Source organism: Nonomuraea sp. NPDC052129, assembly GCF_040680095.1.
GTDB lineage: Bacteria > Actinomycetota > Actinomycetes > Streptosporangiales > Streptosporangiaceae > Nonomuraea.
This window is the reverse complement of sequence record NZ_JBFAVX010000011.1, coordinates 57672-284840: the sequence shown is the minus strand read 5'-3', so window position 1 is coordinate 284840 and position 227169 is coordinate 57672. Positions and strand designations below refer to the sequence as shown.

General features: G+C 69.8%; 208 protein-coding genes and 7 pseudogenes (2 of these 215 running past the window's edge). 114 read left to right on the top strand and 101 right to left on the bottom strand.

Annotation, left to right across the window (positions count from 1 at the left end; genetic code table 11):
* Positions 1-667 carry the 3' portion of an LLM class flavin-dependent oxidoreductase gene (locus tag AB0L53_RS25545; protein WP_363998411.1) on the top strand. 995 nt of this gene lie to the left of the window's left edge, so only the last 667 of its 1662 coding nucleotides appear in the window; its start codon lies beyond the left edge, outside the window; it ends in the stop codon at positions 665-667.
* A 9-nt stretch (positions 668-676) separates the two neighbouring features.
* Here the strand turns inward: AB0L53_RS25545 and AB0L53_RS25540 are convergent, their stop codons facing one another.
* The gene (locus AB0L53_RS25540; RefSeq protein WP_363998408.1) at positions 677-2896 is read right to left on the bottom strand and encodes a thiamine pyrophosphate-dependent enzyme; all 2220 of its coding nucleotides are present in this window, start codon (positions 2894-2896) and stop codon (positions 677-679) included.
* Between the two features lie 198 nt (positions 2897-3094).
* On the opposite strand from AB0L53_RS25540, the gene AB0L53_RS25535 reads away from it, so the two are divergent.
* Complete coding sequence (locus AB0L53_RS25535) at positions 3095-4441, top strand: hypothetical protein (protein ID WP_363998405.1); 1347 nt, start codon at positions 3095-3097, stop codon at positions 4439-4441.
* Between the two features lie 63 nt (positions 4442-4504).
* Here AB0L53_RS25535 and AB0L53_RS25530 read toward each other — a convergent pair whose 3' ends face one another.
* From AB0L53_RS25530 to AB0L53_RS25510, 5 genes are all read right to left on the bottom strand, one after another.
* The gene (locus AB0L53_RS25530) at positions 4505-4975 is read right to left on the bottom strand and encodes a hypothetical protein (RefSeq protein ID WP_363998532.1); all 471 of its coding nucleotides are present in this window, start codon (positions 4973-4975) and stop codon (positions 4505-4507) included.
* 176 nt (positions 4976-5151) lie between these two features.
* Positions 5152-6006, bottom strand: a complete 855-nt coding sequence (locus AB0L53_RS25525) for an ABC transporter permease (protein WP_363998402.1) — start codon at positions 6004-6006, stop codon at positions 5152-5154.
* A gap of 55 nt (positions 6007-6061) precedes the next feature.
* Positions 6062-7042, bottom strand: a complete 981-nt coding sequence (locus tag AB0L53_RS25520) for an ATP-binding cassette domain-containing protein (RefSeq protein WP_363998399.1) — start codon at positions 7040-7042, stop codon at positions 6062-6064.
* A 3-nt stretch (positions 7043-7045) separates the two neighbouring features.
* Complete coding sequence (locus AB0L53_RS25515; RefSeq protein WP_363998396.1) at positions 7046-7528, bottom strand: PadR family transcriptional regulator; 483 nt, start codon at positions 7526-7528, stop codon at positions 7046-7048.
* 205 nt (positions 7529-7733) lie between these two features.
* Positions 7734-8318: a TetR/AcrR family transcriptional regulator gene (locus tag AB0L53_RS25510; RefSeq protein WP_225289634.1), complete on the bottom strand. Its 585-nt coding sequence runs from the start codon at positions 8316-8318 to the stop codon at positions 7734-7736.
* A gap of 64 nt (positions 8319-8382) precedes the next feature.
* On the opposite strand from AB0L53_RS25510, the gene AB0L53_RS25505 reads away from it, so the two are divergent.
* The 4 genes from AB0L53_RS25505 to AB0L53_RS25490 are packed head-to-tail and all read left to right on the top strand — an operon-like array spanning position 8383 to position 14041.
* Positions 8383-9951 (top strand): carboxyl transferase domain-containing protein, encoded by a 1569-nt coding sequence (locus AB0L53_RS25505; RefSeq protein WP_363998392.1) that lies wholly within the window; start codon positions 8383-8385, stop codon positions 9949-9951.
* A gap of 20 nt (positions 9952-9971) precedes the next feature.
* A complete protein-coding gene (locus AB0L53_RS25500) occupies positions 9972-11987 on the top strand; it encodes a biotin carboxylase N-terminal domain-containing protein (RefSeq protein WP_363998529.1) in 2016 nt (671 codons plus the stop codon).
* On the top strand, positions 11987-12898 hold the full coding sequence (locus AB0L53_RS25495; protein WP_357642855.1) for a hydroxymethylglutaryl-CoA lyase: 912 nt from the start codon (positions 11987-11989) through the stop codon (positions 12896-12898). Before AB0L53_RS25500 ends, AB0L53_RS25495 begins: the two co-directional genes overlap by 1 nt.
* Before the next feature lie 6 nt (positions 12899-12904).
* A complete protein-coding gene (locus AB0L53_RS25490; protein WP_363998389.1) occupies positions 12905-14041 on the top strand; it encodes an acyl-CoA dehydrogenase family protein in 1137 nt (378 codons plus the stop codon).
* A 5-nt stretch (positions 14042-14046) separates the two neighbouring features.
* Here the strand turns inward: AB0L53_RS25490 and AB0L53_RS25485 are convergent, their stop codons facing one another.
* Genes AB0L53_RS25485 through AB0L53_RS25470 form a run of 4 tightly spaced genes read right to left on the bottom strand, consistent with a single transcriptional unit; the run spans position 14047 to position 19571 of the window.
* Positions 14047-14811 (bottom strand): hypothetical protein, encoded by a 765-nt coding sequence (locus AB0L53_RS25485; RefSeq protein ID WP_363998386.1) that lies wholly within the window; start codon positions 14809-14811, stop codon positions 14047-14049.
* Entirely contained in the window at positions 14808-16376 is a 1569-nt protein-coding gene (locus AB0L53_RS25480) for a serine/threonine-protein kinase (RefSeq protein ID WP_363998383.1), read from the bottom strand. Before AB0L53_RS25480 ends, AB0L53_RS25485 begins: the two co-directional genes overlap by 4 nt.
* A gap of 2 nt (positions 16377-16378) precedes the next feature.
* Positions 16379-17980 (bottom strand): serine/threonine-protein kinase, encoded by a 1602-nt coding sequence (locus AB0L53_RS25475; protein ID WP_363998380.1) that lies wholly within the window; start codon positions 17978-17980, stop codon positions 16379-16381.
* Positions 17981-17984: 4 nt separating this feature from the next.
* Positions 17985-19571, bottom strand: a complete 1587-nt coding sequence (locus tag AB0L53_RS25470) for a protein kinase (protein WP_363998377.1) — start codon at positions 19569-19571, stop codon at positions 17985-17987.
* An 89-nt stretch (positions 19572-19660) separates the two neighbouring features.
* Here AB0L53_RS25470 and AB0L53_RS25465 point away from each other — a divergent pair, with 89 nt between their 5' ends.
* Positions 19661-20596, top strand: coding sequence for a hypothetical protein (locus tag AB0L53_RS25465; RefSeq protein WP_363998374.1), 936 nt, complete (start codon positions 19661-19663; stop codon positions 20594-20596).
* A 109-nt stretch (positions 20597-20705) separates the two neighbouring features.
* Positions 20706-21140, top strand: coding sequence for a GNAT family N-acetyltransferase (locus tag AB0L53_RS25460; RefSeq protein WP_225289643.1), 435 nt, complete (start codon positions 20706-20708; stop codon positions 21138-21140).
* A gap of 183 nt (positions 21141-21323) precedes the next feature.
* Here AB0L53_RS25460 and AB0L53_RS25455 read toward each other — a convergent pair.
* Both AB0L53_RS25455 and AB0L53_RS25450 read right to left on the bottom strand, forming a co-directional pair.
* A pseudogene (locus tag AB0L53_RS25455) lies at positions 21324-21518 on the bottom strand (IS200/IS605 family transposase); the annotation flags it as partial.
* Positions 21492-21581, bottom strand: a pseudogene (locus AB0L53_RS25450) (transposase); the annotation flags it as partial. The pseudogenes AB0L53_RS25450 and AB0L53_RS25455, both read right to left, overlap by 27 nt.
* On the opposite strand from AB0L53_RS25450, the pseudogene AB0L53_RS25445 reads away from it, so the two are divergent.
* From AB0L53_RS25445 to AB0L53_RS25435, 3 genes and pseudogenes are all read left to right on the top strand, one after another.
* Positions 21574-21903, top strand: a pseudogene (locus tag AB0L53_RS25445) (transposase); the annotation flags it as partial. The pseudogenes AB0L53_RS25450 and AB0L53_RS25445 overlap by 8 nt on opposite strands.
* Positions 21904-22126: 223 nt before the next feature.
* Positions 22127-22477, top strand: a pseudogene (locus tag AB0L53_RS25440) (carboxylesterase family protein); the annotation flags it as partial.
* Positions 22478-22546: 69 nt separating this feature from the next.
* Complete coding sequence (locus AB0L53_RS25435; protein WP_363998371.1) at positions 22547-25528, top strand: AAA family ATPase; 2982 nt, start codon at positions 22547-22549, stop codon at positions 25526-25528.
* A gap of 51 nt (positions 25529-25579) precedes the next feature.
* Here the strand turns inward: AB0L53_RS25435 and AB0L53_RS25430 are convergent, their stop codons facing one another.
* From AB0L53_RS25430 to AB0L53_RS25415, 4 genes are all read right to left on the bottom strand, one after another.
* Positions 25580-28492 carry a hypothetical protein gene (locus tag AB0L53_RS25430; protein ID WP_363998368.1) on the bottom strand — a complete coding sequence of 971 codons (2913 nt, stop codon included), beginning with the start codon at positions 28490-28492 and terminating at the stop codon, positions 25580-25582.
* Between the two features lie 83 nt (positions 28493-28575).
* Complete coding sequence (locus tag AB0L53_RS25425; RefSeq protein WP_363998365.1) at positions 28576-29505, bottom strand: sugar kinase; 930 nt, start codon at positions 29503-29505, stop codon at positions 28576-28578.
* Entirely contained in the window at positions 29502-30428 is a 927-nt protein-coding gene (locus AB0L53_RS25420) for a pseudouridine-5'-phosphate glycosidase (protein ID WP_363998362.1), read from the bottom strand. The genes AB0L53_RS25425 and AB0L53_RS25420 overlap by 4 nt, the downstream gene beginning before the upstream one ends.
* 100 nt (positions 30429-30528) lie before the next feature.
* Positions 30529-31542 (bottom strand): putative sulfate exporter family transporter, encoded by a 1014-nt coding sequence (locus AB0L53_RS25415; RefSeq protein ID WP_363998359.1) that lies wholly within the window; start codon positions 31540-31542, stop codon positions 30529-30531.
* A gap of 70 nt (positions 31543-31612) precedes the next feature.
* Here AB0L53_RS25415 and AB0L53_RS25410 point away from each other — a divergent pair, with 70 nt between their 5' ends.
* The 3 genes from AB0L53_RS25410 to AB0L53_RS25400 all read left to right on the top strand — a co-directional run bounded on the left by AB0L53_RS25410 (position 31613) and on the right by AB0L53_RS25400 (position 34385).
* The gene (locus tag AB0L53_RS25410; RefSeq protein WP_363998356.1) at positions 31613-32503 is read left to right on the top strand and encodes a LysR family transcriptional regulator; all 891 of its coding nucleotides are present in this window, start codon (positions 31613-31615) and stop codon (positions 32501-32503) included.
* Positions 32504-32596: 93 nt separating this feature from the next.
* Entirely contained in the window at positions 32597-33502 is a 906-nt protein-coding gene (locus AB0L53_RS25405) for an NAD-dependent epimerase/dehydratase family protein (protein WP_363998353.1), read from the top strand.
* Between the two features lie 37 nt (positions 33503-33539).
* Positions 33540-34385: an SDR family oxidoreductase gene (locus AB0L53_RS25400; RefSeq protein ID WP_363998350.1), complete on the top strand. Its 846-nt coding sequence runs from the start codon at positions 33540-33542 to the stop codon at positions 34383-34385.
* On the opposite strand, the gene AB0L53_RS25395 is transcribed toward AB0L53_RS25400, so the two are convergent.
* Positions 34382-34576 carry a hypothetical protein gene (locus tag AB0L53_RS25395; protein ID WP_363998347.1) on the bottom strand — a complete coding sequence of 65 codons (195 nt, stop codon included), beginning with the start codon at positions 34574-34576 and terminating at the stop codon, positions 34382-34384. The genes AB0L53_RS25400 and AB0L53_RS25395 overlap by 4 nt on opposite strands.
* Before the next feature lie 16 nt (positions 34577-34592).
* On the opposite strand from AB0L53_RS25395, the gene AB0L53_RS25390 reads away from it, so the two are divergent.
* Positions 34593-36095 (top strand): NAD(P)/FAD-dependent oxidoreductase, encoded by a 1503-nt coding sequence (locus tag AB0L53_RS25390; RefSeq protein WP_363998344.1) that lies wholly within the window; start codon positions 34593-34595, stop codon positions 36093-36095.
* Here AB0L53_RS25390 and AB0L53_RS25385 read toward each other — a convergent pair.
* Positions 36084-36656, bottom strand: a complete 573-nt coding sequence (locus AB0L53_RS25385; RefSeq protein ID WP_363998341.1) for a helix-turn-helix domain-containing protein — start codon at positions 36654-36656, stop codon at positions 36084-36086. The genes AB0L53_RS25390 and AB0L53_RS25385 overlap by 12 nt on opposite strands.
* Positions 36657-36745: 89 nt before the next feature.
* On the opposite strand from AB0L53_RS25385, the gene AB0L53_RS25380 reads away from it, so the two are divergent.
* The 9 genes from AB0L53_RS25380 to AB0L53_RS25340 all read left to right on the top strand — a co-directional run bounded on the left by AB0L53_RS25380 (position 36746) and on the right by AB0L53_RS25340 (position 45622).
* A complete protein-coding gene (locus tag AB0L53_RS25380; RefSeq protein ID WP_363998338.1) occupies positions 36746-37945 on the top strand; it encodes a cytochrome P450 in 1200 nt (399 codons plus the stop codon).
* 64 nt (positions 37946-38009) lie between these two features.
* The gene (locus tag AB0L53_RS25375; RefSeq protein WP_363998335.1) at positions 38010-38705 is read left to right on the top strand and encodes a response regulator transcription factor; all 696 of its coding nucleotides are present in this window, start codon (positions 38010-38012) and stop codon (positions 38703-38705) included.
* Positions 38702-40039, top strand: coding sequence for a HAMP domain-containing sensor histidine kinase (locus AB0L53_RS25370; protein WP_363998332.1), 1338 nt, complete (start codon positions 38702-38704; stop codon positions 40037-40039). Before AB0L53_RS25375 ends, AB0L53_RS25370 begins: the two co-directional genes overlap by 4 nt.
* A gap of 43 nt (positions 40040-40082) precedes the next feature.
* Positions 40083-41252 (top strand): bifunctional glycosyltransferase family 2/GtrA family protein, encoded by a 1170-nt coding sequence (locus tag AB0L53_RS25365; protein ID WP_363998329.1) that lies wholly within the window; start codon positions 40083-40085, stop codon positions 41250-41252.
* Positions 41249-43513: a glycosyltransferase family 39 protein gene (locus AB0L53_RS25360; RefSeq protein ID WP_363998326.1), complete on the top strand. Its 2265-nt coding sequence runs from the start codon at positions 41249-41251 to the stop codon at positions 43511-43513. The genes AB0L53_RS25365 and AB0L53_RS25360 overlap by 4 nt, the downstream gene beginning before the upstream one ends.
* A gap of 203 nt (positions 43514-43716) precedes the next feature.
* A complete protein-coding gene (locus tag AB0L53_RS25355) occupies positions 43717-43914 on the top strand; it encodes a hypothetical protein (protein ID WP_363998323.1) in 198 nt (65 codons plus the stop codon).
* Between the two features lie 85 nt (positions 43915-43999).
* Positions 44000-44824, top strand: coding sequence for a polymorphic toxin-type HINT domain-containing protein (locus AB0L53_RS25350; RefSeq protein ID WP_363998320.1), 825 nt, complete (start codon positions 44000-44002; stop codon positions 44822-44824).
* A gap of 15 nt (positions 44825-44839) precedes the next feature.
* Positions 44840-45184 carry a hypothetical protein gene (locus AB0L53_RS25345; RefSeq protein ID WP_363998318.1) on the top strand — a complete coding sequence of 115 codons (345 nt, stop codon included), beginning with the start codon at positions 44840-44842 and terminating at the stop codon, positions 45182-45184.
* Between the two features lie 78 nt (positions 45185-45262).
* Complete coding sequence (locus AB0L53_RS25340; protein WP_363998315.1) at positions 45263-45622, top strand: transposase; 360 nt, start codon at positions 45263-45265, stop codon at positions 45620-45622.
* Here AB0L53_RS25340 and AB0L53_RS25335 read toward each other — a convergent pair.
* Positions 45615-45836: a DUF397 domain-containing protein gene (locus tag AB0L53_RS25335; protein WP_363998312.1), complete on the bottom strand. Its 222-nt coding sequence runs from the start codon at positions 45834-45836 to the stop codon at positions 45615-45617. The genes AB0L53_RS25340 and AB0L53_RS25335 overlap by 8 nt on opposite strands.
* Positions 45823-46644 (bottom strand): helix-turn-helix transcriptional regulator, encoded by an 822-nt coding sequence (locus tag AB0L53_RS25330; RefSeq protein ID WP_363998309.1) that lies wholly within the window; start codon positions 46642-46644, stop codon positions 45823-45825. The genes AB0L53_RS25335 and AB0L53_RS25330 overlap by 14 nt, the downstream gene beginning before the upstream one ends.
* Before the next feature lie 180 nt (positions 46645-46824).
* Between AB0L53_RS25330 and AB0L53_RS25325 the strand changes: the two genes are divergently transcribed.
* On the top strand, positions 46825-47187 hold the full coding sequence (locus AB0L53_RS25325; RefSeq protein ID WP_363998306.1) for a hypothetical protein: 363 nt from the start codon (positions 46825-46827) through the stop codon (positions 47185-47187).
* A 114-nt stretch (positions 47188-47301) separates the two neighbouring features.
* Entirely contained in the window at positions 47302-47835 is a 534-nt protein-coding gene (locus tag AB0L53_RS25320; RefSeq protein ID WP_363998303.1) for an ATP-binding protein, read from the top strand.
* Between the two features lie 352 nt (positions 47836-48187).
* Here the strand turns inward: AB0L53_RS25320 and AB0L53_RS25315 are convergent, their stop codons facing one another.
* From AB0L53_RS25315 to AB0L53_RS25305, 3 genes are read right to left on the bottom strand one after another with little or no spacing between them, the layout of a single operon-like run.
* Entirely contained in the window at positions 48188-48577 is a 390-nt protein-coding gene (locus AB0L53_RS25315; protein WP_363998300.1) for a hypothetical protein, read from the bottom strand.
* Entirely contained in the window at positions 48574-49893 is a 1320-nt protein-coding gene (locus AB0L53_RS25310) for a hypothetical protein (RefSeq protein WP_363998297.1), read from the bottom strand. The genes AB0L53_RS25315 and AB0L53_RS25310 overlap by 4 nt, the downstream gene beginning before the upstream one ends.
* Positions 49890-51077, bottom strand: coding sequence for a hypothetical protein (locus AB0L53_RS25305; RefSeq protein WP_363998294.1), 1188 nt, complete (start codon positions 51075-51077; stop codon positions 49890-49892). Before AB0L53_RS25305 ends, AB0L53_RS25310 begins: the two co-directional genes overlap by 4 nt.
* Before the next feature lie 203 nt (positions 51078-51280).
* On the opposite strand from AB0L53_RS25305, the gene AB0L53_RS25300 reads away from it, so the two are divergent.
* From AB0L53_RS25300 to AB0L53_RS25285, 4 genes are read left to right on the top strand one after another with little or no spacing between them, the layout of a single operon-like run.
* Positions 51281-52132 carry an ATP-binding cassette domain-containing protein gene (locus tag AB0L53_RS25300; protein WP_358436425.1) on the top strand — a complete coding sequence of 284 codons (852 nt, stop codon included), beginning with the start codon at positions 51281-51283 and terminating at the stop codon, positions 52130-52132.
* Positions 52133-52141: 9 nt separating this feature from the next.
* Positions 52142-53125: an ABC transporter permease gene (locus tag AB0L53_RS25295; RefSeq protein ID WP_363998290.1), complete on the top strand. Its 984-nt coding sequence runs from the start codon at positions 52142-52144 to the stop codon at positions 53123-53125.
* Between the two features lie 10 nt (positions 53126-53135).
* Positions 53136-54095, top strand: a complete 960-nt coding sequence (locus AB0L53_RS25290) for an ABC transporter substrate-binding protein (RefSeq protein WP_363998287.1) — start codon at positions 53136-53138, stop codon at positions 54093-54095.
* Between the two features lie 19 nt (positions 54096-54114).
* Positions 54115-54732, top strand: coding sequence for a TetR/AcrR family transcriptional regulator (locus tag AB0L53_RS25285; RefSeq protein ID WP_363998284.1), 618 nt, complete (start codon positions 54115-54117; stop codon positions 54730-54732).
* 41 nt (positions 54733-54773) lie between these two features.
* Here the strand turns inward: AB0L53_RS25285 and AB0L53_RS25280 are convergent, their stop codons facing one another.
* From AB0L53_RS25280 to AB0L53_RS25260, 5 genes are all read right to left on the bottom strand, one after another.
* Positions 54774-55040 (bottom strand): hypothetical protein, encoded by a 267-nt coding sequence (locus AB0L53_RS25280; protein ID WP_358551360.1) that lies wholly within the window; start codon positions 55038-55040, stop codon positions 54774-54776.
* A gap of 70 nt (positions 55041-55110) precedes the next feature.
* On the bottom strand, positions 55111-55962 hold the full coding sequence (locus tag AB0L53_RS25275) for a helix-turn-helix transcriptional regulator (RefSeq protein WP_363998280.1): 852 nt from the start codon (positions 55960-55962) through the stop codon (positions 55111-55113).
* A gap of 56 nt (positions 55963-56018) precedes the next feature.
* A complete protein-coding gene (locus tag AB0L53_RS25270) occupies positions 56019-56279 on the bottom strand; it encodes a hypothetical protein (protein ID WP_363998277.1) in 261 nt (86 codons plus the stop codon).
* 88 nt (positions 56280-56367) lie between these two features.
* Complete coding sequence (locus AB0L53_RS25265; RefSeq protein WP_363998274.1) at positions 56368-57378, bottom strand: phosphotransferase family protein; 1011 nt, start codon at positions 57376-57378, stop codon at positions 56368-56370.
* 56 nt (positions 57379-57434) lie between these two features.
* On the bottom strand, positions 57435-58241 hold the full coding sequence (locus AB0L53_RS25260) for a GNAT family N-acetyltransferase (RefSeq protein WP_363998271.1): 807 nt from the start codon (positions 58239-58241) through the stop codon (positions 57435-57437).
* Positions 58242-58306: 65 nt separating this feature from the next.
* Between AB0L53_RS25260 and AB0L53_RS25255 the strand changes: the two genes are divergently transcribed.
* Positions 58307-59194 carry an ROK family protein gene (locus AB0L53_RS25255; RefSeq protein WP_363998268.1) on the top strand — a complete coding sequence of 296 codons (888 nt, stop codon included), beginning with the start codon at positions 58307-58309 and terminating at the stop codon, positions 59192-59194.
* Here the strand turns inward: AB0L53_RS25255 and AB0L53_RS25250 are convergent.
* The 9 genes from AB0L53_RS25250 to AB0L53_RS25210 form a co-directional block, all read right to left on the bottom strand.
* Complete coding sequence (locus tag AB0L53_RS25250) at positions 59184-60311, bottom strand: methyltransferase domain-containing protein (protein ID WP_363998265.1); 1128 nt, start codon at positions 60309-60311, stop codon at positions 59184-59186. The two genes, AB0L53_RS25255 and AB0L53_RS25250, sit on opposite strands and share 11 nt — an antisense overlap.
* A complete protein-coding gene (locus AB0L53_RS25245) occupies positions 60308-60457 on the bottom strand; it encodes a hypothetical protein (RefSeq protein WP_357951012.1) in 150 nt (49 codons plus the stop codon). The genes AB0L53_RS25250 and AB0L53_RS25245 overlap by 4 nt, the downstream gene beginning before the upstream one ends.
* Positions 60458-60550: 93 nt before the next feature.
* On the bottom strand, positions 60551-62233 hold the full coding sequence (locus AB0L53_RS25240) for an acyclic terpene utilization AtuA family protein (protein WP_363998262.1): 1683 nt from the start codon (positions 62231-62233) through the stop codon (positions 60551-60553).
* Complete coding sequence (locus AB0L53_RS25235) at positions 62230-63012, bottom strand: enoyl-CoA hydratase-related protein (protein ID WP_363998259.1); 783 nt, start codon at positions 63010-63012, stop codon at positions 62230-62232. The genes AB0L53_RS25240 and AB0L53_RS25235 overlap by 4 nt, the downstream gene beginning before the upstream one ends.
* Positions 63009-64862, bottom strand: coding sequence for a biotin carboxylase N-terminal domain-containing protein (locus tag AB0L53_RS25230; protein ID WP_363998256.1), 1854 nt, complete (start codon positions 64860-64862; stop codon positions 63009-63011). Before AB0L53_RS25230 ends, AB0L53_RS25235 begins: the two co-directional genes overlap by 4 nt.
* Positions 64859-66391, bottom strand: coding sequence for a carboxyl transferase domain-containing protein (locus tag AB0L53_RS25225; RefSeq protein ID WP_363998526.1), 1533 nt, complete (start codon positions 66389-66391; stop codon positions 64859-64861). The genes AB0L53_RS25230 and AB0L53_RS25225 overlap by 4 nt, the downstream gene beginning before the upstream one ends.
* A 53-nt stretch (positions 66392-66444) precedes the next feature.
* On the bottom strand, positions 66445-67077 hold the full coding sequence (locus tag AB0L53_RS25220) for a TetR/AcrR family transcriptional regulator (RefSeq protein ID WP_358551378.1): 633 nt from the start codon (positions 67075-67077) through the stop codon (positions 66445-66447).
* 94 nt (positions 67078-67171) lie between these two features.
* Positions 67172-69439 (bottom strand): protein kinase, encoded by a 2268-nt coding sequence (locus tag AB0L53_RS25215; RefSeq protein WP_363998251.1) that lies wholly within the window; start codon positions 69437-69439, stop codon positions 67172-67174.
* Positions 69440-69611: 172 nt separating this feature from the next.
* Complete coding sequence (locus AB0L53_RS25210; RefSeq protein WP_363998248.1) at positions 69612-70973, bottom strand: FAD-linked oxidase C-terminal domain-containing protein; 1362 nt, start codon at positions 70971-70973, stop codon at positions 69612-69614.
* Between the two features lie 112 nt (positions 70974-71085).
* Here AB0L53_RS25210 and AB0L53_RS25205 point away from each other — a divergent pair, with 112 nt between their 5' ends.
* Complete coding sequence (locus AB0L53_RS25205) at positions 71086-71607, top strand: hypothetical protein (protein ID WP_363998245.1); 522 nt, start codon at positions 71086-71088, stop codon at positions 71605-71607.
* Between the two features lie 249 nt (positions 71608-71856).
* On the opposite strand, the gene AB0L53_RS25200 is transcribed toward AB0L53_RS25205, so the two are convergent.
* The 3 genes from AB0L53_RS25200 to AB0L53_RS25190 all read right to left on the bottom strand — a co-directional run bounded on the left by AB0L53_RS25200 (position 71857) and on the right by AB0L53_RS25190 (position 74366).
* Positions 71857-72432 carry a ricin-type beta-trefoil lectin domain protein gene (locus tag AB0L53_RS25200; RefSeq protein ID WP_363998242.1) on the bottom strand — a complete coding sequence of 192 codons (576 nt, stop codon included), beginning with the start codon at positions 72430-72432 and terminating at the stop codon, positions 71857-71859.
* 175 nt (positions 72433-72607) lie between these two features.
* Positions 72608-72889 carry a hypothetical protein gene (locus tag AB0L53_RS25195; RefSeq protein ID WP_363998239.1) on the bottom strand — a complete coding sequence of 94 codons (282 nt, stop codon included), beginning with the start codon at positions 72887-72889 and terminating at the stop codon, positions 72608-72610.
* Between the two features lie 271 nt (positions 72890-73160).
* Positions 73161-74366: an aminotransferase class I/II-fold pyridoxal phosphate-dependent enzyme gene (locus AB0L53_RS25190; protein ID WP_363998236.1), complete on the bottom strand. Its 1206-nt coding sequence runs from the start codon at positions 74364-74366 to the stop codon at positions 73161-73163.
* A gap of 302 nt (positions 74367-74668) precedes the next feature.
* Between AB0L53_RS25190 and AB0L53_RS25185 the strand changes: the two are divergent.
* A pseudogene (locus AB0L53_RS25185) lies at positions 74669-74815 on the top strand (RHS repeat domain-containing protein); the annotation flags it as partial.
* Positions 74816-75019: 204 nt separating this feature from the next.
* On the top strand, positions 75020-76441 hold the full coding sequence (locus AB0L53_RS25180) for an RHS repeat-associated core domain-containing protein (RefSeq protein WP_363998233.1): 1422 nt from the start codon (positions 75020-75022) through the stop codon (positions 76439-76441).
* Between the two features lie 420 nt (positions 76442-76861).
* Here AB0L53_RS25180 and AB0L53_RS25175 read toward each other — a convergent pair whose 3' ends face one another.
* Positions 76862-77866 carry a tyrosine-type recombinase/integrase gene (locus AB0L53_RS25175; RefSeq protein ID WP_363998230.1) on the bottom strand — a complete coding sequence of 335 codons (1005 nt, stop codon included), beginning with the start codon at positions 77864-77866 and terminating at the stop codon, positions 76862-76864.
* A 23-nt stretch (positions 77867-77889) separates the two neighbouring features.
* Positions 77890-78249, bottom strand: a complete 360-nt coding sequence (locus AB0L53_RS25170) for a cation-transporting P-type ATPase (RefSeq protein ID WP_363998523.1) — start codon at positions 78247-78249, stop codon at positions 77890-77892.
* 358 nt (positions 78250-78607) lie between these two features.
* On the opposite strand from AB0L53_RS25170, the gene AB0L53_RS25165 reads away from it, so the two are divergent.
* From AB0L53_RS25165 to AB0L53_RS25155, 3 genes are all read left to right on the top strand, one after another.
* Entirely contained in the window at positions 78608-78862 is a 255-nt protein-coding gene (locus tag AB0L53_RS25165; protein ID WP_363998227.1) for a hypothetical protein, read from the top strand.
* A 106-nt stretch (positions 78863-78968) separates the two neighbouring features.
* Complete coding sequence (locus tag AB0L53_RS25160) at positions 78969-79841, top strand: hypothetical protein (protein WP_363998224.1); 873 nt, start codon at positions 78969-78971, stop codon at positions 79839-79841.
* A 319-nt stretch (positions 79842-80160) separates the two neighbouring features.
* Positions 80161-81045 (top strand): calcium-binding protein, encoded by an 885-nt coding sequence (locus AB0L53_RS25155; RefSeq protein ID WP_363998221.1) that lies wholly within the window; start codon positions 80161-80163, stop codon positions 81043-81045.
* Positions 81046-81788: 743 nt separating this feature from the next.
* Here AB0L53_RS25155 and AB0L53_RS25150 read toward each other — a convergent pair.
* Both AB0L53_RS25150 and AB0L53_RS25145 read right to left on the bottom strand, forming a co-directional pair.
* Positions 81789-82385, bottom strand: a complete 597-nt coding sequence (locus tag AB0L53_RS25150) for a hypothetical protein (protein ID WP_363998218.1) — start codon at positions 82383-82385, stop codon at positions 81789-81791.
* 63 nt (positions 82386-82448) lie between these two features.
* Positions 82449-83252, bottom strand: coding sequence for an LLM class F420-dependent oxidoreductase (locus AB0L53_RS25145; protein WP_363998215.1), 804 nt, complete (start codon positions 83250-83252; stop codon positions 82449-82451).
* A 350-nt stretch (positions 83253-83602) separates the two neighbouring features.
* Here AB0L53_RS25145 and ctaD point away from each other — a divergent pair, with 350 nt between their 5' ends.
* From ctaD to AB0L53_RS25105, 8 genes are all read left to right on the top strand, one after another.
* The gene (gene ctaD, locus AB0L53_RS25140; RefSeq protein ID WP_363998212.1) at positions 83603-85348 is read left to right on the top strand and encodes a cytochrome c oxidase subunit I; all 1746 of its coding nucleotides are present in this window, start codon (positions 83603-83605) and stop codon (positions 85346-85348) included.
* Positions 85349-85490: 142 nt separating this feature from the next.
* Positions 85491-85724 (top strand): hypothetical protein, encoded by a 234-nt coding sequence (locus AB0L53_RS25135; RefSeq protein ID WP_363998209.1) that lies wholly within the window; start codon positions 85491-85493, stop codon positions 85722-85724.
* 6 nt (positions 85725-85730) lie between these two features.
* Positions 85731-87467, top strand: a complete 1737-nt coding sequence (frdA, locus tag AB0L53_RS25130) for a fumarate reductase (quinol) flavoprotein subunit (protein ID WP_363998206.1) — start codon at positions 85731-85733, stop codon at positions 87465-87467.
* Positions 87460-88221, top strand: coding sequence for a succinate dehydrogenase iron-sulfur subunit (gene sdhB, locus AB0L53_RS25125; RefSeq protein WP_357951084.1), 762 nt, complete (start codon positions 87460-87462; stop codon positions 88219-88221). The genes frdA and sdhB overlap by 8 nt, the downstream gene beginning before the upstream one ends.
* Positions 88218-88628: a hypothetical protein gene (locus tag AB0L53_RS25120; RefSeq protein ID WP_363998203.1), complete on the top strand. Its 411-nt coding sequence runs from the start codon at positions 88218-88220 to the stop codon at positions 88626-88628. Before sdhB ends, AB0L53_RS25120 begins: the two co-directional genes overlap by 4 nt.
* Positions 88625-88966 (top strand): fumarate reductase subunit FrdD, encoded by a 342-nt coding sequence (gene frdD / locus AB0L53_RS25115; RefSeq protein WP_358441536.1) that lies wholly within the window; start codon positions 88625-88627, stop codon positions 88964-88966. The genes AB0L53_RS25120 and frdD overlap by 4 nt, the downstream gene beginning before the upstream one ends.
* 110 nt (positions 88967-89076) lie before the next feature.
* Positions 89077-91821 (top strand): immune inhibitor A domain-containing protein, encoded by a 2745-nt coding sequence (locus AB0L53_RS25110; RefSeq protein ID WP_363998200.1) that lies wholly within the window; start codon positions 89077-89079, stop codon positions 91819-91821.
* Between the two features lie 102 nt (positions 91822-91923).
* Positions 91924-92862, top strand: a complete 939-nt coding sequence (locus tag AB0L53_RS25105; protein ID WP_358551412.1) for a diacylglycerol kinase family protein — start codon at positions 91924-91926, stop codon at positions 92860-92862.
* A 43-nt stretch (positions 92863-92905) separates the two neighbouring features.
* On the opposite strand, the gene AB0L53_RS25100 is transcribed toward AB0L53_RS25105, so the two are convergent.
* From AB0L53_RS25100 to AB0L53_RS25080, 5 genes are all read right to left on the bottom strand, one after another.
* On the bottom strand, positions 92906-93286 hold the full coding sequence (locus AB0L53_RS25100; protein WP_363998197.1) for a VOC family protein: 381 nt from the start codon (positions 93284-93286) through the stop codon (positions 92906-92908).
* Positions 93267-94088 carry an SWIM zinc finger family protein gene (locus tag AB0L53_RS25095; protein ID WP_363998194.1) on the bottom strand — a complete coding sequence of 274 codons (822 nt, stop codon included), beginning with the start codon at positions 94086-94088 and terminating at the stop codon, positions 93267-93269. Before AB0L53_RS25095 ends, AB0L53_RS25100 begins: the two co-directional genes overlap by 20 nt.
* A gap of 1 nt (position 94089) precedes the next feature.
* Complete coding sequence (locus tag AB0L53_RS25090; RefSeq protein ID WP_363998191.1) at positions 94090-97365, bottom strand: DEAD/DEAH box helicase; 3276 nt, start codon at positions 97363-97365, stop codon at positions 94090-94092.
* A gap of 18 nt (positions 97366-97383) precedes the next feature.
* Positions 97384-98049 (bottom strand): Uma2 family endonuclease, encoded by a 666-nt coding sequence (locus AB0L53_RS25085; RefSeq protein ID WP_363998188.1) that lies wholly within the window; start codon positions 98047-98049, stop codon positions 97384-97386.
* Positions 98050-98118: 69 nt separating this feature from the next.
* Positions 98119-98772, bottom strand: coding sequence for a Uma2 family endonuclease (locus AB0L53_RS25080; protein ID WP_363998185.1), 654 nt, complete (start codon positions 98770-98772; stop codon positions 98119-98121).
* A gap of 75 nt (positions 98773-98847) precedes the next feature.
* Between AB0L53_RS25080 and AB0L53_RS25075 the strand changes: the two genes are divergently transcribed.
* Genes AB0L53_RS25075 through AB0L53_RS25045 form a run of 7 tightly spaced genes read left to right on the top strand, consistent with a single transcriptional unit; the run spans position 98848 to position 102618 of the window.
* Positions 98848-99636 (top strand): methyltransferase domain-containing protein, encoded by a 789-nt coding sequence (locus tag AB0L53_RS25075; RefSeq protein WP_363998183.1) that lies wholly within the window; start codon positions 98848-98850, stop codon positions 99634-99636.
* Between the two features lie 42 nt (positions 99637-99678).
* Positions 99679-99843, top strand: a complete 165-nt coding sequence (locus AB0L53_RS25070) for a hypothetical protein (RefSeq protein WP_357951111.1) — start codon at positions 99679-99681, stop codon at positions 99841-99843.
* A 48-nt stretch (positions 99844-99891) separates the two neighbouring features.
* On the top strand, positions 99892-100272 hold the full coding sequence (locus AB0L53_RS25065) for a phage holin family protein (protein WP_363998181.1): 381 nt from the start codon (positions 99892-99894) through the stop codon (positions 100270-100272).
* Entirely contained in the window at positions 100269-100991 is a 723-nt protein-coding gene (locus AB0L53_RS25060; RefSeq protein WP_363998178.1) for a DUF3618 domain-containing protein, read from the top strand. The genes AB0L53_RS25065 and AB0L53_RS25060 overlap by 4 nt, the downstream gene beginning before the upstream one ends.
* Before the next feature lie 25 nt (positions 100992-101016).
* A complete protein-coding gene (locus tag AB0L53_RS25055) occupies positions 101017-101457 on the top strand; it encodes a protease inhibitor I42 family protein (protein WP_363998175.1) in 441 nt (146 codons plus the stop codon).
* Between the two features lie 29 nt (positions 101458-101486).
* Positions 101487-102185, top strand: a complete 699-nt coding sequence (locus tag AB0L53_RS25050) for a DUF1838 family protein (RefSeq protein WP_363998172.1) — start codon at positions 101487-101489, stop codon at positions 102183-102185.
* A gap of 19 nt (positions 102186-102204) precedes the next feature.
* Positions 102205-102618 (top strand): HIT family protein, encoded by a 414-nt coding sequence (locus AB0L53_RS25045; RefSeq protein WP_363998169.1) that lies wholly within the window; start codon positions 102205-102207, stop codon positions 102616-102618.
* Here the strand turns inward: AB0L53_RS25045 and AB0L53_RS25040 are convergent.
* The gene (locus AB0L53_RS25040; protein ID WP_363998166.1) at positions 102596-103822 is read right to left on the bottom strand and encodes an OFA family MFS transporter; all 1227 of its coding nucleotides are present in this window, start codon (positions 103820-103822) and stop codon (positions 102596-102598) included. The two genes, AB0L53_RS25045 and AB0L53_RS25040, sit on opposite strands and share 23 nt — an antisense overlap.
* Complete coding sequence (locus tag AB0L53_RS25035; protein ID WP_363998163.1) at positions 103819-106008, bottom strand: FdhF/YdeP family oxidoreductase; 2190 nt, start codon at positions 106006-106008, stop codon at positions 103819-103821. The genes AB0L53_RS25040 and AB0L53_RS25035 overlap by 4 nt, the downstream gene beginning before the upstream one ends.
* A gap of 78 nt (positions 106009-106086) precedes the next feature.
* Here AB0L53_RS25035 and AB0L53_RS25030 point away from each other — a divergent pair, with 78 nt between their 5' ends.
* From AB0L53_RS25030 to AB0L53_RS25015, 4 genes are read left to right on the top strand one after another with little or no spacing between them, the layout of a single operon-like run.
* A complete protein-coding gene (locus AB0L53_RS25030) occupies positions 106087-107265 on the top strand; it encodes a histidine kinase (RefSeq protein WP_357951129.1) in 1179 nt (392 codons plus the stop codon).
* A 33-nt stretch (positions 107266-107298) separates the two neighbouring features.
* Positions 107299-108048 carry a LytTR family DNA-binding domain-containing protein gene (locus tag AB0L53_RS25025; RefSeq protein ID WP_363998160.1) on the top strand — a complete coding sequence of 250 codons (750 nt, stop codon included), beginning with the start codon at positions 107299-107301 and terminating at the stop codon, positions 108046-108048.
* Entirely contained in the window at positions 108045-108458 is a 414-nt protein-coding gene (locus AB0L53_RS25020; protein ID WP_357642944.1) for a hypothetical protein, read from the top strand. Before AB0L53_RS25025 ends, AB0L53_RS25020 begins: the two co-directional genes overlap by 4 nt.
* Positions 108455-109942: a cation acetate symporter gene (locus AB0L53_RS25015; RefSeq protein WP_363998157.1), complete on the top strand. Its 1488-nt coding sequence runs from the start codon at positions 108455-108457 to the stop codon at positions 109940-109942. The genes AB0L53_RS25020 and AB0L53_RS25015 overlap by 4 nt, the downstream gene beginning before the upstream one ends.
* A gap of 34 nt (positions 109943-109976) precedes the next feature.
* Here the strand turns inward: AB0L53_RS25015 and AB0L53_RS25010 are convergent, their stop codons facing one another.
* Positions 109977-110990: a LacI family DNA-binding transcriptional regulator gene (locus AB0L53_RS25010; RefSeq protein ID WP_363998154.1), complete on the bottom strand. Its 1014-nt coding sequence runs from the start codon at positions 110988-110990 to the stop codon at positions 109977-109979.
* A gap of 11 nt (positions 110991-111001) precedes the next feature.
* Between AB0L53_RS25010 and AB0L53_RS25005 the strand changes: the two genes are divergently transcribed.
* Genes AB0L53_RS25005 through AB0L53_RS24990 form a run of 4 tightly spaced genes read left to right on the top strand, consistent with a single transcriptional unit; the run spans position 111002 to position 115164 of the window.
* Positions 111002-112165, top strand: a complete 1164-nt coding sequence (locus AB0L53_RS25005) for a PLP-dependent aspartate aminotransferase family protein (RefSeq protein WP_363998151.1) — start codon at positions 111002-111004, stop codon at positions 112163-112165.
* Positions 112166-112199: 34 nt separating this feature from the next.
* Positions 112200-113453, top strand: coding sequence for a sugar ABC transporter substrate-binding protein (locus tag AB0L53_RS25000; RefSeq protein WP_363998148.1), 1254 nt, complete (start codon positions 112200-112202; stop codon positions 113451-113453).
* On the top strand, positions 113450-114352 hold the full coding sequence (locus AB0L53_RS24995; protein WP_363998145.1) for a sugar ABC transporter permease: 903 nt from the start codon (positions 113450-113452) through the stop codon (positions 114350-114352). The genes AB0L53_RS25000 and AB0L53_RS24995 overlap by 4 nt, the downstream gene beginning before the upstream one ends.
* Complete coding sequence (locus AB0L53_RS24990) at positions 114349-115164, top strand: carbohydrate ABC transporter permease (RefSeq protein WP_363998142.1); 816 nt, start codon at positions 114349-114351, stop codon at positions 115162-115164. The genes AB0L53_RS24995 and AB0L53_RS24990 overlap by 4 nt, the downstream gene beginning before the upstream one ends.
* A 6-nt stretch (positions 115165-115170) precedes the next feature.
* Here AB0L53_RS24990 and AB0L53_RS24985 read toward each other — a convergent pair whose 3' ends face one another.
* Positions 115171-116268: a helix-turn-helix transcriptional regulator gene (locus tag AB0L53_RS24985; RefSeq protein ID WP_363998139.1), complete on the bottom strand. Its 1098-nt coding sequence runs from the start codon at positions 116266-116268 to the stop codon at positions 115171-115173.
* A 123-nt stretch (positions 116269-116391) separates the two neighbouring features.
* On the opposite strand from AB0L53_RS24985, the gene AB0L53_RS24980 reads away from it, so the two are divergent.
* The 5 genes from AB0L53_RS24980 (at position 116392) to AB0L53_RS24960 (ending at position 119297) form a co-directional block, all read left to right on the top strand.
* Entirely contained in the window at positions 116392-116730 is a 339-nt protein-coding gene (locus AB0L53_RS24980; RefSeq protein WP_363998136.1) for a hypothetical protein, read from the top strand.
* Positions 116731-116882: 152 nt separating this feature from the next.
* Positions 116883-117212: a DUF485 domain-containing protein gene (locus AB0L53_RS24975; protein WP_357951155.1), complete on the top strand. Its 330-nt coding sequence runs from the start codon at positions 116883-116885 to the stop codon at positions 117210-117212.
* Positions 117209-118819 carry a cation acetate symporter gene (locus AB0L53_RS24970; protein ID WP_358551462.1) on the top strand — a complete coding sequence of 537 codons (1611 nt, stop codon included), beginning with the start codon at positions 117209-117211 and terminating at the stop codon, positions 118817-118819. The genes AB0L53_RS24975 and AB0L53_RS24970 overlap by 4 nt, the downstream gene beginning before the upstream one ends.
* A 136-nt stretch (positions 118820-118955) precedes the next feature.
* Positions 118956-119132 (top strand): hypothetical protein, encoded by a 177-nt coding sequence (locus tag AB0L53_RS24965; RefSeq protein ID WP_363998536.1) that lies wholly within the window; start codon positions 118956-118958, stop codon positions 119130-119132.
* A gap of 15 nt (positions 119133-119147) precedes the next feature.
* The gene (locus tag AB0L53_RS24960; protein WP_363998534.1) at positions 119148-119297 is read left to right on the top strand and encodes a hypothetical protein; all 150 of its coding nucleotides are present in this window, start codon (positions 119148-119150) and stop codon (positions 119295-119297) included.
* Between the two features lie 89 nt (positions 119298-119386).
* Here the strand turns inward: AB0L53_RS24960 and AB0L53_RS24955 are convergent.
* The 5 genes and pseudogenes from AB0L53_RS24955 to AB0L53_RS24935 form a co-directional block, all read right to left on the bottom strand.
* A pseudogene (locus AB0L53_RS24955) lies at positions 119387-119845 on the bottom strand (amino acid permease); the annotation flags it as partial.
* Positions 119752-120339 (bottom strand): ATP/GTP-binding protein, encoded by a 588-nt coding sequence (locus AB0L53_RS24950; RefSeq protein ID WP_363998132.1) that lies wholly within the window; start codon positions 120337-120339, stop codon positions 119752-119754. The gene AB0L53_RS24950 and the pseudogene AB0L53_RS24955, both read right to left, overlap by 94 nt.
* Positions 120320-120712, bottom strand: coding sequence for a DUF742 domain-containing protein (locus tag AB0L53_RS24945; protein ID WP_358553507.1), 393 nt, complete (start codon positions 120710-120712; stop codon positions 120320-120322). Before AB0L53_RS24945 ends, AB0L53_RS24950 begins: the two co-directional genes overlap by 20 nt.
* Entirely contained in the window at positions 120709-121125 is a 417-nt protein-coding gene (locus AB0L53_RS24940; RefSeq protein ID WP_358553505.1) for a roadblock/LC7 domain-containing protein, read from the bottom strand. Before AB0L53_RS24940 ends, AB0L53_RS24945 begins: the two co-directional genes overlap by 4 nt.
* A complete protein-coding gene (locus AB0L53_RS24935; RefSeq protein WP_363998521.1) occupies positions 121122-123467 on the bottom strand; it encodes a nitrate- and nitrite sensing domain-containing protein in 2346 nt (781 codons plus the stop codon). Before AB0L53_RS24935 ends, AB0L53_RS24940 begins: the two co-directional genes overlap by 4 nt.
* A gap of 245 nt (positions 123468-123712) precedes the next feature.
* Between AB0L53_RS24935 and AB0L53_RS24930 the strand changes: the two genes are divergently transcribed.
* Complete coding sequence (locus tag AB0L53_RS24930; RefSeq protein WP_363998129.1) at positions 123713-124777, top strand: terpene synthase family protein; 1065 nt, start codon at positions 123713-123715, stop codon at positions 124775-124777.
* Here AB0L53_RS24930 and AB0L53_RS24925 read toward each other — a convergent pair.
* From AB0L53_RS24925 to AB0L53_RS24915, 3 genes are all read right to left on the bottom strand, one after another.
* Positions 124756-126258, bottom strand: a complete 1503-nt coding sequence (locus AB0L53_RS24925) for a prenyltransferase/squalene oxidase repeat-containing protein (RefSeq protein WP_363998126.1) — start codon at positions 126256-126258, stop codon at positions 124756-124758. The genes AB0L53_RS24930 and AB0L53_RS24925 overlap by 22 nt on opposite strands.
* Positions 126255-127628, bottom strand: coding sequence for a cytochrome P450 (locus AB0L53_RS24920; RefSeq protein WP_363998123.1), 1374 nt, complete (start codon positions 127626-127628; stop codon positions 126255-126257). The genes AB0L53_RS24925 and AB0L53_RS24920 overlap by 4 nt, the downstream gene beginning before the upstream one ends.
* A gap of 143 nt (positions 127629-127771) precedes the next feature.
* On the bottom strand, positions 127772-128701 hold the full coding sequence (locus tag AB0L53_RS24915; protein ID WP_363998120.1) for an aldo/keto reductase: 930 nt from the start codon (positions 128699-128701) through the stop codon (positions 127772-127774).
* An 81-nt stretch (positions 128702-128782) separates the two neighbouring features.
* On the opposite strand from AB0L53_RS24915, the gene AB0L53_RS24910 reads away from it, so the two are divergent.
* Together AB0L53_RS24910 and AB0L53_RS24905 are read left to right on the top strand one after the other, a co-directional pair.
* Positions 128783-129739 carry an alpha/beta hydrolase family protein gene (locus AB0L53_RS24910; protein ID WP_363998117.1) on the top strand — a complete coding sequence of 319 codons (957 nt, stop codon included), beginning with the start codon at positions 128783-128785 and terminating at the stop codon, positions 129737-129739.
* Between the two features lie 59 nt (positions 129740-129798).
* The gene (locus AB0L53_RS24905) at positions 129799-130344 is read left to right on the top strand and encodes a helix-turn-helix domain-containing protein (protein WP_363998114.1); all 546 of its coding nucleotides are present in this window, start codon (positions 129799-129801) and stop codon (positions 130342-130344) included.
* Here the strand turns inward: AB0L53_RS24905 and AB0L53_RS24900 are convergent.
* From AB0L53_RS24900 to AB0L53_RS24880, 5 genes are all read right to left on the bottom strand, one after another.
* Positions 130282-131847: a wax ester/triacylglycerol synthase family O-acyltransferase gene (locus AB0L53_RS24900; RefSeq protein ID WP_363998111.1), complete on the bottom strand. Its 1566-nt coding sequence runs from the start codon at positions 131845-131847 to the stop codon at positions 130282-130284. The two genes, AB0L53_RS24905 and AB0L53_RS24900, sit on opposite strands and share 63 nt — an antisense overlap.
* 144 nt (positions 131848-131991) lie before the next feature.
* Positions 131992-133038, bottom strand: a complete 1047-nt coding sequence (locus tag AB0L53_RS24895; protein ID WP_363998108.1) for a sulfite oxidase — start codon at positions 133036-133038, stop codon at positions 131992-131994.
* Positions 133039-133476: 438 nt separating this feature from the next.
* Positions 133477-134202, bottom strand: a complete 726-nt coding sequence (locus tag AB0L53_RS24890) for an SDR family NAD(P)-dependent oxidoreductase (RefSeq protein ID WP_363998105.1) — start codon at positions 134200-134202, stop codon at positions 133477-133479.
* A 29-nt stretch (positions 134203-134231) separates the two neighbouring features.
* On the bottom strand, positions 134232-134558 hold the full coding sequence (locus tag AB0L53_RS24885; RefSeq protein ID WP_363998102.1) for a carboxymuconolactone decarboxylase family protein: 327 nt from the start codon (positions 134556-134558) through the stop codon (positions 134232-134234).
* A gap of 205 nt (positions 134559-134763) precedes the next feature.
* On the bottom strand, positions 134764-135297 hold the full coding sequence (locus AB0L53_RS24880; protein ID WP_363998099.1) for a cupin domain-containing protein: 534 nt from the start codon (positions 135295-135297) through the stop codon (positions 134764-134766).
* Between the two features lie 167 nt (positions 135298-135464).
* Here AB0L53_RS24880 and AB0L53_RS24875 point away from each other — a divergent pair, with 167 nt between their 5' ends.
* Complete coding sequence (locus tag AB0L53_RS24875) at positions 135465-136082, top strand: hypothetical protein (protein ID WP_363998096.1); 618 nt, start codon at positions 135465-135467, stop codon at positions 136080-136082.
* Between the two features lie 192 nt (positions 136083-136274).
* Here AB0L53_RS24875 and AB0L53_RS24870 read toward each other — a convergent pair whose 3' ends face one another.
* Positions 136275-137036 (bottom strand): hypothetical protein, encoded by a 762-nt coding sequence (locus AB0L53_RS24870; RefSeq protein WP_363998093.1) that lies wholly within the window; start codon positions 137034-137036, stop codon positions 136275-136277.
* Positions 137037-137143: 107 nt separating this feature from the next.
* Here AB0L53_RS24870 and AB0L53_RS24865 point away from each other — a divergent pair, with 107 nt between their 5' ends.
* The 3 genes from AB0L53_RS24865 (at position 137144) to AB0L53_RS24855 (ending at position 138854) form a co-directional block, all read left to right on the top strand.
* Entirely contained in the window at positions 137144-137383 is a 240-nt protein-coding gene (locus AB0L53_RS24865) for a hypothetical protein (protein WP_363998090.1), read from the top strand.
* A 97-nt stretch (positions 137384-137480) separates the two neighbouring features.
* A complete protein-coding gene (locus tag AB0L53_RS24860) occupies positions 137481-138086 on the top strand; it encodes a TetR/AcrR family transcriptional regulator (RefSeq protein WP_363998087.1) in 606 nt (201 codons plus the stop codon).
* A gap of 87 nt (positions 138087-138173) precedes the next feature.
* Complete coding sequence (locus AB0L53_RS24855; protein ID WP_363998084.1) at positions 138174-138854, top strand: type 1 glutamine amidotransferase domain-containing protein; 681 nt, start codon at positions 138174-138176, stop codon at positions 138852-138854.
* A 232-nt stretch (positions 138855-139086) separates the two neighbouring features.
* Here AB0L53_RS24855 and AB0L53_RS24850 read toward each other — a convergent pair whose 3' ends face one another.
* Entirely contained in the window at positions 139087-139215 is a 129-nt protein-coding gene (locus tag AB0L53_RS24850; RefSeq protein WP_363998081.1) for a hypothetical protein, read from the bottom strand.
* 329 nt (positions 139216-139544) lie between these two features.
* Between AB0L53_RS24850 and AB0L53_RS24845 the strand changes: the two genes are divergently transcribed.
* Positions 139545-140036 carry a YbfB/YjiJ family MFS transporter gene (locus tag AB0L53_RS24845; RefSeq protein WP_363998519.1) on the top strand — a complete coding sequence of 164 codons (492 nt, stop codon included), beginning with the start codon at positions 139545-139547 and terminating at the stop codon, positions 140034-140036.
* A gap of 6 nt (positions 140037-140042) precedes the next feature.
* On the top strand, positions 140043-140588 hold the full coding sequence (locus AB0L53_RS24840; protein WP_363998079.1) for an alcohol dehydrogenase catalytic domain-containing protein: 546 nt from the start codon (positions 140043-140045) through the stop codon (positions 140586-140588).
* Here AB0L53_RS24840 and polX read toward each other — a convergent pair.
* Both polX and AB0L53_RS24830 read right to left on the bottom strand, forming a co-directional pair.
* Positions 140542-142224 carry a DNA polymerase/3'-5' exonuclease PolX gene (gene polX / locus AB0L53_RS24835; protein ID WP_363998076.1) on the bottom strand — a complete coding sequence of 561 codons (1683 nt, stop codon included), beginning with the start codon at positions 142222-142224 and terminating at the stop codon, positions 140542-140544. The genes AB0L53_RS24840 and polX overlap by 47 nt on opposite strands.
* A 123-nt stretch (positions 142225-142347) precedes the next feature.
* Complete coding sequence (locus AB0L53_RS24830; protein WP_363998073.1) at positions 142348-143316, bottom strand: aldo/keto reductase; 969 nt, start codon at positions 143314-143316, stop codon at positions 142348-142350.
* Positions 143317-143479: 163 nt separating this feature from the next.
* Between AB0L53_RS24830 and AB0L53_RS24825 the strand changes: the two genes are divergently transcribed.
* From AB0L53_RS24825 to AB0L53_RS24800, 6 genes are all read left to right on the top strand, one after another.
* On the top strand, positions 143480-144655 hold the full coding sequence (locus tag AB0L53_RS24825; protein WP_363998070.1) for a histidine kinase: 1176 nt from the start codon (positions 143480-143482) through the stop codon (positions 144653-144655).
* 73 nt (positions 144656-144728) lie between these two features.
* Positions 144729-147290 (top strand): class III lanthionine synthetase LanKC, encoded by a 2562-nt coding sequence (gene lanKC, locus AB0L53_RS24820; protein ID WP_363998067.1) that lies wholly within the window; start codon positions 144729-144731, stop codon positions 147288-147290.
* A 3-nt stretch (positions 147291-147293) separates the two neighbouring features.
* Positions 147294-147425 carry a SapB/AmfS family lanthipeptide gene (locus tag AB0L53_RS24815; RefSeq protein ID WP_357642972.1) on the top strand — a complete coding sequence of 44 codons (132 nt, stop codon included), beginning with the start codon at positions 147294-147296 and terminating at the stop codon, positions 147423-147425.
* Between the two features lie 90 nt (positions 147426-147515).
* The gene (locus AB0L53_RS24810) at positions 147516-149210 is read left to right on the top strand and encodes an ABC transporter ATP-binding protein (protein WP_363998063.1); all 1695 of its coding nucleotides are present in this window, start codon (positions 147516-147518) and stop codon (positions 149208-149210) included.
* Entirely contained in the window at positions 149207-150898 is a 1692-nt protein-coding gene (locus tag AB0L53_RS24805; protein ID WP_363998060.1) for an ABC transporter ATP-binding protein, read from the top strand. The genes AB0L53_RS24810 and AB0L53_RS24805 overlap by 4 nt, the downstream gene beginning before the upstream one ends.
* Entirely contained in the window at positions 150895-152862 is a 1968-nt protein-coding gene (locus AB0L53_RS24800) for a prolyl oligopeptidase family serine peptidase (RefSeq protein WP_363998057.1), read from the top strand. Before AB0L53_RS24805 ends, AB0L53_RS24800 begins: the two co-directional genes overlap by 4 nt.
* 24 nt (positions 152863-152886) lie before the next feature.
* Here AB0L53_RS24800 and AB0L53_RS24795 read toward each other — a convergent pair whose 3' ends face one another.
* From AB0L53_RS24795 to AB0L53_RS24785, 3 genes are all read right to left on the bottom strand, one after another.
* The gene (locus tag AB0L53_RS24795) at positions 152887-153492 is read right to left on the bottom strand and encodes a response regulator transcription factor (RefSeq protein WP_363998054.1); all 606 of its coding nucleotides are present in this window, start codon (positions 153490-153492) and stop codon (positions 152887-152889) included.
* Between the two features lie 95 nt (positions 153493-153587).
* The gene (locus tag AB0L53_RS24790; RefSeq protein WP_225289754.1) at positions 153588-154625 is read right to left on the bottom strand and encodes a zinc-dependent alcohol dehydrogenase family protein; all 1038 of its coding nucleotides are present in this window, start codon (positions 154623-154625) and stop codon (positions 153588-153590) included.
* Position 154626: 1 nt separating this feature from the next.
* Positions 154627-155457, bottom strand: a complete 831-nt coding sequence (locus AB0L53_RS24785; RefSeq protein WP_357642978.1) for a helix-turn-helix transcriptional regulator — start codon at positions 155455-155457, stop codon at positions 154627-154629.
* Between the two features lie 101 nt (positions 155458-155558).
* Between AB0L53_RS24785 and AB0L53_RS24780 the strand changes: the two genes are divergently transcribed.
* The 3 genes from AB0L53_RS24780 to AB0L53_RS24770 all read left to right on the top strand — a co-directional run bounded on the left by AB0L53_RS24780 (position 155559) and on the right by AB0L53_RS24770 (position 158800).
* Positions 155559-156269 (top strand): SDR family oxidoreductase, encoded by a 711-nt coding sequence (locus AB0L53_RS24780; RefSeq protein WP_363998049.1) that lies wholly within the window; start codon positions 155559-155561, stop codon positions 156267-156269.
* Between the two features lie 35 nt (positions 156270-156304).
* Positions 156305-157702, top strand: coding sequence for a glutamate--cysteine ligase (locus AB0L53_RS24775; protein ID WP_363998046.1), 1398 nt, complete (start codon positions 156305-156307; stop codon positions 157700-157702).
* Between the two features lie 63 nt (positions 157703-157765).
* Positions 157766-158800, top strand: a complete 1035-nt coding sequence (locus AB0L53_RS24770; protein ID WP_363998043.1) for a hypothetical protein — start codon at positions 157766-157768, stop codon at positions 158798-158800.
* 7 nt (positions 158801-158807) lie between these two features.
* Here AB0L53_RS24770 and AB0L53_RS24765 read toward each other — a convergent pair whose 3' ends face one another.
* The gene (locus tag AB0L53_RS24765) at positions 158808-159524 is read right to left on the bottom strand and encodes a PaaX family transcriptional regulator C-terminal domain-containing protein (protein ID WP_363998040.1); all 717 of its coding nucleotides are present in this window, start codon (positions 159522-159524) and stop codon (positions 158808-158810) included.
* Positions 159525-159554: 30 nt separating this feature from the next.
* Here AB0L53_RS24765 and AB0L53_RS24760 point away from each other — a divergent pair, with 30 nt between their 5' ends.
* The gene (locus AB0L53_RS24760; RefSeq protein ID WP_363998037.1) at positions 159555-161252 is read left to right on the top strand and encodes an acyl-CoA dehydrogenase family protein; all 1698 of its coding nucleotides are present in this window, start codon (positions 159555-159557) and stop codon (positions 161250-161252) included.
* A 228-nt stretch (positions 161253-161480) separates the two neighbouring features.
* Here the strand turns inward: AB0L53_RS24760 and AB0L53_RS24755 are convergent, their stop codons facing one another.
* The 3 genes from AB0L53_RS24755 to AB0L53_RS24745 form a co-directional block, all read right to left on the bottom strand.
* On the bottom strand, positions 161481-161705 hold the full coding sequence (locus AB0L53_RS24755) for an NAD(P)H-binding protein (protein ID WP_363998034.1): 225 nt from the start codon (positions 161703-161705) through the stop codon (positions 161481-161483).
* Positions 161702-161956: a hypothetical protein gene (locus tag AB0L53_RS24750; protein ID WP_363998031.1), complete on the bottom strand. Its 255-nt coding sequence runs from the start codon at positions 161954-161956 to the stop codon at positions 161702-161704. The genes AB0L53_RS24755 and AB0L53_RS24750 overlap by 4 nt, the downstream gene beginning before the upstream one ends.
* A 97-nt stretch (positions 161957-162053) precedes the next feature.
* Positions 162054-163421: a carotenoid oxygenase family protein gene (locus tag AB0L53_RS24745; protein ID WP_363998028.1), complete on the bottom strand. Its 1368-nt coding sequence runs from the start codon at positions 163419-163421 to the stop codon at positions 162054-162056.
* A 217-nt stretch (positions 163422-163638) separates the two neighbouring features.
* Between AB0L53_RS24745 and AB0L53_RS24740 the strand changes: the two genes are divergently transcribed.
* Positions 163639-164598 (top strand): GntR family transcriptional regulator, encoded by a 960-nt coding sequence (locus AB0L53_RS24740; protein ID WP_363998025.1) that lies wholly within the window; start codon positions 163639-163641, stop codon positions 164596-164598.
* 21 nt (positions 164599-164619) lie between these two features.
* Here AB0L53_RS24740 and AB0L53_RS24735 read toward each other — a convergent pair whose 3' ends face one another.
* Entirely contained in the window at positions 164620-165117 is a 498-nt protein-coding gene (locus AB0L53_RS24735) for a hypothetical protein (RefSeq protein WP_363998022.1), read from the bottom strand.
* Between the two features lie 86 nt (positions 165118-165203).
* Between AB0L53_RS24735 and AB0L53_RS24730 the strand changes: the two genes are divergently transcribed.
* Complete coding sequence (locus AB0L53_RS24730; protein WP_363998019.1) at positions 165204-165710, top strand: helix-turn-helix domain-containing protein; 507 nt, start codon at positions 165204-165206, stop codon at positions 165708-165710.
* An 84-nt stretch (positions 165711-165794) separates the two neighbouring features.
* On the opposite strand, the gene AB0L53_RS24725 is transcribed toward AB0L53_RS24730, so the two are convergent.
* Positions 165795-167021 carry an alpha/beta hydrolase gene (locus tag AB0L53_RS24725; protein WP_363998016.1) on the bottom strand — a complete coding sequence of 409 codons (1227 nt, stop codon included), beginning with the start codon at positions 167019-167021 and terminating at the stop codon, positions 165795-165797.
* 265 nt (positions 167022-167286) lie between these two features.
* Between AB0L53_RS24725 and AB0L53_RS24720 the strand changes: the two genes are divergently transcribed.
* Positions 167287-168027, top strand: a complete 741-nt coding sequence (locus AB0L53_RS24720) for a crotonase/enoyl-CoA hydratase family protein (protein ID WP_363998013.1) — start codon at positions 167287-167289, stop codon at positions 168025-168027.
* Between the two features lie 83 nt (positions 168028-168110).
* Here the strand turns inward: AB0L53_RS24720 and AB0L53_RS24715 are convergent, their stop codons facing one another.
* Entirely contained in the window at positions 168111-169385 is a 1275-nt protein-coding gene (locus AB0L53_RS24715) for an FAD-binding oxidoreductase (protein WP_363998010.1), read from the bottom strand.
* Positions 169386-169440: 55 nt separating this feature from the next.
* Here AB0L53_RS24715 and AB0L53_RS24710 point away from each other — a divergent pair, with 55 nt between their 5' ends.
* The gene (locus tag AB0L53_RS24710) at positions 169441-172665 is read left to right on the top strand and encodes a BTAD domain-containing putative transcriptional regulator (protein ID WP_363998007.1); all 3225 of its coding nucleotides are present in this window, start codon (positions 169441-169443) and stop codon (positions 172663-172665) included.
* 31 nt (positions 172666-172696) lie between these two features.
* Positions 172697-173857 carry a non-homologous end-joining DNA ligase gene (gene ligD / locus AB0L53_RS24705; protein WP_363998004.1) on the top strand — a complete coding sequence of 387 codons (1161 nt, stop codon included), beginning with the start codon at positions 172697-172699 and terminating at the stop codon, positions 173855-173857.
* Between the two features lie 6 nt (positions 173858-173863).
* Here ligD and AB0L53_RS24700 read toward each other — a convergent pair whose 3' ends face one another.
* Positions 173864-174763: an NAD(P)H-binding protein gene (locus AB0L53_RS24700; protein WP_363998001.1), complete on the bottom strand. Its 900-nt coding sequence runs from the start codon at positions 174761-174763 to the stop codon at positions 173864-173866.
* Between the two features lie 192 nt (positions 174764-174955).
* Here AB0L53_RS24700 and AB0L53_RS24695 point away from each other — a divergent pair, with 192 nt between their 5' ends.
* Positions 174956-175069, top strand: coding sequence for a thiamine pyrophosphate-dependent enzyme (locus tag AB0L53_RS24695; protein ID WP_363997998.1), 114 nt, complete (start codon positions 174956-174958; stop codon positions 175067-175069).
* Positions 175070-175177: 108 nt separating this feature from the next.
* On the opposite strand, the gene AB0L53_RS24690 is transcribed toward AB0L53_RS24695, so the two are convergent.
* From AB0L53_RS24690 to AB0L53_RS24680, 3 genes are all read right to left on the bottom strand, one after another.
* Entirely contained in the window at positions 175178-176038 is an 861-nt protein-coding gene (locus AB0L53_RS24690; protein WP_357951259.1) for a PmoA family protein, read from the bottom strand.
* Entirely contained in the window at positions 176035-177117 is a 1083-nt protein-coding gene (locus tag AB0L53_RS24685; RefSeq protein ID WP_363997994.1) for a Gfo/Idh/MocA family oxidoreductase, read from the bottom strand. Before AB0L53_RS24685 ends, AB0L53_RS24690 begins: the two co-directional genes overlap by 4 nt.
* Positions 177118-177193: 76 nt before the next feature.
* A complete protein-coding gene (locus AB0L53_RS24680; RefSeq protein WP_363997991.1) occupies positions 177194-177943 on the bottom strand; it encodes an IclR family transcriptional regulator in 750 nt (249 codons plus the stop codon).
* 80 nt (positions 177944-178023) lie between these two features.
* Here AB0L53_RS24680 and AB0L53_RS24675 point away from each other — a divergent pair, with 80 nt between their 5' ends.
* From AB0L53_RS24675 to AB0L53_RS24640, 8 genes are all read left to right on the top strand, one after another.
* Positions 178024-179178, top strand: a complete 1155-nt coding sequence (locus tag AB0L53_RS24675) for a 4-hydroxybenzoate 3-monooxygenase (RefSeq protein WP_363997988.1) — start codon at positions 178024-178026, stop codon at positions 179176-179178.
* Between the two features lie 19 nt (positions 179179-179197).
* A complete protein-coding gene (pcaH, locus tag AB0L53_RS24670) occupies positions 179198-179866 on the top strand; it encodes a protocatechuate 3,4-dioxygenase subunit beta (protein ID WP_363997985.1) in 669 nt (222 codons plus the stop codon).
* A complete protein-coding gene (locus AB0L53_RS24665) occupies positions 179863-180387 on the top strand; it encodes a protocatechuate 3,4-dioxygenase subunit alpha (RefSeq protein WP_363997982.1) in 525 nt (174 codons plus the stop codon). The genes pcaH and AB0L53_RS24665 overlap by 4 nt, the downstream gene beginning before the upstream one ends.
* Positions 180377-181732 (top strand): lyase family protein, encoded by a 1356-nt coding sequence (locus AB0L53_RS24660; RefSeq protein ID WP_363997979.1) that lies wholly within the window; start codon positions 180377-180379, stop codon positions 181730-181732. Before AB0L53_RS24665 ends, AB0L53_RS24660 begins: the two co-directional genes overlap by 11 nt.
* Positions 181733-181740: 8 nt before the next feature.
* Positions 181741-182940, top strand: coding sequence for a 4-carboxymuconolactone decarboxylase (pcaC, locus tag AB0L53_RS24655; RefSeq protein WP_363998517.1), 1200 nt, complete (start codon positions 181741-181743; stop codon positions 182938-182940).
* Positions 182941-183097: 157 nt separating this feature from the next.
* The gene (locus AB0L53_RS24650; protein ID WP_357951270.1) at positions 183098-183340 is read left to right on the top strand and encodes a DUF6229 family protein; all 243 of its coding nucleotides are present in this window, start codon (positions 183098-183100) and stop codon (positions 183338-183340) included.
* Positions 183341-183346: 6 nt separating this feature from the next.
* A complete protein-coding gene (locus AB0L53_RS24645) occupies positions 183347-186304 on the top strand; it encodes a type 2 lanthipeptide synthetase LanM family protein (RefSeq protein WP_363997976.1) in 2958 nt (985 codons plus the stop codon).
* On the top strand, positions 186301-188214 hold the full coding sequence (locus tag AB0L53_RS24640; RefSeq protein WP_363997973.1) for an ABC transporter ATP-binding protein: 1914 nt from the start codon (positions 186301-186303) through the stop codon (positions 188212-188214). The genes AB0L53_RS24645 and AB0L53_RS24640 overlap by 4 nt, the downstream gene beginning before the upstream one ends.
* On the opposite strand, the gene AB0L53_RS24635 is transcribed toward AB0L53_RS24640, so the two are convergent.
* The 4 genes and pseudogenes from AB0L53_RS24635 to AB0L53_RS24620 form a co-directional block, all read right to left on the bottom strand.
* Complete coding sequence (locus AB0L53_RS24635; protein ID WP_363997970.1) at positions 188180-190195, bottom strand: AAA family ATPase; 2016 nt, start codon at positions 190193-190195, stop codon at positions 188180-188182. The genes AB0L53_RS24640 and AB0L53_RS24635 overlap by 35 nt on opposite strands.
* A 103-nt stretch (positions 190196-190298) precedes the next feature.
* Positions 190299-190700, bottom strand: coding sequence for a hypothetical protein (locus AB0L53_RS24630; protein WP_363997967.1), 402 nt, complete (start codon positions 190698-190700; stop codon positions 190299-190301).
* A pseudogene (locus tag AB0L53_RS24625) lies at positions 190697-190918 on the bottom strand (Glu/Leu/Phe/Val dehydrogenase dimerization domain-containing protein); the annotation flags it as partial. The pseudogene AB0L53_RS24625 and the gene AB0L53_RS24630, both read right to left, overlap by 4 nt.
* Positions 190919-191116: 198 nt before the next feature.
* A complete protein-coding gene (locus AB0L53_RS24620; protein WP_358553387.1) occupies positions 191117-191365 on the bottom strand; it encodes an SCO4226 family nickel-binding protein in 249 nt (82 codons plus the stop codon).
* Between the two features lie 211 nt (positions 191366-191576).
* On the opposite strand from AB0L53_RS24620, the gene AB0L53_RS24615 reads away from it, so the two are divergent.
* The 3 genes from AB0L53_RS24615 (at position 191577) to AB0L53_RS24605 (ending at position 193984) form a co-directional block, all read left to right on the top strand.
* Positions 191577-192380: an SAM-dependent methyltransferase gene (locus AB0L53_RS24615; RefSeq protein ID WP_363997964.1), complete on the top strand. Its 804-nt coding sequence runs from the start codon at positions 191577-191579 to the stop codon at positions 192378-192380.
* A gap of 362 nt (positions 192381-192742) precedes the next feature.
* The gene (locus tag AB0L53_RS24610; protein WP_086663560.1) at positions 192743-192946 is read left to right on the top strand and encodes a cold-shock protein; all 204 of its coding nucleotides are present in this window, start codon (positions 192743-192745) and stop codon (positions 192944-192946) included.
* 165 nt (positions 192947-193111) lie between these two features.
* Complete coding sequence (locus AB0L53_RS24605; RefSeq protein WP_363997961.1) at positions 193112-193984, top strand: hypothetical protein; 873 nt, start codon at positions 193112-193114, stop codon at positions 193982-193984.
* A gap of 99 nt (positions 193985-194083) precedes the next feature.
* Here AB0L53_RS24605 and AB0L53_RS24600 read toward each other — a convergent pair whose 3' ends face one another.
* Positions 194084-194548 (bottom strand): hypothetical protein, encoded by a 465-nt coding sequence (locus AB0L53_RS24600; protein ID WP_363997958.1) that lies wholly within the window; start codon positions 194546-194548, stop codon positions 194084-194086.
* A gap of 300 nt (positions 194549-194848) precedes the next feature.
* On the opposite strand from AB0L53_RS24600, the gene AB0L53_RS24595 reads away from it, so the two are divergent.
* Genes AB0L53_RS24595 through AB0L53_RS24575 form a run of 5 tightly spaced genes read left to right on the top strand, consistent with a single transcriptional unit; the run spans position 194849 to position 200755 of the window.
* Positions 194849-196441, top strand: a complete 1593-nt coding sequence (locus tag AB0L53_RS24595) for an ABC transporter substrate-binding protein (protein ID WP_363997955.1) — start codon at positions 194849-194851, stop codon at positions 196439-196441.
* Complete coding sequence (locus tag AB0L53_RS24590; protein ID WP_357951285.1) at positions 196438-197382, top strand: ABC transporter permease; 945 nt, start codon at positions 196438-196440, stop codon at positions 197380-197382. The genes AB0L53_RS24595 and AB0L53_RS24590 overlap by 4 nt, the downstream gene beginning before the upstream one ends.
* A 2-nt stretch (positions 197383-197384) precedes the next feature.
* Positions 197385-198254 carry an ABC transporter permease gene (locus AB0L53_RS24585; RefSeq protein ID WP_363997952.1) on the top strand — a complete coding sequence of 290 codons (870 nt, stop codon included), beginning with the start codon at positions 197385-197387 and terminating at the stop codon, positions 198252-198254.
* A gap of 30 nt (positions 198255-198284) precedes the next feature.
* The gene (locus tag AB0L53_RS24580; RefSeq protein ID WP_358553373.1) at positions 198285-199082 is read left to right on the top strand and encodes a creatininase family protein; all 798 of its coding nucleotides are present in this window, start codon (positions 198285-198287) and stop codon (positions 199080-199082) included.
* Positions 199083-199108: 26 nt separating this feature from the next.
* Entirely contained in the window at positions 199109-200755 is a 1647-nt protein-coding gene (locus AB0L53_RS24575) for an ABC transporter ATP-binding protein (RefSeq protein WP_363997943.1), read from the top strand.
* A gap of 20 nt (positions 200756-200775) precedes the next feature.
* On the opposite strand, the gene AB0L53_RS24570 is transcribed toward AB0L53_RS24575, so the two are convergent.
* Complete coding sequence (locus AB0L53_RS24570) at positions 200776-201456, bottom strand: GntR family transcriptional regulator (RefSeq protein WP_357951292.1); 681 nt, start codon at positions 201454-201456, stop codon at positions 200776-200778.
* Between the two features lie 59 nt (positions 201457-201515).
* On the opposite strand from AB0L53_RS24570, the gene AB0L53_RS24565 reads away from it, so the two are divergent.
* Positions 201516-202265, top strand: coding sequence for an aldolase/citrate lyase family protein (locus AB0L53_RS24565; RefSeq protein ID WP_363997940.1), 750 nt, complete (start codon positions 201516-201518; stop codon positions 202263-202265).
* Between the two features lie 10 nt (positions 202266-202275).
* Positions 202276-203070, top strand: coding sequence for a carbon-nitrogen hydrolase family protein (locus AB0L53_RS24560; protein WP_363997937.1), 795 nt, complete (start codon positions 202276-202278; stop codon positions 203068-203070).
* A 70-nt stretch (positions 203071-203140) separates the two neighbouring features.
* Here the strand turns inward: AB0L53_RS24560 and AB0L53_RS24555 are convergent, their stop codons facing one another.
* The 9 genes from AB0L53_RS24555 to AB0L53_RS24515 form a co-directional block, all read right to left on the bottom strand.
* Positions 203141-204547 (bottom strand): DHA2 family efflux MFS transporter permease subunit, encoded by a 1407-nt coding sequence (locus tag AB0L53_RS24555; RefSeq protein WP_363997934.1) that lies wholly within the window; start codon positions 204545-204547, stop codon positions 203141-203143.
* A 1-nt stretch (position 204548) separates the two neighbouring features.
* On the bottom strand, positions 204549-206096 hold the full coding sequence (locus AB0L53_RS24550; protein WP_363997932.1) for an AMP-binding protein: 1548 nt from the start codon (positions 206094-206096) through the stop codon (positions 204549-204551).
* 363 nt (positions 206097-206459) lie between these two features.
* Entirely contained in the window at positions 206460-207308 is an 849-nt protein-coding gene (locus tag AB0L53_RS24545) for a family 3 encapsulin nanocompartment shell protein (RefSeq protein ID WP_363997929.1), read from the bottom strand.
* Positions 207309-207320: 12 nt separating this feature from the next.
* Positions 207321-208043: a hypothetical protein gene (locus tag AB0L53_RS24540; protein WP_363997926.1), complete on the bottom strand. Its 723-nt coding sequence runs from the start codon at positions 208041-208043 to the stop codon at positions 207321-207323.
* Positions 208040-209023 (bottom strand): aldo/keto reductase, encoded by a 984-nt coding sequence (locus AB0L53_RS24535; RefSeq protein ID WP_363997923.1) that lies wholly within the window; start codon positions 209021-209023, stop codon positions 208040-208042. Before AB0L53_RS24535 ends, AB0L53_RS24540 begins: the two co-directional genes overlap by 4 nt.
* 2 nt (positions 209024-209025) lie before the next feature.
* The gene (locus tag AB0L53_RS24530; RefSeq protein WP_363997920.1) at positions 209026-212169 is read right to left on the bottom strand and encodes an amino acid adenylation domain-containing protein; all 3144 of its coding nucleotides are present in this window, start codon (positions 212167-212169) and stop codon (positions 209026-209028) included.
* Positions 212166-213374, bottom strand: coding sequence for an FAD-binding oxidoreductase (locus tag AB0L53_RS24525; protein WP_363997917.1), 1209 nt, complete (start codon positions 213372-213374; stop codon positions 212166-212168). Before AB0L53_RS24525 ends, AB0L53_RS24530 begins: the two co-directional genes overlap by 4 nt.
* A 266-nt stretch (positions 213375-213640) precedes the next feature.
* Positions 213641-214504: an amidohydrolase family protein gene (locus tag AB0L53_RS24520; protein WP_363997914.1), complete on the bottom strand. Its 864-nt coding sequence runs from the start codon at positions 214502-214504 to the stop codon at positions 213641-213643.
* 220 nt (positions 214505-214724) lie between these two features.
* The gene (locus tag AB0L53_RS24515; RefSeq protein ID WP_363997911.1) at positions 214725-214856 is read right to left on the bottom strand and encodes a hypothetical protein; all 132 of its coding nucleotides are present in this window, start codon (positions 214854-214856) and stop codon (positions 214725-214727) included.
* A 258-nt stretch (positions 214857-215114) separates the two neighbouring features.
* Here AB0L53_RS24515 and AB0L53_RS24510 point away from each other — a divergent pair, with 258 nt between their 5' ends.
* Complete coding sequence (locus tag AB0L53_RS24510; RefSeq protein WP_363997908.1) at positions 215115-215669, top strand: ATP-binding protein; 555 nt, start codon at positions 215115-215117, stop codon at positions 215667-215669.
* 261 nt (positions 215670-215930) lie between these two features.
* On the opposite strand, the gene AB0L53_RS24505 is transcribed toward AB0L53_RS24510, so the two are convergent.
* A complete protein-coding gene (locus AB0L53_RS24505) occupies positions 215931-217907 on the bottom strand; it encodes a LuxR family transcriptional regulator (protein WP_363997905.1) in 1977 nt (658 codons plus the stop codon).
* A gap of 338 nt (positions 217908-218245) precedes the next feature.
* Between AB0L53_RS24505 and AB0L53_RS24500 the strand changes: the two genes are divergently transcribed.
* On the top strand, positions 218246-220540 hold the full coding sequence (locus AB0L53_RS24500; protein WP_363997902.1) for a LuxR C-terminal-related transcriptional regulator: 2295 nt from the start codon (positions 218246-218248) through the stop codon (positions 220538-220540).
* On the opposite strand, the gene AB0L53_RS24495 is transcribed toward AB0L53_RS24500, so the two are convergent.
* Positions 220541-222031, bottom strand: a complete 1491-nt coding sequence (locus AB0L53_RS24495) for a CYTH and CHAD domain-containing protein (RefSeq protein ID WP_363997899.1) — start codon at positions 222029-222031, stop codon at positions 220541-220543.
* Positions 222032-222333: 302 nt separating this feature from the next.
* Here AB0L53_RS24495 and AB0L53_RS24490 point away from each other — a divergent pair, with 302 nt between their 5' ends.
* From AB0L53_RS24490 to AB0L53_RS24475, 4 genes are all read left to right on the top strand, one after another.
* Entirely contained in the window at positions 222334-222957 is a 624-nt protein-coding gene (locus AB0L53_RS24490) for a helix-turn-helix domain-containing protein (RefSeq protein ID WP_363997896.1), read from the top strand.
* Positions 222957-224693, top strand: a complete 1737-nt coding sequence (locus AB0L53_RS24485; protein WP_363997894.1) for an ABC transporter ATP-binding protein — start codon at positions 222957-222959, stop codon at positions 224691-224693. Before AB0L53_RS24490 ends, AB0L53_RS24485 begins: the two co-directional genes overlap by 1 nt.
* Before the next feature lie 115 nt (positions 224694-224808).
* Positions 224809-226761 carry an ABC transporter ATP-binding protein gene (locus AB0L53_RS24480; protein ID WP_363997892.1) on the top strand — a complete coding sequence of 651 codons (1953 nt, stop codon included), beginning with the start codon at positions 224809-224811 and terminating at the stop codon, positions 226759-226761.
* A gap of 95 nt (positions 226762-226856) precedes the next feature.
* On the top strand, positions 226857-227169 hold the start of the coding sequence (locus AB0L53_RS24475) for an LLM class F420-dependent oxidoreductase (protein ID WP_363997890.1). The gene runs 560 nt beyond the window's last position; 313 of the gene's 873 nt are visible here — the first part of the coding sequence; its start codon is at positions 226857-226859; its stop codon lies beyond the right edge, outside the window.

The following is a 227169-nucleotide window of genomic DNA, read 5'->3' as shown; positions in this document are numbered from 1 at the left end:
TCCGAATCGCCATGAGCACATTTGCGAAAGCCTTGAATTGTTCGGGAAAAAGGTTCTGCCCGCATTCACCGAAGGGCGCGAAGAGCGCGAGCGCGCCAAGTCCGCCCGGCTCGCTCCGGCCATCGAAGCCGCCCTGTCCAGGCGTTCTCCGGCCAGGACGCTCTCCCAGCCGTACGTGATCGACGAGGACGCGGAGTTGTCCCGCGTCACCCACCGCCCGCCGCCCACCCCGGCGGACGTCCTGGCCGCGGCCCGCAAGCGAGCCCGCCTCACGGGCCAGCACCTTCTGTCCCGCTTCGTCGCGGGCCGCTCCGACGAGGACCTGGCCCGCTGGCTGAGCCCCGGCCGTCAGCGGCTCCTGTTCGCCCTCATGGCCCGGTCCTTCAGACCGGACAAGGCCTTCGGCTTCCAGGGCGCCCTCGAATTCCGTCTCCAACCCCGCGCCACCTGGACCATCGCCATTCGAGGCCCCCGGGCCCGCGCCTTTCCCGGCCCGGCCCGCGCCCCGTCCATCACGCTCACCCTCCCGGCCGCCGACCTGCTCCGCATCGTCGCGGGCACGGCGAACCCGGCCGCACTGCTGATGTCGGGCCGCCTCCAGATAACGGGCGACGTGACGCTGGCCTCCCGGGTGGGGGAGATGTTCGGCGGCGCTTCGCCGTACTGAAACTAGAGGTCAGCCCAGCAGCTTCCGTGCCGCCTGCTCGATCTCCTCCTCGGACATCAGCACGTGAGCGGCCGCCTCGCCCAGCGGGATGAAGCTGTCCGCCGACGTCACCCGCCCCACCTGCCCGGAGAACCCCGCGTCCATCAGCTCGGCCACGATCCCCTCCGACACCCCGCCCGTGTGGCGGGTCTCGTCGGCGATCAGCACCTTGCCGGTCAGCTCCGCCGCCCGCACCAAGTCCTCCACCGGCAGCGGCGCCAGCCAGCGCAGGTCCAGCACCCGGCAGCCGAAGCCCTCCTGCGTGAGGCGTACGGCGGCGCGCAGGCTCATCCGCAGCCCGTTGCCGAACGTGACGATCGTGAGGTCACGCCCGTCGCCATAGGACCGCGCCCGCCCGATCGGGACGTGCGTCTCCGGCCAGCGCGAGGGCGGCGCGTAGGGCGCCAGCCAGCCCGCGTCACCCTCCTCGAACAGGTCGCGCGTGTGATAGAGCGCGATCGGCTCCAGGAACACGCACACGGAACCCTCCGTGCGGGCCGCCGCCAGACAGGTACGCAGCATGGCCGCCGCGTCGTCGGGCCGCGACGGCGAGGCGATGACCAGGCCGGGGATGTCGCGCAGGGCCCCGACCGCGTTGTCGTTGTGGAAGTGGCCGCCGAACCCCTTCTGGTAGGCGTAGCTCGCCACCCGCACCACCAGCGGATTGAGATAGGCGCCCTGCGAGAAGAACGACAGCGTCGACGCCTCGCCCCTGAGCTGGTCGAGCGCGTTGTGCAGGTACGCCAGATACTGGATCTCCGGCACGGGCAGCAGCTTCGACACCCCCGACCCGAGCGCGAGCCCCAGGATGGACTGCTCGTCGAGGTGCGTGTCGAACACCCGCCCGCCGCCGAAGCGCTTCTGCAGCCCCCGGGTGACGCCGTAGACGCCGCCCTTCTTGGCGACGTCCTCGCCAAAGACCATCATCTCCGGGTAGACGGCGAGCGCGTCGGTCAGCGTGCGGTTGATGGCCTGGGAGAGCGTCAGTTGCTTCTCGGCCTCGGGCAGGGAGCCGGCGAAGGCGCGTTCTCTGACCGACGCCTCGGCCGCCACGGGGCTGATCCTGGCGATCATCTCGGGCCGGCGCGGCGCGAGCGGCTCCATGATCTCCTTGGCCGAGCCGAGGCGCGGGCTGCGGGTGGTCTCCAGAGCGATCCGCAGTACGTGCTCGCGCGACGACTCGTACTGCATGAGCAACTCGTCGGGCGTGACCAGCCCCGCCTCGACCAGCAGCCGGGCGGTGGCCAGGAGCGGGTCGCGCTCCATGTCGGCGCGGATCTCCCGCTGGGTGCGGTAGGCGGACTCGACGTCGGACCCGGCGTGGCCCATGAGCCGGACCGTGCTCAGGTGCAGGAACGCGGGGGAGCGGTTGGCGCGTACGTGCTGGACCGCCCGGACGGCCGTGTCGTAGGCGTCGGCCAGGTCACAGCCGTCGGCGGCGAAGTATTCGATGCCGGGACGCCGCGCGCTCGCCGCCACCCAGCCCTTGGGCGTGCGGACGCTGATGCCGATGCCGTTGTCCTCGCACACGAACAGGATCGGCAGCGCCTGCCCCTGGTGCGTGGCGTAGGCAGCGGTGTTGAACCCGGTCAGCGCCGTGGCGTGGTTGACCGAGGCGTCGCCGAAGCTGCACACGGTGATCGCGTCGTCCGCCCACGGCGTGGGGACGCCCAGCGCGCGGCCCCGCTCGATGGCGAAGGCGACGCCCACCGCGCGCGGCAGGTGGCTGGCGATCGTCGAGGTCTGCGGGATGATCGCCAGGTCGGGATGGCCGAACACCTTGTGCCGGCCGCCCGCGATCGGCTCGTCGGCCGCGGCGGCCAGCCCCATGAGCACGTCGCGGATGCCCTGCTCGGGCAGCCGTCCGGCCTGCTCGGACCTGGTCAGGTAGAAGGCGCCGGAGCGGTAGTGCAGCAGCGCGGGATCGCCGGGCCGCAGCGCGGCGGCGACCGCCGCGTTGCCCTCGTGCCCGGCCGAGCCGATCGTGTAGAAGGACTGCTCCTGCGCGCGCAGCCAGCGGGCCGCGATGTCGAGCAGGCGGCTGTCGAGCTGGCGCTGGAAGAGGGTGCGGCACTGCTCACCGGTCAGCGACGCGCCCTCGCGGACAGGCCGCCCGGGATCACGGGCCGCGCCCCCCTTCAGCGTCGCAATGGCTTGGGTGAAATGAGTCTCAACAGTGTCGCGCGCCACAAGGCGATTATGTCGCCCCGATCCCGGGTTCGTCTGCCCGTCGGGAGTGACATGTTGTGGACCGGTCCGATTGACCCTGATCTATAACAAGTTGTCAGATTCCGCAACTTTCTGGCCAACCTGAATGTCTACTGGGAAAGACAAGCGTGGCACCCTCAATGCCGCGTTGAGCACCAGGGGATCCAGAAAGGAACCCGCATGTTACAACGCATCCGTGTCGCCGCCGTCGCGCTCGCGACGGCCGCCGGGCTTCTCGCCCTGGCACCATCGGCGTCGGCCGCGGCCAAGGCCCCCGCCATCTCCAATGTGGACCTCAGTCCGGGCTCCCCGGCCGTGGTCTTCGACAAGCCGGTCACGGTGACGTTCACGTTCACCACCAAGGACGCCGGAAAGGCCGAACTCCAGCTCAAGCCGCCCGGCCTGAGCGTCGGCACGCCCATCGACCTCAAGTCGGCGCCGTTCGGCGTGTGGACGAAGTGGACCGGTACGAAGAGCTTCGAGGCGAAGGACGCCGGAAAGTGGAGCTTCCTCGCCATCGCCCACGGTGACGGCGACAAGTCCGCCAGCGGCACCTTCGACGTCCAGAAGGCCCTCGTCACCAAGATCGTGGACTTCGGCGCCAGCCCCGGCCAGGTGCACCGCGGCGACATGATCAAGGTCTCCGGCCGACTCCTGGCCGACGGCAAGGGATACACCGGGGTCGTGGCGATTACTTTCCGTGAGCGGAGTGCCGACGCCTACCGCCGGGTCGCCACGGTCACGAGCGGCCGCGACGGCTGGTTCAGCACCAGGGTGCGCGCCGATGCCACCGGCTGGTGGCGGGCCGAGTTCGGCGGGAACAAGGAAGCCAGGGCATCGGTCAGCGACAGCGACCGGGTCGACGTCCGGATCAGGCACAATTCCGACAGCAGGATCGTCGGCTTCGACGCCACCCCCGCGCCCGCCGACAAGGGCGCCCGGCTGAACTTCACCGGCTCCCTGCAGGTCGAGCGCTGGCAGGCCCTGTCCGGCCAGCGGGTCTCGATCTACTTCAGGCAGGACGGCTCACGCCGCTGGGAGTACGTCACCAGCGACGTGACGAACCGCGACGGCCGCTTCTGGGCCACCGCGACCGCGCAGTCCTCGGGCTGGTGGCGGGCCGCGTTCGAGGGGACCAGAGGCGTCAAGGGCTCGGTCTCCGACGCCGCCTGGGTCAAGGTCGTCGAGCCCACCCCGCCGACGGCCGACAAGTCGGCCAGCCGGGTGATCAAGTTCAACGCCTACCCGGAGCCGGTCAAGCGCGGCAGGTACCTGAAGGCCAGGGGCGTGCTGCAGATCGACGACAGCGGATCCTGGGAGGGGTACGCGGGCAAGGTCGCGCTGTACTTCAAGCCGGTCGGCTCGCACAAGTGGCAGTACGTGAAGACCACGCGGTCCGGTGACAGCGGCAAGCTGTATGTCCGGGTCAAGGCGTGGAAGTCGGGCTCGTGGAAGTTCGTGTTCGGCGGGGACGACGATTTCTACGGAGATGGCAGCCGTAGTGACTATGTCCGCGTGAAGCGGTAACCGGTTCGGAACGGCAGGGTTGAGGCCCGGGGACGCGGTTGCCCCGGGCCTCATCTGTCGGTGCTACGACTCGGGGGCCTTCGCGCCGAGGCTGATGAGCATCGACTTGAGCTCACCGAACCCGGTCTTGAGCTCACTGACATCGGTCTTGAGCTCACCGACTCCGGTCTTGAGCTCACCGACTCCCGTCTTGAGCTCACCGACTCCCGTCTTGAGCTCACTGACATCGGTCTTGAGTTCGGCTATGTCCTTGTCGACGGCCTCGAACCGACGGGCCATGGACAACTCGAGGTTGTCGAGCCTGGTGTTCTGCTGATCGAGGCGATGATTGACCTTTGCGATGTCTTGGTTGACCCGGTCGAAGCCATCCAATGTGTCGCTATTGAGCGTGTAGATCTTCTCGTCGAGCTGGTTCGCCCGGCTGTCGATCTTCTGGTTGAGCTCTTTGGTCCGCTTGTCGATCTTGTCGAGGATGTTCTTGCCCATGGCGTCTGCGCGCTCATGGTGGGTGTTGAACCGTTCGGCGACCGTCATGTCAGGCACACCGCTAACTGTATGTCTCTCGAGTACGGAGACCCGGCCCTCGAGCTCAATCACTGCCGCGTGCAAGTCCAACTCTGGCGCTCCTTTGAAGGGGGGATTGCGCTTGCATCGGAGAAGTTACCCTCCGTGACCGGAGCGTCGCAGGCAGATGCGAAAACCTGTGCGACCTACTCCGCCCGCCTGAACTGCGCGATCCCAACCCCAAGCAGAACGGCCCCCAGCAGGGCCACGACCCCCAGCTCCACCCCCACCGGCACCTGGAAGTCGAACCACCGGACCCCGGGATTGAGCACCGCGTTCACCTGCGCGGGCACGTCGAGGTGGGAGAACACCGCGTGCCGCATCGGGTCCACCGCGTACGTCATCGGGTTGATCACCGTCAGCAGGTGCAGCCACGACGGCAGGTTGGCCAGCGGGAACATGGCCCCCGACAGGAACAGCATCGGCATGATCGCCATCTGCATGAGCCCGAAGAACGTCTGCATGTTCCGCATCCGGGCCGCCAGCATCACCCCGAACGCCGTGATCGTGAACGCCGCGAGGAACATCTCCGCCAGCATCGTCACGATCAGGGCCGGCGAGTACGGTACGCCGACCAGCCCGGCCATCGCCAGGATGATGACGCCCTGCCCGGTGGCCACCACCGCCCCTCCCAGGCACTTGCCGACCACGATCGCCCCGCGTGAGACCGGCGCGACGAGCATCTCGCGCAGGAAGCCGAACTCGCGGTCCCACACGATGGACCCGGCCGAGAACATGCCGGTCATGATCACGGTCATCGAGATCATGCCGGGATACATGAAGGTGCGGTAGTCGATGCCCGGGATGGCGCCGCGCACCAGTGAGCCGAGCCCGGTGCCCATCACGAACAACCACAGCACCGGCTGCAGCAGCATCGACAGCATGCGGGTGCGGTCGTTGACGAACCGCAGCAGCTCCCGGTGCAGCACCACCTTGACCGCCCGGAGGTCGTGCCCGGTGCCTTGCACCGGCACCCGGACGCCGATCGCCTCTGTCGCCATGTCTACCGCCCCGCCCTCGCGTTCATCCGCGCCATCGCGTTGATCCAGGCCATGACTACCGCCTCGCCATCGCTCTCATCCACGTCCGGCCGCCCGACTCGGCGCCTTCCTCGGCGTCGCGGATAGTGGAACCCGTGTAGTTCATGAACACGTCGTCGAGTGAGGGTCGTGAGACGCTCACCGACCTGATCGGCATGCCCAGTTCGGCGAACAGCCGGGGCACGAACTCCTCGCCCGACGCCACGGCGAACGTCACCGCGCCCTCGTGCACGGCCGCCTCCAGGCCGAACTCCTCGCGCAGCGCCCGGATCGCGGCGTCGTCGTCGCCGGTGTGGATCTGTACCCGGTCCTTGCCGACGCTGGCCTTCAGCGCCTCCGGCGAGTCGATGACGACCACCTCGCCGTGGTCGATGATCGCGATCCGGTCGCAGTACTCGGCCTCGTCCATGTAGTGGGTGGTCATGAAGATGGTGATGTCCTCCAGGCGCCGGAGCTGGTTGATGTAGCCCCAGATGGCCGAGCGGGTCTGCGGGTCGAGGCCGACCGTGGGCTCGTCCAGGAACAGCACCCGCGGTGAGTGCAGGAGCCCGCGGGCGATCTCCAGCCGCCGCTTCATGCCGCCGGAGAACGTCATGACCTTGGCGTCCTTGCGGTCCCAGAGCGCGACCATCTCCATGACCTGCCGGATCCGGTCGCCGACGACGCTCTTCGGCACGCCGTACAGCTCGGCGTGGAAGCGCAGGTTCTGCTCGGCGCTCAGGTAGCCGTCGAGTGTCGGGTCCTGGAAGACCAGGCCGATGTTCCGGCGTACCTCGTCGCGCTGGCGCACCACGTCGTACCCGGCGACCGTCGCGCTGCCGCCGGTCGGGTTGACGAGCGTGCAGAGCATGCTGATCGTGGTGGTCTTCCCGGCTCCGTTCGGGCCGAGGAAGCCGAAGACCTCGCCGGGGGCCACGTCGAAGTCGACGCCCTTGACGGCCTCGATCTTCCCGTAGTCCTTCCTCAGGCTGTGTACGGCCACCGCCGCGTCTGTCATCGCTCAGTCCTCCGCGAGGATCTGGAAAACGGACTTGCGCGTCTGCCTGAGCAGCTTCTTGGCCCGGGCGACCTGCTGGTCATTGGCCGTCCGCGCCAGGTGGCTGAACGCCTCGTTGAGCTGCGCCCACAGCAGCCGCAGCTCGTGCCGGTCCTCGGGCACGGAGCGCGCCACCTCGTCCCAGGGCGGCTCGCCGTCGAGGTGGCGTACGGCCCGCTCACGGCCCTGCTCGGTCAGGCTGTAGAGCCGGGAGCCGCCGGTGTCGTCGCCGGTGACCAGGCTCTCGTCCTCCAACTGCTGGAGCGCCGGATAGACCGAGCCGGGACTGGGCCGCCACACTCCGCGGCTGCGCTCCTCTATGTCCTGGATCATCTGGTAGCCGTTCTTCGGCCCTTCGGCGAGCAGGCTCAGCAGCGCGGCCTTGACGTCTCCCCGCCGTACGCGCGGAGCGCCGCCCTCCCAGCCCATCGGCGGCATGCCACCCATCCCCGGCGCACCTCCCATTCCCGGCCCACCGCCCGGAAAGACCGGCGGACCAGGGGGGAGCGGGGGGTGCGGTGGCGGTGGGGCGCCGGGCGGCCCTTCCCACAGGTGTGGATCACGCATCACGCCTCCAACTATCGAGATAGCGTGACGATATATCTAGATAGTTGGCATGAATAGCCCCATTTTTGGGTGTTGTGGCGCTGTGTTAGTGAGCGTTAACCGAGGCTGCGATGGCTGCCCGCGCCATCGCGTGCAGGAGGAGGCGCATGGCGCGCGCGGGCAGTTCGCCCGCGCTGTGCGGCGTGGAGTTGAGCAGCCCGAAGACGGCGTGCGTGGCGGCCCGCAGGCGCGGGGGCGGGCACGACGGGTGCAGTTCGGCCAGCACGGTGACCCATTCCTCGACGTACAGCCGCTGCAGCCGCCTGATCTGCCGCCGCTCCGGCTCGGGCACGTTACCCAGCTCCCTGTCGTGCACGGTGATCAGCGCGGGCTGTTCGAGCGCGAAGGTGATCTGCACGTTCAGGAGCGCGTCGAGCGTCTCCTCGGGCCCGCCGGGCGAGGTGACCGCCGCGGCGGCCGACTCGCGCAGCCGCGAGCTGATGCCCAGCAGCATCTCGGCGAGCAGCGCCTCCTTGCCGCTGAAGTGGCGGTAGAGCGCCGGGCCAGAGACGCCGACGGCGCCGCCGATGTCCTCGATCGAGACGCCGTGGAAGCCGCGCGCGGCGAACAGGTTCGCGGCCGCGCCGAGGATCTCAAGGCGCCGGCTGCCCCGGCTCCGCGTCGTCGTCACGTCTCACATGGTAGACGGTTACGTTAATGATGACTAACATCGGCCTCATAACGGAGGGGGATACATGAGCGACTGGCCGGTGCTGAACTCGGCCGCGGACCCCGGAAGCGAGGCGTACAAGCACAACGCCGAGCTCAACGAGCGGCTCGCCGCCGACCTGCTGGAGCGCCTCGCCGCGGCCGCCGCGGGCGGTCCCGAGCGGTCGCGGCAGCGCCACGTCGAACGCGGCAAGCTGCTGCCGCGCGACCGCGTCGACGGCCTGCTCGACCCCGGCTCCCGCTTCCTGGAGCTGTCGCCGCTGGCCGCCAACGGCCTCTATGACGACCAGGCGCCGGCCGCCGGGATCATCACCGGTGTCGGCCGGATCGCCGGGCGCGAGTGCGTGGTCGTGGCCAACGACGCCACCGTGAAGGGCGGTACGTACTATCCGATCACCGTCAAGAAGCACCTGCGCGCGCAGGAGGTGGCGCTGCACAACCACCTGCCGTGCGTGTACCTGGTCGACTCGGGCGGCGCGTTCCTCCCCAAGCAGGACGAGGTCTTCCCCGACCGGGAGCACTTCGGCCGCATCTTCTACAACCAGGCCACGATGTCCGCGCGCGGCATCCCGCAGATCGCCGCCGTGCTGGGATCGTGTACGGCGGGCGGCGCGTACGTCCCGGCCATGAGCGACGAGGCCGTCATCGTCCGCGACCAGGGCACCATCTTCCTCGGCGGCCCGCCGCTGGTGAAGGCGGCCACCGGCGAGGAGGTCACGGCCGAGGAGTTGGGCGGCGGCGACCTGCACGCCCGCGTCAGCGGCGTCACCGACCACCTGGCCGACGACGACGCGCACGCGCTGGCCATCGTCCGCGACATCGTCTCCACGCTGGCCCCGAGAGCCGAGCGGCCCTGGGACCGGGTCGAGCCCGAGGAGCCCCGCCACGACCCGCGCGACCTCTACGGCATCGTGCCCGCCGACACCCGCCGGCCGTACGAGGTGCGGGAGATCATCGCGCGGCTCGTCGACGGCTCGCGGTTCCTGGAGTTCAAGGCCGAGTACGGCGCGACGCTGGTCACCGGCTTCGCCCACCTGCACGGGCACCCGGTCGGGATCATCGCGAACAACGGCATCCTGTTCAGCGAGTCCGCGCTGAAGGGGGCGCACTTCATCGAGTTGTGCGACCGCAGGCGCATCCCGCTGGTGTTCCTGCAGAACATCAGCGGGTTCATGGTCGGCAAGGCGTACGAGGCGGGCGGCATCGCCAAGCACGGCGCCAAGATGGTCACCGCGGTCTCCTGCGCCAGGGTGCCGAAGTTCACCGTGGTGATCGGCGGGTCGTTCGGCGCGGGCAACTACGCGATGGCCGGGCGGGCGTACTCCCCCAGGTTCCTGTGGATGTGGCCGAACGCCCGCATCTCGGTCATGGGCGGCGAGCAGGCCGCGAACGTGCTCACCACCGTCGGCAACGCCGACGCCGACGCCATCAGGGCGCAGTACGAGCACCAGGGCAATCCCTACTACTCCACGGCCCGGCTGTGGGACGACGGCGTGATCGACCCGCTCGACACCCGTACGGTCCTCGGCCTGGCACTCTCCGCGGCGGCCAACGCCCCGCTCGACCCCGTCGGCTACGGCGTCTTCCGGATGTGACCACGTTGACCACGCTGCCCATGTTCACCTGTGTTCTCGTCGCCAACCGGGGCGAGATCGCCGTCCGGGTCATCCGCACGCTGCGTGCGCTCGGCATCACGTCGGTGGCCGTCCACACGGCCTCGGACGCGGACGCCCGGCACGTCCGCGAGGCCGACACAGCCCTCCAGATCTCGAAATATCTGGACATGGGGGCGATGGTGGCGGCGGCCGAGGCGTCCGGGGCGCAGGCCGTACATCCCGGATACGGGTTCCTCGCGGAGAACGCCGAGTTCGCCCGCCGGTGCGCCGAGGCGGGGCTGGTCTTCGTCGGCCCGCCGCCCGCGGCCATCGACGCCATGGGCGACAAGATCCGCGCCAAGGCCACCGTCTCGGCCGCCGGGGTCCCCGTCGTGCCGGGCGGCGCCGAGCCCGGCGACTCACTGCTGTCCTGGACGGACTTCCCCGCCCTGATCAAGCCGTCGGCGGGCGGGGGCGGCAAGGGCATGGTGCTGGTCCGTTCGGCCGCCGAGCTGCCCGACGCGCTGGAGTCGGCTCGCCGTACGGCCCGCTCCGCGTTCGGCGACGAGACCCTGCTGATCGAGCGCTACGTCGAGAACCCCCGCCACATCGAGATCCAGGTGCTGGCCGACACCCACGGCAACGTCGTCCACCTGGGCGAACGCGAGTGCAGCCTGCAACGCCGCCACCAGAAGATCATCGAAGAGGCGCCGTCCCCCTTCGTCGACGCCGCGATGCGGGAGCGGATGGGCGCCGCGGCGGTGGAGGCCGCCCGCGCGGTGGGCTATGTGAGCGCGGGCACGGTCGAGTTCATCGTCGACGGCACGACCGGCGAGTACCACTTCATGGAGATGAACACCCGCCTCCAGGTGGAGCATCCGGTCACCGAGCTGGTCACGGACCTCGACCTGGTGGAGCTCCAGCTCCGGGTCGCGGTGGGCGAGCCGCTGCCCTTCACCCAGGACGAGGTACGGCTTCGCGGCCACGCCGTCGAGGCCCGCGTCTACGCCGAGGACCCGTCGCGCGGCTTCCTGCCCACGGGCGGCCGGGTCCTGCGCCTGGCGGAGCCCGGCGGCGTGCGGGGCGGCTCGGGACTGGTCGAGAGCGGCGTCCGGGTCGGCTCGGGGCTGGTCGAGGGTGGCGTCCGGGTCGACTCCGGGCTGGTCGAGGGCGGTGTCGTGGGCAGCGAGTTCGACCCGATGCTGGCCAAGGTCATCGCGTGGGCGCCCACGCGGGAGGCGGCCTTCCGGCGGCTCGACCAGGCGCTCGCCGAGACGGTCGTGCTCGGCGTGATCACGAACGTGCCGTTCCTGCGGGCGCTCGCGGCGCACCCGGAGGTGCGGGCGGGCGAGCTCGACACCGGGCTGGTCGAGCGGGTGCTGCCCGCGCTGGTCCCGGCCGCCGGGCCGCCCGCCGAGGTGCTGGCCGCCGCCGCGCTGGTCTTCCACGCCGTGCCTCAGGGCTCGGATCCGTGGGAGGTCGCGGACGGCTGGCGGGTCGGCGAGCGCGCGTGGACGGCCTGGCGGCTGGAGTCGCGGGACGGCGTCCACACGATCCAGGTACGCGGCCTGCCCGAAAAATCAGCAGAAATCCGCATTGGGTGCCCACCCCAGGAGACTGGGGAGGCCGTTCCGGCCAGGCTTCTGGTCGACGGCGCCAAGCTGACCGTCACCCTGGCCGGCCGTACCCACCACTACACCCACGCCCGCCACGACGACACCCTCTGGCTGGGCAGGGACGGACAGTCCTGGGCCCTGACCCGCCACCGCATCGGCGACCCAGGCGACCGCCCCGGCGCCGCGCACGCGGGCGACGGCGTGGTCAGAAGCCCCATGCCCGGCACCGTCCTGGTCGTCAAGGCCCAGCCGGGCGAGCAGGTGAGCGCGGGCCAGCCGCTCCTCATCGTGGAGGCCATGAAAATGGAACACACCGTCACCGCCCCCTGCGACGGACGGGTCACCGAGCTGCCCGTGCAGGCGGGCCGGCCGGTCGACATGGACGCCGTCCTGGCCGTCGTCACCGCCGGGGAGTCCTGATGCGCAGGCCGTACCCGATGGAGGGCCTTCCGCACCAGGTCACCGTCTACGAGGTGGGGCCGCGCGACGGCCTGCAGAACGAGTCCGCGATCGTCCCGGTCGAGGTGAAGGCCGAGTTCATCGACCGGCTCGCCGACGCGGGCCACCGGGTGATCGAGGCCACCAGCTTCGTCCACCCGACCTGGGTGCCGCAGCTCGCCGACGCGGAAGAGCTGCTCACCAGGCTCGACCGGCGTCCGGGCGTCCGCTACCCGGTGCTCGTCCCGAACGCGCGCGGCCTGGACCGGGCGCTGGCCCACGACGTCGAGGAGATCGCCGTCTTCGCCAGCGCCACCGAGACCTTCGCCGCCAAGAACCTGAACCGGAGCCTGGAGAGCCAGTTCGACATGTTCGAGCCGGTCGTGGCCAGGGCGATCGACAACGGCGTCAAGGTCCGCGCGTACGTCTCTATGTGCTTCGGCGACCCGTGGGAGGGCCCGACGCCGATCGCGCAGGTCGTCGCGGTCGGCGAGCGGCTGCTCGGCCTGGGCTGCCACGAACTGTCGCTCGGCGACACGATCGGCGTCGGCACCCCGGGCCACGTGACCGCGCTGATCGAGTCGTTCCGCGATCCCGACCGGCTGGCCGTGCACTTCCACGACACCTACGGCCAGGCCCTGGCCAACACGCTGGCCGCGCTCCGGTCGGGCGTGACCGTCGTCGACGCCTCGACCGGCGGCATCGGCGGCTGCCCCTACGCCGAGTCGGCCACCGGCAACCTCGCCACCGAGGACCTCGTGTGGATGCTGCACGGGCTCGGCATCGACACCGGTCTCGATCTCGACAAGCTCGTGTCCACGAGCACCTGGCTGGCCGAGCGGCTCGGCCGCCCCAGCCCGTCCCGCGTCGTCCAGGCCCTCGCGAAAGGCTGACCCGCCATGCTGACCGATGAGTACGAAGAGCTGCGCAAGACCGTCGAGGCGTTCGCCCGCGATGTGGTGGCGCCGGTGATCGGCGACTACTACGAGCGGGAGGAGTTCCCGTACGACATCGTGCGCCGGATGGGCGCCATGGGCCTGTTCGGCCTGCCCTTCCCCGAGGAGTACGGCGGCATGGGGGGCGACTACTTCGCGCTCTGCCTGGCCCTGGAGGAGCTGGCGCGCGCCGACTCCAGCGTGGCGATCACGCTGGAGGCCGCGGTGTCGCTGGGCGCCATGCCGATCTACCGATTCGGTACGCCCGAGCAGCGGGCGACCTGGCTGCCGGGGATGGCGGCGGGCGAGACCCTCGGCGCGTTCGGCCTGACGGAGCCCGGCGGCGGCTCCGACGTGCCCGGCGGCATGCGCACCACGGCCACGCTCGACGGCGCCGAATGGGTGATCAACGGCACCAAGGCGTTCATCACCAACTCGGGCACCGACATCACCGGTGTGGTCGGCGTCGCCGCGCTGACCGGCGAGCGGGAGATCTCCACCATCCTCGTGCCGTCCGGGACGCCCGGCTTCACGGTCTCGAAGAAGTACTCCAAGGTCGGCTGGAACGCCTCCGACACCAGGGAGCTGTCCTTCTCCGACTGCCGCGTGCCCGCCGCGAACCTGCTCGGCGAGCGCGGCCGCGGCTACGCCCAGTTCCTGCAGACACTCGACGAGGGCCGCATCGCCATCGCCGCCCTCGGCGTCGGCCTGGCCCAGGGCTGCGTGGACGAATGCCTGCGCTACGTCAGGGACAGACGCGCGTTCGGCCACCCGATCGGCCACTACCAGGCCATCCAGTTCAAGATCGCCGACATGGAGGCCCGCACCCACACCGCCCGCCTGGCCTACTACCACGCGGCTGAGAAGATGCTGGCCGGGGTGCCGTTCAAGAAGGAGGCGGCGATCGCCAAGCTCGTCTCCTCCAACGCCGCCATGGACAACTCCCGCGAGGCGACGCAGGTCTTCGGCGGCTACGGGTTCATGAACGAGTTCCCGGTGGGCCGCTTCTACCGCGACGCCAAGATCCTGGAGATCGGCGAGGGCACCAGCGAGGTCCAGCGCATGCTGATCGCCCGCCAGCTGGGGCTGGGCGACCTGTAAACCGATCAGTTCGACGTGCCGAGCTTCTCGGCGACCGATCTGGCCACGTCCAGGGCGCCCTTGGTCAGCCGGCCCGTCGGGTCCTCGGTGACCCGCCGCTGGTAGGTCACCTGGATCACCGCGTTGCTGACCCGGACGCCGGCGGTCGCGATGGTCGGCCCCTTACCCGTGTCGCCGGGCAGCGTGTAGAGGGTGGTCCAGGAGGCGTCGCCGATGGGCGGCTCGGCGGGGGTGGAGGTCTTGGCCAGAAGTACGGCCTCCTGCCGCTGCGCGACGAACTGCTCGTGCGCCGCCGCCACGTCACCCGGGAAGACCTTCACGTACACCTGGAGCCGGAACTGCATGTTGCCCGGCATCCCCGACCCGGGCGCGAGCGTCGACCACTCGCACTCCTCGGCCTTGATCTGCGACTTGTCCGGGAACAACGTCAGCTTCTTGACCAGGTCCTCGTCCGTGACCGTACAGGGGTCGACGGTCTTGGTGAACGTGGCGGCCCCGGTCGGCGCGGGCTCGCTCGTGCTGGCCTGTTCGCTGGGCGAAGGCCGGCTGACTGAGGGCTCGGCCGCCCGCGTGGTCTTGACGGGTACGGCCGCGGCCTCGGTCTTGTCGGGCTGCCGGGTGAGCAGGAACAGGACGGTGAACAGCATGAGCACGACCACGGCCGCCGCCCCGCTCAGGATCGCCGGCGTCACCCGCAGCCCGGGGCGGGACTGCTGGGTGGGAGCGGTGCGTGGCACGGCCGCGGTCGGGAAGTCATTTTGCTGGTTCATCGCGCCTTCTGGAGGGTGTCGGCCACCGCGCGGGCGGTCTTGAGAGCGGTGTCCCGGAGCTGGGGGGTCACCTTCGTTCGCTTCGGATGGCTGGCCTCCACCTGGACGATCACATTGCTGACCCGCATCCATATGGTGGTCGTCGAGGTGTGGGTGATGCCGGCCTCGTTGTCCTGGGCGGCCGCCTCGTCGCCCGCGCGCACCGTTCTGGTGCGCGAGATCGTCACCGTCTGCTGGCTGCCCGCCTTGGTGTCGCGGGCCTGTACGGTTTGGGTGAAGGCATGTTCGGCGGCCTTGACCGTGCCGGAGTACTTGACCTTGAGATTGATGGACGGGCGGTCGAGGAGCCCGACCATGCCGACCGACCAGTAGCATTCGCTCTCGTCGTAGAGGGCGGGCTGCTTGGAGTGGGAGCCGGGCAGGACGGTCTGCGCCTGGTCGTCGGTGAGCAGGGCGCACGCCTTAGGCGGCTGGCCGAACTGGCCGTCGCCCCTGGCCGGTGCGGTCGGGGGCGCCGTGGTGGGAGAGGGCGCCGGAGTCTGGGGCGCCGTGGTCGAGGCGGGCTGGGCGACCGGAGTGGCCGGCGCCGTGATGGTGGGAGAGCCTCCGGAGCTGTTGACGAGTACGACCGCCGTGACCGTGATGGCCGTACCCGCCGCCAGACCGCCCAGCACGAGCGGCGTACGGCGGCGCGGGTGGGCGCGGACCGGGATCGTGGCGGGCGCGGTCTCGCGCGGCCGGATGGGCAGCGGGACCGCCAGTGACTCCAGGTGCGCCCTGATGGCCCGAGGGTGCGGACGGGCGGCGGGGTCGCGGTCGAGCATCGCCAGGAGCAGGCCGCCCAGCGGGCCCGCGGTGACGGGCGGCAGTGGGGGCAGCGTGAGCACGGCCGCGACGATCGCCATCGCCGAGTCGCGCTCGAACGGTGCCCGGCCCTCCGCGGCCAGGTACAGGGTGGCGCCGAGCGACCACAGGTCGGCCATCGGGCCCGCGGGCTCGCCGCGCAGGTGCTCGGGCGCGATGTAGCCGGGGGAGCCCGCGACGTCGCCGAAGTGCGCCGCGGCGGCGGCCGTACCCGCGCCGGGGGCGTCGCCCGTGTGCGCGGCGATGCCGAAGTCGGTCAGCACGACCTCGCCGACATCGGTGATCATCACGTTGCCGGGCTTCACGTCCCTGTGCAGGATGCCGCGGTGGTGGGCGGCCTCCAGCGCGTCGAGTACGCGCAGGCCGATCGTGGCGACGTGGCCGGGCGGCAGCGGGCCGCGCGTCTTGACCAGATCGCCCAGCGAGGTGCCCGCGAGCAGGTCCATGATGATCCAGGGCTGGCCGCCCTCGGAGATCACGTCGTGCACGGTGATGATCGACGGGTGGTTCAGCGCCGCCGCCGCCCTGGCCTCGCGCAGCGTGTCGATCAGGGCCCGCTGCTGGTCCTGGCCGGGCGGCAGGCGTACCTCCTTGACCGCGACCTCGCGGTGCAGCAGCTCGTCACGCGCCCGCCACACCGTGCCCGCGCCGCCCGCCCCGAGCGGGGCGAGCAGCTGGTAGCGTCCGGCGATCACGCGCATGGTCAGGAGGCCTTGGCGTCGAGGTTCGCGGCCAGGAACTTGGCCGCCCGCGCGGCCTTGTCCCGCAGCGTGGCGTCCTTGGCCACGTCGTGCACGAAGCGGAACTCGCCCACCATGTTGCCGGTGCGGAAGAGCACGTGTACCTCGGCCTCCGCCTTGTCGTTGAACTTCACCCGGGAGATCTCGTACGCGATGGCCTCCTCACCCGCGCCCGGGATCTCGAACACCTCGCCCTGCTTCTCGCCCGAGCCGCCCCTGCCCGCCTTGTCCTCGGCTTCCTTCCGCGCCCCCGCCACGTGCTCCTGCGCGAGCGTGGTCTCGTAGCCGTCGCCCTGCGGCGCGTAGAGCCAGAGCGTCAGGAAGACGCTCAGCTCCTTGCCCGCCGGAGGGAGGCCCGCGGTGGACCAGGCGCATCTGAACGTCGGGTCGGTCGAGGAGGTGATGAACGCGCCGACGAGCTGGGTGGCCTGCGCCCTGGTGAGCAGCTGGCAGGGCCGGGGGACCTTCGAGAACTTGCCGGCCGGCAGCGTGACCGCGGGCGAGGGACTGGCGGAAGCCGTGGCCGTGGGCGCCGCACTCGTCGGGGCGGCCGTGCTCGGCGCCGGTTTCGTGGTCCGTGCCGCCGCCGACGGCGTGGCCTGCGGCGGCGCGGCGGACGACCCCATGGTCAGGATGAGCGTGACCGCGACGACGAATGCCACGACCACGGCCGCCGCCGAGCCGTACGCGGCCGTGCGCGAGACCACCCACGCGGGCGCGGGCGTCCTGACGGTGGGCACCGCGTGGCCCGCCACCTGCTCCAGTCCCCGCCGCAGCGCGCGTACGTCGGGCCGGTGGGCGGGGTCCTTGGCCAGCAGGCCGAGCAGGAGCGGGGTGAGCGTGCCGGCCCGCTGCGCCGGTCTGGGCGGCTCGGTCATCACCGCGCCGAGCGTGGCCATCGCGGTGTTGCGCTGGAACGGCGGTACGCCCTCCACCGCCGTGTAGATCGTCACGCCGAGCGAGAACAGGTCGGACGGCGGCCCCGGCGCGACGCTCTCGGTGAGGCATTCGGGCGCGGTGAACCCCGCCGTGCCCACCGGCACGCCGACCTGCCGGCCCGCTTGGGGGGCCGCACCCGTCGGGGCGGCGATGCCGAAGTCGGACAGCAGGATGCGGCCGTCGTCGGCGAGCAGCACGTTGCCCGGCTTGACGTCGCGGTGGAGCAGGCCGCGCGTGTGCGCCGAGGCCAGCGCCGACAGCACGAACAGCCCGATCGAGGCCGCCCACGGCGCCCCCATCGGCCCGCCGGTCTTGACGACCTGGTCGAGCGAGCGCCCGCGGACCAGCTCCATGATGATCCACAGCTGGCCGCCGTCGTCGATCACGTCGTGGATGCCGACCACCGCGGGGTGCCGGATCCCGGCCGCCGCGCGGGCCTCGTGCAGCGTACGGTGGCGCAGCGCGGCCTGGTCGGCGGGGGAGAGGTTCGGCGGGAGCAGCACCTGCTTCACCGCCACCTCGCGGCCGATCATGGTGTCCTGCGCGCGCCAGACGATGCCCATGCCGCCGCGGCCGAGCTGTTCGAGCAACTGGTAGCGGCCGCCCACGAGTCGCGGTTGGTTCATTGCCTCACTCCTGGCGGTTCAATGCCTCGGCCAGCCATCGCGCGGCGTCGCGCGCCCCCTTGCGCAGGGCGGCGTTGTCGCCGATCTTGTTGACGTTGACGTAGCCGATCTGGACGTTCACGTTGCTGAGCCGGAAGACCACGGTGACGTTCTCGGCGTTGCCCTTCGGGCTGACGAACTCGTAGCCGTACGCCTCATCGCCGATGCCGTCGATGTCCTCGACATGGCGGCGCTGCTGTTTGATCCCCTTGGTGAGGCCGACCTCCGGCCAGGTCCACGTGATCTCCGCTCCCTCGTAGGCGCCGTTGCGCCGACCGATGTAGTCCTCCTCGGCGTCCTCCGGGACCGTGCTCCACCTCTCGGGCCCGCCGATGTTGGCCAGCACCTCGACGGACAGTCCCTTGCCGCGGGTGGTCCACTCGCACATGTCGCCGTCGCGTTTGCCCTTGCCCGCGCCGGGCACGAGCTTGGCGACCTGCGCGGGGGTGAGCAGCGTGCACAGGTTCACGGGGGCGGTGAACTTGGGGGTTTTGGCCGGCTCGGGTTCCTTGGTCGGTGTGGGGGTCGGGACGGCGGACGTGGTGCGCGTCGGCTGCGTCACGGTCTCCGCCACGGGAGTCGCGGGGGTGTCCGCGGGCCGCAGGGCCACGAACGCCACCGTACCCGCCACCGCCGCCGCCGCGACCACCGCGCCGCCGACGATGAGCGGCAGCCGGTTCGCGCGCCCGGCCATCGGCTGCGTGACCGCCAGTGCAGGGCCGCCCTCCGCGACCCGCCGCAACAGCTGCTCGGCCGCCTGCGGGGCGGGTCTCTGGTACGGGTCGCGGGCCAGCATCATCATCAGCACCGGCCCGAGGTTCCCGGCGCGCTGGGGCGGCCGGGGCGGCAGGGTCAGGGCGTCACGCAGCACCGACATGGGGGAGGTGCCGACGTACGGAGCCTGGCCCTCCACGGCCGCGTACAGCGTGGCGGCCAGCGACCACAGGTCCGACTCGGGCCCGCCGCGCTCGCCGCGCAGCCGCTCGGGGGCGATGAACCCGGGCGACCCGATCAGCAGCCCGGACTCGGTGATCGTCGCCTGGTCCTCCAGCCTGGCGATGCCGAAGTCGGTCAGCACCACCCGGCCGTCGTTGGTCAGGTACACGTTGGCGGGCTTGACGTCGCGATGTTGGATGCCGTGCGCGTGGGCGACGGACAGCGCCTCCAGCACCCGTAACCCGATCGCCGCCGTCCGCTCCGGCGACCACGGGCCCTCGGCGGCCACCGCGTCCTTGAGGTCACGGCCTCGGAGCAGCTCCATGACGATCCACGGCCGCCCGTCCTCGGACAGCACGTCGTGAATGGTGATGATGCCCGGATGCCGCAGCTGGGCGGCCGCCATCGCCTCGCGCATGGCCCGCTGAAGCGCCTCCACCCGTTCGGCCGGGGCGAGGGACTGCGGGAGCAGTACTTCCTTGATGGCGACCTGGCGGTCGAGCAGCTCGTCGTGAGCCAGCCAGATGGTGCCCATGCCACCCTGACCGAGCGCCCGTAGCACCCGATAGCGGCCTGCGATTTTGGAATCCCCCAGACCAGGCACGTTGGAGACCATAGTGGGCTGACTTTCGGTTCGCTATATTTCCATCCCGGACGCGGCAACAGCATCCCATTCGTAATGATCCGCCGCGATGAGGGGTGACCATGATCCAGGGCCCACAAGCACCGCAGGCGCCGCCCGTTCCGCCGGCCTCTTACTGGCCGGACGGCGGTGGCGAGCGGCCCGTCTCGCCGAAGGCGCCCGGCTGGGCCAAGGGCGTGCTGGCGGGGGCCGCGGCGGTGGCGGTGCTGGGCGGGGCGCTGATCGCGGTACGCAACGTCGGCCGGGAGGCGCCTCCGGTCGCGCTGCCGTCGCCCTCGTTCGACCTGCCGTCCACGCTGCCCTCCGACCTGCCGTCCACGCTCCCCTCGTCGCTGCCCTCGTCGTCCGGGCTCCCCTCGTCGTCCGGGCTGCCTTCGGAGGCGGCTTCGTCGGATCCGGCCGAGACACCTGCGGCCACCTCCACCTTCCCGCCGCTGAAAGCGGTGCCGGAGGTGTGCGACCTGCTGCCCGCGAGCCTGACCACGCGGCTCGCGCCCAAGTCGCAGTCCGCGCCGGGCGTCCAGAAGGACGGGTACGGAGCGCTGCGCAAGGGCTGCGAGTGGACCCAGACATCCAAGAACATCAAGAACGGCACCCTGGAATCGCGGACCATCCACCTGGCCGTCAACGTCTGGCCCAGTGTCGCGGCCGCGAGGGACGACGCCGAGTTCAACTTCGGCTCGATGAAGGACATGGCGGGCACCAAGGAGGAGAACCCCGGCCTGCGGTTCCTGAGCACGTACGGTGAGATGAAGAACTTCGACGGCGTCGGCGACGAGACCCACGCCATGTACACCCAGAACCTCAAAGGCACCACGAACGTCTGGGCCTACATCGTGATGGGCAACACGACGATCAACGTCCGCTACTTCGGCACCGACAACAAGAACGGTGACATCCTGGCCCAGGGCAAGGACACCCAGCCGGTCGCCGAGGACGTGCTCATGAAGGGCGCCCAGGAGGTCGCCGAACAGGCCGTCAAGGCGCTGACGAGCTGACCTGACCAGGCTGGCCCGCTGCCCTGAGCGGGCTGACGAGCCGACATGACCGGGCTGACGGGCTGACCTGAGTGGACGGCGGCCACGCCACGACTTAAGGTCGTACGACATGACGTCAGACGATCTCCACATCAGGAGAGCGGAGAAGGCCGACGCGGACGAGCTGTTCGCCTTGGCGATGGAGTTCGGGCTGACCTTCAGGCCCGAGCGGGAGGCCTTCGACGCGGCGCTGCCGCAACTGCTGCGCGATGACGACGTCATGCTGATCGCGGCCGTGGTGGGCGGCCGGGTGCACGGTTATCTGCTGGGGTTCGTCCACCTGACGCTGTTCGCCAACGGGCCTGTCGCCTGGGTCGAGGAGGCGATGGTGCAGAGCGGGTCGCGCCGGCAAGGCATCGGGCGGGCGCTGCTGGTGGAGTTCGAGGCGTGGGCCCGTTCGCGGCAGGCCGGTTATGTGGCCATGGCCACGCGGCGGGCGCCCGAGTTCTACCACGCGCTGGGCTACGAGGCGTCGGCGACGATGTTCAGGAAGATCCTCCGCTAGCGCCGACGGCGTCGCGTCCTTCTCGGCCGGCAAGCCGCTGATGTGCGGCACATGCCGGGATGAAACGGTGTTCTTCAGCGGAATCTGGCGTGGAACCCCGAGGCGTTTGCGGCCGGGGGAAACGACAGCGCGGGAGGGCCTAGGCCCGGGCGGTGCCGTGTCGGCCGGGTTCGTGTGGGCGGATCAGTCCGGCTGTTTCTGGTTGTCGATGTACTCGTTGATGGTTGACGGTGGGGTGCCGTCGCAGGAGGCGGCGAGGTAGGAGGGGGCCAGAAGTGTCCGTCCCATAGATGTTGACGCATGTGCGGGCCGAACTCTTTGCGCAGGAGCCGGGCCGAGGCGCCCTTCCGGGGAGTTGACCAGGACTGACAGGGCGACTTTGGGCGGGTAGTGGACCAGCAGGTGCACATGATCGTGTTCGCCGTTGAACTGAGGGATCGCCCTGGAAGACCTCCAGGGCATCCGGGACCGGGTACGGCTTCGCAAGCCCCAGCGGGTCACGCTGCATTCCTGGAGCTTCCACCAGCTGGGAGCGTTCATCGGCTACAAGGCGGCCCGGGCCGGGGTCGCCGTCATCCACGTCGATCCGGCTTTCACCTCCCAGCAGTGCTCCTCAGGTGGGCACGTGGACCGCAAGAACCGGCTCGATCAAGCCTGTTTCTCGTGTACGTCGTGCGGCTTCGCTGAGCACGCGGACGTCAACGCAGCCCGCAACATCGCCGCACGCGGTGCGACGGGCTGGGCAGTGAGTCACGCTGCCTGACGCGGACCAGACCGTCGAAGCCATCGACGGCGAGGAGCTGCAAGCTCGGTCGTTTACGGTTTACGGCCGAGAAGCTGACTCTCTTCGGGCCGCCCGACATCTTCCGCATCGACGAGGCCGGCCTGCGCAGGGAGCTGAGTCGCACGTACCAGGGTGCCGAGCTCGACCAGATCATCAGGACCTTCCACGCGTCGCGGCCTGACGCGACACGCAGCGCGCCGCGCCTGTGTTCATGTACCAGCTCGCCTACAAGAACCCGACCGTGGTGCCGGGCACCGATTTCCCCATCGGCTCGCCGCACGCATCAGACATCAACCTCAAATTCGCCGACACCGACAAGAACCTCGACTTCTTCCTCTATGCCGATCAATCGCCGGGGCGGCTGGCGACCGCGCGGCACATGAGCGGACTGTGGGCGGGCTTCGCACGCACGGGCCGTCCCACCGCCGTGGACGTGCCGAGATGGCCCGCCTACACGCTGAAAGACCGTGCCACGATGTGGCTCGACGCCGAGTGCGAGATCGTCACCGATCCGGACAAGGACGAGAGGTTGTTCTGGGAGAACCGCGCCTGAGGCGCGTCACCTGTACTGGTGATCAGGCCCGGGGCCGTTTCTGTCGCCGCCGGATGGCATTCTTGGGGCGTGAGCATCCACGCGGTGAGCCCGCTCTTCGTCGGCCGCGCCGGCGAGCTGAGCGCGCTCGAGCGCGCGCTGGCCGGCGCCCGGACCGGCGCGGCGTCCACCGTGCTGGTCGGCGGCGAGGCGGGTGTCGGCAAGACGCGCCTGGTCAGGGAGTTCGCCGACCGGGCGGGCGAGGCGATGGTGCTCGTCGGCGGCTGCATGGAGCTCGGCACCGAGGGCCTGCCGTTCGCCCCCTTCACCGCGGTGCTGCGCGGCCTGGTGCGCGAGCTCGGCCGCGACGGCGTCGCGGCGCTCGTGCCCGGCGGCACCACGCGCGGGCTGGCCCGGCTGCTGCCCGAGTTCGGTGAGCCCGACGGTGACGGCTCCGAGGCCCGCGCCCGGCTCTTCGAGCAGCTGCTCGGCCTGCTGGAGCGGCTGGCGGAAGACCGGCCGGTCGTCCTGGTCATCGAGGACGCCCACTGGGCCGACCGATCCACCCGCGACCTGCTCTCGTTCCTGGTCCGCTACCAGCGCGCCGGCGTACGGCTGCTGATCGTCGTCACCTACCGTGCCGACGAGCTGCACCGCACCCACCCGCTGCGCCCGCTGCTGGCCGAGCTGGGCCGCGTCGGCTGGGTGGCCAGGCTGGAGCTGCGCAGGCTCACCCGCAAGGAGGTCGTCGAGCAGGCGGCGAGCATCCTGGAGCGCGAGCCGTCCGGCTCCGACATGGACCTGATCTACGCGCGCAGCGAGGGCAACCCGCTGTTCGTCGAGGCGCTGCTCAGCGAGTCCGGCGTCGGGGAGGCGCTGCCCGAGTCGCTGCGCGACCTGCTGCTCGCCGGCGTCGAACGGCTGCCCGACGACACCCAGGAGCTGCTCCGCGTGGCCAGCGCGGGCGGCCAGCGCATCGAGCACGACCTGCTGTCCGCCGTCGCCGGGCGGGACGACGTGGCGCTGTCCAACGCGTTGCGGCCCGCCGTGGCCGGCAACGTGCTGGTCGTCGACGGCGAGGGCTACTCCTTCCGGCACGCGCTGATCCGCGAGGCGCTCCACGACGACCTGCTGCCGGGCGAGCACACCCGCCTGCACACGCGCTTCGCCGAGGCGCTGGAGCGCGACCTGTCGATCCTGCCCGTCCCGCGCGGCGCGATCGAGCTGGCCCACCACTGGCACGCCGCCCACGACACCACGTGGGCGTTGATCAGCGCCTGGCACGCCGCGGCCGCCGCCCGCCGCTCCGCCGCCTACGACGAGCAGCTCAGGATGCTGTCCCGGGTGCTGGAGCTGTGGGACCAGGTGCCCGACGCCGCGGAGCGCATCGGCGCCGACCACGTCGAGGTGCTCAGGCAGACGGCCACGGTCGCCCATCTGGCGGGCGAGTACGAACGTTCGATCGCCCTGGCCACCGCCGGGCTCGCCGAGATCGACGAGACGGCCGAGCCGGCCAGGGCCGCCAGGCTGCTGCGCCAGCGTGGTCTCACCGGTTACGACCTCAGCCGCCCCGGCCATGTCGACGACCTGCGCCGGGCGGCGTCGCTGGTGCCCGCCGACAAGCCCAGCAAGCTGCGGGCCCAGGTGCTGGAGAGCCTGGCGCGCATGCTCTACGACGACTGGCAGGAGAAGATCTCGACGGCCCGGCTGGCCATGGAGCTCGGCCACGAGGTGGGCGACGCCAACACCGAGGCGCATGCGCTGATCAGCCTGACCTGGGCGCGCTGCCAGTTCTCCGACATCGACGCCTACCTGGACGGGTTCGCCGAAGCGCGCCGCATCGCGGCCGCGGCCGACGCCTACAACGCGATGCTGCGCGGCGCCATCTCCGAATCCGACGTGCTGGAGGGCGCCGGCCGCCACGAACGCGCCGCGCAGGTCGCCCGCGACGGCATCGCCGAGGCCGAACGCTATGGCGTGGCGCGCACCTCGGGCACGTTCCTGTCGATCAACCTGGCGGAGCCGCTGTGGTCGCTCGGGCGCTGGGACGAGGCGCTGAAGGTGATCGAGCACGCCCTGGAGCTCATGCCGCCGCCGCCCTACCGGGCCAGCCTGCAGGGGTTGGCCTCCGACATCGCGCTCGCGCGCGGGCGGGTCGATCGGGCCGAGGAGCTGTTCGCGGCCTCACGCAGCGTGCTGGCGCGCGGGCGCTTCCGTGACCAGAGCGTGCTGCCGCACGCCTGCAGGGAGGTCGAGCTTCTGGTGGCGCGGGGGCGCCTCGACGAGGCGCGGGAGGCGGCTGCCCGGACACTGCGTGAGCAGGATCTGGTGGCCAGCCCGCGTTACGCCTGGCCGCTGCTGGTGGTGATCGCGCAGCTGGGCGGGGATCTTGTGGGGGAGCTGCGGTCGGTCGCGGGGCGGCTCGAGACTGAGGGAGACTGCCAGGAGGCGCACCGGCTCACGTTCATGGCCTTGACGGGGCTGTCCGAGTCCGAGCTGGGTTTGAGGTCTGGTCCTGAGTCGGGTGCCGGACCGGAGCGGGGCTCCGGGCCCGGCGTTGGCTCGGGTGTCGGATCCGAGTCTGATTCCGTGGTCGGTCTCGATGACGCGGCCTGGCGGCTCAAGATGTGGGACGCGGCGGTGGCGGCTTGGGCGGGGCTGCGGGAGCCCTACTCCGAAGCTTGGACCCTGGAAGGTGCCGCCCGTGCGGCGCTGGAGGCCGGTGATCGGCAGGGGGCGGGGGTCAGGCTGGCGAGAGCCCGTGAGCTGGCCGAGCAACTCGGTGCGGCGCCGTTGGTCGAGCGGCTGGACGCGTTCGCGCGGCGGGGTCGTGTCGCCATGGCCGACGAGCCGGCGCCCGACGGGCTGCCGTTGGGGCTGACGGCGCGCGAGCTGGAGGTGCTGCGGCACGTGGCTGAGGGGCACAGCAATCGGGAGATCGCGGGGGAGCTGTTCATCTCGGTCAAGACCGTGAGCGTGCACGTCTCCAACATCCTGGCCAAACTGGGTGTCGCCTCCCGCGGCGAGGCATCCGCGGTGGCCCATCGGATCCGCCTCTTCGCCGATGACTGACCGGCGCACCGCTTGGCCTCTGGGGTCAAGCGGTGTCCCGGGTGGCTGTGGTCAGCCCGTGAGCTGGGCTTCCAGGCGGTAGCCGTCGACCGTGACGTACACCTGGTCGCCGGGGCGGGCGTTGAGGCGCATGAGGACCGGCTGGAGCGAGTCGAAGACTGGCTGGTGGCCCTGCCAGACCAGGACGATCGCGTTGTCGCCCGGGCCGGTCACCGACAGGAGGGTGCCGGGGCGCATGCCGAGCTGCGTGGCGTACCCCTCGGGCACCGGGACCGGGCCGCCCCGGAGGTGTTCGTTGGTGACCTCGATGCGCTGCCAGCGGCGCGGGTCCGAGGAAGGGCTCGGCAGCGGCGGCGGTGGGGTGGCGGGAGTGCCCGCGAGCGTGGGGGGCAGCATGCCGGACCGGCCGCCCGAGAGGGCGGAGAGCGTGGCGAGGGCCGCCGACGGGTCGATGGAGTTGCTCTCGGCCGAGGGGATGGGCTGGCCGCCCCTGTGGTGGTGGCCGTTGGCTCCGGGCGTACGGCGGGGGAGCGGCTGGGCCGGTGAGGGGGCGGACGCCACGGGGTCCGACGGCTCCGGCAGCGCCTCGAACCACGCCTTGGCCGAGTGCGCGCGGATGCCCAGCTCGCTGAGCAACTCCACCACGTCGGCGTCGGCGGGCTGACCGGCCAGCAGCTGCCTGGTACGGGCCTGCAGGCCGTGGAGGTCGCCCACCACCAGCCAGCCGTCCTGGAGGCGGCGGTCGGGCATGAGCGTCACGAGCACCCGCCAGAGCGGAGTGCGCAGCGACGGCACCATCACCGGGTGCGCCGGGTCGGCGCCGATGAGCTGGTCCTGCGTGGCGGCCGCGCCGAGCCACTCCGTCAGCCGGAACATGTGCCCAGTGACCGGCGCCGACTCCGACGAACGCAGCCAGTGCAGCACGCGCTCCTCGGCCGTCCGCTGCGCCTGGGAGAGCGCGTCCCGGTCGACGAGCATCTTGTGGGCGAGCGTACGCAGGCTGACGGGGTCTTCGGCGAACAGGCGGTGTACGGCCACCGCGAGCGCCAGCTTGTCCAGGCTGCGGAACAGGCTGTCGACGACCCGGACCATGGCGTGGTCGGTCTCGGAGGGCGCGGGCGTGGCCGGTGCGGGTGTGTCGTACGCGCCGCCGAGACCCGGAACGTTTGTCACCGGGAGAGAGACGTCGCCGGTGTGGGTGGAGGAGTCCGCGTTCGGGGTGCGGGGCGTGGTGCCCAGGTCGCCCGGGAAGGCGCCTCCGGGGCGCGATCCCGTGCCGGTTCCGGTGGATGATCCGTTGCCTGCGGGTGTTCCGGTGCCCACCAGTGGTCCGACAGCGGGGAACGAGCCAGTGCCTGTGACGGACCCGACCGCTGGGAAGGAGCCGGTTCCGCTGACGGACCCGTTGCCCGCGGGCGTTCCGGTGGCGGGGCGTGGTCCGGTGTGGGGCGTTCCGCCGGGGAGGCGGTCGGCGCCCGGGAGGGCACTCGGCTGGGCGCCCGGTTGGGCTGTCCCGCCAGGACGGTCGGCACCGGACCGGGGGTCGGTGTGCGGGCTACTGGGCGGCAGCTGGCCGCTGGCTGGCGACGTACCGACCTGAGGGCCGCCGCTGGGGTGCGGACCGGTGTTCGGGCCGACAGTCGAGTGCGGGCCCGTGTGCGGTCCGGTGGCAGTGGGGTGCGGGCCCGTGTGCGGGCCGGCGGTGGGATGGGGACCGGTGTGCGGGCCGGTGCGCTCGGGGTCCGCGTTGCCGGGGACGTTGGCGCCCGGAAGCCCAGCGCCCGGAAGCCCAGGGCCCGAAAGGCCGGTGCCCGAGACGGACCCGACCGCTGGGAAGGAGCCGGTGCCTGGACCGTTGGCGGCCGGGAGGCCGGTGTTCGGGAACCCGCCGCTCTGCTGGCCACCGCCCTGCTGGCCAGTGCCCGGGGCGTTGGCGCCGGGGAAGAGGCCGCCTTGCTGGGCGGTGCCGGGGGGATTGGCGCCGGGGGAGTTCGTGTCCTGGCGGGCGGCCTGGGGGCCGGACTGAGGTTGCGGAGCGGACAGCGGCTGCCGACCGGCCGTAGGCGCCGGGGCGCCCTCGTTCTGCGCCGGGAACGAGCCGGTCTGAGAGGCTCCGCCCGGTGCGGGGCCGGTCTGGCGGGCGGCCCCGCCCAGAGCGGCGAAGGAGCCGGTCTGCGGCCCACCTTGGTCAGGGAAGGAACCCGACCGCGGGGCCCCCTGGACGGGAAAGGAGCCGGTCTGGCGGGGAGAGCCGCCGTTGTCCTGGGCCACAGCGGGCAGCGGGCCGGTGTGCGCCGGGCTCTGGCCCGGACCTCCGTCGCGCTGGCCGGGGCCTCCGTCGCGCTGGCCGGGGCCTCCGTCGCGCTGGCCGGGGACGGTCCCACGCTGAAGCGGGCGGGTCACCTCTGGGTGGCCCTGTCCCGGGAGGCCCGGCTGCTGGCCCTGTCCCGGATGGGCGGCGGGCTGGCCCGGCCGGGTCTGTGCCGGGTGGCCCTGTTGTGCGGGCGATGCGGGCTGGGTGGCGGGCTGGCCGGGTTCGCGTTGGACCGGGATGCGGCTGAGCACCTCGCGGAACACCGAGCCGATCACCACTTCAGGCGTGGCCGACGGCGTTTTCAGGTCGCCGGGCGACAGGCGGCGCAACCGCTGCCAGCCACCCAGGCCGGTGATCGCCGTCCTGGTCGCCTCCGGCCAGCCGGGCAGCGCCGGGTCGATGGGGTGCACGGTCAGCGCTGGCAACACGTCTGAGAGGGCGAGGTGGTCCCAGCGGGCCGAGGCCAGCAGGGCGAGCCGGTCGCAGATCCAGTCGAGTCCGGTCGTGCCGAGCGCCCTCGAAAGAGCCACGGACGACCACCACCCGGCCGGCAGGCGCGGATCGCCCAGCGCCTCCGCGACTTGCTGGGGACGGCTCCAGCGCAAGGCAGGGACCAGGTCGCTCAGGCAGATCGATGACTCGACTTCCATCGGCGGACCTTATCCTCCCCAGTGAGCCGCGTGATGCCACTCAATACGCATGTGGTTCTTGGTGCAGCCTACGCGGCAAGCTATCAATCGGTGTGAATAGGGTAAAGAAGGTTCAGCTCCAAACCGTACCGTGGCCGACCGCCCACCAGGGCCACGCACTCGGCTCCGGCCCGGCATCCGGCGTCCAAAGACTGCCCTTCACCGGCACCGTTCAACCTCGCTGTGAGATATCCCGCAGCGAACGCATCGCCCGCGCCCGTCGAGTCGACGACCTCGGCTGGAACCCCCGCTGCCGCCGCCGTCACAGTGCCCTCCGTGGCCGCCAGAGCTCCCTGGGGTCCCAGCTTGACGATCGCGGTGCCGTACCTCTCGCTGAGGAGTTCGGCGGCCCGCTCGGGCCCCTGCGCTCCGGCGAGCAGGAGGGCCTCGTCCCGGTTGGGGATGATGAGGTGGGCGGGGGCGGATTCGCGCAGGAAACGAGCGACGCCGAACTCGCGCAGGAAGCCGGTCGAGGCGGGATCCATGCTGACGGTCACCCCGGCGGCGCGGGCCTCGGCCATGGCGAGCTTGGCCAGCGCCAGCCCCGCCTCCGCGAAGAGCGTGTAGCCGGACAGGTGCAGGCGGCCCACGCCGTCGAGCAGCGAGCCGTCCCAGTCCTCGGCGGAGATCTGACCGCCCGCGCCCCGGTTGGTGAGGAACGAGCGTTCGCCGGTCCGGTCCACCATGGCGATCACGATCGCCGTCGGATGGTGGGGATCGACGCGTACGTGCGGGCGTACCCCGGTCTTGCGCAGTTCGGCGGTGTGCCACTCGCTGCTGTCGTAGCCGAGCCTGGCCAGCAGCCGTACGTCGGCGCCCAGGTGGGCGGCCCAGGAGGCGGTGTTCGCGCCCGAGCCGCCGGGACGGAGCACGATGTCGGCGGCCGTGTCGGTGCCCGACATGACCGGAGTGTCGTGCAGGGCCACCACATCGGTGACGACGTCGCCGATGACGAGGAGGCCGCCGCCGCTCACGCTCGTGACCAGGCGAGCGCGATCTGGGTCGCGAGGGCGACGTTGCCGCGGACCGCGGCCAGGTTCGCTTCCAGGGAGGCGCCGCCGGTGCCGCGTACCAGGTAGTCGAGGAGGAACGGGGTGATCTTCTGCCCGGTCACGCCCGCGCGGTCGGCGGCGGCCAGCGCCTCGCTCAGTACGCGGTCGTGCAGCGCCGGATCGAGCTGCCGGTCCACCGGGATGGGGTTGGCGACGATCAGCGCGGTCTCCTGGCCGCCGAACCCGTCCTGTCCGCGCATGATGGCCGCGGCCTCGTCGGGCGACTCGATCCGCCAGTCGATCGGCTCGCCGGAGGAGTGCAGGTAGAAGCCCGGGAAGGTGTCCGTACGGTATCCCGCCACGGTCACGCCGCGGGTCTCCAGGCGCTGGAGGGTCGAGGGCACGTCCAGGATCGACTTGACCCCGGCGCACACGACGGTGATGCGGGTACGCGCGAGCGTGTCGAGGTCGGCCGACTCGTCCTGCGCCTGGGTCCAGCCCCGGTGCACGCCGCCGAGCCCGCCGGTGGCGAAGATCCGGATGCCCGCGCGGGCGGCCAGGAACGAGGTGGCCGACACGGTCGTCGCGCCGCTAGCCTTCAGTGCCGCCGCCACCGGCAGGTCGCGCTGGCCCAGCTTGCGCAGGCCCGACTCGGTCGCGATGCGTTCGAGCTCCACCTCGTCCAGGCCGACGCGGGCGACGCCGTCGAGCACCGCGATCGTGGCCGGTACGGCACCCGCCGCCCTGACGATGTCCTCCAGCTCCCGGGCGACCGCCAGATTGCGCGGCTGCGGCAGGCCGTGCGAGATGATCGTGGACTCCAGGGCCACGACCGGAGCGCCGGTGACAAGGGCTTCGGCGACCTCGTCGGACGGCCGGAGGATGGGGTCGGCGGCGGTGCGCATGTGGGTTTCGTGCTCCTTCGTAGGACGGCTTGGTGGAACGGTCTATTTTACGAAGCTTGTTCCGGATAAGCACGTTACGGAGGAGGACGTCCGCCGGTGATCACACGAGAAGCATGACACCCGCGAGTGAGATGGTCCCGATCAAGCCGGTGGCCACGGCGCCGAGCAGCAGCGCGCGCCCGTCCTTGATCAGCGCGCGGGCGTCGATCCCCGTACCGAGGCCGAACAGGGCGGCGGCCATGAGCACGTTTGTGACCTGGGGGACCACGGTGGTCACGGCGGCGGGGACCAAGCCGCTGCTGCGGAGGGCGACCATCGCCAGGAAGCCGGCCACGAAGAGCGGGATGACCGGCGGGCGCTTGAGCCGGCCGGGGGAGTCAAGGCGGTGGCGATACGAGGTCAGGGCGACGATCGGGGCGAGCAGGATGACACGGCCGAGCTTGACCGTGACGGCGGTGGCCAGCACGCCGGAGGCGGCGCCGATCGCGGCCACCTGGGCCACCTCGTGCACTGCCGCCCCGGCCCACACCCCCAGCTGCGTCGCCGACAGCCCGAGCCAGGAGGCCGCCAGCGGCACCACGGCGATGGCGGCGGTGCCGTACAGGACCACCACGCTGAGCGCGCCGGCCGCGTCCTCGTCGGAGGAGTCGTCGGTACTTTCGCGCATGGCCGCGATCGCGGCGGCGCCGCAGATCGAGACCCCGGTGGCGACCAGCAGTGACGCGCCCGGCGTGAGGCCCAGGCGGCGGCCGATCAGCGGAGTGAGGGTGAACGTGACGCCGGTCGCCACCACGACGATGGCCACCGTCCGCCAGCCCAGCGCCAGCACCTGCGGCACCGCGATCTGCAGGCCGAGCAGCACGATCGCGATACGCAGCACCCGCTTGGCGACGAACCGCAGACCGGGCTTGAGCCGCTCGCCGACACCCACCAGGTTCGCCAGCGCCGCGCCCGACACCACGGCGATGGCCGCCGGGCTGAGCACGGGCACGAACCGGTTCACCACCAGCGCGAACACCACCGCCAGCGCCGCCGCGCCGAGGCCAGGCAGACGATCGTCGCGCAGACGATCACCAGGCGGACGATCGTGCGGCACACGCGCGGTGGAGTACATGATCCCAGTGTTCTGAGCGCCGGGAGGGCTCGGTAGCCACGCGTTGCCTGGTAGGTCATAGCCTTGGGCTATGAGTACGCTGCCGGATCTCGACTCGCTCAAGCTCCTGGTCGATGTGGGCGAGCTGGGCAGCCTCGGGCAGGCGGCCAAGGTCGCGGGCATCGCCCAGCCGTCGGCCAGCAAGCGGATCGCGCACCTGGAGCGCCGCCTGGGCCTGCCGCTGCTGGAGCGTACGCCGCGCGGGTCCACGCTGACCGCCGAGGGCAAGATGGTGGCGGGCTGGGCCGCGCAGGTGCTGGCCGCCGCCCAGGAGCTGATGCGCGCCGCCCAGGCGGTACGGCGCAGCGAGGCGGCTCATCTGCGGGTGGCGGCGAGCATGACGGTGGCCGAGTACCTGGTGCCGCGCTGGCTGGGCGAGCTGCAGAACCGGGAGCCTGACGTCCAGGTCGGCCTCGACGTGGTGAACTCCGCCGACGTCGCCGCCCGGGTCCTGGCCGAGGAGGTCGAGCTGGGCTTCGTCGAGGGGCCGAGCGTGCCCGAGGGGCTGGCCAGCCGGGTGGTGGGCACCGACCGGCTGGTGGTCGTGGTGGCGCCGGGGCACGCCTGGGCGCGGCGCCGTACCGCGCTGATGGGGGCGGAGCTGGCCGCCACGCCGCTCGTGGTCCGCGAGCCCGGCTCGGGCACGCGGGAGACGCTGGACGTGGCGTTCGGGAGCCTGCACCGGGCCAGCCCGCGCCTGGAGCTGGGCTCGAACTCGGCGGTCAAGGGTGCCGCCCAGGCCGGGGCGGCGCCCGCGGTGCTCAGCGGGTACGCCGTGGAGGCGGAGGTGGCCACGGGCCGGCTGGTGGAGGTGCCGCTGGCCGGGATCAACCTGGTCAGGAGCCTGCGCGCGGTGTGGCGCCGGGGCCGCTCACTCGCCGCCCCCGCCGCCACCCTCCTGGCGATCGCCAGCCGACCCTGACAGAGGGTTTTGCCGCTTCGGCAAGCCAGCTTGCGCTTCTATCCAGCACAGGCCGATCCTTTCCTGCCCCGGTACAGGAAAGGATCGGTCTCCATGCATGTCTTCGTCACCGGCGCGAGCGGCTACATCGGCGGCTCCGTCGCCGCCCGGCTCATTCAGGCGGGCCACACCGTCACCGGCCTGATCCGCGACCAGGCCAAAGCCGAGGACCTCGCCCGGCTCGGCTGCCGGCCGGTGGTGGGCACCCTTGATGACACGGAGGTGCTCACCGAGCAGGCCCACCGCGCCGACGGTGTCGTCAACGCCGCCAGCAGCGACCACCGAGGCGCCGTCGAGACACTCATCGCCGCGCTGGCCGGGTCCGGCAAGCCGCTGATCCACACCAGTGGCTCCAGCATCGTGGGCGTCGGCACCGAAGGCGAGGCATCGGGGAAGATCTTCGGCGAGGACATCCTCGACGCGGGCTCCGCCTGGGAGCCCGACCATCCCATCCGCAAAGCACGCCTCGCCATCGACCGCTTGGTCCTGAGCGCCGCGGAGAAGGGCGTGCGCTCCGCGGTCCTGTGCAACAGCCTGATCTATGGACCTGGACGGGGTCTGGGCCGCGACAGCGTCCTGATCGCGGCACTGGTCCACCAGGCGCGCTCCGGCGGTGTGGTCCGCCACGTCGGGAGTGGCGGCAACATCTGGTCCAACGTCCACATCGACGACATGGCCGAGCTGTATCTTCTCGCCCTGGAGAAGACGCGCCCCGGCACGTTCTATTTCGTGGAGAACGGCGAGGAGTCCTTCGCCGCGATGACCGGCGCCATCGCCCGCTCGCTCGGCCTGCCCGGCCCGCGGCCCTGGGACCCCGACTCGCCGGACAACGTCTGGGATCCCCAGTTCGCCCGCCACGCGCTGGGCTCCAACAGCCGCGTGCGCGGCACCCGTACCCGCGATCTCCTCGGCTGGCGCCCGCGGCACCGATCGATCACCGACTGGCTCACGGATCTTTGACACCATAGAGAGAGCCCTCGACAGGAAAGGCCCGTCCATGATCAGCCAAGCGAGGATCGCCGTGACCGGCGCCACCGGCCGCCTCGGCGGGCGCGTCGTCCGGCGGCTCGCCGCCGCCGGTGTCCCGCAGACCATGGTGGTACGCGACCTGGACCGCGCCCCTCAGCTGGCCGATGCCACCGCGGTCCGCTGCGATTTCGGTGACCGTGACGCCGCCCTACGGGCCCTGGACGGCGTCGACCGGGTCCTGATGGTGTCGGCCTCGGAAACCCCCGACCGCCTCCAGCAGCACCGCACCTTCGTCGACGCCGCCGCCGAGGCCGGGGTCGCCCACCTGGTCTACATCTCCTTCTACGGCGCCGCCCCCGACGCCACGTTCACGCTGGCTCGCGACCACTGGGCCACCGAACAGCACATCCTCGCGAGTGGCCTGGCCTTCACCTTCCTGCGCGACAACCTCTACGCCGACTTCACACCGGCCCTGGTCGGTGACGACGGCGTCATCCGCGGTCCCGGCGGGCAGGGGCGAGCCGCGGTCGTCGCGCAGGACGACATCGCCGACGCCGCCACCGGCGTACTGCTCCATGCTCCCGAGCACGCCGGAGGCACCTACGACCTGACCGGCCCGCAATCGCTCACCCTCGCCGAAGTCGCCGCGATCCTGTCGCGGACCACGGGGCGCGCCATCACCTACCACCCCGAGAGCGTGGAAGAGGCCTACCGGTCCCGCGCCCCCTACGGAGCCCCGGACTGGCAGCTCGACGCCTGGGTCTCCACCTACACCGCCATCGCCAACGGCGAACTCGACGGGGTCAGCGACGCCATCCCTCGCCTGACCGGTCACCCGGCCACCCCGCTGGCCGACGTCGTCTCAGGTACCTAGAGCCTGCGCATGGTGCGGAGGATCCACGGCGGGTAGTTCGAGTCCTCCTCCGCCTCCGCGAGGGTCAGCCAGGACAGCCCGGCCACCTCATCGGCCGCGGCGGCGACGGCGGCCCCGATGCCGTCGCCCTCGACCTTGCCGCCGATGCCGCTGAGGGCGCCCGGCGCGTGGGCCTCCCCGAGAGCGATCACTATGTATGGTGCCGGTATGGGGTCCTATGACGTCGTTGTCGCGGGTGGCGGGCACAACGGGCTGGTGGCGGCCGCCTATCTGGCGCGGGCCGGGCGGCGGGTGCTGGTGCTGGAGCGGCTCGGGTACGTGGGCGGCCTGGCGATCTCCGCGCGGCCCTTCCCTGGCGTGGACGTACGGCTGTCGCGCTACTCCTACCTGGTCAGCCTCCTGCCCACGGAGATCGTCCGCGACCTGGGGATCCGCCTAGACCTGCGCCGGCGGCGCTATTCCTCCTACACGCCCCACGGCGACACCGGCCTGCTCGTGGACGACGGCGACGAAGGGGCGACCGCCGCCTCGTTCAGGGCCGTCACCGGAGGCGACGCCGACCACCGGGCCTGGCGGGAGTTCTACGGGCTGACCGCCGAGGTGGCCCGGGTCCTGGCGCCCACGTTGCTCGAACCCCTGCGTACCCCCGCCGAGATCGAGCGCTTGGTGGGCGCGGAGGCGTGGCGGGAGCTGTTCCAGCGGCCGATCGGGCAGACGGTGGACGAGCGGTTCGGTGACGACACCGTACGCGGCGTGGTGCTGACCGACGCGCTGATCGGGACGTTCGCCGACCCCGCCGCGGACCTGCTGGCCAACCGGTGCTTCCTCTACCACGTGATCGGCGACGGGACGGGCGACTGGAACGTGCCGGTCGGCGGGATGGGCGCGGTGTCAGGGGCGCTCGAAGCGGCCGCCAGGCAGGCGGGCGCCGAGATCAGGACCGGTGCGGAGATCATCGGGATCTCCCCATCGGGTGAGGTGGCGTTCCGCGCGGACGACGGCGAACACACGGTCACGGGACGGCACGTGCTGGTCAACCTGCCGCCTGCCGTGCTCGACCGGCTGCTCGGCGCGACGCCGGAGGTGCCCGAGGGCGCCCAGCTGAAGGTCAACATGGTGCTGAGCAGGCTGCCGCGGCTCAAGGACGACTCGGTGGACCCGCGCGCGGCCTTCAGCGGTACGTTCCACATCAACGAGGGCCGCGGCCAGCTGGCCCGGGCCCACGCGCAGGCGGTGGCGGGCCGGATCCCGGACCTGCCGCCCGCCGAGGTCTACTGCCACTCGCTGACCGACCCGTCGATCCTCGGCCCCGAGCTGCGGGGCCGGGCGGAGACGATGACGCTGTTCGGGCTGCACATGCCCGCCCGCCTGTTCCGCGACAATCCGGACAAGGCGCGGGAGGAGGCGCTCAAGGCCACCCTGGCCTCCATCGACAGCGTGCTGGCCGAGCCCATCGAGAGCTGCCTCCTGCGCGGCCCTGACGGCACACCCTGCGTCGAGGCCAAGTCGCCGGTGGACCTGGAGAACGAGGCGGGCCTGCCCGGCGGGCACATCTTCCACCGGGACCTGAGCTGGCCGTACGCGGAGGAAGGCGGCTGGGGGGTGGAGACCGGGCACGAGCGGATCCTGCTGTGCGGCGCCGGCGCTCGGCGGGGCGGCGGCGTCAGCGGCATCGGCGGCCACAACGCGGCGATGGCCCTACTGGCCTGAGGACTCGTGGTCCGAGACCAGCCGGACCGCCACGGTCATGGCGGCGGCGGCCAGCTCGGACGGCGGCAGGTCCATGCCGAACAGCTCCGGCACCCCGCCCAGGATCAGCGCGAACACCGCCAGCCGCGCCTCGAACTGCACGACCGCGTCGGCCCCCGGCCTGCTCAGCACCGACACCAGCGTGACGATGCGCTCCTGCATCTGGTCGCCCACCGATGACTGGGCGAACGCCCCTTGGTTCATCTGCGCGAAGCGCATCAGCGGCCGCCACTTGTCCTCCAGCAGCTCGGAGATCCGCCGCAGGATCTCCTGCCGGGCCTCGAACGTGTCCGGCTGCGCACGGGCCCACTCCGCGAGCTCGTCGAGCGAGGCGATGAACCCTTCGGCGATGCTGGCGAGAATCTCCTCTTTCGTCCGGAAGTGGTAGTACAGCGCCGGCCGGGTGATCTCCAGCCGCTCCGCGACCTCCTGCAACGTGGTCTTGTCGTAGCCCCGCTCGGCGAACAGCTCCATCGCGACCCGCTGGATCCGCTCGCGTGTATCGGTCCGCCGCCCTGCCATTCCACTCCGTTCGCTTGACGGCCGGGCCCTCCATTGCTTACTTTCGCGTAAGTAAGCAATGCAGTTCCGGCTTCGTAGGGAGCAAGACTATGACCTCCTCCTTTCCTGTCCCGCGCACGTGTCCGTACGCGCCGCCCCCCGAGTACGAGCGGATGCGCGAGGAGGCGCCGCTCGTACGAACGTCGCTGCCCAACGGCGACGTCTGGCTGGTCACCAGGTACGCCGAAGCCAGGCAGGTGCTGAACGGCCAGGGCATCAGCACCAGCCCGGCCACCCCCGGCCATCCGAACAACGCCTTCACCACCGAGGAGCCCACCGAGGAACAGCGCGAATTCATGGAACGATTCAGGGTCGGCCAGTTCATCGACATGGACCCGCCCGAGCACGGCCGATTCAGGCGGCTGCTCATCCCCGAGTTCACCGTCAGGCGCGTCAAGGAGATGCGGCCCGGCATCCAGCGGACCGCCGACCTGCTCATCGACGACATGCTCGCCAAGGGGCCGGAGGCCGAGCTGGTCGCCGACTTCGGGCTGGCGCTGCCGTCGCTGGTCATCTGCCAGCTGCTCGGCGTGCCGTACAGCGACCACGAGTTCTTCCAGTCGCGTACCCGCATGATGGTGTCGAGCGACGACCCGCAGGCGAGCTTCGCGGCGATCGTGGAGATCAAGGGCTACCTCGACGACCTCGTCACCGAGGCCGAGAAGCAGCCCAAGGACGACCTGCTCGGCCGGCTGATCGTGGCGGGAGAGGTGAGCCACGACGAGATCGTCGGCATGATCTCGCTGCTGCTCATCGCCGGCCACGAGACCACCGCCAACATGATCCCGCTCGGCGTCCTGACCCTGCTGCGCCACCCCGGCCAGCTGGCCAGGCTGCGCGAGGACCCGGGACTGTGGCCGATGGCGATCGAGGAGCTGCTGCGCTACCTGTCGATCGTCGACTGGGTGGCCTTCGACCGGGTGGCCATCGAGGACCAGGAGATCGGCGGGCAGCTCGTCAAGAAGGGCGAGGGCATTTTCGTGCTCGGCGCCTCGGCGAACAGGGACGAGCGGGCCTTCGAGCGGCCGGACGAGTTCGACATCGACCGAGGCGCCCGCCACCACGTCGCCTTCGGCTACGGCGTGCACCAGTGCCTCGGCCAGAACCTGGCCAGGGCCGAGCTGGAGATCGCCTACCGGACGCTGTTCGAGCGGATCCCGTCGCTGCGTCTCGCGGTGGACGAGGAGGAGGTGTCATTCAAGTACAGTCAGGTCATCTTCGGGGCGAACGCCATGCCCGTCACGTGGTAGCACTCATAAAAGGGCCCCGGAACCGTTCATGGCGTTCTCATGATGGGGCCTTAGCGTAAAGATTATGAGTGAGCCCGCACGGTTGCTGGTGGTGGACGACGAGCCCGCGTTGCGCGAGGCGCTGCAGTCGAGCCTGGAGTTCGAGGGCTACAAGGTCGTCACCGCCAACGACGGGCAGGCCGCGCTCGACCAGGTGGCGCGCGAGACGTACGACGCGGTGCTGCTCGACGTCATGATGCCGCGCCTCGACGGGCTGACCGCCTGCCGCCGGCTCAGGGCCACGGGCAACCACATCCCCGTCCTCATGCTGACCGCGCGCGACGCGGTCGGCGACCGGGTCTCCGGGCTCGACGCGGGCGCCGACGACTACCTGGTCAAGCCGTTCGAGCTGGACGAACTGCTGGCCAGGGTCCGCGCCCTGCTGCGGCGGGGCGCGCTCAACTCGGCCGTCCCGGAGGTCACGCTGACCTACGGCGACCTGCGCATGGACCCCGACACCCGCGAGGTCACCAGGGGCGAGCGGCGGCTGGACCTGACCAGGACCGAATACCTGCTGATGGAGCTGTTCCTGACGCACCCGCGCCAGGTGCTGACCCGCGAGCAGATCCTGGGCGAGGTGTGGGGGTTCGACTTCGAGCCGACGTCCAACTCACTCGACGTGTACGTGATGTACCTGCGGCGCAAGACCGAGGCCGGCGGCGAACCGCGGGTGATCCACACCGTCCGCGGGGTCGGCTACACCCTCCGGGCCGCGCTGTGAGGCGCTACAGCCTGCGCTCCCGGCTCACCCTCCTCGTCACGGTCGCCGTGGCCTTGGCCATCGCGGCCTGCGCCGGGCTGTCGTGGTTCATCGTGCGCGAGCAGATGGTCCGCCAGCTCGACCAGACCATCATGGACCCCGAGGACAAGAACGACCAGAGATGGCTGAGGGAGAATTGCACGGCGGAGGGAACCCCCGCCGAATACGCCGCCGGCCTGGTGACGTTGCTGGACGGGACCGGTACCACCTGCTCGCTGGGCTCGCCGATCGTGGTGACCGAGGAGGACAAGCGGGCCATCCCCCACCCCGATAAGCCGATCTACCGTTACGGCGTCACCAAGGACGGCATGCCGCTGCGCGTTGTGACGGTGAACTTCTCGCCAGGTGTGGCCGTCCTGGAGGCCAGGCCCCTGTTCCACCTTCAGGACACGTTGCGCAACACCGCGTTCGCCCTGGCGGCCGTCGCCGCTCTGGGCGTGCTCGGTGCCGGATGGGCGGGCCTGGCCATCTCCCGTACGGCTCTGGCGCCCGTCGGCCGCCTCACCAAGGCCGTTGAGCACATCGCCCAGACAGAGGACCTCGACACCCCCATTCCCGTCAAAGGCAGCGACGAGATCGCCCGGCTGAGCCTGGCGTTCAACGGCATGATCACCGCTCTGGCCGGATCACGCGAGCGCCAGCAGCAACTCGTCGCCGACGCCGGGCACGAGCTACGCACCCCGCTGACCACCCTGCGTACCAACATCGACCTGCTGCTGCGCAGCGAGCAGACCGGTCGCAGCCTGGACCCCGGCGCCAAGGAACGCCTGCTGATCAACGTGAAGGCCCAGTTCGCCGAGCTCACCGCGCTCGTCGGCGACCTGCTGCAGCTGGCCAGAGGCGACACCGACCACGAGCCGCACGTCGAACTGGGCCTGCACCAGGTGGTCACCGCCGCCGTCGAACGGGCCAGGCTGCGCGGCGCCGACGTCACGATCGACCTCCTGCCCTGGTACGTCGTCGGCAACGCCGCCTCCTTGGAACGTGCCGTACTCAACCTCATCGACAACGCCGCCAAGTTCAGCCCGGACGGCGAGGTCCAGGTGACCCTGCGACAGGGCGAGCTGACCGTACGCGATCACGGCCCCGGCATCCCCGAAGAGGACCTGCCACACGTCTTCGAGCGCTTCTGGCGCTCCCCGGCCGCGCGCGGCCTGCCCGGCTCCGGGCTCGGCCTGGCGATCGTCGCGCAGGCCGTGGCCGAGGCGGGCGGAAAGGTACGCCTGGAGAACGCCCCCGGCGGCGGCGCGGTCGCGATCGTCGAACTGCCCGGGAATCTCACCCCTCACTCATAATCGGCTAATTCCCGTTAAAGACCCCAACGATGGGATCTGGGTCATGCACACAACAGTGAAGACCCGGCTGGTCGAGGTGGTCGTCCCGGTCTACAACGAGCAGCGGGCCCTGCGCGACAGCATCGGCCGGCTGCACGCCTACCTCTCGGGCACCTTCCCCTACGACTACCGCATCACGATCGCCGACAACGCCAGCACGGACGACACCTGGCAGCTGGCCACAGACCTGGCCGCCGAACTGCCGCACGTACGGGCCGTACACCTGGACGGCAAGGGACGCGGGCGGGCGCTGCGCCAGGTGTGGTCGGACAGCGACGCGGACGTCGTCAGCTACATGGACGTCGACCTGTCCACCGACCTCGACGCGTTCCTGCCGCTGGTGGCCCCCCTGCTGTCGGGCCACAGCGACCTGGCCATCGGCACCCGGCTGGCCAGGTCGTCGCGGGTGGTGCGCGGGCCGAAGCGCGAGCTCATCTCCCGCTCGTACAACCTGCTGCTCCACTCCGTCATGGGCGCGAAATTCTCCGACGCCCAGTGCGGCTTCAAGGCCGTACGCACCGAGATCGCGCAGGCGCTGCTGCCCGCCGTCGAGGACGAACAGTGGTTCTTCGACACCGAGCTGCTGCTGCTGGCCGAGCGGCACGGGCTGCGCATCCACGAGGTGCCCGTCGACTGGGTCGACGACCCCGACAGCCGGGTGGACGTCTTCCAGACCGCCATGGACGACCTGCGCGGCCTGGTCAGGGTGGCCCGCAAGACGCTGTCCGGCGCGGCCCGCATCCCGGTGCCCGCCCGTGTCTCCCAGGCGCGGCTGCCGCGCGGGATGGCGGCGCAACTGCCCAGGTTTGCGGTCGTGGGTGTGGTGAGCACGCTGGCGTACCTGCTGCTGTTCTCGGGGCTGCGGCAGGCGATTCCGGTACTGGCGGCCAACGCGATCGCGCTGCTGGTGACGGCCGTGGCCAACACCGCGGCCAACCGGCGCTTCACCTTCGGGGTGACAGGGTCGGCCGGGGTCATGCGGCACCAGTTCGAGGGGCTGATCGCGTTCCTCGTGGGGCTGGCGCTGACCTCCGGTGGGCTGGCTCTGCTGCCGAACGGTGTCTCTCATCGGGTGGAGCTGGTCGCGGTCGTCGTCGCCAACGCTCTGGCCACATTGGTCCGCTTCCTGCTGCTGCGCGTCTGGGTCTTCAACCCTCGCCGGAGGACGTCATGACCATGACCGTCGACCATCCCGGCCACCGTCGCGTGTCTCGCCCCGCCCAGATCTGGCGCGGCGCCCCGGGGGACCCCCGCTGGTCCCGGCCCGCGCTCTGGGCCGTCCTGGCCGTCGCCCTCGTCCTCTACACCTGGGCACTGAGCGGCAACGCCAACGAGTACTACTCCGCCGCCATCCTGTCGGGCACCAAGAGCTGGAAGGCGTTCTTCTTCGGCGCGATCGACTCCAGCTCCTACATCACGGTAGACAAGCCCCCGCTGGCGCTGTGGGTGATGGGCCTGTCAGCGCGGATCTTCGGCTTCTCGACCTGGAGCATGCTGATCCCGCAGGCTCTGGCCGGTGTGGCCTCCGTCGGCCTGGTGTTCTCGGCCGTCCGACGGGCCTACCCCTTCGTCGTGTCTGCCCACTCGGAGGTACGGCAGGCACACGTGGCGGGCCTGATCGCGGCCGTGGTCATGACCCTCACCCCGATCACCGTGGCGATCAACCGCGACAACAATCCCGACACGATCCTGGTACTGCTGCTCGTCCTGGCCGCCTGGTTCTGCCTGGAGTCGCTGCGCACCGGGCGGCTGGGGTCGCTGCTGGTGTGCTCGCTGTTCGTGGGGCTGGCGTTCAACGTCAAGATGCTCCAGGCGTACCTGGTGGTGCCCGCTTTCGCGCTGGCGTACCTGCTGTGTGCGCGGGTCTCGTGGGTCAAGCGTGTCGGGCATCTGCTGGCGGCGGGCGCCGTGATGGTGGTGTCGAGCGTCTGGTGGATGGTGATCGTCGACCTGTGGCCTGCTGACTCCCGTCCGTATGTAGGCGGCTCGACCGACAACACTGTCTGGGACCTGGTCATCGGCTACAACGGCCTGGGCCGGATCTTCGGCCAGGGCGGTGGCGGTCCCGGGGGTGGCGGTGGCGCTTCGTTCGGTGGGGCGGCGGGGGCGGACCGGCTGTTCAACGACACGATGGCGGGCCAGATCTCGTGGCTGCTGCCGTTCTGCGGGCTGGCCCTGGTGTTCGCGCTGACCGCCCGGTGGCGGCGCGCCAAACTCACTGCCCTGCCTGGGGCCGACACGGACACCAGCGCCGCCGCTAAGCCTGGGGGCGCTGCGGACGCGAGCGGCCTCGCCAAGCCTGAGGCGACCACGCCATGGGTCGGCCTGGTCACGCCCGAGGTTGGCGCCGCGCCTAAGAGTGGTGCCGCGTCCGGAGTCACTGCCTCGCCCATCCTCGTCGGCGCTTCGGGGGTTGCTGCTCAGCCCGGAGCGAGCCTCGCCGCGTGGCTGGTCTGGGGTGGGTGGCTCGTCGTGCACTTCATGGTGTTCAGCTTCGCCAGCGGCACCTTCCACCCGTACTACACGACCGCCATGGCGCCCGCCGTCGCCGCCATCACCGCTTTCGGCGGACTGGCCATGTGGGATGCGTACCGGAACTCGCGGGCGTGGGTGTGGGTCCTGCCCCTGGGCATCGCCGTCACGGGCGCCTGGTCGTTCATGGTCCTGCGCCGTACACCCGACTTCCTGCCATGGCTGGCCTGGGTGGTGCTCACCGCGACCATTGTGGCGATGGTGGGGCTGGTTCTGGCCACGTTCCGTCGCAAGGTCGCGGTCCGGCTGGCCGCGATCGGGCTGGCGGCGGCAGTGATCGCCGGGCTCGCCGGACCGGCCGCGTACGCGGTGTCGCCTTTGGGGTCGCAGGTCAACGGCTCGAACCCGACCGCGGGCCCGTCCACGGGCGGGATGGGCTTCGGCCCTGGAGGCGGCTTCCGCGGCATGATGCGCCCCGGCCAGAACAGCCAGCCTCCCATGACCCCACCGAACGGCCAGGACGGACAGGGCCAGAACAGGCAGGATGCGCAGGACAGCCGGGCTCAGGACAGGCAGGACGGACAGGACGCGGACGGCCGGTTCGGACGAATGGGCGGTTTCGGCGGCGGAGGCGGTGTCAGCAGCTCGATGATCTCCTACCTGGAGGCCAACCAGGGCAACGCGGAGTGGCTCGTGGCCGTGAGCAGTGCCATGCAGGCGTCGTCGATCATTTTGTCCACGGGCAAGCCGGTCATGGCCATGGGCGGCTTCACCGGCAGCGACCCCGCCATGACCGTCACCCGCCTCAAGGAGCTGGTGGCGTCCGGCAAGCTCCGCTACGTGCTGGCTGGCGGCGACGACCGGGGCGGCCCCGGCAGGGGCAACAACGAGGTCACTACGTGGGTCCAGGCCAACTGCAAGGCCGTGACCGGCCAGGACGGGCTGTACGACTGCACCGCATGATCCGAGGCAAGGGGCGCCGCGATCAATGGCGACGCGGCGCCCCAGCGTCACCCACCTCGAACAGCAATACGGCGTCGCACGCCAAACGGACCGCACGTGAACATGGCGGCGAGAAGAAACGACGAGTGAAAGCCCAGTATCCACGAGGGCTGGGCATCGTAAGTTGAATTCAGCCAGCCAGCAGCGCTCCGGAGGAGGTCCTCATGAGCACACATGAAGCGGACCACCCCGCCTACCCGCCGATCAGGCCCCGCTTGTCAGTCGAGGAGTTGCTCGCGGCCAAGAACACCCAGCCGATCCGCTCCGTGGAGGACCTCGCCGCCGACACCTTCGAGTCGGACGAGGAACTGGAGGAGTTCCTGGCCTTCACCTACGCCGAGCGCCATCGCGACGTAACCTGAACCGACGCCGCGCAACCTGTCATCTTCGACACCGCCGACGTCACCCGAATATAAAACCGGTTACTGGGGCGCGAACGTACTCTCTATGCTCATCGCTCCGGAAGCAGAAGCCGTCAGGCCCGGAGCTGTACCTAAGTTCGGCGGCAGGGTGGTAAGGAATCCGTGCCTGAACAGCTTCGCGGCCGGCACCCAAGTTCTTATGGCCGACGGAACTCGAAAGAACATCGAGGACGTCAAGGTCGGCGACGAAGTATGGGCCACCAACCCGGAGACGGGCCAGGCCGGGGCCAGGAAAGTGACCGCGGTCCATCGCAATGTCGACACCGAGATGGCGGATGTCGCCGTCCAATCCGTCGATGGCGTGCCCAGCACGCTCCACACAACGATGGAGCACCCCTTCTGGGACAGCGCGCGCAAGATGTGGGTGGATGCCGGCGACCTGTACCCTGAGGACACGCTCCAAGCTGCCGACGGACGGCCTGCTGAAGTGGTCAAGGTACGCACCTTCGACTCAGTGCGGTTGATGTACAACCTGACAGTCGACGACCTGCACACGTACTATGTGCTCGCCGGTACAGTGCCCGTACTGGTGCACAATTCGGGATTGTGCCCCGAGAAGATCGACGACGTCTTCCATAACCCCAGCGGCAGATCTTCTCAGGATCAGTTTGAATACCACTGGGACAAGCATGCAAAGGGGCGCGGTGTCACGCGTGAGCAGTACCTCCAGGATGCGCAAGACTGGGCGACGGGAATTGCCCAGCCAGGAGGGAAGAGGGGGCTCAACGCCAGCTTGGAGACGCTGGTGGACGGTGCGCGCGGGATAAAATACGTGGACCCCCAGACGGGTAAGGGCGGGATCATCGGCCCCGGCGGCAAGGCCGTAACCTTCTGGTATGGCGCCGACTAATGAGAGGACGAGTCGTTGTCGGATTTCATGGAGAGCTACGCCCTCTGGCGATCCTTGCCGTTTCCCGGTCTACGCCGCGGTGAGAATCTGTTGCGCGCAGGAGAGAACCTTGCACTCATTCATGGCGACCTAGCTCTCGCCGACGAACATGTGACCCAGGTGATCCTTTTTGTCGACGAGGGGATATTCAGGCCGAGCCGGGCGGACGTCATGGGGTTGCTTGAAGGGGTCATCTCTCGCCTGGAACGATTCGGCGAAAACATGGCCGTCGAAGAGCGAGAAGTTGTCGACGCCCATTATCGATATGCAGTTCTGCTGCATCAAATCTATGCTGAATTTCTGCGCATAGGGGCTCCGTAGCTCGTCACCTGACCTGGCAGGGAATAACGGTGAGCCGCCCACACGTATGGGCGGCTCACCGTTTCTGTTGGAGTCTTTGTGCGCGCGACACGGTTGCAGGTCGTGTCGGCGAACTTCCCGTCTCTCCAAGTCGAATCGTGCTGGGATCCCGATCGGATCAATACTCAGCGCCTGGGGCTGCTGCTGGCCGAGCCGGTGACCATACCGCACGCGGGTGGGGTGCTGGTGATCGATGACAGCGGCGACCGTAAGGACGGCACGGCCACCGCGCATGTCGGCCGCCAATGGCTGGGCCGCTTCGGCAAGACCGACAACGGTGTGGTGACGGTGACCACGCTCTGGGCCTATGAGCGGCTCTACTATCCGCTGCACGCCCAGCCCGTCCACGGGGAACCTGGAGTCCAGGTTCCCCGTCGCCTACAGCGTTCGATCAGGTGATGTCGAATTCGCCGTCGTTGACGCCCGCGAGGAAGGCGGTCCACTCCGATGGGGTGAAGATCAACGGTTTGTCGGAGCGGTGCCGGGAGTTACGGACTGCGATCACCCCTGGCAGGTTGGTGGCGACCTCTACGCAGTTGCCGCCGTCCCCGCCGCTGTGACGGCTCTTTCGCCATTCGGCGTGCTGAAGGTCAGGGGTGTCAATGTGGGCCATGCGTCATCACGTCCTTGATGATGTTCAACGATAGATGGTGCGGATAGGCCTCTGAACGGACGTAATCGTAACGCCGCAGAACGCCGGAGATAATGGCTCGATCCTCATACGCTCGACCGTGTGGCTGCGACTCCACGTACACCGTCGATGGTGTCCCGTGTCGCTCGGCGATGATCAGCCCGCCGAGCAGCCCCGCGTATGCCCCAGCGTTGTACGGCACGACCTGTACGGAGATCTGGCGATGCTGCGCCAGGTCCAGGATGTGGGCGAGTTGGTTTCGCATCACCTCTGAGCCCCCGACCGGCCTGCGCAGGACTCCCTCGTCCATGATGGCGGTGACCGTCGGCGGCTTGTCCCTCGTCAAGACCCTCTGACGTTGCATGCGGGCTTCGGCGCGTTCGTCCACCTCCTGGGGAGTGATCCCGGGCTCGGCGGCGAACAGTGCGCGTGCGTACGCCTCGGTCTGCAGGAGCCCGGTTACCAGCATCGGCTCCCAGCTGCGCAACGCTGTAGCCTCCTGCTCTTCGTCGAGCCACGCGCGGAAATGCTCGGGGCTGCCAGCCCAGGTCGTACGCACGTACAGCTGACCGAACTCTTCGACGCCGAACTCGGTATCGAGGAGGTCGGCGAGATGCTGCGTCGGGCGGCGCCGGCCCTGCTCGACCATGCCGATCTGGCTTTCGGAGTAGCCGAGCCGCTCGGCCAAATCGCGTTGTGTCAGCCCGCCCGAGATGCGGAGCCGCCGAAGTAGGTAGGCGAACGCGGCCCGGGGGCTCTCGTCCGGGTCGATCTCCGCTGATCTGGACATGGACCTCCCGTCGTGACTCTTTGTGCTGGAACTGCTACACGGCGAGCCTACAGAGAGCGTGGTGTGACTGTGGGGTGATTTCCCTGTCACTCTCTGTTCTCGATCGCCATTCTGGTAAGGGTCAACCCAGCCGGAGAGCGAGGCAAGAACGTGAACACCCACAAGCCCACCGTCCGACCCGTGGGCACGCAGCAGACCTCTTCGCTCGCGGAGGAGCGCGCCGCCGAGCTCATCCGGACCCTTGCTCGGCAGCACAACATCCCTGCGTTCGCCCTGCCACTACGAGACGACCAAGTCATCGTCTCGATCTACATCGGCCTGCTGGTCCACACCGACGGTACGTGGCTCTGGTGGCTCGTCCCTAACACTCGTGAGCGCCCCGCGCCGCTTTGGACGTATGCCGCCACCGTGCGGGCCGCAGCAGAACGGCTCGCCGCCCACTACCGCGAACTGGGCAGTCGCCCCTTGGCCGAGTTGCTACCCGACACCGGCAGGGAGATATGGCGCGGACCCGCCTACCTCGCCTACAACCCGCGCCCATAGACGCTGGCAGCCCCCGTCGTTGGGCACGCGGATGCCGCCCCGTGACGCCCCGTATGCCTGGCGGGGCTACCAGTACACCCATTCACAGTCACCGATACTGAACGGTACCTGTCCATGGCGTTCACGCTCAGCTTCCTCAAGCGCTTCCGTAGGTCTTTCCGCAAGTCAAATGCTGCGCCCAAGTACCTCTCCCATCCGCCGAGGTGGTCTCCGGGCGGCCTGATGGCGAGCACCGTGCAAGTCAAGCAGGATCTGCACTGGGACCTGCCTGATGATCCAGTCATCATCGGGCAGGCTCGCGATCTGGTCCGCGACACCCTCACCTCGTGGAATCTGCACGACCTGATCGACGACATCACTCTGGTCATCAGCGAGTTGGTCACCAACGCGCTGATCCACGGAGCCCCTCCGATCAGGCTGTACTTGGGCCTAACCCCCGAGGCGCTGACTGGGCACGTTTATGACCAGGGTGCTGAACGACCTCGATGTCTCATGGTCCGACACGACTCAGACCACGGCCGCGGCCTGTCGATCGTGGCTGCTCTCACGGACGAATGGCGGTACGAACCAGTCTCCTGCGGTATGGGGAAGACCATCTGGTTCAGCCGTAGTCTGACACCCGCATCCCCGCCACGAACTTCTACGTAAGAGCCTGGTGGCAGAAGAGGACGTCCCCGAGGGACCGTAAACCGTACGGTCCCGACACCGCCACCCTGCATTTGCCGTCCTCCTTGGCGTAGGAGGTGCTCTCCAGGCCCGTAGGGGTGAACGGCACGTGCCGGCGGGGGCGACCTCGTCGCCCCCGCGCTCCTCACACCCGTGGGACATGTTGGTATGGCCGTGCCAATGAAGAGCAGTCCATGCGCTCATAATTGCGCTATCGGGCGAAATCGCCGTGGACGGTAAGCCGATCGCGTTTGGGCCCCTCGAGGAGGCCAGGCGCGCGGGGATCGAGACCGTCTGCCAGGAGTTCGCGCCGCGCTGGCCGATCGTGCGCCGATCAGCCGGCTATTGGCGCGTTCACGGTCAGCACCTCCTCGCCCGCAGATCCATTTAGCCGGATCGAGAGCTCCCAGACGCCGGTCATCGGGAAGAACTCGCCCTCGGCGACGAAGTGGCCCGGCTCCGGCTTTTGGGCAGCGACCTCCGGCATGGCGTGGCCCATGGTGGGCATCACGGCGGACAGGGCCGCGCCGTCCACGTCACCTGAAGTCAGCCGCACGTCCACGACGACGCGTCCGGTGGTCGGCCGGTCGATCGATACGGTGGCGGCGTAGTGCGTTCCTCTGGCGGTCACCTGGAGCGGATCAGGGGCCGAGTTTCTACCCACGATGAGAAACGTCACCACTGCCACCGCGAGAACGGCGACGGCCACCGCAGCCCGCTTCATTGCGCGGCTCCCGATGCCGTGACGTTGATGGTGAGAGGCGCGGTCACGATGTGATCGCCGGTCGCGTACTGCGCCCAGGCGAGGTAGCGGCCCGGCGACGGGAAGCTGAAGGTGAAGCGGAGCCGGGGGCCGGGCGTACCCATCTCGTGTACGTGGCCGAGGAAGGTGCCGTCCTGGCTGCGGATGATCAGGTGGCCGGTCATGCCCAACCAGGGGCGTGGGGTGCCGGACGTGTTGAGTTCGATCGTCGTTGGGCGGCCCGCGACGGGAGCGGCGGGCTGCATGAGCGGCGTGACGGTCTCAACGGGCGTCTCCGCCCCAACAGAAGTGTCGCCGCTGATGCTGAACTCGCCGGTGATGAGTTGCCCGCCGGAGTCCTCGCGCTCCAGTTCGGCGTACGCCAGATACCGGCCCGGCCGGTCGGCTCGCATCTTGACCTCCAGCCGGCCCGGTGCCGTGCGCAGCGGGTGTATGTGGCGGAAGCAGCGCCCGTCCTCGCTCGTCACGATCACGTGGGCGAGGGCCTCGTGGTGCAGGACTAAGTCGTCCACGGGCCGGCCGGTGGATCCGTCGATGAGGTCGAGCCGCAACGTGAACTCCTCTCCGACGGCTGGGCGGGCCGGGAGAGTCTCCACCCGGCCCTGCACGAACGGGCGCCCGCCGGTCTGCGCCCCCGACGCTGCCCCAGCTCCCGCCCCCGCTCCCACCGTCGGCGCCACCGTGGGTGGGGCGCCGTCGGGTGGGGCGGCGGGGAGTAGTGGCTCGAAGATGACGACCATGGCGGCGACCGTCAAACCGATCGCGGCGCCGCCCGTCAGGAGCATCGCCTGATTGCGGCGGGCCAGTGCCCCGGTGAGCAGGCCGCCGATCATCAGCAGGGCCGCCACCAGCAGGCCGCCGTAGATCAGTAGCTCTATCGCCGACCCGCGGCCCACCAGGACGCGGAACGGCACCACGGCGGTCTCGTTCCCGGCGCGCAGCGTGAGTTCGTGCGGGCCGGTTCGGTCGACCGTGAGCTGCGTGTACTGAGGTTTGTACGCGGCCCGTGCCACGCCCGTCACCGTACGGCCGTCCGCGACCGAGCGCAGTTCCAGGGCGACCGGCAGGTCGGTGACCGGCTGGAAGGCGATGACACCGATCTGCAAAGGCCCGGGCACCCGCTTCGTCCCCTCGATGACGACGGTGACCTCCGTGCCCGCGATCGTCTGGGCGATCCGCAGATCCGCTCCGACCGTGACATTGTGCGCGGCGGCCGGAGCGGCGCCCGCCAGCATCAGGATGGCGGCCAGACAGAGGACCCGGAGGACTCGGATCATGCCCGGTCGGGGTCGGCCGCGCTGGGCGGAACGGGCTCGGGGTCGGCCGCGCTGGGCCGAACCGGCATGGCAGTGACCGCTCCGGGCGGAACCGGCTCCGCGTCGGCCGCGCTGGGCCGGACCGGCTCGGCAGTGACAGCGTTGGGCAGGAACAGCGCCCCGAGCGCGAGCCCGACCAGTCCGGCCACGACCGGCGCGCCGGTCCACAGCTCGGTGACGGCAGGCAGCCCGCCGCCCGCCACCGACGCCGCCCCCATGTACAGCGACCAGGTGAGGAAGCCCGACAACCCAGCGAACGCCCAGTAAGCGCCCCGTCGCTCGCCCGAGGGCTTCAGCCAGAGGATCAGCAGGTCGCTCACGAGGCCCGCGGCCACGAACGTCAGCAGGACCAGCAGATTCCCGAACGCGGTCTGCGCGCCCGACATCAGGATGCCCACCGCGTGCAGGATGGTCACGCTGCCGAACGGCAGGCGCCAGCGACGCGCCAGCAACAGTACGGGGGCGAGCGTGACAACGTTGCTGATGACCATGCCGGCGGCCAGCCGGTCGGCGCCCTGGCCTTCCATGTCGGAGAAGGCCCTGACGATGCCCTGCGGGCTCCACTGCAGGGCATCGGCGTACCCCAGGAACAGCGACACCAGCGTGGTGGCGAACGCGAGCCCGATCAGTGCCGGGAGCATCCGGCCCAGCGAAGGGCTCGGGCCAAGGCCGGGGGCGTTCCACAGGGAGCGGAGCGGTGTGGTGATGATGAGGAGCATCGTCACGATCAGCCCGAGATGCGAGGGGCTGAACAGGATGTTGATGGTGGTCTCGATGCCGAGGAAGGTGTGCCACATCATGTCCAGGAGCCCGAAGACGGCGAACGCCGGAATCGCGAGCAGTCCGGCCAGGTAGCCCGTGGGCACCGCCGCGACCCCCTGGCGGCCGGTCTGGACGTTGCGCCATACCTGCCAGATGATCCAGCCGGAGACCACGGCGAACCCCGAGTAGAACGCCGCATGCCAAGGCGTGAAGAACGTCTCCAGCTGCGTCAGGTTGGAGTGCGCCCACGCGTCGATCATCAGGCCGATGCCGAACCAGACCCCCAGCAGCGCGGTGACCAGGTCTGTTCTGGGTGACACCCAGCCGCGCTGTTCTCCCGAGTCCGCGAGTAATCGCCGTATCCCAGTGTTGGTCACTGCCATGTCAAGACTCCCTTCTCCTAGATCGAATAGATCGGGTAGCTCGAATCCTGGCAGACGGAGCTGGGAGACGAGCGCCCGGGTGATGATCTTCTCTAAGGTCGATCGTCATCGTCACGCATGGTTGCGGACTTCGTACGAGGCCCTGCCAAGCCGTGTGAAGATCGGGGTTGACAACGATGTCATACGCGGCACTTGATAGTTCTATGTCCGCACCGCTGCTGGAAGCCCGCGGGATCGTCAAGAGTTACGGCCACGTGGAGGCTCTGCGCGGCGCGGACTTCGCGCTGCTCCCAGGCGAGGTCGTCGCGTTGGTCGGCGACAACGGCGCCGGGAAGTCGACGCTGGTCAACATCCTTTCGGGCGCCGAAGGGCCGGACGCCGGTGAGATCGTCGTGGATGGCGAGCCGGTGGAGTTCGGGTCGGTCGAGGAGGCCAGGGGTGCCGGAATCGAGACGGTCTATCAGGATCTGGCGCTGTGTGCTGATCTGAGCCCGGCGGCCAATTTCTTTCTCGGCAGGGAGCTGCTTCACAAGGGCCTGCGCGGTCGGCTTGGGCTGCTCGACAACGCGGCCATGCGCGCCCGTACCAGAGAGGCCTGTGAAACGCTCGGGGTGCGGCTCAAATCGCAGAGTGCGCCTGTTTCCACGTTGTCGGGTGGGCAGAGGCAGGGGGTCGCGGTCGCGCGGGCGGTGACGTGGGCGCGCAGGGTGGTGTTCATGGACGAGCCGACCGCCGCGCTCGGGGTGGTGCAGACGCAGAAGGTGCTCGATCTCATCCGCCGGGTGCGGGACACCGGGGTGGCGGTGGTGCTGGTCAGTCACAACATGCAGGACGTCAAGGCAGTGTCTGATCGGGTTGAGGTGCTGCGGCTCGGGCGGCGGGTGGCCAGGTTCGAGACGGCGCGGGTCTCGATGGAGGATCTGGTCGGGGCCATGACAGGCGCCATCGAACAGGCCGCTGAGGAAGCAGTCGCCGGTCAAGGTGCTGAAGAAGCCTCCGGTCAAGCCACGACCCAAGCAACTGGGCAAGAAGGCCAGCCGGAGATTCCCAGGTGAGAGGCTCAAGTGAGCGTAGTTGAATCGCCGCCCGAAGCGAGCGCCCCCGAGAAGACCCGCCTGCGCGACCGCCAAGTCGTCTGGATAGCCGCCGTCCTAGCCGCCCTCCTGATCGTCTTCTCGATCCTCCGCCCAACCAGCTTCGCCACCTCCTTCAACCTCCTCAACCTCGTCAGCGACGCCGCCATCCTGCTCCTGCTCGCCACCGGCATGACCTACGTGATCATCACCGCGGGCATCGACCTCTCCGTCGGGGGAGTGCTGGTGTTCAGCGCGGTCGCGGCCACCAAGCTCATGGACGCCACCGGCTCACTCCTGCTCGGCGCCGCGACCGCCGTACTGACCGGTCTGGCCTGGGGGCTGCTGAACGGCTTTCTGATCGCCAAGGGCCGCATACCGGCGCTGATCGTGACGCTCGGCACCCTGGGCATGTCGCTCGGCGGCGCGCTGCTGCTGACCGGCGGCGTGGACCTGCGCGCGCCCGGCGACCTCAACCTCGGTCTGGGGCTGGCGCGCTGGCTCGGCGTGCCGCTGATCGCGTGGATTTGCGCCGCGATCACCCTCGTGCTCGGTGTCACGCTGGCGCGCACCCGCTTCGGCCGCCACACGTACGCGATCGGCTCCAACGCCAAGGCGGCCCGCCGTGGCGGCGTTGCCGTGAACAGGCATTTGATCAAGGTGTACGGCCTGGCGGGGCTGCTGGCGGGCCTGGCCGGGTACCTGTCGCTCGCCAAGTACGGGATCACCGGCGTCTCCGCCCACTCCACCGACAACCTCCAGGCCATCGCGGCCGTGGTGATCGGCGGCACCTCGCTGTTCGGCGGCGTGGGGACCGTGGTCGGGACCGTCATCGGGGTGTTCATCCCGGTGGTGCTGCAGAACGGGTTCCAGATTCTCGGGGTGCGGCCGTTCTGGCAGCAGGTGGTGGTGGGCGCCGTGCTCGTCGCCGCCGTCTATGTCGACCAGTGGCAGCGCGGCAGGCGCGACCAGTAAGGAGACAGGCATGCGTAAGGCTCTGGCACTCGCGACGCTGTTGCTCACCGTCGCGGCCTGTGGTGGTGGGACGACGACAACCGAGAGTGGGCCCACCAAGATAACGCTCATCCAAGGGCTGGCCGGCGAGGAGTTCTACGAGACCATGGCCTGCGGCGCCAAGGCCAAGGCCAAGGAGCTGGGTGTGCAGCTCGACGTACAGGGGCCGCAGAAGTTCGACCCGACGTTGCAGACGCCGATCGTCAACTCGGTGATCGCCAGCAAGCCCAACGCCATGCTGATCGCGCCGACCGATGTGAAGGCACTGATCGCGCCGCTCACCCAGGCCAAGCAGCAGGACATCAAGATCATCCTGGTGGACACGGTGGTCGAGGACCCGAGCATCGGTCTGTCCCGGATCAGTACCGACAACGTCAAGGGCGGCGCCGCCGCCGCGAAGGCGCTGGCCGAGCAGATCGGCGACAAGGGCAAGGCGCTGGTGATCTCCACTGACCCGGGCGTCAGCTCGGTGGACGCCCGGATCAAGGGCTTCGAGGAGGAGATCAAGGCGAGCCACCCGGGGATCTCCTATCTCGGCGTCCAGTACTCGCACAACGACGTCAGCGAAGCCTCCAAGATCGTCAACGCCGCGCTGGCCAAGGACCCGGACCTGGCCGGGATCTTCGCCACGAACCTCAACTCCGCCACCGGCGCGGGCTCCGCGCTCCAGCAGGCGGGCAAGCTGGACAAGGTGAAGATGGTCGGTTTCGACGCCGGTCCCGCACAGGTCAAGCAGCTCCAGGACGGCGTCGTGTCCGCCCTGATCGCCCAGCTGCCCGGCGAGATCGGCGCCAAGGGCGTCGAACAGGCCGTCGCCGCGGTGAAGGGCCAGCCGGTCACCGCCTCGATCCCGACCGACGCCACGATCGTCACCAAGCAGAACCTGAACACCCCCGAGATCCAGAAGATCCTCTACAAGGCGGGCTGCTGAGGGCGGATAGGCTGACCCGGTGCGGAGTACGAACCGGGCCGAACAGGCAGACCAGCGCAGGGCCGAGCTCCTGGAGGCCACCCGCAAGGTGGTCCTGGAGCGCGGCCTGGCCCACACTCGGATCGCCGACATCGCCAAGTCGGTGAACGTCAGCGGCGGCCTCATCCACTATCACTTCGCCACCAAGGACGAGCTGATCACCGCCATGCTGCGGGCCACCCTCGACATCGAGGGCGCCCGCCTGGGGGAGCTGGCGGCCGGCCCCGGCACTGCGGTCGAGCGCCTGGACCGGGTTCTCCGCTATTACATCCCGGAGTCCCGTTCTGACCAGAGCTGGCTGCTGTGGATCGACGCCTGGAACACCGCCCTCCGCGAGCCGGCGGTCAGCGAGATCATGCTGGAGCTCGAATCGGCGTGGCTGGGGGCCCTCACTCAGGTCCTCGCGGACGGTACGGAGTCGGGCGAGTTCAGCTGCGAAGACCCGGCGGCCTCCGCTGAGCGCATCGACGCCATGCTGGACGGCCTGGTCATCCGCTACACCCTCCATCCGGCGGTCCTGACCCGCTCCCGCCTGCTGGACCACGCGCACACGGCGGCGGCCAGAGAGGCCGGCATAGAGCCATCGGCCTTCGAATAACCTTCCGGAAGGCGCTTTCCCAGCCGGGCTAAAAAAAGGGCCTAGGCCGGCAGCGCGGCCAGGAGGAAGGCCAGCCGGGCGGCCGCGCCCTCGACGTCATCCGTCGTGCCGAGCCGATAGCCCCACGAGGTGAGGAAACTCCCGCCCTCGGAAAGGGTGACGGTTTCGGCGAGGTTGGCGGAGAAGCGGTTACGCACGGACACGTAAGCGGGGTCGCTGGAAAGAGCGAGGTTCAGAATCGCCAGGTCGGCGTGTCGTCTCGCATACCAAGCAAACCGCTCGAGGCTGAGCGCGGTGTCAAGCATCATGCATCACCTCCGCAACGTTCTCGCGACAGAATTGCACGATCTTGTGGTGGGAGGCAAGCAATTGCGATGGTTAATGTGAGGATTGTTTCCGGTAGTCGTTAAGAATGCCGATGATGACGTCCCGGCCCGCCTCGTCGAACTCCGCGCACTTCGCGTAGTCCTCGAAGGCCCGCACGTAGAAGGCGATGTCGTCGGGGTCGCGCAGCACCAGGTCCTTGGTCATGGTGGCCAGGCCGATCATGGCCTCGTTGTAGATCCAGAACCCGTTGATCGGCGAGGAGGGGATCTCGGTGCTGAACGGGATGACCCCGAACTCCACGTTCGGCAGCGTGCTCACCGCCAGCAGCCGGTCGAGCTGGCCGTGCATGACGTCGAGCGGGGCGATCCGGGTGCGCAGCGCCGACTCCGTCACGACGAACCTGAACGTGCGGCTCCGGTCATAGAGGATCTCCTGGCGCTGCATCCGTACGCGAACCGCCGCGTCGATCTGGTCGGCGGCGCTGTAGAGGCGCTTGACCTTACGGAAGACGTGCCTGGCGTACTCGGAGGTCTGCAGCAGCCCGATGACGATCGCCGGCTCGAACACCCTGAAGAGCTTGGTGCGTGCCTCCAGATCGCGGATGTCCTCCTGGAGCGCGGCCAGGCCGCTGCGGTGCCGCTGCTTCCAGTCGTCGTGCCGCTCCAGCAGTGCGATGGACTGCCGGATCAGGTCGTCGGCCGTCTCCGAAGGCGCGTGTACGGCAGCCGCCCAGACGACCACGTCGTCCTCTGTGGCGGTCTGCCGGGCGTTCTCCAGGCGTGACACCTTCGACGGCTGCCACCGGAGCCTCTCGGCCAGTTCTTTGCCCGAAAGGTGGGCGGCCTCGCGCAACTGGCGGAGCTGGCTGCCGAGGTCGACGCGCGCCTGCTGAAACGACGTCACCGCATGAGGCTAGACCGGTTTGCGTGGATCATGCCAGACCCGGTCTGCAATTGTGATCAATCGGTCGCTGGGGGTGTCCCGTCCCTGCTCGGGAAAGCGGTTACCGGATTTTCGGCCAGGACTCGGCGGGCTATTTCGGTAATGAGCTCGCGGGGTACCTCCACTGCCGTCTCGCCATCGAGGATGTCGCGAAGGTCCGCGAGTGCTTCTTTGTCGGTGAGTTCGAGACCCTGAACGACGATCGTGCCCCGATCGGTCTCGTACAGGGTGGGGCAGGCGCCCGCCTCCGAGGTGGAGCCGAGGAACCGCATCCGCATATCTATCCTTCCCCGAGCATCAACTGCAATTGCGCGCAATTGTATGACTCAGGCGGACATAAGTGATCGTTTTGGGAAAAATCGGTATTTAGAGCAGCCCTCCCATGAACTCCTGGGCCCTCGCGAACAGGGCCAGCGTGGTGGCGTGCAGCCGATCCCCGATGTCCTTGGGGGCCCGGCCCGCGCAGGCCCTGGCATGCGTGCCCTCCAGCACGATGCCCAGCTTGAAGCAGGCCAGCACGGCGTACCAGTCGATGGCCGACAGGTCGCGCTCGGACAGCGCCGCGTAGTAGGCGACGAGCTCTCCCGGCGGTGGCAGGCCCGGGACGTGCTCGTTGTTCGATGGCCAGGTGGCCAGCAGCCAGCCCAGGTCGAGCAGCGGGTCGCCGATGGTGGACATCTCCCAGTCGACGATCGCCGCCACCCGGGGGCCGTCGTGGGCGAACATCAGGTTCGCGAAGTGGTAGTCGCCGTGCATGACCCCCGGCGTGAACGTCGCGGGCCGGTGCCGCTCCAGCCACTCGGCCGTCTCGGCGAGACGCGGGATGTCAGGTCCAGGGTAGCCGTCGAGCCGGCCGTAGGAGTCGAGCTCCTTGAGCCAGCGCGGCACCTGCCGTTCGAGGAACCCCTCAGGCCGGCCGAAGCCGGGCAGCGCGGCGGGATCGACGCGTCCCAGCTCGGCCAGCGCGCCCGCCGCCTCCAACCCCATCCGGTGCCGGATCGCCGGGTCGGAGGCGTGCGGCTCGGGCAATCCGTTCGACGGGTTGACGCCGTCGACCGGCTCCATCAGGTAGTAGACCGGCTCGTCCGCCGTCTGCGCGGCCACCAGCCTCGGCGCGGGCACCGGGGTGTCGCGCAGCGCCGCGAGCACCCGCGCCTCCCGGCGCAGCACCTCGTTGCTCTGCTGCCGCGCGTGCAGGGGAGGTCTGCGCAGGATGTACGGGATGCCGCCGCGTTCGAAGCGGACCATCACGTTCTGCGTGCCGCCGAGGACCGGGACGGCGTCGCCGATGTCGCCGCCGGGCAGGCCCTGGGCGTCCATCCAGGCGCCGAGCGCGCCGAAGTCGATGGCGCCGACGTCGATGTGGGTGGAGGTCATCGCCGCCCTTTAGTAGAATGAAGTTCTAGTACCTTATGAGAGGCACGTTCAGCCGGTCAACCGAGCGCCTGCATGTACGGCAGGAACTGGCGGGCCCGGTCACCAGGAAGCTCGCCGCCCAGCACCATGAGCGACACCGGCCACGGGTTGCCGATGCCGTGCTCACCCGCCCACCTGACCAGGTCATCCTTGGCCAGATCGAGGTCCAGTCGCACGACGCCGCCCACGTCCAGGGCCAGGTCGCCGATCAGCGCCTCGGCGGTCGCCTGGTCGCGCGCCACGACAGGGCCGATGACCACGTTGCCGTCGTTGCGCCACGCCTGCCCGAACCCGCCTTCGGCGACCCGCACCTGCTCCCCGAACTCGAACATGCGGCGCAGCAGCGCCGACCTGTCCGTGCCGAACACCTCCGCGTCCAGCGCCAGGATCGCGCCGAGATCCTCCTGCGTGGCGGGCCGGGTCCGGCCGGAACGCTCGCCCTGGAAGACACCGGTGTGCGCGGCGACCCTGCCGACGGTACGGAAACCGAGCCGCTCGTAGAGCGGGCGCCCGTTCTCGGTCGCGTGCAGCCAGACGACACGGTCTCCCGCCTGCCGCAGCACATGCTCCATCAGCTTGCCGGCCAATCCCTGCCTGCCGTACCTGGAGGCGGTGAGGACCATGCTGATCACGGCGTGGTCGTGGCCGTAGCGGGTCAGGATGTTCGTCGCGGCGAGGCCGTCGCCATCGGGCGCGTCGATCCCGTACACCTCGCCGACCTCGAACAGCAGCCCCCACTTGTGCCGCTCAGGCGGCCACTCGCGGTCCTGGGCCAGCCGGGTGCAGGCGTCGAGGTCGGCTCGGGACAGTAGGCGCGGGTTCATGCCGCACAGCCTTCCTGGTCCCCGGCCGCTCGTTCAAACGATTTACTAGGCGGGTGGAATGCGTGGTGGCGGTCGATGTGGGTGGGACGACGCTGAAGGGCGGCCTCGTCGGCCGCGACGGCACGCCGCTGTACGTGGAGCGCCGGGCCACGCCGCGCGCCGAGGGCCCCGAACGGGTGATCGCCGCGATCTCGGCGTTCGTCACAGACCTGTCCCGCCGCCGCACGTCCGGCGGTCTGGAGCCCGTCGCCGTGGGGCTGGCCGTGCCGGGGCTGGTGACGGCGACGCACGCGGTGTTCTCCGCCGCGATCGGCTGGCGCGACGTGCCCGTCGAGGCGTTCACCGAGGTCGACCTGCCGGTCGCGCTCGGCCACGACGTCCGCTCGGCGGGGGAGGCAGAACTGGCGTACGGCGGCGGGTCGGGGGACGTGCTGTACCTCCCCATCGGCACCGGGATAGCGGGCGCGGTGGTTCTGTCCGGCAGCCTGTACGGCGGAGCCACCGGCTGGGCCGGCCAGATCGGCCACATCCCGGTACGGCCCGACGGCCTCCCCTGCGCCTGTGGCCAGCACGGTTGCCTGGCGGCGTACGCCTCGGCCTCGGCGATCGCGGCCCGCTGCGGTGAGAGCTCCGCCGCTGACGTGGTCGCCCGCGTGCTGGCGGGCGACGCTGCGGCCGTGGCGGTCTGGAACGAGGCGGTGGAGGCGCTGTCCCTGGCCCTGGCCACGTACACGCTGCTGCTCGACCCGGCCCTGGTCGTCATCGGCGGCGGCCTCTCGCTGGCGGGCGACACCCTGATCGCGCCTCTCCGCGACCGGCTGGCGGCCCTGCTCACCTTCCGTCGTCCACCGGCTCTGCGCGTTTCGGCCCTCGGCGTCCACGCGGGTCTCCTGGGCGCGGGCCTCCTGGGCTGGCGCGCCCAGGAGGCCCACTGGCAGCCGATCAGCCGATGACACGCTCCGGCGTGTCCAGCCAGATGTACTGGCCCTCGGGGGTGACCGTCATGCCGAACCGGTCACGGTCGGGCTCGCCCCAGCTCACCCACCGGTAGTAGGCGTCCACGGCCTCCTGCCAGACGTCCCGGTCGCCGATCTGGAAGACCTCGTAGACGTCCCGCTTCGGCTCCCAGGTCGCCGCCGCCCACCGGTCGCTGTCGCCGATGACCCACATGCGATAGAAGTCAGCCTCGCGATAGGTGCGAGATTGCAGGCCGGTCAGCGTCGAGATCGCCAGGTCGGCTCCGGCCGGGGCGTAGGCGAGGGTGCGCGGGTCGATCCTGGTGGTGGACAGTTGCGCCTGGTCGGGGTCGAAGTCGCCGATGTCGGTGCTCCGCTGGGAGCGCATCATCATGTACGAGGCGAAGCCGGGGAAGCGGCCGATCGCCGTGCCGTCCGGCCTGACCACGAGCCGCAGCGCATTGTTGAGGCCGAAGCCGGGACAGTATGGGGCGACGATCACCGCGCCGGGCCGGGACTGTGCTATCCAGGCGTAGGGCACGGTGTGGATGCCGCACGTGACATGCACCCGATCGAAGGGGGCATGGCCGGGGAAGCCGTACGCGCCATCGCCGACGAGAAGATGCGGCTGTACTCCGGCGGCGACGAGGTTCTTGGCCGCCTGCTCGGCGTTAGCCCTGTCGATCTCGATCGAGGTGACGTTGGTCGCGCCGGCCACGTGAGAGAGCAGAGCGGCGGTCCAGCCCGTGCCGGTGCCCACCTCAAGCACCCGATGGCCGGGTTCGGGGTCCAGCCATTGGAGCAGGTCGGCTACGGTGCTGGGCGCGGAATTGGACGAGGTGGAGCCTCTGGCGCCGAGCTGGATCTCGGTGGCACCGTCATCGAGCTGGGTGACGAGCACACTGTCGGAGTAGACCACCTCCCACCAGGTATCGGGGTCGGCGTCGCGGTCGATGATGCTCTCACGCTCCTCCAGCCCGACGAACGCCTGCGCGATCGACGGGATGAACAGGTGACGGGGAACGGCTCGCAGCGCGCTGAGCACCCACTTGCTGCGTGGGGAAACGGCCATGATCTCGTCGAGCATCCGCTCGATTCGGCCGGGGGCGTTCACTTCTTGTCCCCGTTGTCTTTGTTGTCCTTGTTGTCGCCCTTACCGCCGCTGTGCTTGCCGTTTCCGCCGCACAAGGTGTCTTCGTCCTTGGCCTTGGGGGCAATGTACGGCTTGTACTTCTTGGGGTCGCCTTCGTGCTTACCCATGACGATCTCCGTCGCCTAGTTAGCGACTCCGCATAGTCATCCCGCCGGTAACAATAAGACTACGGACTGTGATCAGGCAAGTGGATTCCGCTATCAGGCCAGCAGCATCGCCGGCACGTCGACCGGCTGGGCGCGTAGCTGCTCGCCAAGGGCCTTGGCCTGGGGATCCATACGAGGACTGGCCGCCACACCCCTGCCCAGCAGGCCGTGGACGACGAAGTTGAGCGCGTGGAGGTTCGGGAGCTCATAGCGGGTGATCCGGTGGGCCGCCAGGTCGGGGAGCAGCTCCTTGAGGCGGTCCGTCGTCAGGTACGCCGCCAGCCAGTCGTACCGCTCCGCCGTGTCGACCCAGACCCCCAGGTTGGCGTTGCCGCCCTTGTCCCCCGAGCGGGCACCCGCCAGGCGGCCCAGCGGGAGGCGGACGGTGGGCTGGTCCGTCGAAAGCCGCGACGGGGGGCGCCGTACAGCGTCCGGCGCCGAGTCGGCCGCTGCCGAGACGCCCACGGGCACGGGAACCTCCTCGCCGTCCAGAAAGACCCGGGCCCGCACCTCCTTAGCCGGTACCAGCACCGGCCAGTACACCCCGTACGGCGACGCGTTGCCCGGCGGGGTGAGGCCGTAGAAACCGGGGTAACCGGCCAGCCCCGTCTCCACCACGGCCGAGGAGAAGGCGCGGCCGGCCCGGCGCTGGTCGGCGTCCATGACCGTGATCCGCAGCAGCCCCCCGTCCGCGAGCGTGACGTCCACCGAGTCGAACGACTCCTTCGGCACCCTGGCCCAGATCGCCTCCTCCGCCGCGCGGGCCTTGGCCTCGATGTCCAGGCCCGTCAGGACCAGCGTCATCGTGTTGCGGTATCCGGCCAGGTAGTTGACCGCGACCTTGAGCGTGCCGGGCGGCGGCTCGCCGCGTACGCCGGAGACGCGGACCCGGTCGGGGCCGTCGTCCGACAGCGTGATGGTGTCGAAGCGGGCCACCACGTCGGGCCCGAGGTAGCGGGGACCGGAGATCTCGTAGACCAGCTGCGCCGTCACCGTGCCGATCGAGACCAGGCCGCCGGTCCCCGGGTGCTTGGTGATCACGGAGGAGCCGTCGGCGTGCAGTTCGGCGATGGGGAAGCCGCAGTGCGCCAGATCCGGTACGTCCTGGAAGAACGCGTAGTTGCCGCCCGTGGCCTGGCAGCCGCATTCGATGATGTGGCCCGCGACCACCGAGCCCGCCAGCGGATCGAAGTCGTCCGGTCCCCAGCCGTACCGCCAGATGCCGGGGCCCGTCACCAGGGCGGCGTCCGTGACGCGGCCGGTCACCACGACGTCGGCGCCGGCCGACAGGGCCGCCGCGATCGGGCGGCCGCCCAGGTAGGCGTTGGCGGTCAGGGGCGTCGCGGCGAGCTGCTCGCCGGTGTCGGCGTTGGTCAGGTCCAGGTCGCGGCCGGTGAGGTCGTCGCCGGTGACGTGGGCGACCCTGGGGGAGAGGCCGAGGCGGGCGGCGAGTTCGTGTACGGCGGCGGCGCACCCGGCCGGGTCCAGTCCGCCGGCATTGGTCACGATTTTTATGCCTTTATCGAGGCAAGTGCCGAGGACCTCTTCGAGCTGGGTCAGGAACGTCGGCGCGTAGCCGGGGCGGCCCTTGAGGCGGTTGCCGGCCAGGATGAGCATGGTCAGCTCCGCCAGCCAGTCACCCGTGAGCACGTCGATCGGCCCGCCCTCGACCATCTCCCGCGCGGCCGACAGCCGGTCACCGTAGAAGCCGCTGCAGTTGGCGATACGCAGTGTCATGAAGAAGGAACCCATTTGGCCGGGCGCTTGCCCATGAAGGCCGCGATGCCCTCCTGACCCTCCTCGGAGGTGAAGCGCTGGGCGGACAGCGCGGTCATCTGCCGCAGCCCTTCCTCGAACGACACCTGTGGCAGCTCCCTGACCAGCCGTTTCGTGATGGCCAGCGCCTCAGGGCCGCCCTTGAGCAGCATCCCGGCGTAGTGCCGCACGGTCGCGTCGAGCTCCTCGGCGGGTACGGCCCGCGTCAGCAGCCCGATCTCCACCGCCCTGGCCGCGTCGAACACCTCGCCGGTCAGGAAGTACTCGGCCGCCGCCCGGGGATCGAGCCTGCGCAGGACCGGCACGGAGATCATCGCGGGCACGACGCCGAGCCGTACCTCCGTGAACGCGAAGGAGGCCGTCTCCGGCGCGATCGCGAAGTCGCACGCGGCCACCAGGCCGAGCCCGCCCGCGCGGGCCGTGCCGTTCAGGCGGCAGATGACCGGCTTCGGGCTCTCCCAGATCAACGAGAGGATCTCCGGGAACGACGCCGTCACCGGCGCGTCGCCGACCCCGGAAGCGGGCTCGACGCGCTGCTCCTTCAGGTCGGCGCCCGAGCAGAACACCGGGCCCGCGCCGGTCAGCACGATCACCCGGACGTCCGGCTCGGTCAGCGCCCAGTTCAGTCGGCGTTCCAGGTCGCCGAGCAGCCGTACGGACAGCGCGTTCCTGTTGGCCGGCGAGTCCAGCGTGATCGTCGCGATGCCGCCGGCCAGCTCCTTGTGGACCAGGCTCGTCATGAGTTCCCTTCTCGGATGATCGCCAGCATGGCGCCCGCCTCGACCTGCTGCCCCTTCTCGACGTGTACGCCGGAGACGACGCCGTCGGCGGGCGCGGCGATCTGATGCTCCATCTTCATCGCCTCCAGCACCAGCACCGCCTGGCCCTTCGTCACGCGCTCACCCGGCTCGACCTCGACCCGCAGCACGCTACCCGGCATGGGAGCGAGGAGTGAGCCCGGCGCGACCTGCTCGACGGGCTCGGGCAGCCGGGGTACGGGCGTCAGCTCGACGGAACCGCTGGGGGAGTCGACGCAGACCTTCCCGTCGTAGTGGGTGATGTCGAACGTGTGCCGTACGCCGCCGCGTTCCAGGACGATCCTGGACGGGTCCGCATGGACCAGCTCGATGCCGTCGGGAAGCGGGTGGTAGACGACCTCGGCCTCGTCGAAGACGGCGCGCGAGGGCTGCGACCGGACGTTCCGCCAGCCGAAGGGCAGGCTGCGCAGGACCGGCGCGGCGGCCCGGTTGGCGGCGGCCTGGGCCAGGGCGGCGGCCAGCACGGCCAGCTCATCGAGGCGTCTCAGGCCGGGCTCGTGTCCGTCCAGGAACCCGGTGTGCGTGTCCCCGGCCCTGAAGTAACGATTTGTCAGGATGCTAGCCAGTAGATCCAGATTAGTGGTGAGCCCGTGGATTCGAGCGCGTCGGAGCGCGGTCGTCAGCTTCCGTACCGCCTCATCCCGGGATGAGCCATGAGCGATCACCTTGGCGAGCATCGCGTCGTAATGAGCGGAGACGACCGACCCGGCCTCCACCCCCGAATCAACCCGTACGTCCCCGGGGACCTCGAACCGCCGCAAGACGCCGGTCTGCGGAAGATAGTCCCCGTCCTCCGCGTACAGCCGTACCTCTACCGCATGCCCCTGAGGCGGCGGCGGAGAGCCCGGCAGCGCCAGCCCCTCGGCCACCTCGATCTGCAGCCGTACCAGGTCCACTCCGTAGACCAGCTCGGTGACCGGGTGCTCGACCTGGAGCCGGGTGTTCATCTCCAGGAAGGCCACCTGATCGCCTTTGACCAGGAACTCCACGGTCCCGGCCCCGACGTATCCGATGGCCCTGGCCGCCCTGACCGCCGCCTCGCAGAGCTCGTCCCTGACCCGCTGGGTGATGCCGGGCGAGGGGCATTCCTCCACGACCTTCTGGTGCCGTCGCTGGATGCTGCACTCCCGCTCGCCGAGCGCCCACACGGTGCCGTGCCGGTCGGCCAGGATCTGTACCTCTACGTGCCTGGCCCCTTCGAGCAGCGGCTCGACGAACACGGTCCCGTCGCCGAACGCCGACTCGGACTCGCGCCGCGCCGACGCGATCTCCCGCTCCAGCTCGGCGGGGTCGCGCACCACCCGCATACCCCGCCCGCCACCACCGGCGGACGCTTTCACCAGCACGGGGAACTCCGTGACGGCGCCCGTCAGCGACGGCAGCACCGGCACCCCGGCCTCGCCCATCAGCCGCTTGGCCTCGATCTTCGACCCCATGGCCGCGATCGACGCCGGCGACGGGCCCACCCACACCAGTCCGGCATCCAGCACAGCCTGGGCGAAGTCCGCGTTCTCCGACAGGAACCCATATCCCGGGTGCACGGCGTCGGCGCCCGCCGCCTGGCAGGCCGCCACGATCCGCTCGATGTCCAGATATGTCGCCGCAGGTTTGGCGCCGGGTAGCCGTACCGCGTAGTCGGCCTCGGCCACGTGCGGCGACCCGGCGTCGGCGTCGGAGAAGACGGCCACGGTCTCGATGCCGAGCGAGCGGCAGGTACGGAAGACGCGCCGGGCGATCTCGCCCCGGTTCGCGACGAGCAGACGAGTGATCACGGCCGGAACACCCCGAATCCCGCCGCCTCGGGCACCGCGGCACTGTTGATCGCCGACAGGCACAGCCCCAGCACGGTCCTGGTGTCGCGCGGGTCGATCACCCCGTCGTCGTAGAGCCGCCCCGACAGGAAGAACGGCAGTGACTCCGCCTCGATCTGCGCCTCCACCATCGCGCGCATGGCCGCGTCGCCCTCCTCGTCGTACACCTGACCGCGCGCCTCGGCCGACGCCCGCCCGACGATCGACAGCACCCCGGCGAGCTGGGCGGGCCCCATCACCGCCGACTTCGCGCTCGGCCACGCGAACAGGAACCGCGGATCGTAGGCCCGGCCGCACATCCCGTAGTTTCCGGCGCCGTAGGAGGCGCCCATCACCACGGTGAGGTGCGGCACCGTCGAGTTGGACACCGCGTTGATCATCATCGCGCCATGCTTGATGATGCCGCCCTGCTCGTAGTCCTTGCCGACCATGTAACCGGTCGTGTTCTGGAGGAACAGCAACGGAGTGCGCGACTGGTTCGCGAGCTGGATGAGCTGGGTCGCCTTCTGCGATTCCTCACTGAACAGCACGCCGCGCGCGTTGGCCAGGATCCCGACCGGATAGCCGTGCAGCCGCGCCCACCCCGTCACCAGCGAGGCCCCGTACAGCGGCTTGAACTCCTCGAACTCGCTGCCGTCCACGATCCGCGCGATCACCTCGCGCGGATCGAAGGGCACCTTCAGGTCCTGCGGCACGATCCCGAGAAGCTCTTCGACCGGATATCGGGGCTCTTGTACGGCCTGAGGCCGCGTGCCGAGCTTGCGCCAATTGAGCGACCGGACGATCTGCCGCCCGATCCGCAGCGCGTCGTGCTCGTCGAGGGCCAGGTAGTCGGCCAGGCCGCTGGTGCGCGCGTGCATGTCGGCCCCGCCCAGCGACTCGTCGTCGGACTCCTCGCCGGTCGCCATCTTGACCAGCGGCGGCCCGCCGAGGAACACCTTGGCCCGCTCCTTCACCATCACCACGTAGTCGCTCATCCCGGGCACGTAGGCCCCGCCGGCCGTGGAGTTGCCGAACACGAGCGCGATCGTCGGAATCCCCGCCGCCGACATTCGCGTCAGGTCCCGAAATATCCGCCCACCCGGGATGAAGATCTCCTTCTGCGTCGGCAGGTCCGCGCCACCGCTCTCCACCAGATTGACGTACGGCAGGCGGTTGCGCAGGGCGATGTCGGCGGATCTGAGCGACTTCTTGAGCGTCCACGGGTTCGACGCGCCGCCTCTGACCGTGGGATCGTTCGCGGTGATCACGCACTCGACACCCTCGATCACCCCGATCCCGGTGACCATGCTGGCGCCCACCGGGAACTCGCTGCCCCACGCGGCCAGCGGCGACAGCTCCAGGAAGGGGGAGTCGGGATCGATGAGCAGCTCGATCCGCTCGCGGGCCAGCAGCTTGCCCCGTTTCCGGTGCCGCTCCACGTATTTGTCGCCGCCGCCCGCGACCGCCTTGGCCTGCTCGGCGTCGAGCTCTTCCAGCTTGCCCAGCATCGCCGCGCGCCGCTCCTGATGGTCGGCGCCGCTGGGATCGAGCCTGCTCCGGATCACACGCCCTCCTGTTGCCAACTTGACGCCGATGTCAACCCGATGGCCCTGGCCCAGAGCTTGGTGAGCAGCTCCACCGCCGTCCGCTCGTCGGCCCGCTCGCCCAGGTCAAGCCAGACGTGGGCGAAGTGCTCCACCATCCCGCCCAGCATGACGGCCGTCAGCCGGGGATCGAGGGCCGGGTCGGCCAGCCCCTGCTCCTGCAACCGGCGCAGCCCCTCGGCGCCGCGCCGGACGAACACCTCGCGCAGCTCCAGCAGCAGGCCACGCAGGCCCTCCTCGGCGGTGGCGGCCTGTTCGAGCATCCTGACCAGCCGTGAGTTGGCCGCCCAGGCCCGCAGATAGAGCCGGTTGGCCGCCTCGATGCGCGCGTACGGGTCGCCGGGAACGCCGGGACCCACGACGCTCGCCGTGAACATCTCCCCGACAACTGCCGCCGCCACCTCACGGAACAGGGCGTCCTTGGCGTCGAAGTAGGTGTAGAAGGTGCCGTGGGAGACTCCGGCGCGGGCGCACACGTCGTCGATGCGCACCGCCTCGTAGCCGTGCTCGTCGAACGCCTCCCGGCCCGCCCGCACGAGCGCGTCTCTCGTACGCCGTCCTCGGGCGGTCAGCTCGGACTTGACGATCACGTCAACTAGGGTAACCCGCTTGTCCGGCACGCGAAAAGCCCTCCACGACGATCCTTTCCGTCGTGGAGGGCTTGGGTCCTTAAGGCTGGCTCTGTCAGCTGCAGTGGCTCCAGCTGGACTTCCATGACAGGGCTCCCCACGAGCCGCCCCAGATCACGCACTTCTTGACGGCCGCCACTCGCACGGGGCCCGCGTAGGCGGTGAACTTGCCCGGGTTACTGCCGCTGCCGCCCTTCTGGACCTGGAGGATGGCGTTCATCGGGACCTTGCTGGGGAACACATACTTGGACATCGTCACCACGCAGTTCTTGCCGTTGCCGTACAGCAGGAAGATTGTCGCGGAACCGCCCAGCGCGTGGCGGTCGATCACCTTGTAGCCGGAGCCGCACACCGCCGCCGCGCTGAAGGTGTTCGGCTTGGGGCTGACGGTCGGCTTCACTGTCGGCTTCGTCGTCGGCTGGGGATTCGGGTCGTCCGGGTCGTCCACGGTGGGCGAGGTCGTGGGGTCGGGATCCGGTTCCACCATGTTGGTGGGCTTGGCCTTGGTCTTGGTGGGCTCGGGGTCCGACTCCGGCTTGTGCGTCGTCGGCTTCGACGTCTGCGGGACCGTGGGGACGGTGACCGGGACCTGGCTGCTCGGGTCCTGGATCACCTGCTCCTTGGTCTTGGTCTTGGTGGGTTCGGGCTGCTCCACGCTCAGCGTCGGGACCGGCTGCGAGACGACCGGGCTGTCCTCCGTCAGGGGCGGCTCGACGGGCTGTCCGCCCCCGGAGCCGTCGGTGGGGGTGGCCTCGGAGGTGTTGCCGACGGCGACCACCTTCTGGATGCCGCCGCTGTTGGCCTGCACGATCACCGCGCCGCCCACGACCAGCAGGGCCGCCGCGGCCGCGCCGGTCAGAGCGAAGGTCAGGGTACGGCGCTGCTTCGCCGACCCGGCGTCAGCCGCCTGCGGCCCCTGCCCCGGCCCATTCGCACCGGGTCCACTCGCACCGGGCCCACGACCGCCAGGGCCGTTAGGGCCATATGCCGGGCCGCCTGCGCCGAACCCCGGAGCGCCGTTCTGTCCTGGTACGCCCATGGGCTGTCCCGGAGCGCCACCCATGGGCTGACCGGGAGCGCCCGCCCCCTGGGCCATGGGGCCCTGCTGCTGCATCGGACCGCCGGGTGCTCCCTGGCCACCGACGGGCATCCCAGGGCCGGTCGGGGCGTTGCCGTGCGGCATGTTCTGACCGCTCGGTGGGGTGCCCTGAGGCATGCCGGGTGTACCGGCAGCCGAGGGACCTGCCGCCGCCATGGGAGCCGGGGCGCCGCCCTTGGTCGCGCCGGGAAGGCCGAAGTGACCGGTCTGACCGGTCTGACCCATCGGACCCGTCTGGGAGGCGGCGCCGGGCCGCATCCAAGGGCCAGGGTAGGAGTCCTGCGGGTTCCCGCCCGGCTGTGGCCCCGTACCCGCCGGGGCGCCCATGACGGCGCCCGTCTGAATGTCAGGCTGAGGACCGGTGCCCTGGCGGTTCGAGCCCGTGGTCAGCGGGTCCACGGCCGCGGGCGGCGCCGGCTGCCCCGTGAGGTGCACGATCAGCTGGTCCGCGCTGGGCCGCTGCGACGGGTCCTTGGACAGGCACGCCGCCACCAGTTGCCCGAGCGCCCCCTCCATCTCGCCGAGCTCCGGCTCCTCGTTCAGGATCCGGTTCATCACCACGGGGATCGAGTCGGCGCCGAAGGCGGGCTTGCCCGTCGCCGCGAACACCATCGTGACGCCCCAGGCGAACACGTCCGCCGCCTCGGACACGGCCGCCCCGCTGAGCTGCTCGGGCGCGAGGTACGACGGCGTCCCCATGGCCATGCCCGTGGCCGTCGCCCCGGGGGAGTCCAGCGCTCGGGCGATGCCGAAGTCGATCACGACTGGGCCCTCGGGCCCCATGAGGACGTTCGCGGGCTTGAAGTCGCGGTGCAGGATCCCGGCCCGGTGGATGGCCGCCAGCGCGGTCGCCGTACTGATCGCGAGCCGCTCCAGCGCCGCTCCCCGGCGCGGGCCCTCGTTGATCACCAGCTGTCGGAGGGACGGCCCCGGTACGTACTCGCTCACGATGTACGGCCGGCTGCCCTCGAGGTCGGCGTGCAGCACCGGAGCCGTACAGAACCTGGCCACCCGCTGCGCCACCGCGACCTCGCGCAGGAATCTGCTCCTGGCGTCAGCGTCGGCCACCAGCGCGTTGTGCAGCAGCTTTACCGCCGCCTGCTCGCCGGTGTCACTCTGGCCGAGGTACACGACTCCCTGGCCGCCCTCACCAAGCCGGGCGACGAGGTCGTAGGCCCCCAGCCGCCGCGGGTCGTCCGCCGCCAGCGGCTGGTGCTGATTCACGCCGTACCCCCAAGACCATGCATAACAAATCGTCAGATGGTGCGAAACGCTACCAGCGTGACCCTTGGGGCGTTGCCCGGACCCATCAGATGTTTCATCTTTTGACGCCAGATGTCAGCGTTTCGGAGCAGGTCGCGCCGCCTTGGCCGGGCTAGGTCACGGCTTGGTGAACTCAGATCGCTTTGCCCGGGTTGAGCAGGCCAAGTGGGTCGAAGACGGCCTTGATGCCCTGCTGCATCTCCTGCGCCACCGGTCCGAACTCCAGCCCGAGCCAGCGCCGCTTGAGGACGCCGACACCGTGCTCGCCGGTCAGCGTGCCGCCGAGCCGCAAAGCGTGCTTGAACACCTCGTCCGCTGCGGCCCACACCTCGGGCGGCGGCTCGGCCATACCCCGGTCGAAGATGAAGACCGGGTGAATGTTCCCATCACCGGCGTGCGCGGCCGTACAGATCTTCACGCCATGCCGTACGGCGGCCGCCTCGATCGCCATGATCATGTCGGGCAGCGCAGAACGCGGCACGCACACGTCCTCCACCAGGCACGCGCCAAGGCGCTCCTTGGCGTCGTAGGCCATCCTGCGCAGCCCGATCAGCTCCTCGGTCTCCTGCGGACTGGAGGAGACCGCCACGAACGACGCGCCGTTGTCGACGCACAGCTGCTCCATGCGCTTGACGACCGACTCGCTGTCCGACGCGTCGGACTGGCCGATCAGCATGGCGATCGTGCTGGTTTCCAGGCCGATGTTGCGATAGTCGTCGATGGCCTCCAGCGTCGCCCGGTCGAGCAGCTCCATCAGCGACGGCTGGCACCCGGCGGCCATGATCGCCGCCACGGCCGCGCCCGCGTCGCGCAGCGAGCCGAACTCCGCCGCGAACGTGGCCGGTGGCTTGTCCGGTGCCCTGCGCAGCCGTACCGTCGCCGAGGTGATCACGCCGAGCGTGCCTTCCGAGCCGACGAACAGGCCGGTCAGGTCGTACCCGGTGACGCCCTTCATCGTGCGGCGGCCCGTCTCGAGGATCCGGCCGTCGGCCAGCACCACCTCCAGGCCGAGCGCGGAGTCGCGGGTCACGCCGTACTTCACGCACCGCAGCCCGCCCGCGTTGGTGGCCAGGTTGCCGCCGATCGTGGAGATCTCGTACGAGGACGGGTCGGGCGCGTACATCAGCCCATGCTCCCTGGCCGCCCGGTCGAGGTCGGCGGTGATCACCCCGGGTTCGACCACGGCGATCTCGTCGGCGGGGGAGAGCTCCTTGATCGCCGTCATCCTGGCCACGGAGAGGATCACCGACCCGTCGCCGGCGGTGGCGGCGCCGGCCAGCCCCGTACCCCCGCCACGCGGCACCACCGGGACCCGGTGCTCGGTCGCCCACTTGAGCGTCGTCACCACATCATCACGCGACGTGGCGAGCACCGCGGCCAGCGGCTTGCCGGGCTCCAGGAACGTACGGTCGCGGGCATAGGAGTCGATGACGTCGGGGTCGGTCAGGACGCGCCCCTCGGGCAGGGCGTTCACCAAGGCATCAATGGGTCTCACATGGGAAACTCTACGGTTTGCGCCGACCGCGGCTAAAGGCCAGACTGCCCAGGTGGAAGTCACGTGTCCGGTATGCAGCCGATCTGACCAGGTCTCCGCAGTCCCTGGAGTGGTGGCGGCGGGCACCACGTACCGGATCGGCCGCGCCCGGATGGCCGCCACGCGCGACATCGTGGATCTGCCGACGGCGGCCTCGCTGGGCGCCTCGAAACACCTCATGAGCCGTACGCAGCTGGCGGTGTGGCTGTCGTTCCCCAGCCGCCACTACACGGCGTGGACCAGGAACCAGGGCTACATCCTGCTCGGCGTCGCCGCCCTGGTCCACCTGGTGACCGCGCTGGTGATCGCGATGGGCAAGGACGCGAACTGGACCGAGGTGCTGCTCGCGCCGTTCTGCCTGACCGGGTTGTTCTGGGGGTTCGGGCTGCTGTTCGTGCTGGGGTCATACGGGGCTCGCAAGCGGGACACGGCGGAGGCCCCCGCCCGGGTGCAGGCGCTCACCGTTTGGGAGAGGCTGTGTTACTGCCCGCGGGACAACGTGGTGTTCGAGCCTGGGGTCGGGGTGTCGTTCCACCCGAGCGAGACCCGCGAGTACATCTTCGGCTTCCGCCAGAGCAAGACCCGCACCATCTAGGGCTGTGACCGGAAACGATCACCGGGTTGGCGCGTAAGACGCTCCTGCCGGTTGGATGGTGCGGCGAGAAGGGCATCCGCTGGGGCGGCCGTTCCCTCGCTCCCGCAGCCTGAAACTGCCTACCCAACCCGGTGATCTTTTCCGGTCACAGCACTAGTCGAGCCGGCCGCCGGCTTGCAGCCGAGGACGCGGCGCTCTCGTGATCGTCAGTACGCGAAAGGGGACGGCCGATCATTCACCTTCAGGCGGTCAGGGAGTCGTTCCGTCATCGTAGGAGAAACCGAAGCTGCCCGGGTTCGGCGGCAGCACCCACTGCTGCAGGGGGCCGAAGTTGCAGCTCTGCACACTCAGCGGGGTACCGCTGGCCGTGCTGTTGCCGACCGGGGCCACGCAGTTGAAGCTGAAGTGCTGTCCCAGGACCCAGACGTTGTCAGGGGCGCCGGGGGTCAGCGCGCGGAAGGTCCATTGCTGGTCGCCCGTGACGCCGAAGGCGCAGGTCCGCAGGATCAGCCGGGTGCCGAGGGGAGTCGGGTTCTGGGTGTTGGCCAGACTGAGACACTTGCCGCTGGAGTGACGGATCGAGTTGTCGATCGACACGCCGATGGGCGCGAAGCCGTGCCAGACCTGACCGCAGTCCATCAGCACCACAGGGGTGTTGTCAGCCGTGCCGCCGTTGAGCGGGCCGATGCATCTGGCGGGTGAGACGACACCGTTGCTGCGGATGATCGTGGACGGGAAAGCCGCGGCCTGAGCTGCGGTGGCAGCCATTACCAGGGCCAGCATCAGGCCCATTGCGGTGAGTACGGAGAAGAGGATTCGACGCACGTTCGCTCCTTGAGCGTTCGGGATCTTGTGACACGCGGAGCGCATGCCTGCCCTGAAGGCGTTCCGTGCTGTGCCGGGAGGTTCCGGGGAGTTCCGTGCTCAGGCCGGGGGCGGGGCGCGTCGTGGTGGCCGGGTGGCTTGAGGGCGATCACCGGGTCCGGCGCCGCGTGGAGGGTCAGGCTCGCCCGCCGGATCCGCCCGCGCCGACCTCGGCGGTGAACCCGATGTGCACCGCCGGATTCGGCAGGCACGCCCGCCCGAGCCGCTCCACGGAGCCGACCGGCGGAGTGCCGAAGACGACGAACCCCGCCGCCCCCGGCAGGCCCGGCGCGGCTTCGATGGCGATGTGACCGCCCAGGCTCCATCCGACGATCACCGTGTCCTCGGCGCCCACCTCTTTGACGAAGCCGGCCAGGATGGCGGCGGTAGGACGCGCTCGCAGTCCGGCTTGCCGCACTCGCGGAGCCGCCGGCCGTCGAGCTCGACCCCGCACGAACCGGCTAGCCGGTCCAGCGCCCTTTCCGCCTCAGCGCGGCATCCAGGCGCGCTATCGGTACTCCCGCTGCGCCAACGATCATGATCAGCAAGCACGATCCAACCGTCCAGAACGTCCCGGCTTGATCGTTTCCGGTCACAGCACTAGCTAGCCCCACACTTCCGGTACGACGGGTCGCCGTACCGGAAGCCGCAGCTGCGTCAGGCGTACGCGGGCTTAGAGAACTGTGGGATCAGGCGCGCTCTTCGGCCACCGCGCGGACGCAGACGGCCAGGCCGGTGATGGCCTGCTCCAGCTCATCCAGATCGGGATAGGTGGGTGCGATCCGGATCGTGCGGTCGTCGGGGTCCTGGCCGTAGGGGTGCGTGGCCCCGGCGGGGGTCAGCGCGATCCCGGCCGCCTTGGCCCTGGCCACGACCTCACCGGCATGCGACACCTCGAGGCTGATGAAGTAGCCGCCCTGCGGGCTCGTCCAGGTGCCGAGGTCGCCGAGCTCCTTGGCCAGCACCCGGTCGACCAGCTCGAACTTGGGCCACACCAGCTCGGCGTGCTTGCGCATGTGCGCGGCCACCCCGTCGGCGTCCTTCAGGAACTCGACGTGCCGGAGCTGGTTGAGCTTGTCGGGCCCGATGGACTGCTTGGCGGTGTTGGCCAGGAACCACTTCACGTTCGCGGGCGAGGACCCGAAGAACGACACACCGCTGCCCGCCAACGTCACCTTGGACGTGGACCCGAACACGAAGGCCCGGTCGGCATTGCCGTACTCGGCACACAGGGCCAGCAGGTCGGCCAGCTCGGCGTGGGTGTCGGTGAGGTGGTGCACCGCATAAGCGTTGTCCCAGAAAATCCTGAAATCAGCCGCTGCCGTGGACATGGCGGCCAGCCGCCGCACGGTCTCGTCGCTGTACGTGACCCCGGACGGGTTGCTGTACTTCGGCACACACCAGATGCCCTTGACACTCGCGTCGTCGGCGACCAGCCGCTCGACGACGTCCATGTCGGGCCCTTCGCCGTTCATCGGCACGGGCACCATCTTGATCCCGAACCGCTCACAGATCGTGAAATGCCGGTCATACCCCGGCACCGGGCACAGGAACGTGATCTCCGGCTCCTCCACCCACCGCCGCTCGGCCCCGGGCACCTTGGTGAGCAGCGCGTGCACGATCGTGTCGTGCATCACGGCCAGACTGGAGTTGCCGCCGACGACCAACTGCTCGGCCGGCACCTGCAGCAGCGGTCCGAACAGCTCCCGCAACTCGCTGAGCCCCTGCAGGTTGCCGTAATTACGCCCGTCGGTGCCGTCGGCTGCCTTGTAGGACGTCGGCAGTTTGAGCATGTCATTGGCGAGATCCAGCTGTCGCGGCGACGGCTTCCCCCGGGTCAGGTCGAGCGAAAGGCCACGCTGGACGAGTTCGGCGTAGTCGCGCTGAGCGTTCACTGGATCTACTCCTCCGATCGGGTCGGATACGAAGGATAGAAGACGCACGGCCCTGAGCAGGAATCGGTCCGCCATGTGGATGGCCGGTCGGGCAGGCAGGTCCACGCACTTGGAGGACGCGGCTGCGGGAAGCTGCCACGAAGCCGGACGAATGAAACGGTAAGTCGCACTCCGTCACGTTTCCGTCACGTTTGATCACTTAAATAGATCTTGTGCGCCCTTTATGTCGAGCTTACGCTTTGTCCGTTTGCAGTCATGCTCCGAGTCGCACGAGCTAGGGACCTTCGGGTCGGTCGTGGGGCCTGTCCAGAAAACGGCTCTGTCGCAGAAAACCGTACAGTCCCGGGGCCGGGAACAACACCTACGGCTACGACCACGCCGGCCGCCTCACCTCCTGGACCGGCCCGGACGGCACCACCACCGCCTACGAGTGGGACAAGTCCGGCAACCGCACCAAGGCGGGCAACAAGACCTACACCTACGACCAGCGCAACCGCCTGACCAGCGGCGACGGCGCCGACTACACCTACACACAGCGCGGCACCCTCGCCACTGAGACCAAGAACGGCACCACCCGGAACCTCACGTTTGACGCCTTCGACCGGCTCATCAACGACGGCGACACCGCCTACACCTACGACGCCTTCGACCGCATGGCCACCCGCCAAAAGTCCGGCGGCGGCCAGCAACGCTTCGCCTACGCCGGACTCGACAACGACATCATCTCCATCACCGACCAGAGCGGCGCCGTCCAAGCCAAGTACGGCCGCGACCCCTTCGGCGGCCTCGTCAGCACCCAGGAAGCCGGTGGCCCTGCCCTCGGCGCCATGACCGACATCCACGACGACTTAGTCGGCACCTTCTCCGGCACCGCCCTGGCCAGCACCACGGCCTACAACCCCTACGGCGAAGTAATCGCCCAAACCGGCACTCAGTCGAGACTCGGCTACCAGGGCGAATACACCGACCCCGACACCGGCAAAACCAACATGCATGCCCGCTGGTACCAGTCTGGTAGCGGGGCATTTGCCTCCCGCGACACCTGGACCCTGCCCTCAGATCCCTCCGTCCAAGCAAACCGATACACCTACGCAAATGCGGCGCCGCTTACGGGCGTGGATCCCACGGGCCATCTTGATGACAACGCTGGGGGATCCGGCGACCCGAGGAAGATCGTAAGGCCTCCCGCCAGAGCCATCGATATTAAAAAGCCAGTACCGATGCCACCGCAGGCGGTGTCGAAGACGCGCTTTAGACTACCTCCGGCGCTCTTGGGTCTTGCCCTGATAATAGGGCTTGCGCAAACGCCAAAGGTTAATACCAAAGACATGAAAACGATGGAGGTCAAGAGGCCGGGCCCGAAGCCGTGGACCGGCGGATATGGAGATGGCCGTCGCGAACCGAGAAAAGAGCTGAAGAGGTGCACGGCGATTCAGTGCAAGCCTAATCGATGCCTATCAGGGTGCGGCCTCAAGTCGCCCACTACTAGGCAGTGTAAGACAAATTGCGGTACGAAAACTGATGGCGTCAAGAAGGTAAAAGTAAAGGGGGGAGGGGCGGACGCAAACTGCAAGTCTGTCTGCAGTCCCCCTCCATGTCCGGAATCGCTTTGGCCGAAGCCATGCACGGCCATATGTGCAGATAACAGCTATCGCGAAATGGACCGCGACCCGCCGTGTCCACAACCTGACCATCGACGGCCTGCACACCTACCATGTGATGGCAGGGGACCAAGCGATCCTCGTCATAATGATGGGGATGACGACCTTGTCCGTGTCGGAAGATGGATGTCGCAAGCCGAGTATGACCGTCGCACTGGCATGGTTCAACGCGGCGGAGGTGGTTTTACTTACGTGGTCCATCCAGCCGACCCGAAGGCCTACATCTCAGCTCGACCAGGTTCCGTCTATGCGGAATTCGATGTCCCGCGTTCGTTGCTGATCCCTGGAGGTCGCCCGGGTGACTACAAGTTGTCAGACTCAACCACCATCAATGCCCGGCTCGCGGAGAAGCGTGGTTTGCCCAAGCCGGAGCTTCCCGAAGCGAGGAATCTCGGCCTCGGTGGATCATGCTAGAGCGCTCTGACCTGCTGGGTATCGCCCAGGATTGGATCTCGCGCAAGCAAGAAGCGCTTGTGGAGCTGGGTATTAGTTCGGAGGTCGAACTGTCCTCTCCGGATCGAGATCACCGCTCTGTTAGCTGGGTACTTGAAGGCTCTTGCCATGGGGGTCAGCTTGTAATTTGGGCTGACGGACAATCCGAAATTGATCTGGCAGACATGGAGAGCGGCGAGATTCGGTCAGAGCATAGATGGATCGAGAGTGAGATCACGTTGATCTCGATTCTTGAATCCATTCATAGCTGGGTTAGTGGAGTCGAATCCTTGTAAGAACTCCAAATGCGGGAGCGTCGTCAGAGATCGACTTCTGGCGACGCTCTCGCGACGTTTGACGGCTACGTTGACGGCTACAGCGGCCGTGATCGTTTTCTGACGGCTACGGTTCGGGGCGCTCGTCGAGTGCTCCCGACATGCGTTCGGTGGCGTCGCGTTGGAGGCGGAGTCGGACGTGGGCGTAGACGTCGGCGGTGATGGCGATGTGGGCGTGACCAAGTAGCTCCTTGATCACGATGAGGTCCACGCCTTGGTCGAGCAGGAGCGAGGCGCACGAATGCCTCAGGTCGTGGAGGCGGATCTTGCGGAGTGCGGCTCCTCGGAGGAGCTGGTGGAAGTCGCGGTTGACGTTGCTGGGCTGGAGAGGCGCGCCGGTTTTGGTGGTGAAGACCAGGCCGGTGTCTGCCCAGGCGGGGCCTGCGGCGTCGCAGTCGGCCTGCTGCTGGTCGCGGTGGCGGGTCAGAGAGGCGATGGCCTCGCGGGGCAGGGCGATGCGGCGTTCGGAGCTGGGGGTCTTGGTGGGGCTGATGACCAGGCCGGTGCCGGGGACGTACTGAAGGGTCTGGCGGATGGCCAGGGTGCCGCCGGTCAGGTCGAGGTCGCTCCAGCGCAGGCCGAGGAGTTCACCGCGCCGCAGGCCGGTGCGGAGCGCGAGGTCGAACAGGGCGTGCAGGCGGAAGCCTTGGGCGGCGTCCAGGAAGGTACGGGCCTCATGCGGGGTGAAGGGTTCGGTGCGTTGTTGACGGCCGACGGGGACTTGGACGTTGCGGGCGACGTTGCGCGGCAGGTCGTCTTCGCGGACGGCGTGTTCCAGGGCGGAGCGAAGGACGCCGTGGATGTACTGGATGGTCAGCGGGGATAGGTAGCGCTGGCAGCAGTGGCCGAGGGCGCAGCAGCGGGGGCGCTGTTGGGGTTGGGTGGCGCAGGGGTCGCGGGCGGTGTCGGTGCCCAGGGCGCAGCAGCGGCAGGTGACGCGGAGCTGGTCGAGCCACAGGCGGATGTCCTTGGCGGTGAGTTGGCTGAGCTTCTTCTTGAGCAGGTGGGTGGGGAAGTAGAGGCGGAGGCAGGCGCGGTAGCGGGCCAGGGTGTTGGGGCGGACCTTGTGCACGGCGACGTGGTCGAGCCAGGTGGTCAGGTAGTCGCCGGGGCAAACCCGATCACCGCGTTGAGCAGCACCACACCCAAGATGGCCAACGACAGCTGTAAGTTCCCAGTGTCTCTGGGTTCCGACAGCAGGTACGCCAGGAACGTGATCGCCGCAGCCACCAGCAGCACGATCGCGAACAGGTCGGTGAACTGGGCGGCCAACCGGCGCCAGATGCGCGGTCCAGGACCCTGCGGCAACTCATTCGGCCCGAACCGTTCCCGTCGCGTCCGAGCCTCTGCCGCCGATAAGCCTCGCGGCCCGGATCCGAGCGCCGTGAAAACCAGCCTCGGAGGAATCTCCGGAACAGGCGGCGCAGAGGCTGCGTGCGACCGCAACCTTGTCATCGTCCTCTCCGCCTGTTCACTCGGCGCCATCGATAAATCCTTTCGCCCGAGATGTCCAGCACCTCAATGTGAACGGATTCCAGCCACGAACAAAGGGCACAAGGTCACGACTTGCCAGGACGTAAGCCTGTCGTGCGCCTGAAGCCGGATCAGCTGCGTCAAGACGACGCAGGAACCGCGCAGAGGTCATGCGGAGTTGGATGCCAGCGAATGGGAAGAGTTCGGGACTTAATACTCCAGCCGCACTTATCGATCTTTGAGGTGCGCCGATCTGGCAGTCGGTCGCGTCAAGGCCGATCAGGCTCAGTGGTGGTCGGGGCGTCTGCGACTGTACGGCGCCCGAGGAAGGGACGGCACCTTGACCGAACTTCCGGTTCCCGTCTGCTACGAGCGGCCGCTGACGCAGTGGAGCGGGCGATCCGCCGAGCCCTCCTACAACGTCGTCCACCAGTACGCGCTTCTGCGCGAGCAGATCAGCGGGCGCATGACGCCGGACACGGAGGGCGTTTCCGACTTCTTGCACGCCGTCCGACGGCATCGCACGCTGGAACAGGTCCGGGACGCGGCACGGATCGGCCGAAAGGTGCCCGCCGCGCTGCGCCTGGATGCTTGACCGGCGCAGCGTCTACTCGCCGCGAGCTGCCGACCGGCCAGCATGGAACGAGACGGAACGTCTCTAGGATATGACAACCAATGCGGCAAGAGCCGTACATCAGCGCATGAAACGAGTCTGGTACGCAGCGATCTGGCTCGGCATGGCCGTTCTGGCCGCGCAGGTCCTCACGGTGCAACCTGCGGCGGCGGCGACGATCCCGGCAGGGTCGATCGAGGTGAAAACGGTGCTGTCGCCGTTCAGCCTGGTGAACAAGTCCCAGCGGGTGAACTGCCCGCCCGGCAAGGTCCCGCTCGGCGGTGGGGCCCAGACCTCCGGGGGGCAACACCTCATCATCACCGAGGCTCGCCCGATCTCTGACGCGGCCGGGGCCGGCTTCGTCGTCACGGTCCAGGTGGACCAGATCGGGGTGACAGCACCATGGGCAGTGTCGACGTTCGTCTCCTGCGCCGTCGCGCCGCCCGGATACGAGGTCATCACGCAGGTCAATCCGCCGACGACGAGGCCGTCAGATTCGGTGCTCGCCAACTGCTCACCCGGCAAGAACGTCATCGGGTCGGGTGGACAGCTCATCGGCGCCCACGGGCAGCTCGATCTGACAATGGGGCCGAACCACCTGAACGGCGTCGCGTCGGGTGTGGGTGCTGAGGCCGCGAAGGACGATTTCTCGGTCGCGCCCACCGACCCCTACCAGGTGGCCTCATACGCGATCTGCGCACGAGAGAACCGCCTCTTCGATTTCCTGGTCGTTGAGAATCAGACGAGCAACGACGCCTCAGCCCAGAAGAAGGTGACGACCACCTGCCCGAGCGGGTACCAGGCGACCGGCGGTGCGATCTCGAGCGTGGGTTTCGGGGCGCACCTGCTGTTCTTCCGGCCGAACGTGACCTCTTCGCCTGTCTCCTTCGACTTCGCCGCCAGTGCCCCGCCGGGCTTCGGCGTCTGGAACTTGGCGGGCATCGTCCACTGCACTCGCTGATCCACACGGTTTCCCCGTCCGGGTGCGGCTCCGGTGGGGGCCCAGGGCCCGCACCCGGGCATCGCCGATCATGGACCGCTGCGCCAAAGGTGTCTCGTTCACCGCGCCGCAACGTGGTCGCGAAGGTCTCCGCCGACGACCAGGCCGAGGTGAAGGCCGCAGGCGGAACCGTCGGCGGTGGGGCTGGGCGAGGCGGCGGGTGATGGAACCCGGTGGAACGCCTACTGGGTGGATGCCAATAAAGGCGCCGTCTCCTACGACGAAGGGTCACGCACATGTCGCAACATCGCCCAAGCCATGCCAAGGGCTGTGATGACAGATGACACGTACACGAATTCGTGATCGGACGTACCGGGTTCCGCGCCGCATGATGCGGCTGCTCGGCGGCGCGGCGGCGCTCGCCATTCTCCCGGCCGTCGTGGCCGTGCAGCCCGCGATGGCGGCACGTCCCTGTTACGGCGACTGCCAACCTGGTGTGGTGCGTGGCAGCGGGGACCTCAGGTACGACGCTCCCGTTGGCGTGGACGACCAGATCACGGTCCGCGTCGACAACGGGTCCTTCGTGCTGACCGACCCCACCGCCACACTCATCGCGGGCACCGGATGCACCCTGGTGACCCCGCACGAAGCGCACTGCCAGGTCGGGGCCTCCCCGTCCATCCGCATCCGCGGCCTGGACGGCAACGACGTGATCACGAACTCCACCGGCATCCCCGCACACCTGTTCGGCGAGACCGGGAATGACCAGCTCGTCGGCGGCTCCGGCGACGACACCATGGACGGAGGATTCGGCGGCGACGTCCTGCAGGGCGGCGGCGGTTCCGACACCGTCTCCTACGGCGAGACAGGCGGCAGGCTCGCCATCCGGGCCGACCTCGACGGCGCGACCGGCGACGACGGCGGTCCCGAAGACGGGCCCGAAGGGGCGCGGGACACCATCGCCGCGGATGTCGAGAACCTGGAGGGCGGCACCGCCGACGACGTGCTCATCGGCAATGCGGGCCCGAACGTCATCGACGGTGGCGGCGGTCGTGACCAGATCCAGGGCCTGGGCGGCGCCGATCAGCTCACCGGCAAGAACGGCGGCGGCACCCTTGACGGCGGCGCCGGAACCGATCACTGCATATCCGATATCCGGCTCGTGTCGGGACCACCCGACACCTTCGTCAACTGCGAGTTCACGCAGATCATCACCGCGTTCTAGCGAGTCGAGGGAACGATCTCATCGGCCGGCGGCATCGTGAGACCGGAGCCGCCGGCCCGGCCATGTCAGGCCGCGATCGCCCGCCTGGTTTCGACGATCTTCCAGCCGGGACCCGGATGACAGAGTGTCTATGTTCGCTCACTCGATGTTAGCTTCGCTCTCTGGCCGTTCGCCGCTGGAACAGCCACCCCGCCCCACGCGGCGGGAAAGTCATCTGGGCCGAAAGCGCGCCCGAGGGCCAACCCGCAGGCCAGGCACCGCACTCACCCGACACGACCGCTAACGGCGCCCCCCATCCCGAACCACCAGCCGGCGCATGCCCCTGCCACGCTGCTCAACCACCGGAGCAACCCTTGACCACCAGTCTTGAACAGGCCTTACAGGACGCCGTTCTAGGAAGAAACCTATGGTGGACAGTGCCGGCATCGACCCAGTAACCCCTCGCTGGTGGTGTGAGGCGATGGCGACTGGTTCTGGGAGCGATCGGGCTGGGACTACCCCGCCGTAAGCAGTTGGTGTACGCCCGTCAACCGCCTTCCCATCCGTTGAAGGCCCACCTTGAGCTCCAGCCAAGCTTCCGCCTCCCCCTGGCCAACCCATGGCGAAGCGTGGGGGCGTAGCCCTTGGGAAGGCGGTCCGAGCGGAGCGAGATCCCCCCAGGGGGCGGGCGGTAGCCCGCCTGGGAGAACGTCCGGAGCGAAGCGGAGGCCCTTTGGTTGTGACGATGGCAGGTGGTCGGTGAGTCAGCAACTGCCGATCGTGCAGAGCTTCGCGGCCATCTTCGTGGCGTCCGCCTGGTGCTGGGCGAGGGTTCTGATGGCCGGGGCGTCGTTGCGCACGTCCCAATAAATAGCCACAGCCGCGCCCTTGCGTACCGCGACGAACTGCTGGGTCTGGGGTACGGGATTGGACTTCGTCCCCTTGGTGGCCCTCGAGGCGCCCACCGAGTCGTCGCCGATTTTCGGGTCGATTACCTTGACGACTTTGCCGCACTTGGTCAGGCGGGTGCGGAACTCGGTCATCAGTTTCTCCGCGGCGTTTGCCTTCGCGAAGAGCAGGACCTGTTCGCCGCGTTCGGCGTTGGTCTTTTCACCGCCGCCCATGTTCGGGTCATAGGTGAGGTCGCGGCGGGCGATCCAGTCCTTTTTCAGCTTGGCGCCCGAGCACTGGATGTTCTCCACCTCGATCAGGTTGTCGTTCTGGGAGAGAAGCCAGTGTTCGTGCTTGGTGTCCTTGCGGGCCTCCTTTTCGTACAGGAGGAAGTTCTTCGGGATCGACGGGGCGGCCAGGGCCGCCGCCGGCGGGAGCAGCAGGGTCGAAACCAGGGCGCCGCCGGTCAACAGGGTGATCTTCTTTATGTTCATGCGGAGTTGGATGCAGGCGAGCGGGGAAAAGTTCGGTACTTATGTGAGGAATTCGGCTGGGGCGTTTCGTTTGACAAAAGAATCCAGCTCGGGCAAGGACAGGCCCGGTGGGGTGGCCACGATGAGGCGGTCCACGCCCAGTTCCGCGTACGACCTCACGGTGGCCGCGTCGAGGCGGCGGGCTGGGGTGACCGAGATGTGCAGGGGCTTGGTCGATACGGCCCTCAGTGACTCCAGTTGGGCGGCCGTGGCGCGTAGGCCCAGCATCCAGCCGTACCAGCCGTCGGCCAGCGTGGCGGCTCGGCGGTGGGCCGCGCGGGTGTGGCCGCCGACGACGACGGGGACCGGGCGCTGGATAGGGCGGGGGTGGGCGTCCACGTCCTTGAAGGAGACGTGGCGGCCGTCGAAGGCGGGCTTCTCGTCCTGCCAGAGGGAGCGGATGGCCGCCAGGTACTCCTCCAGGCGGGAGCCGCGGTCGGACATCGGGACGCCTAAGGCGCGCAGTTCGGGCTCCAGGTAGCCGGCGCCCACGCCGAAGATCAGGCGGCCGCCGCTGAGGACGTCCACGCTGGCCAGTTGCTTGGCCAGGATCAGCGGGTCGCGCTGGGGGAGGACGACGCAGCCGGTGGCCAGCAGGATGCGCTCGGTGTGGGCGGCCAGGAAGGCCAGCGAGACCACGGCGTCCAGGAGCGGCGCGTCCGGTTCGAGGGGGGCGGAGTCCGGTCGGGGGCTGGGGAGGACGATGTGGTCGGCGGTCCACAGCGACTCGTAGCCCAGGCTTTCGGCCAGCCTCGCCACCCGGGCGGCGCCCTGGCGGTCGGCGGCGGCGAATCCGTTCGGCATGTGGAGGCCGATGGACGGTCCGATGGGAGATCCGGTGGCAGGCCCGGTGGAGGGTTCCACGGAAGGACCGGTGGAGGGTCTCACGGAAGGTCCGGTGGAAGGCCCCGCGGAAGGTTCGGTGGAGGGTGGGGTGGGGGACATATTGGGAAACGTTACGGGGGCCAAGGTCGGTCCACCAGCGATGATCTCGCATGGAATCCATGCGCCGCGTGCATGCCATAAGGACCGAAAAAGGGGTGCCAGGCAAAGACGTGTGCGGCGAATGTTGAAAATTGCTTCCCGTATGGCGATCGTTGGCGTGGAATTGGAGGATCGGGGGCAGAGCACACTCCGCAAAGGAGGGAGCACTCGTGACGACTGTTCGCGAGACCTCGATCGAGCAGGTCAGACGCCGGCGCACCGGGAAGATCATTGTGTCCTGGCTGTCGACGACCGATCACAAGGTCATCGGCTATCTCTACCTGATCACCTCGTTCGGGTTTTTCCTCGTCGCGGGCATTATGGCCATGGTGATCAGGGCCGAATTGGTGCAGCCCGGGATGCAACTCGTGAGCCAGCAGCTCTACAACCAGCTGTTCACCATGCACGGCACGATCATGCTGCTGTTGTTCGCCACGCCGCTGTTCGCGGGATTCGCCAATGTGATCATGCCTTTGCAGATCGGCGCTCCTGACGTCGCGTTTCCCAGGCTCAATGCGGTCGCGTACTGGATGTTCCTGTTCGGCGGCCTGATCGTGCTGGCCGGGTTCGTCACGCCGGGCGGGGCCGCCGAATTCGGGTGGTTCGCCTATACGCCCCTCTCCACCGCCACCTTCACGCCGCACATGGGCGGCGATCTGTGGATCATGGGGCTCGCGTTGTCGGGCCTCGGTACGATTCTCGGCTCCGTCAATTTCATCACCACGATCATCGGACTGCGGGCGCCGGGCATGACGATGTTCCGGATGCCGCTGTTCACCTGGAACACCCTGCTGACCAGCATGCTCGTCCTCATGGCGTTCCCCGTGCTGGCCGCCGCGCTGCTCGTGCTCGAATCGGACCGCAAATTCGGTACGCACGTCTTCGACCCCGCCAACGGCGGGGCGTTGATCTGGCAGCACCTGTTCTGGTTCTTCGGGCACCCCGAGGTGTACATCATCGCGCTGCCGTTCTTCGGGATCATCACCGAGGTGATCCCGGTGTTCAGCCGCAAGCCGATTTTCGGATATGGCGGGCTGGTCGGGGCGACGATCGCGATCGCCGGACTGTCGATGACCGTGTGGGCGCACCACATGTTCCCCACCGGTCAGGTGCTGCTGCCGTTCTTCTCGTTCATGACGTTCCTCATCGCGGTGCCGACAGGGGTGAAGTTCTTCAACTGGATCGGCACGATGTGGCGGGGCCATCTCTCCTTCGAGACGCCGATGCTGTTCGCGGTCGGTTTTCTGGTGACGTTCCTGCTGGGCGGCCTGACCGGGGTCATTCTGGCGTCGCCGCCGCTCGACTTCCACATCAGCGACACGTATTTCGTCGTCGCGCACTTCCATTACGTGGTGTTCGGGACCGTGGTGTTCGCCATGTTCTCGGGGTTCTACTTCTGGTGGCCGAAGATGACCGGGCGGATGCTCGACGACCGGCTGGGGAAGGTGCATTTCTGGACGCTGTTCATCGGGTTCCACACCACGTTCCTGATCCAGCACTGGCTCGGGGCGATGGGCATGCCCAGGCGCTACGCCGACTACAGCCCGGCTGACGGCTTCACCGGGATGAACGAGATCTCCTCCATCGGGGCGTTCCTGCTCGGCGCTTCGACGTTGCCGTTCCTTTACAACGTCTGGAAGACGGCCAGGCGGGCGCCCAAGGTGACGCTCGACGACCCGTGGGGCTACGGCAACAGCCTGGAGTGGGCCACCTCGTGTCCGCCGCCCCGGCACAACTTCACCTTCCTCCCGCCCATCCGGTCCGAACGGCCCGCGTTCGACCTGCACTATCCGCCGTTGCCGAAGGAAGTGCCCGGGGAAGAACTCGATGAGGGGGCTGAGGAAGCTGATGAGGGGGCCAAGGAAGTGGAGAGCGGAGGGGAAGGCTCGGAAGAGACCGAGGAGAAGCCCGGCTGACCGGCTTCTGCCGTAAAAGCCGCCCGATGGCAGCCCGACGGCCGCCAGAAGCCATCCGAAAGCCGCCCAAACCGGGCCTTCTCCGAAGAAGGCCGGGGTGCTTGTGTGGAGATGACGTTTCGCCCATCTAAGGAGATCGGCGATGACAGGCACGAAGACTCCCTTCACGCCAGAGACGGCCCCCTGCGGCAAGAAGTCCGCCGGCGAGCACCTCGTCGACGACGACGGCTACGGCCTGGTGATCCGCGACCAGCTCTTCGACTGCGGCTGCCGCAGGATCCGCCACGAGTACCACGACGGCAGCATCCACCTCTCCGCCATCCGCCATGACGGCAAGCGGGTGAAGGACCCGATACAACCCGACCACGGGAGCTGATCGCACATGATCGACGTGCTCATCGTCGGAGGAGGCGGAGCGGGTCTGCGCGCGGCCATCGCGGTCGCCGAGACGGACCCCGCGCTCACGGTGGCGGTCGTGTCGAAGGTCTACCCGATGCGCAGCCACACGGTCTCCGCCGAAGGCGGCGCCGCCGCGGTGATCGGCGTCGGCGACACGCTCGACGAGCACTGCTACGACACGATCTCCGGCGGCGACTGGCTCTGCGACCAGGACGCGGTCGAGGCGTTCGTGGAGGAGGCGCCCCGGGAGCTGATCCAGCTGGAGCACTGGGGCTGCCCGTGGAGCCGCGAGCCGGACGGCCGGGTGGCCGTCCGGCCGTTCGGCGGGATGAAGCGGATGCGCACCTGGTACGCGGCCGACAAGACCGGTTTCCACCTTCTCCACACCTTGTTCCAAACAACACTGAAATATCGGGACATCGTGCGGTACGACGAGTGGTACGTCACCAAGCTCATCGTCGACGACGGCCGGGTCCACGGCGTCGTGGCCGTCGAAATCAGGACCGGCCGCGTCGAGACCATCGCCGCCAGGACCGTCATCCTGGCCACCGGCGGCTGCGGCCGGGTCTTCCCCTTCACCACCAACGCCGCGATCAAGACCGGCGACGGCATGGCCCTGGCCTACCGGGCGGGCGCGCCGCTGAAGGACATGGAGTTCGTCCAGTACCACCCGACCGGCCTGCCGTTCACCGGCATCCTCATCACCGAGGCGGCCAGGGCGGAGGGCGGCTGGCTGATCAACAAGGACGGCTACCGCTACCTCCAGGACTACGACCTGGGCAAGCCCACGCCGACGCCCAAGCTGCGCAGCATGGAGCTGGGCCCGCGTGACCGCCTCTCCCAGGCGTTCGTGCACGAACAGCAGCTCGGCCGCACGGTCGACACCCCGTACGGGCCGGTCGTCTACCTGGACCTGCGCCACCTCGGCGAGGGCAAGATCGAGGCCCGCATCCCGTTCGTCCGCGAGCTGTGCAAGAGCTACCAGAACCTCGACCCGGCCACCGACCTCATCCCGGTCCGCCCGGTCGTGCACTACATGATGGGCGGCGTCCACACCGACCTTGACGGCGCCACTCCGGTCGCCGGGCTGTTCGCGGCCGGTGAGACCGCGTGCGTCAGCATCAACGGCGCCAACCGGCTCGGCTCGAACTCCCTCCCGGAGATCCTTGTGTTCGGCAGAAGGGCGGGCCTGGCCGCCGCGAGGTTCGCGAAAGAGCACAAGGAGCAGGGCGAGCCCCAGGTCGTACGGACACAGGGGGACGACGAGCGGCGGCGGCTGGAACGCGCGCGAGACGCGTCGGGCAAGGGCGAGCGGATCGCCGACCTGCGCGAGGAGATGCAGCACACGCTGGAGGGCGCGGCCGGGATCTACCGGACCGGCGGCGTGCTCGCCAGGGCCGTCGACACCCTCGCCGAGCTGCGCGAACGCGCGGCGGAGGCGCGCGTCGACGACTCCAGCACGACGTTCAACACCGAGCTGATCAACCTGCAGGAACTGCACACCATGCTCGACGTCGCGCAGGCCATCGTCGCCTGCGCGCTCAACCGGAAGGAGTCGCGCGGCGCGCACCAGCGCACCGACTTCTCCGCCAGGGACGACAGCACCTATCTCGCGCACTCGCTGGTGCACCAAGCGCCCGACGGCACGCCGTCGGTCGGCCTGCTGCCCGTGACGATCACCCGCTGGCCTCCGGGGGAAAGGGTCTATGGACGTGACTGACACCGAAGAGTCCGTACGGCAGGCGGCGGCCACCCGCACGATCCGGCTGGAGATCGCCCGCTACCGGCCGGGGCAGGACAGCGAGCCGGTCTTCCAGGGCTACGACGTGCCGCTGACGGCCGACTGGGCGGTGCTCGACGGCCTGAACTACGTCAAGGACCGGCTCGACGGCAGCCTGTCGTTCCGCTGGTCGTGCCGGATGGGCATCTGCGGCTCGTGCGGCATGACCGTCAATGGCGAGCCCCGGCTGACCTGCGGGACCTTCCTCACCGAGTACGGCGACGGGCCGATCAGGATCGAGCCGCTCAAGGGCTTCCCGGTGATCAGGGACCTGGTCGTGGACATCGACGACTTCCTGGCCAAGCTGTCGTCGGTGCGGCCGTGGCTCATCAGGGAGGGCGAGGAGCTGCCGCTGACCACGGAGTACGCGCAGACACCCGAGCAGCTCGACGCCTACAAGCAGTACAGCATGTGCATCAACTGCATGCTCTGCTACTCGGCCTGCCCGGTGTACGTGCTCAACCCCGATTTTCTGGGCCCGGCCGCGATCGCGCTGGCGCAGCGCTACAACCTCGACTCCCGGGACATGGGCGACCGCTTCGATGTGCTCAATCTGGAGGAGGCGGTCTGGGGCTGCACGTTCGTCGGAGAGTGCACGCGGGTCTGTCCCAAGCACGTGGACCCGGCCGAGGCGATCCAGCGCGGCAAGCTGACCGCCGCCCTGCGCTCGGTACTGCCCTGGAGCAAGCGATGACCAGACCGCCCGGGAGCGAGCGAGCGACGAGCACGTACCGGCCGCCGCGGGACGCGTTCTGGTTCGCCCGTACCCGCAACTACACGATCTTCGTCCTGCGCGAGCTGACCAGCGTGCTGGTCGCGTGGACCATCGTCTTCCTGCTCCTGCTGGTCGGCGCCCTGCTGGGCGGCACCTTCCAGGACTTCACCACCCTGGCCGCCCAGCCCTGGATGATCGCCGTCAACGTGGTGGCCCTGGTCGCGACCGTCTTCCACGCCGTCACGTTCCTGAACCTGGCCCCGAAGGCCACCGTGGTCCGGCTCGACGGCTGGCGGGTGCCCGCCTGGATGATCCAGGGCGGCAACCATTCGGCGTGGCTGGCCCTGTCCGTCCTGATCGCTTACTTCATCCTGAGGTCACCGTGAAGCGGACGCTGGAGCCGTACCTGTGGCTGCTCTTCAGCGGCGGGGGAGTGGCCGCCGCGCTGCTGCTGCCCGTGCTGGTCCTGCTGTTCGGCGTGCTCATGCCGCTCGGTGTGATCGACTGGCCGACCGTCGCGCACCTGCGCGCGCTCCTGGACAACGTCCTCGTACGGCTCGCGCTGCTCGTGGTCATCGTGCTCTGCCTGTTCCACGCCGCGCACCGGATCCGGTTCACCAGCGAGGAGCTGTTCGGCATCGCCCGGTACGACTCGCTGATCGCGGTGCTCTGCTACGGCGGGGCGATCGTGGGTGGTGTTACTGGGGCGTTGCTTTTGTTCTAGTTTCATCACATTTCAACTGGGCTCTTTACGTTTGCTTTACCCACCCTCTAAATTCCGGCATTGCACCCTGTGGCCATGCGCCCGGCGATCCCGGGCAGAGAGGGTTATCAGTGCCCAGCACAAAGCGTCTGTTAGCCGCATTACCCGCGGTCGCCCTCCTCGGCGCCGCGTTGACGGTCCCCGCCGCCCCCGCCTCTGCCGCCAGGTACGAGCCGGGCGCGTCCGACTTCTACATCAACTATGCGCCGCCCAGCGTCGAAGAGACGCCCGACGAGCCTCTCCTGCCCAACCAGAAGGCCCGCTCGCTCAGCCCGGCGCAGAAGGTCGACAGGAAGTTCACCAGCGGCAACCCGGCCGCCGCCCGTGTGCTCGCGGCCCGCGAGAACGAGGCGATCAAGACCGGTCGCAACCCTGCCGACTTCATCTTCAAGAAGTCCAAGCAGACCCGCGTCGCCAAGCTGCTGACCGTCCTGGTCGAGTTCAACGAGCAGGCCAACGACGACTTCTCCGGCTACAACCGCCTGCGCACGGTCAACAGCGCGCCCGACGACTGCGTGGTCGAGCCGGCGGGCACGGTCAAGAACGGCCCGCTGCACAACAACATCCCCGACCCCGCGACGTTGCCGCACAAGGACAACAACAGCTTCTGGGTCAAGGACTTCAGCACCTCGCACTTCAACACGATGCTCTACACCGACAAGGGCATCACCCAGCGCGTACGTCCCGACCTGAAGGACCCGCGCGACGGCCGCCCCGGCATCGACATCTCCGGCTTCACCATGAAGAAGATGTACGAGGAGATGTCCAAGGGCGCCTACTCGGTCACCGGCTCCGCGGTCGGCTGGATCAAGGCACCGCACTCCGAGGCCTGGTACGGCGCGGCGGCCTGCGGTGGCGCTCCCCAGGACATGACCGGCAGCCCCGACAACCCGCTCGGCGCGGGCCAGCTCGCCATCGACACGGTGGACGCCCTGGCCAAGAGCCAGCCCAACTTCCCGTGGGCCGACTACGACGTCGAGGACGTCTCCGACGTCGACGGTGACGGCAACTTCAGCGAGCCCGACGGCGTCATCGACCACCTGGTCATGGTGCACGCGGGCAAGGACAAGTCGTCCAACGGCGGCGCCGAGGGCACGTACGCGATCTGGGCGCACTCCAGCGCGGTGGCCGGCGGCTACAAGATCCCCGGCAGCGACAAGAAGATCTCCAACTACATCGTGCAGCCGGAGGACTCCGGCGTCGGCGTCTTCGCCCACGAGTACGGCCACGACCTCGGCCTGCCCGACCTGTACGACACCTCGGGCCAGGCCAGCTCCGCCGTCGACTTCTGGGACCTGATGTCGAGCGGCTCGCACTCCGGGCCGATCTTCCAGTCCATGCCGACCCACATGGGTCTGTGGGACAAGTGGGTCCTCGGCTGGGCGAACCCGAAGACGTTCAACCCGGGCGACGCCGCCAAGCTGGTCACCGTCGGACAGTCGTCGCGGACGCCCAAGCTCACCCAGGACGGCGTCCGGGTGAACCTGGCCTCCACGCCGCTGAAGATGGTCGACCCGCACAGCGGCGCCAACGCCTGGTGGTCCGGGCTGGACCAGGAATGGGCGGACGTCAAGCTGACTCGTGACGTGGCGGTGCCCGCCGGGACCGACCTGCGGTTCTGGATGTGGAACAACTACGAGATCGAGCAGGATTGGGACTTCGGCTTCGTCGAGGTCTCGACCGACGGCGGCGAGACCTGGGCCCAGCAGAAGGTCTACGACGAGGCGGGCAACGAGGTCACCACGCCCGACGGCTACCCGGACCCGAACAAGAACCTCAAGACGTTCGGCGACAAGAAGTACGGGCTCACCGGCAACACCAACGGCTGGCGGCACGACTACGTCAACCTGAACGCGTTCGCCGGTAAGACGATCAAGCTGCGCCTCGCGTACAACACCGACGCGGCCTTCACCCCGCGCGGCTGGCACGCCGACGACTTCCAGCTCACCAACGGCGCCACCGCCGTGTGGAGCGACGACGTCGAAGGCGGCGAGAACGGCTGGAAGGCCATCGGCGGCACGCACACCAACACGAGCGGCCAGGGCTGGACGATCAACAACGGCTCGCGCGAGGTGTCCCGCTTCTACCTGGCCGAGTGGCGCAACTTCGACGGCTTCGACCAGGGCCTGCAGTACGCCTACGACACCAACTACTCCCGCGACGGGGCGTGGAAGGTGGAGAAGGTCAAGTACAACGCTCCCGGCCTGCTGGTGTGGTATCGCGACTCGACGTTCACCAACAACTCGCTGTCCAACAACCTCGATCTCCAGCCGAGCATCGGGTCGAAGGGCAGCCTGCTGGTCGTGGACTCGCACTTCGATCCGCTGCGCCGCACCGGCACCGCGGCGACCAAGGACCCGACGCGGCACAAGAACCTCGAAGGCCGCACCCAGTCGTCCAACGCGGCGTTCTCCTTCGGGAAGACGTACCCGCTCAAGGAGTGCCTGGAGGCGGCGGACGAGCCGTTCAGCGAGTACTGCACGGACATCCCGGCGCTGAAGGGCGTGCCGAACTTCACCGACGCCAAGACCTGGTACCCGGGTCTGGAACTGCAGAACGGCAGCCTGTTCTACCGCGACTTCGACGCGTCGGTGGTCGTCCCGTCCAAGGGCGACCAGCCGTACAGCACCCGCGTCGTGAACGTCGACGGAACCCCGGCCACCGAGCTGTACGGCACGGACCTGGGAGGCGGCCACGTGGCCGGCACCGGCAACCCGGGTGACGAGGGCAAGGCGCTCGGCGTCCAGTTCAAGCTGGTCTCGCCGCTGCCCGGCAACCTGGGCGCCATCGTCCAGGTGATCCCGCCGAAGAAGTAACAGCCATCCGGTTGTTGAAGTAAATCGAGGGGCCGCCGGGACATCCGGCGGCCCCTTTCGGCTGGCCCCAGAGGGGGCTCCGCGCACCTACCATGGATGACCATGAGCGAATTGCGTACCAAGACCGAGCACACCGAGGCGATCCGTCAGGACCGCCGGGTGGCGGTGGTGGTCAACACTCGCTCGCGCCGGGGCCGCCGGCACTACTTCGAGGTGATCGACCAGATCCACGCCCTCGGCTTCGAGCCGCAGGCCGAGCTGTCGGTCTCCAACCCCAAGCGGCTGCGCGCCCTGCTCGACCAGGCTCTCGAGACCCGGCCCGACCTGTTGATCGTCGGTGGCGGCGACGGCACACTGTCCTCGGCGGTCCGCCACGTGGCCCACCGCGACGTGGCGCTCGGCGTGCTGCCGCTGGGCACCACCAACAACTTCGCCCGCAGCCTGGGCCTGCCGCTCGACCTGGCCGGGGCGGTCGGAGTGTTCGCCACCGGCAAGGTGGCCGACATCGACCTCGGCATGGCGGGTGACCGGCCGTTCGCCAACCTGGCCAGCTTCGGCGTGTCCGTCGAGGTGGCGGGCACGGTCAAGCCGTGGCTCAAGCGCATCCTCGGCCGTCCCGCCTACCCGCTGACCGCGCTGCGGGTCCTGCCCGGCCACCGGCCGTTCCGCGCGTACATCACGGTCGACGGCACGCGCCACGAGCTGTTCACCCACCAGCTCAACATCGCCAACGGCCGCTTCCACGGTGGCTGGCAGCTGGCCAAGGACGTCAGCATCGACAACGGCATGCTGGTCGCCTACCAGCTCGGCTCGGGCAAGAAGCTGCGGCTGCTCGGCGAGACGCTGGTGCGCGCCACGACCGGCCGCTGGCGCAGCCTGGCGGGCGGGCCGTTCGTGATGGGCAGGGAGATGCTGCTGGAGACCGACCCGCCGATGGCGGCCGACGTCGACGGCGAAGTGCGCCTGCGCACCCCGATCCGGCTCCGCGTGGTGCCCAACGGGGTGCGCGTCATGGTGCCCGCCGACTTCGACGACCGTTAAGGCTTGGCGACCAGCCGCTCAGGCGTCGGTTAAGGCTTGGCGACTAGCCGCTCAGGCGTCGGCGCAGAAGACAGAACTCGTTGCCCTCGGGGTCGGCCAGGACGTACCAGGACTCCTCGCCCGTCTGTCCGACGTCGGCGGGCTTGGCGCCGATGGCCAGCAGGCGTTCGAGCTCGGCGTCCTGGTCGCGGTCCGTGGGGTTCACGTCGATGTGCAGCGGCAGTTTTCCGGTTTTCGGATGGTCGTCCGGGCTGAGGACGAGCGTCGGCTGGAGGCCGCCGAAGCCTTCGGCCTCGGGACCGATCTCGATGCTGCCGTCCTCCTCCCGATCGAGAATGACGTAGCCAAGCACCTCACACCAGAACGCGGCCAGGCGCTCGGGATCTCGACAGTCGATCACCAATTCACTGATACGGCAGGCCATCCGGTGGCGATACCCCCGGTTGGCTCTCATCATGCGGGGGTTCGCCGAGGCGGCGGTACGCCGCGGCCAGCGGGTCCGCCAGATCGCGCGGCGGCGGGAAGACACGAGGCAGGAGATCGGACGCGCCCGCCGCGGCGGGACGGCGTTCTGGCCGGTGGGCGGTGGCGCCCGGGGCGTAGAAGTCGGCCAGCCGGTCGGCGAACGGCACGTCCGGCACCGCGATCGGCTCCGGCTCGGGATCGGCCAGCGACCCCAGCAGCCGCTCCCGGCTGCGCCCGCGCCAGGCCAGCACCAGGAACGGATCGTCGTCGAACGACTCCGCCAGCAGGTACAGCACCGCCGACAGATGCTTGCACGGCAGACCCCAATCGGGGCACGAGCACTCCATGTCCAGGTCCCGGGGGAACAGGTCGATGCCCAGCGCGGCGAACAACTCCTCGATCTCCGTCGGCATCTCACCGGCCAGCAGCTTCGCCCGGTAGACGGCCTGGGCCGCGATCGCCTCCTCGATGGCGGCCCAGCGCGCCTCGTCGTACGCCTCGATCTCGACTCTGATGTCGTACGGCCGGCGCCGCGAGCCCTGGACGGCCGCCGTGACCAGGCCGGGGGCGAGGTCGATCGACAGAACCTGGCCCGCGCGGGCGTAGGCGCGGCCCCGGGACAGGCGGCCCTTGTCGCAGACGCGCTCCAGGATGTCGATGAAGCGCCGCGACCACCAGGTGGAGCCGATCGAACCCCGCTGGGTGCGCGCCCGCAGCCCGCCCTCGACCCTGATCGGCTTGGCGGCCTCGAACCACGCCATTTCAGCTCACCGCCTCGGCGGTCAGGCGGAACACCTCACGCAACTCGCCGGTGGACAGGTCGGTCAGCCAGTCCTCGCCGGTGCCGACCACGCTCTCGGCCAGGGCCTTCTTGCGCTCGATCATCTCGTCCACGCGTTCCTCCAGGGTGCCCGCGCAGATGAGCTTGCGCACCTGTACGTTCTTGCGCTGCCCGATGCGGAAGGCACGGTCGGTGGCCTGGTCCTCGACGGCGGGGTTCCACCAGCGGTCCACGTGGATCACGTGATTGGCCGCAGTCAGGTTGAGGCCGACGCCCGCGGCCTTGAGCGACAGCAGGAACAGCATCGGCTCGTCGTCATGCTGGAACCGTTCGACCAGGCGGTCGCGCGTCTTCTTGGGCAGGCCGCCGTGCAGCCAGAGCACCGGCCGGTCGAGCCGCTGCGCGAGGTAGGGCTGGAGCATCGTCCCGAACTCCGCGTATTGGGTGAACACCAGCGCCTTCTCCCCCTCGGCCACGATCTCCTCCGCGAGCTGCTCCAGCCGGGCCAGCTTGCCCGACCTGCCCGACAGGAGCGAGCCGTCCTTGAGCAGGTGGGCAGGGTGGTTGCAGACCTGCTTGAGGCGGGCCATGGCCGCCAGCACCAGGCCGCGGCGCTCGATGCCCTCGCTGTCGTCGATCCTGCCCAGCATGTCGTCGACGACGGCCTGGTAGAGGCTGGCCTGCTCGGGCGTGAGCGGGCACCACTCCTTGACCTCCATCTTCTCTGGCAGATCGGAGATGATCGACTTGTCGGTCTTGACGCGACGCAGCACGAACGGGCCGGTCGCCCGTTTGAGCGCCCGCATGGCCTGCTCGTCCTGGCGCGCCTCGATCGGCTCCTGGAACCGGGTCCTGAACCGCGACCGCGGCCCGAGCAGCCCCGGATTGGCGAACTCCATGATCGACCAGAGCTCGGCGAGATGATTCTCGACCGGCGTCCCGGTCAGGGCCAGCCGCGTGCCCGTGGGGATCGCCCGGACGGCCTGGGACTGCAGGGTGCCGCTGTTCTTGATCGCCTGGGCTTCGTCGCAGACCACCCGCCGCCACTCGACCTGCCGCAGCGTCTCCAGGTCCCGCTGGGCGGTGCCGTACGTGGTGATCACCAGGTCGGCGTCGCCGATCGCCTGGGCGTCCCGGCCGCTGCCGTGGTGCACATAGACCCGCAGCCCCGGCGCGAACCTGGCCGCCTCCCGCTCCCAGTTGCCCACCAGCGACATCGGGCACACCAGCAGCGTCGGCGTGTCGGCCCGCTCGTGGACCAGCAGCGCCAGGGTGGTGACCGTCTTGCCCAGCCCCATGTCGTCGGCCAGCACCCCGCCCAGCCCCAGCTCCGACAGGAAGCTCAGCCAGGCCAGCCCGCGCTCCTGATAGGGGCGCAGCGTCGCGTCCAGACCGCTGGGCGTGGCCATCGGCAGGAGCCGCCGCTCGGCCTGGCCGGACAGCAGATCGCCGAGCACACCGTCGGCGTCGACCTCCAGCAGCGGCAGCTCGTCGTCACCCTGGACCACGTGACGCAGCAGGTCGGCGGCGGGCAGCTCGCCGGTGCGCTCGCCCCCGACGGCTTTCAGCGCGGCCTTGAGCTGACGGTCGTCGAGCTCCACCCACTGCCCGCGGACGCGTACCAGCGGCACCTTCAGCCTGGCCAGCTCGGCCAGCTCCGCCTCACTGATCGTCTCGTCGCCGACCGCGAGGTCGATCCGGAAGTTCACCAGCTCGCGCAGCCCGAACCCCTGGGCGGTGGCCGCGCTCTGCTTCTTGGTGCGGGTGGTCAGCTTCAGCCCCAGCCTCGTACGGCCGGCCCAGCGCGGCAGCTGCACCCCGAACCCGGCGGCCTGCAACAGCGGCGCCGCCTGCCGCAGGAACCCGAACGCGCCCGCCGTGTCCAGCTCAAGCCCGGTCGGCTGGGCGACCCGAAGAGCCCGGTCGAGTTCGGGGTACAGGCGCACGGCACGGCCCAGCCCGGCCAGCAGCTCGCGCTCCGGACTCCTGGGCAGGCCGGCCACCGGCTCGCCGCTCCACACCCGTTCGGCGCGTACGTAGAGGCTGGGATCGTCGGCGGCCTGCAACGCGATCTCCACCCGCCAGCCACGGCCATCGTCAGCGCCGGTGCCGGTGGTGCCGGTGGTGCCGTCAGCGTGGTCGGCGGGGGCAGTGTCATCCAGTCGGTCGAGGTCGTCGGCAGAAGCGGAGGTGGTGCGGTCTAGGCGGTCGAGGTCGTCGGCAGAGGGGGTGCGGTCGAGATCGCCGGTGGGTTCGAGCAGGCGGAAGCACACCCTGGCGGCCCCGTCAGCGGCAGCCACGGAATCCCGCCACTCCTCCAGCTCACGGCGCAGCTCCGGGCTGTCCAGGCAGCTGTCGTCGGCCCCGGTCAGCGCCGCCAGCCACCGCTCCTGATCCGTACGGGGGCCGGTCACGAGCGGCTCGGTGAGCGCCGCCCGGACGAGCGCGTCGGCGAACGCGTCGAGCGCCGCCCCGAGCACCTCCACCGAGGGGCGCTCGACCTCGGAGGTACGGCAGGCGGGCGGCATGGCGAGGGCGAGATCCCGGAAGTAGGCGGCGTCGGCCCCGGTCAGCACCGCCCGCCACACGGCCCGCCCACCGGCCTCTTCCGAGTGGGCATGGGGGATGAGCTGGGGGATGATTCGCCCCCGCCGTACGAGATCGCGCGCGAACTCCGCCACCACGCTCCAGTGGCGTACGGTGGCGGCGCCGGGGTGTTCGACGAGCACCCGCAGCGCGTCATCGGTGGCCGGGACGACAGCGGGCACCTCCCACAGATGCAGGCGCGGCCGGACGATCTCCGACAGGCGCCCGGCTTCGGGCGAGGCCAGCGGCTCCTTGGCGGAACCGGGCAGGAGCAACCGCAGACCGCGCACGGAGCCGCCCAGCGGGACCGGAGGCAGCCGATCGGCCGGCCGCCGTTCCGTGAGCACCCCCTGCGGGCCCTCCGCGGAGTTGACCTGGTCACGGAGCGTAACTGCCGGGGTGGGCGCGAAGCCGAGCAGATCGCCGAGCACGGCAGCGGTCGCGGCGAACGGATGTGGCCGCACGACTCCTGCGGCCGTCCCGGTGGACGGCCGAGCGGTTGTCCCGGTGGCTTGGCGGGCGGTTTCAGCGGTCGTTTCAGTGGCTGGGTGGGTGGTGGTTCCGCTGGTCGTCCCGGTGGTGGGCGCGCTGGCAGATTGCGAGGTGCCGTCGGTGTCCTCTGCCCAGAAAGCGAGGGCGTCTCCTGCCCAGATCCCGTGTACGACCAGCATCTCGGCAGCGTATCTCGCCTAGCGGAAGATGGGCCCGGTCTCGAGCGTGACCCCGAACGGCTCGGGCAGTGGCAGCGGCTGCCCCGCCTCGACGACGATCGAGGCGTCGTACGCGCCGTCGCACAGCCCGTGGAGCAGCCTGACTGACGGAGGGGTGGAGAAGTCGTCGAGGATCAATATCATCGGGACCCCCGCCCGCGCGTAGGCGACCGGCTTGGCCTCCAGATCGTCGTCGCGGCTGTCGGACGACACCACTTCGACGGCCATCAGCGTGCCGTATCCGTAGGCCTGGTTGCCGTCGAACTCCGGGCTCCCCGGCGGGGCGATCAGGAGGTCGGGCAGCCGTTTGTCGCCGCGCCCCGGCGGAATGTGCACCGCCCAGGACTGGTAGAACTCCCAGCCGTTCTTCCGCTTGACGTCGCAGAGCTGGTCCGCCAGCCGGTCGACCAGGACACAGTGCCGTCTCTTGGCCCTGGAGCTCACATAGACCCGCCCATCCACGATCTCCGGCCTCAGTCCTTGCCCGACGAGCCTCTCCCACACCTGTTCGCGGCGGAGCTCCTCGTCGGTGGGGCCCAGGGCGCCCCATCCAGGGCCCCACGTGGGTGCGGCGATCGGCGGGCGTTCTGGACCCGGGGCGGGGTCGTGCCCGTGTGCCTTCCCATACGTGCTGCCGGTGGGCATGGTCGTCCTTTCGCTCGCGTCATCAAGCTGTTCAGGCCCCGTACCTGCGCCCCCGGCTGGGTGCCTTGCTCAGCGGAAGATCAGGCCGGTGTCGAGCGCGACTCCGAACGGCTCCGGCAACTTCACCTGCTCGCCTTCATCCACCTTGGTCATGCTGCGATACTCGCCATCACGCGGGTCTGACAGCAGGGTGACCGATCGAGGGTCGGAGAAGTCGTCGACGATCAGCATGATGGGTATGCCTGCGCGGGCGTATTCGGCGGGCTTGATTTGCAGATCGTCAGTCCGGCTGTCTTGGGAAGTGATCTCGACGGCTAGGAGCGCGCCGTGGCCGTACGCCTGGTTCTCGTCGAACTCCGGACTGCCCGGTGGTGCGACCAGCAGATCGGGAAGCCGTTTGTCGCCCCGATGGGGCGGGATGTGAACGGCCCAGGTCTGGTAGAACTTCCAGCCGTTCTCCCGCTTGACGTCGCTGAGCTGGTCAATCAATTGGTCGACCAGATCCGCATGGCGCCTCTTTGTCCAGGGACTCACTATTATCCTTCCACCGACGATCTCGGCTCTCCAGTCCTGTTGGATGAGGGTTTGCCAGAGTTGTTCGCGCTTGAGCTCGGTCTGAGTCGGTCCGGACGGTCCCCAGCCTGGACCCCACGTGCGCGAAGGTCGGGGCTCAGGTGCGGGTGCACGTCTGCGTGTCTTTCTGCGCGTGGTGCCGGTGGCCATGGCGGTCATCCTCTCGCTCGCGTCATCGGAAATACTACACTGCGTGACCGTTGTTTTACTCTGTGAAAGGTCTTCATGATGGGGTTCTCAGCAGGCGAGGAACGGTGGCGGGAGCGGCTGGGCAGCCTGCGTGACGTGGTCAGGCAGGAGCTGGTGAGCCGGCAGTTGGCGGCCCATCTCCCGCCCGTCCCGGCCAGGGTGCTGGACGTGGGCTGCGGGCAGGGCACCCAGGCGCTCAGGATCGCCGCCCAGGGGCATCGGGTGACCGCGCTCGACGCGTCCAGTGATCTGCTCGGGCTGCTGAAGGAGCGGGTCGAGCCTGAGATGGCGATCGAGGTGGTGCACGCGCCCGCCGAGCGGCTGGGGGAGCTGTTCGGGCCCGGGAGCTTCGACGTGGTCCTCTGTCATGGCGTGCTCATGTACTTCGACGACCCCGACCCGCTCCTGACCGCAATGGCGGCGGTGCTCGCGCCCGGCGGGGTGCTGTCCCTGCTCGTGCGCAACGGCGACGCGCTGGCCATGCGGCCCGGGATGACGGGGGACTGGGCGGCGGCCAGGGAGGCGTTCGACGCGGACGCGTACACCAACCGCCTGGGCGTCCGGGCGCGGGCCGACCGGCTCGACGACCTGACGCGGCGCCTGGCCGTACGAGGGCTGGGCATCCGGCAGTGGTACGGCGTGCGGGTGCTCACGGACCTGGCGGCCGACGACGCGCCCCTCCCCGACGACCTGGACCTGCTGCTGGAGTGCGAGGAGCGGGCCGGGTCGAGCGACCCCTACCGGCGGGTCGCCCCTTTGATCCACGTCATCGCGCAGCCCGGCATCATCGTGCGGCCCGCCGATTCCGGCGACGCTCGACGGTGAAGATTCCCGTGACGCCCGCAGTTGAAGTTGTACAGTGAAAATATGAATCCTCCCGGATCGTGGTGCGAACGGCCCAAGCCGTCGGCTCCTTCGTGTGAGCTGCCCTCCCCGTGGAGCAAGCCCAAGCAGCCCGACAACTGGTGCGACGTTCCCAAGTCCCCGGTTCTGTCCGTCGTCGGCTTCCTGCTGCGAGCCGCCAAGCGGTGATAGAAAGCCACTTCGCTGGGTAGTCGCCTCCTCGGCAGAGGAGGCGACGTGAACGACACCCACAAGCTGGTCAACGATCTCTCCGAGCAGGTCTCCCGGCTCGTCAGGGACGAATTGCGGCTGGCGCGGCTGGAGCTCACGCGGAAGGGCAAGCGGGCGGGGTTCGGGGCGGGCCTGTTCGGGGCCGCGGGAATGACCGCGTTCTTCGGCGGCGCCGCTCTGGTGGCCGCCGTCATTCTGCTGCTCGCCCTGGTGATGCCCGGGTGGGCTGCTGCCGCTGTTGTGGCGGGTGTCTTGTTCGTCGTCGCCGCCGTGCTGGGTCTCATCGGCAAGAACCAGGTGAAGCAGGCCGCGCCGCTGGTGCCGGCAGAGACGATCGCCAGCGTCAAGGCCGATATCGACGTGGTCAAGGAGAGGGCACGGCGATGAGTGAGACGGACCCCGAATACGGCGAGCAGGGATATAGCGAGCAGCATGCCGGGGACGTGGGCGCCCGCCGGACGACGGTCGGTATGCCGACGGACCACGAGTCCGTCAACGTACCGCCGACCAGGCCGGGCGCGGTGGAGAACGCGATGAAGGCGGAGGCCGCCCGCCGGGAGCACGAGACCTTCATCCCCGAACCGCCCGTGGTGGACGAGCGCACCGAGGCGGCCGGGGCCCGTGAAGGCGAGACGGAGTCTCTGAGGGCGGAGCACGCCAACGACGACGATGAGGAAGAGGACGACGTGCACAAAAACATCAAGGACACCCGCCAGGAACTCGGCGACACCGTGGCTGCCCTGGCCGACAAGGCGGACGTGAAGGGCCGGGCGAACGACGCGGCGGAGGCGGCGAAGGGCAAGGCCACCGAGGTGGCCGGGGTCGCCAAGGACAAGGCCGTCGAAGTGGCCGAGGTCGCCAAGGACAAGGCGGCCGCCGTGGCCGAACTGGCGAAGGACAAGGCCGTCGTAGTGGCGGACGTCGCGAAGGACAAGGCCGCCGAGGTGGCCGACAAGGTACGAGACGTCACCCCCGACCAGGTCAAGGACGCGGCCGACAAGGTCACCACGGAGGCCAGGAAGCGCCCCGTGCTGGTCATCGCCGCCGCCGGCGCCCTTGTGGCCCTGGTCCTGCGCCGGATCATGAGGCGCAACAGGAGCAAGTGAGCCCCGATCCCGATAGCCTGCCTGAGTGATTCGTCGAACGGCCGCCACCGCCCTGCTGGCCCTCCTCATGCTGGGGGCCGGCACGGGCTGCGGCGCGGGGTCGGCCGTCAGCGACTACGGCAAGGTCATCAAGGGCGCCAAGGGCTCGACCGTCACGGTGGAGGTCGGCGCGGGCCAGCGGTTCTCGCTGGCTGTGGTCGACAACGTGTCCACCGGTGACCAGTGGCGTCTCGTGGCGGTGCCCGATGCCAAGGTGGCCTCGTTCATCAGCAAGGAACACGAGAGCGCCGGCGGCGGGCCGGGCTCGGGCGGCACCAGCTACTTCGTCTTCAACGGCAAGCACCCGGGCAACACCGAGATCAGGCTGTACGACTGCTGGCGCTGCCCCAACGCCAGCGCCGGCCCGGTCGACGAGCAGAGCAAGGCACAGTCGGGCGAAGCGATCTTCGCGGTCGTCGTCAAATAGAGCACCCGTGGGGGAGACCTGTGGATTTCATGCGAGTGCGTGCCTCGACCGACGGCGCGGAGACGATCTCGTGGTGGACCGGTGACGTCTACGGCTGGCAGCAGGACGACGGCCCGCACCACCTGTTCGGCTTCGAGGGCGTCAACGTGGCCAGGGCGGTCGAGACCGATGGCGGCTGGCAGATGCTGACCAGGGAGGCCGCGGCCTACCTCGACCCGAAGTCCCGCGAGATCCTCGACACCTGGGAAAATCCGTTCACTGGGGCGTCCGTCGAGGTCCGGCACGTCTTCAACGACCCGGTCAACCAGCGCTTCGGCGCCTACCCCGTCCCCACCACCAGGCTCGGTGACCAGGTCGTCTTCAACGCCGACATCCGGCTGGCCTACCCATCGCCGCTCAAGGTCGCCGACTATCCCGACAACTCGGCCAGTGACACCTATCGGGCGCTGGAGCTGTTCCAGTTCTTCGCCTCGGCCAAGGATCTCGACTCCGGCGAGCCGAGTGTGCCGTGCGTGTTCTCGTGGTGCCGGGTCTCGCCGTGGCTGCCGTGGATGGCCATGGGGCAGCGCCAGGGCGGGCTGGTCTACCACTGCCGCGGCCACAAGACGACCGAGGTGCCCGACCGGCTTCGCGCGCATGTGGGCGAGCACTTCCTACATGCGCCCGAGGAGTGGTCGGCGCCCAACGTGACCAGCTGGACGGCTTTCGCTGACAGGTCCGCCCGATAAGGCCCGGTAGGGTCGGCCGGTGAGCAACGACCTGTTCTGCGAGATCGTCGCGGGCGAGCGGCCCGCCCACATCGTCCACTCCGACGAGGTCGCCGTCGCCTTCCTCGACGCCCGCCCGGTCTTCAAGGGCCACGTCCTGGTCGTACCGAGGCTCCATGTCGAGACCTTCGGCGAGCTCGGCGACGTCGGCCCCTTTTTCGAGCGGGTCCAGCTGCTGACCCGCGCGGTCGAGGAAGGGCTGGACGCGGCCGGTACGTTCGTCGCGATGAACAACCGCATCAGCCAGAGCGTGGCGCACCTGCACGTCCACGTGGTACCGCGCAACCCGAAGGACGGGTTGCGCGGTTTCTTCTGGCCACGCACCAAGTACGCCTCGGAGGAGGAGGCGCGGTCCTACGCCGAGCTGATCGCTAAAGCGCTTCCTGCGGAGTGACGACCCGCTCGGCCTTCGGCGGCCGGGTGACGAGCGGCAGCACGAGGGCCACCAGCGCGATGATCCCGATCACGGTGAACGCCGTGGTGTAGTTGTCGCCCGAGATGAGCGCGGCCGCGAGCAGCGGCCCGACGATCCCACCGACGCTCCAGGCCACGATCATCAGCCCGTAGATGCCGCCCGCGTTGCGCAGGCCGAAGAAGTCGCCCGCGGTGGCGGGCATGGTGCCGAACCCGCCGCCGTAGCAGAGGTAGACCACCGCCGACAGGACCGCGAACACGGCCACCTGCGAGGCGTGGCCGAGCAGCAGGAAGCAGATCCCCTGCAGGCCGAGCATCCCGGCGAAGGCGAACATCCGCCCGGTCCGCTCCGAGATCCAGCCCCAGAAGATCCGCCCGGCGCCGTTGAACAGCCCCATGACGCCGGTCAGCGTGGCCGCGGCGGCCGCGGTGTAGCCGGCGATGGACGTGGCGGCCGAGCTGATCACCGAGATGAGCGCGATGCCCGCCGTCACGTTGAGGCAGAGGACGGCGGCCAGCAGGTACCACTGCGGCGTACGCAGCGCCTCGCCCTGCGTGTACTCGCGCCCGCCGGCGGCGATCCGCCCGGTCGCGGCCACGTGGTAGTCGGCCGGCGGGTTGCGGAAGAAGAACGCGCCCACCAGCGTCATCACCAGGTACGCCACGCCCAGCGTGAGGAACGCCCGAGTCGGCACCGCCGGGTTGGACTCGACCAGCCGTTGCGCGACGGGCGAGGTCACCACGGCGCCGAAGCCGAAGCCGCCCACCGCGATCCCGGTGATCAGCCCGCGCTTGTCCGGGAACCACTTCTGCAGCATGGCGATCGGCACGATGTAACCGAGCCCGAGGCCGAAGCCCGCGATCACGCCGTAGCCGAGGATGAGCAGCCATAACCGCGAGTGGTCGGCGGCGAAGCCGGCCAGCAGGATGCCGAGCGAGTAGAGCACGCCGCCCGCCAGGGCCACCGGTCGCGGGCCGCGTACGTCCTGGATCCGGCCGCCGATGAAGGTGCCCAGGAAGATCATGCCGATCGTCACCGAGAACGGCAGCGCGGCCTCCGCCTTGGTGAGGTCGAAGTCGCTCGCCTTAGCCTGGAGCGCCTTGGAGAACACGCTCCAGGAGTAGACGGCGCCCAGCGCGAGCTGGAAGAGTACCGCGGCTGCCGCGAGTAACCAGCGATTCATCCGACCCTCACCACCGCGTTGTAGTCGGGGATGCCCGCCTGTGGCGAGCGCTTGTTCCGGTCGATGAGCACTTCGCCCTCCGGCCAGTGGACCTGCAGGTTGCCCGGCGTGACGGGGGCGCGCACGACCCGCCCGGTCAGTTCGCCGGTGTCGCTCTTCAGCCGTACCGGGTCGCCGTCCTTCAGGCCGAGCCGGTCGGCGTCGATCGGGTTCATCAGCACGGCCTCACGGGTGGCGCCGGTGAGGGCGTCGCGCTTCTCGTACACCATCGAGTTGAACTGCTTGCCCCGGCGGGTGGTGACCACGAACGTGCCGTCGGGGCGGTTCAGCGGCGGCACCTCGACCACCGAGAAGCGCGCCCGGCCGTCGGGGGTGGGGAACTTCCAGCCCGCGCAGAGCAGCGGGCCGCCGTACTGGAGGTTGTCGCCCTTGGCCTTGAGGTTCTCGATGCCCGTATAGACGGGCACGGATCGGGCGATGTCCTCGCGGATCTGCGGCGTGCCGGAATAGCGCACTTGTTCAGAAATTTCGGGACGTGTTCGGGCGGCCAGTTCGGTGGTGATCTTCCACTCCGGCCAGGCCTCGGGGATGCGCGGGCCGGGGATCTCGGGGGAGAAGATGATCCGCCGCTCCGTGGAGGTGGCCGTGACCCCGCCGATCATCTCGTAGCGGGTCTGGGCGGGCAGCAGGAGCACCGCGGAGGCGGGCTCCACCAGCATCTGGCTCGACAGGCAGATGTCGATGTGCACCCGCAGCGGGATCCGGGCCAGCGCCCGGCGGGAGGCGGCCGGGTCGGGCAGGACCTCCAGGAAGTTGCCGCCGCTGGAGATCAGCACGTCCAGGTCGGCCTCCAGCATCTCGGGGGCGGTACGGCCGGGCGACGAGGGCACCTCGAAGCCCCACAGCTCCGCGAACGTGGCGGCGTTCTCCGGAGTGACGGCCAGGCCGCCCGGCAGCGCCGTGCTGTAGGCGCCCATCTCGGCGCCGCCCTGCACGCCGCTGTGGCCGCGGATGGGCATCAGCCCGGACTTCTCGCGGCCCACGAAGCCCTTGGCGAGCCCCAGGTTGATGATCGACCGGACATTGTCCTCGCCGAACTCGTGCTGCGTGACGCCCATCGACCACACCAGCACGGCGGTCTTCGCCTCGTGGAGCATCCTGGCCAGCTCGCGCATGTCGTCTTCCGAGGCCCCGGAGAGCGCGCTCAGCTCCTCGTACGAGCGCTTGCTGAGGGACTCGGCCAGCTCCGTGTAGCCCGTGGTGTGCGAGTCGACGAACTCGTGGTCCACCCAGTTGTTGTCGATCATCATCTTGAGCACGCCGCTGAGGAACGCGACGTCGCCGCCCACGTTCACCAGGAAGAACCGATCGGTGATCCTGGTGCCGAAGACCGCGCTCTCGATGTTCGACGGCACCCAGTACTTGTCCATGCCGGGCTCGCGGTAGGTGTTGACCACCGCGACCTTCGTGCCCTCCTTCTTGGCGTGGTAGAGGTACTTCATCGCGACCGGCTGGTTGTTGGCCACGTTCGAGCCGATGAAGACGATCAGGTCGCTGCCGATCCAGTCCGTGTAGGAGCAGGTGGTGGCGGCCACGCCGAGCGACCCCTTCAGCGCTACGGTCGAGGGAGAGTGGCAGATCCTGGCCGCGTTGTCGATCGAGTTGCCGCCCAGCGCGCGCACGGCCTTCTGCGCGGCGAAGTAGTTCTCGTTGGGTTCGCCGCGGCTGGTCATGTAGAGGCCGAACTTGTCCGGCCCGGCCTGCCGGAGCCGGTCGGCGGCCAGGTTCAGCGCCTCGTCCCAGCCGATCCGCCGGAACCCGGCGTCGCCGCTCTCCCGCAGCATCGGGTACGGCAGCCGGCCCAGGTCGCGTAACTCCGCGCTGCTCTTGCCGGCCAGCTTCGACACGTCCGCCAGCAGCCCGCCGTCCAGCGGCGGCATCGTGTTCAGCCGCAGCAGCCGCAGGCGGATGTTGCACAGATGGACCTCGTCCATCGTCCAGTCGCGCATGCCGCTGGTGCCGAGCGCGCAGCCGTCACAGGCGCCGTCACGCAGGATCCGCCAGGCATACCGCCGTTGACCGCGGTTCTCGCGGACGGCCTTCCAGATCTCGAGGTAGTTGTTGGGCTTCTGCTCGCCGAGCCCGAACGGTTTCAGGCCGGCCCAGTTCTTCGGATCGAGGCCCATGACAGGAACTCCTTGCTCTTTGTCGGAACGTAGATCGGGACTGTCGAAGCGTCAAGGCGGGCGCTAGGCTCCGGCGGCGTGGAATACCTGGTCGGAGTCGCCGTGGTGACCGTGCTCGTGGGCGTGCCCGCGATCGTGCTCTGGAGGGTTCTGCGCGGGCGGCGCGAGCTGGGCACCAGCCCGGCCGAGCGGGCCACGTTCGAGACCCTGCACACCGCGTCCCTGGCCGGGCCGCCGCTGCGCGCCGGGCTGACCGAGGAGGCCGTCCAGAAGGCGTCGCGGCACCTGCGTACGCTGCTCGGCTCGTCGGCGCTGGCGATCACCGACGGGAAGCGGCTGCTCGTCTACGACGGCGCGGGGGAGCACCACGCGGGTCAGGCGTTCGAGCACGCGGGCGCGACGCTGAAGGACGGCCGCACCCAGGTGCTCGCCATCGAGTGCGAGCTGCTCGAATGCCCGATCCGGCACGCCGTGGTCGTACCGCTCACCACCGACGACCGGGTCGTCGGCGCGCTGGCGGCCTACGGCCCGCACGCCTCGGCGGGGCTGGTCAGGGCCGCCCAGGAGGTGGCCGGCTGGGTGGACTCGCAGCTGGAGCTGGCCGAGCTGGACCGCTCCCGCACCCTGCTGATGGAGGCCGAGGTACGGGCGCTGCGGGCGCAGATCTCGCCGCACTTCATCTACAACTCGCTGACCACGATCGCGTCTTTCGTCCGCACCGACCCAGAACGCGCCCGCGAACTGCTGCTGGAGTTCGCCGACTTCACCCGCTACTCCTTCCGCCGGCACGGCGAGTTCACCACGCTGGCCGAGGAGCTGCGCTCGATCGACCGCTACCTGATCCTGGAACGCGCCCGCTTCGGCGACCAGCTCCAGGTGACCCTCCGCATCGCCCCCGAGGTGCTGCCCGTCGCGGTGCCCTTCCTCTGCCTGCAGCCGCTGGTGGAGAACGCGGTCCGCCACGGCCTGGAGAGCAAGAACGGCGTCGGCCGCATCACGATCGTCGCCGAGGACGCCGGAGCCGAGTGCCGCCTCAGCGTCGAGGACGACGGCCTCGGCATGGAGCCCGACAAGCTGCGCCGCATCCTCGCAGGTGAGATAGCCCCCGCGGGCGGAGTGGGGCTGGCCAACGTGGACGAGCGGCTGCGCCAGGTGTACGGAGACGAGTACGGGCTGGTCGTCGAGACGGGCCCCGGCGCGGGCACGAAGGTCAACATCAGGTTGCCGAAGTATCACCCCGGCGTCTCGGCCCGTTGACCTCGATCTTTGTTGTCGGTTTTATCACTGTGTATGGCACAACTTCGGGTCCTCGCCGTCGACGACGAGCTACCCGCTCTGGAAGACCTGTCGTACTTACTGCGCGCCGACCCTCGTATCGGGGAGGTGGCCACCGCGAGGGACGGCGCCGCGGCGCTGAAGCTGCTCGACCGTGCCATCGCCGACGGCCGGCCGATCGACGCCGTCTTCCTCGACATCAGGATGCGCGGGCTCGACGGCGTGGTGCTCGGGCGGCTGCTGTCGCAGTTCGCCAACCCGCCCCGGGTCGTGTTCGTCACCGCGTACGAGGAGCACGCGGTCGACGCCTTCGAGATCAAGGCCGAGGACTACCTGCTCAAACCGGTGCGCCCCGAACGGCTGGCCGAGGCGATCAGGCGGGTGGCCGTCTCGGCCGACGTGCCGGTCGAGCTCGGCGAGTCCGACACCATCCCGGTTGAACTGGGCGGCGTGACCCGGTTCGTCTCCAGCACCGACGTGGTGTACGTCGAGGCGCACGGCGACTACGCCCGTCTGCACACCGCCGCCGGCAGCCACCTGGTACGCATCCCGCTGGCCACGCTGGAGGACCGCTGGGCTTCGGCCGGGTTCGTCCGGGTGCACCGCAGCCACCTGGTCGCGGTCAAGCACATCGAGGAGCTGCACATCGACTCCGGCAAGTGCACGGTCCGGGTCGGCGACACCGAGATCCCGGTCAGCCGCCGCCACACCCGCGAACTGCGCGACATGCTCGTCCGCAGGGCCAAGAGAGGACGGCCGGAGTGAGCCCGGAGCCCCGCCCTGCCCGCCGGGTGCCGCTCGCCCGCCACGACACCGCGCGCCGGGTCACGGTGACGAGCCCCCGCACCGCCGCCGCGCGCCGCCCCCGCTACCCGGCCACCCGGGAGATCGACGAGCAGACGCACCTCGGCGAGGTGTACATGCGCTCGCTGCTGCGCACCCAGTTCCGGCTGGCCCTGTTCGTCTGCACGGTGCTGGCGTGCGTGGTGTGCGGTCTGCCGCTGCTGTTCCTGGCCATTCCGGAGCTGCGCGAGGTGGACCTGCTGGGCATCCCGCTGCCGTGGGCGGTGCTCGCCGGCCTCATCTACCCCGCCTTCGTCGTGGGCGCCTGGCTCTACGTACGGCAGGCCGAACGCAACGAGCGCCACTTCGCCGACCTGGTCGAACGCCCATGAGCCTCGCCGCGGTCGTCGTCGTGGTGGTGGCGGCCGTGCTCATCGGGGCGTTCGGGATCCGGTTCTCCCGTACGACCTCCGACTTCTACGTCGCCTCCCGCTCGGTCAGCCCGCTGTGGAACGCCTCGGCGATCGGCGGCGAGTACCTGTCGGCGGCGTCGTTCCTCGGGGTGGCGGGGCTGATCCTGTCGTTCGGCGCCGACATGTTGTGGCTGCCCGTCGGCTGGACCGGTGGCTACCTCGTGCTGCTCGTGCTGGTCTCCGCGCCGTTGCGCCGCTCGGGCGCGTACACGCTGCCCGACTTCGCCGAGGCCAGGCTGGAGTCGATGACCGTACGCCGCACGGCCAGCGTGCTCGTCGTGCTCATCGGCTGGCTCTACCTGATGCCGCAGTTCCAGAGCGCGGGCCTGGTGCTGCGGACGGTCACCGGGGCGCCGGTGTGGGTGGGCGGGCTGCTGGTGGCGGCCGTGGTCGCGGTCAACGTGCTGTCGGGCGGCATGCGGTCGATCACGTTCGTGCAGGCGTTCCAGTACTGGCTCAAGCTGACGGCGCTGGCCGTACCGCTGGTGTTCCTGCTCATGGCGTGGCGCGCGGACGGGGCGCCCGCGGTGAGCGCCGCCGACGCGGCCACCTGGCAGGTGCCGCTCGCCGGCGGCAAGGAGTACGGCCTGTACTCGACGTACTCGCTGATCCTGGCCACCTTCCTGGGCACCATGGGCCTGCCGCACGTGCTCGTCCGCTTCTACACCAACCCCGACGGCCGGACCGCGCGCCGCACCACGCTCGTGGTCCTGTCGCTGCTCGGCGCGTTCTACCTGCTGCCCGCGCTGTACGGCTGGCTGGGCCGGTTGTACGTACCCGAACTGGTGGGGACCGACGCGGTCGTGCTGACCCTGCCGGAGCGGATGGTCGGCGGCACCCTGGGCGACCTGCTGACCGCGCTGGTCACGGCGGGGGCGTTCGCGGCGTTCCTGTCCACCTCGTCGGGGCTGACCGTGTCGGTGGCCGGGGTTATCGCCCAGGACCTGCTCAAGGGCAGCGTCCGCTCGTTCAGGGCCGCCACGCTCATGGCGGTCGCCGTGCCGCTGGCCCTGGCGCTGTGGGCGCGGGCCCTGCCGGTGGCCGACGTGGTGGGGCTGGCGTTCGCGGTGGCGGCCTCGTCGTTCTGCCCGCTGCTCGTGCTCGGCATCTGGTGGCGCCGGCTCAGCACCACGGGCGCGCTGGCCGGGCTGCTGGTGGGCGGCGGGCTGGCCAGCGCGGCGGTGCTGGCCACGATCACCGGCGGGCCGTGGGACGGGCTCGCGGGCGCCCTGCTGGCCCAGCCGGCCGCCTGGACGGTGCCGATCGCGTTCGCGGTGATGGTGGCGGTGTCGTTCCTGACCCCGCACCGGGTCCCGGCGGGTGTGGCGCGCACCATGGTCCGCCTGCACACCCCGGAGGACCTTGACCTGGACCGCGGCGATTGGCGACCCCGCTCGTCCTGAGTCTCAGGGGGCTGCTCGCCGGAGCCGCGGATGATCAGCTCGACTTCTGAGGGGGCTGCTCGCCGGAGCCGCGGGTGATCAGTTCGACCGGGACCTTGACCCGCCGCGGCTGGTCCGAGGGGTCCAGGAGCAGGTCCACCGCGCTCCGGCCCAGTCGCGTCACGTCGTAGCGCACCACCGTCACCCCCGGGTTGAACACCTCCGCCAGCGCGAAGTCGTCGAAGCCCACGAACGCGGGGCGTTCGGGCCGCTCGCGCAGTGCCTGGAGGATGCCGATCGCGGCCCGGTTGTTGGTGGCGAAGAACGCCGTCGGCGGGTCGGCCAGTGACAGCAGGCGCGTCACCTCCTGTCCGGCCCGCCACGGGTCGAACACCTCCCGCACCACCAGCGACTCGTCCACCGCCACCCCAGCCTCCCGCAGCGCCGCGCGGTAGCCGGAGGCGCGGTCGTGGACCGAGCTGATCCCGTCGTCGTCGGAGATCAGCCCGATGCGCCGGTGGCCGTGCCGCAGCAGGTGCTCCGTCGCCATCCGGCCGCCCCTGACGTCGTCCAGCAGCACCACGTCCGCCTGCTCCAGGCCGTGCGGCACCCGGTCCACGAACACCGTGGTCAGGCCGCCGTGCTCGCCGAGCCAGGCGTGGTCGGCGGCCGACGGCACGATGATCAGCGAGTCGACGCCCCGGGCGTACATGGACTCCACGAGCATCCGCTCCCGCTCCGGCCGTTCCTCGTAGGAGCCGAAGACGACCAGCGCCTCATGGTCGGCCGCCGCCGCTTCCACCGCCTTGGCCAGGCGGGAGTAGAACTCGTTGGAGATGTTCTCCATGATCAGGCCGAGGGTCAGCATGGTGGCGCGGCGGGCCAGCCGGCTGGCCGCCTCGTTGCGGCGGAAGCCGAGCGCGCTGATGGCCTCCTGCACCCGCTGCCGCAGTGGCGCGCTCACGTGCGGCTCTTGGTTGACCACCCGCGAGACGGTCTTCAGGCTCACACCCGCACGCCGGGCGACGTCGGCCATGGTCGGGTTGATGGCTCCCTTGTGGCCTGTCATATGGTGCCCCCATGGATGATGAATGGATCTGTGGACGGCTGGGCGAGGACGAGCCGTGGATGCTGGGCGCGGTCAACCCGCCGGTGTTCGAGAACTCCCTGTTCACCTTCGAGACGGCCGGCGAGCTGGGTGAGGCGATCAGGAACGAGGACGAGCGCTACGTCTACTGGCGGGGCACCAACCCGACGGTCGACCTGGCGCAGCGCAAGCTTGCCGCGCTGGAGCGGGGGGAGCGGGCCAAGTGTTTCGCCTCGGGAATGGGCGCGATCGCCGCGACCATCTCCTCGCTGGTGAAGGCCGGTGACCATGTGCTGGTGCTGGGCGCGGTCTATGGGCCCACCACCCAGTTCCTGCGTTACCTGGAGAAGTTCGGCGTCACGCATACGCACGTCGATGACCTCGAAGGCTGTGACAGCGCTATCACGGTGAGCACCCGCCTACTCTACTTCGAGTCGCCCTCCTACATGGCCTACGCCGTCGTGGACATCGCGGAGGTGACCGCCTGGGCGCGGGAGCGGGGGCTGGTGACGGTGATGGACAACACCTGGTCCACGCCGCTGTTCCAGAAGCCGCTGACGCTCGGGGTGGACCTGGTCGTGCACTCGCTGTCGAAGTACATCGGCGGCCACAGCGACCTGGTCGGCGGCGTGGTGATCGGGCCGTCGCGGCTCATCAGGCCGCTGGCGCTGACCGAGTATCAGCTCTACGGGGCGGCCATGTCGCCGCACGACGCGGCCAAGGTGATCAAGGGGCTGCGGACGCTGCCGGTACGGATGGCGGCGCACCAGGAACGCGGGCTGGCCGTGGCCGGGTTCCTGGCGGATCATCCGGCGGTGCGGCGGGTCAACTATCCCGGGCTGCCCTCGCATCCCGGCCACGCGCAGGCACTTCGCCAGATGTCCGGCTTCTCCAGCCTGTTCAGCCTGGAACTGGACACCGACTCCCGGCCGGTGGTCGCAGCATTCATCGATTTGTTGCGATATTTCAGGATCGGAGTGTCTTGGGGAGGCTTTGAGAGTCTGGTCAACGCGCCCGCGCTCTCGACCGAGGAGAGCGTACGAGCGACCATGGGCATCCCGATCGGGCTGGTCCGCCTGTCGGTCGGGCTGGAGCCCGCCGATACGTTGATCAAGGACCTCGGTCTAGCGCTGGAGGGTGCCAGTCCCCTAGCGTGATTGACAGCGCTGTCTTACCTCTCTGGAGGCTCAGATGAGAACCCCCCTCCTCCCTGTCTTCGCCGCGGCGACACTGGTGCTCGCGGGCTGCGGCTCCGGGTCGTCCTCTGGGGAGGTACGGCTGCGCATGATCGAGAGCCTGACCAGCCCCGAACGGACGAAGCTGATCAAGACCTTGATCGCGGACTTCGAGAAGGCGAACCCGAAGATCAAGGTGGAGCTGATCTCGCCGCCGCTCGACAGCGCCGACCAGAAGATCACCCAGATCCTGCAGACGAAGAAGGGCTTGGACGTCCTGGAGGTCCGCGACCACACGGCCAAGTCCTTCTCCAACAACGGCTGGCTGGCCGTGCTGCCGACCACGGAATGGGCGGGCTGGTCCGACCTGACCGAGCTGGCCCAGAAGAAGGCGGTCGAGGTCGGCGGCAAGCCGTACCTCATCCCGTACGGCTTCTATGAGCGCACGCTGTTCTACCGGACCGACTGGGGCATGACCCAGCCGCCCACGACCTGGCAGGAGCTCTACGAGGCCGGCAAGAAGATGACCTCGGGCGACAGGTTCGGCTATTCCTTCCGGGGCGGCATAGGCGGCGCCGACTATGTGGTGCAGATGATCAGCGCCTACAACGGCGAGGCCCTGAACCCCGAGAAGTCCTTCTACCTCAAGGACAAGCGGACGATCTTCTCGACCCCCGAGGCCGTCCAGGCCACGGACCTGTTCGTGAAGATCTTCAAGGAGATCTCGCCCCCCGACTCGGTGTCGTGGGGCTACCCGGAGATGGTCCAGGGCTTCACCTCGGGCGTCACCGGCATGCTCATCCAGGACCCCGAAGTGATCAAGACGGTCCAGGAGAGCTCGGTCAAGACCTGGTCCACGGCCCCGATCCCCAAGGGTCCGTCGGGCTACGCCTTCCAGCCGGTCGGCTACGCCGGCTGGGGCGCGACCTCCTTCAGCCAGCATCCCAAGGAGGCGGTCAAGCTGGTGCAGTTCCTGTCGGAGGCCAAGCAGAGCATCGCCTTCGCCAAGGACAACTCGCTCATCCCGATCTCCAAGCAGGCCCAGAGCGACCCGCAGTTCTCCCAGGGCGCCTGGAAGGCCTACCTCCAGGCACAGCAGGACCCCAAGCAGGTGATCACGATCCGGCCGGTCGACTACCCGGGCTGGAGCCAGTTCCGCGTCGACTCCGACCGTGACGTGCAGGCGCTGCTCACCGGCAAGAAGACCACGGCCGAGGTGCTCAAGTCGTGGGACGCGTTCTGGACGGACCAGGCGAAGAAGGTCTCGTGAGCGTGGGATCCGCCAGACCCGCGTTCACCACCCGCAAGGCCAGGTTCATCGCCCTGTGCCTGCTGCCCGGCGTGGTCTTCGTGGTGCTCTTCACGTACTATCCGGTGATCCGCGGCGCGATCATCGCCTTCCAGCAGTACAACCTGTTCGACCTGACCTCGACGCCGTTCGTGGGCCTTGCGAACTTCCGCGCGGTGCTGGCCGAGGACCGGTTCTGGACGGCGCTCCGCAACACCGGCACCTGGGTGGTCGTGTCGCTGTTCTTCCAGTTCTTCCTCGGCTTCGGGCTGGCGCTGCTGCTGCGGCGGCACTTCCGCGGCCGGGGGCTCTACCAGGCGTGGGTGTTCTTCCCCTGGGCGATGTCGGGGTTCCTGATCGGGCTGCTGTGGCGGTGGATGTTCAACGGGCAGTTCGGGGTGATCAACGACCTGCTGCTCAGAAGCGGCATCATCGAGCACCGCATCGGCTTCCTCGCGACGCCCGGGTGGGCGATGACCTCGGTCATCATCGCCAACGTCTGGTACGGCGTGACATTCTTCGCCATCATGATCATGGCGGCCCTGCAGTCGGTGCCCCGTGAGCTCTATGAGGCGGCGGACGTGGACGGGGCGTCACGGCTGAGGCAGTTCTGGCACGTGACGCTGCCGCACATCCGGCCGACGCTGGCGCTGATCGTGCTGCTGCGCATCATCTGGATCCTGAACTTCCCCGACCTGATCTACTCGATGACCGGCGGCGGACCCGCGGGGAGCACCGACATCATCACCACGTTCCTCATCCAGCAGGTGATCGGCGGCGACTACGGCCGAGGGGGCGCGGTCGGCATGCTCGTCCTCGGCCTGCTGCTCGCCTTCAGCGTCTTCTACCTGAACGCCACCCGATTCGAGAAGGCCCGATGAGACGCCTGGCCAAAGCGATCGTGCTCGGCGTCTGGCTGCTGATCACGCTCTTCCCCCTCTACTGGATCGTCGTCACCTCGCTCAAGCCCAAGGCCGAGATCTTCTCGATGCCGATCAAATACTGGCCGGGCAACGTGACGTTCGAGCACTACGCGGACCTGTTCTCCTTCGCCGACTTCGGCACCTACCTGCTCAACAGCCTGCTCGTCTCGCTGGTGGCGGCCGGGGCGGTGACCATGATCGGCGTGCTCGGCGGCTACACGCTGGCCCGCTTCAGCTTCCCCGGGCGGGGCGCGCTCATGCTGGCGTTCCTGGTCACCCAGATGCTCCCGCTGTTCATCGCGCTCGGCCCGCTCTATCTGCTGATGTCCGACCTCGACCTGCTCAACCGGCTGGCCGGGCTCATGCTCGTGTACGTCGCCATGCTGGTGCCGTTCTCCACGATCATCATGCGCGGCTTCTACGAGCGCATCCCCGTGGCCCTGGAGGAGGCCGCGCAGGTCGACGGGGCCTCCCGGCTGGTCGCCATGGTCCGGGTGGTGATCCCGGTGATGCTGCCGGGCATCGCCGCGACGTTCATCTTCGCCTTCGTGCAGTGCTGGAACGAGTTGTTCCTGGCGATCACGTTCATCGACAGCGAGGACGCCAAGACGATCCCCGTCGCCATGAACTCCTTCATCACCCAGTACGACATCGACTGGGGCTCGATGGCCGCCGCCACGGTGGTCTCGGTGCTGCCGACGCTGGTGCTGTTCGCCGCGATCCGCCGCTACATCGTCGAAGGGCTCACGGCCGGTGCGGTCAAGGGGTGACGATCGTCAGCCGGTGAGCGCGGCCATGAGCTCGTCCCTGCCGCTGGCGCCGGTCTTGCGGAAGACCGCCTTCAGATGGTCGTTGACCGTGTGCACCGACAGGTCGAGGCGGCGGGCGATCTGCTTGGGGGCCGCGCCGGCGTACAGGCACTCCACGACGCATCGTTCGCGCGGCGTGATGCCGTACCAGTCGCAGAACGACGGGAGCAGCAGCGGGCCGGTGGCCGCCTGGATGACGATGGCCACGTCGCCGTCGCCGTCGGGGGAGAGAGGCTGGCCCTCGATCACTGTCCAGCGGCCGAAGATGGCCGCCGGCGCGCAGATCCGCGGCCGCCAGGAATCCGGATCGCGGGCGTATGTCCGCGTGTCGAGTGACAGGCATTCCATCGACGTGTCGGCCAGCCAGTCGGGCAGGTCGCACCGGCCGGGCGTCCACATCTGCGCCAGCCACGCGCGCGCCTGCGGCGTGACCGCGCGGATGGCGTGGTCGGCGCCTATCACGATCAGGCCCGCGGGCAGCGCCGGGAACGACGGGGTCAGCGGCGCGACGGTCACATAGCGGCGCAGCGCGGCCAGCAGCGCCGGGGCCAGCCGTACCGCTCTGTCCGCGTCCTCGGCGCCGAACGGCCGCCCGCCTTCCGAGCGGATCAGTCCGAGCAACCCCCACACGCCGTGGGAGTCGCGCAGCAGCAGCCGGAGTTCGCAGCCCGCACCATGCGCCAGCAGCACCTCCCGCGTCAGCCGGTCGCCGTGCAGCTCGCACGGCCCCTCGCCGTGCTGCTTGCAGCGGTTGCCGCCGCATCCCGCGCCCACCAGGCCCACCGGCACGGGCCGCCGGGCCAGCGCGGCCGGGCGGCACGGATCGTCGTCGAGGTAGCGGCTCATCGCGAGCGCGCGGATGAGCGCCGGCTCGTAGCGGTGCCAGAAGCTGAAGGACCCGAGTCCCAGCCCGGTCGCCGGACTGGTGCCGACCAGCCGCAGCGCGTCATGACTCACCCACCGCGAGACGGCGCGCGAGATCGCCTCACCCAGCTCGTCGGGGCTCGCCCCCTGCCCCATCGCCGCGTTGAGCTCGCGGAAGAGCCGATCCTCCGATGGAATCACGCCGATCACATCAGCATGCCGGGAAGGCTCACCACAATTGCCTCTCAGGGTAGTCATTTGATTACTCAGAGCAAGTATGAACCTGATGGCCTTTCGCCCCGACTGTGCCGGCAAGGAGGCAAGGTGGCAGATGAGTTACTGGTGGTGAGATGCCAGCTCGGCGAGCGCGAGGCGCTGGCGGAGCTGGTGCGGGCCTGGCACGCCCGGCGGACGGTGATGGATCGGCTGCGCCACGAGTACGGCACGGCCGAGACCGAGTTGACCGCCGATCCGGTGGCCGCCGATCCGGCCGCCGCCCTGGTGGACCGGGCCGAGCTGGTCGCCGGGCTGACCCGGTTGTCGAGGTCGCTGTCGCGGACGAGGCGGATCGGGGCAGTGCTGATCGGTGTTTCGGCGGTCCTGGCCGTACGGGCGCATCTGCGGCGGGCGGCGCTGCTGTGGCGCTGGCGCGAGCTGTCGTGACCGTTCATCGCGCGGATGCGACCTTTCGCCGCAACTCCGTCCCAACTAGGCGCTGAGCTGCGGCGGCTCGCCGAACAGCCTCCCCAGGGCCCTCCACGAAGGATAGGTTTCGCTCCTATCTTGTGCGTGATCCGCATCACAGTGGAGGGCTCGTGACGACTAAACAACATGACGCATCCGTCTATGAAGAGATTCAGGGGAGCGCCGAATTCCAGGACCTGAAGCGGCGCTTCCGGCGGTGGACGTTCCCCATGACCGCGGCGTTCCTGGTGTGGTACCTGCTCTACGTGGTGCTGTCCGGGTGGGCGCGTGACTTCATGGGGATCAAGCTGTTCGGCAACATCAACGTGGCGCTGATCTTCGGCCTGCTGCAGTTCGTCTCCACGTTCTGGATCGCGTGGGCGTATTCCAGGCACGCCGACAAGAAGCTCGACCCGATCGCCGACAAGCTCCGCCACGAGGTCGAGGAGAAGACCCAGTGAAGTCCGAGACCCTGGCCACCATTCTCTTCCTCACCTTCGTCGCGCTCACGCTGGTCATCACGTTCTGGGCGAGCAGGCAGACGAAGACCGCGGCCGACTACTACGCCGGCGGCCGGTCGTTCAGCGGCGTGCAGAACGGCCTGGCGATCGGCGGCGACTACATGTCGGCCGCGTCCTTCCTCGGCATCGCCGGCATCATCGCCCTGTCCGGCTACGACGGGTTCCTCTACTCCATCGGCTTCCTGGTGGCGTGGCTGGTGGCGCTGCTGCTGGTCGCCGAGCTGATGCGTAACTCCGGCAAGTTCACGATGGCCGACGTGCTGGCCTTCCGGATGAGCCCGCGCCCGGTCAGGACCGCCGCGGGCGTGTCCACGATCACGGTGAGCATCTTCTACCTGCTGGCGCAGATGGTCGGCGCGGGCGCCCTGGTCGGCCTGCTGCTCGGCATCACCAGCCCCTCGGGCAAGGCGTGGACGATCGTCGGGGTGGGCGCCCTCATGATCGTGTACGTGGTGTTCGGCGGCATGAAGGGCACCACCTGGGTGCAGATCGTCAAGGCCGTGCTGCTGATGACCGGCGCCGCCCTGATCACCCTCCTGGTGCTGGGCCACTACGGCTTCAACCTGTCGTCCCTGCTGGGCGACGCGGCGACGCAGAGCGGCAAGAACGGCAACTTCCTCATCCCCGGCCTCAAGTACGGCACCGAGGCGCAGGGCCTGGCGGGCAAGATCGACCTGATCAGCCTCGGCCTCGCCCTGGTCCTCGGTACGGCGGGCCTGCCGCACATCCTGATCCGCTTCTACACGGTCCCGACGGCCAAGGACGCCCGCAAGTCGGTGCTCTGGGGCATCGGCATCATCGGCGTGTTCTACCTGCTCACCCTGGTCCTCGGCTTCGGCGCGGCGGCCCTGGTCGGCAGCAAGGCCATCGCCGCCTCGGACAAGGCGGGCAACACGGCCGCCCCGCTGCTGGCCAAGGCCGTCGGCGAGACGTTCCTCGGCTCGGCGGGCGGCACGATCCTGCTGGCGCTGATCGGCGCGGTGGCCTTCGCCACGATCCTGGCCGTGGTGGCCGGCCTAACGCTGGCCTCCTCCTCCAGTTTCTCGCACGACCTGTACGCGCACGTGTTCCGGCGCGGCAACGCCACCGAGCGCGAGGAGGTGCTGGTGGCCCGCATCTCCGCGTTCGTCATCGGCGCGGTCGCCATCGGCCTCGGCATCCTGGCGCAGGGACAGAACGTCGCGTTCCTGGTGGCGCTGGCGTTCGCGGTGGCCGCCTCGGGCAACCTGCCGGCGATCCTCTACAGCCTGTTCTGGAAGAGGTTCAACACGGCGGGCGCGGTCAGCGCCATCTACGGCGGCCTGATCTCCGCCCTGCTGCTGGTCATCTTCTCGCCGGTGGTGTCCGGCTCGGAGACGGCCCTGTTCAAGACGGCGCACTTCAACTGGTTCCCGCTGAGCAACCCGGGCATCATCTCGATCCCGCTGGGCTTCCTGTTCGGCTACCTCGGCACGATCCTGAGCAAGGAGTACAACGCGGCCAAGTACGCCGAGATCGAGGTCCGCTCGCTCACCGGCGTCGGCGCCGAGAAGGCTACCGAGCACTGACACCCGCTGGTCATGGGGGCCCGGCTCAGGCCGGGCCCTTTCGCCTGCCGCCCGCGCCGAGCAGGTACAGCAGGGCCCCACCACGAGCGACAGGCACCAGATGACCATGACCGCCGCCTGCAGCACGTTGTAGACCTTGGTCTGCGCGTCGGCCGGCGCGGCCGACATGAACGCCGCCACGGTGAACAGCGCGGCCAGCACGGTCTGGATCCAGACCGCCACGTCCGGCACCTTCTGCGCGTTGACGTGCGAGACGGCCTTGGGTAGCCGCTGGTCGAGCCCGGAGACGAAGATCAGGCGGGCGAAGGAGTAGTTGTAGACCACGGTGATGATGAAGAACATCGCCGCCAGAAGGAGCGCCACCAGCTTGCCCGCCCAGGCGCCCAGCCCGATGCCGACCGCGGCCGCCACCGCGGTGATCTGCGCCGAGCGGTCCGCCGGAACCGAGACCATCACGCCCCAGGTGGCGGCGAGGTAGGCGACCATCACGGCGAGCGAGCCCCACAGCAGGTAGGCGAGCCCGGCCGCGAAGATCAGCGCGATGGCCAGGCCGTACGCGAGGAAGACGATGTTGACCACGTTCTGCGTCAGGCGGAACCGCAGCACGGCAAGCACGGCCGCCAGCACCAGGATCGCCACGATCAGCCCGCCCTGCGCCTGCACGGACAGGGCGCCGACGGCGGGGAAGACGAAGCCGAGGAACGAGATCGTCAGCGTGCCCGTGGCCACCATCACCAGGACGCCCGGCCACCACGCGCAGAACCCGGCGAAGAACCCCCAGAACGGCCCGAACGCCTTGCTGGTCCACAGGTAGATCGAGCCCTCGCCGGGGAACATGGCGCCCAGCTGCCCGGTCACGATCGCGCACGGGATCAGGAACAGCGCGAACGCGATGATCCACCAGCCGAACGCGGCCGGACCGGCGCTCTGGATCAAGGAGCCACAGGCTCCGCGCGGAGTTTGGCGGAATGCTTCACCAGGGTGATCAGCACCTCCCTGCTCGAGTCGCGCTTCCTGGCGTCGCACATGATGATCGGGATCGACGGGTTCAGCTGGAGCGCCAGCCGTACCTCGTCGAGCTCGAACGTCCGCGAGCCCTCGAAGCAGTTGACCGCCACCACGAACGGCGTGCCACGGCGCTCGAAGTAGTCGATCGAGGGGAAGCAGTCGGCCAGGCGGCGGGTGTCGGCCAGGATGACCGCGCCCAGCGAGCCCTCGGCCAACTCGTCCCAGACGAACCAGAACCGCTCCTGCCCCGGCGTGCCGAACAGGTACAGCACGTAGTCGGGGCTGAGCGTGATGCGGCCGAAGTCCATCGCCACGGTCGTCGTCCGCTTGGCCTCCACGGAGGAGATGTCGTCGATGCCGATGCCGCGGTCGGTCAGGATCTCCTCGGTCCGCAGGGGGCGCGTCTCGGAGACCGCGCCGACCAGCGTGGTTTTACCCGCGCCGAAACCACCCGCGACCAGGATCTTGATCGCGGTCGGCAGGCGCGGGCGGTCAGAGCGATCGAAGGCCATCGAGCACCGCCCTGTACATCTTCATATCGTTCATGTCCACCTCGGATTGCGGTTCCTGGGCCGAGACGAGTTCCTTGTCGAACAGGTCGCCGAGCAGCACCCGGATCGTGCCCGCGGGCAGGTCCAGGTGCGCGGCGATCTCGGCGACGGACTTGGGCTCGCGGCAGAGCCGCAGGATCGACAGATGTTCGGGGTCGAGCCCGGCCTCGGGACCAGGCGTCGGGCCGATGGCCACGGCCATGGAGATCAGGTCGAATTTGCCATGGGTGGGCTGGGTCCGCCCCCGCGTCACCACGTACGGCCGGATGATCTCCGGATCGACCCAGTGCTCGTCCTCGGGCCCGTCCGTGGGGCCGTGACCAGGGGTGTTCACCGATCACCCCTGGCCACGGCCTCGGCACGGGCGCCCGAGGTGAGGTATTGGCCGACCCGGGCGACGAGCATGGCCATCTCGTAGGCGACCAGCCCGATGTCCGCGTTCTGCGTGCACAGGACGGCCAGGCACGCCCGCTCGCCCGCCACGGTCACGATGAGGAACCGCGAGCGCAATTCCACCACCGTCTGCTTGACCGTGCCGCCGCGCACGTGCTCGGACAAGCCCTTGGCCAGGCTCTGCAGCCCGGAGGCCACCGCCGACAGGTGCTCGCCGTCCGTCCGCTGCAACGCCGCGGACGAGGCCATCAACAGTCCGTCAGAAGACAGGACGATGGCGTGCTCGGCCTCCTTGACCCGGCCGATCAGATCATCGAGCAGCCAGTTCAGATCCGTGCCGGAACCAGGTGTCACGTCTCGCCTCCCGGTTGCTCTCCATCGAGCCCGTCCATGATTTTGGCCGCTTCGGTCCTGCCCAGCCTGGTGCCCGACTGCAGAGATCCCATCATCGCGCGGATCTCTTCCGGCGAGCGTTCGTCATCGTCCTCCTCGGGGTTCGGTCGCGTGGCGGGCGCCTCGTCACGCAGGGCGGGGGCAAGGCTGGCCTGTGGCACCCGCAAGGGCAGGCCGGAAGGGGTGAACTCGGCGGGGGGCTGATCCTGTGCGGGCTCCGGTCGCGCGCGCCTCGGCTCCGGACGGACACGCTCCCGTTCGGACTCCGGACGCACGCGCTCCCGTTCGGACTCCGGGCGGACGCGCTCGCGTTCAGACTCCGGACGCACGCGCTCCCGTGCGGGCTCCTGCTCGGCGGGGTCGCGGGGCGGAGCCACCGTCAGCCGGCGTACGTTCTCCGGAGCGGCCGTCCGCGCCGCCGTGGTGACCGCCTTCCTGCGGGGCAGCCGCGCCGGCTCATCGCCCTCCTCCGGCGCCTCTCCCAGCTGGACGAGCTCCTGGGGGATCAGGACCACGACCGTGGTCCCCCCGTACGGTGAGGACTTGAGCACGACCTGGATCCCGTGGCGCCCGGCCAGGCGGCTGACCACGAACAGTCCCAGGCGCGCGGTGCCCGTGATGCGGAACTCCGGCGGGTCCGCGATGCGCTCGTTGGCGGACTCCAGGTCCTCCGGCTTCATGCCGAGCCCGCGGTCCTCGATCTCGACCACGTATCCGTTGGCCACCAGCTGCCCGCGGACCTCGACGGTGGTGTAGGGCGGCGAGAAGGAGGCCGCGTTCTCGATCAGCTCGGCCAGCAGGTGGATGACGTCACCCACGGCGCGGCCCAGCAGCACGACGTCGCCCATCGGCATGAGCGTCACCCGGGTGTAGTCCTCCACCTCGGCCAGCGCGCCGCGTACGACGTCGACCATCGGCACCGAGCGGCGCCAGACACGGGCTGGGGAGGAGCCGGACAGCACGATGAGGTTCTCGGCGTTGCGCCGCATCCGGATGGCCAGGTGGTCGAGCCGGAAGAGCTCCTTCAGCTCCTCGGGGTCGGTCTCGCGCCGCTCCATCACGTCGAGCACGGTCAACTGCCGGTGCACCAGGCCCTGGGTCCTGCGGGCCAGGCTGAGCAGGATGTCGCGGATGCTGCGCCGCAGCTCGGCCTGCTCGGCGGCGACGCTGACCGCCGTGCGCTGCACGGTGTTGAACGCCTGGCCGACCTGCCCGATCTCGTCCTCACCGAAGTCCAGCGATGGGGCCTCGCGCGCCAGGTCCACCTCCTCGCCGTGCCCGATCCGCTCCACCAGACGGGGCAGCCGCTCGTCGGACAGCTCGTGCGCGGCGTCACGCAGCTTCTGCAACTGGGCGAGGAGCGTACGGGCCGTGGTGATGGACAGGACGATCGACGCGATGACCGCGATGAGCCCAAGGCCGCCGGCCAGGACCAGTCGCACGACCACGCCGATCGCGACCGGCGTCGCGCGGTCCACGAGGCGGTCACCCGCGCTGAGCACCAAGGCGTTGAAGTCGGCGAGGGCGCGTTCGGAAGCGGTCTTCCACTGGCCGGCGCCGAACGGGACGCTCTCCATGCTGGCGTCCTGCTCGACGAGCCGGTTCTCGAGCTCGCGCAGGTTGTTGAACGTGGCGCTCGCGGCCAGCTTGTCGTAGGCGGCCTTCTCGGAGTCGGGCAGCTCGCCGGCCGCCTGCTCGGCGAGGATGCGCCAGGCGCCCACGGTCTCGGCGAATTGCGCGTGTTCCGCGGGGGTCAGCCGTCCCTCGGCCAGGGCGCCGGCGAGCAGGGCGTCCTCCCGGGCGAGAACCTCGCGGGCCCTGCTCAGCGCGAGGAGCGTGCGGATGTCCTTAGCGACGATCTTGTCGTCGAGGGTCGCCACCGAGCCGTAGAGCCGGTAGATGGAGTCGATGACGTCGGCGTAGGCATCGGTGGCCTGCACCCGGTTCATCCGGCCCGCGTCGATGGCCTGCCGGGTGGTCTTGAGCGTGTCGAGCCGCCGGAAGACGTCGGCGACCCGCTTGGCCCCGTCGCCGTCCGTCGCCCAGTCGACCACGCTCGAACTCGCCGCCTCCTCGAAGGTGGTGATCGTTCGGTCGGCCTGCTTGCGCTGGGTCTCCAGATCCTTGCGGGCGCGGATCGTCCCGTCGCCGAGCCGGATGATCGACAGCCGGCGTTCCCGTTGCAGCTCGACGAGCAGCGGCTCGCTCGGCCCGACCACGGCGTTGTCGAGCTGCGAGACCCAGAGCAGGTTGACGCCCTCGCGAAGGGTCACCCAGGCGGCGAACACCCACAGCGCCGCCATGGAGAGCAAGAGAGCAATGATCTTGGTCCGCAGTCGTGAATTGCGGAAGCGCATCATACCTACCCTGTGAAAGTCATTTGAAATGGCTGACCACCAGGAGATGCAGTGGCATACCGGCGCTGAAGACGTGGGCACCCTAGCAAAGAGGGCGATCTTGCCTCAACCCGACTGCATTCATTTGCGGTGATATATCCGTTTTCATGACCCAATTAGTCAAATGATGTATTGATGGATATCCTCCGTGGGTGAGTGACCCGGAGGATCGCGCGTATTTCGGCATCCGCAACGATCTCGCGGACCGGTTGCTCAAGGGATCGCATCAGTTGGCGGGCGTGCCCGAGGGGGACCGAGGCGCCGTCCTGCGGGCCGCGCTCGACGCCGTTCCCGAGGCGGCCGGGCTGCTGCGCCCTTTTCCCGTCCTGTTCGCCGACGGCGAGAGCTCGGCGAGCCGGCTGGCCTTCAGCTGTCTGTCGGCCGCGGCCACGTTCCCGCTCGCGCGCCGAGACCAGATCGCCGAGCTCGGGGCGCTGACCGCGATCCTGTTCGGCCTCGACGACATCGCCGACGGCATCGCCGGAGACTGGTCCGACCGCGACTTCACCGCCTTCATCGCCCGGCTGTGCGCCATGACCACCGGCATGCCCTTCGCCGCGGCACCCGAGCCGGCCGCCGAAGGGCCGATCGAGCAGGTCCTGGGCGCCTGGCAGGCGTGGTGTGCCCGCTTCCACGGCCACACCGGTGCGGCGGTCCACGCGCCGACCCTGGGACGACGGCTGGAGCTCGCCGGCGCGGCCATGCTCCGCGAGCGCGCCTGGGCGGCGGGCCGGGCCCCCTGGCCGGAGTACGCGGACTACCTGGCGAACGGCCTGCTCACGATCCTCTATCCCACGTGGTGGGCCGCCGCCCTGGCGATCCGCGGTCCCGTCCCCGCCGAGGCCGCCCACTGGGCGTCGATCGAGCCGGCCACCCACCTCGGCGCGGCCTGCATGCGGCTGGCCAACGACATCAGGACGTTCGAGCGGGAGAAGGCCGAGGGCAAGCCCAACTCCATCAGCATCCTGGAGAACGCGGGCACGGGCACGGCGCGAGCGGTCACGCGGGTCTCGGCGCACATCGGCGAGCTCGACGCGGAGTTCAGAGCCGCGCTCGCCGGCCTGCCCGCCGAACTGGCGGAGATCGCGGAGGGGCAGCGCAGGAGCGTGTCGTTCAACGGCCGCTGGTACCTGGCCAGGGACACGCACGCGTACACCGTCCACGAACTGGCCGGAGATCTGGAGTCCCATGAGGGTCAGGTCCGCCGGGCGAGATGAGACGAGGCGATGACGGCGGCGCGGACCACGGCGACCGGCGTGTAAAGGTCCTTGTCGTGCCAGAGGGGCGGATGCTCCTCGCCTGACGACCGTGTCAGATACGCGTGACCGCGGTCTACGGCCCGCTCACATCGCGAGTCCGCCCGCCACCGGGTCAGCAGCAGGATCTGCATCGCGTAGGCGGTCTCCTCCGCGGTGCCCACCCAGCGGCCCCACGACCCGTCCGGCCGCTGGGTCTCCAGCACCCAGCCGACGGCCGCGTCCACCGCGCCCGCCGAGAGGTCGCCGCCGAATTCGTCCAGCGCCAGCGCACAGGCCGCCGTGGCGTAGTAGCGCGAAGCGTGCCATCGGTCGGTCCAGCTCCCGTCCGGCTCCTGCCGCTCGCGGATCCAGGCCGCCACCTCGGCGATGGTCTCGTGATAGCGGACGGCGGCCGCGGGCACGCAGGTGACGTACTGGCCGAGGGCGTCGAGCACGTGCGCGTTGACGCTGACCGAGGTGCCCTGCTCTCCCTGCCAGGTGGAGAAGTGCGTGCCGGAGCGGAACGCCCCTAGGCAGTCCGGCTCGTACGGCATGCCGAGCAGCGCCAGGGCGTACAGCGCCACAGAGGTCGTGTCGGCGTCGGCGGGAAGCCCGGGGCCGGCGGTGGCGCCGGCGGGACCGATCGCCGCCCTGAGGTCGGCCGCCATCTCCGGCGGCACCTCGACGGGCACGCCCGCGCGGATCAACCAGCTCAGCACCCAGCCCCGCTCGAACACCGTGATGGGCAGCCCGACGGGCACCGGACCACCGTGGCGCCTGGCTACCGCCTCAAGGTGCCCGCGGGACGGGTCGTGCACGTCGCGCGCGCCCCGCTCGCCCAGCCAGGCGGCGGTGGCCGCGGGTGAGGCCCCGATGGTGCCGATGGCCGTCGGCCGGGCCACGAGCGCCCCCTTGGCCGCCGGGCCGCCGATCTCCAGAGCGTGCAGCAACTTCTCCGGCACCTCGGCCCCCGACTCGATCCACGATCTGACCAGGTCGAGCGTGTCGTAGCTCATCCCGTCGGGCAGCGACAGCGGGCCGTGGCCCGCCAGGCTCTCCAGGTGCCGATTGATGAGGGCGACCAGCGAAGGCACGATGTGCTCGATCGCCGGCATGTCGGGCAGCTGCAGGGGGCCGGCCAGCCAGTCGGCCAGAACGCGCAGGCCGCGCTCGGCGGCCTCCCCGAGGTTCTGCCCGTCCGTGCCGGACTCCCCGCGCAGCAGCGCGGACAGGATCGCCTCAGTGGCACTCAGGGTCGGCACCAGCCCATACCCGTCCGGTGCCCCCCAGGCGCCGTCCTGCCGCTGGGCGGCGACCAGGTAATCGATCCGCTCCTGGTGGCCGATCAGCCAGGGAACGAGCGTGACCAGCCGGCCGGTCTCATAGACCGAGGAAGAGACCTGACCCCAGGGCCGGAACATGAGATCCGTCAGCAGCTCCGCTGCCTCCCCGCCGCTCACGCCTGACGGCTCCGCTCGATCGGCAGCAGCTTCAGCATGAGTTTCTCCTTCGGTCGCACCGACGCTCCCGGCACCAAGGTGAGCCGCTGCGGGTTGGTCAGCGCCGGCCGGTACCTGCTCAGCAGGTTCGCGATCACGAGCGGCGCCTTGAGATAGAACAGGTGCTGGCCCAGGCACACATGCGGGCCGGCGCCGAACGGGATCGAGGCGTAGCGATGCCGGCGCTCGGCCTGCTCGGGCGCCCAGCGCTCCGGGTCGAATTCCAGCGGCCGCTTCCAGAACTCCGCCAGCCGATGGGTCGTGTACGGGCTGACCAGCACCTGCGAGCCCGCCTTGATCCGGACCCCGCCGATCTCCGTGTCCGCCACGGCCTGGCGGGGGATGATCCAGCCCGGCGGGTACAGGCGCACCACCTCCTGCAGGACCATGCGGAGATACCTGAGCCTGGGCACGTGGGCCGGCCGGACCGGGCCGTCGCCGACCACCTGGCCCACCTCCTCCCGCAGCCTGGCGTACACGTCGGGATGGTCGTGCAGCACCGACCACAGCCAGGTCAGCGAAACCGCCGTGGTCTCCGACGCCGCGCCGTAGACGCTGACCAGGTCGTCGCGGACCTGCCGCGGATCCGCCGCGCCCGTCTCCTCCATCCTGACCCTGAGCAGCGCCGAGAGCACTTCGTTGGTGCGGGTGCCCTCCCTGAGAGCCCGTTCGATCAAGGGGTAGACGATCTCGTCGATCTTCTTCGTGGCCGCCAGGAAGGCCCGGTCCCCCGGCACTCTGACGGAGTAGGGCATGAAGGGGAAGAGCAGCCGAAAGCCGATCGACGTGGCGCACGTGGCGAACTCGGGCAGGAGCCGCTCGGCGATGTCCCGGGAGATCCGCCCGCCGAACAGCACCTTGATGACGCTCTCGTTGACGATCGCCGTCATCTGGTGCGCGGCGTCGATCGGCCGTCCGCTCCGCGCGTGCTCGTCCAGCTCGGCGACGCGGCCGGCGATGATGTCGGCCAGGTCCTCGCCCAGCGAAGCCGTGTACCTCGCGGTGAACAGCGGCTGGAGGACCTTCCTGCTGGACTCCCAGCCCTCGCCCTCACCCAGGATGCTCTGGCCGGTCACGCGCCGCAGCGGCCGCCAGAACATGCCTTCGCGCACGAAGTTGGACCAGTCGGTCTTGAGCACCTGCTGGACGTGGTCGGGATGGGAGACCAGGTAGGGCTGGAACGGGCCGATGTTCAGCCGGACGATCCGCCCCCCGGCGTCGGTGCCCATCTTGGCCAGTTCGGTGACCGGGTCTCTCAGCAGCCGGGGGATGGTTCGGTGAAAGGGAAGGACCTGGGGTTCTTGTTCACCGGCTGGAAGCCCGGGCGCCACGCGATCCTCCAACTGCCCATCTCACCTGACGGACATTCCATAACAAAAGTCAAAACTCTTGTGGAGTATCACATGATCTTGGATACGAATTCAAGATCGCACCCGGGTAGGAGCTCCCACTGGTTATGGGCGGTTTCCCGTGGTCAGGGGCGGGAGGCTTCGTCGAGGACGCGTAGTTCGCCGGCGGTCAGCGTGAGCGCGGCCGCTGTGAGGAGCGGCTGGAGCTGCCTGACGTCGCGGGCGCTGGAGATCGGCGCGGTGATCGTGGGCTGGGCGGCGAGCCAGGCCAGCGCCACCGCCGCCGGCTCGACGTCGTGCTCGGCGGCCACCTTGGTCAGGGCCTCGATCGTCCGCGGCCCGTGCTCCGTCTCCAGGTATTTGGCCGCCTGTCCCGCGCGCGGGCTGTCGACCGTGACCCCCGGGGCGTACTTGCCGGTCAGGAAGCCGCGGGCCAGCGAGGAGTAGGGGGTGCTGGACAGCCCCTCCGCGGCCACGACGTCGCGCAGCCCGCCCTCGTAGTCGCGCTCCATCAGGCTGTACTGCTGCTGCAGTGCGACATACCTGGGCAGACCCTCGTCGTCGGCCACCCGCAGCGCCTCCGCCAGCCGTTCGGCGCTGTAGTTGGAGGCGCCGATGTGGCGGATCTTGCCCTCCTTGATCAGCTGCCCGAACGTGGCCAGCGTGTCGGCCAGCGGGGTGTCCTTGTCGTCGACGTGCGCCCAGTAGAGGTCGATCCGGTCGGTACGCAGCCGGCGCAGTGAGTCCTCGACGGCGGTACGGATGGTCGCGGGCGCCAGGCCCTTCACGCCCTCCAGCATGCCGACCTTGGTGGCCAGCACGATCGAGTCGCGGTTGCCGCGCTCCGCCATCCACTCACCGATGATCGTCTCGGAGGTAGACTCGCCGGTGGCCCAGTAGGGGTAGACGTCGGCCGTGTCGATGAAGTTGCCGCCGCCCGCGACGTACGCGTCGAGCACCTCGAAGGACGCCGCCCGGTCGGCGGTCCAGCCGAAGACGTTGGTGCCCAGGCATATCGGGAACACGGACAGGTCCGTGGTGGCGATTGATCTCAACTCAGAAGATCTCAACTCAAAGGATCTCAACTCAAAGGATCTCATCTCGCTATTATCCGCGCATCGAAAAGGGAGGCTTCGATGGCACCCCGATTACGTGGTTGCCTGGTCATCGGCGGCCTTCTCGCGGTGGGGGCGGTGGCCGTACTGCTCAATCGCGATGGCGAGCCCGCCCCCCGGCCGGCTCCGTCGAGCGGCGCGCGGGCCGCCGAGGCGGTCGAAGTCGTCGAGGAGAAGCGGCTCGACGAGCGCAGGATGGAGCTGACGATCAGGTCACCGGCGCTGGCCGGCACCACGAAGGTCCGGTTGCTGCTGCCCTCGGGGTGGGAGTCGCGGCGCGACTGGCCGGTGCTCTGGCTGCTGCACGGTGGCCTCGACGACTACGCCTCGTGGACCGCCAAGACCGACGTCGACGCGCTCACCCGCAACTCCGGGTTGATGGTCGTCATGCCCGACGGCGGCAAGTGCGGCAGCTACTCCGACTGGTGGAACGGCGGCGACGGCGGCCCGCCGCGCTGGGCGACCTACCACCTCAAGGAGCTGCTGCCGCTGCTCGAATCCCGCTACCGCGCCGGGCGGGAGCGGGCCGTCGCGGGCTACTCGATGGGTGGTCAGGGCGCGATGCTGTACGCCGCCAAGGGGTACTTCAAGGCCGCGGCCTCCTTCAGCGGAGCCGTGCACATCCTCGAACCCGGCGTGCCGCAGGCCGTCATGGCGGGCACCACGATCGGCTGCTTCGGCACCGACTGGAAGCGCGTCTGGGGGGATCCGGCCGCGCAGCGCTCCGTCTGGCGCGCCCACAACCCCTACGACCAGGCCGGGAAGCTCAAGGGGGGCCAGCTGTACGTGGCCGCGGGCGCGGGCGACCTGGTCGAGGACCTGGCCAACCGGGCCGCCCGGGCGTTCGCGGGACGGCTGGAGCGGCTGGGCATTCCTGTACGGACGCACTTCTATCGCGGCGGGCACAACCACGAGTCCTGGCAGCGGGAGCTGCACCGGGCCTACCCCATGCTCAGCCGGGCCATCGGCGCCCAGTGAGGATGTCGTCGACTTCCATGGCCTTACCAGGGGCTACAGGGTGACGCTAGGGTGCGGCTGTGGAGGTCGGTGACGCGCGGACGCGCATTCTGGACGCGGCGGAGGAACTGTTCGCCGGTGGCGGTTACGAGGCCACGCCGACCGCGGTCATCGCCAGGCTGGCCGCGGTGCCCAAGGGGCTGATCTTCCACTACTTCCCGCGCAAGATCGACGTCCTGGTGGCGCTCATCGACGAGCGCACCCTGGTCGAGGAGGGACACGAGATCGACGCGGTGCCCGGCGATCCGGCGCGCACGCTGTCGCGGCTGGCCCGCAGGCTGCCGCTGCGCGCCTCGCCGGCGATGCGCCGCATCCTGTTCCGCGAGGCCGACACGCACGGCTCGGTCAAGGAGCGGCTCGGCCGGCTCAACGGCGAGCTGATCAGCCGGGCCAGGTTCGCGCTGGAGCTGGCGCTGCCGGGTGCCCGGGGCGACGCGGCCCGGCTGGAGGTGGCGGCGGCCACGTTCGCGGCCGTACTGCTCTACCAGGAGAACCTCTGCCAGCTAACCGGCCACCAGATCGACCCCGACGCGGTCGCGGAACTCATCGCCCACTCGCTCGTCTGACAGCTCGTCGAGGGCCGTCTTCAGGTGGGAGAGCAGCCCCCACACGTTGTCCATCCGCTCGGGGCAGGCCACCACGCCGAAGTCGAGCATGCCGTCGTAGGAGAAGCAGGTGATGTTCACGCCGCCGCTCATGTCGGTCAGCACCGACAGCGGGTAGTACGACAGGACCCGTCCTCCGCACAGGTACAGCGGGAACTGCGGACCGGGCACGTTGCTGATGATCAGGTTGATCGGCGGGAACGTCACCGAGGCCAGCCGGAAGATCGCCGGAGTCACCAGGCTGGTGATGGGCGCGGGCAGCAGCGAACACAGCTCGTTCACCCAGGCGGGCGGCGCCAGGGCGAAGCGCCGTTTGGCCGCGCTCATGGTGGCGCCGACGGCCAGCAGGCGTCGCACCGGGTCGGCGACGTTCGTAGGCATCGGGGCGATCATGGCGGAGATCTGGTTGCCCACCGTCTCCCCGGCGCCGGCCGTACGGACCGCGACGGGGACCGCGACGACCAGCGGCTCGTCGGGCAGCGCGTTCCGCTCCTCCAGCCACGACCGCAGCGCCGACGTGCACAGGGCCATGACGATGTCGTTGACGCTCATCCCGTTGGCCTTGGCCACGCTCTTGACGTCCTTGAGCGAGACCGACCCGAACGACAGATGGCGCCGCCCGCTGATCGGCCCGTTGAACGGCGTGCGCGGGACGGTCAGACCGGGCAGCTCGGGGCGCTGCGTGTCGTCGCCGGCGACGAACCTGGCCGCCCTGGCGATCAGCCGCGAGCCGGGGAGGGCGGAGGCCAGGGGGATCGCGTCGAGGTCACCGGCCGCCTTGACCGCCGAGCGGATGGCGCGCATGGGGTGGGTCGCGGTCTGTACGGCGGCGGCGGCCAGCATGCCCACCAGGCCGGGCGTCTGCCCTTCTGGGACCAGGTCCAGCGCCTTGCCAGGCGTCTGGTCCGCCTCGTGTGGTGTCTGGTCCGGTCGGTTCGCCTGGTGCGGTGCGCGGCCTGACCGGCAGTCGGGCGGCAGCGGGTCGCGGGCGTCGGGGGAGAGGTCGAGCAGGGTGGCGAGCGTCTCCGCGCCGGAGACGCCGTCGATGGCCGCGTGGTGCACCTTGGTGTAGACGGCGGCCAAGCCGTCGGCCAGCCCGTTGATCAGGTGCATCTCCCACAGCGGGTGCGCCCGGTCGAGCCGCCGGGCGTGGATCGCCGCCACCGTCTCGGCCAGCTGCCGCTCGCCGCCGGGCGCGCGTAGTGTCGTCTCGAACAGGTGGTTGCCGATGTCGAACTCGGTGTCGGGCACCCAGTAGGGCCGGTCCAGCCCGAACGGCACCTCCGCCAGCCGCAGGCTCAGCGCCGGCGACAGGTGCAGCCGCTCCAGCAGTAGGGCCGCGAGGTTGTCGCGGGTGACACGGCCCTCGGCGGGGTCGAGGATCGCCAGGCCCGCCACGTTGGCGGCGGTGGTCGCGGATTCGACGTTGAGGAACTGGGCGTCGAGTGCGGTGAGCTGGCGCATCTGCTCTCCCTTTCTCACGGAATCTGGCCACCATCACATGCGAGGATTGCCGCGACGTTTCCGCGAGAGTCTTCCAGATGAATTCGGATGCGCTGTCCCAACATTTAGTAAATGCGCAGCTCACCCCCGATCGGTGACAATTCCCTATCCGTGGACAACGGAAACAGGGTGCCGCACGACAGCGTCGAAGTGATATCCGAACGGGTGGTGCGGCGTCGTCAGCGGCTGCGTCTCGCCCGTCTCGTCGGTCGCCCTCGCCATCAGTTCGTACGGCCCCGGCCACCGGGGCGTCCAGCCGATGTGCCACGGCAACCAGGCGCTGACCAGGTGCTGGCCATGATGTGCGGCCCGCCGCCAGCTCAGTCCGCCGTCGACGCTGACCTCGACCCGGACGATCCGCCCCCGCCCCGACCACGACCTGCCGCGCAGGATGTGCGACCGGCCGACCACCAGGCGCGCATTCCACGCCAGCTCGAAAGCGCTCTTCACCGGCTGGGTCGTCACGTCGCGGTAAAAGACGGTGTTCCACGGCGAAATGACCTCTCGGGTCGCCACCTCGATATCACCCAGCCATTTGATCGACGCTATTCCCACCCAACCCGGCACCACCAGGCGTACCGGAAATCCGTGGTCGGGCGGGAGCGGCCGGCCGTTCATCTCGTACGCGACGAGCACGTCGGCCATGGCCTTGTCGACCGGGAGCGGCCGGCGTACGTGCCCGTAGCCCTCGAACGGCGCGTCGAGACCGCTCGGCAGCAGGTCCACGGCATCGGGCCGCAGTCCCGCGTGCCGGAGCAGGTAACTGAGCGCCACCCCGCGCCACCGCGCCACCCCGATCGCGCCCAGCCCCCACTGCGCGCCCGGGGCCGGGTTGTGCTGCTGCGTCGCGTACAGCCGTCGGCCGTTCCCGGCGCACTCGATCGCGGCGTCGATGGTGCGTGACGGCATGGCACGAAGCTGGTCGTAGTCGTACTCGTCCGGACATCGCAGCCCGGGCCCGTGGAGCCGCAGCCGCCAGGTCGTGGGGTCGATGCTGGGCGTGTACGTATGATTTCGCACGAAAAATCGGTCTATAGGGGTGTGGTATCCCTGCCCGGCCATGGCTTCCCACCGCATCTCGGCGCTGCCGTCGTGCACGGTGAACAGGTGGGCCGGCAGCGGTTTGACGATCGTCGCCAGAGCTTGCTCCATGGACACTACCTCCACAGCATGTATTTCCTACAGGGAAACCATTTAATCGCTGTGGCGGAGTCCGTGCCAGGCTGACGCCTCCACCTTTCTAGGTGACGGTGAATCGCGCAGGGAGCGTCATGAGGTCGCGCCCCGTGGAATAAGCGATGACGTCCTGCAGAGCGGTGTAGCTTCTCGCCCGCTCAGCCCTGTTCGCCCACGTGGGAAACGCACAACGAGATCGTTGACCCACCACTGGGTGGGGCACCACCGAATAAGCGGACGCGGGAGACAAGGAAGGTGAACCGGGCCAGGTTCGGCGCTGGGCAGGGGCCGACGTCGAACCTGACACCGTCGATCAGCTCATGTCGCCCGGCTCATGTCGCCCGGCTCATGTCGCCCGGCTCATGTCGCCCGGCTCATGCCGATCAGCTCATGCCGCCCGGCTCTTGTCGCCTTTCACAGCGCGTTGCCGGTCTCCTCGGCCAACCTCTGCAGGAGGCGGTCCTGGAACGCTTCGTCGTGGACGGGGTGGTGCGGCTGCAGCCGCTGGCGGTGGTACCAGTAGCCGCCGGTGGTCAGGGCCTGCGGTTCGTCGCTGGAGGCGAGCCATTCCTGTGTCTGGTGGCCGAGCTCGAGATCGTCCGGTGCGCTCGGTCCGCCCATCCTCGTCGGCACCCAGCCCGGATCCACGGCGTTGCTCAGCACCCCGGGACGCAGGCGAGCTACGGCGGCCGCGAGCGTGGTGACGAACAGCTTGCTGTCGGAGTACGAGCCGGCGCTCTGGCCTCGCCAGTCGACTCCGGTGAGCGACGGGCGCCCGTCGAAATGCGAGCTGCTGCTCAGGTACACCAGGCGGCGCGGCCCACGCACCAGGGCCGTGAGCAGATACGGTGCGATGATGTTGACCGGCATGACCGCCGGTCCGCTCCACACGCCTGCGTTGTGGATGACCGCGTCGAGCGGCTCCGCCTCGTTCAGCTCCGCGGCGATGCGCCGTACGGCATCACGTTCGGTGAAGTCGCCCACTACGAGGTGTGCCCCACGGTCGACCAGTGCGTCGAGGCCCGCCGCACGCTCCCGGTTGCGGGCGTGCACTACCACGTCGTGTCCCGCGGACAACAACGCATCCGCCGCGGCACGCCCAAGACCGTCCGCGGAACCGGTCACCAGGATCCGGCTCAAGAGTTCACCACCTGCTTTCGTGTCGGCGCTCAACCTGAGAAGACCTGCTTCGCGGTCGTGATCGCGGTCATGGCCTTCGGCCAGCCGGCGTAGAAGGCGAGGTGGGTGATCGCCTCGATGAGCTCGGTCTCGGTGACTCCATTCTCCTTGGCGCGCCCGAGGTGGAAGCGGAGCTGATCGGCGTCGCCGCCGACGATGAGGGCGGCGACGGTGATCAGGCTGCGGTCGCGGGCGGCCAGCTCCGTACGATTCCAGACGTCCTCGAACAGGACGTCGTCAGTGAGCTCGGCGAGCTTCGGCGCGAAATCGCCGATCATGCGGCGTCCGCCGCCGATCTGCCGGGGTTGCTCGGTCATCGAAGATCCTTTCGCTAGCCGTCCTTCGGCCCTGCGGCGCGGCGGCCGCTGCGGAACCGAGACCCGGAACCGAGATCGGGACCCGGAACCCGGAACGAAGACCCGGAACCCGGAACGGAGACCCGGAACCGGGACCGGGACCGGGGTCGCTGGTGTACCTCGGTGCTGCCGCGGCCGGAGCGGGAAGAAGGACGGGTTTACCTGGTCAGTGGCTGCGAGTGCGGTTGTACTGCTCGTCGGTGACCGGCTCCTTCCAGGTGGTTTCGGTGCTGCCGTCGCCCGCGCCTTCCCACATGGCGAGGTGCCCCATGAAGCGGTCGGGGGTGGCGCCGTGCCAGTGCTCCTCGTTCGGGGGGCAGCGCACGGTCTGGCCGGGATGGGCTTCGAAGACGGTGCCGTCGCGGGTGCCGATCAGGGCGACGCCGGACACGACGTGCAGGGTCTGGCCCAGTACGTGGGAGTGCCAGTGGGTACGGGCACCGGGGGAGAAACGAACCATGTTGGCACGCATCCGGGACGGCTCCTGGCCCGCGTAGATCACGTCGAACCAGACGTCGCCGGTGAACCAGTCCGCAGGAGCCTTGGTGGTGGCCTGCTGTTTGACGAATTCCATGGTGTCTCTCTCAGACGTACGAGGTTGTGAGAAGTGGCGGGTCAGGCCGGAGTCCAGCTCGCGGGACGCGTCGACCTGGGCGAGGAGTTCCTCGCCCTCCAGGTAACCGGCTTCGCGCCCGGGCAAACAGGTTCTGCCAAAGGGTGTACTGGCAGTACCTCCTCCAATGGGGTCTCATCCGCCGAGGTCAACGGAGCGGCGGCAAGTTTTGGGCATGGCATGGGGCCTCGACATCTCGACCTTCACGGGCGGACTCCTAGCGTGGATTTCAGGTACACAGCGAGGGGGCCGCGATGTTCATCCAGGTCATTCAGGGACAGGTCGGGGACGTCGGTGAGATGCGGGCGGCGTTGGACCGATGGCACGCCGAGCTCGCGCCCGGGGTGGACGGCTGGCTCGGCACGACCGCCGGCGTGACGGACGACGGCATGTTCGTGAACACGGCGCGTTTCGAGTCGCGGGAGGCGGCGCGGCGCAACAGTGAGCGCCCCGAGCAGGGTCAGTGGTGGGCCGAGACCCAGAAACTCTTCAGCGGCGAGGTCACCTTCCACGACTGCGCCGAGGTGTACACGTATCTGAAGGGCGGGTCAGATGCGGCGGGATTCGTCCAGGTGATGCAGGGACGGATCCGGGATCCGCGGCGGATGCGGGAGATCACCGCCCAGAGCGAGCGGGGCATGGCCGCATTCCGGCCCGACCTCATCGGCGGGTTCGCCGCGCTGCACGGAGACGGCGGATACACCGAGGTCGCGTACTTCACCTCTGAGCAGGCGGCCAGGGAAGGCGAGGGCAAGGAGCTCCCGACCGAGATGCGGGAGCTCTTCGAGCAGTGGAAGGACCTGTTCGAGGGCGAGCCCACCTACTTCGACCTGCGCGACCCGTGGCTGTATTCGTCCCCTCAGACCGCCTGAGATTCCCGCCCTGGCATTCCCGCCCTGGCATTCCCGCCCTGGCATTCCCGCCCTGGCATTCCCGGCCTGGCATTCCCGCAGGGCAGGGCCGGTGGGGGCTTGCGCGAGACCTTCGGGTCCGCCGTTCGGGGCCGCTCTCTGGGTCTGCTCTCACGATCGGCCGTTCGGGGACGCTGATGGGCGAGGTTGAGCTCAGGGTGAATGATCGGGTGCTCGGTCGGGGACGAGGGAGTCGAAGGTCTCGCCGGCGTTGAGGTGCTGAATGAGGGACTCCAAGCCCCGCCGGTCCCCATTGGCTCGGAGCCAGCGGTCTACTTGGCAGGCGGCCTTGGCATACGTGTTCGTATCCTTGGTGGCCGTACTCAGCCACTCGTCCAAGGAGACCGGCAGCGGCGCGGTCGGTAAGACCAGACAGCGGTCGCCGGTCGTTCGCGGGGCGAGGTAGCGGGGGTCGTCGGAGACGACTACGGCGAGGCCCTCGTCGAACCACTGCGGGACCTCTGCCCCGGAGGTGAGGCGGGTGTGGAGCTCGACGTGGGACATCTCGTGTGAAGCGATCACCGTGTCGATGCCGCGGGGCGACAGCATCACGGAGCGGTTCAGAACGGCGATGCCTCGCTCCTTGTGGCCGCCGATGTGCTGGTAGCACTCCTCGGTGGTGCAAATGAGCAGGCTGGGTGAGCTCTTTCTGCCGCCGTAGAAGGTATCGACTCTCTTCGTGGCGGCGTCGACCGTCTGGCTGACCTGTGATCGTTGCTGGGGCGATAGGTCGTGCTCGATGTAGACACCGGGGCGGAGCTCTGCCAGGCCGTAGCAGCCGGGGCACGTCGTGGCGGCCACGGAGGGGTAGGCCACCGCCACGCCGACGACGGCGGCGACGAGCAGCACGGCCAGCGCCGCGAGAGCCCGGGTCCAGATCTTGCGGGCTCTCGATCGCTTGGGCGCCGGTGGCATGATCGACGTCCTTTCGTGGGGGTGATGGTGGGGACTACTTTCGCGTAATCCGCTGGTGGCCACATCCACCTGTGGGTGGTCATTCTCGGGGATGACACGCAGGCGGGTTGATCAAGGCGGCATGCTGGCCGAGGACCAAGCAGCGGCACACCGCCAAGCGCGTCTTCGACCGACGGGTGGAGGAACACGGCGCGGCCGGCGTGTCGTACGGGCTGGTCCGCGCCGACGTCGGCAAGCGCCGCCCTCAGATCCGATTGGCGGCGGGCTGGGCGCTGGCCGAGGTCTTCATCGAACAGAGCCACCAGCCCGGAGTCGGCCTCGTCTCGGACGGCAGCGCTATCAGGTAACGCTGGCCAACCCCCTGTTCGGGGCGGAGCAGATCGAGGCGATGCTCGTCGGCGCTTCCCCGCCGGTGCCACCAGACGACTGGTCTACTCTCGTGCTATGGTCGCTGACATGCCGGTCACCACGCGCAGCACGGACACCCGTCGGAACATCCTCGACGCCGCTCGGCGGATCATGGCCCACAAGGGTTACTCCGCGGTCGGCCTCAACGAGGTGCTCGCGGAGGCCGGCGTGCCGAAAGGCTCCTTCTATCACTTCTTCGCCTCGAAGGACGCCTTCGGTGAAGCGATGCTGAAGAGCTACTTCACGGACTACATCGCCGACATGGACCGCGTCCTCGCGCGGTCCGACGAGTCGCCCGCCGAGCGTTTGATGGCCTACTGGCAGCAGTGGCGGCAGACGCAGAGCGTGGATGAGTGTCAGGGCAAGTGCCTCGCGGTGAAGCTCGGTGCCGAGGTGGCCGACCTGTCGGAGTCGATGCGACTTGCTCTGAAGGAGGGCACGGATGCGATCGTTGACCGCATCGAGCGGACGATCGCCGCCGGCCTCGAGGACGGCTCGCTCTCGATCGACGGTGACCCCCGCGCCGTGGCCCAGGTTCTGTACGACATGTGGCTCGGCGCGAGCGTCATGGCCAAGATCCACCGCAATCTCGCACCGCTGGACACCACCATGGCGGTGACCCGCCAACTCCTGCGCCTGTAGGGTCCATGGATTTCACGCCCAGACGGGGCGTGTGGGGCACTCTTTTACCTATTACTAGACGACCAGTCTACTCACAGAAGGAAAGTCATGAAGGTTCTCATCGTTCTCACCTCACACGACAAGCTGGGGGACACTGACCGTAAGACCGGGTTCTGGCTGGAGGAGCTGGCGGCGCCGTACTACCGCTTCAAGGAGGCCAGCTGGGAGATCGTGCTCGCCTCGCCCCAGGGCGGACGGCCGCCGCTGGACCCGAAAAGCAGCGAACCCGATTTCCAGACCGACCAGACCCGGCGCTTCGAGGCCGATCCGGAGGCCACTGCGGCGCTGGCGGACACCGTGCGCCTGGACTCGGTCTCGGCCGACGACTTCGACACGGTCTTCTACCCCGGCGGCCACGGCCCGCTCTGGGATCTGGCCGAGGACACCGACTCCGCGCGGCTGATCGAGACGACCCTGCGCTCCGGCAAGCCACTCGCTCTGGTGTGCCACGCCCCCGGCGTCCTGCGCCATACGGTCAACGAAGACGGCACGCCGCTGGTGCGGGGCAAGCAGGTCACCGGGTTCGCCAACTCCGAGGAGGAGGCGGTCCAGCTCACCGAGGTCGTCCCCTTCCTGGTCGAGGACGAGCTCAAAGACCTGGGAGGCGTCTACTCCAAGGCTGGCGACTGGGAACCCCACGTCGTGCAGGACGGTCTGCTGATCACCGGGCAGAACCCGGCCTCCTCGGCCCCGACGGCCGACGCCCTCATCAAGCTGGTCAGCGCGTAAGTGCGTACGTGGTCATTCTCCATGAGCGCCTGATCACCCCGGCTGAGTTGCCCGGGCGGCCCAGGTGGGCCGCCCGGTGACGCCGCTCGTCGGATACCGGGCGACGAGCCCCTGAAAGACGCGACTTTCGACGCAGTACTGATCCATCGCTTCCCGATATTCCAGACACGCGGGCGCGGTACGACAGTCCGCGCCGGCCAGGCGGTAGTCCGCGCCGCCAGACCGGCACGGACTACCGCGCGTGTTCATCGTCGAAGGCGTCGACGACTCCTAGAGCCACTGAGGCCACCCGGCAGTCGAGTACTGCGACGTGCACCGTGAAGACATCGCCCCGTTCCTCGACCAGCCTGTCCTCCGTCACGCGATCGTCGAGCTCATCGGCGGCGACGCCTCCATCGTCACCGCCCTCACGACACAACGCCATAGAACCCGGCCCAACCAGAACACCAAGAGCCCGGCACACCGTACGCGGTCAGTGCCGCCGAGGACTCGCGAGCAATCCTGCCTCCGCTGCGGGGATCGTGCTCTCGGGACTGCTCGTCCTGGCAGTCAGCGATGTCTCGACGTGGCGTACGGCGTGGTGGATCGCAACCGCCCTCACGCTGATGCTGGCCGCGGCTTCGTGGAAGCTGGCCCCCGCAGCTCCGCCGGCGTCCGGCGCGACGGAGGGCCGAGCGCGTACGCACCGTGATGCTCCAGGCCGTCGGGATCGCCCTGGCCGGAGTGGTTCCCGGCGAGGTCAGCGCGCTGGTCGCGGCGGTTGCGTTCGGCGGCACGTTCGTGGGGATCAGCTCCCTGGCGCTGGCCCTCGGCGAGCACCTTCAGTTGCCCCGGGCCGTGGCGCTCTTGACCGCCGGCTACGGGATCGGGCAGATCATCGGGCCACCGGTTTCCCAGCCTCTGCTGGGCACCAGCTACTCAGCACCGCTGCTGCTGGGGGGCGTGATCGTGGCGGCCTCACCGACCAGGCCGAGGAGCGGCAGGTCACCGGCGAAACGTGCTCCCGTACGGCGAGGTCAAGCTCAAGATGAACAGCAGGCTCACGCTCGGCGGAAGCCGACTCCGTGCGGTTCGGGAGCGGTCGATTCCTTTTTGTGGTGGCCGGGGTCTACATGGTGGGAGGCGCGGCCCGCGCGACGGGCAGTTCGGTCTCTCTCATGTACGCCAAGAAAGAAGGGCTGATCGCCAATGAGCGTTCCCGCGACCATGCGCGCGCTGCAGCAGACTTCCCTCAACGGCCCGCAGGACATGCGCCTGATCACCGATGCGCCGGTGCCGAGCCCCGGCCAGGGCGAGGTCCTGATCCGTGTCACCGCAACCGGGGTCAACTTCGCCGACATCTCGAAGGCCCACGGCACGTTCCTGGACGGCCCGCGGGCACCGTACCTGGCGGGTTTCGAGGCCGCCGGTGAGGTCGTCGCGGTGGGCGAGGCGGTGACCAGCCCGTCACCGGGGGCCCGTGTCGTCGGCGTCGGAGACGGCGCTTTCGCCGAGTACATGGTCCTGCCCGCGGCCAAGCGGGTCACCGGCCGGGTCGTCGTCTACGGCCTGGCAGGCGGTTTCATCGCCGCGCTGAACGACGAGCCTGGGCGGGGGCTCGATGAGGGCGGGGAGGTTCTGCACGACTGGGTTCATTGGGGCGAGTGGGGCAGTTTGGGAGCGAGCAGGTCCGAAGCGATGGTCGCGCCTACCGGCCGAGGAAGGCGAGCAGGCGCTCCAGCGGCCAGGTGTTGATGACGTCATCCGTGGTCAGCCAGGCGCGCTGGGCGATCCCGATGCCGAACCGCTGGTTGGCCAGGTGGGGGATGGCGTGTGAATCGCTGTCGATCGAGAACTTCACCCCGTGGTGCTTGGCCAGGCGGACCAGGTCCGCGGGCAGGTCCGAGCGGTCGGGGAAGGAATCGATCTCCATGGCCGTCCCGGTGCGGCCGGCCGCGCGGAAGACGGCGTCCCAGTCGGCGTCGACCTGCGGGCGTTTGCCGATCTTGCGGGTGGTCGGGTGGCCGATGATGTCCACGTACGGGTTTTCGCAGGCGGCGATGAAGCGGCGGGTCATCTCGTCGCGGGACATGCCGAAGTGCGAGTGGACCGAGGCGACGCACACGTCGAACTCGCGGAGGATCTCGCCGGGCCAGTCGACGGAGCCGTCGGGGGCGATGTTGAGCTCGGTGCCGTGCAGCAGTCGCATGTCGGGATATTTCTGTTGCAGCTGCGCGACCTGCTGCCGCTGCTCCAGCGCCTTGTCCAGGGTCATCCGCTGCATGGCCAGGTCGGGGGCGTGGTCGGTGATGGCGTAGTAGAGGTAGCCGCGGGCGTGGCCCGCCGCCACCATGTCCGCCAGCGAGGCGATGCCGTCCGTCAGGTTGGTGTGCGTGTGCAGGTCGCCCTTGAGGTCGGGGAGCTGGACGAGATCCGGCAGCTCGTGGCGGAGCGCCGCCTTCACCTCGCCGCCGTCCTCGCGCATGGGCGGCGGTACGAATTGCATGCCGAGCGCGGCGTAGATCTCCTCCTCGGACTCCGAGGCGATCACCGTCTCACCTTCGAACAGTCCGTATTCGGAGAGCTTCCACCCCTTCTTCACCGCCATCTCCCGGATGGCGACGTTGTGCTCCTTCGAGCCGGTGAAGTATTGCATCGCCGCGCCCCACGACTGGGCGGGCACCACGCGCAGGTCCACCTGAAGGCCCGACGTGGTGCGGATCGACGTCTTCTTGTCGCCCGCCGCGATGACGTCCGCGACATAAGGCTGGGCGCGGAAGTCCTCCATGATGGACTCGGGCGCCACGGCCAGGATGTCGATGTCGCCGATCGTGTCCTTCATCCGCCGCAGTGACCCGGCGTAGGCGATCCGCTCGGCCTTCAGCGAGGCCATCACCTGCTCGGCCAGGGACATGGCGACGCCGATGTGCACCCGGCGGCCCGACTGCTCCAGTTGCTCGATGCCCTTGAGGAGGTTGGCGAGGGTCTTGGGGCCGAGCCCCTTGACGCCGTCGAGCCGCCCGGCGGTGATCGCCTCGCCGAGCGCCACGGGCGAGTCGATGCCGTAGTCCTCGAAAAGCATGATCGCCGTCTTCGGCCCCAGCGTCGGCACGCGGGTCAGCCGCCGCACCCCTTCGGGCACCCGCCCGCGCAGGTCGTCGAGCTGGCGGAAGCTCCCGCGCTGCAGGAACTCCTCCATCTTCTTGGCGATCGCCTCGCCCACGCCCGGCACACTCCGCACGTCGGCCACCGAGATGTCCTCGGGGAACCCGGCGATCGCCTTGGCGGCCTTCTGGTAGCTCCGCACCCGGAACGCGTCGCCACCGGTCAGCGCGAACAGCTCCGCGTATTCGGAGAGTGCCGCCGCCGCATCATCGTTAGCCCTAGCCATGGAGCCAGCTTAGGGATCCCCTCCGACAAACGGCGACGGCGATGCGGGCGCCGACGATCGCGAGCAACTCGGCGGCCGCCCGCTCCCACCCGGGCAGGCCGTACGAGCTAAAGGCCGCACCAGCTACATACGCACTTCGCGCGGCCTGTAAGGCTCCGCGAGGGAGGCCAGGTCCTTGTCGGAAAGCGACACGGACACCGCGGCGAGCGCGTCGTCCACGTGGCCCGGCTTGGTGGCGCCCACGATGGGGGCCGTGACGGTCGGCTGCTGGAGCACCCAGGCCAGGGCGATCTGGGCGGCGGGCAGCTCGTGCTCGCGCGCGAGCTCCGCCACCCGGTCAAGGATGAGCCGGTCGTTGTCGGGGTCGTAGAGGGCGTCGATGCGCGCGTCGGAGCCGGTCCTGGTCGTCGACTGGGCCGCGCCCGCGCGGGCGAGCACGCCGCGCGCCAGCGGGCTCCACGGGATGACGCCCACCCCCTGGTCAGCGCAGAGCGGGAGCATCTCCCGCTCCTCCTCCCGGTAGAGCAGGTTGTAGTGGTTCTGCATGGACACGAACCTGGTCCAGCCGCTCTCCTGCGCCACGTGCTGCGCCTTGGCGAACTGCCACGCCCACATCGACGAGGCCCCGATGTAGCGGACCTTGCCCGCCTTGACCACGTCGTGCAGCGCTTCCATGGTCTCCTCGATGGGCGTCTCGTCGTCCCATCGGTGGATCTGGTAGAGGTCCACGTAGTCGGTGCCCAGCCGGCGCAGCGAGGCGTCGATCGCGTCGAAGATGTGCTTGCGCGACAGGCCCCGGTCGTTACCCCCCTTGCCCATCGGGAAATAGACCTTGGTGGCCAGTACGTAGTCCTCGCGCCTGGGGAAGATCTTGCGCAGCAGGTTCCCGGTCACGACCTCGCTCTCGCCGGCGCTGTAAACGTCGGCCGTGTCGAAGAACGTGACCCCACCGTCGGCGGCCCGGCGGACGAGCGGTTCGGCCTGGTCCTCGGGCAGCGCCCACTCCTGCCTGGCCGGATCCCCGAAGCTCATCATGCCGAGGCAGATGCGCGAGACCCGCAGGCCGGTGTCACCAAGTCGTCTGTAATCCATATCCACAACCCTATGACGACGTCACGCGGCCTAAGTCAGGCGGGTGCGGGCAGAAAGTTCTGCTCGAAGCCGACATTGCGCTTTACAGAACGCGGTACATCGGGTCGATTGGAGAGGGACAACGGACGGTTCGGTGCTCGTGACGCAGCGCAACGGGGGACAAGTGAATGGATTAGGAAGCGAGCCGGCTCCACGGCTGCGTCTTCTCGGCGACCTTCCCTCGTCTCCCCTGGACATGGCCTGGCTGACCTTGATGGCGGGGCTGCTCACCGTGACGGTTCCGGTGCAGGCAGAGCTCGCCGGCTCGGGATTCTCACCGGCCGCCTCGGTGGCCTTGCTCCTCCTGCTGGCCGTGCACGCCCGGTTCGTGCTGGGGATGCTGGCCGGCAGGCCCGGGGGGTGGTGGCTGGTCGGCGTGCAGGCCTGGCTGACGTACGTGCCGCTGGCCCTGTTCGGGGCGGCGTGGACACCGATGTGCGGGCTGCTGACCGGCGCGCTGCTGGTGGTGGCCGGGCGCATCAGGTCGGCCACGCTGGTGGCGCTGGCCGTGTGCTGCGGGCCGGTCCTGCTCGCGGCTCCTCACGAGGGGCTCGCCGACCGGGGGTGGGCGCTGGCCGCCCCGGTGCTCGGCCTGATGGAGTACGCCCTGGTGAGCCTGGCCGCGCGGGCTCAGTGGCTGGCCTCCGCCAGAACCGACGCCATCCGTACGACCGTGGCGCTCGAACGCCGCCGCTTCAGCAGGGACCTGCATGACCTGGTGGGCCACCGGCTCACCGCCCTGGTCCTGAAGACGCAGCTCATCGATCGGCTGGTGGACGAGGAGAACGAGAAGGCCAAGCTGGAGGTCGGTGAGACCCTCGAACTGTTGCGCACTCTGGCGGGGGACGTACGGGCCGTCGCCCACGGCGGTCGGCGCTCCTCGCTGGAGGTGGAGATGAGCTCGGCGCGCGCCCTGCTGGAGTCGGTGGGAGTGCGGTGCCAGATCCGGGTGGCATGCCCCGACCTGCCCGGCGACGTCGCCGACGCGCTCACGCACGCCCTGCGCGAAGGCGTGACCAACGTGCTGCGCCACGCGGAGGCGCGACAGTGCGCCATCCAGCTGCTCGAACGCGACGAACTGGTCCGGCTGTCGATCAAGAACGACGGCGTCCACCCGGTACGCAGGACGGGAGAGTCGGGCCAAGGGCTGATGAACCTGACCGAGCGGATGGCCGATGTGGGCGGCTGGCTGGAGATCACCGCGGTCCGCAGCGGGCAATTCACCTTCTCGGTATATGTGCCCCAGATAAACAAACGTGTGAAATTCACAAATGCCTATGAGGTAAGCACACCTCGGTAATGTCGTGTGTTACTAGACGCCTTGTCCGTGCGTTGCCATTCTCTTAATGACAACGCACGGGAGGTCGCACCGGATGGACCAGTATGAGCTGTACTGCCTCGCGGACGGTCGTTTCTACGACACCCTCGAGCACAGCACCGCCGAGGACGCCGACTTTCCCATCGCGCACCGGCCGGTCCCCGAAGGATGGCTGCACGAGGCGACGGAGACCTGGTGCTACTACGCGCCGGGCGGAGTGGCGCCCCTGCCCTCCCAGGGCTGGAAGATTCACGTTTCGGCCCGCGTGGACGACGCCGAACGGGCCTTGGCGGCCGTCTGGGACTATTGCCTGCCCCGCGGGATCGCGTTCAAGTTCCTGCGCGGCCTGCCGGTCCTGGTCATGCTCAATTCCAAGGCCGCGTCCAGGGCGTCGAGCGGCAAACTGGTCACCATTTATCCCAGGGACGAGAGCCAGCTCGAACTCGTTCTCAAAGAGCTGCACGAACTCCTGCGCGACGTACGCGGCCCGTACATCCTGAGCGACCTGCGCTACGGCGAGGGGCCGCTGTTCGTCCGCTACGGCGGCTTCGCCGAGCGGCACTGCCTGTCCGGCGGCGAGCGGGTGCTGGCCGTCGAGGACGGCGGCGGACAGCTCGTGCCCGACGTGCGGGCCGCCACGTTCTCGGTGCCGCCATGGACCACGCTGCCCGAGTTCCTCGAACCCCATCTCGCCGCGCGCAACGCCGTGACCACGACCGGCCTGCCGTACGCGATCGAGGACGTGCTGCACTTCTCCAACGGCGGTGGCGTCTACCTCGCCCGTGACCAGCGAACGGGCGACCGGGTCGTACTGAAGGAGGCCAGGCCGTACGCCGGGCTCGACAACGCGGGACGGGACGCGGTGGCGCGGCTGACGCACGAGCGCGACATACTGAGTCGCCTGGCCGGGCTGCCCGCCGCGCCGGAACTGCTCGGCTACTTCACCCTCGGTGAGCATCACTTCCTGGTGCAGGAGTTCGTCGACGGGACCACGCTGCAACGCCGCCTGGTGCACAGGTACCCGCTGACCCGCGCCACGTGCACGCCGGACGACCTCGCCGGCTACACCGACTGGGCCCTCGACACCCTGGACCGGGTGGACCGGGCGCTGGCGTCGCTGCACGAGCGCGGCGTGGTCTTCGGCGATCTGCATCCCGACAACATCCTGCTGACCGAGAGCGGCCGGGTCGTGCTCATCGACTACGAGGTGGCCACGCTCGCCGAGGACGGCGGCCGCGCCGCGCTGGCCCACCCGGCGTACGCGGCGCCGGCCGACCGGCGGGGCACCGACGTCGACAGGTACGCGATGGCCTGCCTGCGGCTCGGGCTGTTCGCCCCGCAGTGCACCATCATGCTGCCGTTGCACCGGGCCAAGGTCGCGCACCTCGGCGAGATCGTGGCGGACACCTTCACCCGCGAGATCGCGCCGGCCGTGTCCACGATCGCGGGCGACGACCGCGACGACGGTGAGATGCGCGCCCTGCCGATGCCCGGCAGCGCCACCTGGCCCGAGCTGCGCGCCGCGATAGGCCGGGCCATCCGGACATCCGCGACACCCGGCCGCGACGACCGGCTCTTCCCCGGCGACGTGGCCCAGTTCCAGCCGGGCGGCGGCCTGAACCTCGCCTACGGCGCCGCCGGCGTCCTGTACGCCCTGGCCGCGACCGGAGCCGGCCGCTTCCCCGAGTATGAGAGCTGGCTGCTCGCGCGGGCCAAGCGCCCGGTGTCCGGCTCCGGCCTCGGCTTCTACGACGGCCTGCACGGCATCGCCTACACCCTTGACCGGCTCGGCCACCGGCAGGACGCGCTCGACGTGGTCGAGATCAGTCTGCGCGAGAAGTGGGACGGCCTGGAATCGGCCCTCTTCTCCGGCCTGTCCGGCATCGGGCTGAACCTCTTCCACCTGGGCGAGCCCGAACTGGAGCGCAGCGCGCTGCGAGCGGTCGACATCTGCGCGGACCGGCTCGGCGGCGCCGACGACGTCCCTGAGCTCAGTGGCGGCACGAATCCGCGGGCCGGGCTCATGTACGGCTCCTGCGGACCCGCCCTGCTGTTCCTGCACGCCTACGAGCGCACCGGTGACTCGGCGCTGCTCGACCTGGCCGCCGTCGCGCTCCGCCAGGACCTGCGCCGCTGTCGCGCGGCCGAGGACGGCTCACTCCAGGTGAACCAGGGCTGGCGGCTGCTGCCGTACCTGGACGAGGGGTCCGTCGGGATCGGCCTGGTGCTCGCCCGCTACCTGACGCACCGGGAGGACGAGGAGTTCGCCACCGCGCTGCGTGATCTGCGGCTGGTCGCGCGGTCGGGGTTCTTCGTCCAGCCGGGGCTGTTCACCGGGCGCGCGGGGATCGTCGCGGCACTCGGCTGCGGGCTCGACTTTGACGGCGCGTCTGAGGCCCAGGTCAAGGGCTTGCGCTGGCACGCGTTGCCGTACGGCGGAGGCCTGGCCTTCCCCGGCGACCAGTTGCTGCGCCTCTCCATGGATTTCGCGACCGGAACGGCAGGCGTCCTGTTCGCCCTCGGCACAGTGATGGGCGAACAGCCGGGACGCCTGCCCTTCCTCGAGGCCGCCGCCGACCGGCGGCCTGTCTCCAACCAGTCCCAGAAGGAGGTGTAAACCATGGTACTTCTCGACCTGCAGGGTCTCGAGACCCCGGCCGGCAGCGATGTCGCCAGTGGCGGCAGCACTCTGACCGCTCTGACGTGTCAGTCAGGCCACCCGAGCAACCTCAGTGTCGCACTTTGTCACTGATCACATTAGCGCCGATCCCCGCGTCGCTTACGGCGGCGCGGGGATTGGTCACTGGCATTTCCTCTATCGCGCCAGATGAAGGAGACGGTCGTGCGGGCCGGAGACCGGCTGGTGATGGACGCGGTACGGCGAAGCGGCCCCTGGCCCGCCGTCCTCGCGGTCACGGCGATCGGGGGCGCGGCCGCCGAGCTGGCACTGCCCTACGCGGTCGGCCGTACCGTCGACGGCTTCGTCTCCGTCCGGCCCGAGACCGCGTCCTGGCTGGCGGCCTGCGCGGTGATCGTGGCCACGATCATGCTCTGCGAGAGCGCCGGGGTCTGGGCACGCGGCGCAAGCAGCGCGTACGCGGCCGCCCGGCTGCGCCTGTCGGTGCTGCGTCACGTCCTGGGCGTCGGCCCCGCCGCGACCCGCCGTTTCCCCGAAGGCGAGCTGGTCACCCGCGCCGGCCTGAACGCCGCGGAGACCGGCCGGGCGCCCGAATCCGTGACCGGCGCGCTGGCGCTGCTCGTCCCCACGCTCGGCGCCCTGGTGGCGCTCACGCTCATCGACCCCGTGCTGACCGCGACGCTGGTCGCCGGGATCGCGCTCATCCTGCTCGTCCTGCGGGCCTTCCTCCGGGCCACGACCACGATCGCGGGCGGCTACCAGGAGGTACAGGGCGAGATCGCCGCCCGGCTGGTGGACGCGCTCGGCGGCGCCCGGACGATCGCCGCCGCCGGGACCGCCGACCGCGAGACGCGCCGGGTCCTGGCGCCCATGGACCGGCTACGAGCCCACGGCATGGCGCTGTGGCGGGCGAACGCCTCGGCCGGCGTCCAGGCGGGCCTCGTCGTGCCGCTGGTGGAGGTGGCCGTACTCGCCGTGGGCGGACTCCGGCTGGCCGCCGGTGAACTCACGATCGGCGAACTGTACGCGGCGGCGAGGTACGCGGTCCTGGGCGCGGCACTGAGCACCGCGCTCGGCCACATCGGCGGCCTGGCCAGGGCCCGCGCGGCGGCCGAACGCGTCGCCGAAGTCCTCGGCTTGCCCACCACCCGGTACGGCACCTCGAGACCACCTGCTGGGCTCGGCAGCGTGGAGTTTCGGGGGGTCACGATGCCCGGTCTGGCCGTGGACGAGCTGGTGATCGCCGGTGGGTCGGTCACTGCCGTGGTGGGACGTTCGGGATCCGGCAAGTCGCTGCTCGCCGCGCTGGCGGCCCGGTTGGCGGACCCCGCCGGGGGAACGGTGCTGCTCGACGGCGTACCGCTGCCGGAGCTGGACCGCGCCGAGCTGAGACGGGCCATCGGGTACGCCTTCGAACGGCCGGTCCTGGTCGGCGACACCGTCGGCGCGGCCATCGGGCTCGGTGCGGATGACCAGGGGGTCGTACCCGCGGCGGCGACGGCGGCGTGCGCCGACGGGTTCATCCGCCGCCTGCCCGGCGGGTACGCGACCCCCATGGCCGACACCCCGCTCTCCGGCGGCGAACGGCAGCGGATCGGCCTGGCCAGGGCGTTCGCGCAAGGAGAGCGCCTGCTGGTGCTCGACGACGCCACCTCCAGCCTCGACACCGTCACCGAACGCCAGGTCGGCAACGCCCTCACCGCCGACCCCCGGGGGCGGACCCGGCTCATCGTGGCCCACCGACTCACCACGGCGTCCCGCGCCGACCGGGTCGTCTGGTTGGAGGACGGCAGGGTGCTCGGCCACGCGCCGCACCACGAACTGTGGGCGAACCCGCACTACCGGGCCGTCTTCCAGGGGCCCCAGGAATCCCACGGACCCCGGGGAGACGTCTCATGAAGCGGTTGCTCTGGCAGGCGTTGCGGCGGCGGCCGTACGCGCTGGTGCGTCTCTGTCTGTGGTCGGTGCTGGAGGCGGCGCCCGCGTTCCTCATCGGGCACGCCGTCGCCCGCGCCATCGAGGACGGCTTCGCGGCGGGCCATCCCGCCCTTGGGCTGGTCTGGCTGGCGGCGCTCGGCTGTGCGTGGCTGGTCGCCGCGGTCGCCGCCCGCCAGATCATTCTCGCCGTGGCGGCGGTCGCCGAGCCGTTCCGGGACGACCTGCTCGCTCACGTGGTCGGCGGAGCCATGCGCCGGGCCGCCCAATCGGTGACCGCCCGCCCGGACACCGCCGCCGTCACCCGGGCCGGTCTCCAGGTGGAGCTGGCCAGGGACGCTTTCGCGGCGGTGATCACCACTGTGCGCGGGTTCGCGTTCACCGTGGTCAGCGTGGTGCTGGGGCTGCTCACGCTGGCTCCGCAGGCGGCGGTGCTGGTGCTGCCGCCGTTCGTCGCCGGACTGGGGCTGTTCCTGGTGTCCCTGCCGGCTCTGGCGCGGCGGCAGCGGGCGTTCCTGATGGCCGACGAACTGCTCGCCGAGTCGATGACCGGCATGGCCGGGGGGCTGCGCGACATCGTGGCCTGTGGGGCGGAGGACCGGGTGGGAGCGGCGCTGGCCGACCGGGTCGAGGCGCAGGCGTCGGCGGCGCGCGCGCTGGCCCGCGTGACCGCCGCGCGCACGATCGCGCTCGCCGTCGGCGCCTGGCTGCCCGTGGTGCTCCTCCTGACCGGTACGCCCTGGCTGCTCAGCGGCGGCATGGGCGCGGGGGTCGTCGTGGGCGCCCTGGCCTACGTCACCCAGTCGCTGGCCCCCGCCCTGAACGGTCTCGTCCACGGCCTCGGCGTCAGCGGCGTCAGCCTCGTGGCCACCCTCCGCCGCATCGCCGCCTCTGGCCTTCCGACCCCAGCCCCGGCCTTGACTCCGCTCCAGACTTCCGAGGGGTGGGCACACGCGGGCGGTGTGCGGTTGAGGGGGGTCACGTTCGCGTACGGGCCGCACTCCGAGGCGGTGATCGACGGTCTCGATCTCGACATCCCCGAGGGCGATCACCTGGCGGTCGTCGGCCCGAGCGGTGCCGGTAAGTCCACCCTGGCGGCCCTGGTCAGCGGCCTTCTCCCGCCGGACGCGGGTGACGTCCGGATCGGCGGAGTGCTCGCCGCCGACGTCCTCCCCGCCGCGCGGGTGCTGATCCCCCAGGAGGCGTACGTCTTCCGCGGCTCGCTGCACGAGAACCTCACGTACCTGAGCGACGCATCGCCCCACCAGGTCGAGGCCGCTGTCGCCGCGCTCGGCGCCACCGGCCTGCTGGCGGACATGGAGCCGGAGCTCGACCCCGGTTCCATGTCCGCCGGGCAGCGTCAGCTGATCGCCCTCGTACGCGCCTACCTGGCCCCGGCTCGCCTGGTCATCCTGGACGAGGCCACCTGCCACCTCGACCCCGCGGCCGAGGCGCGGGTGGAGGCCGCGTTCGCGGAGCGGGGTGTCACGCTGATTGTCGTCGCCCACCGCCTCACCTCGGCCACGCGCGCCCGCCGCATCCTGCTCATGGACGCCGGCCAGGCCGTGGTCGGCACGCATGACGAGCTGGTGCGCCTCTCACCCACCTACGCCGACCTGGCCGGCCACTGGCAACCGGAGCCCGTGTCATGAAATATCCGGACGCAGAGCGTCTGTCCCTCGTCGAGGAGCTGCACGGCTACCTCGTCACCGACCCCTACCGCCGCCTGGAGGACGACGCCCATCCGGCCACCCGAGGCTGGCAGGCCGAGCAGGACCGGCTCTGGCGGAACCACGCCGCCGGCCTGCCCCTCCGCGAGCACTTCCAGAAGCGCCTGACCGAGCTCAGCGTCACCGGGATGACCACCCCGCCGGTATGGCGCGGCGACCGGCGCTTCCACCTGTCCCAGTCCGCGGGTCAGGAGCACCCGGTGCTGTACTGCGACGACCGGGCCGTCCTCGACCCCATGGAGCTCGACGCCACCGGTCTCACCACGCTGGACGACTGGCAGCCCGACTGGGAGGGGCGGCTGCTGGCGTACCAGCTGTCAAGGAGCGGGGACGAGCGGGCGGACCTGTACGTCATGGACGTCGCCACCGGCGAGATCGTCGACGGCCCGATCGGCGGCTGCCGCTACTCACCGGTCGCCTGGCTGCCCGGTGGCAGAGAGTTCTTCTACGTCCGCTTCCACCAGGGCGTACATCTGCACAGGCGAGACGGCGACGTCCAGGTCTTCACGCGCGGCGCACTCTCGTACGGCCTGCAGATCAGCGCGGACGGGCGCTGGCTGGTGATCTCGGCGGGCACCCCCGCCCGGAACGACCTCTACCTCGCCGACCTGTCCGCCGGCCCGCCCGAGCACCTCGATCTGAAGGTGATCCAGGAAGGGGTGGCGGCGCGCGCCGCGGCGGCGATGGGCCCGGACGGCCGCCTGTACATCCTCACCGACCAGGACGCGCCCCGCCGCCGGCTCTGCGTCGCCGACCCGGCCACCCCCGCGGCGTGGGAGGAGCTCGTGCCCGAGGACCCCGCGGCCGTTCTCGGGACGTTCACGCTGCTCGACGGCGGCCGGCTGCTGATCGCCAGGACCCGCCACGCGGTCGGCGAGCTCGCGGTCCACGACGCCGCCACGGGTGAGCGCACGGGCACCGTCCCGCTGCCCGGCAGCGGCTCCATCGCCTCGCTGACCGCGCGCCCCGGCGGCGGCCACGAGGCGTGGTTCGTCTACACGGACGCGGTCACCCCGGCGGAGGTCTGGCGCCACGACACCCGCGAGGGAACGACGACCCTGTGGTCACCGGCCGCGAGCGGCGCGGCGGTGGCGGACTCGCGGGTGGAGAGTCACCAGCTCGAGTACATCTCCGCCGATGGGACCCGGGTGCGCATGGTGGTCGTGGCGGGCCCGCACCCCGGCGGCCCCCGTCCGACGATTCTGACCGGTTACGGCGGGTTCGGGATGTCGCTCACTCCCGGGTACGCGGCCGACTCCCTGGCCTGGGTCGAGGCGGGCGGCGTACTGGCCGTGGCCAACCTGCGCGGCGGCGGGGAGGAAGGCGAGGCGTGGCACCGCGACGGCATGCTGGACCGCAAGCAGAACGTCTTCCAGGACTTCGCCGCCGCCGCCGAGAAGCTGATCGCCGACGGGTGGACGACGCCCGGTCAGCTGGCGGTCTGGGGCGAGTCGAACGGCGGCCTGCTCGTGGGGGCGGCGATGACGCGGCGGCCGGAGCTGTTCGCCGCTGTCGTGTGTTCCGCAGGGCTCCTGGACATGGTGCGGTACGAGCGGTCGGGGCTCGGGGCCGCCTGGACCGGTGAGTACGGCTCCGCGGACCTTCCCGAGCAGTTGGGCTGGCTGCTCGGCTATTCGCCCTACCACCACGTACGCCAGGGGATCGACTACCCGGCGACGCTGTTCACGGTCTCCGGCGCCGACTCGCGGGTGGATCCGATGCACGCGCGCAAGATGTGCGCGGCCCTGCAGTGGGCGACGGCGGGAGAGCGGCCGATCCTGCTGCGCCACGAGCGCGACGTCGGCCACGGGGCCAGGGCGGTCAGCAGATCGATCGCCCTGGCCGCCGACGTGCTCGCCTTCGCCGCCGCCCAGACCGGACTCTAAGTCGCCGGTCCCAAGCGGGCGGGGTCAGATCCAGCCGGACTCGCGGGCGATGCGGATCGCGTCGATCCGGCTGCGCGCCCCCAGCTTCGCCGTACTCCGGTGGAGGTAATTTCGGACCGTTCCTTCCGCGAGGAACAGCGACGCGGCGATCTCCGACACCGTGGCCCCTTCGGCCGCGGCCCCGATCACGTCCAGCTCCCGCTCCGTCAGCGGCGCGTCCGGTGGGCTCATCGCGGCGATCGCCAGTTCGGAGTCGATGACCCGCTCCCCGGCGGCCACCCTTCGGATGGCGTCGCCGAGCCGGCCGGGCGGCGCGTCCTTGGCCATGAACCCCCGCACGTGCACGTCCAAGGCCCGCTTCAGCAGCCCGGGAGTGCCGACGCCGGTGAGGATGAGCACGCCGCATTCCGGCAGCTTGTCGTGCAGCTCACCGGCGGCCTCCAGCCCGTCCTTGCCGGGCAGCGCGACGTCGAGTACGGCGACGTCGGGCCGGACCGTCTGGGCGACGTGGAGGATGCGATCACCCCGGTCGACCTCCGCGACGATCTCGATATCCTCCTCATAGGCCAGCAATGCCACGATCGCTCCTCGCACCAGATGCATGTCTTCAGCGAGCAAGGTTCGGATCACTGTTGTCCTCACGGTCAGCCAGCAAGCCTGTGAGCCTATAAGTCTGACGTATCCGGCATCCGCTGCAAAGCGGTCAGCGGCATACCAAGCGGCCGCTACAGGGGGAACCGCGGGGTGATCATCGTCACGCCGGGCACACTGCCGATCGAGGAAAGGGCCTTGCCCGCGTCGGCGAGCCCGATGGTCCGGGTGACGAGCTGGTCGGGGTGCAGGATCCCGGCCCTGATCATCTCCATCATCGGCGCGTAGTCGTGCGCGGCCATGCCGTGGCTGCCGAGCAGCCGCAGCTCGTGCCCGATCACCCGGTCCATCGGCACCGGGGTCGCCGCGCCGGGCAGCAGCCCGACCTGTACGTGCCGGCCGCGGCGGCGCAGGCTCTCGACGGAGGCCGCGCAGGTCTGGGGGCTGCCCAGCGCGTCGATCGACAGATGCGCTCCGCCCCTGGTCAGCTCCCTGACCTGGGCGCCCGCGTCACCGGCCGAGCCGTCGACGAAGTGTGTGGCGCCCGCCTGTTCGGCGAGCTGGAGCGCGTCGGTGTTGATGTCGACGGCCACCACGCGCGCTCCGGCCGCGGTGGCGATCATGATGGCGGACAGGCCGACCCCGCCGCAGCCGTGCACGGCCACCCACTCGCCCGGCCGTACGGCCCCCACCTGCGTGATGGCGCGGAAGGCGGTGGCGAAGCGGCAGCCGAGCCCGGCCGCCGTCACGTAGGCCATCTCCTCGGGGACCGGGATCAGGTTCACGTCGGCGTGGTCGATCGCCACGTATTCGGCGTAGGAGCCCCAGTGGGTGAAGCCGGGCTGGGTCTGCCGCTCGCACACCTGCTGCTGGCCGGCGGCGCAGGCCGTACAGGATCCGCAGGCGCACACGAACGGGACGGTGATCCTGGCGCCGGGCAGCCAGCCGCGCACCTCGGCGCCGACCGCCTCCACGACGCCCGCGAGCTCGTGCCCCGGCACGTGGGGCAGGACGCGGATGTCGGGGTCGTGGCCCTGCCAGCCGTGCCAGTCGCTGCGGCACAGGCCCGTCGCCTCGACCCTGATCACCGCCCCGTGCGGCGCCGGGGAGGGGTCGGGCAGCTCGCGCAGGTCGAGCTCCCCACCGAACAGGTCAAACGCAACGGCTCGCATCTCATGAGCTTAGGGTCAACTGCCGCAGCTTGCGCAAGGCTTGGTGCGAGGGTGAACCTGGTTCGGCCGTGTAGATGACGAGGCGCAGGTCCTCGCGGTCCGGCACGGCCAGGACCTGGCAGGTCACGTCGATGACGCCGAGGTCCGGGAGGTCGAGGCGCTTGGTGTTGTGCCGGCGGACCGCCACCTCGTGCCTGGCCCAGATCTCGGCGAACTCGGGACTCAACGCGAGCAGCTCCGCGACCAGCGCCTGGAGGCCCTGGTCATCCGGGTAACGACCCGCCGCGACGCGGAGGTCGGCCACGGAGCCGCGGGCGAAGCGGCTCCTCTCCTCGTCCTCGAAGTACCCGCCGATGTCGGAGGAGCGGAACACCCAGCGGATGACGTTGAGATCGTCGGGCGAGCGTGCGTCGAGATCGCCCATGACCACGCCGGCGAGCGGGTTCCAGGCGAGGATGTCGTACTTGGCGTCGACCACATAGGCGGGCACCTCCTCCAGGAAGGAGATGAGGTGCAGGATGGCCTCGGGCACGTCGGCCCTGATGCGCGGTGTCTCCAGCGCCTGGCCGGCCAGGTTGAACAGGTGGCCGCGCTCGTCCTGGCTGAGCATGAGCGCCCTGGCCAGCGCGTTGAGCACCTGGCGCGACGGATGGGGCCCGCGGCCCTGCTCCAGCCGGATGTAGTAGTCGATCGACATCCCCGCGAGCTGCGCGACCTCCTGCCTGCGCAGGCCCGGCGTGCGACGGCGCCCGGCCTCGGGCAGCGCCACGTCACGGGGCGTGACGCGGGCGCGCCTGCTGCGGAGGAACTCGGCGAGTTTGGTGCGGTCCATCCCACTATCTTCGGGCAGATCGTGGCCCCTTGGGTGGTACCACCGATCCCAGCCTAAGAAGGTCTCTCACGCTGCGGCCCGATCCGCGCGAGCGTTGAGCCATGACGACAACTGCCCTCATCACAGGTGCCAACAAGGGAATCGGCTTCGAGATCGCGCGGCTGCTCGGCGAGCGCGGCGTCACCGCCATCGTGGGGGCGCGCGACGAGGAGCGCGGCCGGGCCGCCGCCGAGCGGATCGGCCAGCCGTACGTGCGGCTCGACGTGACCGACGCCGACAGCGTGCAGGCCGCCGCCAAGTGGATCGAGCAGGAGTACGGCAAGCTCGACATCCTGGTGAACAACGCGGGGGTCATGGTCTGGGCCGAGGACCCGCGTCCCAGTGCGACCAGCGCCGACGAGCTCAGGCAGGTGTACGAGACCAACGTGTTCGGCGTGGTCACCGTGACCAACGCGATGCTGCCGCTGCTGCGCAGGGCCGAGGCGGCCAGGATCGTGAACATGTCGAGCGAGCTCGGCTCCCTGTCCATGGTGATGGACCCGGACAGCCGCCTCTGGGAGCGCAACCTCATGGCCTACAACTCCTCCAAGAGCGCGCTCAACATGATCACCATCTCTTACGCCAAGGAGCTATGGGACACCTCGATCAAGGTGAACGCCGTCACCCCGGGTTACTGCGCCACCGACCTCAACGGGCACTCCGGCCACCGCACACCCGAGCAGGGCGCGACGATCGCCGTACGGATGGCCACCCTCGACGCCGACGGCCCGACCGGCGCCTTCCTGGACGAAGACGGCCCGCTGACTTGGTGAGGTGTGGAAGGGATATGTCCGGACAGTAAGGAGGCATGGGACAAGATTTGGACAAAGAGCGGTTTTCCGAAGCGGAGTACACCCGCTTCGGAGAGCGTCTCCACGAGCAGCTCGGCGTGCTGCGCGAGCTGCTCGACAGGCCGGGCTTCGGCGAGGGGCCGACGACCATCGGCGCGGAGCTGGAGCTGTTCCTCATCGACGAGGCGGGCCGCCCGCTGCCGCGCAACGCCGAGGTGCGCGACGCGCTCGGCGACCCCCGCGTGGTCCTGGAGCTCGGCCGTTTCAACCTGGAGGTCAACCTGACTCCGCTGCCGCTGGAGGGGCGGCCGTTCGAGCAGCTGGGCGCGGAGGTGCAGGAGACGCTGACGAGCGTGGACCGGGCGGTCGAGGGCGGCGGCGCGGTGCCCATCGGCATTCTGCCCACCTTGAGCGCCGACGACTTCACCAAGGAGGCGATCAGCGACCAGAACCGCTACCGGGCGATGAGCCGGGGGCTGCGGCGGCTGCGGCTGGAGCCGTTCCTGGTCAAGATCGACGACCTGGAGCTGGCGGTCGAGGATGTCATCCTGGAGAGCGCCAACACCTCGTGGCAGGTGCACATCCGCACGCCGCCGGACCGGTTCGCCCGGCTGTTCAACGCGGCGCAGCTGGCCACCGGGCCGGTGCTGGCGGCCTGTGGCAACTCGCCGTTCTTCCTGGGCAGGCAGCTGCGGGAGGAGACCAGGATCGCGTTGATGGAGGAGGCGGCCGACGACCGGGACCTGGAACGGCGCTATCGGAAGGACGGCCGGGTCACGTTCGGGTCTGATTGGGTGCGCGAGGGGGCTTACGAGCTGTTCGAGCGGTACGTACGGGACTATGACCCGGTCCTGCCCGACATGACGGACAACCCCGACCCGCTGGACGTGCCCGAGCTGCGGCTGCACCAGGGCACGATCTGGCACTGGAACCGGCCCGTCTACGACCCGTCAGACGGCGGCCACCTGCGGATCGAGATGCGCGCCCTGCCCGCCGGGCCGTCGTGCGCGGACATGGCGGCCAACACCGCGTTCCTCATCGGGCTGACGATGTCGCAGGCGGAGCGGGATCTCACGGAGTACGCGTTCGCCGAGGCGTACCAGAACTTCTACCGGGCCGCCATGCACGGGCTCGACGCCAAGCTGTCCTGGCCCGGCCGGGACGGTGAGTTCGCGGCCGCCGACCTGGTGCTCGAGCTGCTGCCCGAGGCCAGGGAGGGGCTGCTCGCGGCCGGGGTCACGCCGTCGGACGCCGACGGCGCGCTCGACGTCATCAGGCAGCGGACCCGGCTGCGCCGTACCGGAGCGGCGTGGCAGCGCGAAACGCTGGCCGAGTTCGGTGGCGACGCGGAGCGGCTGGTACGGCGCTATCACGAGCTCGCCCTTTCCGGTCAACCAGTACATACCTGGAGCTAGCCGAACTTTCCCGCCCGCCGATCCGTCGAATACACGAGACATCGATGGAAAAGCGAGGGAAGTATGGCTGCACCGGGGATGGTTCCGATCGACAAGACGCCCTTCACCTTACGCAGGGCTACGGGCACCTTGGCCGAGGGAGCGGCCAAGCTGGCCAGCGGCATCGGCGCCGTCTCCGTGGAGGCGGTGCTGGCCCACGCCAACCGGACCGGCGTGCACAAGGGGGCGACGGGGGCACTGGGCTCAATGAACCCCAAACCGGTCGACTGGTACGCCTTCGACGCCAAGGACCAGGACACGACCGACTGGTATCCGCAGGGCCTGACGTGCGGCGAGGACTCCGGCTCCGCTGGGGTCCCGGTGTTCGTGGCCAGCTGGTACTTCAAGCCGTCGCCGCCCGTGGTCGAACGCGGGATCAGGGTGAGCTTCCTCAGCCCGCAGACGCTGAAGTACCAGCACGCGCTCCTCGTCGAGGCCAAGCCCGACGGGTCGTACGGGGCGATCAACATCCACGCGGGCGGCGTGGCCTGGCACGGCGACCTGCTCTACGTGGCCGACACGACCAAGGGGCTGCGCGTCTTCGACCTCAACCACCTGCTCGACCTGCGTACCGCACAGAACGACCTGGGCGATCCGACGCGCATCGGCCGCCAGGGCGGCAAGTACCACGCGTTCGGTTACCGCTATGTCATCCCGCAGAGCGACTCCTGGCGCCTCGCCACGACCGGCGCCCTCTTCTCGTTCGCCTCCATCGACCGCAGCACCACCCCGCACACCCTCGTCTGCGGCGAATACCACGAGAACGACGCCAACGGCCGCGTCGCCCGATGGGACCTGGAACTCAGCGGCGGCGTGCCCAAGGACGCCTACGTCATGGGCCTGCCGAAGATCCAGGGCGCGCTCTCCAGCGGCGGCAAGTGGTACATGAGCCAGGCGGCCGACGGCAACACCAACGGCAAGCTGCACGTCAGCACCGAGGGCAAGCTCGTCACCCGCCCCTATCCCATCGGGCCGGAGGACCTGACCGTGCAGGGCGGCAGGCTGTGGAGCGTCACCGAGTTCAGGAACAAGCGGGTGATCTTCGCGGTCGATCTGTGAGGTGCTGTCAATCGCCGAGGTGCTGGTACAGCAGTTCGCGGTAGTGGCGGTCGAAGTCGTCGTAGCGGGCGCGCAGCCGGGGGCCCGGCCAGTCGCCGGGCAGCAGTTCCTCGGGCAGCAGCGGGTCGGCCAGCAGGTGGCGTACCACCGCCGCCGACACCAGGAACCCCTCGGTCAGGCCCTCGGCCCGGTCGAGCGCGCTCTCCAGCCGGCGCGCCTCGCCCGCCCAGCCGTCGAGGTCCCACAGCAGCGGTGTGGGGTTGTCGTGCGGGCGGCCGTCGATCAGCGTGCACTGCGCGGTGACGCTCTCGGGCCACCGCCGCAGCAGGTTGGCCGGGCGCAGCCAGGTGCCCTCACGGAGTTCGGCCAGGCGTAGCGCGGTCATCGTGTGCCGGAAGGTGGCCCGGTCGGCCGGGGCGCGGCGCTCGGCCGTCACGACGGCGATCTCCCAGGTGCCGTCCCACGGCCTGGTGTGCGGGTCGCGGCTCTCGTCCTGCCTGCCCTGACGCTCGATGAGGCGGTCGGACAGCGTGTAGCGGCCGCTGGACTGGACCAGGTCGCCCGCGGCAACCATGCGTGACAGCGCCACCCGCACGGTCCCCTCGGCGATGCCGAACAGCGCGCCGATGCGCACCAGGTGGCGGGCGGCCAGCCGGGGCGGATGGCTGCCGAGCAGCGCGCTCAGCACAGCCGACCTCGCACTGAGATTGTTACGCTCTTCCATCGCGTGTCGAGTATATGTAATGTCCGGGGTATGGGGCGCTATCTCATCGAATCGTTCGACAGCAGCGACCGTTACGCGACCGAGCGCTATCAGGGCGCCGCGGGGCGTAACTGGTGGAGCTGCGATCCGACGCTGCAACTGCTCATGCGGCGCCACCTGGGCGACGGCTTCGCCTGGGCCACGCCGTACCTGGACAAGCTGGGCGCGCTGATGGGCGGCACGGTGGCCGAGTGCGCGGAGGAGACCGATCGGAACCCGCCGCGGCTGGAGAAGTACGACAAGTGGGGCCGGGACGTCAGCGAGGTCGTGATGCCGCCCTCCTTCCACACGGCCAGGAACGCCCTCATGGCCAACAACTTCACCGCACCGGCGTTCGCCGACGAGGCCCGGGCGAACGGCGCGAATCCCGCCGCACTCGCCGCTGCCTGGACGTACCTGCTCGACCAGGCCGACATTGGGATGGGCTGCGCGCTCGGCACGGGCGGGGACATGGTGGTCTCCCTGGCCGAGCGGCACGCACCTGAGGACGTACGGGACCGGGTGCGGGCGATCTTCGCCAACGGCTCCTACTCCGGCGAGGCCGCTCAGATGTTCACGGAGCGGACCGGCGGCTCCGACCTGGCCGCCCTGGAGGCCACGGCGGTGCCCGACGGCGACTCCTGGCTGCTGTCCGGGCTCAAGTGGTTCGCCTCGAACGCCAACGGCTCCGCCTTCGTCGTGCTCGCCCGGCTTCCCGACGGCGCCGTGGCCCCGTTCCTGGTGCTGTGGGAGCGCCGGGACGGCTCACGCAACGGGGTGCGGATCAGGCGGCTGAAGGACAAGCTCGGCACCCGCTCCGTCGCGTCGGCCGAGGTGGAGCTCGCCGACGCGGAGGCGTTCCTGCTGGCCGGGAGCGGCTCCGGCTCGGGGCTCGGCACGATGATGAAGCTCACCAACGCCTCCCGGCTCGGCGTGGCGATGATGGGTGCCGGCGTGGCCAGGCGCGCCCTGGTCGAGTCGCTCTGCTACGCGCGCTCTCGCGAGGCGTTCGGCCGGCCGCTCATCGAACAGCCGTTGATGCGCCGCAAGCTGGCCGAGCTGATCGTCGAGGTCGAGGCGGCCCAGGCGCTCGTCTTCGACGGCCTCGTCGGACCGCGCCTGCGCATCGCGCCCGCCCTGATCAAGCTGCGGGCGGCCCGGCTCGGCGTCACGGCGGCCAGCGACGCGATCGAGGTGCACGGCGGCAACGGCTACATCGAGCAGTGGCCGGTGGCCAGGCTGCTGCGCGACGCTCAGGTCAACCCGATCTGGGAGGGCGGCGACAACATCCTGTGCCTCGACGTACGGCGGGCGATGCTGCGCGAGAACGCCCACGAGCCCTTCCTAGACCGGCTCGCCTCCGCCGTCGACCCGGCTTCGTCCCTCGACCCGGAGACAGCGTCTCTCGTCCGCGGCCGCATCGAGGACCTCCGAAAGGCGATCACCGCCTGGTCCTCCCTGGACCCCGTCGCGGCGGAGGCGCAGCTGTTCGCGCTGGCCACGTACATGGCGGACGTCTACGCGGCGGCGCTGCTGCTGGAGCAGGCGGCCTGGGAGGCCCGGGAGTTGGGCACCGACCGCAAGGCATTGGTGGCCCGGCTCTACGCCGACGCGCACCTCGCGGATCATGGTCCGTTGCGGGGGATCGACCGCCCGGCAGAGGGTTTGGACCGCTTTGACGATCTTCTCGCGGGCGCTCTTACACTCTGACGCGGCCGGGGCCTTCGCCGCGCAACCTCACCTGCCTCGTCTGCCTGCGATGTCGGTAGCCGGCCGAGCTCATTTCTCGGTCCTTCGCAGACCTTCGTGGATCGATGGTCGCGACGGTGTCCAGCCGAGCTCCCGCGTGGCCTTGGGGTGCGAGACCCGCTTTCGACGACCGGATCGCCATAGGTTCCCCGCGGTTGCCCGAAGGGGTCATCCTCGTTGAGTTCGCGATCACCGTGGTCGAGGTAACCGTATCCGGTGATCAGCGACTGGGTGACGAAGGAGTTGTTCGCGGTTCATGACGTCGGCCACGATCGACTCGCCACCGAGGTCCTTCACCCGATCTCGGTTGCCGGGGTCGCGGATGATCGCGACTACCTGATGGCCGGCATCGGGCAGGGCGGGAACGAGCTGACGCCCGATCGCTCCGGTGGCTCCGGCCAGGAGGACTCTCACGACTTGACGCGGTTGAGGCCGACGACCTCGACCTTGAGGTCCGGGGTCTCGGTGCCGCGGGTTTCGGCCAGGGCTGGTTGGGTGGCTTGACCGGACGCGGTGGCGGTGGCGGGCGGAGCGCTGGTGGCCGGGGCACTCGACGGCGGCGCGGTGGTGGCGGGTGGAGGTGCGGGTTCCTTCGTCGGCAGCACCCCGCACCCGGCCGTGGCCAACGTGAGTACGGAGCTCAAGGCCAAGATCCGGCTAGGCATGGGCGCGATTGTGTCATGGTCGAAATGGCAGGGCTTGATCATGATCCTCGGCTGTGGTTGATGGGGTCGGTCGCGAGCTCGCCGGGCTCGCTCGGCTTCAGGCGTCGGGAATCCAGTTGCCGTGGAAGCCGAGCGGGACGCGCACGGGCAGGTGGATGCGGGCCACGGGCGGTCCTGTGAAGTCCTGGGCCGACAGGATCACCAGGTCGGAGGCGCCCCGTTCGGGATCGGCGACGTAGGCCATCAGGTAGCCGTCGTCCTCCTCGCCGCCGCCGGACGGGTTGGCGACGAACGCCGCTTCCCCGACGGCGGCGTCGCGGGCGAAACCGTGCACCTCCGTCGTGCCACGCCGCAGGTCGTGCTTGACGAGCGCGTTGGTGAACGCCTCGTCGGGGTGCGGGCCGCCGAGTGTGAACGGTACGCCGTACACCGGGCTGACCGCGGAGTAGCCGTAGCGGTGCGGGCGCGAGGCGAACGCGTCGTTCACGCGGGGGAAGTCCTGAGCCCGGTCGTCGATGCGGCGCTGGTCCACCCTGCCGCTCGCCGGATCGATGGTCCAGCGGTCGAGCGTGGGCGCGATCGCGCCCGGATCGGCGACGTCGACCGGCCCTTCTGACCTGATCAGGTCGACCGTGATCGTGGAGCCGTCATCGTAGGCGTTGAGTACGTGGCTGACATAGAAGGACTCGACCGGCAGCCAGCGGATGCCACCTCCAGTCCGGGGCAGCACGCCGACGCGCGCCTGGTGCCCGGGATCCCACTGGAACAGCATCTTCGTCATGCTGAACGTCAGCGGGATGTCGAACACGAGGACATAGTTCTCCGACAGCGCGAAGTCGTGCAGGAATGGGGTGTCGCCGGACAGCGGGATGTCCGTCACCCGGGTCACCGTGCCGGCGGGGTCGGTGACGATGTACTGCGCGAACGGCCGCCCGATCACATAGGCCAGGGAGTGCAGGTCGCCGGTGCGCGGGTCCACCTTGGAGTGCGCGTTGGCGCTGGAGCCCTCGGGCGTGGCGGCCATCGGGCACGCTCCGATCGTGTCCAGCTCGTAGCCGAGCTCGTGCGGCAGCCCACCGGCCTCGACGAGGGCGAGCGTACGGCCGGCGTGGCCGATCACGTGGACGTTCGGGGACGGAGGCAGGAACGCCGGCGGCTCCTCCCCGCGGCGCAGCCTGTCCAGGGCGTCGGCGACCTCTGTCGAGCGGACCCAGCGGTTGCGGTACCACTCGGCGCGGCCGTCCCGGATGCGGACGCCGTGCACCATACCGGCGCCGAAGGCGTAGAAGTGGGTGGCGGGATCTTCCACGCCCAGCGGGTTGGGGCCCATCCGGAGATAGCGGCCCTCCAGGTCTGCGGGCAGGCGGCCGGTCACGGGCAGGTCGTAGGCGGTGACTTCCTCCTTGACCGGGGCGAAGTGGCCTTCGAAGTAGCGCCTGCGTCGGTCTTCGCTGGTGTTCTGCATGGTCCTTTTCCTCCAGTGGTACGGCGTACGACCGGAACGGTACCCTGTGCATAGGTGGTGACCAGCGCTTCAGTGGGCGGCAATCGATCCTGTGCTAGGACACGATTCGTGGCTCTCACCGCCTCCACCAGGCAGGCGATGGCGTCCTTCGCGGAGGGACAGCCATACCCTCTGTACTAGGACAGCGGCCGCTTCCGGCGTGAGGAGACGATCGACCATGGACCGGTCCGGCACCGCGCCGCCGTACCTGCGGATCGTCAGTGAGATCAAGCGGCGCGTCGAGGCCGGCGAGCTGCGGGCAGGCGACCGCGTTCCCTCCACCAGGCAGGTCGCCGAGCAGTGGGGAGTGGCCCCCGCCACCGCCGCTAAAGCGCTGAACACGCTGCGGCAGGAGGGAGTGGTGGTGGCCATCTCCCGCGTCGGCACCGTCGTGGCGGAGCCCGCGCCCGGCTCGTTCCCGCCTCTGAGGGTGCCGAGCGCCCCAAAACGGAAGGAACGACCACAGTCCGCCCACGACGGCAAGCGGGAGCGGATGGTCCGTACGGCGATCGCCATCGCGGACGCCCAGGGGTTCGACGCGGTGTCCATCCGCGGCGTCGCGACCGCGCTCGGCATCCCCACCATGTCGCTGTACGGGCTCGTGCGCGGCAAGGAGGAGCTGGCCGCGCTCATGGCCGACACCGCGTTCGGCGAGCTGGAACTTCCGGCGATGCCCCCGGCGAGCTGGCGGACCCGACTGGAACTCGCGGCCCGCCTGCAGTGGCGACTCTACCTGCGGCACCCCTGGCTGCCTCGGCTCGTCTCGCTCACCCACCCACAGCCCACGCCCAACATGCTTCGGTACGGGGACTGGGGGATGGGCGTCGTGCGCGAGCTGGGGATCGATCCGGATACCGGCAGGTTCGTGTGGTGGGCGGTGACCAACTACGTCCGGGGGACGGCCACGAACCTGGAGCCGCAGGCCGAATCGGAGCGGCACACGGGCTTGTCCGCTGGGGAGTGGTACTCCGCCCACATGCCGAGGTTCCGTGCCGCGCTGCCCTCCAGCGGCCTCCCCGCGCGCGTGGCGCCCGCGGGTGATCAGTCGGCCTTCGACCTGGCCGCTTTCTTCGAGAACGGCCTGCAGCTCCTGCTGGACGGGGTCGCCGTGCTGATCGGCCGGCAGCGCCTGCCGTAGGAACACGGTTCGCACGGCCCCTCAGGTGGTGGCGGTGACCGGCTCTCCGCGCCGTTCGGCGAATACGCGCTCGGCATATTCGCGGCCCTTCTGCGTGTCGCCGAGAGCCAGGCCGACGATGTCGGCCAAGGTCACGATGCTACCCGCGCCGCCCCAGCTGCCGTCGGGCACCTCGGGGGTGAACACCCAGACGCGCATCGGGTCACGCGGATGGGCACCCTGTTCGGCGTCGAGCACGGCCTCGGTGATGGCGGCGACGATCGCCTGGCGACGCTCGGCGTTGAACTGCCCCTCGGGGACGGAGGCGACGAACCGGTAGTGCGGCGCCGCCGAGGGGCGCCCTCCGACGTAGACGGATTCGGGGCGGTGTACGAACACCCAGGCGATGGAGCGGACGATCTCGTTGGCGGGGTCGGCGCCCTCGTGGCGGATGAGCAGATCGGTGAGTTGGGCGATCAGGCCGCGTTCTGCGTCTGAGGTCAGGGCACCGGCCGGGATGTAGGCATCGAGCTGGGGCATCGTTCGACCTCCGCAGGGCTGAGTTGAATAACGATACTCAGCTTCTAGGTCTGAGTAGTGCTTGTCAACCCAGATATCCTGGGGGTATGGACTCCGTCGAGACCCGGCTCCGCTACAGCGCCGAGAACTGTTCCATCAAAGGCACGCTCGAGATCGTGGGCGAACGGTGGTCCTTGCTCGTGTTGCGTGAGGCGTTCTTCGGACTCCGCCGGTTCGGCGACTTCCATCAGGTACTGGGATGCGCCCGAAATCTGCTCAGCGAGCGGTTGGCCAAGCTCGTGGACCATGGGGTGCTCGAACGTGTCGCCTATCAGGATCCCGGGCAACGCGGCCGCTACGAGTATCAACTGACCGAAAAAGGTCTCGAGTTGCTGCCCGCGCTCGTCGCTCTCATGCAGTGGGGCGATCGCTGGACGACCGGTCCGGATGGTCCGCCCGTCCAGGTCCGGCACCGCGACTGCGGCGGTGCGGTCAGCGCCATTCTGGCCTGCGAGCACGGCCACCACGCCCTGACCCCGCACGCCACCCGTGCGACACCCGGCCCCGGCGCCCAGACCATCGCACCCACTTCAGCATCAGTTTGTGATCTGTGAGGTTTCGATCCCGTCAAGGAGCGGTGGATCCTCGATCGGCTCTGACGCCCCGAGATCTTCACAGACATCGACGCAGAGAGGGCGTCAAGCGCAGGTCTTCTCCGGCGGGCTGCAGAAGGTGATCTCGGGGTAGCTCGCTGAGGACTTGTTCAACAGGGGCTGAGGCTTGCCGCGCAGGTGCTGGTCGAAGAAGGCCGTGACGTACTTGCGGGTGATGCTCATGGCGCGGGCGCCGCGTATGTCGGCGCCGACATCGATGCCGGCTTGGTCGACCAGCACGCCCAGGTCGGTGAAGGACAGGTGTACGGCTCCGGACATCAGCAGCCAGCGCTTCCAGCCGGTCAGTCCCGCCCAGACGTGCTCCCACGAGGCGGCCCCACTCTTGCCCGGCGTGTAGGTCGCGGGTTTGCCCAGGAAGAGGAACGGTCGGGACAGCCCGGATGCGGGGACTGTGCTCTCCACGGTTCCGTCCATGTCGATGCCGGCGCGCAGCCGGGAATCCTCCAGCAGGGCCGTGACGGCGCTCGCGCCGCCGGCCGATTGACCGGCCATGGCGATCTTCGACGTATCGATCAGGCCGGCGCCTTTCCACTTCGGGTGCTTGCCGGTCAGCTGGTCGAGCACGAAAGACACGTCCGCGGCCCGGCTCTTCTCCAGCTTCGCCCACCAGCCCTGCCCCTTGGCGATCTCGCACGTGACACAGGTGGTGACCCGTCCGTCCGGGAAGGTCGTGGCGACGTTCTCGTAGGTGTGGTCGATGGCCGCCACCACGTACCCCCGGCTCGCCAGTTCCTCGGCGAGGCCCGTGAGCTCGCTGCGGGGCTTGCTGTGCCCGGGAGAGAGCACCACGAGGGGCAGGCTGTGTTTACGCCCGGCGGGACGGGCGTCGGTGAAGGCGTTGGTGCGCGTCTTGCTCAGCGTGTCGGACGGAATGGTGGTGATCTTTCCGTCCTTGAGCAGCAGCTCGGACTCCTTCGCCGTCATGTACTGCGCTCGCTTGCGGCCTGGCGACTTGGCCGGGTACCACAGCGAGACCATGAGCTCGCGGTACTTGACGGTGGGAACCCAGGGGTCGGGGCGCGAGGTGTCCTTCATGTACAGGGATGTGGTGCCGACCGGCTGGGAGCCGGTCGGTGCGGGCAGGAACGGCGTGACCGTCTGGGACGCCGCGGCCGGCAGGGCCTGGACGAGTCCGGTGGCGGCCAGGACGGTGACGAGCCCGGTGATGATGGCCAGTCGGCCACGGAGTCGGGGTTCGCGCAGTTCGCCATGGCCGTCGTCCGGCGTGGCCCGGTTCGGGGAGTCGATCATGTGGAGGGACTATACCCTGAGGATATATTCGCGGTGCATAAAGGGGCGAATCTGCGGTGGAGCGGCTGAATGTCAGGACATGCCGGGGGTTACTTCGCCGACACGGCCCGCGCCCTGGTCGCCGACGACGCGCTCGGGCCGCCCTGACCTCCTCGACCGTCTGGGGGAATAAAATCCAGATACGGGTGGCCGTATCAGGCGCTGGCGTGACCTCCGGCGCCGCCGTACGCTCACGTTCCGGCGACCACCCATCACGGAGGCAGCCATGACCGTACGCATGGAGCGAGAAGGCCAGGTCACGACCGTAATACTGAGCAGGCCGGAGGTCCGCAACGCGGTCGACCGCAAGACCGCAGACGCGTTGGTCGACGCGTTCAGGGCGTTCGAGGAGTCCGACGCCGCGGTGGCCGTGCTGTGGGGCGAGGGCGGCACGTTCTGCGCGGGCGCCGACCTGAAGACGCTCGACAACCACGTCGGCGAGGACGGCGACGGGCCGATGGGCCCGACCAGGATGCGCCTGTCCAAGCCGGTCGTCGCCGCCGTCGCCGGGCACGCCGTCGCGGGCGGGCTGGAGCTGGCGCTCTGGTGCGACCTGCGGGTGGCCGAGGAGGACACGGTGTTCGGGGTGTTCTGCCGCCGTTTCGGCGTGCCGCTCATCGACGGCGGCACCGTACGGCTCCCGCGGCTCATCGGCGCCTCCCGGGCCATGGACCTGATCCTCACCGGCCGTCCGGTCGGCGCCCGCGAGGCGTACGAGATGGGCCTGGCCAACCGCGTCGTCCCCACCGGCACGGCCAGGCGCCAGGCGGAGGAGCTGGCCCGCGAGATCGCCGGCTTCCCGCAGACCTGCCTGCGCGGCGACCGGATGTCGGCGCTGGAGCAGGACGGGCTGCCCGAGCGGGAGGCGATGCGGAACGAGCTGCGCCACGGGCTGGTGTCCCTGCCCGACGCGGTCGGCGGCGCGGCCCGCTTCGCGGCGGGCGCGGGCCGCCACGGCACCTTCTAGCGAGCCAGCGGTCGGGGCCACCACGGCACGTTCTAGCGAGTCGGCGGTCGGGCCGCCACGGCACGTTCTAGCGACCCCGGTGATCACCCCAGCACGGGGAAGTTCGCGCGGATCACGCCGTGCGGGTCGCGGGCCCGCTTGAGGTCGCGCAGCCGGGCCAGCGTGCTCGCGGGGAAGGCGGATGCGGCGCGTTCGCCCTGAGTCAGCATGGTGTACGTCTTACATCCGCTCGTGTGCGGCACGAGCGCCTTCGTCAGGTCGGTGATGCGCTCAGCCGTGTCCGGCGTCGGCCGGCCGAACATGTAGACCGAGTACGGCTCGGCCAGATGCCCCACGGCGCCGCCACCCTCGGCGGGCCGGGCCAGCGCCCCGCCCAGGTGCCGGACCTGCACGCTGATCAGCGGGTCGATCGGCGCGCCGAGCAGCACGTCCGCCACGCCCTCCAGCCCCGTGAGCAGCTCGAACCGGCCCGATCCCGGGCTGGGGTCAGTGGGTTCGGCGCAGATCGACCCCAGCTCGGCCACCGGCGTCGGCCGCCGGGTGTCGCTGATCAGCCCGCCGATCCGGTCGAAGCGGCGCAGCAGGGCGCCGGGGTGCTCGCCGAGGAAGGTGACGTCGACGGCGACGTACCCCACCGGAGCGCCGGGGAACTTCAGCAGGTCGAACCAGAGCGTCAGCTCCTCCGGCGCCTCGGCGGTGGTCTCGGCGAAGGCGTCGAACACCTCCCGAGCCCGCTCGACCGGCCACATCATCCGCCCGCCGAACAGCTCGGGGGCCGGGTGCAGGCCGAACTCCAACGAGGTGACCAAGGCGAAGTCGCCGCCACCGCCCCGCAGCCCCCAGAACAGCTCCGGATCCGACTCCGCCGTCACCCTGACGCGGTCACCGGCGGCGTCGACCGCCTCGAAGGCCCGTACGCTGTCGGCCGCGAAGCCGTACTTGCGCCCGAACCAGCTCAAACCACCGCCGAGCGTGTAGCCGGTCACGCTCACCACCGGCGAGCTGCCCGCCAGGCCCGTGAGGCCGAGCGGGCCCGCGGCCGCCAGCACTTCGCCCCACTTCACGCCCGCGCCGACCCGCGCGACGCCGTCCTCGATGCTCACACCGCCAAGACGCGTGGTCTTGAGCAGGATCGTCCCGTCGGTGTCGCCGGAGGCGCCGTGGCCGCTCGGCTGGGCGGTGACCGCCAGGCCGTTGAGCCGCGCGTAGCTCACCACGGCGGCCACGTCGTCGGCGTCGGCCGCCTCGACCACCGCGCGTACCGGCTGGTCCACCGCCAGGTTCCAGGGCTTGCGGGCCGCGTCGAAGCCCGCGTCGCCGGGGAGCAGAAGGTTGCCGTTCACTTTGATGTCATTCATGGGACCAAGTGTGCGTTTTACCATTTGAGGGGGATTTGGGGTTGACTTGGGGTTTGTGGATGTCCGTCTTTTCGGCCGGCTTGAGGTCGACTCCGCCGATGGTGTTCGGCTCGATCTCGGCACGCGTAAGCAGCGGGCCGTGCTCGCCGTGCTGGCCCTCTCACCAGGGCGCGTAGTACCGCTCGACCGGTTGATCGAGGAGCTGTGGGCCGGGGAGGCGCCGGCCAAGGCGACGGCGACCCTCCAGGCGTACGTCTCCCACCTGCGCCGGGTGCTGGAACCCGGCAGGAAGCCGCGCACGCCGCCCCGCCTGCTGCTCACCCGCGAGCCCGGCTACCTGCTCGACATCGCGCCGGGACAGGTCGACGCGGGCCGCTTCACCGCGCTGGCCGAGGACGGGCGGCGGGTGCTGCGGGGCGGCAGGTACGCCGAGGCGCTGGAGGTGCTCGACCGAGGGCTCGGGCTGTGGCGGGGTGAGCTGCTGGGGGAGTTCGCCGACCTGGAGTTCGCGCGGCGGGCCGTACACCGGCTGGAGGAGTTGCGGCTGGGGGCGGCCGAGGACCGGTTCGAGGCGCGGCTGGCGCTCGGCGAGGCCGGGCTGCCGGATCTGGAGGCGCTGGTCGAGGCTCATCCCTACCGGGAGCGGGCGTGGGCGCTGCTGGTGCTGGCGCTCTACCGGGCGGGCCGGCAGGCGGACGCGCTCGGGGCGCTGCGCCGGGTCCGGTCGCTGCTGGACGCCGAGCTGGGCATCGAGCCGGGGCCGGAGCTGAAGCGGCTGGAACAGGCGGTGTTCGACCAGTCGCCCGACCTGATGACCCTCACCGCACCCGGCCTCACCGCCCCGACCGCCTTCACCACTCCCGTTCCCGACGACCGCTTCGAGCGGCGGCGCGCGTCGGCGGACGACTCGGTCAGCAGTCGAGGCACGGGCGGTCAGCGGCTGATCGCGCGGGACGGACAGTTGCATCTGGTCGAGGAACTGCTGGCCGAGGCCCGCCGGGGGAGGGGCGGTCTGCTGCTGGTGACCGGCGAGGCGGGCATCGGCAAGACGAGCCTGGCGCGCGCCGCCGCCGAGGTGGCCGCCGCGCGCGGCTTCCAGACGGCCTGGGGACGCTGCCTGGACGGCGAGACGGCCCCGCCCTTCTGGCCCTGGACCCAGGCCGGGCTGATCCCCGCGCAACCGCAGGCCGAGCTGTTCGACCTGTACGACGGCGTGGTGTCGCGGCTGCGCGGCGGCCCGCTCCTGCTGGTGCTGGAGGACGTGCACTGGGCCGACGTCTCGTCACTGCGGCTGCTCGGCCACGTCGCCGGTGAGCTCGCCCGTACCTCCACACTCGTCCTGGTCACGCTCAGACCCGAGCCGGGCGAGCACCCCGAGCAGCTGCGCGAGACGCTGGGCGCGCTGGCGCGAGAGAGCCACCGGGTGCCGCTGGCCCCGTTCGACGCCGGCGAGGTGCTCGACTACCTGCGTCTGCGCCACGTGGACGCGGATCCGGTGGCCATGCTCGACCGCTCGGGCGGCAACCCGTTCTACCTGACCGAGCTGCTCCTGCTGCCGGAGAGCGAGCGGGACCTGGTCCCGGCCGGTGCCCGCGACGTCATCGACCGGCGGCTCGCCCGGCTGCCCGCCGCCACGCAGGACCTGCTCAGAGCGGCCGCGGTGGCCGGCCGCGAGGTGACCGTCGACCTGCTGGCCGCGCTCACCGAGCGGCCGGTCGAGGAGGTCATGACCCTCGCCGAGCCCGCCCTCGCCGTCGGCCTGCTGACCGAGGACGCGTGGCCCGCCGACTACCGCTTCTCGCACGCCCTGGTACGCCAGGCGCTGGACGCGGGCCTCACCCGGCTGGCCAGAGCCCGGCTGCACCTGAGGGCCGGTACGTACCTGGAGACCTTGCCCGGCGCCGACCCCGCCCAGCTCGCCGGCCACTTCGCCGCGGCCGCGAAGCTGGGCGGCACGGACCGGGTTGTGGCCTATGCCGTCGCCGCGGCTCGGGAGGCGGTGGCCCGTCACGGCTACACCGAGTCGGTCACGTTCTGGGAGCTGGCGGTCGCGCACCTGCCGCCCGGCGACTCGGCCGATCGCTGCCACCTGCTGACCGAGCTCGGTCAGGCCCGACGTACCGTGGGCGACGCCGACGGCGCCATGCGCGACCTGACGGAGGCGATCGCGGCGGCCAAGCGGCTCGGCGACCGCGACGCGCTGGTGACGGCGGTATCGGCGTTCGGCGGGCTGTCGGTGTGGAACTGGCGGCCGTACGGCGTGGTGGATGAGCAGATGGTGTCGGTCCTGGAGGACCTGCTGGCGGGCCCGCTCGACGACCACGCCAGGGCCACGCTGCTGGGCACGCTCGGCGTCGAGCTGCACTACGGACCCCGCCGCGCCGAGGGCGAACTGCTCGCCGCGGACGCCGTGGAGCTGGCCCGCGCCCTGGGCGACCCGGCGCTGCTGGCCAGGACGCTGAACAACTACCTGATCTCCGGGTTCGTCATGGGGAACAACCCCGCCCGGCTGCGCGCCGCCGACGAGATGCTGGCCATTCCAGGGCTGACCAGGGAGGCCCGGCTGGTGGCCGGCGGCCTGCGGATGTCCTGCCTGCTCCGCGCGGGGGACCTGGCCGAGTGGGAGCGCGAGCTCGCCCGCTGCGAGCGGGTCCTGGAGGAGGTACGCCGCCCCGAGCTGGAAGCCATGGTCCGAGTCGCGCAGACGGGCGGACACACCCTGCACGGCCGCTGGGCCGAGGCGGAGGCGCTGGTGGCTGACTTCCCGGACCTCAAGTACGGTGCCAGCCCGTGGGGCGCGGAGGCCCGCCGGCTGGCCACGCTCTACACGTGCAGACGCGGCCAGGGCCGGGTGGCCGAGATCATCGACGACCTCATCGCCGCGAGCGACCTCCCGCAGATGATCCCGATGCGGCCGCTCGCCATCCTGGCCGCCCTCGACGTGGGCAAGGAGGAACTGGCCAGGGCGCTGATCGCGCGCTGGGGCACGGAGCTGCGGGACGACTGGTCGGGGGGTTTCCTGTTCCCGGCCTGGGGCCTCATCGCCGCCCGGCTCGGCACGCCGGACCCGGAAGAGCTGTACGAGCGGCTGCTGCCGGTAGCCGACCAGTTCATCGTCATGGGCATGGGCAGCGGTGCCTGGGGCTCGGTCCGCGACGTCCTCGCGGCGCTGGCCGTACGGCTGAGGCGTACCGAGGAGGCGGACGAGCACCGGCGGGTGGCGATCGCCACGTACCGGCGGCTCGGCCTGGCCTATTGGGAGGCGCGGAGCCGAAGCTGATCTGTCGGAGGCGCCCCGTATCGTGACCCTCATGCCTGACATCGAGGTCGCAGGGCGTGAAGTCCGCGTCACCAATCCCGACAAGGTGGTGTTCCCCGCCAGCGGGCACACCAAGCTCGACCTGATCCGCTACTACCAGGCGGTCGGCGAGGGCGCGCTGCGCGGCGTCCGCGGGCGGCCGATGGTGCTCAAGCGGTTCGTGCACGGGATCGAGGAGGAGGCGTTCTTCCAGAAGCGCGCGCCCGCCAAGCGGCCCGACTGGATCCAGGTGGCCGAGCTCCGCTACCGCTCCGGGCGCAGCGCCGAGGAGGTCGTCGCGACGGAGACGGCCCACATCGTGTGGGCGGTCAACCTGGGGTGCGTCGACCTCAACCCGCACCCGGTGCTGGCCGCCGACCTGGCCCACCCCGACGAGCTGCGCATCGACCTCGACCCGGTGCCGGGCGTGCGCTGGGGCGACGTGCTGCGCACGGCGCAGGTCTCCCGCGAGGTGCTGGCCGACCACGGCCTGACCGCCTGGCCCAAGACGTCGGGATCACGGGGCTTTCATGTGTACGCCCGCATCGAGCCGCGCTGGACCTTCGCCGAGGTGCGCCGGGCGGCCGAGGCGGTGGCCCGGGAGGTGGAGCGGCGGGCCCCCGAGGTGGCCACCAGCCGGTGGTGGAAGGAGCAGCGGCACGGCGTGTTCGTCGACTACAACCAGAACGCCTATGACCGTACGGTCGCCTCCGCCTACTCGGTCAGGCCGGTCGCCGACGCCCGCGTCTCCACACCGTTGACCTGGGACGAGGTGCCGGGCTGCCGGCCGGGCGACCACACGATCGACACGGTCCCCAAGAGGTTCGCCGAGCTGGGCGACCCGTGGGCGGACATGGACCTGCACGCGGGCGGCCTGGACTCGCTGCTGGAGCTGGCCGAGTCGCAGGGGCCCGCCCCCGAGCGGGAGGACCTTCCCGTCGTCGAGATCGCCAGGGCGCAGCACAAGGACGAGGCGCTGGCCGGGTTCGAGCGGTGGAAGGCCAGGCACCCCGAGGTGGCCGACCACCTCCAGCCCGCCGACGTGCTGGTCGACGGCATGCGCGGGCGCAGCAGCGTGTGGTACCGCATCCGGGTCAATCTCCAGCACGTCCCGGAGGCCCAGCGACCGGCCCAGGAGCCGCTGGAGGTCGACTACGACCCCTGGACCATTTAAGGCGGGTCAGGCGCGGGTCGGGCGCTCGTAGCCGTCGTCTCCGCCGTAGACGTGCGAGTTCGGGTCGAGGTCCGGCTGGGTGGCCGGGCTGGTCGGCGAGGCGGTGTGCTCGACGGCGAAGTCGTCCGACGGCTCGGGCGGGGCGGGGAAGAGGTGGTCGTGCCAGGTGATCCGCCCCAGCGGCGTGGCGTCCGTGGTGTGCCAGCCGGCCCGCTGGGCGGCCCACCTGCCGCCGGGATAGCGCACCGGCAGTAGCAGACGGCGCAGCTTCTTGGCTTGCAGCCAGGGTCTGACCACCGCGTCCATGCCGATCACCTCGGGCCCGCCATATTCGATCACGCCCCGCTCGGGACCGGCGGCGACCAGGTCGGTCAGATACACGGCGACCTCGGAGCGGTCCACGGGCTGCCAGGGGAGCGTGCGGTCCACCGGGATCGCGGGGTAGGTGGCGGCCAGCTCCCGGAGCAGCTGGTCGAGGTGCTGGTGGAAGGTGGTGGAGCGGAGGATCGTCCAGCCGATCCCGCTCTCCCTGATCAGCCGCTCGGCTTCGAGCTTGTCCTCGAGATACCCGGTCGCGGCCTGGTCGGCGCCGACGATCGAGGTGAACACCAAATGCGGCACCCCGGCTTCCTTGGCCGCGTCGAGCAGCACCGCGGTGCCCGCGACATCGACGGAACCGGCCCGGTGGCCCTTGCGGGCGAAGGTGGCGAGATGGATGATCGCGTCGACGTCCCGCACGGCGCTGTAGACGCCTTTGCCCCCAGTCAGGTCACCCCATACCCATTCGACGTCCCGGCCTGAGTGCGCCTCGCGGCTCAACGCCCGCACCGCGTGACCCGTCCTGAGGAGTGTGGGCACCACTGCTTTGCCCAGCATGCCGGTTGCCCCCGTGACCAGAATGTGCATTCCCCGCCCCTACCCGCAGCCTGGGAATTCTCCCGAAATGACAACGAAATTCATCGCATGCTTGGTCAAAGGGTCTGTCTACTTCGGTCGAGGGTAGGGCCGGGGTCATGGCACGCATAGCAGCGGAATCCCTGGTAGAGCGGCTCGCCGAGTGGGGCGTCGACACCGTCTTCGGCATGCCGGGCGTTCGCCATGCTCATGGCCGAGTTCCTCACCGCCGCCCAGCAGCGGCTGCCGGTCAAGGTCGTCATCAACAACAACCGCTCGCTCGGCATGATCCTTTGGGAGCAGATGGTCCTCGGCTAGAGCTTCGCCCAGGCGTTCATCAAGGGCCAGCCGCACCGGGCCGCCATCGCCACCACCCTGTTCAAGGACCGGATCCAGCGGCTCGGCGACTAGCCGGCGAGTCAGCGGCTAGTCGGCAGCTCGGCGCTTGGCCAGGTGCTCCTCGATCCGCTCGGTGCCCCACCAGCCGGTCGCCAGCACGATCCGGTAGCGGCGGGCGATCGTCTGCCCGCGCGCCAGCTCGAACTCCTGGTGGAAGGCCCATGAGGGATTGACCGCGGCGAACGGGCCACTGCGCACGAACCAGTGCGACTCCGGCCCCGGCTCCGGTACGAAGATCAGCGTGGACGACCGGTCCACCTCGTCGTGCCGCCCCTGGAAGGCCAGCCAGCGGGCCCGCTGCCCCATCATCTCCTCGCCGCCCATCCCGTCGGGGCCGAGCACCTCGCCGCCGGTGAACGAGCGCGGGCCGCGCCAGAACAGGCCGCTGTATCCGGCGAGCGGGCGGCCGTGCGTGGTGGGACTGCCGAAACGCAGCGGCTCCTCGCGCAGGCCGGTGAGGGTCGTGTGCCAGACCAGCTCCCAGGAGCCGTTCGCCGGGTCGACCGCCTCGACGGTGAGCTCGCGCCGCTCCTCCACCCAGGGCTCGCCGCGCGAGCTGCGCCAGGTCAGCTGCCCCGACAGGCCGTCTTCGCGTACGTCGAGGGTGTCGTGGCGCATCGTGCCGTTGTTGTCCAGGTCGATGTAGCGCTTCTCCTCGCGGACGAACGTGCCGCCGCCCCAGAAGTTCTGGCCGGACACGTGCGAGGCGGTCAGCTGCAGGCCCTTGTGCCAGCGGTGGTCGTGCGGCCGGTAGGAGGTCACCACGTCACCGGCCAGCGTACGCATCGGGTGGATGTACGGCTTGGGCGCCTCGAACGGCTGCGGGTCGGGTTCGTGGACGTAGCGCATCAGCTCCACGCCGTGCGCCTCGAAGACGATCGCGCTCATGAAGGGCTCCATCCGGGGGTGTCGCCGTGCAGGCTGCGGTAGAAGGGATCGCCGGGGCCCACCTCGCCCGCGTGTACCGTACCGCCGGTCAGCGCCGCCTTGTACATGGCGGTGATCAGCTCCAGCGACCGGCGTCCGTCCCGCCCGCTGGCCCGGGGCCGCCGGCCCGCGCGCAGGTCCGTCACCAGGGCCCGCAGCTGCTTCAGGTGGGAGGTGGGCTCGTCCTCGGCGGGCGGCCACTCGATCGGGCCGGCATGCTCGGCCGGGGTGCAGGTCCAGTCGTCGTTGGCGTAGCCGTACAGGTGGGTCAGCTCCAGCGTGGCGTCGGCGAGGTCGATGCGTATGTGGCTGACCTGCCGCGGCGACAGCACGCTGTTGACCACCGTGGCCAGGGCGCCGGACTCGAAGCGGACCAGCGCGGTCGTGACGTCGTCGGTCTCGACGTCACGCGCCAACCTGGCCGCCATGGCGCGTACCTCGCTCCACTCGCCGAGCAGCTCCAGCAGCAGGTCGAGCTGGTGGATGCCGTGGCCCATCGCGGGGCCGCCGCCCTCGGTCTCCCAGCGCCCGCGCCACGGCACCGCGTAGTAGGCGTCGTCGCGGTACCAGGTGGTCTGGCAGTGCGCGACGTACGGCGTGCCGAGCGCGCCCTTCTCGATCAGCCGCCGCAGGTGCTGCGCGCCGGAGCCGAACCGCTGCTGGAACACGATCGCCGCGTACGGCCCGCCCTCCTGCTCGGCCGCGACCATGGCGTCGTACTCGGCCAGCGACAGGCACGGCGGCTTCTCGCACCACACCCACGCGCCCGCGCGCAGCGCGGCCGCCACCTGGGCGGCGTGCAGGGAGGGCGGGCTGCAGACGTCGACCAGGTCGGGGCGTACCTCGGCGAGCATGCCTTCGAGGTCGTCGGAGGCGTACGGCACGCCGAACCGGTCGGCGAACGCCTGGGCCAGCTCGGCGGTCGCGTCCACGACGGCGACCACCTCGATGTCGTCAGACAGCTCCTGGAAGGCGGGCATGTGCGCGAAGCTCGCGATCGCGCCGCCGCCGACGATGGCGACGCGCAGGGGGGACGGCACGGGCGACCTCCTTTGGAGACCTTTGGAAAGCGCTTACCGGAGCACGTTATGGTGCGCGGGCACTCCTGGGCAAGAGCTACGCCGTGGCGGCGCATGCCTTGGCGATTCCGTTCGCGGCGGTCAGCAGGGGCTCGACCAGCCGGGGGAGCTCGCGGGCGCGCCTGGAGGACAGGACCATGCCGAGCGCGGCGATGGCCCGGCCGTCGACCAGGACCGGGGCCGCGGCCGAGCAGGAGCCGAGCGTCATCTCCTCGTACGTCAGCGCGTACCCCTGGGCGCGTACGGTGGCCAGCTCGCGCGCCAGCCGCCCCGGCTCGGTGATCGTGTGCGGGGTCGGCCGTTCGAGCACGCGGTCCAGGTACGACCGGACGAACCACTCGGGCTCATAGGCGAGCAGGGCCTTGCCGACGCCCGTCGGATGCATGGGCAGCCGCCCACCCGTCCTGGACACGATCGGCACGGCCCGCCGCCCGGCCACCTTGTCCACGTACAGCACCTCCAGCCCGTCGCGGACGGCCAGGTGCACGTTCTCGCCGGTGCTCGCGAACAGCTCCTGCAACCACGGATGGGCCAGGTCCTGGAGCTTGGCAGGCGCGAGCTGGCCCAGCTCCCACAGCCGCAGCCCGATGCGGAGCCGCCCGTCGGGCGCGCGGCTCAGCGCCTGCCACTCCTCCAGCTCGCCGACCAGCCGGTGCACCGTGCTCAGCGGGACGCCGCTGCGCCTGGCCAGGTCGGTCAGCGTGAGCTGCGGGTGCCCGGAGTCGAACGCGCCCAGGATGGCGAGCACCTTGGAGGTCACCGTGCGCCCCTGGGATCCACCTGACATACCGCAAATCCTGCACAATTCTTCCGCTCAGTGGAAGAGGCGGCTCGAACAATCGACCGCCGAAGCAGGATGCTTCCCTCATGCGCACTCAGGTAGGGATCATCGGGGCGGGGCCCGCCGGTCTGCTGCTGTCCCACCTGCTCCACCTGCGCGGCATCTCCTCCGTGGTGCTGGAGAAGCGCGGCCGCGAGTACGTGGAGCGCCGCGTGCGCGCCGGCGTGCTGGAGCAGGGGACGGTGGACACGCTGGTCGAGGCGGGCGTCGGCGCGCGGCTGCTGCGCGAGGGATTGCCGCACCGGGGCATCGAGCTCAGGTACGGCGGGCAGGGCCACCGCATCGCCTTCGAGAAGCTGGTGCCCGGCCGGTCCATCACGGTGTACGGACAGCAGGAGGTGGTCAAGGACCTGATCGCCGCCAGGCTGGAAGCGGGCGGTGACGTGCGGTTCGAGATCGAGGACGTGGCCGTGCACTCGCTGGAGGCCGAGCCGTACCTGACGTTCGGTGGCGAGCGGCTCGACTGCGACGTGATCGCCGGTTGCGACGGCTTCCACGGCGTGTCCAGGCCGTCCATCCCGCCGGGCGTTCTGCGGTTGTTCGAGCGGGACTATCCCTTCGCCTGGCTCGGCATCCTGGCCCGGGTGGCGCCGTCGTCCGAGGAGCTCATCTACGCCAGGACCGAACGCGGCTTCGCGTTGCACAGCATGCGCTCGCCCACGGTCAGCCGCTTCTACCTGCAGGTCCCGCCCGACGCCACCGTGGCGGAGTGGCCGGACGAGCGGATCTGGGACGAGCTGAAGGCGCGGCTGGAGACCGTACCCGGCTTCGTCCTGGACACCGGCGAGATCTTCGACAAGGGCGTCACGCCGATGCGGGCCTTCGTCGCCGAGCCCATGCAGTACGGCCGCCTCTACCTCGCCGGCGATGCCGCCCACATCGTGCCGCCCACCGGCGCGAAGGGGCTGAACCTCGCCGTGGCCGACGTACGCGTCCTGACCGAGGCGCTGGACCGGTTCTTCGCCACCGGCTCGGCCGACCTGCTCGACGCTTACTCCGAGTCCTGCCTGAAGCGGGTCTGGCGGGCCCAGCACTTCTCCTGGTGGATGACGACCCTGCTGCACACGTTCGACTCCGACGACGACTACGGGCGGCGGCTGCAGCTGTCCTACCTGGACTACGTGACCTCCTCCGAGTCGGCCGCGACGACGCTGGCGGAGAACTACGTGGGCTTGCCATGATCAACTTCGAAGGGCGGCCATGACCCATCCTCCTTACCTGAGCCCCGGCTACCGCAGCACGATCCTGCGCGCGCCCGCGCGGCCACCGGTGGCGTTCAGGAGCGATCCCGACGCGATCGAGTTGACCGGCCCGGTCTTCGGCCACGACGAGGTCGGCTCGCTCGACTCCGACCTGACCAGGCAGCACGCCGGGGAGCCGCTCGGCGAGCGCATCTCCGTCACGGGCCGCATCCTGGACTCCGCCGGAAAACCGGTCCGCGGCACGCTGGTGGAGCTCTGGCAGGCCAACGCCGCCGGCCGCTACGCCCACGAACGCGACCAGCACCCCGCCCCCCTCGACCCGAACTTCACCGGCGCCGGCCGCTGCCTCACCGACGAGGACGGCCGCTACCGGTTCGTCACGATCAAGCCCGGCGCCTATCCCTGGCGCAACCACCACAACGCGTGGCGGCCCGCGCACCTGCACTTCTCCGTGTTCGGGCGGGCCTTCACCGAACGGCTCGTCACGCAGATGTACTTCCCGGGCGACCCGCTGATGCCCTTCGACCCGATCCTCCAGTCGATCCCCGACGAGCCGGCCAGGCAACGGCTCGTCTCGGCCTTCTCCATGGAGCTGACCGAGCCCGAATGGTCGCTGGGCTACTCCTTCGACATCGTGCTGGGCCGAACCCCGATGGAGTCGTCATGAACCTCACGCCGTCCCAGGACGGAGCCTTCATGAAGCTCACGCCCTCCCAGACCGTGGGGCCGTTCTTCAGCCACGCGCTGCCGTACCCGCACGACTGGGAGCTGGTGCCTCCCGGACACGCGGGCGCGATCATGCTGACCGGCCGCGTCCTGGACGGCGCCGGTGAGCCGGTGCCGGACGCGCTGCTGGAACTCTGGCTGGGCCGCACCGGCGACCGCGGCGCGTTGCTGCGGGGCGACGGGGAGGTGTCCGGCTTCGGGCGCTGTGCTACGGCTCCGGATGGTTCGTTTCGCTTCCGTACGGCGCGGCCTGACGGGGCGTACCTGTCGCTGCAGGTGTTCGCCCGGGGGTTGCTGCGGTCGTTGCTGACCCGCGTCTACCTGGAGGATCTGCCTGATCCGCTGCTGGACGGCTTGGAGCCGGAACGGCGGGGGACACTGATCGCGACGGGGTCGGGGGACCGGTACCGGTTCGACGTGCGGCTCCAGGGGGATGGGGAGACGGTGTTCCTTGACTTCTGACGGGACTGCCGGCGGGGCTGCCGCGGACAGCGGGCTGCTGGCGCCGGTGCGGGCGGGCACCCGGGTGGAGGCGGTGACGTCGGACGCGGCCTGGTTGCGCGCCATGCTGGACGCCGAGGCGGCGCTGGCCCGTGCGCAGGGGCGCGCCGGGCTGATCCCCCGCGCGGCGGCCACCCTGATCGACCGGGTGGCCTCGGGGTTCACCGCGGACCTACCGGACCTCGCCCAGCGAGCCAGACAGGCCGCCAACCCCGTCGTCCCCCTGGTCGCCGACCTACGAAAAGCCGTCACCGCCGCCGAAGCCGGAGCTTTGAAGGCGGCGGTGTTCGTCCACCGGGGAGCCACCAGCCAGGACATCTGTGACACGGCCGCCATGCTGGTCGCCGCGCGTGCCGTCAGCCTGATCGCGGCGGATCTGGACGCGGCCATGGACGTGCTCGCCGGGCTGGCGGAGCGGTATCGCGACACGCTGATGGCGGCTCGCACGCTGGGCCAGCAGGCGGTCCCGACGACGTTCGGACTCAAGGCGGCCGGCTGGCTGACCGGCCTCCTGCGCGCCCGCGACCGCCTGAGCGCGCTACGCCTCCCCGCCCAGCTCGGCGGCGCGGCCGGCACCCTGGCCGCCCTCGTCGAAACCGTCCGCACCGCCGACGCCGAATCCGGTGGTGGCGAGAGTGCTCAGGCGCGGGTGCTTCGGCTGGTCGAGCTCTATGCCGAGGAGCTCGGGCTGGTCGCTCCGCCGGCGCCGTGGCATGCCGAGCGGTCCGTGGTCGCCGAGCTGGGCGCGGCCCTGGCCGGTACGGCGGGCGCGCTCGGCAAGGTGGCGACCGACGTGATCCTCATGGCCCAGACCGAGGTCGGCGAGGTGGCCGAGTCATCCCGGGGCAACTCCTCGGCCATGCCGCAGAAGCGCAACCCAGCCCTGTCGGTGCTGATCCGGTCGGCGGCGCTCCAGGTGCCCGCGTACGCCCAGCTGCTGGGACAGGCGGGGGAGCACGAGCGGGCCGCGGGCGCCTGGCAGGCGGAGTGGTTGCCACTGCGCGAATGCCTCCGCCTGACCGGCGGCGCCGCGGAGACGGCCGCCGAGCTGGTCGCCGGGCTTCAGGTGTTCCCGGACAGGATGCGGGACAACGCCTGCCTGACCGGCGGGCGCATCGTGTCGGAACGGCTCGCGGTCCACCTCGGCCGCGACGCCCTCGACGAGGCGCTGAGCCGTCCAGGTCCGCTGGAAGGGCCGGAGGAGCTGCTGGATCCCGAGGGTTATCTGGGCGCCGCGCCGGAACTCGTCGATCGCCTCCTGGCCGACTACCGTAAGCGCCGCGTCCCGGCCGACTACCGGAAGTGATCGTGAGCATGAAGCTGCATCACCGCGTCGACGGGCCTGCTGGAGCGCCGTTGCTGGTTCTCGGGCCGTCGCTCGGCACCACGCTCGACATCTGGCAGCCGCAGCTGAGCGTGCTCACCCAGTCGTGGCGGGTGCTCCGGTACGACCTGCCGGGCCACGGCGGCTCGGCCCCCGCCGCCTCCGGCCTGACGATCGACGACCTGGCGCGGGCTGTACTGGAGCTGGTGGACGATGTGGAGGACACGGAGGCCGGAGAGTTCGCGGTCGGCGGCATCTCGCTCGGCGGCGCCATTGCCACCGCGATCGCGGCCGGTCAGCAGCAGGCCCGTCAGCAGGAGCCGGGTCAGCAGGAAGCCAGTAAGCAGCAGGCCGGTCGGCAGGGTCGGGTGCGGAGCCTGGTGCTGTGCTGTACGTCGGCGCGGTTCGGGGAGCCGGGCCCGTGGCTGGAGCGGGCGGCGCTGGTACGTGCCTCGGGCGTGGCCCAGCTCGCCCCGGCGCTGGCGGCCCGCTGGTTCACCGCCGGCTACGACGGCCGCTGGGTGACGGACATGCTGGAACGCGTGGACGCCGAGTCGTACGCGGCCTGCTGCACCGCCATCGCGTCCTGCGACCTGACCGGACGCCTGGCCGCCATCACCGCCCCCACGCTGATCGTCGCGGGGGCCGACGACCCGGCCACGCCCTTGGACCAGGCTCTCACGCTGGCCCAAGGCATCCCCGGGGCGCTCTTGCGCGTGGTGCCCGGTGCGGCCCACCTGGCGAGTGTGGAGCGGGCCGACACCGTGACGTCCGCGATCGTCGGCCACCTTGGCGGCGACTCCGGTCACGCGGCCGGGATGCGTACCAGGCGTGAGGTGCTCGGCGACGCCCACGTGGATCGGGCCGTCGCCGCCACCACTGGCTTCACCCGCGACTTCCAGCACCTCATCACCCGCTACGCCTGGAACGAGATCTGGAACCGGCCGGGCCTCGACCGCCGTACCCGCAGCTGCGTCACCCTGACCGCGCTGGTCGCCCGCGGTCACCTGGACGAGCTGGCCATGCACGTGCGCGCGGCCCTGCGCAACGGCCTGACCCCCGACGAGATCGGCGAGGTGCTCCTGCAGACGGCGATCTACTGCGGTGTCCCGGCCGCCAACGCCGCCTTCGCCGTCGCCCAGCGCGTCCTGGCAGAAGTCCCGACAGAAGCCCCGGCAGAAGAAGACTGACCCCGCGAGCGGGTCGAGCGCGTGCGTCCCATGAGCTGGCACGAGCATGCGCCAAGGCAAGCCACGCCCGTGCTCGATGTCCCGGCTGCAACGGATTTGCAACGTCGGTTGGCAGCATCTTGAGCGGATTGTTCGGCTCAAGGAAGGGACCGATCTCATGCCCAAACTGACCCCGGAGCAGGCCGACCGGATCGTGGCCGGCTGGCGGAGCGGTACGCAGCTCGTCGAAGGATGGGACAACCCGGCTGGCCCGCTGTTCGCCAGCGGTGAGTACGCGGAAGCGGACATCACCCTCGAATCCATCCTCGCCGCGTCGGGCTGCAACCCGCCTCCCCCTCCGCTCACCGAGGGCGGCTGCGGCACCGCGTGCAGCGCCTCCGCCGGGCGCTTGTGCTGCTGACCTGACATGGGGGAATACACCGTAAGCGACACCGTGCTGGACCGCCTGCTCGAACCTTCACTGGAGCGACTGGCGGCCCGGCTCGGGTCCGTCGCGGGCCTGGCGGAAACGGAGCGCCGGGCCGTACACGCGGGCGCCGCCACGGCGCTGCTGAACACCGTGCGCATGAGGACCAACCGGGTGCTGCTCCTGGAGCTGAACGCGGCCAGGATCACCGGCAGGCTCACGGGCGCCGACCCGGAGGCCAGGTGGCGGGATTGGGAGTCCCAGGCGGCGAACCCGGAGTTCTGGGAGTCGCTGGGCGGCCACTACCCGACCCTGCTCCCACGCCTGCGACGGCTGATCGGCCACAGGTGCGCGGCGGCGATGAGCCTGGCCTGCCGCTTCGCCGCCGACCGGCCGCTGCTCACGACCCTGCTCCGGCCGCTCGAGGGGGGCGATCCGGGGCAGCCCAAGGGGGGCGAGCCGGGGGAGTTGGTGAGTGTCGAGTTCGGCGCGGGTGACAGCCATCGCGGCGGGCAGAGCGTGGCGATCCTGACCTGCACCGCCGGCAAGGTCGTCTACAAGCCGCGGTCCGTAGCCGTTGACCTGGCCGCGGCGCGGCTGCTGAGCCGGTTGCTGGCCGACGAGCCCGCCGACACCCGGATCAGGGTCCCCGACGTGGTGAGCGGTGACGGCTACGGCTGGGCCGAGCACGTCGCCCATCGGTACTGCGCCGACGACGAGGAGACGCGCTGCTTCTACCGCAACCTCGGGCACTGGCTGGCCGTGATGCGGCTGATCGGCGGCACCGACCTGCACGCCGAGAACCTGATCGCCGCAGGACCGATCCCCACCGTCGTGGACTGCGAGACGCTGTTCACGCCCCAGCCGCCGACGCGCGTCTCCGGCTACGGGCTCGCGGCGGACCGGGCGGGGGCGCTGATCGGCGGCTCGGTGCTGGGCACCGGGCTGCTGCCGGGCCGGGGGCTGGCGCTCGGCTGGCGCGGCGTCGACATGTCCGCCATCGGCTCACTGCCCGGCCAGCAGCCGGTCACGGAGCTGCCCGTCATCCTCGGCGTCGGCACCGACGAGGCGCGGATCGGCCTCGCGCCCGTACGCGTCCCGCTCTCGCTTAACCACCCGAGCCCGGAACCCGTGCTGAGCAAGCACTGGGACCTGGTGGTCGACGGGTTCACCCGGCTGACCAGGCGGCTCAGGAAGCTCGACGAGGGCGGCGAGCTGGCGGGGTGGCTCGGGGAGTTCGCCGACCTGCCGATCCGGGTCGTACTCAGGTCCACCGAGAGCTACGCCGAGCTGCAGCGGATGCTCTGGCACCCGCACTCGCTGCACGACGAGCCCGCCGCCCGGCGGCGCGCGGCGGACCTGCTGGCCAGGCAGGCGGCCAACGCGCCCGGCCGGCCGGACGACCCCGAGGTGATCGAGGCGGAGGTCGAGGAACTGCTGGACGGCGATGTGCCGTTCTTCGCCACCACGCCGCGCCGTGGCCGGCTCACCGGGCCGCGCGGCACCCAGTGGGGTCCCGCCCAGGACCTGATCGCCGGGACACTTGGCCGGTGGCGGTCGGCCGACCTCGCGCTGGAGCACCAGGTGATCCAGTCCGCCCTGGTCAGCGCGTACCTGAACGAGGGCGGCGTACCCGACCAGCGGCGCTTGCTCCCGACCGTCCTGAGCACCGGCGACCTGGACCGCAGGCGGCGGACGCTGGCGGCCGACATCATGCGATCGCTGTCCGACGCCGCCATACACGCCGAGGACGGCACCGTCACTTGGATCGCGCCGGTGCTCAACCCGACCGGATGGGCGGTGCTGCCGCTCGGCCTCGACATGTACGGCGGCGCGGCCGGCATCGCCGTGCTGCTGGCGGGCTACCTGCGTGAGATGGAGGCGGGACGGGCCGACCCGGTGCCGGAGGTCGGGCAACTGCTGGCCGACGTGCTGCGTACCGTGCGGATGGCGGAGGAGCAGTGGGCCAAGGACCGGGCCGAGATCAAGACGCGACGGCCCGCGCCCGCCGGCGGCTACCTCGGGCTCGCCTCGCGGATCTGGGGCTGGCTGCTGCTGGTACGCCTGGGCGTGATCGAGCCGGCCGAGGCGTTCTCGCGGTCGGCCGACCTCGTCCGCGAGCTGCCCGCCGCGCTGGAGTCCGACCCGTCACTCGACCTGGTACGCGGCATGGCGGGCGCGGTGGTGCCCCTGCTGCGACTCCACGAGAGCGCGGGCGACGCCGACGCGGGGGATCTGGCCAGGACGATCGGCCGCAAGCTGGTGTCGGCGGCACAGGTACGCGGCGACACCGCGTGCTGGACGATCGACGGCTTCCCCGACGGCATCGGCGGCCTGGCCCATGGGGCGACCGGCATCGGCTGGGCGCTGTCCCGGCTGGCGGCGGCCACCGGCGACACCGACTGCGCGACCGTCGCCGAGGCCGCCTTCGCCTACGAGGAGACCCTGTACGTCCCCGAGACCGGCAGCTGGCGCGACCTGCGCGGCCCGGACCAGATCGGGGCGGCGTGGTGCCACGGGTCCGTCGGGATCGCGGTCGTGGCGGCCGACCAGCTCATGGAGGGCCGCGGCGACCCGGAACGACTGCGTGACCTGCTGCGGCGCGCGGCGCAGGCCAGCCAGGCCGACGGCATCGGCTGGAACCACACCCTGTGCCACGGCGACTTCGGGGCCTGGGAGGTGCTGGACCTCGCCGTCACCGCGGGGCTCGGCGCGGGCGGACTGGACCGGCCCCGGCTGGAGGCCCACCTGCTCGGCAGTGTCGAGGAGCATGGGCCGGTCAGCGGGTTCGCCAGGGACGCGTTCGTTCCGGGGCTGATGCCGGGGCTCGGCGGAGTCGCGTACCAGTTGCTCCGCATGCATCCCGAATGCCCACTGCCCTCGGTGCTCCTGCCCGACCCCGGCCCGGTCTCCAGCACGGTTCCCAGCACACTCTCCAGCACGGCGAAGCCGTCTTGAGCGCGTCCGCCGATGTCCAGATGGTGTCGCCTTACTGGCAACTCGACGACGCGGGCGACATGGGCTTCTGGCGGATGTGCCGGCGGCTGCCGGCCACCAGCCGGGCGGTGCTCGCGATCGTGGCGCGGGCGGCGCCCCGGCAGGCCGTCACGGTCGTACTGCTCCAGGTCGTGTCAGGAGCCGCCACGGCCTTCGGCCTGCTGGCCACCACGGGGGCGCTGGAACGGCTGCTCGCCACCGGCCCCACCGTGGAGGTGGTGGCGGCCGCGCTGCCCATGATCCTCCTCGTCGGCGGGGCGTACCTGCTGCGGGGCGCGGTCGAGACGGCCATCGCGGCCGCGTACGCCCGGCTGACGCCCGCGGTGCGCCGGATGGCGGAGGGGGAGTTGTTCGCGGCCGGGCTCCGCGTCGAGCTGGCCGCCTACGACGACGCCGGCTTCTACGACCGGATGCAGCGGGCGCGCGACCGGGGCCTGTTCCACCTCGCGCGGGCCGTGGACAACCTGGTCGACCTCGTCGGCGCGGCGCTGGCGTTCGCCGCCGCGTTCACCGGGCTGGCCGTCCTGCACGCCGCGCTGCTCCCGGTGCTGGTGCTGGGCGTACTCCCGTCGGCCTGGACGGTGCAGCGCTCGGCCCGGCTGGCGTACGCGCACATGACCCGCACGGTCACCCTGAACCGCCGGGTCCAGATGATCACCGAGCTGGGCACGCAGCGCGAGCCCGCCCCGGAGATCCGCGCCTGCCAGGCCGAGGAGTTCCTGCTGCGGGAGTACGCCGAGGTCGCCGACCCGTTACGCGACCAGGAGGTACGGGTGAAGGCCGGCCAGGTACGCGTCGGCTCCGTCGGCCGGGCGCTCACCGGACTCATGTCCGCCATCACGTTCACCGTGCTCGGCCTGCTGCTGCAGGCGGGCTGGATCCCGCTGGCGGTGGCCGGCGGCGCGGTGATAGCCGTACGGACCGCGAACGCCGCGCTCAGCCGGCTGGTCCACTCGGCACACCAGCTGCTGGAGCAGGGCATGTACGTGGCGGACTACCAGGAGTTCGTCGACGACGCCGCCTCCAGGAGCCGCGCGGCGGCCACCCGCACCCGCATGGCGCCGGCCGCGCCGGAGGTGATCACGCTGAGCGGCGTCGAGTTCGGCTACCCGGGCGGGACCCGCGAGGCGCTGCGCGGCATCGACCTCACCGTCCGTACCGGTCAGACCATCGCCCTCGTCGGCGAGAACGGCTCCGGCAAGACCACGCTCGCCAAGATCATCGCGGGCCTGTACGAGCCCACCAGCGGGCAGGTCAGCTGGGACGGCGTGGACATCCGCGAGATGGACCCGCACAGCGTCGGCGACCGGATCATGATGGTGCTCCAGGACCCGATCCGATGGCCGCACACCGCCCGCGCCAACGTCCGAGCCGGCCGCCACGACCGCGACGACCCCGGCGACCTGGCGCTGCGCGCCGCCGCCGAGCTGGCGGGCGCCGACACCGTGGTGGCCGGCCTGCCCAACGGCTGGCAGACGCTGCTCTCGAAGTACTTCCGCGGCGGCCAGGAACTGTCGGGCGGTCAGTGGCAGCGGCTGGCCGTCGCCCGCGGCGTCTTCCGCGACGCGCCCGTGCTGATATGGGACGAGCCGACGGCGCCGCTGGACGCCAAGGCCGAGTTCGCCGTGTACGAGTCGCTGCGCCGCCTCGCCACCGGCCGGATCGTCATCCTGATCACGCACCGGCTGGCCAGCGTACGCAACTCCGACCGGATCTACCTCCTGCACGAGGGCGCGCTGGCGGAGCAGGGCACGCACGACGAGCTGATCGCCCGATCCGGTCGATACGCGGAGCTGTACGAGTTGCAGGCCCGCATGTACGCCGACGAACTCCCTCTCACCGGAGTTCGGGGCGGTGGCTCCGGCCGTTGAGCACCGGCCTGTTGTCGCGGTGGCCGAGCAGGTCGGCGGCGCGGCGGCGGTAGACCAGCTGGGTCGGGACGGGCGTGGCGGCGTACAGGGCCTCCCTCGTCACCTCGTTGGCGAACTCGTACCCGCTGCCCGTCACCACGAGCAGGCCCACCCTCAGCGCGCGCTCACACAGCTCGGCGGCCACCTGCGGCGGCAGGCCGAGCAGCTCGCCGGCCAGCGCGGGCTCGAAGGCGCCCCGGAATACCGAGGCGGCCCGCAGCAGCCGCTCCATCAGCGAGCCGGTCCGGTGAACCCGCGCGAGCACCGCCGCGCTCAGCCCCGCCGGCACCCCGTGCTCACCCGCCGCCAGGCCGCGCAGCAGCTCGACGACGTACAGCGGGTGACCGCGCGTACGCCGGAAGACGTCGTCCGCCCACCTGCCCTGACCGCTCCGCGCGGCCAGCCGCCCGACCGCCCGCGCGGGCAGCGGCCCCAGCTCCAGCCGTACGGCTGCATGCCCGAGCGCCTCCAGCGCCGCCGCGCCCTCCCCTGAACGCGCCGTCGCGACGACCAGCAGGCGCGCGCCGGAGACCCGGCGGGCCAGGTAGTGGACGAGCTCGACGGTCGCCGTCCCGGCCAGGTGCAGGTCCTCCAGCACCAGCAGCACCGGCTCCCTGGCCGCCAGGGCCCGCAGGAACGCGGCCACCGCCTCGTACGACGATCTCCGCCCGGTCTCCCCGACCATGCCGTGGCGCCCCTGCCGCAGCGTCGGCGCGGCCTCCGGGATCAGCCTGGCCAGCGCCTCCGCCCCGTCACCCACCATGTCGCGGAGCACGGGGCCGGCGAGACGGGTGATCGGTGGCGTCAACGCGTCGGTGAACGGCTGGAGGAAGAGCGAACGCTCGCTTTTGTGGCACCGCGCCCGCAAGATGGTCCCGCCGGTGGCCCGCGCGACCCGTACCGCCTCCTCGGCCAGCCGGGACTTGCCGATGCCCGCCTCACCCACGATCAGCAGCACACCGGTCCGCCCCGCCACGGCCGCCGCCCAAGAACGGGAGATACCGGCCACCTCTTCTGCCCGCCCCGGCAGCGCGGTCTCCGCCTCCGCCCGCCCCGGCGGAACGGCCTCCGCCGCCGCCCGCGCCGCCAGGGCGGCGGCCCCCTCCTTGGCAGCCCCCTCCTTCGCGGCTCCGGCCTGCACGGCTCCGGATTTTACGGCGCCGCCCAGGGGAGCGGGCGGCTGCTCGCGCAGGACCGCCAGGTGCATGGCCCGCGTCTCGGCCGCCGGATCCGTGCCCAGCTCAGCCGCCAGGAGGTCGCGCAGCCGCTCGTAGGCCAGCAACGCCCGCGCGGGCTCGCCCGCCTCGGTGTGCGCCCGCATCAGCAGCCGGTGCGCGGCCTCGTCGAACGGGTCCGCGGCCACCGCCGCCTCAGCCGCCCGCCGCGCCCGCCCCGGCTCGGCGATGCGCAACGCCGCCGTCGCCGCCGCGTGGAGCGCCCGCCTGAGCAGCCCTGCCGCCTCACCACGCGTCGGCGCCGCCCAAGGAGCGTCGTTGTCCCCATCCAGTACGGCACCGCCGTCGAGCCGGTCGATCGCCCGTGTCGCCGCGGCGACGGCCACGGCCGCCTCGTCCTTCGCCAGCCGACTCTCCGCCTCCGTGGTCAGAGCGGCGACCTCGTCGAGATCCACGCTCACCGCCGGCGGCGCACCCAGCCGGTAGCCCCGCCTGCCGCCCGTGACCGCCTCAGGGCCGAGCGTCCTGCGCAGCCTGCTCACCAGCGTGGCGACGTTCTCCACCGGCCGTTTCGGCGGGCAATCGCCCCATAACACCTCCACGACGCGGTCGGTGGGCACAGCGTGGCCGCGCTCGACCGCCAGCAACTTCAGGAGCGTCCCGGCCCGGCCGCCGACCGTCTCGCGCATACCGTCCTTCTCGACCGCGAACGAGCCCACCAGCCGGATCAGCACCCTGCTCTCGCGGCCGTCTGTCCTGTCGATCATGTTTTCCGCCGCCTCCCCGAGCCCCTCACCTTGAGGCGTGACATCGAGGGACAGGGATGTTCCACGGGGCGGGGGCGGCTCAGTCGGCGCGTTCCCTCGTTGCCTATGGCGACCGGGAGTTTTCACCGCGTGCCGGCGACGCGACCTGCGGTGAGTTCGCGTGGGCGATCGCGGTGGCGGCTTCGACCGTCGTGATGTGCTCACGGTCCGCCCGCTCGAAGACGTCGGCGACGATCCCGCCCACGCGTTCGACTCGCGCGGTCGAACGGGCGTCGTCGTGCCCGAGGTACTGTCGCGCGAGGTGGGATCCGACGTTTCCTGCTCCATGAACGGCCACGGTCGCGCCCGCGAGATCGCCGGAGCCTTGGGCGGCGCGCGGCCCAGCCCGGATCGATGCGAGAACTCCGAGCGCCGTGTACGGGGAGGGATCGCCTTTGTCGCAGACGGACGCCGTTGCGCGGCCGATGACCTCGATATCCGCCTGCACTGTCCCGACGTCGTTCACCGGGATGAACCGGCCCCGCCCAGCGCGGCGATGAACCTGCCGTGGGCGCGCAGGAGAGCTTCGGACTTGTCGCGTACCGGATCCCCGATGACGATCCCGGCACCGCCGCCGAGGTCGAGCCCGGCGGCCGCGGCTTTCAGCGTCATGGCCCGGGTCAGGCGCAGGCCGTCAGCCATCGCGTTGCTTCGCTCGCGTACGGCCACATGCAGACGCGCTGGAACGGCTGCTGGGCAGAGACGCGCTCACCACGACGGAGGATCGTGCCGATCGACAGTCTGACGGCTCAACTCGGGCCGGATCCGCGTCCTGGACATCGCGGAGGCCGCCTTCTCGATCCCGGTCGCGCTCATCCAACGACGCCACGGCTTCCTGAGCGGCGCCGCCAAAGCCCTCCGGGACCTGCTCCTGGAGGGTGATCAGAGCGACAGCGGTACGGGGTGAATCTCGTCGGCGGGGTGGCCCGACCGCTGGTGAATCCGTTGTACGGCCTCCGCGCTCGGTGCGTCGGACAGGCAGTAGATGACGCCTTCCTCGGGGTCCGCCCACGCCTGCACGAAGGACACTCCTTCGTCGGCCTGTATCGCGAGGTCGGCCTCGTGCGCTTCGCGGAACTGCTCGTCAGTGATACCCACCATGTCGTGGTGGACGTCCATGAACCTCGTCATGGCTTCCTCCTGAAGACATCTGTCGCCGCAGACATGCTGTAGACACCCGGCGCACGTCTTTCTCAGCCTAGATCCGACATAAGTCATCAATCACCCCAATATTCCTCAAATGGCATGTCCGGGAACACCCGCCTCCCGCCTTACCCGACATATGATCATTCAACGGCCTTATGATCATTTCGACTGTTCCCGATCTCGCGAGGAGTCCACCGTGACCGAAAATTCGGACTTGTGGGCAAATGGCATCGACACCACCCGGCCCAGCATCGCCAGGGCCTATGACGTCGTGCTCAACGGCAAGGACAACTTCGAGGTCGATCGCGCGTTCGTCGCCGAGATCGTGAAAGTCGTCCCCGAGATCTACGATGTGGCCACGTACAACAGGGAGATCCTCGGCCGGGGCGTGCGCTTTCTCGTCGAGCGCGGCATCACCCAATTCATCGATCTCGGCTCCGGTTTGCCGACGGTGGAGAATACGCATCACGTCGCGCAGCGGGCCAATCCGGACGCGCACGTGGTCTATGTCGACAACGACCCGATGGTGCTGGCCCACGGCCGGGCGATCCTGGCCGAGAACGACCGGACCGGGGTGGTCACGTCCGACCTGCGTGAGCCGAAGTCGATCCTGGCCGACGAGACGGTCCAGCGGCTCATCGACCTGGACCAGCCGGTAGGCGTGATGCTGGTCGGCATCCTGCACCACCTGCATGACAGCGAGGACCCGAAGGGCATCGTCGAGGAGTACATGGCGGCGGTCCCGTCCGGCAGCTACGTCTTCATCACCCATTTCTGCTCCGCCACCCAGGACGCGCGTGACGCGGAGAAGAAGTTCCTCGCACTGCTCGGCACCGGCCGCTTCCGTACTCCCGAGGAGATCACCTCGTTCTTTGACGGGTACGAACTGGTCGAGCCCGGCGTCGTCCCGCTGCCCCTGTGGCGTCCCGAAGACACCGTCCCCGAAGTGCTCAGTGTCGGTCAGCGCCTCATGTACGGCGGCATCGCCAGGAAGCCCTGATCCGCTCGCACCGGTGAGGTCGGGGCCTCGCCCGCTGTCTCGGTGGGTCGGGGGTCCCGCCCTGCTGCCACCTGCCGGCACCCGTGGGCAAGGGGCCTCGCCCCGCTGCCCCCACTCTCCGCCCCGGCGCCTCGCCGATCGTGAGTGGCGCGCCGACGCCGCGCCGACACGTCGGCGCGGCGGCCATGGTAAGCTGGTCTCAGTTGCAGTTCTGGTACCCAAATGAACTTTGTGTGCGCCTGACGGGACGTAGCCCTCAGGCGCATTTTGTTTGCCGGTCATTTCCGGATGGGTCATTTCGGCGACGTGGGGCCCGCGACCTGCGGGTTCTGTCTATTTCGCCTATCCTAAAGGAGATCGACATGGCGACTGGCACCGTGAAGTGGTTCAACTCTGAAAAGGGCTTCGGCTTCATCGAGCAGGACGGCGGCGGCGCTGACGTCTTCGCCCACTACTCCAACATCGCTGCCCAGGGCTTCCGCGAGCTGCAGGAAGGCCAGAAGGTCAGCTTCGACATCACGCAGGGCCAGAAGGGCCCGCAGGCCGAGAACATCGTTCCCGCCTGACGCTAGTCACGCACGACGGGCCGGGGTTCGCACCTGAAGAGGTGCGGGCCCCGGCTCGTCGCATTGAGGGCATGTGTCGCGAGCCAGGCCGCCCCGGGCGAGGGTTAATGTCGGTGAAACCGCACGTCGCGTGGTTGCGAAACAGCGGACTGCCATCCTGCCCGCATGAGCGATGCGAAAGACGTAGATCGGGCGCACACTCCTGAGCAGGCCGCCGCCTCGTGGAAGCGTGAGGTCGTAGAACTGGCGGTGCTCTTCGTCGCGGTCGGTCTGGCCCACCTGTTCGCCACTCTTATGGGGCACTCCGCCCCAGGCCCCGCGGTGCTGATCACCCTCGGTGCGGGGCTCATCATGTGCACCTTCGTCCACAAACGCCTGGCCCACCGACGACCCGGCCGCAAACGCCTGGGCCGCGAAGGCCACAAACGATGTGGAACCGAGCGCCAAGCCGCTGAGGTGATCGATATCGAGGGAGGCCGGCCGATGAAGTTGTGGCGCATCCGCACGCGGGTGGTCGACCGGCCGGGCCATCTGGCGGAGTTGGCCACGGCGTTCGCCAGGCTGGACTGCAACGTGCTGGCCCTGCACATCGCCGCGACCGGCAGCAGCGCGATCTCTCCGTCCGGCTGCGACGCCCTGGACGAGTTCGTCGTCGAGGCGCCCACGCAGCTGAGCGAGAAGGACCTGCGGTCGGCGGTCGCGAAGGCCGGCGGGCTCGACATCGTCATCGTCCGCGCCTACGTCAAAGACCTGGTCGACCCCGGAGTCCAGGCCCTTGTCCTGGCCCATGCCGTCAGCGACGACCCGGAGCAGCTGCCCCATGCGATGGCGGAGCTGCTGCGCGCCCCGGACGTCCAGTGGCGACGCCCCGGAGACACCCTCGCCGACAGCGGCGAGTCCGGCACCACTCTGGTGATTTCCGTCCATCCCGAACGGGCGCTCTTGGTCAGCCGCCCCGCTCTGCCGTTCACCCCGACAGAGGCGGCCAGAGCCGCCGCACTGGCCGCCAGCGTGAGACAGCGGCGCTACTCCGACTGAACGCCGCCCGCTCAGCCAAGGCTGCCTCGTGTACGCGTCACCGCCGTTCGACGGCGGCGGGCTTCACCTGGATCGCCCGGATCCTTTCGACGTCGAGCTTCACGGAGCGATCGAAGGTATAGATGCCGTTCTGCTCCTGGAACGCATCGGTGAGCTACGTGTAGCAATAGCCAAACATGTCCGGATTATCGAGCAATGCGCCGGGGCCCCGTTGAAACCCGCCGCGATGCCCAGCTCGATGTCGTGGGCGAGCGCGCGGTCGCTCGGGGCCGTCATCAGCGACTGCGGCCAGTACCCCTGGTCGAGTACGGGCCGCTGGAACACCGGCAGGCCGTTGAGCAGTAACCGGTTGCCGTCGATCGAGACCGAGCGCAGCCCCGCGTACGACCTGACCTCGTCGACCACGACCCCTGCCGCGTCGAGAATCTGGACGCTCAGCCCGTACAGGTGCGGATCGGCCGGCGACCAGGTCCTGACCGCGCCTTCCGGCAGTCGCAGGGTGAGCCTGGGGGAGAGGTCGAGATCGGCGCGCACCTCCGCCTCGGCCAGGACGACTCCAGCCACACCGTCTGCCAGATCCCGTCGTCCTGGTGTCCGCGTTCGAGGCCGGAGTCGCCGGCGTCGATCTCGAACTGCCACTCGCCGTTCAGGTTCAGCCAGTCCGTACCCATCAGGGCGGCCGAGGGTACTCCGGGCGGGGAATGGGCCAGTGCATCGGCGATCCGGGCCTTTCTGAAGTCGGTTTTCGTCCTGCTCCTACCGCACATTCGGCTTGCCCGCAACCCGTTGACCCTCGAGGTAAACGCCATGTATACCTGGGCCATACCTGATGCATCCTCCAAGCGCCGACGAGGTGGAGATGTCATGGCAGTAATCAGCAGGCGGACCTTTCTCGCAGGCAGTGCCGCCGCGCTGGGTACCACCACCCTGGCGGCCTGCGGCAATCCCACGACCTTGCCCGAATCCATGCAGGTGGTCCGCGCCGGTAACGGTGGCCCGAGCCGGGGCGGAATCCTGTACTTCGGTCTCTCCACAGACCCGGCCAACCTCGACCCGCATCTCAGCACCGGCAGCGCCTCCGACTACCTGCGGCAACTCGCCTACAACGGGCTGGTGCAGTACAACGGCGCCGGAGAGATCGTCGGGGATCTCGCGGCCGAGTTCGGATGGGCGGACGAGCTGACCTACAAGGTCAAGCTCCGCTCAGGAGTCACCTTCCACGACGGCTCCCCGATGACGGCCGAGGACGTGGTCTTCTCCTTCCGCCGCATGATGGACAAGGAGACCGCGGCGGCGTCGGGCCCGCTGCTCACGCAGGTCACCTCCGTCGAGGCGCCCGACGCCACGACCGTGACCTTCACCCTGAAGCAGCCCGACGTGGCCTTCCCCTTCGCGCTGGCCGCGCCCACCTCCAATGTCGTCTCCAAGAAGTGGATCGAGGCGGGGGCGAACACCAAGACGCAGGTCATGGGCACCGGCCCGTTCCGGTTCGTGGAGCGCGTTCCGGGAGTGAGCACCACCTTCGTCCGGTTCGAGCACTACTTCGAGTCCGGCCTGCCGTACCTCAACGGCATTGTCTTCCAGCCGATGAGCGACGACTACGCGCGCGTGATGGCCCTGCGCACGGCGACCGTGGACATGATCGACTATGTCCCGGCCACCCACGTGGGCGTCATCTCCGAGAACCCCCGGCTGCGGTTCGCCTCGGACAAGACCTTCGGCTTCGGCTTCGTCGGGTTCGTGACCAGCAAGCGGCCCTTCGACGACGTGCGGGTCCGCAAGGCGATCGCCATGTCGATCAACCGGCAGTCGGTTCTGGACACCGCGCTGCTCGGGCACGGCAGGCCGATGGACGGCGCCCTGATGTCGGAGACGTTCGCTCCGTACGCGCGCGGGCTCGACGGCACCATGCCGTACGACCCGGAACAGGCCAGGTTCCTGCTGAAACAGGCCGGGCAGGAGGGCCTGACCCTGCCGGTGGTCACCACCAGCTCCTACTCGGTCATCGCCCGGCCCGCCCAGGCGATGCTGCCGGGCCTGCGCGCGGCCGGCCTGAACGTGAACCTCACGCAGCAGGAATGGCTGACCTTCCGGGCCAGCGTGACCGACAAGGTCTTCCCCGTCCACTCCTGGGGGACGGCGCCGAAGTTCGGCGACCCGGCGTCGCTGGGCGACTTCATCGGCAGCACCGGCACCTTCGCCAAGTACCTCGACTTCGCGGACGACAAGATCGACGAGCTGCTCGCCCAGGGACGAAAGACCTCGGAGCAGAGCCTGCGCGACGAGATCTACCTCGACATCGAGAAGCGGGCGCTGGAGCTGGTTCCGATGACCTACACCGTCCGCCGCGAGCAGGGCGAGGCTCACTACACCTACGTCAAGGGTTACGAGCACCCGCCGAAGGGCGCCTGGACCGCCACGGCCCTGCGCCGGACCTGGATGGAGAAGACGGCGTGAGGCGATTCCTGGCCAAGCGGTTCGCGCAGGCGATCCTGCAGTTGCTCCTCGTCGGAACGATCGTCTTCTTCTTGGTACGCCTCATTCCGGGCGATCCCGCCAAGGCGGTGCTGGGCGAGGCGGCCACGGAGCAGCAGATCGCCCAGACCCGGCTGGCGATGCACCTCGACGAACCCTTCTTCGGACAGTTCATCGGCTTCTGGGCGCGGCTGTTCCAGGGCGATCTCGGCACCTCGCTGATCAGCGGGCGCCCGGTGATGCAGGACCTGCCCTCCCGCATCGGCAACTCGCTGGAACTGGTCCTGATCGCGCTGGCCGTCTCGCTGGTGGTCGGCATCGTCCTGGGCCGGATGGCCGCCACGCGCGCCGACAAGCCGTCGGACCACGTGCTGGTCGCCGGATCCATCTTCGGGATCTCCCTGCCCGTCTTCGTGGTCGGCACCCTGCTGCTGCTGGTGTTCGCCATCCTCATCCCGATCCTGCCGCCGGCGCGCTTCGCCTCACCGTTCGAAGATCCCCTCACGCACCTGCACATCCTCATCCTGCCGGTGGTCACGCTGACGGCGGCCTCGTGCGCCGTGGTCACCCGGATGACCAGGGCGTCCATGCTGGAGACCCTCAACGCCGACTATGTCCGTACGGCCCGCGCCAAGGGGCTGGTGGAGAAACGCGTCATCAACCGGCACGCCCTGCGTACGGCGATGCTGTCCGTGGTCTCCGTGACGACGGTGGAGCTGACGACGCTGATCGGCAGCACGGTTCTGGTGGAGACCATCTTCGGCTGGCCGGGGATGAGCTCCCTGCTCATGAACGCCGTCGGGCAGCGCGACTACCCCGTCATCCAGGCCGTCGTCCTCGCCGCGGCCACCATCGTCATCCTGGTCAACCTGGTCGGAGACCTGGTCGTCAGGGCACTCGACCCCCGGGCGGAGGACAACTGATCATGGCCACTGTGCTGTCAGGCGCACCGGCGATCACGAGCGCCGACAGGAAGACCTTCCTGCGGCGGCTGCTGGCCAACCGCAGGACGTCCGTGGCGGGCGCCTTCCTGCTGCTGGTCGCGCTCGTCGCGGTGTTCGCCCCGTTCCTCGCGCCGTACGACTACCGCGACATCGTCGGCAAGCCCCTGACCTCCGGCTCGGCGCTCGGCATCGACGACTTCGGCCGCGACGTGCTGTCCCGCCTGCTGATCGGGCTGCGGGTCTCCCTCGGGGTGGCGCTGTCCGCGGTCCTGGTGGCGGCGGTCATCGGCGTCGCGCTCGGACTGGTGGCCGGGTACGTCGGCCGCTGGGTCTCGACGATCATCATGCGCGGCATCGACGTCCTGCTGAGCTTCCCCCCGATCGTGCTGGCCATCGCGGTGGTGGCGATCCTGGGGCCGGCCCTGGTGAACGTCGTCCTGGTGATCGGCGTCCTGTACATCCCGAGATTCACCAGGATCGTGTACACCCAGGTGCTGTCCATCAGGAACCTGGAGTACGTCGAAGCCTCGAAGATCATGGGCGCGAAACCGGCCGGCATCCTGGTCGGCACGATCCTGCCGAACGTGGCCGCGCCCATCATCGTCCAGCTCAGCCTGTCGGTCAGCTTCGCCATCCAGATGGAGGCCGGACTGAGCTTCCTCGGCCTCGGCGCGCAGCCGCCGCTGCCCTCGCTGGGCACGATGGTCGGCTCGGGACGCGACTTCCTGGAGGTCCAACCGACGCTGCTGATCTATCCGTCCGTACTCATCATCCTCGTCGTCCTCGCCCTCAACGTGTTCGGGGACGGCCTGCGTGACCTGCTCGACCCGCGCCGCCGTGGCACCAGCTGAGTCGTGGCACCAACCGAAAGGAACCACCACATGACCCTCCCTTCCACCCACAGGCTCGGTGAGCTCTCCTGGACCCAGGTCAAGGAGCTGGCGGAACGGGACCCGATCATCCTGCTGCCGATCGGCGCCGTCGAGCAGCACGGCCCGCACCTGCCCATCCACGAGGACTCCATCGTGGCCGAATGGGTCGCCGACAAGCTGGCGGCGGAAAACGGGTGCTATGTCGCCCCGGCCCTCCACTACGGGCACTCCGGCACCTTCCGCGGCTACAACGGCAACCTCTCCTTGAGCCAGACGACCCTGCGCAACGTCACGTACGAGATCATCGAAGCGCTGGTCCAGTCCGGATTCCGGCGCATCATCATCGTCGACAACAACGGTGGCAACGTTGGGCCCGTCACCGGCGCCGCCCTTGACGCGCGCCGCGACCTCGGCGTGCTGATCGGGCACCTGTACCCGTGGCAGCTCGGCTACGCGCTCATGCGCGACGTTTATGAGGACCCCGCCACGGCGTACGGACACGGCGCCGAGCCCGAGCACTCCGCGATGCTCGCGATGTTCCCCGAGCAGGTGCGCAGTGAGCTGGCCGTCCCGGGCGGCCTGGCGTCCGGCAGCGGTTGGACGCCGACGAGCTACCTCGAGACGGCGATCCCCGGTCAGACCGTACGCGGGACCGTCTTCTGGGACTTCTCCGAGGTGAGCGAGACCGGATGCACCGGCGACGTGAGCCTCGGCGACGCCAAGATCGGCGAGATCTGGATCGAGCGGGTCATCGGTTTCTGCTCCGCCTACATCCAGGAGTACGACCGCAACACCAAAGCCGAGTAGCCCTGCATGAGCATTTGGGGAGACACATGACAACCGACACGATTCTCTCGGTCGAGCAGCTCTCGGTGGACTTCCAGATCGCGGGCGAGTGGACCTCCGCCGTGAAAGACGTCAGCTTCTCGGTCGCCAAGGGCGAGGTGGTGGCGCTGGTCGGGGAGTCCGGCTCGGGCAAGTCCGTCAGCTCGATGTCGGTGCTCGGGCTGCTGGCGCCGAACGCGCGGCGTCGCGGGAGCATCCGGTTCGGCGACACCGAGCTGATCGGCCTCGGCGAGGAGCCGCTGCGCGCCATCCGGGGCAAGCGGATCGCGATGATCTTCCAGGAGCCGATGACCGCGCTGAACCCCGTCTACACCATCGGTGAGCAGATCATCGAGGCGATCCAGTGCCACGAGCGCCTGCCCGTCGCCGAGGCCCGCTCGCGGACCCTGGAACTGCTGCGCAAGGTCGGCATCCCGGAGCCGGAGTCGCGGATCGACAGCTACCCGCACCAGCTGTCCGGCGGCCAGCGGCAGCGCGCGATGATCGCCATGGCGATCTCCGGCTCGCCGGAGGTCATCATCGCCGACGAGCCGACCACCGCCCTCGACGTCACCGTGCAGGCGGAGATCCTGGAGCTCCTGCGCCGCCTGCAGAAGGACCTCGGCTCGGCGGTCATCGTCATCACCCACGACATGGGAGTGGTCGCCGACCTGGCCGACCGGGTCGTGGTGATGAAGCAGGGCGAGGTCGTGGAGGAGGCGCCGGTCGCCCGGCTGTTCGCCGACCCCCGCCACGAGTACACCCGCAAGCTGCTGGCCGCGGTGCCCCGGCGCGGACAGTCGGAAGCGGCCCGCGCCACGGCCGCGCCCGCTGATGGCATGACGCTGCGGGTCACCGATCTCGAGGTCGAGTACCCGGGCCGGCTCGGCCGCAAGGGCTTCAAAGCGGTGCACGGCGTCAGCTTCGCCATCGAGAAGGGGAAGGTCCTCGGTCTCGTGGGGGAGTCCGGCTCGGGCAAGTCCACGATCGGCCGGGCGATCGTCGGGCTGGCGCGGGCCTCGGCGGGCGCGATCGAGATCTGCGGGCGCGAGGTGACGGGGCTCAAGGCCGGGCAACTGCGCGACTTCCGCCGGACGTACTCGATGGTCTTCCAGGATCCGGGCTCCTCGCTCGACCCGCGCCGGTCGATCGGCGACTCGATCGCGGCACCGATGATCATCAATCGGTACGCCGGCCGCACCGCCGTACGCGCGCGGGTGCTGGACCTGCTGGAGCAGGTGGAGCTGCCCAAGAGCTGGGCCGACCGGTTTCCGCATGAGCTGTCGGGCGGTCAGCGGCAGCGCGTCGGGATCGCCCGCGCGCTGGCGCTGGAGCCCGAGTTGCTCATCGCCGACGAGCCCACCTCGGCGCTGGACGTGTCGGTGCAGGCCACCGTCCTGCGATTGTTCCAGGAGCTGCAGGACCGGCTCGGCTTCTCCTGCCTGTTCATCAGCCACGACCTCGGCGTCGTCGAACTGCTCGCGCACGACGTCGCCGTCCTGCAACACGGGCGGCTGGTCGAGCACGGCCCGGCTCGTGAGGTGCTGAACGAGCCGCGGACCGACTACACCAAGCGGCTCGTCGCGGCGGCGCCGGTGCCCGATCCCGCCGAGCAGGCCGAGCGCCGCGAGCTGTGGCGGGCCATGGCGAAGTGATCGAGCTGTCTATCGGGTGTTCACTTCAGGCGGGAGACCACAGACTCGTCGGGGCGCAGATGGTTGCGCAGCGTACGTTCGGCGGCCTCGAAGTCGTGCTCGGTCAGCGCCGCGAGCAGCGCGCGGTGCTCCGGGCCGATGACCGCCAGCCGGTTGGGCCGCAGCGAGATCGCGCTGACCCCGATCCGCTGGTGGCGCGGCTGGAGGCTGGTGAACAGGTCGGTCAGGACGGTGTTGCCCGTCGCCTTCACAAACGAATAGTGGAAGAAGAAATCCATCTTCGCGTGCTCGGCGATCGCGTCGCGGTCGCCAGCCCGGCACCGCGCCAGCGTCGAGGGCTCCTCCATCAGGTCCAGGTGCGCGGACAGGCCCGCCGGGATGTCGGTCTTCGTCTCGCACAGGATCCGGAAACCGTGGATTTCGAGCACCTGCCGCATCTCGTAGGTCTCGAACAGCTCGCCGGCCGTCACGCTCCGCACCTGGGCGCCGCGCCTGGGCTGCAGGTCGATGTACTTCTCGGCCGCCAGGCGGTGGAACGCCTCCCGGACGGGAGTCCGCGACACGCCGGCCTCGTCGCAGACCAGCTTCTCCTCCAGGAAGGAACCCTCAGGAAACCGGCCACCGAGGATCGCCTCCCTCGTCCACCGGTAAGCACGCTCGCCGGCCGTCGTCGCCGGGACCCTGTCCGGTTCCCAATCCATGCCACCCCCCATGTTCATGTGTATACACAGTGTATACCAATTTCTGTTAGGAGTATCCATTGCAGGACCAGCAAGACCGGAGATACGCCGCCTGGCTGTCCGGTCCGAGCTTCGCCGCGGCCGAGATCGTGGCGGACCTGGGTTACGGGGCGGTGGTCCTCGACATCGAACATGGCTCGTTCGATCTGGCCGACCTGGAACGCTATATCCCGTTCCTGCGCGCTCTCGACCTGGAGGTGCTGGCCAAGGTCCTGGGGCCGGAGCGGGGCCCGATCCAGCAGGCCCTCGACTTCGGCGCCACCGCCGTCGTCGTGCCCCACATCGAGGGAGTCGCGCACGCGGCCGCCATCTGCGCGTTCGGGAAGTTCCCGCCGCTGGGCGACCGGAGTTTCGCGGGCGGCCGTACGACGCGCTACGGCGGCTTCGACGACGAGTGGACCGCCCGGCAGGACCGCGAGACCCGCGTCTACCCCATGATCGAGGACGCCGGTGCCCTGGAGCAGATCGCCGACATCCTCGCGCTCCCCACGGTCGACGGCGTCTTCGTCGGCCCCAGTGACCTGTCCCTGCGCCGGGAGCGCGGCGCCTACAGCCGGTCGGAGGGCGACTTCGCCGACCTCAAGCTCGTGGCGGACGCGGCCCGCGCCGCCGGCAAGCCCTGGGTGCTGCCCGCGTGGTCGGCGGAGGAGAAGGCGTTCGCGCTGGAGAACGGCGCCGACCAACTCGTCCTGACCATGGAGCACGGCGCCATCATGGCCGGTTTCCGGGCCGCTCTCGACCAGACCCGCGAACTCACCCGCAATCGTTAGGAGACACAGCATGCTCGTCACCGTCGGCCAGTTCGGCGCCACCACCGACAAGTCCGCCAACCTCGAGGCGGCCACCGCACTGATCGAACAGGCGGCGGCCCAGGGCTCCCAGCTCATCGTCCTGCCGGAGAACGCCATGTACTCCAACTCGGATGTCACGGCCGACATCGTCTCGGAGACCGAACCCCTTGACGGCCCCTTCGCGACCACGATCGGCGCGCTGGCGAAGCAGCACGGCATCGCCGTCGTCGCCGGCATGACCGAGGCGCCGGGGGGAGGGTCCGGCAAGCCCAGCAACACCGTGATCGCCGTGGACTCCGGTGGCGACCTCGTGGGCGTCTACCGCAAGGTCCACCTCTACGACGCCTTCGGCTACCGCGAGTCCGACCGGGTCCAGGCGCACAAGCCCGAGCCGCTGATCTTCACCCTGGGCGACCTGACCTTCGGCGTCATGACCTGCTACGACCTCCGCTTTCCCGAGATGGCCCGGTTCCTGGTCGACGCCGGGGCCGAGGCGCTCGTCGTACCGGCCGCGTGGGTCGCCGGGCCCGCCAAGGAGGACCATTGGATCACGCTGGCCCGCGCCCGCGCGATCGAGAACACCGCCTACGTCATCGCCTGCGGGCAGACCGGCCCGGCCTGCACCGGCCACAGCGCCGTCGTGGACCCGATGGGCCAGATAGCGGCCTCGGCGGGCGAGGCTCCGGGAGTGGCGTCCGCGGTCATCGGCGCGGAGCGGGTGAAGACCGTACGCGCCAAGAACCCCAGCCTCACCAACCGCCGCTTCGAGGTCGTCCCCGCCTGAGGGACCGCGCCTGAGGGACGGCGGCTGAGGACGCCGCCCGTCACGCCGCCCGCCTGAGGGACCGCGCCCGTCACGGCGCTTTCGAGCCGGGTTCGTGCCGACCGGCGTTCGCCGTGGCGGGTGCCTCGGGGGTGCGCAGCCCCGAGGCGGCGATGGCGATGAGGGCGCAGAGCCCGAGCATCGTCGCCCAGACACCGTGGTACGCGGCGGTCGAGCCGAGGCGATCCCCCGACAGCACCAGTACGAGCGCGGAGACGCCGATGACCGCCCCACAGGCGCGCGAGGTGACGGACATGGCGGTGCCGGTGGCCAGCCGGGCGGGCGGAATCTCGGCGACGGCGGCACCGCTGAGCGCGTTGACCAGCACGGCGATGCCCATCCCAGTGGCGACGACCGCGGGCAGGACCACCGTGAGGTACGCCTGACCGCCCCCGGCCGCGAGCGCCAGGTAGCCGGTGGCGAGCGAGAGCAGCACCACTCCGCCCAACGCCAGCCTGCGGTGCCCGGTCTTCGCCGCCAGCCGGCCGGCGAGCGGCGCGGTGAGGACCTGCACGACCGCGCCGGGAGTGACGGCGAGCCCGGCCTGGGCCTCGGAGTACCCCCAGATCTTGGTGAGGAACAGGATGTTGGCCAGCGGCAGGGCGAACATCACCAGCCCGAGCAGGAACATCGCGAGGTTGGCCCGCTGGGTGCTCCGTGCCCGGAGGATCTTCAGGTCCACGATGGGAGCGGGATGCGAGCGCGCCCGCCGGACGAAGACCACGCCGACGAGGACACCGGCGACGAGGGCGAGGATCGTACCCGGGCTGCCCGGCCCCCACGCGTCACTCTGCACGATGGCCAGCGAGGGCAGGCCGATGGCCGCCACCAGCAGGACCAGGCCGACGATGTCCGGCAGCCGTGACGGGGCGGACGGCGGCGTCCGTGCCAGGGTCCGCCACGCGCCGAACAGCACGACGAGCCCGACCGGCAGGTGGAGGAAGAACACCGTGCGCCAGTCCCAGACGGCGACCAGAAAGCCGCCGAGCGAGGGCCCGGAGGCGGTCGCCACCGACTGCGTCGCGCTCCACAGACCGATCGCCGTGCCGCGCCGTTCCGGCGGGTAGTACGGCAGGATCAGCGCGAGCGTCAGCGGGGTGATCACGCCGCCGCCCACGCCCTGCACCACCCTGGCGGCGATCAGGATGCCGGCGGAGGGGGCGACCGCGCACAGGGCGGCGCCGACCACGAACACCGTCAGCCCGGCGAGGAAGACCCGCCGATAGCCGAACCGGTCCGCCAGGCCGCCCGCCGGCAGCAACGCCGCCGTGAACGTGATCGCGTAGCCGTTGAACACCCACGAGAGTTCGGGCAGCCCGCTGCTCGGAAAGCTGCGGAGCATGTCGGGAAAGGCGATGTTGGCCAGCTGCACGTCGATCGCACCGAGAAAGGCGCTCCCGCACAGCACCGCCAGGGGGAGCGCCCGGGATCCGCGCACCTCAGCTGGACGCCGCGCCGAACCGCTCGCGGAGCTCGACCTTTCGGATCTTGCCCGTGATGGTCCGTGGCATGGCCTCGACGACTTCGAGGCGTTCGGGCCAGAACCAGCTGTTCACGCCGGCGTCCTCCAGGTGCCTCCGCAGATCCTCCAGCGTGGGTGGTTCGTCCGTCGGCGTCACGACAGCGCAGACCAGCTCGACCAGCTTCGGATCCGGAATGCCGATGAGCGCGATGTCGCGGACAGCGGGGTGCCTGCCCAGCAGCGCCTCGATGTCGCTCACCGGCAGCTTGAGGCACATGTTGGCGATGATGACGTCCTTGGTCCGGCCGGAGATGCGCACGCCGCCGTACCCGTCGTCGCGGGCCAGGTCGCCGGTGTCGAACCAGCCGTCCGGAGTGAGCGACTTGGCGTAGATGTCGTCGCGCCGGTAATAGCCGAGGCATTGGGCCGCGCCGCGTACCTGCAGCGCGCCGATCTCGCCGGCCGGGACCGGCCGGTTCTCCTCGTCGACGATGCGCACCTGCATGCCGGTGACGACGGTGCCGTCACTCTCGCCCGCCCGCTCCGGCGGGTCTTCGGGCCGGGTCATGGTGACGCCGCCGTTCTCGGTCATGCCCCACAGCGCGTACACCCGTACTCCGAGGATCTCGCTCACCTGCTCCACCAGGTGCGGCGGGACGGGCGCCGAGCCGGACACGAAGATCCGCAGAGTGGGGATCTTCCGCGGGTTGGCCTTCTGCTCCTCGCTGATCTCCCGGGCGAAGGGCGGCGTGCCGTAATACATCGTGACGCCGTGCTCTGCCATGAGGTCGAGGTAGACGCCGGGGTTCCAGATGTCGGCCGTGACCGCGGTGCCGCCCAGCATCAACGCCTGCAGGTACGTCATCACCAGGCCCACATAGTGCATGGAGGTCTGCGCCGTCATGATGACCAGGCTGTCGTCCAGGCCGTACGCGTCCCCGTAGCCGCGGATGGCGGCATGCAGGGTGTTCTGGCTGTGCAGCGCGCCTTTGGGCTCTCCGGTCGTCCCCGAGGTGAACAGGATGAGGAAGGGATCGTCCGGACCCAGCGCGCGCCCGGCCAGGTCCGCGGGGTCACCGGGTTCGGGGTCGAGGAGGTGCTCCTCGAATCCGATGGACCCGGCCGGGCCGTCGCCGCCGAGCACGACGACGTGCTCCAGGGCCGGGATCTCGCTCGCGAGCGTCATCGCGGTCTCGGCGGTCGGCAGGTCACCGAGGCGGTTCACGGTGATGAAGACGCGCGCCTCGGTCAGCCGGATCATGAATTCGAGCTCGCGATGCCGGTAGATGGGGAACTGCGGCGCGATACGCGCGCCGACTTTGATGCAGGCCAGCGTCAGGGGCAGCATCTCCCGGCGATTGGGTAATTGGATCGCGACATAATCCCCGGGTTGTACGCCCAGCCGGATCAGGCCGTGGGCGATTCGGTCGGTCAGCCGGTCCAGTTCCGCGTAGGTGACGACGTCGGTACGGCCGTCGGCGACCCGTCGGCTGATCAGCGCGGGCTTGCCGGGAAATGCCGCCACGTTATGCCGAAGGTCATCCAGGAAAGTCGCGCTTCGCCACCAACCGTTGCGCCGATATTCCTCATGTGTGTCCGTCACGCTCGCCCGCCTTCCATCAGGCGCCCCGCGGACGCCTTCGTCTGCTGTTCTGCACGAAATTCAACGTACGGCATTTACCGCAATTCATCGCCTACGGGTTTTATCCTCCATTCCCTCGGAGGAGGCCACCTTTTGCTCCCCGGAGGGGGTGTCCCTCTCCAGGGACCCCAGCCACCACGGACCGTCCTCTTCTGCTCCCCCGGAGGGGGCACCTCGCCCCAGAAACCCCAGCCACCACGGACCGTCACAGGAACCGAGACGGTCGTGCGACGAAGGGGGCCATGGTCAATAGGCGGGGGTGACGAGGTAGAACAGGGCCGGGAGATGGACCGCCACCCCCTCGTACACCTCCGCGCACACGGCCACCCCGGGTCGGGCGAACGTGCCCGGCGGCGGTTCGGCCACCCGTATGACCGAGTGACGGGCGTCCAGGAGCCTGGCCGCCACCGAGATGTCGCCGACGAGGGCGGACCCCGGGCTGATCCACCGGTTGCGGCTGATCTTCATGCCGTTGCCCGCCGCAAGGTCGGCCAGCAGGCCGTTCCGGCCGACGAGCCGGTGGTAGTAGTCGTTCGGGTTGATGATCATCGCGTGCGGGGTGGCGCCCGACTGCTCGACCTCGTCGCAGGCCGTCAGGACTCCGGTGACGTAGTCGGTGTCGTAGGGGAGCCGGGCGATCTCCGGGTGGTCCAGCAGGGCGTTGGTCAGGGCCAGGTTCTCGGCGGTGGCGAGCCGTACCAGTAATCGGTAGTCGAGGAAGGTGGCCAGCGCGTCCGGGTCGTCGGCCAGCCCGTCGGGGATCTGCACCCACGCCCGGATCGGGTGCACCCCCGCCTCGCCCATGCCGAACCTGAAGGCCGCTTCCCGGCGGACGTCGGAGCCGCGTACCGCCTTCTGCTCTTCCGCGGTGGGCCGGGACTCCGTCCAGAACCGGGCGATGTCGTCGGTGGGGCGGACCTTGAGCAGGTTCCGTACGGTCAGCCGTGGTCTGTCCTTGGTCGGCTCGTGTGCCTCGGTGATGGTGTAGTCGAAGGTCACCTCGGCGCGGCCGGGGTCGGCCGCGAACGCCCGCGCGAACGCCTGGCCCGGCGACTGCTTCACGGCGGTGGGGGCTGGGGCGGTGTCCGTTGACATGGGGCCTCCCGGTCAGAAGTCGTGCTGGATGAGCCGCTGGTAGAAGGGCAGATGGTGGTCGTAGAAGGCCCTCAGGGCGGAGTGGTTGTCGACGGTGTCCGGGTAGGTGTTGCGGCGGTCCTCGAAGCCGGCGCTGCCGATCGCGTCGAGATGCCACCGGCGGGTCCGCCGCCACTCGGGCCGGTCTCCGGAGTCCCAGGTGAGCGCGTGCGCGAGGAACGGCAGACCGGCGTACGCGCAGAAGACCTCGGCCACCTTCGCCGGCTCCGCGACCAGCCGCTCTGTGCGGATGACGAGCGGCCTGCGCCCGGTCGCCGACCAGGCCAGCTCGAACAGCCGGTACAGCCGCTCGTAGCCGATCTCCGCGCAGGTCACCGCCGGTTTGATCGCGTAGTGCGAGCTGATGGTCGGCTTGGGATCGCGGACGATGAAGGTGTGGACGATCCCGCCGAGCTCCTCGGGATGGTCGAAGAGGTAGCCGTAGTCGTAGTCGAGGACCTCCTTGACGAACACCGGCCGCACGCGGGCCAGCTCCTTGAGGCCGATGAGGAGCTCCTTCTCCGAGCGCGCCACCGCCCGGCCGCCGTCCGGTGACGGAAGCGGCACCGCGCCCTCCTCGGTCAGGGCGAGGAACGGCTCGTGCAGGACGGCCACATCGCCGCGCTCGATCATCATGCGCAGGAACGCCGTCGAGGCCGAGCGGGAGTGCGCCCACATGACGATCAGCGGGTTCACCCGGACCACCAGGCCGGGACGCGGTCCCAGCGGTGCCGGCGGAGCTCCTGGAGCAGCGCGTCGTCGAGCGGCCGGCCGTCGCTGACCGAGAAGTTCGCCCGTACGTGGGCGGGTTTGCGCATGCCCGGGATCACCGTGCTGACCGCCGGGTGGTTGAGGATGAACCGCAGGGCGAGCTCGGGCAGCGAGGTGCCCTCGGGGAGGGCCGCCTTGAGGCGCTCGGCCCGTTCGACGCTCGGCCCGAGGTTCTCCGCGCAGAAGTACGTGCTGCGCCAGTCCTCCTCCGGCCAGGTGCTGTCGGCGCTCAGCGTGCCGGTGAGGGTGCCTTCGTCGAACGGTACGCGGGCGATGATCCCGATGCCGTCGCGCAGCGCGCGGTCGAACAGCTCGTCCTCGGGCGCCTGGTCGAAGATGTTGTAGATCACCTGGATGACGTCGATGAGACCGGTGTCGAGCGCGGCGAAGCAGTTGGCCGGTTCCCACCGGTTGACGCTGATGCCGACCGCGTCGATGACCCCCTCACGCTTGAGGTCGGTGATCGCCTCCTGCCAGCGTTCGTCGGCCGCCCACCGGTCCTCCCAGGTGTGGAACTGCATCAGGTCGATGCGCGCCACCCCGAGGTTGTCCAGGCTGCGATGGGTGTACTCCCTGATGTGGTCCGCGGGGTAGGCGTCGTCGAGGGTGTCATCCGGTCCCGGCGGCCATTCGCGGTTCTTCGGGGGGATCTTCGTGGCGACGTACAGCTTCCGGTCGGGATGGCGGCGCAGCAGCGCGCCGAGCATCTGCTCGCTGACGCCCCGGCCGTACACCCAGGCCGTGTCGAAGAAGTCGCAGCCCAGCGCCACGGCCTCGTCGAGGCAGCGCGGGGCGAGGTCGTAGTCCCAGCCGGTGAAGTTACCGGGGCCGCCGCCGATGCCCCACATGCCGTATCCGACCTCGCTGACCGCCCAGCCGAGGTTCCCCATCTTGCGGTGTCGCATCCCTAGCCTCTCTGTCGCGTGGTGATCAGCGGGCGTCCTTTCACCGCGCGACCGTCCCCGCTCCCGCTCGCCAGCCGGGCGTGGTACGCGGTGATCGAGCCGTCCAGGCCGCCGTCGTCGAGCTGCCAGCGCTGCTCCAGCCGGCGGCATTCGTCCTTTCGGAACAGTGCGGGGTTGTCGGTCAGCAGGCTGGCGAAGGCCCGCTTCAGCTTGTCCTCGCTCGTGCCCTCCGGAGCGGGCAGGAGAGACGCGAGGGCGGCCAGCTCGCGATCGGCGGTGGCCCGGCCCGCCTCGCGGACCAGCGTCACGAAGTCCCCGCACGGGATCGGCGCGATGACCGCGCCGGCGCGCGGCAGGACATCGTCGAAGCTGACGCTCTCCGCGCGGAAGACGTGCAGCGTACGGCCCCAGGCGCCGTCGTCGCACACCGCCGCCGCCACGCGGGCCGCCACATAGTCGACCGGGGTGTAGTCGGAGCGCGTGGCGACCTCGGGCATGACCCCCAGCCGCAGGAAGGCCGACAGCAACAGATGGGTGAAAGCCACCGGATTCGGATATCCGTTGTCGGCGCTCGGCATCACCTCGCCGAGCCGCAGGACGGTGATCAGCGCGCCCCGGCGCCGGGCCTCGGCGAGGTAGCGCTCGGCGATCCACTTGGACCGGCCGTACCCGCCGGCCGGCGTCCTGGCGAGGGCCGGTTCGTAGTCCTCCGGCAGGCGGTCGTCGTGCCGCAGCGCCTCGTCCTGGAGCGCCCCGAGCGTCGAGACATAGTGCAACGGCACCGGCCGGTAGGCCATGGCGAGCCGGACCAGCTCGATGGTGCCGCGCACGTTGACCTGACGATGGGCGCGATAGTCGAACAGGAAGTTCACCAGTGCGCCGTTGTGGAGCACCAGGTCACACGTACGCGCCAGGTGCTCCCAGGTCCGGGCGGTCAGCCCGAGGCCAGGTAACGCCAGGTCGCCCGCGTACCCCTCCAGCCGGTCGGCGAACCGCGGCTCCCACAGACCCCGCTCCAGGAGCGCGCCGACGACCCGCGCGGTCGCGCCGGCGTCGTCGGCGGCCCGCGCGAGGCAGCGAACCCGCAGGTCGGTACGGGCCAGCAGCTCATGGACCAGGCGGCTGCCGACGAAGCCGGTCGCCCCGGTGACCAGCACGGTCCGCAGCCTGCCCGACCTGTCGGCGGGCCGGATGGGCTCGCCCTCCGGCACCGTCGAGTCGTGGGCCATGAGCACGGACTCGTCCTCGATGGCCACGCCGTCGCGCCGCCGGGCCTCGATCAGGGGCGTGAGCTCGTTCGCGGTCGGGTGGTCGTACAGATCTTTGACGTCGACCCGCACACCGCACTCCGCGGTGATCATGTGCACGACGGACAGGGCCTGGATGGAGTCGCCGCCCGCCTCCGCGAAGTGCGCGTCGCCCGTCAGGCCGGGCCGGCCGAGCGCCGAGCGCAGCGCCCGCAGGACCTGGTCGGCCAGGTTCGTGGTCGGCGCGCTCTCGGCCAGCCGGGCGGTGTCCTCGGCCAGCCTGCCGTCGAGGACCGCCTGGAGCCGGCCGCGGTCGACCTTGCCGTTGTCGTTCAGCGGCATCTCCGGCAACAGGAAGAAGTAGCGGGGCATGCTGGTCCTGGGCAGAGTGCGGCGCAGGTGCTCGCTGAGCGCGGCCTCGGTGAGGCCGGCGCCGGAGGCGAACAGCGCCAGCGCCTTCGTGCCTCGCTGCTCGGCCACCAGGACCTCCGCCTGCCGGACCCCGGGGCACCTCTCGGCGGCCACCTCGATCTCGCCCAGCTCGATCCGGACGCCGCGGATCTTGACCTGGAAGTCTTTGCGTCCGGAGAAGAACAGCCGGCCTTCGTGGTCCAGATGACCGAGATCGCCGGTGAGGTAGAGCCGGGGACCGGGGATGATCTCCGGGAACGGGTTGGGGACGAACGCCTTGGCGGTGGCCGCCGCGTCGCCCAAGTAGCCCTCGCCGAGGCACTCGCCGCCGATGGCCAGCTCGCCGGTGGTGCCGGGCGGCACCGGGCGCAGGTCGTCGTCGACCACCACGGCATAGCAGTTGTCGATCGGACGGCCCAGCGGAATCGTGTCCCCGTCCGCCGCGGACACGGGGTGGAAGACCATCCCGATGGACGCCTCCGTCGGACCATAGCCGTTGGTCACCTTGAGGCCTGGGAGCAGTGTCATCAGCCGGTGCACCGCGCGCGGGTTGACCGCCTCGCTGCCGACGACGAGCCGTCGCAGCGACGCCAGTTTCCGAAGCGCCTGCTCGTCGCTGTCCACGATGGCGACCAGCGCGTTGAAGACGCTGGAGACGAAGTCCGCGGTCGTGATGCCGTACTCGGCGATCAGGTCGATGGTGTGCCGCAGGTTGAGGAACTCCTCTTGTACGGGCAGCACGGTGTGACCGCCCGTGGTCAGCGGCCAGAACAGCTGCCAGAGCGAGGAGTCGGAGGTGTGCCTGCTGTTCTGCAGGACGACGTCCGCGCCCGTCGCGGCGAAGTAACGCGTCATGAAGCGAAGCCGGTTGGTCAGCCCCGCGTGCCGGTTCATCGCGCACTTCGGCGTGCCCGTGGTGCCCGAGGTGAAATAGCCGTAGATCAGGTCATCGGGGCCCACGGGCACCGCCGGGCGCCGGGGCGACGAGACGATCCGGTCGACCTCGACGGTGACCGCGCGGTGCCGTAACTCCCGTGGCAGCGCGTCTGCGGTGGCGCACAGGATCGGCCCGCCCGGCAGCACTCCGAAGGTGCCGCGGATCCGGTCCTCCGGCCACGAGGGGTCCAGCGGTACGAACGCCGCGCCCAGCTTCATCAGCGCCAGATACGTGACCGGCAGTTCCAGGGAGTTGACCAGCAGGACCGCGACCACGTCGCCCTTGCCCACACCGTGCCTGGTCAGTGTGGCCGCCAGGCCGTTCACCAGTTCGTCCAGTTGCCGATAGGTGAGCATCCGGCCCTCGAACGACACCGCCGGGCACTCGGGATGACGGTCGGTCTGCTCCTCGATCAGCGCGGAGATCGGGCGGAACGCCCCGAAGTCGACCGCTCGGCCGGCGAAGCTCTGGGATTCGATCGATAATGGGGAAGGGGCCGATTGCTGCCTCTGGGACCCTTCCTGGTCGTTGCCGGTCGGCTGTCCGGTCATTTCCACCTCTCCGTTAGGAATGCCGTTCTACTCGTAGGCGTTCCAGGCCGTTCCAGATGAGTGCGTTCCGGTAAGAGGTGGTCGTACGCGACGTCCAGCGGGGTGCGCGTCGCCGCCGCGGCGGCGATCCGGCCGACGGCGGGCGCGGTCTGCACGCCGTAACCGCCGAGCGCGGCCAGCCAGACGAAGCCCGGGGTGTCCGGGGCCTCGCCGACCACGGGCGTGTCGTCCGCCACCACGCTACGCAGGCCGGCCCACGCGTGGCGGACGCTGCGGATCTCCAACGTGGTGGCCCGCTGTAATCGCTCCACGCCGATCGCCACGTCGAGGTCGTCGGGACGGACGTCACCGGGCGGCATGGGGGTCGCGTCGGCGGGTGAGACGAGCAGGCGTCCCGACTCGGGCTTGAAGTAGAAGGAGTCCGCCACGTCGGTGACCATCGGCCACCGGGCCGGGCCGACGCCGTGGGGGAGGTCGGCGTCTTCGGGCAGGCCAGCGCCTTGAGGCAGGTCGGCGCTTTCGGGCAGGTCGGTGAGGAAGGCGGTGCGCCGTAGCGGCCGCAGGCCGATGAGCCGGACCCCGGCGAGCCCGGCCACTTCGTCGGCCCACGCCCCGGCCGCGTTGACCACGATCGGCGCGGCGAACTCGCCCGCGTCGGTCGCCGCGTGCCAGAGCCCGCCCCGCCGGGACAGGCTCCGCACCCGCGCCGACGTGATCACCTGGCCGCCACGCGCCCGAATGCCGCGGAGAAAACCCTGGTGGAGCGCGTCCACGTCGATGTCCATCGCCCCGGGTTTCAGCATGGCGCGGCTGTACCAGCCGGACCGCACGATCGGGCAGAGCCGGTGTACCTCATCGTGGTCGATCTCACGGACCGGAGTCGGGGCCGACAGCCCGTCGGCCAGCATCTCGGCGAACTGCTCCTCCGCACCTACGGGACACAGCGTCAGCACGCCGCGCGGGGTCAGCAGCGGACCGTCCGCGAAACCGGGCGGTGGCGTGGTGAGGAACGACCGGTTCGCCGTGGTGAGCGCTCGTACGGCCGGGTTGCCGAAGTACTCCGAGAAGAGCGCGGCGGACCGTCCGGTCGCGTGGTAGCCGGGAGCGTGCTCCATCTCCAGCAGCGTCACGGTGCCGAACTCGGCGAGGAAGTATCCCGCGCTCGCGCCGGCCACCCCGCCGCCCACGATGAGAAAATTTCTCACGATCGTAACCGATCATATTTCGGGCCGGACCCGCAATATTTTCTGGGCTTCCTGACTTCTGGTATGGAACCAGCGGGAATATAAGCGTCCTGAAGCGTCTTCGTAAAATGGCAGGTCAGAAAATTAGGACCGATGCTGGGCGGGAAGCTTACCTGTCCGAAACTGGCTCTGTCTTAATGATGACAAACGGGGCGAAAAGGCGCTATATCGCCTTTTTATGTATATGGACATCTTTAATATGATTTAGAGGCGCCCATGATCAGGGGTCATGGACGGAGCCCGAGCAGGCCCACGGCGTTGTCCTTGAGGATCATCGGACGGACCTCGGGCTTGATGTCGAGCTTGGCGAAGTCGGCCAGCCAGCGGTCGGGGGTGATCACCGGGTAGTCGGAGCCGAAGAGCACCTTGTCCTTGAGCAGCGTGTTCGCGTACTGGACGAGCTGCGGGGGGAAGTACTTGGGCGACCATCCGGACAGGTCGATGTAGACGTACGGCTTGTGCGTGGCCACCGCGAGCGCCTCGTCCTGCCAGGGGAAGGACGGATGGGCCAGGATGATCCGCAGCTCGGGGAAGTCCACGGCGACGTCGTCGACCAGCATCGGATTGCCGTGTTTCAGCCGGATCCCGCCCCCGCCCGGCACCCGCGCGCCGATGCCGGTCTGCCCGGTGTGGAACAACGCGGGCACCCCGAGCTCCTCGATGACCTCATAGAGGGGGTAGGCCATCGGGTCGTTCGGCGCGAAGCCCTGGATGCTGGGGTGGAACTTGAAGCCGCGCACGCCGTACTCCTCGACGAGCCTGCGCGCCTCACGGGCGCCCGCCCGTCCCTTCCACGGATCCACACTGCCGAACGGGATCAGCACATCGGCGTGCTCGGCGCAGCTCTCCGCCACCTCCTCGTTGGAGATGCGCGGGTGACCCGTGGCGTGCTCGGCGTCCACGGTGAACACGACCGCGGCCATCTTCCGCTCGCGGTAGTAGGCGGCGATCTCGGGGATGCCCGGCCGCGCGTGCCCCTTGAAGTACTCCGCCGACGCGCCGAACAGCTCCGGGCTCAGCGAGCCGTGGCCGTCCTTGGACGCCTCGGCGTGCGTGTGGACGTCGATCGCGACGAGCTCCTCGACGTTCATGCCGGACGTCCAGAGGTTCCCGGGTCCTCGTACCAGGAGTCGGTACGGCCGGCGACGGCTGCTTTCCCTGTGAGATTCACCGCTCGAACGTAAGGCGCTTTCGTGACCATGGTCAAGTTTCTGCCGAACGAAGCTGAGGGGCCCGTTCACACCGAAACCTCCGCGGGCGTGACCGCGGAGGTTTCGGTGGTGCGGGGAGTGGCTCTTGGGGGACCGCTTCTCAGGGGGCGGGGACCTCGCGGACCAGCCTGGACGTCCAGGGGCAGAAGAAGCAGCCGGGCAGGAAGGCGCCGCACGCCTCATCGGGATGCACGAGGGCCAGCGATGACGCCGCGAGGGAGGGGATGCGCATCGGCTTCCTTTCGATCAGGAGTGGACCCTCTGCACCGATGCCCATCAGCCAAAACTACCTAACGTAACTGTATGACTACAGAAAGCTACCGGTTGAGCATGATCAGCCGGTCGAGTAGGTAGGTGTCCCGGGGACTACCTACGTAGTCGAAATAGGTAGTCGTATGGGGATTTCTCACCTCTCGTCATCCCGAGGTGTGAGGAAGGCTTGTCGCCAAAGTACCAATTCCGCTGGAAGTGAGGATCGAGGCTGCGAGCCATGTACAAGCATCAGCCCCCCAAGTCCACCCCCCTTCGTTCCCGACCGCGAGGCGAAATCTTTCGCCACCTACTGCTTGGAGCAGGGATGGGGTCTGCGTCGCAAGGGGATGGTGCACATGAGCGACACAGGTTCGCGGCCAGGGTCGAGAACGACTGTCCAGCCGACACGCGGCGGGCTGCCTCATGGAGGCTCCCACACCAGCTCGGCTCGGTGCCCAAGGCACGCCACCTGACACGTGCGCTGCTGTCCCAATGGGGCTTCGACGGCCAGGGTGAGGTCGCCGAACTGCTGGTCAGCGAGTTGGTCACCAACGCACTGAAATATGTGAAAGGGACCGTCGATCTCAGCCTCTCCGCTGAGGACGGGTTGCTGCGCTTCGAGGTCGAGGATGCCAATCCCGAACTGCCTCAGGCGCGTACACCCCGCCCGGACGAGGAGAGGGGGCACGGTCTGCACCTGGTCGACACACTGTCGTGTTGCTGGGGAAGCATCCGCACCCATCGGGGAAAGGTCGTCTGGTGCGAACTGCCTGTCGGCGCGCCCCAGTGCTGAAACCCGGGCCCACTCGCCCACGATCCGGAAAGGTTACGAGAGAGAGTCCATGCGCCAGATCCGTGTCCGCAAAAGTCCTATCCGCACCAGAGATGATCGGCCAGATCTGCGGACGCCATCAGGACGGAGGTTGCCATACTGAATAAACGATCATTACGGAACCCCCTGAACAGAGGGACGCCGGAGCCGATCGGGTCACCGCTGAGATCGGTCCCGGCGTCCCGCCTTGTCGGCGAGGGCCAGGAGAGGGTCTGGCGAGGGTCACTCGCCGTCGGCCCGCTCGATCGCGTACGTGATCGTCCGCTTCAGCCCGAGCCGCGCCCCTTGGCGGAAGGCCGCCGCGAACGCCCGCCCGCCCAGCTCCTCGTGGGCGCGCGCCATACACTGCTCGTGGCCCCGTACGTGGGGAAACAGCCGGGTCGGTGAGGCGCCCATCGCCCGCCACAGCGGATGCGCGGTGCCGAGTATCGTCGCCGCCCGTTCGTATCGGCCCTGCGCGCAGGCCGTCCAGGCCAGCACCTCCAGGCATTGCGTGAGGCCCCACCGGTCGTTGAGCGTGTTCCTCAACTCGGCCGCCTCCCTCATCAGAGCCTCGGCCCTGCGCCAGTCGCCCTGGTTCCACGCGGCCATGCCCAGGGCGAACAGCGCGTATCCGCGCGACAGCTGGGCGCCCCGGGCGTCCGACAGTGCGAGGAACCAGTCGCCCAGGGTGATACTGAGCTCCGGGGCCTCGGCCGCGCCGTAGGCGGCGGCGTAGAACCGGTTGACGGCGGCGGCGTCGACGTCTCCACCGGCCAGGTGTCCGGCGCGGGCCTCCTCCAGGAGCGCGAGACCTCGCCGGGGCTCTCCTGCCGAGAAGGCGGCGATGCCCGAGACCTGGGTGGCGAACGCGAGAGCCGACTCGTCACCCAGTCGCTGGGCCAGGATCTGACATTCCTCAAGCTGCGGCAGGGCCGTCTTCAGGTCGCCCTGATGGAGAGCGAGCAGGCTGTCGACCCACAGGGCGTGGGCCCGGGCGGAGTTCGCCTCCGGCACGAGCCGCAGGCCACGCTCCAGCCAGTGCTGGCCCTCGGTGAGAGAGCCGGCGATGATCCAGAAGACCCACAGCGCCGAGGCGATCTCCAGCCCCACGGACGCCTCGCCCGTCCGGCCGAAGCACAGGTCGAGCGCGACGCGCAGATTGGGCAGCTCACGCTGCAGGGCCCTGAACCCCTCGGGCTGATGAGGAGAGAGCCGATCCAACCGGTGCCGCTCGACCTCACCCCGGTAATGCTCGACGTATCGCCGGCCCAGCGCTCTCGCCTCGGCTGGGGACAACTCCTCACGGCCGTACGAGCGGATGCTGTCGAGCATGCGGTAGTACACCCCGGGGTCGCGCTCTGTCGCGATGAGTACGGACTTGTCCACCAAGCCGGCGATCAGATCGACGACATCTTCCCTGTCGATCTCCGCTCCGGGGCAGATCGCCTCCGCGGCCTCCAGCGCGACGCCGCCGGCGAACATCGACAGCCTGCTCCACAGCCGCTGCTCGGCCGCCGAGCACAGTCCGAAACTCCAGTCCAGGGTGGCGCGCAGCGACCGGTGCCGGGGCAGGACGGAACGGGCGCCCTCGACCGGCGCCTCGAAGTGCTCGTCCAGCTCACGCAGCAACTGCTCCACGGGCGTCGTGCGCAGCCGCACCGCGGCCAGTTCGATCGCCAGCGGGATCCCCTCCAGGCGCTGTGACAGCCGGGCCACCGTCGCGGCGTTGGCCGCGTCGACCGTGAACCCGGGTCGTGCCCGCGCCGCGCGCTCGGCGAACAGGCGGACCGCGTCGTGGCGGGCGATGTCGCGTACCGCCTCGCCGGGATCCGATGTCGTCAGCGGCGGCACGTACAGCACCTGCTCGCCGTAGACACCGAGCGCCTGCCGGCTGGTCGCCAGGATCCGCAGCCGCGGGGCGCCGCGCAGCATGCGGTCCACCAGGAGGGCGCACTCCTCCAGCAGGTGCTCGCAGTTGTCCAGCACCAGCAGCATCCGCCTGTCGGCCAGGTAGTCGACCAGCGTGGTCATGGAGCAGGGGCCCAGCTCACGCAGGCCCAGTGCCGTGGCCACGGCCGACTCCAGAAGGTCGCCATCCTCGAGAGTGGCCAGCTCGACCAGCTCGACCCCGTGTGCGAACGTCCCGCGCAGGGCCTCGCGCGCCTGCACGGCCAGCCGGGTCTTGCCGACTCCACCGGTACCCGTCAGGGTCAGCAACCGGCTATGGCCCAACATTCGCCGCACAGCGGACATCTCATGCCTACGCCCCACGATGCCGGGTCCGTCTACCCGCCGATGTTCCGGAGAACCGGTCACCTCCGCGTCCATCCTGCCTTGTGGCGCCGCTGTAATCGCGCCATCACTCACCACCAGGCTATGTCCACTTCATCACGCTGTGCACCGGAAAACGGTCTGGGCATAACCTAGGTAGTTAAGGGCCCGGATTCAGCACGGTGGTGACCTGCTTGGCCGAGCCGGCACGAGGGCGCGTCATGGCAACAGGGGAGTCCCGGCGGCAGCGGAGTGGGTGGCTGCCGGCCGAGGTGACTAGTTTCGTGGGACGTCGGCACGAGGTGGCCGAGGTCAAAACGCTGCTGTCCGCGTCCCGGACGGTGACGCTGATCGGCGTAGGCGGGGTGGGTAAGACCCGGCTGGCCCTGCGCGTGGGGCTCGAGGTGCGGCGGGCGTTCCGCGACGGCGTGTGGCTGGTCGAGCTCGCCTCCCTGGAGGATCCGGAACTGCTGGCCCAGGTCGTGGCCGAGGCCCTGGAGATCCGCGACCACACCGTCTGCCCGCCGCTGCAGGTGCTCATCGGCCACCTGCGCGACAAGCAGACGCTGGTGATCCTCGACAACTGCGAGCACCTGGTCGACGAGTGCGCCGTGGTGGCCGACATGCTCCTGCGGGCCGCCCCTGAGCTGCGGATCCTGGCCACCAGCAGGCAGACGCTGGGCATCAGCGGCGAGCAGATGCTGCCCGTGCCGACGCTTCCGCTGCCGGACTCCGACCGCCCGGGGATATCCGCCGAGGCGCTCATGCAGTGTGACGGGGTGCGGCTGTTCACCGAGCGGGCCCGGGCCGTCCTGCCGACGTTCGCCGTCACCGAGGACAACCAGGACCTCGTGCTGGGGATCTGCCGCCGGCTGGACGGGCTGCCGCTCGCCATCGAGCTGGCGGCCGTGCGGCTGCGGGCGCTGTCGCTCCAGCAGCTCCACGACCGGCTGGACGACCGGTTCCGGTTGCTCACCGCAGGCTCGCGGGCGACGCTGCCGCGCCATCAGACGCTGCGCGCGATGATCGACTGGAGCTTCGGCCTCTGTTCGGAGCGGGAACAGCAGATGTGGGAGCGCGCGTCGGTGTTCGCCGGCACGCTGGACCTGGAGGCGGCGGAGGCGGTCTGCTCCGGCGACGGCATCAGCCGCGAGGAGATCATCGACCTGGTGATGGCCCTGGTCGACAAGTCCGTCTTCCTCCGGGAGGAGCATGGCCGGGTAGTGAGATACCGGCTCCTCGACACCATCCGCCAGTACGGCCGCGAACGGCTCACCGCCTCGGGCCAGGAGTACGCGCTGCAACGGCGACACCGCGCCTACTACCGGGCACTGGCGGCGCGGGCCCACGCGCAGTTGTTCGGCCCCTCGCAGGTGGCCTGGTTCGACCGGCTGCAGCTCGAACACGCCAACCTGCGCACCGCCATCGACAGCTTCTACGGCGACCCGGCGGAGATCAGGGCCGGCCTGGGCATGGCCGCCGACCTGCTCTACCACTGGATCACCAGTTACTACCTCGGCGAGGGCCGGCGCTGGCTGGACCGAGGGCTGGCCCTGGACACCGAGCCGAGCGAGGTACGCGCCAGGGCCCTGTGGGCCAACAGCTGGCTGGCCATCATCCAGGCCGACATCACCGCCGCCTCGACCATGCTGGAGGAGAGCCGGATCCTGGGGGAGCGGCTGGGTGACGAGCTGGTCCGCGGGTACGTCGCGCTCTACTCCGGCATGATCGCCATGTACCGCGGCGACACCGAAACGGCCATCAAGCTGTACGAGGAGGCCGCGGCACGGCACCGCAGCACCGAGAACCCCGTGGGTCTCGCCCTGGCCCTCATCCGGCTGTCCCTCGCGCACTCCTACCTGGGTGACTCGTCGCAGGCCATCGCCCTGGGCGACGACTGCCTGGCCGTGTGCGACACCTTTGGGGAAGGGTGGCACAAGGCGTACACGATGATGGCGCTCGGTGTGGAGGTGTGGCGGCAGGGAGACGTCCGCCGCGCGACCGAACTCGAGAAGGAGAGCCTGGCCTTCAACCGCTCGCTCGACGATCCGCTGGGCGTCGGGGTCAACCTCGAGGTGCTGGCCTGGATCGCCGAGACGGAGCATCACCACACGAGGGCCGCCCGGCTGCTGGGCATCCTGAAGACGGTCTGGAGTTCGATCGGTGCGCCGTTGTCCGGGTACGGGCACCTGGTTCGCTACCACGACGAATGCGAGAGCCGCACGCGCGCGGCCCTGGGGGACGCGACCTTCGACACCGAGCTCAAGCGGGGTGCCCGGCTCTCCTACGACGAGGCGCTCGGCTACGCGCTCCAGGAGGAGCCGCCCCAGGGCGAGAAGGCGGCGAAGGCGGAGCCGGCGCGGCTCACCCGCCGCGAGACGGAGATCGCCCAGCTGGTCGCCCAGGGGATGACCAACAAGCAGATCGCCGCCGCGCTGGTGATCGCCCCGCGCACCGCCGAGGGACATATCGAGCACATCCTGAACAAGCTCGGCTTCAACTCACGCGCCCAGATCGCCGTGTGGGTCGGCGACCGGACCCGAGCCGCGGACGGGGAGCCTCCCGATTCGCGTGACTGACTATTTCGCGAGGGCGCGCAGGAGCTTGGGTTTGGCGGCCTTCTTCCAGATCGGCGCGAGGGCGCGGTACGCCTCGGCGGCCTCGTGGCGTTCCTCGGCGAGCAGCAGGCCGAGGGTGAAGGCGTCGGCCGCCGACAGGTTCGCCCTGGTGGCGAGCTGGGTGAGCTGTTGCTGGGCGACCAGCGCGTCCTGGCGGCGGCCGAAGGCGTCCTGCAGTCGTTCGCCGTGCTTGGCGAGCTTCGCGGCGGGCTTGCCGAGTACGTCGGTGGCGGCTTCGGCGGTGTAGCGGGCGCGTTTGGCCGCCTTGCGGGTGGCGTGCAGGGCCTGGTCACGCTCCGCGCCCAAGGGCAGGCGCTCGGCCTTGGCGTATTTGGCCAGGACCTTGCGCCAGCTCCTGGCCACCAGGGCCGAGGGCCGGCGGTTCGCCTTGCCGTGGAAGGGCGGGTCGGCGATGAGATCGTCGACGGCGGCCAGGAGGGCGAAGTAACGCGGTGTCCGCAGCGTCTTCTTGAGTGCCCGTCTGGCCTTGTGCTCGCGCGCGGCCAGCACGGCAGGCCATTCCGCCTCCCGGGGACCGCCGGCGGGCTGGTCGGCGAGGCGGCGGGCGAATCGGGCGGTGAGCACTTCGAGATCGCGCACCGTGCCCAGTTCGGCGGCCAGCCACTTCAGCTCCGCGTCGAGCGGGCCGATCCGGTCGCCGTCGAGCAGCCGCGCGTGGGTGCGCAGGAGGCTGCGGATGCGCCGCAGGGCCACGCGCATTTCGTGCACCGAGTCGTCGTCGTGGTCGGCCAGGCGTACCAGCGGGTCGTTGGCGAGCAGCTGCCCGCGTTGGCGCCGCACGTACGCGATCAGGACCGCCCTGGCGCTCCGCCCGTCCTTGCGGCCGCTTTCCGAGGGCAGGTCGGCGCCCAGCACGCGCGCCAGCTTGGAGCCGGACGGCGACGGCGCCAGCCCGGCGTCACGCAGCCTGCTCTCGACGGCATCGAGTACGTCCATGCGGCCGTCCACCAGTTCGACCTCGATCTCGCGCCACGAGATGGGCGGCCGGTCGGCGTTCTGGCGGCGGCCCTCCACCACGTCGTCGCTGACCTCGGCCAGCACCCGGCCCTCTTGGTCGCGCAGCTTGCGTGTCGTGCGGGTGGTCCGGAGGGTGGCGATCGGGACGAGGTCGCGCCCGCGCAGATGGGCGGCGACGAGGTCGGTCAGCCGAGCGGGCACCTGGTGCACACCGGCGCCCAGCGGCGCGTGCACCTCCCGCTTGGCCCCCTTGGCCACCGGCAACTTGAGATGCCATCCGGCGTCCTGGCCGCCCCGGCGGCGGCGCAGGGTGATGCCGTGGGCGGCGAGCGTCAGGGCCGGGGTGTCGACATAGTCGGCCACCAGCCGCCACGTCTCCGGCTCGTCCACCGTGACCTTGCCGTCCGGGCCGGCGAAGTCCTCGATGGCGATCTCGGCGGGGCCGTTGACATCGTACTTGCGTTCGATCTCCACAATGTTTCCTCAACTCTCCGAAGCCTCCACTACCCCGGCGAGTCCCACAAAACGTGCAAGAAGCCCCTTCCTAGGGCCTCATCCACGACGGACCGCCTTCTTCCACTCCCGGAGGAGGATCCCCCAACGGCCCCAGCCGTGACGGACCGTCTTCTTCTCTCCCCCCGCAGGGGGTCTCTCCAGAAGGACCCCAGCCACCATGGACCGTCACTGGGACCGAGACCGGTCGCGTGACGCCGCACCAAGGGGTTTGGCCAAAAACCATTTGAACGAGTGAGTACTCGCTCATTAGGATCGTCCGCATGACGAAGAGGCGAAGGGTGCCGGCCATGGCGCCAGAAGAGCGTCGGGCCACACTCATCGCCGCCACGCTGCCCCTGTTGCGCGAATTCGGCACCGCCGTGAGCACTCGCCAGATCGCCGAGGCCGCCGGCGTGGCCGAGGGGACGATCTTCGGGGTCTTCCCCGACAAGGCCTCGCTGGTGCGGGCGGCGCTGATGAGCGCGTTCGACCCGAAATCAGCGGTGGCCGCGCTGACCGGCATCGGCACGACGACCGAGCTGCGCGCGCGGCTGCGCGAGGCGGTCACGATGCTGCGGGCCGGAATGAACGCCAACGCCAACCTCATCACCGGGCCCAAGGAGCTGATGGTCGACGACGTCGAGTTCCGCGAGCGGATGTTGGACAGCCGGCGTCAGATACTGGCCGCGGTCTCCGCTCTTCTCGAGCCCGACCGCGACCGGCTGCGCCGCTCTCCCGAGGCCACGGCACAGCTGCTGCTCATGTTGGTCGCGGTGAGCGCGCATCGCGGTTTCGGCCATGGCGGCGAGTTCGGCGACATGGACGACGCGGAGATCGTCTCCGTTCTGCTCGACGGGCTGCTCCTGCGGCCTTCCCCCACTCCTTCGACAGAAAGCACTTCTTGATGCTGCTCCGTCTCTTGCGGGCACAGCTCAGGCCGTACGGGAAAGAGATCACGCTCGTCGTCCTCTTCCAGTTCGTGCAGACACTGGCCACGCTCTATCTCCCCACCCTCAACGCCGACATCATCGACAACGGCGTCGTCAAGGGCGACACCGGATACATCGCACGCGTCGGGCTGGTGATGCTCGGGGTGACGCTCATCCAGATCATCTGCTCAGTCGTGGCCGTCTACTACGGCGCCCAGACCTCGATGGCCCTGGGCCGGGACTTACGAGCCGCGATCTTCCACCGGGTCCAGGACTTCTCCGCGCAGGAGGTCAACCGGTTCGGCCCGCCGTCCCTGATCACCCGCACCACCAACGACGTGCAGCAGATCCAGCTGCTCGTGCTGATGACGTTCACGATGATGGTGGCCGCGCCGATCATGTGCGTCGGCGGGATCGTGCTGGCGCTGCGCCACGACGTGGCGCTGTCGTCGCTGCTGCTCATTGTGCTGCCCGTGCTGCTCGTCATCGTGGGCCTGATCGTGATGCGCATGCGTCCGCTCTTCCGCACGATGCAGGAGCGCATCGACCGGATCAACCAGGTGCTGCGCGAGCAGATCACCGGCATCCGGGTCATCAGGGCCTTCGTCCGCGACCGGCACGAGCGAGAGCGTTTCGCGGTGGCCAACGCCCAGCTGACCGACGTGTCGCTGCGGGTCGGGCGGCTCATGGCGCTGATGTTCCCCACGGTCATGCTGGTGGTGAACGTGTCGAGCGTCGCCGTGGTGTGGTTCGGCGGCCATCGCATCGCCGACGGGAGCATGCAGGTGGGCGCGCTGACCGCGGTCATCTCCTACCTGATGCAGATCCTCATGTCGGTGATGATGGCGATGTTCATGTTCATGATGATCCCTCGGGCCGAGGTCTGCGCCGAGCGCATCGAGGAGGTCCTCGACACCGAGCCGACCGTCCACCCGCCCGCCACCCCCGTCGCCCCGGAGAGTCATCTCGGTGAGCTGGAGCTGCGGTCGGTGGACTTCCGCTATCCGGGCGCCGACGAGCCGGTGCTGTGCGACGTGAGCTTCGCGGCGCGGCCGGGCCGTACCACCGCGATCATCGGCAGTACGGGCAGCGGCAAGACGACGCTGCTCAACCTCATCCCGCGCCTGTTCGACGCGACCGCCGGCGAGGTGCTGGTCGACGGCGTCAGCGTACGAGACCTCGACCCGGCCGTGCTCTCCCGGGCGGTCGGCCTGGTCCCGCAGTCGCCGTACCTCTTCTCCGGCACGATCGCCTCCAACCTGCGCTACGGCAGGCCGGACGCGACCGACGAGGAGCTGTGGCAGGCCCTCGACGTGGCGCAGGCCCGCGAGTTCGTCGAGGCGATGCCCGAGGGCCTGGACGAGCCGATCGCCCAGGGCGGCACGAACGTCTCCGGCGGCCAGCGCCAACGCCTGGCCATCGCCAGGACGCTGGTGCACCGGCCCGAGATCTACCTGTTCGACGACTCCTTCTCCGCCCTCGACTACGCCACCGACGCCCGGCTGCGCGCCGCGCTGGCCGAGGAGATCACCGACGCCACGATCGTCATCGTGGCCCAGCGGGTCAACACGATCCGCGACGCCGACCGCATCCTCGTACTCGAGGACGGCCGCGTGGTCGGCAGCGGCGACCACGCCGAGCTGATGGCGACCTGCCCGACCTATCGGGAGATCGTGCTGTCTCAGCTCACCGAACAGGAGGCCGCGGCATGACCGAACTCATCGACTCGCACAGCACCTTGGTCATGCGACCGAGCGTTCTGCGATCAAGCGTTATGCGATCAAGCGTTCTGCGATCAAGCGTTCTGCGATCAAGGAAGGAGGGTTCATGACCACCCCGACGCCCGCGCGCCGCCCCGCGCCCGCTTTCGGGCCGGGCCGGATGATGTCCGGGCCGGCCGAGAAGGCGCACGACTTCGGCGGTTCGTTCCGCCGCCTGCTGCGGCTGCTGCACCCCGAGCGCGCGATGCTGGCCGTCATCCTGGCTTTAGGTACGGCCAGCGTCGCGCTGACCGTGACGGGTCCCAAGATCCTCGGCCACGCCACGGACCTGATCTTCTCGGGCATCATCGGCGCCCAGTTGCCCGCCGGGATCACCAAGGAGCAGGCCGTGGCGGGGCTGCGCGCCAGGGGCCAGGGCACGTTCGCCGACATGGTGTCGGCGATGAGCGTGGTGCCCGGCCAGGGCATCGACTTCACCGCGCTGGCCCAGGTGCTGGGCTGGGTGCTGGCGCTCTACCTGGTGGCGGCGCTGCTCGGGATCGTGCAGTTCCGGCTGACCACGATCGTCGTGCAGCGGGCGGCGTCCCGGCTGCGTGAGCGGATCGAGGCCAAGCTGGCGCGGCTGCCGCTGAGCTACTTCGACGGCCAGCCGCGCGGCGAGATCCTCAGCCGCGCCACCAACGACACCGACAACATCGCGCAGACGCTGCAGCAGACGATGAGCCAGCTCATCTCGTCGGTGCTGACGGTCGTCGGCGTACTGGTGATGATGTTCTGGATCTCGCCGATCCTGGCGATCATCGCGCTGGTCACCGTGCCGCTGTCGGTCTACGTCACCACGGTCATCGGAAAGCGGTCGCAGCCGCAGTTCATCAAGCAGTGGTCCTCGACGGGCAAGCTCAACGGCCACATCGAGGAGATGTTCGGGGGGCACACGCTGGTCAAGGTGTTCGGCAGGCAGAAGGAGGTCGCCGAGGCCTTCGACGAGCACAACCAGGCCCTGTTCAACTCCAGCTTCCGGGCCCAGTTCATCTCCGGGCTCATCCAGCCGGCGATGATGTTCATCGGCAACCTCAACTACGTGCTGGTCGCCGTGGTGGGCGGGTTCAACGTGGCCTCGGGTTCGATCTCGCTGGGCAACGTGCAGGCCTTCATCCAATACTCCAGGCAGTTCAGCCAGCCGCTGACCCAGGTGGCCGGCATGGCGACCCTGGTGCAATCGGGTGTCGCCTCGGCCGAACGGGTCTTCGAGCTGCTGGAGGCTCCGGAGCAGTCCGCGGAGCCCGCCAAGCCCGCGCGCCCCGAGCAGGTCAGGGGCCGTGTGGCGTTCGAGAACGTCTCCTTCCGCTACGATCCGGACCGGCCGCTGATCGAGAACCTGTCGCTTACCGTCGAACCCGGCCAGACCGTGGCCATCGTCGGCCCCACGGGAGCGGGCAAGACGACGCTGGTCAACCTCATCATGCGCTTCTACGAGGTGACCGGCGGCCGTATCACGCTCGACGGCGTCGACATCACGGAGATGTCCAGGGAAGAGCTGCGCGCCAACATGGGCATGGTGCTGCAGGACACCTGGCTGTTCGGCGGCACGATCGCGGAGAACATCGGCTACGGGGCGGAGGGCGCCACGCGCGAACAGATCGAGGCCGCCGCGGAGGCCGCCCACGTCGACCGCATCGCGCACACGCTGCCCGACGGCTACGACACGGTGATCGACGAGGAGGGCGCGACGGTCAGCGCGGGAGAGACGCAGCTGATCACGATCGCCCGCGCGTTCCTGTCCGAGCCGGCGATCCTGATCCTGGACGAGGCCACCAGCTCGGTCGACACCCGGACCGAGGTGCTCATCCAGCGGGCGATGAGCTCGCTGCGCGAGGGGCGTACCAGCTTCGTGATCGCCCACCGGCTGTCCACGATCCGCGACGCCAGCCTGATCCTGGTCATGGAGAACGGGCGGATCGTCGAACAGGGCACGCACGAGTCGCTGCTGGCCGCGGACGGCGCCTACGCCCGGCTGTACTCGGCCCAGTTCGGCCGGGCGGTCGCGGAGGTGGACTGACCGTCGAGGACCGGCGACTCCTGTGTCGTATTTGGATGATCGACACCGGTACACGATGATGTTCGGGAGTCGCCGGATCTTGACGGGAGCCATGCATGCGGATCGGTGTCGTCTTTCCCCAGACCGAACTCGGCGCCGACGTGGGCGCCGTACGGGCCTACGGACAGCGGGTGGAGGAGCTCGGTTTCCGGCATGTACTGGCCTATGACCACGTCGTAGGCGCCGATCCGGCGGTCCACCAGGGCTGGGACGGCCCCTACGACGTGCGGACCACCTTCCACGAGCCGATGGTCCTGTTCGGCTACCTCGCCGCGCTGACCTCGCTGGAGCTCGTCACGGGCATCATCATCCTGCCCCAGCGGCAGACGGCCCTGGTGGCCAAGCAGGCGGCGGAGGTCGACCTGCTCA

Excerpts from the sequence above, each read along its gene's own strand:
- AB0L53_RS25385 (WP_363998341.1), bottom strand. The coding sequence starts at position 36,656 with ATGGCAGGGCGGCGGACCGATACACGCGAGCGGATCCAGCGGGTCGCG.
- AB0L53_RS24620 (WP_358553387.1), bottom strand. The coding sequence starts at position 191,365 with ATGACGAGGTTCATGGACGTCCACCACGACATGGTGGGTATCACTGAC.
- AB0L53_RS25410 (WP_363998356.1), top strand. The coding sequence starts at position 31,613 with ATGAGTACGCTGCCGGATCTCGACTCGCTCAAGCTCCTGGTCGATGTG.
- AB0L53_RS25245 (WP_357951012.1), bottom strand. The coding sequence starts at position 60,457 with ATGGGTAAGCACGAAGGCGACCCCAAGAAGTACAAGCCGTACATTGCC.
- AB0L53_RS24530 (WP_363997920.1), bottom strand. The coding sequence starts at position 212,169 with ATGACCGGACAGCCGACCGGCAACGACCAGGAAGGGTCCCAGAGGCAG.
- AB0L53_RS24595 (WP_363997955.1), top strand. The coding sequence starts at position 194,849 with ATGGCAGTAATCAGCAGGCGGACCTTTCTCGCAGGCAGTGCCGCCGCG.
- AB0L53_RS25430 (WP_363998368.1), bottom strand. The coding sequence starts at position 28,492 with ATGGAAGTCGAGTCATCGATCTGCCTGAGCGACCTGGTCCCTGCCTTG.
- AB0L53_RS24645 (WP_363997976.1), top strand. The coding sequence starts at position 183,347 with ATGGGGGAATACACCGTAAGCGACACCGTGCTGGACCGCCTGCTCGAA.
- AB0L53_RS24580 (WP_358553373.1), top strand. The coding sequence starts at position 198,285 with ATGACCCTCCCTTCCACCCACAGGCTCGGTGAGCTCTCCTGGACCCAG.
- AB0L53_RS25080 (WP_363998185.1), bottom strand. The coding sequence starts at position 98,772 with ATGGCCACCGGCACCACGCGCAGAAAGACACGCAGACGTGCACCCGCA.
- AB0L53_RS24800 (WP_363998057.1), top strand. The coding sequence starts at position 150,895 with ATGAAATATCCGGACGCAGAGCGTCTGTCCCTCGTCGAGGAGCTGCAC.
- AB0L53_RS25525 (WP_363998402.1), bottom strand. The coding sequence starts at position 6,006 with ATGGCGACAGAGGCGATCGGCGTCCGGGTGCCGGTGCAAGGCACCGGG.
- AB0L53_RS24875 (WP_363998096.1), top strand. The coding sequence starts at position 135,465 with ATGTTCATCCAGGTCATTCAGGGACAGGTCGGGGACGTCGGTGAGATG.
- AB0L53_RS24725 (WP_363998016.1), bottom strand. The coding sequence starts at position 167,021 with ATGATCGACTCCCCGAACCGGGCCACGCCGGACGACGGCCATGGCGAA.
- AB0L53_RS25365 (WP_363998329.1), top strand. The coding sequence starts at position 40,083 with ATGCACACAACAGTGAAGACCCGGCTGGTCGAGGTGGTCGTCCCGGTC.
- AB0L53_RS24745 (WP_363998028.1), bottom strand. The coding sequence starts at position 163,421 with ATGCAGAACACCAGCGAAGACCGACGCAGGCGCTACTTCGAAGGCCAC.
- AB0L53_RS24560 (WP_363997937.1), top strand. The coding sequence starts at position 202,276 with ATGCTCGTCACCGTCGGCCAGTTCGGCGCCACCACCGACAAGTCCGCC.
- ligD (WP_363998004.1), top strand. The coding sequence starts at position 172,697 with ATGCCTGACATCGAGGTCGCAGGGCGTGAAGTCCGCGTCACCAATCCC.
- AB0L53_RS25270 (WP_363998277.1), bottom strand. The coding sequence starts at position 56,279 with ATGCGGATGCGGTTCCTCGGCTCCACCTCGGAGGCGGGCGCCTGCCCC.
- AB0L53_RS25015 (WP_363998157.1), top strand. The coding sequence starts at position 108,455 with ATGAGCCTCGCCGCGGTCGTCGTCGTGGTGGTGGCGGCCGTGCTCATC.
- AB0L53_RS25105 (WP_358551412.1), top strand. The coding sequence starts at position 91,924 with ATGAGCGAATTGCGTACCAAGACCGAGCACACCGAGGCGATCCGTCAG.
- AB0L53_RS25135 (WP_363998209.1), top strand. The coding sequence starts at position 85,491 with ATGACAGGCACGAAGACTCCCTTCACGCCAGAGACGGCCCCCTGCGGC.
- AB0L53_RS25155 (WP_363998221.1), top strand. The coding sequence starts at position 80,161 with ATGACACGTACACGAATTCGTGATCGGACGTACCGGGTTCCGCGCCGC.
- pcaH (WP_363997985.1), top strand. The coding sequence starts at position 179,198 with ATGACCCATCCTCCTTACCTGAGCCCCGGCTACCGCAGCACGATCCTG.
- AB0L53_RS25160 (WP_363998224.1), top strand. The coding sequence starts at position 78,969 with ATGAAACGAGTCTGGTACGCAGCGATCTGGCTCGGCATGGCCGTTCTG.
- AB0L53_RS24760 (WP_363998037.1), top strand. The coding sequence starts at position 159,555 with ATGGGGCGCTATCTCATCGAATCGTTCGACAGCAGCGACCGTTACGCG.
- AB0L53_RS25495 (WP_357642855.1), top strand. The coding sequence starts at position 11,987 with ATGCGCAGGCCGTACCCGATGGAGGGCCTTCCGCACCAGGTCACCGTC.
- AB0L53_RS25290 (WP_363998287.1), top strand. The coding sequence starts at position 53,136 with ATGCGTAAGGCTCTGGCACTCGCGACGCTGTTGCTCACCGTCGCGGCC.
- AB0L53_RS25225 (WP_363998526.1), bottom strand. The coding sequence starts at position 66,391 with ATGCTGGGCAAGCTGGAAGAGCTCGACGCCGAGCAGGCCAAGGCGGTC.
- AB0L53_RS25075 (WP_363998183.1), top strand. The coding sequence starts at position 98,848 with ATGATGGGGTTCTCAGCAGGCGAGGAACGGTGGCGGGAGCGGCTGGGC.
- AB0L53_RS24805 (WP_363998060.1), top strand. The coding sequence starts at position 149,207 with ATGAAGCGGTTGCTCTGGCAGGCGTTGCGGCGGCGGCCGTACGCGCTG.
- AB0L53_RS25240 (WP_363998262.1), bottom strand. The coding sequence starts at position 62,233 with ATGACACTGCGTATCGCCAACTGCAGCGGCTTCTACGGTGACCGGCTG.
- AB0L53_RS25470 (WP_363998377.1), bottom strand. The coding sequence starts at position 19,571 with ATGGTCTCCAACGTGCCTGGTCTGGGGGATTCCAAAATCGCAGGCCGC.
- lanKC (WP_363998067.1), top strand. The coding sequence starts at position 144,729 with ATGGACCAGTATGAGCTGTACTGCCTCGCGGACGGTCGTTTCTACGAC.
- AB0L53_RS25180 (WP_363998233.1), top strand. The coding sequence starts at position 75,020 with ATGGCCACCCGCCAAAAGTCCGGCGGCGGCCAGCAACGCTTCGCCTAC.
- AB0L53_RS24570 (WP_357951292.1), bottom strand. The coding sequence starts at position 201,456 with ATGGATTGGGAACCGGACAGGGTCCCGGCGACGACGGCCGGCGAGCGT.
- AB0L53_RS25375 (WP_363998335.1), top strand. The coding sequence starts at position 38,010 with ATGAGTGAGCCCGCACGGTTGCTGGTGGTGGACGACGAGCCCGCGTTG.
- AB0L53_RS25265 (WP_363998274.1), bottom strand. The coding sequence starts at position 57,378 with ATGACCTCCACCCACATCGACGTCGGCGCCATCGACTTCGGCGCGCTC.
- AB0L53_RS24830 (WP_363998073.1), bottom strand. The coding sequence starts at position 143,316 with ATGGATTACAGACGACTTGGTGACACCGGCCTGCGGGTCTCGCGCATC.
- AB0L53_RS24845 (WP_363998519.1), top strand. The coding sequence starts at position 139,545 with ATGCTCCAGGCCGTCGGGATCGCCCTGGCCGGAGTGGTTCCCGGCGAG.
- AB0L53_RS25535 (WP_363998405.1), top strand. The coding sequence starts at position 3,095 with ATGTTACAACGCATCCGTGTCGCCGCCGTCGCGCTCGCGACGGCCGCC.
- AB0L53_RS25390 (WP_363998344.1), top strand. The coding sequence starts at position 34,593 with ATGGGGTCCTATGACGTCGTTGTCGCGGGTGGCGGGCACAACGGGCTG.
- AB0L53_RS25400 (WP_363998350.1), top strand. The coding sequence starts at position 33,540 with ATGATCAGCCAAGCGAGGATCGCCGTGACCGGCGCCACCGGCCGCCTC.
- AB0L53_RS25505 (WP_363998392.1), top strand. The coding sequence starts at position 8,383 with ATGAGCGACTGGCCGGTGCTGAACTCGGCCGCGGACCCCGGAAGCGAG.
- AB0L53_RS25100 (WP_363998197.1), bottom strand. The coding sequence starts at position 93,286 with ATGGCCTGCCGTATCAGTGAATTGGTGATCGACTGTCGAGATCCCGAG.
- AB0L53_RS25095 (WP_363998194.1), bottom strand. The coding sequence starts at position 94,088 with ATGGCGTGGTTCGAGGCCGCCAAGCCGATCAGGGTCGAGGGCGGGCTG.
- AB0L53_RS25010 (WP_363998154.1), bottom strand. The coding sequence starts at position 110,990 with ATGACAGGCCACAAGGGAGCCATCAACCCGACCATGGCCGACGTCGCC.
- AB0L53_RS24900 (WP_363998111.1), bottom strand. The coding sequence starts at position 131,847 with ATGCGCCAGCTCACCGCACTCGACGCCCAGTTCCTCAACGTCGAATCC.
- AB0L53_RS24790 (WP_225289754.1), bottom strand. The coding sequence starts at position 154,625 with ATGCGAGCCGTTGCGTTTGACCTGTTCGGTGGGGAGCTCGACCTGCGC.
- AB0L53_RS24960 (WP_363998534.1), top strand. The coding sequence starts at position 119,148 with ATGATGAAGAACATCGCCGCCAGAAGGAGCGCCACCAGCTTGCCCGCC.
- AB0L53_RS24950 (WP_363998132.1), bottom strand. The coding sequence starts at position 120,339 with ATGGCCTTCGATCGCTCTGACCGCCCGCGCCTGCCGACCGCGATCAAG.
- AB0L53_RS25480 (WP_363998383.1), bottom strand. The coding sequence starts at position 16,376 with ATGCGCGTGATCGCCGGACGCTACCAGCTGCTCGCCCCGCTCGGGGCG.
- AB0L53_RS24895 (WP_363998108.1), bottom strand. The coding sequence starts at position 133,038 with ATGGAGCAAGCTCTGGCGACGATCGTCAAACCGCTGCCGGCCCACCTG.
- AB0L53_RS24730 (WP_363998019.1), top strand. The coding sequence starts at position 165,204 with ATGGACTCCGTCGAGACCCGGCTCCGCTACAGCGCCGAGAACTGTTCC.
- AB0L53_RS25485 (WP_363998386.1), bottom strand. The coding sequence starts at position 14,811 with ATGAACCAGCAAAATGACTTCCCGACCGCGGCCGTGCCACGCACCGCT.
- AB0L53_RS25355 (WP_363998323.1), top strand. The coding sequence starts at position 43,717 with ATGAGCACACATGAAGCGGACCACCCCGCCTACCCGCCGATCAGGCCC.
- AB0L53_RS24785 (WP_357642978.1), bottom strand. The coding sequence starts at position 155,457 with ATGGACCGCACCAAACTCGCCGAGTTCCTCCGCAGCAGGCGCGCCCGC.
- AB0L53_RS24650 (WP_357951270.1), top strand. The coding sequence starts at position 183,098 with ATGCCCAAACTGACCCCGGAGCAGGCCGACCGGATCGTGGCCGGCTGG.
- AB0L53_RS25490 (WP_363998389.1), top strand. The coding sequence starts at position 12,905 with ATGCTGACCGATGAGTACGAAGAGCTGCGCAAGACCGTCGAGGCGTTC.
- polX (WP_363998076.1), bottom strand. The coding sequence starts at position 142,224 with ATGGCTAGGGCTAACGATGATGCGGCGGCGGCACTCTCCGAATACGCG.
- AB0L53_RS24490 (WP_363997896.1), top strand. The coding sequence starts at position 222,334 with ATGACGAAGAGGCGAAGGGTGCCGGCCATGGCGCCAGAAGAGCGTCGG.
- AB0L53_RS25000 (WP_363998148.1), top strand. The coding sequence starts at position 112,200 with ATGAGAACCCCCCTCCTCCCTGTCTTCGCCGCGGCGACACTGGTGCTC.
- AB0L53_RS25120 (WP_363998203.1), top strand. The coding sequence starts at position 88,218 with ATGACCAGACCGCCCGGGAGCGAGCGAGCGACGAGCACGTACCGGCCG.
- AB0L53_RS25420 (WP_363998362.1), bottom strand. The coding sequence starts at position 30,428 with ATGCGCACCGCCGCCGACCCCATCCTCCGGCCGTCCGACGAGGTCGCC.
- AB0L53_RS25260 (WP_363998271.1), bottom strand. The coding sequence starts at position 58,241 with ATGAACCCGCGCCTACTGTCCCGAGCCGACCTCGACGCCTGCACCCGG.
- AB0L53_RS24605 (WP_363997961.1), top strand. The coding sequence starts at position 193,112 with ATGAGCGATGCGAAAGACGTAGATCGGGCGCACACTCCTGAGCAGGCC.
- AB0L53_RS25500 (WP_363998529.1), top strand. The coding sequence starts at position 9,972 with ATGTTCACCTGTGTTCTCGTCGCCAACCGGGGCGAGATCGCCGTCCGG.
- AB0L53_RS25460 (WP_225289643.1), top strand. The coding sequence starts at position 20,706 with ATGACGTCAGACGATCTCCACATCAGGAGAGCGGAGAAGGCCGACGCG.
- AB0L53_RS24910 (WP_363998117.1), top strand. The coding sequence starts at position 128,783 with ATGGCACCCCGATTACGTGGTTGCCTGGTCATCGGCGGCCTTCTCGCG.
- AB0L53_RS24545 (WP_363997929.1), bottom strand. The coding sequence starts at position 207,308 with ATGTCAACGGACACCGCCCCAGCCCCCACCGCCGTGAAGCAGTCGCCG.
- AB0L53_RS24610 (WP_086663560.1), top strand. The coding sequence starts at position 192,743 with ATGGCGACTGGCACCGTGAAGTGGTTCAACTCTGAAAAGGGCTTCGGC.
- AB0L53_RS24515 (WP_363997911.1), bottom strand. The coding sequence starts at position 214,856 with ATGCGCATCCCCTCCCTCGCGGCGTCATCGCTGGCCCTCGTGCATCCC.
- AB0L53_RS24665 (WP_363997982.1), top strand. The coding sequence starts at position 179,863 with ATGAACCTCACGCCGTCCCAGGACGGAGCCTTCATGAAGCTCACGCCC.
- AB0L53_RS25040 (WP_363998166.1), bottom strand. The coding sequence starts at position 103,822 with ATGAATCGCTGGTTACTCGCGGCAGCCGCGGTACTCTTCCAGCTCGCG.
- AB0L53_RS25350 (WP_363998320.1), top strand. The coding sequence starts at position 44,000 with ATGCTCATCGCTCCGGAAGCAGAAGCCGTCAGGCCCGGAGCTGTACCT.
- AB0L53_RS25380 (WP_363998338.1), top strand. The coding sequence starts at position 36,746 with ATGACCTCCTCCTTTCCTGTCCCGCGCACGTGTCCGTACGCGCCGCCC.
- AB0L53_RS24765 (WP_363998040.1), bottom strand. The coding sequence starts at position 159,524 with ATGGAAGAGCGTAACAATCTCAGTGCGAGGTCGGCTGTGCTGAGCGCG.
- AB0L53_RS25170 (WP_363998523.1), bottom strand. The coding sequence starts at position 78,249 with ATGACAAGGTTGCGGTCGCACGCAGCCTCTGCGCCGCCTGTTCCGGAG.
- AB0L53_RS25300 (WP_358436425.1), top strand. The coding sequence starts at position 51,281 with ATGTCCGCACCGCTGCTGGAAGCCCGCGGGATCGTCAAGAGTTACGGC.
- AB0L53_RS25305 (WP_363998294.1), bottom strand. The coding sequence starts at position 51,077 with ATGGCAGTGACCAACACTGGGATACGGCGATTACTCGCGGACTCGGGA.
- AB0L53_RS24575 (WP_363997943.1), top strand. The coding sequence starts at position 199,109 with ATGACAACCGACACGATTCTCTCGGTCGAGCAGCTCTCGGTGGACTTC.
- AB0L53_RS25310 (WP_363998297.1), bottom strand. The coding sequence starts at position 49,893 with ATGATCCGAGTCCTCCGGGTCCTCTGTCTGGCCGCCATCCTGATGCTG.
- AB0L53_RS25515 (WP_363998396.1), bottom strand. The coding sequence starts at position 7,528 with ATGGGTGGCATGCCGCCGATGGGCTGGGAGGGCGGCGCTCCGCGCGTA.
- AB0L53_RS25070 (WP_357951111.1), top strand. The coding sequence starts at position 99,679 with ATGAATCCTCCCGGATCGTGGTGCGAACGGCCCAAGCCGTCGGCTCCT.
- AB0L53_RS25145 (WP_363998215.1), bottom strand. The coding sequence starts at position 83,252 with ATGCCGAACGGATTCGCCGCCGCCGACCGCCAGGGCGCCGCCCGGGTG.
- AB0L53_RS24480 (WP_363997892.1), top strand. The coding sequence starts at position 224,809 with ATGACCACCCCGACGCCCGCGCGCCGCCCCGCGCCCGCTTTCGGGCCG.
- AB0L53_RS25465 (WP_363998374.1), top strand. The coding sequence starts at position 19,661 with ATGATCCAGGGCCCACAAGCACCGCAGGCGCCGCCCGTTCCGCCGGCC.
- AB0L53_RS24720 (WP_363998013.1), top strand. The coding sequence starts at position 167,287 with ATGACCGTACGCATGGAGCGAGAAGGCCAGGTCACGACCGTAATACTG.
- AB0L53_RS25335 (WP_363998312.1), bottom strand. The coding sequence starts at position 45,836 with ATGGCCCACATTGACACCCCTGACCTTCAGCACGCCGAATGGCGAAAG.
- AB0L53_RS24735 (WP_363998022.1), bottom strand. The coding sequence starts at position 165,117 with ATGCCCCAGCTCGATGCCTACATCCCGGCCGGTGCCCTGACCTCAGAC.
- AB0L53_RS25530 (WP_363998532.1), bottom strand. The coding sequence starts at position 4,975 with ATGACGGTCGCCGAACGGTTCAACACCCACCATGAGCGCGCAGACGCC.
- AB0L53_RS25025 (WP_363998160.1), top strand. The coding sequence starts at position 107,299 with ATGGCACAACTTCGGGTCCTCGCCGTCGACGACGAGCTACCCGCTCTG.
- AB0L53_RS25315 (WP_363998300.1), bottom strand. The coding sequence starts at position 48,577 with ATGAAGCGGGCTGCGGTGGCCGTCGCCGTTCTCGCGGTGGCAGTGGTG.
- pcaC (WP_363998517.1), top strand. The coding sequence starts at position 181,741 with ATGAAGCTGCATCACCGCGTCGACGGGCCTGCTGGAGCGCCGTTGCTG.
- AB0L53_RS25415 (WP_363998359.1), bottom strand. The coding sequence starts at position 31,542 with ATGTACTCCACCGCGCGTGTGCCGCACGATCGTCCGCCTGGTGATCGT.
- AB0L53_RS24695 (WP_363997998.1), top strand. The coding sequence starts at position 174,956 with ATGCTCATGGCCGAGTTCCTCACCGCCGCCCAGCAGCGGCTGCCGGTC.
- AB0L53_RS25060 (WP_363998178.1), top strand. The coding sequence starts at position 100,269 with ATGAGTGAGACGGACCCCGAATACGGCGAGCAGGGATATAGCGAGCAG.
- AB0L53_RS24700 (WP_363998001.1), bottom strand. The coding sequence starts at position 174,763 with ATGCACATTCTGGTCACGGGGGCAACCGGCATGCTGGGCAAAGCAGTG.
- AB0L53_RS24690 (WP_357951259.1), bottom strand. The coding sequence starts at position 176,038 with ATGAGCGCGATCGTCTTCGAGGCGCACGGCGTGGAGCTGATGCGCTAC.
- AB0L53_RS24485 (WP_363997894.1), top strand. The coding sequence starts at position 222,957 with ATGCTGCTCCGTCTCTTGCGGGCACAGCTCAGGCCGTACGGGAAAGAG.
- AB0L53_RS24635 (WP_363997970.1), bottom strand. The coding sequence starts at position 190,195 with ATGATCGACAGGACAGACGGCCGCGAGAGCAGGGTGCTGATCCGGCTG.
- AB0L53_RS24855 (WP_363998084.1), top strand. The coding sequence starts at position 138,174 with ATGAAGGTTCTCATCGTTCTCACCTCACACGACAAGCTGGGGGACACT.
- AB0L53_RS24870 (WP_363998093.1), bottom strand. The coding sequence starts at position 137,036 with ATGCCACCGGCGCCCAAGCGATCGAGAGCCCGCAAGATCTGGACCCGG.
- AB0L53_RS24815 (WP_357642972.1), top strand. The coding sequence starts at position 147,294 with ATGGTACTTCTCGACCTGCAGGGTCTCGAGACCCCGGCCGGCAGCGAT.
- AB0L53_RS24885 (WP_363998102.1), bottom strand. The coding sequence starts at position 134,558 with ATGACCGAGCAACCCCGGCAGATCGGCGGCGGACGCCGCATGATCGGC.
- AB0L53_RS25520 (WP_363998399.1), bottom strand. The coding sequence starts at position 7,042 with ATGACAGACGCGGCGGTGGCCGTACACAGCCTGAGGAAGGACTACGGG.
- AB0L53_RS25050 (WP_363998172.1), top strand. The coding sequence starts at position 101,487 with ATGCGAGTGCGTGCCTCGACCGACGGCGCGGAGACGATCTCGTGGTGG.
- AB0L53_RS24585 (WP_363997952.1), top strand. The coding sequence starts at position 197,385 with ATGGCCACTGTGCTGTCAGGCGCACCGGCGATCACGAGCGCCGACAGG.
- AB0L53_RS24990 (WP_363998142.1), top strand. The coding sequence starts at position 114,349 with ATGAGACGCCTGGCCAAAGCGATCGTGCTCGGCGTCTGGCTGCTGATC.
- AB0L53_RS24780 (WP_363998049.1), top strand. The coding sequence starts at position 155,559 with ATGACGACAACTGCCCTCATCACAGGTGCCAACAAGGGAATCGGCTTC.
- AB0L53_RS25005 (WP_363998151.1), top strand. The coding sequence starts at position 111,002 with ATGGATGATGAATGGATCTGTGGACGGCTGGGCGAGGACGAGCCGTGG.
- AB0L53_RS24675 (WP_363997988.1), top strand. The coding sequence starts at position 178,024 with ATGCGCACTCAGGTAGGGATCATCGGGGCGGGGCCCGCCGGTCTGCTG.
- AB0L53_RS24715 (WP_363998010.1), bottom strand. The coding sequence starts at position 169,385 with ATGAATGACATCAAAGTGAACGGCAACCTTCTGCTCCCCGGCGACGCG.
- frdA (WP_363998206.1), top strand. The coding sequence starts at position 85,731 with ATGATCGACGTGCTCATCGTCGGAGGAGGCGGAGCGGGTCTGCGCGCG.
- AB0L53_RS24770 (WP_363998043.1), top strand. The coding sequence starts at position 157,766 with ATGGCTGCACCGGGGATGGTTCCGATCGACAAGACGCCCTTCACCTTA.
- AB0L53_RS25280 (WP_358551360.1), bottom strand. The coding sequence starts at position 55,040 with ATGATGCTTGACACCGCGCTCAGCCTCGAGCGGTTTGCTTGGTATGCG.
- AB0L53_RS24680 (WP_363997991.1), bottom strand. The coding sequence starts at position 177,943 with ATGTCAGGTGGATCCCAGGGGCGCACGGTGACCTCCAAGGTGCTCGCC.
- AB0L53_RS25235 (WP_363998259.1), bottom strand. The coding sequence starts at position 63,012 with ATGACGAGCCTGGTCCACAAGGAGCTGGCCGGCGGCATCGCGACGATC.
- AB0L53_RS24510 (WP_363997908.1), top strand. The coding sequence starts at position 215,115 with ATGTACAAGCATCAGCCCCCCAAGTCCACCCCCCTTCGTTCCCGACCG.
- AB0L53_RS24935 (WP_363998521.1), bottom strand. The coding sequence starts at position 123,467 with ATGGCGGCGCTGTGGGTGTTCGCCGCCTGGGTGACCCTTCGCGAGGGC.
- AB0L53_RS25330 (WP_363998309.1), bottom strand. The coding sequence starts at position 46,644 with ATGTCCAGATCAGCGGAGATCGACCCGGACGAGAGCCCCCGGGCCGCG.
- AB0L53_RS24520 (WP_363997914.1), bottom strand. The coding sequence starts at position 214,504 with ATGAACGTCGAGGAGCTCGTCGCGATCGACGTCCACACGCACGCCGAG.
- AB0L53_RS24775 (WP_363998046.1), top strand. The coding sequence starts at position 156,305 with ATGGGACAAGATTTGGACAAAGAGCGGTTTTCCGAAGCGGAGTACACC.
- AB0L53_RS25360 (WP_363998326.1), top strand. The coding sequence starts at position 41,249 with ATGACCATGACCGTCGACCATCCCGGCCACCGTCGCGTGTCTCGCCCC.
- AB0L53_RS24740 (WP_363998025.1), top strand. The coding sequence starts at position 163,639 with ATGGACCGGTCCGGCACCGCGCCGCCGTACCTGCGGATCGTCAGTGAG.
- AB0L53_RS25405 (WP_363998353.1), top strand. The coding sequence starts at position 32,597 with ATGCATGTCTTCGTCACCGGCGCGAGCGGCTACATCGGCGGCTCCGTC.
- AB0L53_RS25090 (WP_363998191.1), bottom strand. The coding sequence starts at position 97,365 with ATGCTGGTCGTACACGGGATCTGGGCAGGAGACGCCCTCGCTTTCTGG.
- AB0L53_RS25085 (WP_363998188.1), bottom strand. The coding sequence starts at position 98,049 with ATGCCCACCGGCAGCACGTATGGGAAGGCACACGGGCACGACCCCGCC.
- AB0L53_RS24860 (WP_363998087.1), top strand. The coding sequence starts at position 137,481 with ATGGTCGCTGACATGCCGGTCACCACGCGCAGCACGGACACCCGTCGG.
- AB0L53_RS24750 (WP_363998031.1), bottom strand. The coding sequence starts at position 161,956 with ATGCCTAGCCGGATCTTGGCCTTGAGCTCCGTACTCACGTTGGCCACG.
- AB0L53_RS25475 (WP_363998380.1), bottom strand. The coding sequence starts at position 17,980 with ATGAACCAACCGCGACTCGTGGGCGGCCGCTACCAGTTGCTCGAACAG.
- AB0L53_RS25320 (WP_363998303.1), top strand. The coding sequence starts at position 47,302 with ATGGCGTTCACGCTCAGCTTCCTCAAGCGCTTCCGTAGGTCTTTCCGC.
- AB0L53_RS24840 (WP_363998079.1), top strand. The coding sequence starts at position 140,043 with ATGAGCGTTCCCGCGACCATGCGCGCGCTGCAGCAGACTTCCCTCAAC.
- AB0L53_RS25035 (WP_363998163.1), bottom strand. The coding sequence starts at position 106,008 with ATGGGCCTCGATCCGAAGAACTGGGCCGGCCTGAAACCGTTCGGGCTC.
- AB0L53_RS24535 (WP_363997923.1), bottom strand. The coding sequence starts at position 209,023 with ATGCGACACCGCAAGATGGGGAACCTCGGCTGGGCGGTCAGCGAGGTC.